This window comes from Actinomadura parmotrematis (assembly GCF_019458805.1).
GTDB lineage: Bacteria > Actinomycetota > Actinomycetes > Streptosporangiales > Streptosporangiaceae > Spirillospora > Spirillospora parmotrematis.
This window is the reverse complement of record NZ_JAIBOA010000007.1, coordinates 57,672-284,556: the sequence shown is the minus strand read 5'-3', so window position 1 is coordinate 284,556 and position 226,885 is coordinate 57,672. Positions and strand designations below refer to the sequence as shown.

Annotated in this window: 215 protein-coding genes, 1 pseudogene and 1 riboswitch (2 of these 217 only partly in view); of the genes and pseudogenes, 90 read left to right on the top strand and 126 right to left on the bottom strand. The window is 73.8% G+C overall.

Annotated features, from left to right (window positions below; all coding sequences use genetic code 11):
* Positions 1-20, top strand: partial view of a Crp/Fnr family transcriptional regulator gene (locus K1Y72_RS13635; RefSeq protein ID WP_308287052.1) — the 3' portion only. It extends 745 nt beyond the left edge of the window; the window shows 20 of its 765 coding nt (coding positions 746-765); the start codon falls outside the window, past its left edge; the stop codon is at positions 18-20.
* A gap of 81 nt (positions 21-101) precedes the next feature.
* Positions 102-1,514, top strand: coding sequence for an RNB domain-containing ribonuclease (locus tag K1Y72_RS13630; protein WP_308287051.1), 1,413 nt, complete (start codon positions 102-104; stop codon positions 1,512-1,514).
* A gap of 55 nt (positions 1,515-1,569) precedes the next feature.
* Here the strand turns inward: K1Y72_RS13630 and K1Y72_RS13625 are convergent, their stop codons facing one another.
* The 3 genes from K1Y72_RS13625 to K1Y72_RS13615 all read right to left on the bottom strand — a co-directional run bounded on the left by K1Y72_RS13625 (position 1,570) and on the right by K1Y72_RS13615 (position 3,131).
* A complete protein-coding gene (locus K1Y72_RS13625) occupies positions 1,570-1,746 on the bottom strand; it encodes a hypothetical protein (protein WP_220166631.1) in 177 nt (58 codons plus the stop codon).
* A 156-nt stretch (positions 1,747-1,902) separates the two neighbouring features.
* Positions 1,903-2,616, bottom strand: coding sequence for a biliverdin-producing heme oxygenase (locus K1Y72_RS13620; RefSeq protein ID WP_220166630.1), 714 nt, complete (start codon positions 2,614-2,616; stop codon positions 1,903-1,905).
* Positions 2,617-2,807: 191 nt separating this feature from the next.
* Entirely contained in the window at positions 2,808-3,131 is a 324-nt protein-coding gene (locus K1Y72_RS13615; protein ID WP_220166689.1) for a DUF2470 domain-containing protein, read from the bottom strand.
* A gap of 358 nt (positions 3,132-3,489) precedes the next feature.
* Here K1Y72_RS13615 and K1Y72_RS13610 point away from each other — a divergent pair, with 358 nt between their 5' ends.
* Both K1Y72_RS13610 and K1Y72_RS13605 read left to right on the top strand, forming a co-directional pair.
* Positions 3,490-3,849, top strand: coding sequence for a histone-like nucleoid-structuring protein Lsr2 (locus tag K1Y72_RS13610; RefSeq protein ID WP_220166629.1), 360 nt, complete (start codon positions 3,490-3,492; stop codon positions 3,847-3,849).
* 15 nt (positions 3,850-3,864) lie between these two features.
* Positions 3,865-4,194: a histone-like nucleoid-structuring protein Lsr2 gene (locus K1Y72_RS13605; protein ID WP_220166628.1), complete on the top strand. Its 330-nt coding sequence runs from the start codon at positions 3,865-3,867 to the stop codon at positions 4,192-4,194.
* A 117-nt stretch (positions 4,195-4,311) separates the two neighbouring features.
* Here the strand turns inward: K1Y72_RS13605 and K1Y72_RS13600 are convergent, their stop codons facing one another.
* From K1Y72_RS13600 to K1Y72_RS13570, 7 genes are all read right to left on the bottom strand, one after another.
* A complete protein-coding gene (locus K1Y72_RS13600) occupies positions 4,312-6,387 on the bottom strand; it encodes an APC family permease (RefSeq protein ID WP_308287050.1) in 2,076 nt (691 codons plus the stop codon).
* A gap of 91 nt (positions 6,388-6,478) precedes the next feature.
* Complete coding sequence (locus tag K1Y72_RS13595) at positions 6,479-9,250, bottom strand: DEAD/DEAH box helicase (protein WP_220166627.1); 2,772 nt, start codon at positions 9,248-9,250, stop codon at positions 6,479-6,481.
* Positions 9,251-9,383: 133 nt separating this feature from the next.
* Positions 9,384-10,241 (bottom strand): twin-arginine translocase subunit TatC, encoded by an 858-nt coding sequence (gene tatC, locus K1Y72_RS13590; RefSeq protein ID WP_258572363.1) that lies wholly within the window; start codon positions 10,239-10,241, stop codon positions 9,384-9,386.
* Between the two features lie 46 nt (positions 10,242-10,287).
* Positions 10,288-10,653, bottom strand: a complete 366-nt coding sequence (gene tatA, locus K1Y72_RS13585) for a Sec-independent protein translocase subunit TatA (RefSeq protein WP_220166626.1) — start codon at positions 10,651-10,653, stop codon at positions 10,288-10,290.
* Positions 10,654-10,683: 30 nt separating this feature from the next.
* The gene (locus K1Y72_RS13580) at positions 10,684-10,905 is read right to left on the bottom strand and encodes a hypothetical protein (protein WP_258572420.1); all 222 of its coding nucleotides are present in this window, start codon (positions 10,903-10,905) and stop codon (positions 10,684-10,686) included.
* Between the two features lie 83 nt (positions 10,906-10,988).
* Positions 10,989-12,026, bottom strand: a complete 1,038-nt coding sequence (locus tag K1Y72_RS13575) for a helix-turn-helix transcriptional regulator (RefSeq protein WP_220166624.1) — start codon at positions 12,024-12,026, stop codon at positions 10,989-10,991.
* 26 nt (positions 12,027-12,052) lie between these two features.
* On the bottom strand, positions 12,053-13,048 hold the full coding sequence (locus K1Y72_RS13570) for a helix-turn-helix transcriptional regulator (protein WP_308287049.1): 996 nt from the start codon (positions 13,046-13,048) through the stop codon (positions 12,053-12,055).
* A 70-nt stretch (positions 13,049-13,118) separates the two neighbouring features.
* Here K1Y72_RS13570 and K1Y72_RS13565 point away from each other — a divergent pair, with 70 nt between their 5' ends.
* On the top strand, positions 13,119-14,201 hold the full coding sequence (locus K1Y72_RS13565) for a DUF3866 family protein (protein ID WP_220166621.1): 1,083 nt from the start codon (positions 13,119-13,121) through the stop codon (positions 14,199-14,201).
* Here K1Y72_RS13565 and K1Y72_RS13560 read toward each other — a convergent pair.
* The 12 genes from K1Y72_RS13560 to K1Y72_RS13505 form a co-directional block, all read right to left on the bottom strand.
* Positions 14,147-14,749, bottom strand: a complete 603-nt coding sequence (locus K1Y72_RS13560) for a DUF3291 domain-containing protein (RefSeq protein WP_220166619.1) — start codon at positions 14,747-14,749, stop codon at positions 14,147-14,149. The two genes, K1Y72_RS13565 and K1Y72_RS13560, sit on opposite strands and share 55 nt — an antisense overlap.
* Positions 14,750-14,781: 32 nt before the next feature.
* Positions 14,782-15,507, bottom strand: coding sequence for a helix-turn-helix transcriptional regulator (locus tag K1Y72_RS13555; protein ID WP_220166617.1), 726 nt, complete (start codon positions 15,505-15,507; stop codon positions 14,782-14,784).
* A gap of 77 nt (positions 15,508-15,584) precedes the next feature.
* Complete coding sequence (locus K1Y72_RS13550) at positions 15,585-16,541, bottom strand: FKBP-type peptidyl-prolyl cis-trans isomerase (RefSeq protein WP_308287048.1); 957 nt, start codon at positions 16,539-16,541, stop codon at positions 15,585-15,587.
* 244 nt (positions 16,542-16,785) lie between these two features.
* Positions 16,786-18,144 carry a Pup--protein ligase gene (pafA, locus tag K1Y72_RS13545; RefSeq protein ID WP_220166613.1) on the bottom strand — a complete coding sequence of 453 codons (1,359 nt, stop codon included), beginning with the start codon at positions 18,142-18,144 and terminating at the stop codon, positions 16,786-16,788.
* A 178-nt stretch (positions 18,145-18,322) separates the two neighbouring features.
* Positions 18,323-19,024, bottom strand: coding sequence for a proteasome subunit alpha (prcA, locus tag K1Y72_RS13540; protein ID WP_220166685.1), 702 nt, complete (start codon positions 19,022-19,024; stop codon positions 18,323-18,325).
* Between the two features lie 21 nt (positions 19,025-19,045).
* Positions 19,046-19,894, bottom strand: coding sequence for a proteasome subunit beta (prcB, locus tag K1Y72_RS13535; protein WP_220166611.1), 849 nt, complete (start codon positions 19,892-19,894; stop codon positions 19,046-19,048).
* Positions 19,895-20,044: 150 nt separating this feature from the next.
* Complete coding sequence (locus K1Y72_RS13530; RefSeq protein WP_220166608.1) at positions 20,045-21,196, bottom strand: endonuclease VII domain-containing protein; 1,152 nt, start codon at positions 21,194-21,196, stop codon at positions 20,045-20,047.
* Positions 21,197-21,329: 133 nt separating this feature from the next.
* Positions 21,330-21,539: a ubiquitin-like protein Pup gene (locus K1Y72_RS13525; protein WP_220166606.1), complete on the bottom strand. Its 210-nt coding sequence runs from the start codon at positions 21,537-21,539 to the stop codon at positions 21,330-21,332.
* A 274-nt stretch (positions 21,540-21,813) separates the two neighbouring features.
* A complete protein-coding gene (gene dop / locus K1Y72_RS13520) occupies positions 21,814-23,328 on the bottom strand; it encodes a depupylase/deamidase Dop (RefSeq protein WP_220166604.1) in 1,515 nt (504 codons plus the stop codon).
* Positions 23,329-23,505: 177 nt separating this feature from the next.
* Positions 23,506-25,263, bottom strand: coding sequence for a proteasome ATPase (gene arc / locus K1Y72_RS13515; protein WP_220166602.1), 1,758 nt, complete (start codon positions 25,261-25,263; stop codon positions 23,506-23,508).
* Between the two features lie 334 nt (positions 25,264-25,597).
* Positions 25,598-26,584: a tRNA (adenine-N1)-methyltransferase gene (locus K1Y72_RS13510; protein WP_220166600.1), complete on the bottom strand. Its 987-nt coding sequence runs from the start codon at positions 26,582-26,584 to the stop codon at positions 25,598-25,600.
* Between the two features lie 73 nt (positions 26,585-26,657).
* Positions 26,658-27,893 (bottom strand): site-2 protease family protein, encoded by a 1,236-nt coding sequence (locus tag K1Y72_RS13505; protein WP_372452880.1) that lies wholly within the window; start codon positions 27,891-27,893, stop codon positions 26,658-26,660.
* Positions 27,894-28,089: 196 nt separating this feature from the next.
* On the opposite strand from K1Y72_RS13505, the gene K1Y72_RS13500 reads away from it, so the two are divergent.
* The 5 genes from K1Y72_RS13500 (at position 28,090) to K1Y72_RS13480 (ending at position 34,654) form a co-directional block, all read left to right on the top strand.
* On the top strand, positions 28,090-28,998 hold the full coding sequence (locus K1Y72_RS13500) for a RecB family exonuclease (RefSeq protein WP_220166598.1): 909 nt from the start codon (positions 28,090-28,092) through the stop codon (positions 28,996-28,998).
* Between the two features lie 121 nt (positions 28,999-29,119).
* Positions 29,120-30,340, top strand: coding sequence for a sensor histidine kinase (locus K1Y72_RS13495; RefSeq protein WP_220166596.1), 1,221 nt, complete (start codon positions 29,120-29,122; stop codon positions 30,338-30,340).
* 79 nt (positions 30,341-30,419) lie between these two features.
* A complete protein-coding gene (locus tag K1Y72_RS13490; RefSeq protein ID WP_220166593.1) occupies positions 30,420-31,100 on the top strand; it encodes a response regulator in 681 nt (226 codons plus the stop codon).
* 255 nt (positions 31,101-31,355) lie between these two features.
* Entirely contained in the window at positions 31,356-32,150 is a 795-nt protein-coding gene (locus tag K1Y72_RS13485) for an ABC transporter ATP-binding protein (RefSeq protein WP_220166591.1), read from the top strand.
* Complete coding sequence (locus K1Y72_RS13480) at positions 32,147-34,654, top strand: ABC transporter permease (RefSeq protein ID WP_258572362.1); 2,508 nt, start codon at positions 32,147-32,149, stop codon at positions 34,652-34,654. Before K1Y72_RS13485 ends, K1Y72_RS13480 begins: the two co-directional genes overlap by 4 nt.
* Before the next feature lie 87 nt (positions 34,655-34,741).
* Here K1Y72_RS13480 and K1Y72_RS13475 read toward each other — a convergent pair whose 3' ends face one another.
* The 8 genes from K1Y72_RS13475 to metH form a co-directional block, all read right to left on the bottom strand.
* Entirely contained in the window at positions 34,742-35,794 is a 1,053-nt protein-coding gene (locus K1Y72_RS13475; RefSeq protein WP_220166682.1) for an ABC transporter ATP-binding protein, read from the bottom strand.
* A gap of 98 nt (positions 35,795-35,892) precedes the next feature.
* A complete protein-coding gene (locus K1Y72_RS13470) occupies positions 35,893-36,963 on the bottom strand; it encodes an ABC transporter ATP-binding protein (protein ID WP_220166589.1) in 1,071 nt (356 codons plus the stop codon).
* The gene (locus K1Y72_RS13465; RefSeq protein ID WP_220166587.1) at positions 36,963-37,976 is read right to left on the bottom strand and encodes an ABC transporter permease; all 1,014 of its coding nucleotides are present in this window, start codon (positions 37,974-37,976) and stop codon (positions 36,963-36,965) included. The genes K1Y72_RS13470 and K1Y72_RS13465 overlap by 1 nt, the downstream gene beginning before the upstream one ends.
* A 111-nt stretch (positions 37,977-38,087) precedes the next feature.
* Entirely contained in the window at positions 38,088-39,854 is a 1,767-nt protein-coding gene (locus K1Y72_RS13460) for an ABC transporter substrate-binding protein (RefSeq protein ID WP_220166585.1), read from the bottom strand.
* 43 nt (positions 39,855-39,897) lie between these two features.
* Complete coding sequence (locus K1Y72_RS13455) at positions 39,898-40,893, bottom strand: ABC transporter permease (RefSeq protein WP_220166583.1); 996 nt, start codon at positions 40,891-40,893, stop codon at positions 39,898-39,900.
* Between the two features lie 501 nt (positions 40,894-41,394).
* Complete coding sequence (locus tag K1Y72_RS13450; protein WP_220166581.1) at positions 41,395-41,832, bottom strand: hypothetical protein; 438 nt, start codon at positions 41,830-41,832, stop codon at positions 41,395-41,397.
* A gap of 374 nt (positions 41,833-42,206) precedes the next feature.
* A complete protein-coding gene (locus K1Y72_RS13445) occupies positions 42,207-42,884 on the bottom strand; it encodes an HAD family hydrolase (RefSeq protein ID WP_308287047.1) in 678 nt (225 codons plus the stop codon).
* An 8-nt stretch (positions 42,885-42,892) separates the two neighbouring features.
* Positions 42,893-46,372 carry a methionine synthase gene (gene metH, locus K1Y72_RS13440; RefSeq protein WP_220166579.1) on the bottom strand — a complete coding sequence of 1,160 codons (3,480 nt, stop codon included), beginning with the start codon at positions 46,370-46,372 and terminating at the stop codon, positions 42,893-42,895.
* 200 nt (positions 46,373-46,572) lie between these two features.
* Here metH and K1Y72_RS13435 point away from each other — a divergent pair, with 200 nt between their 5' ends.
* Positions 46,573-47,031: a universal stress protein gene (locus K1Y72_RS13435; RefSeq protein ID WP_220166577.1), complete on the top strand. Its 459-nt coding sequence runs from the start codon at positions 46,573-46,575 to the stop codon at positions 47,029-47,031.
* 178 nt (positions 47,032-47,209) lie between these two features.
* Entirely contained in the window at positions 47,210-48,052 is an 843-nt protein-coding gene (locus K1Y72_RS13430; RefSeq protein ID WP_220166575.1) for a PAC2 family protein, read from the top strand.
* A 248-nt stretch (positions 48,053-48,300) separates the two neighbouring features.
* Here K1Y72_RS13430 and mshC read toward each other — a convergent pair whose 3' ends face one another.
* The 10 genes from mshC to K1Y72_RS13380 form a co-directional block, all read right to left on the bottom strand.
* Positions 48,301-49,539: a cysteine--1-D-myo-inosityl 2-amino-2-deoxy-alpha-D-glucopyranoside ligase gene (gene mshC / locus K1Y72_RS13425; protein ID WP_220166680.1), complete on the bottom strand. Its 1,239-nt coding sequence runs from the start codon at positions 49,537-49,539 to the stop codon at positions 48,301-48,303.
* Between the two features lie 106 nt (positions 49,540-49,645).
* A complete protein-coding gene (locus K1Y72_RS13420) occupies positions 49,646-50,590 on the bottom strand; it encodes an ABC transporter permease (protein ID WP_220166573.1) in 945 nt (314 codons plus the stop codon).
* A gap of 8 nt (positions 50,591-50,598) precedes the next feature.
* Positions 50,599-51,570: an ABC transporter permease gene (locus tag K1Y72_RS13415; protein ID WP_258572361.1), complete on the bottom strand. Its 972-nt coding sequence runs from the start codon at positions 51,568-51,570 to the stop codon at positions 50,599-50,601.
* The gene (locus tag K1Y72_RS13410) at positions 51,567-52,670 is read right to left on the bottom strand and encodes an ABC transporter ATP-binding protein (RefSeq protein ID WP_308287046.1); all 1,104 of its coding nucleotides are present in this window, start codon (positions 52,668-52,670) and stop codon (positions 51,567-51,569) included. The genes K1Y72_RS13415 and K1Y72_RS13410 overlap by 4 nt, the downstream gene beginning before the upstream one ends.
* Entirely contained in the window at positions 52,667-53,749 is a 1,083-nt protein-coding gene (locus tag K1Y72_RS13405) for an ABC transporter ATP-binding protein (protein ID WP_220166571.1), read from the bottom strand. Before K1Y72_RS13405 ends, K1Y72_RS13410 begins: the two co-directional genes overlap by 4 nt.
* A 107-nt stretch (positions 53,750-53,856) precedes the next feature.
* Positions 53,857-55,629: an ABC transporter substrate-binding protein gene (locus tag K1Y72_RS13400; protein ID WP_220166569.1), complete on the bottom strand. Its 1,773-nt coding sequence runs from the start codon at positions 55,627-55,629 to the stop codon at positions 53,857-53,859.
* A 173-nt stretch (positions 55,630-55,802) separates the two neighbouring features.
* On the bottom strand, positions 55,803-56,570 hold the full coding sequence (locus K1Y72_RS13395) for an NRDE family protein (RefSeq protein ID WP_220166567.1): 768 nt from the start codon (positions 56,568-56,570) through the stop codon (positions 55,803-55,805).
* A 44-nt stretch (positions 56,571-56,614) separates the two neighbouring features.
* Entirely contained in the window at positions 56,615-57,394 is a 780-nt protein-coding gene (locus tag K1Y72_RS13390; RefSeq protein ID WP_220166565.1) for an SCO1664 family protein, read from the bottom strand.
* Positions 57,395-57,427: 33 nt separating this feature from the next.
* On the bottom strand, positions 57,428-57,979 hold the full coding sequence (locus K1Y72_RS13385; protein ID WP_220166564.1) for a DUF3090 domain-containing protein: 552 nt from the start codon (positions 57,977-57,979) through the stop codon (positions 57,428-57,430).
* A gap of 10 nt (positions 57,980-57,989) precedes the next feature.
* Positions 57,990-58,691: an MSMEG_4193 family putative phosphomutase gene (locus K1Y72_RS13380; protein WP_220166562.1), complete on the bottom strand. Its 702-nt coding sequence runs from the start codon at positions 58,689-58,691 to the stop codon at positions 57,990-57,992.
* 76 nt (positions 58,692-58,767) lie between these two features.
* Here K1Y72_RS13380 and K1Y72_RS13375 point away from each other — a divergent pair, with 76 nt between their 5' ends.
* Positions 58,768-59,739 (top strand): magnesium and cobalt transport protein CorA, encoded by a 972-nt coding sequence (locus K1Y72_RS13375; protein ID WP_220166560.1) that lies wholly within the window; start codon positions 58,768-58,770, stop codon positions 59,737-59,739.
* A 19-nt stretch (positions 59,740-59,758) separates the two neighbouring features.
* Here K1Y72_RS13375 and K1Y72_RS13370 read toward each other — a convergent pair whose 3' ends face one another.
* Positions 59,759-60,382: a hypothetical protein gene (locus K1Y72_RS13370; RefSeq protein ID WP_258572360.1), complete on the bottom strand. Its 624-nt coding sequence runs from the start codon at positions 60,380-60,382 to the stop codon at positions 59,759-59,761.
* A 97-nt stretch (positions 60,383-60,479) separates the two neighbouring features.
* Complete coding sequence (locus K1Y72_RS13365; RefSeq protein ID WP_220166558.1) at positions 60,480-61,301, bottom strand: undecaprenyl-diphosphate phosphatase; 822 nt, start codon at positions 61,299-61,301, stop codon at positions 60,480-60,482.
* 119 nt (positions 61,302-61,420) lie between these two features.
* On the opposite strand from K1Y72_RS13365, the gene K1Y72_RS13360 reads away from it, so the two are divergent.
* From K1Y72_RS13360 to K1Y72_RS13350, 3 genes are all read left to right on the top strand, one after another.
* The gene (locus K1Y72_RS13360; RefSeq protein WP_220166556.1) at positions 61,421-62,374 is read left to right on the top strand and encodes an aldo/keto reductase; all 954 of its coding nucleotides are present in this window, start codon (positions 61,421-61,423) and stop codon (positions 62,372-62,374) included.
* Between the two features lie 69 nt (positions 62,375-62,443).
* Positions 62,444-64,252, top strand: coding sequence for a helix-hairpin-helix domain-containing protein (locus tag K1Y72_RS13355; RefSeq protein ID WP_220166554.1), 1,809 nt, complete (start codon positions 62,444-62,446; stop codon positions 64,250-64,252).
* A 209-nt stretch (positions 64,253-64,461) separates the two neighbouring features.
* Positions 64,462-65,142 carry a hypothetical protein gene (locus K1Y72_RS13350; RefSeq protein WP_220166552.1) on the top strand — a complete coding sequence of 227 codons (681 nt, stop codon included), beginning with the start codon at positions 64,462-64,464 and terminating at the stop codon, positions 65,140-65,142.
* A gap of 77 nt (positions 65,143-65,219) precedes the next feature.
* On the opposite strand, the gene fabI is transcribed toward K1Y72_RS13350, so the two are convergent.
* On the bottom strand, positions 65,220-66,008 hold the full coding sequence (fabI, locus tag K1Y72_RS13345; protein ID WP_220166549.1) for an enoyl-ACP reductase FabI: 789 nt from the start codon (positions 66,006-66,008) through the stop codon (positions 65,220-65,222).
* A gap of 4 nt (positions 66,009-66,012) precedes the next feature.
* A complete protein-coding gene (locus K1Y72_RS13340) occupies positions 66,013-66,717 on the bottom strand; it encodes a beta-ketoacyl-ACP reductase (RefSeq protein WP_220166547.1) in 705 nt (234 codons plus the stop codon).
* 240 nt (positions 66,718-66,957) lie between these two features.
* Between K1Y72_RS13340 and K1Y72_RS13335 the strand changes: the two genes are divergently transcribed.
* Entirely contained in the window at positions 66,958-68,457 is a 1,500-nt protein-coding gene (locus K1Y72_RS13335) for a TldD/PmbA family protein (protein WP_220166545.1), read from the top strand.
* 5 nt (positions 68,458-68,462) lie between these two features.
* Complete coding sequence (locus K1Y72_RS13330; RefSeq protein ID WP_220166676.1) at positions 68,463-69,842, top strand: metallopeptidase TldD-related protein; 1,380 nt, start codon at positions 68,463-68,465, stop codon at positions 69,840-69,842.
* A gap of 94 nt (positions 69,843-69,936) precedes the next feature.
* On the opposite strand, the gene K1Y72_RS13325 is transcribed toward K1Y72_RS13330, so the two are convergent.
* On the bottom strand, positions 69,937-70,173 hold the full coding sequence (locus tag K1Y72_RS13325; protein ID WP_220166543.1) for a dodecin: 237 nt from the start codon (positions 70,171-70,173) through the stop codon (positions 69,937-69,939).
* A 49-nt stretch (positions 70,174-70,222) separates the two neighbouring features.
* Between K1Y72_RS13325 and K1Y72_RS13320 the strand changes: the two genes are divergently transcribed.
* From K1Y72_RS13320 to K1Y72_RS13295, 6 genes are all read left to right on the top strand, one after another.
* On the top strand, positions 70,223-70,561 hold the full coding sequence (locus K1Y72_RS13320) for a DUF3099 domain-containing protein (protein WP_220166541.1): 339 nt from the start codon (positions 70,223-70,225) through the stop codon (positions 70,559-70,561).
* A gap of 700 nt (positions 70,562-71,261) precedes the next feature.
* The gene (locus K1Y72_RS13315; RefSeq protein WP_220166539.1) at positions 71,262-71,975 is read left to right on the top strand and encodes a Bax inhibitor-1/YccA family protein; all 714 of its coding nucleotides are present in this window, start codon (positions 71,262-71,264) and stop codon (positions 71,973-71,975) included.
* Positions 71,976-72,090: 115 nt separating this feature from the next.
* Complete coding sequence (locus K1Y72_RS13310; RefSeq protein ID WP_220166537.1) at positions 72,091-73,242, top strand: acyl-CoA dehydrogenase family protein; 1,152 nt, start codon at positions 72,091-72,093, stop codon at positions 73,240-73,242.
* Between the two features lie 47 nt (positions 73,243-73,289).
* A complete protein-coding gene (gene fabG / locus K1Y72_RS13305; protein WP_220166535.1) occupies positions 73,290-74,048 on the top strand; it encodes a 3-oxoacyl-ACP reductase FabG in 759 nt (252 codons plus the stop codon).
* Complete coding sequence (locus K1Y72_RS13300; RefSeq protein ID WP_220166533.1) at positions 74,045-74,641, top strand: TetR/AcrR family transcriptional regulator; 597 nt, start codon at positions 74,045-74,047, stop codon at positions 74,639-74,641. Before fabG ends, K1Y72_RS13300 begins: the two co-directional genes overlap by 4 nt.
* A gap of 77 nt (positions 74,642-74,718) precedes the next feature.
* Positions 74,719-75,720: a 2-hydroxyacid dehydrogenase gene (locus tag K1Y72_RS13295; RefSeq protein WP_220166531.1), complete on the top strand. Its 1,002-nt coding sequence runs from the start codon at positions 74,719-74,721 to the stop codon at positions 75,718-75,720.
* A gap of 13 nt (positions 75,721-75,733) precedes the next feature.
* Here the strand turns inward: K1Y72_RS13295 and K1Y72_RS13290 are convergent, their stop codons facing one another.
* On the bottom strand, positions 75,734-76,501 hold the full coding sequence (locus K1Y72_RS13290; protein WP_220166529.1) for a helical backbone metal receptor: 768 nt from the start codon (positions 76,499-76,501) through the stop codon (positions 75,734-75,736).
* Entirely contained in the window at positions 76,498-79,758 is a 3,261-nt protein-coding gene (icmF, locus tag K1Y72_RS13285; RefSeq protein ID WP_220166527.1) for a fused isobutyryl-CoA mutase/GTPase IcmF, read from the bottom strand. Before icmF ends, K1Y72_RS13290 begins: the two co-directional genes overlap by 4 nt.
* Positions 79,759-79,859: 101 nt before the next feature.
* Here icmF and K1Y72_RS13280 point away from each other — a divergent pair, with 101 nt between their 5' ends.
* From K1Y72_RS13280 to K1Y72_RS13260, 5 genes are all read left to right on the top strand, one after another.
* Positions 79,860-80,348 carry a MarR family transcriptional regulator gene (locus tag K1Y72_RS13280; RefSeq protein WP_372452878.1) on the top strand — a complete coding sequence of 163 codons (489 nt, stop codon included), beginning with the start codon at positions 79,860-79,862 and terminating at the stop codon, positions 80,346-80,348.
* A gap of 139 nt (positions 80,349-80,487) precedes the next feature.
* Positions 80,488-82,146, top strand: coding sequence for a bifunctional aspartate transaminase/aspartate 4-decarboxylase (locus K1Y72_RS13275; RefSeq protein WP_220166523.1), 1,659 nt, complete (start codon positions 80,488-80,490; stop codon positions 82,144-82,146).
* Positions 82,147-82,151: 5 nt separating this feature from the next.
* On the top strand, positions 82,152-83,870 hold the full coding sequence (gene aspT / locus K1Y72_RS13270) for an aspartate-alanine antiporter (protein WP_220166521.1): 1,719 nt from the start codon (positions 82,152-82,154) through the stop codon (positions 83,868-83,870).
* 58 nt (positions 83,871-83,928) lie between these two features.
* The gene (locus tag K1Y72_RS13265; protein WP_220166519.1) at positions 83,929-85,224 is read left to right on the top strand and encodes a threonine/serine exporter family protein; all 1,296 of its coding nucleotides are present in this window, start codon (positions 83,929-83,931) and stop codon (positions 85,222-85,224) included.
* Between the two features lie 90 nt (positions 85,225-85,314).
* Positions 85,315-86,328, top strand: coding sequence for a zinc-binding dehydrogenase (locus K1Y72_RS13260; RefSeq protein WP_220166517.1), 1,014 nt, complete (start codon positions 85,315-85,317; stop codon positions 86,326-86,328).
* Positions 86,329-86,343: 15 nt separating this feature from the next.
* Here K1Y72_RS13260 and K1Y72_RS13255 read toward each other — a convergent pair whose 3' ends face one another.
* Positions 86,344-87,447 (bottom strand): alpha/beta hydrolase, encoded by a 1,104-nt coding sequence (locus tag K1Y72_RS13255; RefSeq protein WP_220166515.1) that lies wholly within the window; start codon positions 87,445-87,447, stop codon positions 86,344-86,346.
* A gap of 176 nt (positions 87,448-87,623) precedes the next feature.
* Here K1Y72_RS13255 and K1Y72_RS13250 point away from each other — a divergent pair, with 176 nt between their 5' ends.
* The gene (locus K1Y72_RS13250) at positions 87,624-88,475 is read left to right on the top strand and encodes a tryptophan 2,3-dioxygenase (RefSeq protein WP_220166514.1); all 852 of its coding nucleotides are present in this window, start codon (positions 87,624-87,626) and stop codon (positions 88,473-88,475) included.
* On the top strand, positions 88,465-89,826 hold the full coding sequence (locus K1Y72_RS13245; RefSeq protein ID WP_220166513.1) for an FAD-dependent oxidoreductase: 1,362 nt from the start codon (positions 88,465-88,467) through the stop codon (positions 89,824-89,826). Before K1Y72_RS13250 ends, K1Y72_RS13245 begins: the two co-directional genes overlap by 11 nt.
* Here K1Y72_RS13245 and K1Y72_RS13240 read toward each other — a convergent pair.
* The gene (locus K1Y72_RS13240) at positions 89,799-91,232 is read right to left on the bottom strand and encodes an MFS transporter (RefSeq protein WP_220166512.1); all 1,434 of its coding nucleotides are present in this window, start codon (positions 91,230-91,232) and stop codon (positions 89,799-89,801) included. The two genes, K1Y72_RS13245 and K1Y72_RS13240, sit on opposite strands and share 28 nt — an antisense overlap.
* Positions 91,233-91,341: 109 nt before the next feature.
* Between K1Y72_RS13240 and K1Y72_RS13235 the strand changes: the two genes are divergently transcribed.
* Positions 91,342-91,566 carry a hypothetical protein gene (locus tag K1Y72_RS13235; RefSeq protein WP_220166511.1) on the top strand — a complete coding sequence of 75 codons (225 nt, stop codon included), beginning with the start codon at positions 91,342-91,344 and terminating at the stop codon, positions 91,564-91,566.
* Positions 91,567-91,585: 19 nt separating this feature from the next.
* On the opposite strand, the gene K1Y72_RS13230 is transcribed toward K1Y72_RS13235, so the two are convergent.
* The 4 genes from K1Y72_RS13230 to moaA are packed head-to-tail and all read right to left on the bottom strand — an operon-like array spanning position 91,586 to position 93,845.
* Complete coding sequence (locus K1Y72_RS13230) at positions 91,586-91,843, bottom strand: DUF6457 domain-containing protein (RefSeq protein WP_220166510.1); 258 nt, start codon at positions 91,841-91,843, stop codon at positions 91,586-91,588.
* A complete protein-coding gene (mobA, locus tag K1Y72_RS13225; protein WP_220166509.1) occupies positions 91,843-92,499 on the bottom strand; it encodes a molybdenum cofactor guanylyltransferase in 657 nt (218 codons plus the stop codon). The genes K1Y72_RS13230 and mobA overlap by 1 nt, the downstream gene beginning before the upstream one ends.
* Positions 92,486-92,827, bottom strand: a complete 342-nt coding sequence (locus tag K1Y72_RS13220) for a hypothetical protein (protein WP_220166508.1) — start codon at positions 92,825-92,827, stop codon at positions 92,486-92,488. Before K1Y72_RS13220 ends, mobA begins: the two co-directional genes overlap by 14 nt.
* 28 nt (positions 92,828-92,855) lie before the next feature.
* Positions 92,856-93,845 (bottom strand): GTP 3',8-cyclase MoaA, encoded by a 990-nt coding sequence (gene moaA / locus K1Y72_RS13215; protein WP_220166507.1) that lies wholly within the window; start codon positions 93,843-93,845, stop codon positions 92,856-92,858.
* Positions 93,846-93,975: 130 nt separating this feature from the next.
* Between moaA and K1Y72_RS13210 the strand changes: the two genes are divergently transcribed.
* On the top strand, positions 93,976-94,803 hold the full coding sequence (locus K1Y72_RS13210) for an alpha/beta fold hydrolase (protein ID WP_220166505.1): 828 nt from the start codon (positions 93,976-93,978) through the stop codon (positions 94,801-94,803).
* Here K1Y72_RS13210 and K1Y72_RS13205 read toward each other — a convergent pair.
* The 7 genes from K1Y72_RS13205 to K1Y72_RS13175 all read right to left on the bottom strand — a co-directional run bounded on the left by K1Y72_RS13205 (position 94,763) and on the right by K1Y72_RS13175 (position 102,611).
* The gene (locus tag K1Y72_RS13205; RefSeq protein ID WP_220166503.1) at positions 94,763-95,737 is read right to left on the bottom strand and encodes a hypothetical protein; all 975 of its coding nucleotides are present in this window, start codon (positions 95,735-95,737) and stop codon (positions 94,763-94,765) included. The two genes, K1Y72_RS13210 and K1Y72_RS13205, sit on opposite strands and share 41 nt — an antisense overlap.
* A gap of 103 nt (positions 95,738-95,840) precedes the next feature.
* Positions 95,841-96,461 carry a class I SAM-dependent methyltransferase gene (locus tag K1Y72_RS13200; RefSeq protein ID WP_220166501.1) on the bottom strand — a complete coding sequence of 207 codons (621 nt, stop codon included), beginning with the start codon at positions 96,459-96,461 and terminating at the stop codon, positions 95,841-95,843.
* Positions 96,462-96,571: 110 nt separating this feature from the next.
* Complete coding sequence (locus K1Y72_RS13195) at positions 96,572-97,495, bottom strand: tetratricopeptide repeat protein (RefSeq protein WP_220166499.1); 924 nt, start codon at positions 97,493-97,495, stop codon at positions 96,572-96,574.
* Between the two features lie 105 nt (positions 97,496-97,600).
* Positions 97,601-98,794, bottom strand: a complete 1,194-nt coding sequence (locus K1Y72_RS13190) for an RtcB family protein (protein WP_220166497.1) — start codon at positions 98,792-98,794, stop codon at positions 97,601-97,603.
* 102 nt (positions 98,795-98,896) lie between these two features.
* Positions 98,897-100,648 carry a selenocysteine-specific translation elongation factor gene (selB, locus tag K1Y72_RS13185; protein WP_220166495.1) on the bottom strand — a complete coding sequence of 584 codons (1,752 nt, stop codon included), beginning with the start codon at positions 100,646-100,648 and terminating at the stop codon, positions 98,897-98,899.
* A complete protein-coding gene (selA, locus tag K1Y72_RS13180) occupies positions 100,648-101,937 on the bottom strand; it encodes an L-seryl-tRNA(Sec) selenium transferase (protein ID WP_220166493.1) in 1,290 nt (429 codons plus the stop codon). Before selA ends, selB begins: the two co-directional genes overlap by 1 nt.
* 68 nt (positions 101,938-102,005) lie before the next feature.
* Positions 102,006-102,611 carry a MarR family winged helix-turn-helix transcriptional regulator gene (locus K1Y72_RS13175; RefSeq protein ID WP_258572357.1) on the bottom strand — a complete coding sequence of 202 codons (606 nt, stop codon included), beginning with the start codon at positions 102,609-102,611 and terminating at the stop codon, positions 102,006-102,008.
* Positions 102,612-102,714: 103 nt separating this feature from the next.
* Between K1Y72_RS13175 and K1Y72_RS13170 the strand changes: the two genes are divergently transcribed.
* A complete protein-coding gene (locus K1Y72_RS13170; protein WP_220166491.1) occupies positions 102,715-104,151 on the top strand; it encodes an MFS transporter in 1,437 nt (478 codons plus the stop codon).
* A 94-nt stretch (positions 104,152-104,245) separates the two neighbouring features.
* Positions 104,246-106,138: an AMP-binding protein gene (locus tag K1Y72_RS13165; RefSeq protein WP_220166489.1), complete on the top strand. Its 1,893-nt coding sequence runs from the start codon at positions 104,246-104,248 to the stop codon at positions 106,136-106,138.
* Positions 106,139-106,221: 83 nt separating this feature from the next.
* Here K1Y72_RS13165 and K1Y72_RS13160 read toward each other — a convergent pair whose 3' ends face one another.
* Together K1Y72_RS13160 and selD are read right to left on the bottom strand one after the other, a co-directional pair.
* Positions 106,222-106,497, bottom strand: coding sequence for a GlsB/YeaQ/YmgE family stress response membrane protein (locus tag K1Y72_RS13160; protein ID WP_220166486.1), 276 nt, complete (start codon positions 106,495-106,497; stop codon positions 106,222-106,224).
* A 140-nt stretch (positions 106,498-106,637) separates the two neighbouring features.
* Positions 106,638-107,639: a selenide, water dikinase SelD gene (gene selD / locus K1Y72_RS13155; RefSeq protein WP_372452887.1), complete on the bottom strand. Its 1,002-nt coding sequence runs from the start codon at positions 107,637-107,639 to the stop codon at positions 106,638-106,640.
* A 184-nt stretch (positions 107,640-107,823) separates the two neighbouring features.
* On the opposite strand from selD, the gene K1Y72_RS13150 reads away from it, so the two are divergent.
* Positions 107,824-109,662 (top strand): AMP-dependent synthetase/ligase, encoded by a 1,839-nt coding sequence (locus tag K1Y72_RS13150; protein WP_220166482.1) that lies wholly within the window; start codon positions 107,824-107,826, stop codon positions 109,660-109,662.
* A 73-nt stretch (positions 109,663-109,735) separates the two neighbouring features.
* Here K1Y72_RS13150 and K1Y72_RS13145 read toward each other — a convergent pair whose 3' ends face one another.
* Together K1Y72_RS13145 and K1Y72_RS13140 are read right to left on the bottom strand one after the other, a co-directional pair.
* Entirely contained in the window at positions 109,736-110,413 is a 678-nt protein-coding gene (locus K1Y72_RS13145) for a hypothetical protein (protein ID WP_220166479.1), read from the bottom strand.
* 90 nt (positions 110,414-110,503) lie between these two features.
* Complete coding sequence (locus K1Y72_RS13140) at positions 110,504-111,259, bottom strand: SDR family oxidoreductase (RefSeq protein ID WP_220166478.1); 756 nt, start codon at positions 111,257-111,259, stop codon at positions 110,504-110,506.
* Positions 111,260-111,285: 26 nt separating this feature from the next.
* Here K1Y72_RS13140 and K1Y72_RS13135 point away from each other — a divergent pair, with 26 nt between their 5' ends.
* Together K1Y72_RS13135 and K1Y72_RS13130 are read left to right on the top strand one after the other, a co-directional pair.
* The gene (locus tag K1Y72_RS13135; RefSeq protein ID WP_308287044.1) at positions 111,286-111,549 is read left to right on the top strand and encodes a DUF3099 domain-containing protein; all 264 of its coding nucleotides are present in this window, start codon (positions 111,286-111,288) and stop codon (positions 111,547-111,549) included.
* A gap of 24 nt (positions 111,550-111,573) precedes the next feature.
* The gene (locus tag K1Y72_RS13130; RefSeq protein ID WP_220166474.1) at positions 111,574-112,206 is read left to right on the top strand and encodes a trimeric intracellular cation channel family protein; all 633 of its coding nucleotides are present in this window, start codon (positions 111,574-111,576) and stop codon (positions 112,204-112,206) included.
* 30 nt (positions 112,207-112,236) lie between these two features.
* Here the strand turns inward: K1Y72_RS13130 and K1Y72_RS13125 are convergent, their stop codons facing one another.
* Positions 112,237-112,500 (bottom strand): DUF4333 domain-containing protein, encoded by a 264-nt coding sequence (locus tag K1Y72_RS13125; protein ID WP_220166472.1) that lies wholly within the window; start codon positions 112,498-112,500, stop codon positions 112,237-112,239.
* A 160-nt stretch (positions 112,501-112,660) separates the two neighbouring features.
* On the opposite strand from K1Y72_RS13125, the gene fdhD reads away from it, so the two are divergent.
* The 3 genes from fdhD to K1Y72_RS13110 all read left to right on the top strand — a co-directional run bounded on the left by fdhD (position 112,661) and on the right by K1Y72_RS13110 (position 116,600).
* The gene (fdhD, locus tag K1Y72_RS13120) at positions 112,661-113,473 is read left to right on the top strand and encodes a formate dehydrogenase accessory sulfurtransferase FdhD (protein WP_220166470.1); all 813 of its coding nucleotides are present in this window, start codon (positions 112,661-112,663) and stop codon (positions 113,471-113,473) included.
* Between the two features lie 196 nt (positions 113,474-113,669).
* Positions 113,670-114,605 (top strand): metal-dependent hydrolase, encoded by a 936-nt coding sequence (locus K1Y72_RS13115; protein ID WP_220166468.1) that lies wholly within the window; start codon positions 113,670-113,672, stop codon positions 114,603-114,605.
* 213 nt (positions 114,606-114,818) lie between these two features.
* On the top strand, positions 114,819-116,600 hold the full coding sequence (locus K1Y72_RS13110; RefSeq protein ID WP_220166674.1) for an SDR family oxidoreductase: 1,782 nt from the start codon (positions 114,819-114,821) through the stop codon (positions 116,598-116,600).
* Between the two features lie 10 nt (positions 116,601-116,610).
* Here the strand turns inward: K1Y72_RS13110 and K1Y72_RS13105 are convergent, their stop codons facing one another.
* The 5 genes from K1Y72_RS13105 to K1Y72_RS13085 all read right to left on the bottom strand — a co-directional run bounded on the left by K1Y72_RS13105 (position 116,611) and on the right by K1Y72_RS13085 (position 122,194).
* The gene (locus K1Y72_RS13105) at positions 116,611-117,816 is read right to left on the bottom strand and encodes an ABC transporter ATP-binding protein (RefSeq protein ID WP_220166465.1); all 1,206 of its coding nucleotides are present in this window, start codon (positions 117,814-117,816) and stop codon (positions 116,611-116,613) included.
* A gap of 9 nt (positions 117,817-117,825) precedes the next feature.
* The gene (locus K1Y72_RS13100) at positions 117,826-118,656 is read right to left on the bottom strand and encodes a carbohydrate ABC transporter permease (RefSeq protein ID WP_220166463.1); all 831 of its coding nucleotides are present in this window, start codon (positions 118,654-118,656) and stop codon (positions 117,826-117,828) included.
* Positions 118,656-119,558 (bottom strand): carbohydrate ABC transporter permease, encoded by a 903-nt coding sequence (locus K1Y72_RS13095; RefSeq protein WP_308287043.1) that lies wholly within the window; start codon positions 119,556-119,558, stop codon positions 118,656-118,658. The genes K1Y72_RS13100 and K1Y72_RS13095 overlap by 1 nt, the downstream gene beginning before the upstream one ends.
* Positions 119,555-120,802 carry an ABC transporter substrate-binding protein gene (locus K1Y72_RS13090; protein ID WP_220166461.1) on the bottom strand — a complete coding sequence of 416 codons (1,248 nt, stop codon included), beginning with the start codon at positions 120,800-120,802 and terminating at the stop codon, positions 119,555-119,557. Before K1Y72_RS13090 ends, K1Y72_RS13095 begins: the two co-directional genes overlap by 4 nt.
* A gap of 90 nt (positions 120,803-120,892) precedes the next feature.
* Positions 120,893-122,194, bottom strand: coding sequence for an NAD(P)/FAD-dependent oxidoreductase (locus tag K1Y72_RS13085; RefSeq protein ID WP_220166459.1), 1,302 nt, complete (start codon positions 122,192-122,194; stop codon positions 120,893-120,895).
* A 207-nt stretch (positions 122,195-122,401) separates the two neighbouring features.
* On the opposite strand from K1Y72_RS13085, the gene K1Y72_RS13080 reads away from it, so the two are divergent.
* Both K1Y72_RS13080 and K1Y72_RS13075 read left to right on the top strand, forming a co-directional pair.
* The gene (locus tag K1Y72_RS13080) at positions 122,402-122,839 is read left to right on the top strand and encodes a CBS domain-containing protein (protein ID WP_220166457.1); all 438 of its coding nucleotides are present in this window, start codon (positions 122,402-122,404) and stop codon (positions 122,837-122,839) included.
* 266 nt (positions 122,840-123,105) lie between these two features.
* Positions 123,106-123,936 (top strand): hypothetical protein, encoded by an 831-nt coding sequence (locus K1Y72_RS13075; protein WP_220166454.1) that lies wholly within the window; start codon positions 123,106-123,108, stop codon positions 123,934-123,936.
* Between the two features lie 9 nt (positions 123,937-123,945).
* Here K1Y72_RS13075 and yczR read toward each other — a convergent pair whose 3' ends face one another.
* Entirely contained in the window at positions 123,946-125,379 is a 1,434-nt protein-coding gene (yczR, locus tag K1Y72_RS13070) for a MocR-like transcription factor YczR (protein ID WP_220166452.1), read from the bottom strand.
* 83 nt (positions 125,380-125,462) lie between these two features.
* Here yczR and yczE point away from each other — a divergent pair, with 83 nt between their 5' ends.
* On the top strand, positions 125,463-126,080 hold the full coding sequence (gene yczE, locus K1Y72_RS13065) for a membrane protein YczE (protein WP_220166449.1): 618 nt from the start codon (positions 125,463-125,465) through the stop codon (positions 126,078-126,080).
* A gap of 7 nt (positions 126,081-126,087) precedes the next feature.
* Here the strand turns inward: yczE and K1Y72_RS13060 are convergent, their stop codons facing one another.
* From K1Y72_RS13060 to K1Y72_RS13050, 3 genes are all read right to left on the bottom strand, one after another.
* Entirely contained in the window at positions 126,088-126,975 is an 888-nt protein-coding gene (locus tag K1Y72_RS13060; RefSeq protein WP_220166447.1) for a hypothetical protein, read from the bottom strand.
* Entirely contained in the window at positions 126,972-127,874 is a 903-nt protein-coding gene (locus K1Y72_RS13055) for a S66 peptidase family protein (RefSeq protein WP_308287042.1), read from the bottom strand. The genes K1Y72_RS13060 and K1Y72_RS13055 overlap by 4 nt, the downstream gene beginning before the upstream one ends.
* A gap of 220 nt (positions 127,875-128,094) precedes the next feature.
* Positions 128,095-128,856 (bottom strand): SIR2 family NAD-dependent protein deacylase, encoded by a 762-nt coding sequence (locus K1Y72_RS13050; protein WP_220166443.1) that lies wholly within the window; start codon positions 128,854-128,856, stop codon positions 128,095-128,097.
* Positions 128,857-128,993: 137 nt separating this feature from the next.
* Here K1Y72_RS13050 and K1Y72_RS13045 point away from each other — a divergent pair, with 137 nt between their 5' ends.
* Positions 128,994-129,950: a sulfotransferase family protein gene (locus K1Y72_RS13045; protein ID WP_220166441.1), complete on the top strand. Its 957-nt coding sequence runs from the start codon at positions 128,994-128,996 to the stop codon at positions 129,948-129,950.
* On the opposite strand, the gene K1Y72_RS13040 is transcribed toward K1Y72_RS13045, so the two are convergent.
* From K1Y72_RS13040 to K1Y72_RS13020, 5 genes are all read right to left on the bottom strand, one after another.
* Positions 129,934-130,095, bottom strand: a complete 162-nt coding sequence (locus K1Y72_RS13040; RefSeq protein WP_220166439.1) for a hypothetical protein — start codon at positions 130,093-130,095, stop codon at positions 129,934-129,936. The genes K1Y72_RS13045 and K1Y72_RS13040 overlap by 17 nt on opposite strands.
* Positions 130,096-130,389: 294 nt before the next feature.
* A complete protein-coding gene (locus K1Y72_RS13035; RefSeq protein ID WP_220166672.1) occupies positions 130,390-132,303 on the bottom strand; it encodes an ABC transporter ATP-binding protein in 1,914 nt (637 codons plus the stop codon).
* 318 nt (positions 132,304-132,621) lie between these two features.
* Complete coding sequence (locus tag K1Y72_RS13030) at positions 132,622-133,434, bottom strand: enoyl-CoA hydratase/isomerase family protein (RefSeq protein ID WP_220166437.1); 813 nt, start codon at positions 133,432-133,434, stop codon at positions 132,622-132,624.
* A gap of 170 nt (positions 133,435-133,604) precedes the next feature.
* Positions 133,605-133,817, bottom strand: a complete 213-nt coding sequence (locus K1Y72_RS13025; protein ID WP_012852589.1) for a helix-turn-helix domain-containing protein — start codon at positions 133,815-133,817, stop codon at positions 133,605-133,607.
* A gap of 116 nt (positions 133,818-133,933) precedes the next feature.
* Positions 133,934-135,532 (bottom strand): ABC-F family ATP-binding cassette domain-containing protein, encoded by a 1,599-nt coding sequence (locus K1Y72_RS13020; protein WP_220166434.1) that lies wholly within the window; start codon positions 135,530-135,532, stop codon positions 133,934-133,936.
* 268 nt (positions 135,533-135,800) lie between these two features.
* Between K1Y72_RS13020 and K1Y72_RS13015 the strand changes: the two genes are divergently transcribed.
* Entirely contained in the window at positions 135,801-136,196 is a 396-nt protein-coding gene (locus tag K1Y72_RS13015) for an ABC transporter permease (RefSeq protein WP_220166432.1), read from the top strand.
* An 83-nt stretch (positions 136,197-136,279) separates the two neighbouring features.
* The gene (locus K1Y72_RS13010) at positions 136,280-137,389 is read left to right on the top strand and encodes an EAL domain-containing protein (RefSeq protein ID WP_220166430.1); all 1,110 of its coding nucleotides are present in this window, start codon (positions 136,280-136,282) and stop codon (positions 137,387-137,389) included.
* A gap of 52 nt (positions 137,390-137,441) precedes the next feature.
* Here the strand turns inward: K1Y72_RS13010 and K1Y72_RS13005 are convergent, their stop codons facing one another.
* From K1Y72_RS13005 to K1Y72_RS12930, 16 genes are all read right to left on the bottom strand, one after another.
* Positions 137,442-137,831 (bottom strand): metal-sulfur cluster assembly factor, encoded by a 390-nt coding sequence (locus K1Y72_RS13005; protein ID WP_220166428.1) that lies wholly within the window; start codon positions 137,829-137,831, stop codon positions 137,442-137,444.
* Complete coding sequence (gene sufU, locus K1Y72_RS13000; protein WP_220166426.1) at positions 137,828-138,286, bottom strand: Fe-S cluster assembly sulfur transfer protein SufU; 459 nt, start codon at positions 138,284-138,286, stop codon at positions 137,828-137,830. Before sufU ends, K1Y72_RS13005 begins: the two co-directional genes overlap by 4 nt.
* 99 nt (positions 138,287-138,385) lie before the next feature.
* Positions 138,386-139,648: a cysteine desulfurase gene (locus K1Y72_RS12995; RefSeq protein WP_220166423.1), complete on the bottom strand. Its 1,263-nt coding sequence runs from the start codon at positions 139,646-139,648 to the stop codon at positions 138,386-138,388.
* Entirely contained in the window at positions 139,645-140,412 is a 768-nt protein-coding gene (gene sufC / locus K1Y72_RS12990; protein WP_220166421.1) for a Fe-S cluster assembly ATPase SufC, read from the bottom strand. The genes K1Y72_RS12995 and sufC overlap by 4 nt, the downstream gene beginning before the upstream one ends.
* A 20-nt stretch (positions 140,413-140,432) precedes the next feature.
* The gene (locus K1Y72_RS12985) at positions 140,433-140,753 is read right to left on the bottom strand and encodes a non-heme iron oxygenase ferredoxin subunit (RefSeq protein WP_220166419.1); all 321 of its coding nucleotides are present in this window, start codon (positions 140,751-140,753) and stop codon (positions 140,433-140,435) included.
* Positions 140,750-141,877 carry a Fe-S cluster assembly protein SufD gene (gene sufD, locus K1Y72_RS12980; protein WP_220166417.1) on the bottom strand — a complete coding sequence of 376 codons (1,128 nt, stop codon included), beginning with the start codon at positions 141,875-141,877 and terminating at the stop codon, positions 140,750-140,752. The genes K1Y72_RS12985 and sufD overlap by 4 nt, the downstream gene beginning before the upstream one ends.
* The gene (gene sufB, locus K1Y72_RS12975) at positions 141,877-143,289 is read right to left on the bottom strand and encodes a Fe-S cluster assembly protein SufB (RefSeq protein ID WP_220166414.1); all 1,413 of its coding nucleotides are present in this window, start codon (positions 143,287-143,289) and stop codon (positions 141,877-141,879) included. Before sufB ends, sufD begins: the two co-directional genes overlap by 1 nt.
* The gene (locus K1Y72_RS12970; RefSeq protein ID WP_220166412.1) at positions 143,286-144,065 is read right to left on the bottom strand and encodes a helix-turn-helix transcriptional regulator; all 780 of its coding nucleotides are present in this window, start codon (positions 144,063-144,065) and stop codon (positions 143,286-143,288) included. Before K1Y72_RS12970 ends, sufB begins: the two co-directional genes overlap by 4 nt.
* Before the next feature lie 139 nt (positions 144,066-144,204).
* The gene (locus K1Y72_RS12965; protein ID WP_220166410.1) at positions 144,205-145,119 is read right to left on the bottom strand and encodes a universal stress protein; all 915 of its coding nucleotides are present in this window, start codon (positions 145,117-145,119) and stop codon (positions 144,205-144,207) included.
* Between the two features lie 10 nt (positions 145,120-145,129).
* Positions 145,130-146,569: an amino acid permease gene (locus K1Y72_RS12960; RefSeq protein ID WP_308287041.1), complete on the bottom strand. Its 1,440-nt coding sequence runs from the start codon at positions 146,567-146,569 to the stop codon at positions 145,130-145,132.
* 89 nt (positions 146,570-146,658) lie between these two features.
* A complete protein-coding gene (gene arcC, locus K1Y72_RS12955; RefSeq protein ID WP_220166406.1) occupies positions 146,659-147,594 on the bottom strand; it encodes a carbamate kinase in 936 nt (311 codons plus the stop codon).
* A 35-nt stretch (positions 147,595-147,629) separates the two neighbouring features.
* Positions 147,630-148,631, bottom strand: coding sequence for an ornithine carbamoyltransferase (argF, locus tag K1Y72_RS12950; protein WP_220166404.1), 1,002 nt, complete (start codon positions 148,629-148,631; stop codon positions 147,630-147,632).
* Positions 148,632-148,673: 42 nt separating this feature from the next.
* The gene (locus K1Y72_RS12945) at positions 148,674-149,915 is read right to left on the bottom strand and encodes an arginine deiminase (protein WP_220166402.1); all 1,242 of its coding nucleotides are present in this window, start codon (positions 149,913-149,915) and stop codon (positions 148,674-148,676) included.
* 97 nt (positions 149,916-150,012) lie between these two features.
* The gene (locus K1Y72_RS12940; protein ID WP_308287040.1) at positions 150,013-151,377 is read right to left on the bottom strand and encodes an amino acid permease; all 1,365 of its coding nucleotides are present in this window, start codon (positions 151,375-151,377) and stop codon (positions 150,013-150,015) included.
* A 359-nt stretch (positions 151,378-151,736) separates the two neighbouring features.
* Positions 151,737-152,006, bottom strand: coding sequence for a DUF3040 domain-containing protein (locus tag K1Y72_RS12935; RefSeq protein ID WP_220166398.1), 270 nt, complete (start codon positions 152,004-152,006; stop codon positions 151,737-151,739).
* Positions 152,007-152,102: 96 nt separating this feature from the next.
* On the bottom strand, positions 152,103-153,011 hold the full coding sequence (locus K1Y72_RS12930; protein ID WP_220166395.1) for a F0F1 ATP synthase subunit gamma: 909 nt from the start codon (positions 153,009-153,011) through the stop codon (positions 152,103-152,105).
* 147 nt (positions 153,012-153,158) lie between these two features.
* Between K1Y72_RS12930 and K1Y72_RS12925 the strand changes: the two genes are divergently transcribed.
* The 6 genes from K1Y72_RS12925 (at position 153,159) to K1Y72_RS12900 (ending at position 159,202) form a co-directional block, all read left to right on the top strand.
* Positions 153,159-154,085, top strand: a complete 927-nt coding sequence (locus tag K1Y72_RS12925) for an ABC transporter ATP-binding protein (RefSeq protein ID WP_220166394.1) — start codon at positions 153,159-153,161, stop codon at positions 154,083-154,085.
* Positions 154,082-154,867 carry an ABC transporter permease gene (locus tag K1Y72_RS12920; RefSeq protein WP_220166392.1) on the top strand — a complete coding sequence of 262 codons (786 nt, stop codon included), beginning with the start codon at positions 154,082-154,084 and terminating at the stop codon, positions 154,865-154,867. Before K1Y72_RS12925 ends, K1Y72_RS12920 begins: the two co-directional genes overlap by 4 nt.
* A gap of 5 nt (positions 154,868-154,872) precedes the next feature.
* Positions 154,873-155,805, top strand: coding sequence for an EamA family transporter (locus tag K1Y72_RS12915; protein WP_220166389.1), 933 nt, complete (start codon positions 154,873-154,875; stop codon positions 155,803-155,805).
* 80 nt (positions 155,806-155,885) lie between these two features.
* Complete coding sequence (prcB, locus tag K1Y72_RS12910; RefSeq protein WP_220166671.1) at positions 155,886-156,701, top strand: proteasome subunit beta; 816 nt, start codon at positions 155,886-155,888, stop codon at positions 156,699-156,701.
* Positions 156,702-156,750: 49 nt separating this feature from the next.
* Complete coding sequence (gene polX / locus K1Y72_RS12905; protein ID WP_220166388.1) at positions 156,751-158,466, top strand: DNA polymerase/3'-5' exonuclease PolX; 1,716 nt, start codon at positions 156,751-156,753, stop codon at positions 158,464-158,466.
* 247 nt (positions 158,467-158,713) lie between these two features.
* Entirely contained in the window at positions 158,714-159,202 is a 489-nt protein-coding gene (locus tag K1Y72_RS12900) for a Uma2 family endonuclease (RefSeq protein WP_220166386.1), read from the top strand.
* On the opposite strand, the gene K1Y72_RS12895 is transcribed toward K1Y72_RS12900, so the two are convergent.
* Complete coding sequence (locus tag K1Y72_RS12895; RefSeq protein WP_220166384.1) at positions 159,203-159,928, bottom strand: SDR family NAD(P)-dependent oxidoreductase; 726 nt, start codon at positions 159,926-159,928, stop codon at positions 159,203-159,205. It lies immediately after the preceding gene.
* A gap of 80 nt (positions 159,929-160,008) precedes the next feature.
* Between K1Y72_RS12895 and K1Y72_RS12890 the strand changes: the two genes are divergently transcribed.
* Positions 160,009-160,935 (top strand): AraC family transcriptional regulator, encoded by a 927-nt coding sequence (locus K1Y72_RS12890; RefSeq protein ID WP_220166382.1) that lies wholly within the window; start codon positions 160,009-160,011, stop codon positions 160,933-160,935.
* On the opposite strand, the gene K1Y72_RS12885 is transcribed toward K1Y72_RS12890, so the two are convergent.
* The 3 genes from K1Y72_RS12885 to K1Y72_RS12875 all read right to left on the bottom strand — a co-directional run bounded on the left by K1Y72_RS12885 (position 160,936) and on the right by K1Y72_RS12875 (position 164,340).
* Positions 160,936-161,937 (bottom strand): COX15/CtaA family protein, encoded by a 1,002-nt coding sequence (locus K1Y72_RS12885; protein ID WP_220166380.1) that lies wholly within the window; start codon positions 161,935-161,937, stop codon positions 160,936-160,938. It abuts the gene before it with no gap.
* A 150-nt stretch (positions 161,938-162,087) separates the two neighbouring features.
* Positions 162,088-163,299, bottom strand: coding sequence for a PrsW family intramembrane metalloprotease (locus K1Y72_RS12880; RefSeq protein ID WP_220166378.1), 1,212 nt, complete (start codon positions 163,297-163,299; stop codon positions 162,088-162,090).
* Between the two features lie 60 nt (positions 163,300-163,359).
* A complete protein-coding gene (locus K1Y72_RS12875; protein ID WP_220166376.1) occupies positions 163,360-164,340 on the bottom strand; it encodes a heme o synthase in 981 nt (326 codons plus the stop codon).
* Positions 164,341-164,978: 638 nt separating this feature from the next.
* Between K1Y72_RS12875 and tkt the strand changes: the two genes are divergently transcribed.
* The 17 genes from tkt (at position 164,979) to K1Y72_RS12790 (ending at position 185,381) form a co-directional block, all read left to right on the top strand.
* Positions 164,979-167,033 (top strand): transketolase, encoded by a 2,055-nt coding sequence (gene tkt, locus K1Y72_RS12870; protein WP_372452886.1) that lies wholly within the window; start codon positions 164,979-164,981, stop codon positions 167,031-167,033.
* A 61-nt stretch (positions 167,034-167,094) separates the two neighbouring features.
* Positions 167,095-168,207 (top strand): transaldolase, encoded by a 1,113-nt coding sequence (gene tal / locus K1Y72_RS12865; RefSeq protein ID WP_220166372.1) that lies wholly within the window; start codon positions 167,095-167,097, stop codon positions 168,205-168,207.
* Positions 168,204-169,865, top strand: a complete 1,662-nt coding sequence (locus K1Y72_RS12860; protein WP_220166370.1) for a glucose-6-phosphate isomerase — start codon at positions 168,204-168,206, stop codon at positions 169,863-169,865. The genes tal and K1Y72_RS12860 overlap by 4 nt, the downstream gene beginning before the upstream one ends.
* Before the next feature lie 84 nt (positions 169,866-169,949).
* Positions 169,950-171,623 carry a phosphoheptose isomerase gene (locus K1Y72_RS12855; protein ID WP_220166369.1) on the top strand — a complete coding sequence of 558 codons (1,674 nt, stop codon included), beginning with the start codon at positions 169,950-169,952 and terminating at the stop codon, positions 171,621-171,623.
* Complete coding sequence (locus tag K1Y72_RS12850) at positions 171,620-173,233, top strand: hypothetical protein (RefSeq protein WP_220166368.1); 1,614 nt, start codon at positions 171,620-171,622, stop codon at positions 173,231-173,233. Before K1Y72_RS12855 ends, K1Y72_RS12850 begins: the two co-directional genes overlap by 4 nt.
* 189 nt (positions 173,234-173,422) lie before the next feature.
* The gene (gene zwf, locus K1Y72_RS12845) at positions 173,423-174,901 is read left to right on the top strand and encodes a glucose-6-phosphate dehydrogenase (protein WP_372452873.1); all 1,479 of its coding nucleotides are present in this window, start codon (positions 173,423-173,425) and stop codon (positions 174,899-174,901) included.
* A gap of 2 nt (positions 174,902-174,903) precedes the next feature.
* Positions 174,904-175,899, top strand: coding sequence for a glucose-6-phosphate dehydrogenase assembly protein OpcA (locus K1Y72_RS12840; RefSeq protein ID WP_220166366.1), 996 nt, complete (start codon positions 174,904-174,906; stop codon positions 175,897-175,899).
* A complete protein-coding gene (gene pgl / locus K1Y72_RS12835; protein ID WP_220166365.1) occupies positions 175,896-176,681 on the top strand; it encodes a 6-phosphogluconolactonase in 786 nt (261 codons plus the stop codon). Before K1Y72_RS12840 ends, pgl begins: the two co-directional genes overlap by 4 nt.
* A gap of 140 nt (positions 176,682-176,821) precedes the next feature.
* Positions 176,822-177,994: a L,D-transpeptidase gene (locus K1Y72_RS12830; protein WP_220166364.1), complete on the top strand. Its 1,173-nt coding sequence runs from the start codon at positions 176,822-176,824 to the stop codon at positions 177,992-177,994.
* Between the two features lie 36 nt (positions 177,995-178,030).
* Positions 178,031-179,218, top strand: a complete 1,188-nt coding sequence (locus K1Y72_RS12825; protein ID WP_308287038.1) for a sensor histidine kinase — start codon at positions 178,031-178,033, stop codon at positions 179,216-179,218.
* 65 nt (positions 179,219-179,283) lie between these two features.
* Positions 179,284-180,936: a sensor histidine kinase gene (locus tag K1Y72_RS12820; protein ID WP_308287037.1), complete on the top strand. Its 1,653-nt coding sequence runs from the start codon at positions 179,284-179,286 to the stop codon at positions 180,934-180,936.
* 3 nt (positions 180,937-180,939) lie between these two features.
* The gene (locus K1Y72_RS12815) at positions 180,940-181,380 is read left to right on the top strand and encodes a response regulator (protein ID WP_220166360.1); all 441 of its coding nucleotides are present in this window, start codon (positions 180,940-180,942) and stop codon (positions 181,378-181,380) included.
* 20 nt (positions 181,381-181,400) lie between these two features.
* A complete protein-coding gene (locus tag K1Y72_RS12810) occupies positions 181,401-182,126 on the top strand; it encodes a response regulator transcription factor (RefSeq protein WP_308287036.1) in 726 nt (241 codons plus the stop codon).
* A 73-nt stretch (positions 182,127-182,199) separates the two neighbouring features.
* Positions 182,200-183,084, top strand: a complete 885-nt coding sequence (locus K1Y72_RS12805) for an ABC transporter ATP-binding protein (protein WP_220166358.1) — start codon at positions 182,200-182,202, stop codon at positions 183,082-183,084.
* A complete protein-coding gene (locus tag K1Y72_RS12800) occupies positions 183,081-183,875 on the top strand; it encodes an ABC transporter permease (protein WP_220166356.1) in 795 nt (264 codons plus the stop codon). Before K1Y72_RS12805 ends, K1Y72_RS12800 begins: the two co-directional genes overlap by 4 nt.
* A gap of 44 nt (positions 183,876-183,919) precedes the next feature.
* Positions 183,920-184,714 carry an SDR family NAD(P)-dependent oxidoreductase gene (locus tag K1Y72_RS12795; protein ID WP_220166354.1) on the top strand — a complete coding sequence of 265 codons (795 nt, stop codon included), beginning with the start codon at positions 183,920-183,922 and terminating at the stop codon, positions 184,712-184,714.
* A 91-nt stretch (positions 184,715-184,805) separates the two neighbouring features.
* Entirely contained in the window at positions 184,806-185,381 is a 576-nt protein-coding gene (locus K1Y72_RS12790) for a HEAT repeat domain-containing protein (protein ID WP_258572355.1), read from the top strand.
* Positions 185,382-185,387: 6 nt separating this feature from the next.
* Here K1Y72_RS12790 and K1Y72_RS12785 read toward each other — a convergent pair whose 3' ends face one another.
* Complete coding sequence (locus K1Y72_RS12785; RefSeq protein WP_220166352.1) at positions 185,388-186,815, bottom strand: methyltransferase domain-containing protein; 1,428 nt, start codon at positions 186,813-186,815, stop codon at positions 185,388-185,390.
* A 125-nt stretch (positions 186,816-186,940) separates the two neighbouring features.
* Here K1Y72_RS12785 and K1Y72_RS12780 point away from each other — a divergent pair, with 125 nt between their 5' ends.
* Positions 186,941-187,579, top strand: a complete 639-nt coding sequence (locus K1Y72_RS12780; protein ID WP_220166350.1) for a LysE family translocator — start codon at positions 186,941-186,943, stop codon at positions 187,577-187,579.
* A 3-nt stretch (positions 187,580-187,582) separates the two neighbouring features.
* Here the strand turns inward: K1Y72_RS12780 and K1Y72_RS12775 are convergent, their stop codons facing one another.
* A complete protein-coding gene (locus K1Y72_RS12775) occupies positions 187,583-188,809 on the bottom strand; it encodes an MFS transporter (protein WP_220166348.1) in 1,227 nt (408 codons plus the stop codon).
* A 92-nt stretch (positions 188,810-188,901) separates the two neighbouring features.
* On the opposite strand from K1Y72_RS12775, the gene K1Y72_RS12770 reads away from it, so the two are divergent.
* Positions 188,902-190,299 carry an MFS transporter gene (locus K1Y72_RS12770; RefSeq protein WP_220166346.1) on the top strand — a complete coding sequence of 466 codons (1,398 nt, stop codon included), beginning with the start codon at positions 188,902-188,904 and terminating at the stop codon, positions 190,297-190,299.
* Here the strand turns inward: K1Y72_RS12770 and K1Y72_RS12765 are convergent.
* Positions 190,253-190,645 (bottom strand): VOC family protein, encoded by a 393-nt coding sequence (locus K1Y72_RS12765; RefSeq protein WP_220166344.1) that lies wholly within the window; start codon positions 190,643-190,645, stop codon positions 190,253-190,255. The genes K1Y72_RS12770 and K1Y72_RS12765 overlap by 47 nt on opposite strands.
* A 96-nt stretch (positions 190,646-190,741) precedes the next feature.
* Between K1Y72_RS12765 and K1Y72_RS12760 the strand changes: the two genes are divergently transcribed.
* From K1Y72_RS12760 to K1Y72_RS12750, 3 genes are all read left to right on the top strand, one after another.
* The gene (locus tag K1Y72_RS12760) at positions 190,742-191,491 is read left to right on the top strand and encodes a TetR/AcrR family transcriptional regulator (protein ID WP_308287035.1); all 750 of its coding nucleotides are present in this window, start codon (positions 190,742-190,744) and stop codon (positions 191,489-191,491) included.
* Between the two features lie 85 nt (positions 191,492-191,576).
* On the top strand, positions 191,577-192,221 hold the full coding sequence (locus tag K1Y72_RS12755) for an NAD(P)-dependent oxidoreductase (RefSeq protein ID WP_220166340.1): 645 nt from the start codon (positions 191,577-191,579) through the stop codon (positions 192,219-192,221).
* Between the two features lie 31 nt (positions 192,222-192,252).
* Positions 192,253-192,933, top strand: a complete 681-nt coding sequence (locus K1Y72_RS12750; protein ID WP_220166338.1) for a GNAT family N-acetyltransferase — start codon at positions 192,253-192,255, stop codon at positions 192,931-192,933.
* On the opposite strand, the gene K1Y72_RS12745 is transcribed toward K1Y72_RS12750, so the two are convergent.
* A complete protein-coding gene (locus tag K1Y72_RS12745) occupies positions 192,916-193,392 on the bottom strand; it encodes a hypothetical protein (protein ID WP_220166336.1) in 477 nt (158 codons plus the stop codon). The two genes, K1Y72_RS12750 and K1Y72_RS12745, sit on opposite strands and share 18 nt — an antisense overlap.
* Before the next feature lie 182 nt (positions 193,393-193,574).
* Here K1Y72_RS12745 and K1Y72_RS12740 point away from each other — a divergent pair, with 182 nt between their 5' ends.
* The 3 genes from K1Y72_RS12740 to K1Y72_RS12730 all read left to right on the top strand — a co-directional run bounded on the left by K1Y72_RS12740 (position 193,575) and on the right by K1Y72_RS12730 (position 196,198).
* The gene (locus tag K1Y72_RS12740) at positions 193,575-194,645 is read left to right on the top strand and encodes a trypsin-like serine peptidase (RefSeq protein ID WP_220166334.1); all 1,071 of its coding nucleotides are present in this window, start codon (positions 193,575-193,577) and stop codon (positions 194,643-194,645) included.
* An 83-nt stretch (positions 194,646-194,728) separates the two neighbouring features.
* A complete protein-coding gene (locus K1Y72_RS12735; protein WP_220166332.1) occupies positions 194,729-195,580 on the top strand; it encodes an alpha/beta fold hydrolase in 852 nt (283 codons plus the stop codon).
* A 42-nt stretch (positions 195,581-195,622) separates the two neighbouring features.
* A complete protein-coding gene (locus tag K1Y72_RS12730) occupies positions 195,623-196,198 on the top strand; it encodes a GNAT family N-acetyltransferase (RefSeq protein ID WP_220166330.1) in 576 nt (191 codons plus the stop codon).
* A 106-nt stretch (positions 196,199-196,304) separates the two neighbouring features.
* Here the strand turns inward: K1Y72_RS12730 and K1Y72_RS12725 are convergent, their stop codons facing one another.
* From K1Y72_RS12725 to K1Y72_RS12710, 4 genes are all read right to left on the bottom strand, one after another.
* On the bottom strand, positions 196,305-196,712 hold the full coding sequence (locus tag K1Y72_RS12725) for a nuclear transport factor 2 family protein (RefSeq protein ID WP_220166329.1): 408 nt from the start codon (positions 196,710-196,712) through the stop codon (positions 196,305-196,307).
* A gap of 168 nt (positions 196,713-196,880) precedes the next feature.
* A complete protein-coding gene (locus K1Y72_RS12720; RefSeq protein ID WP_220166667.1) occupies positions 196,881-197,072 on the bottom strand; it encodes a DUF397 domain-containing protein in 192 nt (63 codons plus the stop codon).
* Between the two features lie 791 nt (positions 197,073-197,863).
* Entirely contained in the window at positions 197,864-198,076 is a 213-nt protein-coding gene (locus K1Y72_RS12715; protein WP_220166327.1) for a DUF397 domain-containing protein, read from the bottom strand.
* Positions 198,073-198,927, bottom strand: a complete 855-nt coding sequence (locus K1Y72_RS12710) for a helix-turn-helix domain-containing protein (RefSeq protein ID WP_258572354.1) — start codon at positions 198,925-198,927, stop codon at positions 198,073-198,075. The genes K1Y72_RS12715 and K1Y72_RS12710 overlap by 4 nt, the downstream gene beginning before the upstream one ends.
* A gap of 181 nt (positions 198,928-199,108) precedes the next feature.
* Here K1Y72_RS12710 and K1Y72_RS12705 point away from each other — a divergent pair, with 181 nt between their 5' ends.
* Positions 199,109-199,366 carry a hypothetical protein gene (locus K1Y72_RS12705; RefSeq protein ID WP_220166323.1) on the top strand — a complete coding sequence of 86 codons (258 nt, stop codon included), beginning with the start codon at positions 199,109-199,111 and terminating at the stop codon, positions 199,364-199,366.
* A complete protein-coding gene (locus tag K1Y72_RS12700; protein ID WP_220166321.1) occupies positions 199,363-199,806 on the top strand; it encodes an ATP-binding protein in 444 nt (147 codons plus the stop codon). The genes K1Y72_RS12705 and K1Y72_RS12700 overlap by 4 nt, the downstream gene beginning before the upstream one ends.
* Here K1Y72_RS12700 and K1Y72_RS12695 read toward each other — a convergent pair.
* Positions 199,770-200,198 carry a hypothetical protein gene (locus tag K1Y72_RS12695; RefSeq protein ID WP_220166319.1) on the bottom strand — a complete coding sequence of 143 codons (429 nt, stop codon included), beginning with the start codon at positions 200,196-200,198 and terminating at the stop codon, positions 199,770-199,772. The genes K1Y72_RS12700 and K1Y72_RS12695 overlap by 37 nt on opposite strands.
* 125 nt (positions 200,199-200,323) lie before the next feature.
* On the opposite strand from K1Y72_RS12695, the gene K1Y72_RS12690 reads away from it, so the two are divergent.
* Both K1Y72_RS12690 and K1Y72_RS12685 read left to right on the top strand, forming a co-directional pair.
* Positions 200,324-200,677, top strand: a complete 354-nt coding sequence (locus K1Y72_RS12690; protein WP_220166317.1) for a hypothetical protein — start codon at positions 200,324-200,326, stop codon at positions 200,675-200,677.
* A 51-nt stretch (positions 200,678-200,728) separates the two neighbouring features.
* The gene (locus tag K1Y72_RS12685) at positions 200,729-201,163 is read left to right on the top strand and encodes a DsbC family protein (RefSeq protein ID WP_220166315.1); all 435 of its coding nucleotides are present in this window, start codon (positions 200,729-200,731) and stop codon (positions 201,161-201,163) included.
* A gap of 7 nt (positions 201,164-201,170) precedes the next feature.
* On the opposite strand, the gene K1Y72_RS12680 is transcribed toward K1Y72_RS12685, so the two are convergent.
* Genes K1Y72_RS12680 through K1Y72_RS12670 form a run of 3 tightly spaced genes read right to left on the bottom strand, consistent with a single transcriptional unit; the run spans position 201,171 to position 203,831 of the window.
* A complete protein-coding gene (locus K1Y72_RS12680; RefSeq protein WP_220166313.1) occupies positions 201,171-202,565 on the bottom strand; it encodes an NAD(P)/FAD-dependent oxidoreductase in 1,395 nt (464 codons plus the stop codon).
* A gap of 55 nt (positions 202,566-202,620) precedes the next feature.
* Entirely contained in the window at positions 202,621-203,190 is a 570-nt protein-coding gene (locus K1Y72_RS12675) for a GNAT family N-acetyltransferase (RefSeq protein WP_220166312.1), read from the bottom strand.
* The gene (locus K1Y72_RS12670; protein ID WP_220166311.1) at positions 203,187-203,831 is read right to left on the bottom strand and encodes a carboxymuconolactone decarboxylase family protein; all 645 of its coding nucleotides are present in this window, start codon (positions 203,829-203,831) and stop codon (positions 203,187-203,189) included. Before K1Y72_RS12670 ends, K1Y72_RS12675 begins: the two co-directional genes overlap by 4 nt.
* Before the next feature lie 146 nt (positions 203,832-203,977).
* Here K1Y72_RS12670 and K1Y72_RS12665 point away from each other — a divergent pair, with 146 nt between their 5' ends.
* Positions 203,978-205,042, top strand: a complete 1,065-nt coding sequence (locus K1Y72_RS12665) for a GNAT family N-acetyltransferase (protein ID WP_220166310.1) — start codon at positions 203,978-203,980, stop codon at positions 205,040-205,042.
* Positions 205,039-205,833 carry a class I SAM-dependent methyltransferase gene (locus K1Y72_RS12660; RefSeq protein WP_220166309.1) on the top strand — a complete coding sequence of 265 codons (795 nt, stop codon included), beginning with the start codon at positions 205,039-205,041 and terminating at the stop codon, positions 205,831-205,833. The genes K1Y72_RS12665 and K1Y72_RS12660 overlap by 4 nt, the downstream gene beginning before the upstream one ends.
* Here the strand turns inward: K1Y72_RS12660 and glyA are convergent.
* The 3 genes and pseudogenes from glyA to K1Y72_RS12645 all read right to left on the bottom strand — a co-directional run bounded on the left by glyA (position 205,830) and on the right by K1Y72_RS12645 (position 208,747).
* Complete coding sequence (glyA, locus tag K1Y72_RS12655; RefSeq protein ID WP_308287034.1) at positions 205,830-207,098, bottom strand: serine hydroxymethyltransferase; 1,269 nt, start codon at positions 207,096-207,098, stop codon at positions 205,830-205,832. The genes K1Y72_RS12660 and glyA overlap by 4 nt on opposite strands.
* Before the next feature lie 57 nt (positions 207,099-207,155).
* Positions 207,156-207,242, bottom strand: a riboswitch (ZMP/ZTP riboswitch).
* Positions 207,243-207,276: 34 nt separating this feature from the next.
* Positions 207,277-208,146: pseudogene (locus K1Y72_RS12650) on the bottom strand (DMT family transporter); the annotation flags it as partial.
* 109 nt (positions 208,147-208,255) lie between these two features.
* Positions 208,256-208,747, bottom strand: a complete 492-nt coding sequence (locus K1Y72_RS12645) for an Lrp/AsnC family transcriptional regulator (protein ID WP_220166307.1) — start codon at positions 208,745-208,747, stop codon at positions 208,256-208,258.
* Between the two features lie 208 nt (positions 208,748-208,955).
* Between K1Y72_RS12645 and K1Y72_RS12640 the strand changes: the two genes are divergently transcribed.
* Positions 208,956-210,257, top strand: coding sequence for an acyltransferase family protein (locus K1Y72_RS12640; protein WP_258572353.1), 1,302 nt, complete (start codon positions 208,956-208,958; stop codon positions 210,255-210,257).
* A gap of 58 nt (positions 210,258-210,315) precedes the next feature.
* Here K1Y72_RS12640 and K1Y72_RS12635 read toward each other — a convergent pair whose 3' ends face one another.
* The 5 genes from K1Y72_RS12635 to gap all read right to left on the bottom strand — a co-directional run bounded on the left by K1Y72_RS12635 (position 210,316) and on the right by gap (position 214,270).
* The gene (locus K1Y72_RS12635) at positions 210,316-210,690 is read right to left on the bottom strand and encodes an RNA polymerase-binding protein RbpA (RefSeq protein ID WP_220166305.1); all 375 of its coding nucleotides are present in this window, start codon (positions 210,688-210,690) and stop codon (positions 210,316-210,318) included.
* 95 nt (positions 210,691-210,785) lie between these two features.
* The gene (gene secG / locus K1Y72_RS12630; RefSeq protein WP_308287033.1) at positions 210,786-211,034 is read right to left on the bottom strand and encodes a preprotein translocase subunit SecG; all 249 of its coding nucleotides are present in this window, start codon (positions 211,032-211,034) and stop codon (positions 210,786-210,788) included.
* A 163-nt stretch (positions 211,035-211,197) separates the two neighbouring features.
* Positions 211,198-211,992: a triose-phosphate isomerase gene (gene tpiA / locus K1Y72_RS12625; protein WP_220166303.1), complete on the bottom strand. Its 795-nt coding sequence runs from the start codon at positions 211,990-211,992 to the stop codon at positions 211,198-211,200.
* 6 nt (positions 211,993-211,998) lie between these two features.
* Complete coding sequence (locus K1Y72_RS12620) at positions 211,999-213,186, bottom strand: phosphoglycerate kinase (RefSeq protein ID WP_258572352.1); 1,188 nt, start codon at positions 213,184-213,186, stop codon at positions 211,999-212,001.
* Positions 213,187-213,262: 76 nt separating this feature from the next.
* Positions 213,263-214,270 carry a type I glyceraldehyde-3-phosphate dehydrogenase gene (gene gap / locus K1Y72_RS12615; protein ID WP_220166301.1) on the bottom strand — a complete coding sequence of 336 codons (1,008 nt, stop codon included), beginning with the start codon at positions 214,268-214,270 and terminating at the stop codon, positions 213,263-213,265.
* Between the two features lie 367 nt (positions 214,271-214,637).
* Between gap and K1Y72_RS12610 the strand changes: the two genes are divergently transcribed.
* From K1Y72_RS12610 to K1Y72_RS12600, 3 genes are all read left to right on the top strand, one after another.
* Positions 214,638-216,416, top strand: coding sequence for a heparinase II/III domain-containing protein (locus tag K1Y72_RS12610; RefSeq protein ID WP_220166299.1), 1,779 nt, complete (start codon positions 214,638-214,640; stop codon positions 216,414-216,416).
* A 75-nt stretch (positions 216,417-216,491) separates the two neighbouring features.
* Positions 216,492-216,992, top strand: a complete 501-nt coding sequence (locus tag K1Y72_RS12605) for a sigma-70 family RNA polymerase sigma factor (protein ID WP_258572351.1) — start codon at positions 216,492-216,494, stop codon at positions 216,990-216,992.
* Positions 216,989-218,116, top strand: a complete 1,128-nt coding sequence (locus tag K1Y72_RS12600) for a hypothetical protein (protein ID WP_220166294.1) — start codon at positions 216,989-216,991, stop codon at positions 218,114-218,116. Before K1Y72_RS12605 ends, K1Y72_RS12600 begins: the two co-directional genes overlap by 4 nt.
* Before the next feature lie 73 nt (positions 218,117-218,189).
* Here the strand turns inward: K1Y72_RS12600 and whiA are convergent, their stop codons facing one another.
* The 4 genes from whiA to uvrC form a co-directional block, all read right to left on the bottom strand.
* Positions 218,190-219,170 (bottom strand): DNA-binding protein WhiA, encoded by a 981-nt coding sequence (gene whiA / locus K1Y72_RS12595; RefSeq protein ID WP_220166292.1) that lies wholly within the window; start codon positions 219,168-219,170, stop codon positions 218,190-218,192.
* 91 nt (positions 219,171-219,261) lie between these two features.
* Positions 219,262-220,239: a gluconeogenesis factor YvcK family protein gene (locus K1Y72_RS12590; protein WP_220166289.1), complete on the bottom strand. Its 978-nt coding sequence runs from the start codon at positions 220,237-220,239 to the stop codon at positions 219,262-219,264.
* Positions 220,240-220,283: 44 nt separating this feature from the next.
* Positions 220,284-221,162 carry an RNase adapter RapZ gene (rapZ, locus tag K1Y72_RS12585; protein WP_220166287.1) on the bottom strand — a complete coding sequence of 293 codons (879 nt, stop codon included), beginning with the start codon at positions 221,160-221,162 and terminating at the stop codon, positions 220,284-220,286.
* Positions 221,159-223,180, bottom strand: coding sequence for an excinuclease ABC subunit UvrC (gene uvrC, locus K1Y72_RS12580; protein ID WP_220166285.1), 2,022 nt, complete (start codon positions 223,178-223,180; stop codon positions 221,159-221,161). Before uvrC ends, rapZ begins: the two co-directional genes overlap by 4 nt.
* Positions 223,181-223,422: 242 nt before the next feature.
* Between uvrC and K1Y72_RS12575 the strand changes: the two genes are divergently transcribed.
* Positions 223,423-224,424 (top strand): mechanosensitive ion channel family protein, encoded by a 1,002-nt coding sequence (locus tag K1Y72_RS12575; protein ID WP_308287032.1) that lies wholly within the window; start codon positions 223,423-223,425, stop codon positions 224,422-224,424.
* Between the two features lie 95 nt (positions 224,425-224,519).
* Here the strand turns inward: K1Y72_RS12575 and K1Y72_RS12570 are convergent, their stop codons facing one another.
* From K1Y72_RS12570 to uvrA, 3 genes are all read right to left on the bottom strand, one after another.
* Entirely contained in the window at positions 224,520-225,035 is a 516-nt protein-coding gene (locus K1Y72_RS12570; RefSeq protein WP_258572350.1) for a Rieske (2Fe-2S) protein, read from the bottom strand.
* Positions 225,036-225,154: 119 nt separating this feature from the next.
* The gene (locus tag K1Y72_RS12565) at positions 225,155-225,604 is read right to left on the bottom strand and encodes a Rieske (2Fe-2S) protein (protein WP_220166283.1); all 450 of its coding nucleotides are present in this window, start codon (positions 225,602-225,604) and stop codon (positions 225,155-225,157) included.
* Between the two features lie 94 nt (positions 225,605-225,698).
* Positions 225,699-226,885, bottom strand: the end of a protein-coding gene (uvrA, locus tag K1Y72_RS12560) for an excinuclease ABC subunit UvrA (protein ID WP_220166281.1). 1,651 nt of this gene lie beyond the right edge of the window; only the last 1,187 of its 2,838 coding nucleotides appear in the window; the start codon falls outside the window, past its right edge — the gene reads right to left on this strand; its stop codon occupies positions 225,699-225,701.

Below are 226,885 nucleotides of genomic sequence, written 5' to 3'. Positions count from 1 at the left end.
GCCGTCCGCCGCGGGAGTGAGCGTCCGCGCCCCGCGCCTTTACATTGTAGATCCGTTTTCTTCGGGGCGTTCCGCCCCGTTCCTCCCGTAGGCTCGGGGGCGTGCTGCCGCGTTCCATGCTGCGTCTGCGAACCGCCGACGATGACGTGCTCGCCGGGTTGGACCGGATCCGGACCGAGTTCGCGGTGCCCGGCGCCTTCCCGGCCGCGGCGCTCGCCGAGGCCGAGGCGGCGGCCGCCGCGCCGCCGCCCGCGCTGGAGGACCTGCGCGAGGTGCCGTTCTTCACCCTGGATCCGGCCGGGTCGATGGACCTGGACCAGGCGATGTGGCTGGAGCGGCGGCCGGGCGGGCACCGCGTCCGCTACGCGATCGCCGACGTGGCGCACTTCGTGCGGCCGGGCGGCGCGCTGGACGCCGAGGCCCACGAGCGCGGCGTCACCCTCTACCTGCCGGACGTGAAGGCGCCGCTGCATCCGCCGGCGCTGTCGGAGGGCGCGGGCAGCCTGCTGCCGGGCGCCGACCGGCCCGCGGCGGTGTGGACGATCGACCTGGACGAGGCGGGCCTCATCACCGATGTGGACGTGCGGCGGGCGCTGGTGCGCAGCCGCGACCGGCTCGCCTACACCGGCGCCTCGACCGCCGATCCGCGGATCGCGCTGCTCTGCGAGGTCGGGCGGGCGCTGCTGGCGGCGGAGGCGGCGCGCGGCGGGGTGAGCCTGCCGCTGCCCGAGCAGGAGGTCGTGCACGGCTGGGACGGGTGGACGCTGGAGCAGCGCGGGGACCTGGCGGCCGAGGAGTGGAACGCGCAGATCTCGCTGCTGGCGGGCCGCGCGGCGGCGGCGCTGATGCTGGACGGCGGGGTGGGGCTGCTGCGCACGATGCCGCCGGCGCCCGCCGAGGCGGTCGCCAAGCTGCGGCGCGCCGCGCGGGCGCTCGGGGTCGACTGGCCCGACGACCGCCCCTACGGCGAGGTGATGCGGGGCCTGAACCCGGCGCGGGCCAAGGACGCGGCGCTGCTGTACGAGGCGCCGGCGCTGATGCGCGGCGCCGGCTACACCGCTTTCGACGGCGAGCGGCCGGCCTCTCCCGAGCACGCGGCCGTCGCGGCGCCCTACGCGCACGTGACGGCGCCGATCCGGCGGCTGGCGGACCGGTTCGCCACCGAGGTGTGCCTGGCGCTGGCGGCGGGGCGGCCGGTCCCGGGCTGGGCGCGCGAGGCGCTGCCGGGCCTGCCGGAGGTGATGCGGCGGTCGCTGCGGCGGGCCGGGGACGTGGAGCGCGCGTGCGTGGACCTGGTGGAATCGCTGCTGCTGAGCGGGCACGTCGGCGAGGTGTTCGACGCGGTCGTCGTCGAGGCCAATGAAGGCAAGCCGGGCGGGCTGGTGCAGCTGGCCGAGCCGGCGGTGCTCGCCAAGTGCGAGGGCGAGGGGCTGCCGCTCGGCCGGCCGGTGAAGGTGCGGCTGCGCGAGGCCGACCCGTCGCGGCGCCTGGTGCGCTTCGCCCTGACGGGCTGACGCGCGGGGCGGGGAAGGCGACTCCCCCGCCCCGCGCGCGTGCTGCGCGGCGGCGTCAGCGGCGGCGCCGGCCGCGCCAGCTCGTGCCGACCCCGACGCCGGCGAGGTGCAGGGCGATGAGGAGCAGTCCGAGGGTCACCAGCGTCTCGTAGTTGAACGCGTCGCTGGAGACGTCGGCGAGGTCGAACAGCAGCGCGATGGCGAAGACGATCGCGGCGACGATGGCGAGCATGAGAGTTCCTCCGGTCGTTGGTGCGCGACTCCCCCCGAAGCGCACCCAGACGATCTCCCTTTCGCCGCAGGTCAAACCAGAAATTTCACCTGGCGTGGCGAAAGGCCCGTCCGGACGTCGCCGGACGGGCCTCGCGGGGTCGCGCGGGCGCGGGGTTCAGGCGGCGGGCTCGACGCGCAGGGCGCGGCCGAGGCCGTCGGTGAGGGCGGCGTTCAGCCGGTAGGCGACCTTGACCTCGGCGATGACGGCGGCGCGCTCGGCGGCGTCCCAGGGGGCGGTGTCGAGCAGGGCGCGGTAGGCGTCCTTGTAGGCCTTGGGCTTGCCGGGGAAGCGGTAGAAGGCGACGCCGTCGTCGTCGCGGCCGACGCCGAGGGCGCGCTGGACCTGGCGGCCGATGAACTGGCCGCCGGACAGGTCGCCGAGGTAGCGGGTGTAGTGGTGGGCGACGAAGCCGCCGGCCGAGGCGGTGGCGACCTCGCGGACGCGCGCGGTGTAGGCGGCGGTCTCGGGCGTCGGGGCGAGGCGGTCGCGCCAGGCGGGCCCGTACAGGTAGGCCAGGTCGGCCTCCAGGGCGGCGCGGCGGCGCAGGTCCGGGACGTCGAAGCGGGCGGCGACGGGGTCGCCGGCCATGGCGTCGGCGGCGGTCTCCAGGGCGTCGTAGACGTGGTGGAGCTGGACGACGAGCGCGCCGTACTCCTCGCGGCCGAGGCGGCCCTCGACGAGCGCGGCCATGTAGGGCGAGGTCTCGTTGTCGCCGTGGTCGCTCCAGGTGGCGGCGCGCAGCTCGGCCGCGAAACCGGCCTCGGCGGCGTCGCCGCCGCCCGTGCCGCCCGTGCCGCCGGTGTGCGCCGCCGTGTGCTCTGCCGCCATGTGGTGCCTCTCCGTTCCCGCGGCCGGGACGCCCGCCCCGGACCGCTGAACTGAGGTTAGCCTTACCTAAATGATCTGCGGAAGGGGCCGGAGCCCTGTTCCCGACGTGACGTAGGTTACTTTACCGACGCCACGTCGGAACCTTCAAGGGCGCAGGTCACCGTCACCGGCCCGGGCCAGCGGCGGGCGGGTCAGTGCCGCGGGTGGGGTGCGCGGCCGAGGGCGCGGCGGGCCTCGGCGGACATGCGCACGACCTCGCGTCGGACCTGGGCGCGCTCGGTGAGGGGTTCGGCCCAGGGGACGCGGACGGCCCGCTCGCCGCCGGGGACGGTGACGGTGAACGCGATGCCGGTCGCGTCGAGGCCGCTCATGCGGGCGGCGGTGGCGTCGGGGCGGCCGCCGAGGGCCTGGACGATCTCCAGGCAGTCGGCGGGGTGGTCGTCGTTCATGTGCCGGGCGATCGCCTCCACGACCTCGGCGGTGAAGGGGGCGTCGCGGTTCTGGTCGCTGGTCATCGCGCGGCCTTTCCTGCTGTTCTGGCGCTGGTTCTGGCGGTGGTCCCGGCGGCGTCCCGTGCCGGTCCCGATGCCGGTCCCGGTGCTGGTCGCGGTGCGGACCGGGTTCGCCTCGGCCACTCTAAACTCCCGGCGGCCGCGGCCGGCCCGGCGCCTTCGGGCGCGGGTACCCGGCGATCTGCGCGAGAATGGTCGGCGTTCGATCCCGCGGCCGGATTTCGCGGGCGCGCTTTCCGCGGAAGGCGCGCCATTGGCGGCGGGTCGGCGTTGGCGGGAGCGGGGCACATGTCCGCGTTGGCCACATGGTGAAGAACATCACCATTACCGTGTCGGCAAGGGGAAGGAAGACGGGGCGCACATGGCCGAGAAGGTCATTCGAGTGGACGACATCGACGGTTCGGAGGGGGGCGATGTCACCAAACGGGACTTCGAAGTCCTGGACCGGACCTTCACGATCGACCTGAGCGATGACAATCACCGGCGGCTCACCGAGGCGCTGGAGCTGGTCGGCGGGTTCGTGGCCAAGGCCGTCGAGGTCAAGGCGGCGGGGCGGGGGCGCAAGAGCGCCGCCCCGGCCAAGGTCAAGGGCTACACCAACAACGATGTCCGCGAGTGGGCAAACGGCAACGGCGTGGAAGTCTCCGAGCGTGGCAAAATCGCCGATGAGGTCTATGCTGCATTCATCGAGGCCCATCCGGACGCGAAGCCGGGTGTATAGCAAGGGAGTCCCCGCATGGCGCAGAAGGTAGAAGTCCTTCTGGTCGACGACATCGACGGCGGAGAAGCGGACGAGACGGTCAGCTTCTCCCTGGACGGTGTCGGTTATGAGATCGATCTGAGCTCCAAGAACGCCACGCGGCTGCGCGAGGAACTGGAGCCGTTCGTGGCGGGTGCGCGCAAGGCGCGCAAGGCCGCGACGCGTCCGGTGAAGGCGCCGCGCACGGCGGGCAACCGGGAGCGGTCGGCCGAGATCCGCGAGTGGGCCAAGGCCAACGGCATCGCGGTGAACGAGCGCGGGCGCATTCCGCAGACGGTGATCGAGCAGTTCGAGGCGGCCAACTAGGCCGCCGGGCCCGCCCTTGCGGCGGGTCCGCGGGACGGTCCCGGAGGGAATTCCTCCGGGGCCGTCCTTTTGTGCTTTCCGCCGAAATTTCTTCCGGCCGATTCCGCGGGGCGGGGGTCAGCCGACGTGGACGAGGGGGCGGCGTTCGACGTCGGGTTCGGCCTGGCGGAGGATCTCGCGGGTGAGGGGCGGGATGTCGCCGCCGCCGAAGACCAGGTAGCGCAGGAGGGCGCCGACGGGGTTGCCCTCGCTCCAGTGGAAGTAGACGTGGGGCAGGCGGCCGGTCTCGTCGCGGACGTGCAGGAGGATCGCGGCGATGGCGTTGGGGATGGAGGGGCTCTGCACGCGCAGGACGCGGTGGTCGTCGACGGTCTCGCCGGTGACGTGCAGGTCGGATTCGAACTCCGAGGCGTCGGGGACGGTGACCTCCAGGAAGATGACGCGGCCGCCGTCCTGGAGGCGGTGCAGGCGCCAGGCCTCTTCGGACTTGTCGGCGTACTCGGCGTCGTCGCGGGCGTCGGGCTCGTTGGCGATGAGGCGGATCTCGGCGTCGCCGTCCAGGAAGGCGCGGGCGGTGGCGTCGAGCTCGACGGAGGTGGCGCGCAGCTCGGTGGAGCGGGTGGCGCGGGAGATGAGGGAGACGACGACGATGGCGACGACGAAGGCCAGGGCGATGAGCAGGCCGTCGGGGCGTTCCCAGATGTTGGCGGCGGCGGCGTAGGCGAGGATCGCGGTGACGGTGCCGAAGGCGAGGCCGGCGCGGCGGCGGCCGGCGCGCAGCGCGGCCAGGGTGACGGCGACGGCGGCCGACAGGATGAGGGCGAGGACGCCGGTGGCGTAGGCGCCGCCCTGGGCCTCGACCTCGGCGCGGAACAGCAGGGTGATCCCGAACGCGATCGCGGTGAAGATCAGCACGAGGGGGCGGGTGGCGCGGGTCCAGTCGGGCGCCATGCCGTAGCGGGGCAGGTAGCGGGGGACGATGTTGATGAGCCCGGCCATGGCCGAGGCGCCGGCGAACCACAGGATCGCGACGGTGGACAGGTCGTAGGCGGTGCCGAACCAGTCGCCGAGCTGCTGGTGGGCCAGGTAGGCCAGGGCGCGCCCGTTGGCCTCTCCGCCGGCCTCGAACTCCTTCTCGGGGATGAGGACGGTGGTGGCGAAGCTGGAGGTGACCAGGAAGACGCTCATGATGAGCGCGGCGGTGGTGAGGAGCCGGCGGGTGCCGCGGACGCGGCCGGGCAGGTCGCCCTTGACCAGGGGCATGACGGCGACGCCGGTCTCGAAGCCCGACATGCCGAGGGCGAGCTTGGGCATCACCAGCAGCGCCACGGCGATCATGGCGAGGGGGCCGGAGTGCTCGGTGGTGAGGGCGTGCTGCCAGTCGGTGACGGCGTGCGGGGTGGTGGCGACCTCGTAGAGGGCGCGGGCGATGACCACGACGTTGAGGGCGAGGTAGACCGCGACGAGGACGACGGCGATGGAGATGGCCTCGGCGAACCCGATGAGGAAGATGGCGCCGAGCGCGGCGATGAGGGCGAGGGTGACGGGGATCTGCCAGCTCGCGAGGGCGTGCGGGACGAGCGGGTTGTGGAGCAGGTGCGCGGAGGCGTCGGCGGCCGACAGGGTGATGGTGACGATGAAGGCGGTCGCGACGAACCCGAGGAGGAACAGCACCAGGAGCTTGCCGCGCCAGCCGGGCAGCAGGCTCTCCAGCATCTGCAGGGAGCCGAGGCCGTGGGGGCTGTCCTTGGCGACCTCGCGGTAGACCGGGAGGGCGCCGAAGACGGTGAGGGCGACCAGCAGGAGCGTGGCGATGGGGCTGAGGGCGCCGGCGGCGAGGGCGGCGATGCCGGGCTGGTAGCCGAGGGTGGAGAAGTAGTCGACGCCGGTGAGGCACATGACCTGCCACCAGGCGTGCTTGGGCTGGTCGGTGTCCTCGTGGTGGGGGCCTTTGGCGCGGTGGCTCTGCAGGCCGTGCAGGAGCCAGCCGCGCAGCCCGTGGGACCCGTCCCCGCCGGGCGCGGCCCCGCCCGGCTGTTCCGTACCTGCCGCCGCGCCCGCTTCCGCCCCGCGCGTGTCGGCCGTGCTCGCGCTCGGCGCGCCCGTGTCCGGCGCGGCCGGTGCGGGCGCGCCGGGGCCGTCCGTCGTGTCGTCCGCCGCGGCGTCCTTGCCGGACGGGACCGTCTCGCTCACTCTGGGCACTCCCCGCACACCGTCGATCTGGGATCCGAAAGGGGAACTTTACTGTTCCTTGCCGGCGGGGCGGGAAACCGGGCGGGCGGGGTCAGGTGACGGAGGTGTAGGCGACGACGCCGCGGCGCAGGGCGTCCATGGAGCGGCGGGCGGTCTTGCGCAGGTGGCTGTTGGGCGGGGCGGCGTCGACGATCTGGCCGAGCAGGTCCAGGAGCTGCTTGATGGCGCGGACGAAGTCGCCGGCGGTCATGCCGGCGTCCATGAGGACCTCGTCGAGGTCGTCGCCCTTGGCCCACCGGTAGGCGGTCCAGGCGAAGCCGAGGTCGGGTTCGCGGAGGAAGGAGACGTGGTTGTCGCGTTCGACGCCTTCCAGGCGGCCCCAGAGGCGGACCATGGCGGCGAGGGCCTCGCGGACGTGCTCGGTGGGGGTGCGGGGCGGGGCGGCGTCGTCGGGCTGGCGGGACTCGTAGACCAGGGCGGAGACGCAGGCGGCGAGCTCGGCGGCGTCCAGGCGCTCCCAGAGGCCGTCGCGCAGGGACTCGGCGGTGAGGAGGTCGAGCTCGTTGTAGATGCGGCCGAGGCGGCGGCCCTCGTCGGTGATGGTGTCGCCGTCGAGGTAGCCGAGCTGGGTGAGGACGGCGCAGACGCGGTCGAAGGTGCGGGCGATGACCTGGGAGCGGCCCTCGACGCGGCGGCGGAGCTGCTCGGTCTCGCGGTCGAGGCGGAAGTAGCGTTCGGCCCAGCGGGCGTGGTCCTCGCGGTCGGCGCAGCCGTGCGCGGGGTGCCGGCGGAGGCGGCGGCGCAGGTCGTCGATGGCGGCCTCGTCGCCGGCGGGGACGTCGCGGGTGCGGCGGCGGGCCTCGCGGCCCTCGTCGGGGACCTTGGCGCGCAGGGTGGAGGCGAGGTCGCGGCGGTCCTGGGGGTTGCGGGGGCTGAAGGACTTGGGGATGCGGATGCGGTCGAGGGGCTCGACGGCGCGCGGGAAGTCCAGGATCGACAGCCGCTGCACCGAGCGGGCGGCGGTGAGGACCAGGGGTGCGGGGCCGTCGGAGCGGCGGCCGAGGCCGGGGTCCAGGACGACGGCGAGGCCGCTGCGGCGGCCCTGGGGGACGAGGATGACGTCGCCGGGCCGCAGGTGCTCCAGGGAGCGGGCGGCCTCGGCGCGGCGGTGCTGGGAGCGTTCGCGGTGCTGGGCGGCCTCGGCGTCCGACAGGCGGCGGCGGAGGGCGGCGTACTCCATGAAGTCGCCCTGGTCGCATTCGGCGGCCTTGGCGTAGCCGGCGAGGGCGTCCTCGTTCTTGCGGACCTGGCGGGCCAGGCCGACGACGGCGCGGTCGGCCTGGAACTGGGCGAAGGACTCCTCCAGCAGGGTGCGGGCGCGTTCGACGCCGACGGCGCCGACGAGGTTCACGGCCATGTTGTAGGAGGGCCGGAAGCTGGAGTTGAGGGGGTAGGTGCGGGTGCCGGCGAGGCCGGCGACCGAGGCGGGGTCGACGCTGGGGTTCCACGTCACCACGGCGTGGCCCTCGATGTCGATGCCGCGGCGCCCGGCGCGGCCGGTGAGCTGGGTGTACTCGCCGGGGGTGAGGTTGACGTGGGCCTCGCCGTTCCACTTGTCGAGCTTTTCGATGACGACGGTGCGGGCGGGCATGTTGATGCCGAGGGCGAGGGTCTCGGTGGCGAACACGGCCTTGGTGAGGCCGCGGGTGAACAGCTCCTCGACGATCTCCTTGAAGGTGGGGAGCATGCCGGCGTGGTGGGCGGCGACGCCGCGTTCCAGGGCGGCCAGGAAGTCGTGGTAGCCGAGGACGTGCAGGTCCTCGGGCGCCAGGTCGCGGGTGCGCAGCTCGACGTGGGCGCGGATCTCCTCGGCCTCCTCCTTGGAGGTGAGGCGCAGCTGGGCGTGCAGGCACTGCTGGACGGCGGCGTCGCAGCCGGCGCGGGAGAAGATGAAGGTGATGGCGGGCAGCAGCCCGGCGCGGTCGAGGCGGGCGATGACGTCGGGGCGGTGCGGGGGCCGGAACCGCTGGGGGCGGGCCTCGCGGCGGCGCCCGGTGCGGCGGCCCTGGTTGACCTTGTTGCGGCGGACCTCCTCGACGGCCATCCGCTGCAGCTGGGGGTTCACGCGTGCCTGCCGGCCGCTCCCCTTGCCGGTCTCGACGAACAGGTCGTAGAGGCGGTCGCCGACGAGCATGTGCTGGAACAGCGGGACGGGGCGGTGCTCGTCGACGATGACGGCGGTGTCGCCGCGGACGGCCTGGAGCCACTCGCCGAACTCCTCGGCGTTGGAGACGGTGGCCGACAGGGCGACCAGCCGCACCGAGTCGGGCACGTGGATGATGACCTCCTCCCAGACCGCGCCGCGGAACCGGTCGGCGAGGTAGTGGACCTCGTCCATGACGACGTAGGCGAGGCCGGTGAGGGTCGGGGAGCCGGCGTAGAGCATGTTGCGCAGCACCTCGGTGGTCATGACCACGACGGGCGCCTCGCCGTTGACGGTGTTGTCGCCGGTGAGCAGGCCGACGTTGTCGGCGCCGTAGCGGCGGACGAGGTCGGCGTACTTCTGGTTGGACAGCGCCTTGATGGGCGTGGTGTAGAAGCACTTGGCGCCGCCGGTGAGGGCGAGGTGGACGGCGAACTCGCCGACGACGGTCTTGCCGGAGCCGGTGGGGGCGGCGACGAGGACGCCGCTGCCCTTCTCCAGGGCCCGGCACGCCTCGATCTGGAAGGCGTCCAGGCCGAAGTCGTAGAGGGTCTGGAAGTCCAGCAGGGCGGGGCCGCTGCCGGCGTCGCGGCGCCGGTTGGCGGCGTAGCGCTCCGCCGGGGACAGCTCCTCGGCCGACTGCGTGTCGGGGGTCGTCATGACATCGAGACTACGGTTTCGACCGGCCCGATTCCCAATTCGGGCCGCGTTTCGCCGCCCGTTTCGCTCAGGGACGCACGATCGGCGGGCTTTCGCCCGTGTCGGGGCCGGCCCGGGGGCGGTCCGGGGCGGGTCAGCGGCGGGGTTCGCCGGGTTCCAGCTCGGCGTCCAGGGCCGCCAGGTCGAGGGGGGACGCCTCGTCGTCGGACAGGCCCTCGTAGGGGTCGGGGCGGGCGGCCTTGCGGCGGTCGTGGAAGTAGGCGAGGATCTCGGCGACCTCGAACAGGAACACCGTCGGCAGGGCCAGGGCCAGCATGGTGAAGGGGTCCTGGCTGGGGGTGGCGACCGCGGCGAACACGAAGATCCCGAACAGCAGCATGCGGCGGGAGCGGCGGATGCGGTCGTGGGTGAGGACGCCGGCGACGTTCAGCACGACGATGAACAGCGGCAGCTCGAACGTCAGCCCGAAGATCAGCAGCATGGCCTGGGCGTAGCCGAGGTAGTCCTGCACGCCGACCAGCACGATCGAGTCGCCGGGCGCCAGCCCGATGAAGATCGACAGGCCCTTGTCCATGGTGAGGTAGGCCAGGGCGGCGCCGAGCCCGAACAGCGGCACCGCGGCGATCATGAAGACGTAGGTCCAGCGGCGCTCGCGCTTGTACAGGCCGGGGGCGACGAACGCCCAGATCTGGTAGAGCCAGACCGGGGAGGAGATGACGGCGCCGACGATGAGGGCGACCTTGAGGTGGATGAAGAAGCCGTCGAAGATCCCGTGGACGACGAGGTCGCACTTGGCGTCGATGCAGTGCTCGGCGGGGATGCGGGTGTAGGGCTTCTTCAGGAAGTCCCAGATGGGCGGGAAGAAGACCCACCCGACGATGCCGCCGGCGACCAGGCCGAGGACGGCCTTGAACAGGCGGCTGCGCAGCTCGCGCAGGTGGTCCATGAGCGGCATGCGGCCGTCGGGGTCGGCCTGGGTGCGCTTTGTCATCGTCGGATGGTCCGTGCCCGTCTGGGGTCAGGCCGCTGGGGCGGGGTCAGGACTTGCGCAGGTTGGCGGGGTCGACGGGGACGCCCTGGATCGGCTCGCCGGACGGCAGGGTGCGCGGGGCGGGGGCGTAGCCCTGCTGGACGTTGGCCTCGTGCTCCAGGCGGGCGGCCTCCTCGCGCAGCGCGGCGGCGCGGTCGCGGGCGGCCTCGGGCCCGGCGGCGGCGGCCTTGCGGTCGGCGTGCTGCTCGGGGGCGTCGTCATCGTCGTCGCGCAGGCCCTTGGTCTCGGCCTTGAGGATCCGCGCGGACTTGCCGAGCGAGCGGGCGAGCTGCGGCAGCTTCGCCGACCCGAAGATCAGCAGGATGACCACGAGGAGGATCAGCAGTTCGGGGGTACCGATGCTCGACAGCATGTGGGCCACGTCCTTCGTCAGCAGGTGTTTCTAGCTCGATCGTACGCTGTCGCCGGTCGCGTACCGTGCACGTGAGTCCTGGAGCGTGCGGAGTTCATCGGCGAGCGCCCGCTGTTCGGGTACGAGCCGCCGGCGCGTCCGGTCCAGTTCACGTCCGAGGCGCCGCACCGCGAGGCCGAGCTTGAACGCGCAGTAGGACAGGACCGCCAGGCCCGCGAACCCGAGGGCGACCGCCGCTCCGCTCCATGTCACGCATGACACGGTAGCCGACCCCGCGCGTCTCGGCCATCCGGCCCGCCCGCGGCGCCCGCCCGCGCAGGTCGGGCGGGGCGGGGTCAGGCGGGGTGGGCGGTCTCGTAGTGGGCGAGGGCGCGGGCGGCGTCGGCGCGGACGCCCGCGGCGACGTCGGGGGGGTCGACGACGCGGCCCTGGTCGCCGAGGCGCAGCGCCAGGCCGCGGATCCAGCGGGTGTCGGGGGTGCGCAGCACGATCCGCAGGCGGCCCTCGCCGAGTTCCTCGACGCTGTCGCAGGGGTAGGAGTCGGCGACCCAGCGGCCGGCGGGGGTGAGCTCCAGGGTGACGTGGCGGTCGCGGTCGGAGGGGCGGAACAGGCCGGCGTCGACGTCGCGGGGCTCGGCGTCGCCGGGGACCTCGGCGGGCACGTCCAGCACCGACAGGTCGGTGACGCGGTCGAGGCGGAACAGCCGGACGGCCTCGGCGCGGCGGCACCAGCCCTCCAGGTAGGTGTTGCCCTCCACGACCAGCAGCCGCATGGGGTCGACGTCGCGCTCGGTGTTCTCGTCGCGGGCGGGGACGTAGTAGGCGAAGTGGACGCGGCGGCGGCCCGCGAGGGCGCGGCGGAGCAGCGCGAGGGCGTCGCCGCTGGCGTCGACCTCGACGGCGACCTTGCCGGCGGCGTCGCCGGCGGCGCCCGCGGCGGTCTCCAGCTTGGCGATGACGCGGCTGAGGGCGTCGCGGTCCTGGAGTCCCTGGACGCCGGCGAGCATGCGCAGCGCGACGAGCAGCGCGCTGGCCTCGTCGACCTTCAGCCGCAGCGGGCGGGCGATCGACTCGGCCTCGGTGACGGTGATCTCGCCGCCCTCGTAGGACAGGTCGATCGGGCAGTAGGGGTCGGGGGCGCGCAGCTCGACGCACCACAGCAGGTTGAGGTCGTCGATGAGCTGCTTCTCGGTGACGCCGAACGCGGCGGCGGCCTCGTCGACGGCGACGGTGTCGCGGCTGACGACGTAGGGCACCAGGGCGAGGAGCCGGCCGAGGCGGTCGGTGGAGGTGGCGGCGCGGGCGGGCCGCGCCGCGCGCCCGGCGCCCCTGCCGGTGCCCTGCGCGGTGCCGGTGTTCTTGCCGGTGTCCATGGTTCCTCCGCTCACTGGTCGCCCGCTCACTGGTCGCCGCCCGCCAGGACCGCCTTGAGCTGCCAGATGACCGCCTCGCGCAGGTCGGGCGGGTCCAGGACGACGACGTCGTCGGCGAAGCGGGCCAGGTAGGGGGCGAAGCGGTCGGCGTCGCGGAAGGTGAGGACGGCCTCGTCCCAGCCGTCGCCGGCGTCGCGGACGCCGGTGGCCCAGCGGCGCGGGCCCTGCGCGGCGCCGCGGCGCAGGCGGACGGTGGCGGGGCGGGGCTCGGCGACCGGGTCGCCCCAGTCGAAGGCCAGGCGCCGCACGTCGGTGCCGGGCGGGACGGCGACGCTGCCGGCGGGGCCGTCGGGGGCGACGTCGCCGATGATGCGCGACAGGCGGAACACGCGGGTGTCGGCGCGGTCGCGGTCGTGGCCGACGACGTACCAGCGGCCGCGGCGGCTGACCACGCCCCAGGGTTCCAGGTGGCGGCGGGCGGCGGCGGTGCGGCCGACGCCCTGGTACTCGAAGGTGACGGGGCGGCCGTCGCGGACGGCCTCCCACAGGGCGGGGAAGGCGGGGTCGGTGGTGTCGACGCGCGGCTCGATGCCGACGGCGGGGTCGTTCGGCGCGCCGGCGCCGGGGCCGGTGTCGACGCCGGCGGCGCGCAGCTTCAGCAGGGCGCCGGAGGCGGCCTCGGCCATGCTGGCGCGCTGCCAGACGCGGGCGGCCAGGCCGAGCACGGCGGCCTCGTCGGGGGTGAGGTGGACGTCGGGCAGCTCGTAGTCCTGCGGGGGGATGCGGTAGCCGATCTCCTCGCCGCCGCCCCCGTCGGTGTCGCTGCCGACCTCCAGGGGGACGCCGAGCTCGCGCAGCTCCTCCTTGTCGCGCTCGAACATCCGCTTGAACGCCTCGCCCGGCCCGGGGTAGCCGGGCACCGCCTGGCGGATCTGCTCGGCGGTCAGGTAGCGCCGCGTGGCGAGCAGGCAGACCACCAGGTTGAGCAGGCGCTCGGTCTTGCGCCGCGACACCTTCCCCACCACCTCTCCGGTCGGCAGGCCCGGCCGGTCCGGCTGCCTTTTCCTCCCGGGAACGCTACCGTCTCCGGATGTGATCCGATGGCGTAAAGGCACGGTAGAGGGCGTCCGGCGGGAATGGCCCGGAGCGGTCGAACTGGACGTCTCGATCGACAGCGACGGGACGCACCGGGCCCTGGCGTACCCCGCCCTGGTGGGCAGGCCGGAGCCGGGCGACACCGTCCTGCTCAACACTACGGCCTTGGCGATGGGGCTGGGGACGGGCGGGTACGCGATGGTCGTCGCGGTCCCCGACCGGCTGCCGCCCGACCCGCAGGGGCCGGGGCACCTGGTCAAGGCCCGGTACACGCCGCTGCAGGCCACCCTGCTCGGCGCCGACGAGCAGGACTCCCCCCACCACGAGGTGCTGCGCGACGCCGACTCCCTGGACGGCACGCCGGTGGTCGTCGCCGACCTGCACTCGGCGCTGCCGCCGATCCTGGCGGGGCTGCTGGCGGCGCGGCCGGGCGCCCGCGCCGTGTACGTGATGCCCGACGGCGGGGCGCTCCCGGCCTGGTTCTCGATGTCGATCGCGCAGCTCAAGGCCGCCGGGGCGCTGTACGCGACGGTCACGGCGGGGCAGGCGTTCGGCGGCGACCTGGAGGCGGTGACGGTGCACACCGCGCTGCTCGCGGCGCGGCTGGTGCTGGACGCCGACGTCATCGTCCTCGCGCAGGGCCCCGGCAACCTGGGAACCGGCACCAAGTGGGGTTTCTCGGGCGTGTCGGCCGGTGAGGCGATCAACGCCGTGGCGGTGCTGGGCGGCCGGCCGGTCGCCTCGCTGCGCGTCAGCGACGGCGACGCCCGGCCCCGGCACGTCGGGGTCTCCCACCACAGCCTCACCGCCTACGGGCGGGTCGCGCTCGCCCGCGCCCAGGTGGTGGTGCCCGAGCTCGGCGGCGCCTTCGGCACCGAGGTCGCCGCGCAGGCCGCCGCCCTCGGCGAGCGGCACGAGCTGGTGCCGGTCGGCGTCGAGGGGCTGGCCGAGGCGCTGGCGGCGGCCGAGCGGGACTGGGGCGTGCGGATGTCCACGATGGGGCGCCGCCTGGACGGCGACCTCGTCTACTTCCTCGCCGCGGCGGCCGCCGGGCGCCACGCCGCCGCCCTGCTGGACTGAGCCGGCGCCCCTCCCCTCCCCTTTCCCTGCACCGCCGCCGATTCCGCCTGCGCGGCTTCGGCGGCGGTGTAGGAGGAGGCGAAGGTGAACGCGCGCGGGGACGGTCCGTGCGCGTGCAGGTGCGCCAGCCGCTCCAGGGCCTCGGCGACGGTCGGGACGTGCCCGGCGGGGATCCACCAGAGCACCAGGTGCGCCCGCACGTGCCGCTCGAACCATTCGCGGCGCCGCCGCAGGACCTCCAGGTGGCCGCTGCGGTAGGTGAAGTCCCACAGCGCCTCCTGGGTCTCCCACACCGAGAAGTTGACGATGACGTCGTCGCCGGCCGGGCGCATGCCGGTGGCGTCGGGCGCGCCGTCCTCCACCAGCCGCCAGACGAAGCCGGGCGTCCCGTCGGCCATGGCGTTGATCGGGTCGAGCAGCTCGACGAAGGGCGCCATCCGCGGGTCGTCCAGGGGGTGGCGGAGGGTCGCGACGTTGAACTCGGCGAGGTGGAGGGGGCCTGGGCCGGGCGCGGGTGCGGGCGTGGGTGCGGGCGTGGGTGCGGTCATGGCGCCATCCCAGCAGTCCGCATGCTTCTATGTCAATGGATGTTGTTTTTAGAGGGCGCGGCGGGCTCGACCACGACGCAGCACGCGCCGGGCCGGGCGTCCAGGCGGGCGCGGACGGCGCCGCCCGCGTCCGCGCCGAGCAGCCCTTCCAGCAGGGCGAGGTTCATGCCGCAGACCAGCGGAGGGAAGCGTTCGGCGACGGCGTGGAACGGGCAGTTGCGCATGCGGACCACCCGGGCGGGGTCCTCCCCGGCGGCCGCGTCCGCGGTCTCCTCCGCGCTCTCCCCCGCCGCGTCCTCCAGGTGCGGTTCGTAGCCGCGGGCCGCCAGGATCTCCATGGCCTGCTCCAGGTCGGCGCACGGCTCCCGGGCGTCCCGCAGCCGCTCCCCGCGGCTCCGCGCGGCCGCGCGGAGCCCGGCGTCCAGGCCGGCCTCCTCGGCGGCCTCGGCGAGCAGCTCGGCGGCGGTGCGGTAGTCGCGGGCGGGCAGCGACACCGCCCGCTCGGCCCGTGCCCGCACGTACACCTTGGCGGGCCGGCCGGCGCCCGGCCCCGAGCGGCCCGTCAGGCGCCGGCTGCCGCTCTCCAGCAGCCCGGCGTCGGCCAGCCGGTCCAGGTGGAACGCCGCGAGCGTGCGCGCCACCCCGGCGGCCTCGGCGGCCTCGTTGCGGCCGACCTCGCGGCCCTGCGCCGCCACGTACTCGTACAGGCGGCGCCGCACCGGGTCCTGCAGCGCCGCGATCGCGTCGATGTCCTCCACGCCGCCATTCTAGGAACAACGCGGATTGACGATAGAAGGGCCGGGCGCTCCCCCGGCCCCCGGTGGACTCCCGCGGTCTAGTGGGCGCCCAGGATGTCGACGACGAACACCAGCGTGTCGGTGCCCTTGATGCCCGCCTGGGCCAGGCCCTTGGCCCCGTACCCCATCGACGGCGGCACGACCAGCAGCACCCGGCTGCCGACCGCCTGCCCCACCAGGCCCTTCACCCAGCCCTGGATGACCTGGCCGTCCCCGATCGTCACCGCCGCCGGGCGCCCGGTCCGCCACGAGGAGTCGAACGTCCGCCCGTTCCGCCAGAACACCCCGGTGTACTGGAGCGCGACGAGCTGGTCCGTCCTGACCGCCGCCCCCGTCCCCTTGATCAGGACACTGGTGCGCAGCGTCTTCGGCGGCGCCGCCTTCGGGATCGTCACCGGCGGCGCCGTCCCCGCGTCCGGCGACCCCACCTGCGGCAGCCCCGGCGCGGTCGGCGCGGACCGCGCGCCGCGCGCCGCCGCCGTCTTGGCGTACACCGCCCGCACGTCCAGCACGTACACCAGCGAGTCGCCCGCCTCGACCTGGTGCGAGGAGTCGCCCTCGTCGCCGTAGGCCTCCTTCGGCGGGATCCGCGCCACGATCCGCGCCCCCGCCTTCGCCCCGTCCAGCGCCTTGTCCAGTCCCGGCACCAGCGTCCCGGTCGAGAACGCCTGCGGCTTGCCCGCCAGGTAGGTGCTCGCCAGCATCTTGCTGCCCGACTTGTTCCACCGGTAGCCGACGTAGTCGGCGACCACCAGGTCGCCCTTGCGCGCCGCCGGGCCCTTGCCGCCCGCCAGCGTCTTCACCGCCAGGTCCTTCTCCGGCGAGGTCTTCTTCGGGAACGTCACCTGCGGGCGGGCGCCCAGCGCGCCCTTCACCGACACCTGCACGTCCTTCGACCCCGAGCAGCCCGCCAGCAGCACCGGGACGAGCAGCACCGCGGCCGCCGCCCCGGCCCTGCCCCGGCGCCGCGACGGCGCCCGGCACGGCCCGGACACGGCGGAAACGGACAACGCGGACCGGTCCCCGGCCGCCGCCGGCGGGCGCGGCGACGGGAGGACGAGCGGGGACGGGCGACGGCGCATGCGGGTCCTTCGCGGGGGTGGCGGCGACGACTGAGCGCTCACCCTACCGCCCGGGTAAGCGACACATGACCCGCCATACCCCCGCAACCGGGGACACGACGGGCCACGTGCGCCCCCGGTACCCCGACCAGGAGCGATGCCGGCAACACCGGCGCGGCTACATGCCCGCGATCAGCTTGTCGACGCGCTCGTCCACCGAACGGAACGGGTCCTTGCACAGCACCGTCCGCTGCGCCTGGTCGTTCAGCTTCAGATGCACCCAGTCCACCGTGAAATCGCGCCGCTTCTCCTGCGCCCGCCGGATGAACTCCCCGCGCAGCCGCGCCCGCGTCGTCTGCGGCGGCACCGACTTGGCCTCGAAGATGTCCAGGTCGCGGGTGACCCGCTCCACCGACCCCTTCTTCTCCAGCAGGTAGTACAGCCCCCGGTCCCGGTGCACGTCGTGGTACGCCAGGTCCAGCTGCGCCACCCGCGGCGAGCTGAGCGGCAGGTCGTACTTGCGCCGGTACCGCTCGATCAGCTTGTACTTGGTCACCCAGTCGATCTCCCGGCCCACCATGTCCAGATCGCCGGTCTCCACCGCCCGCAGCGTCCGCTCCCACAGGTCCAGCACCCGCTTGGACGTCGGATCCCCGCCCCGCCGGTCCACGAAGTCCTTGGCCTTGCCGAAGTACTCCTTCTGGATCTCCAGCGAGCTGGCCTCCCGGCCGTTGGCGAGCCGCACCTTGCGGCGCCCCGTCATGTCGTGGCTGACCTCCCGGATCGCCCGGATCGGGTTCTCCAGCGTCAGGTCCCGCATCACCACGCCCGCCTCGATCATCCGCAGCACCAGGTCGGTCGCCCCGACCTTCAGCAGCATCGTCGTCTCGCTCATGTTCGAGTCACCGACGATCACGTGCAGCCGGCGGAACCGCTCGGCGTCGGCGTGCGGCTCGTCCCGGGTGTTGATGATCGGCCGCGACCGGGTCGTCGCCGACGACACCCCCTCCCAGATGTGCTCGGCCCGCTGCGACACGCAGTACACCGCGCCGCGCGGCGTCTGCAGCACCTTGCCCGCACCGCAGATGATCTGCCGCGTCACCAGGTACGGGATCAGCACGTCGGCCAGCCGGCCGAACTCCCCGTGCCGCCCCACCAGGTAGTTCTCGTGGCACCCGTAGGAGTTGCCCGCCGAATCGGTGTTGTTCTTGAACAGGTAGATGTCGCCGGCGATGCCCTCCTCGCGCAGCCGGCGCTCGGCGTCGACCAGCAGACCCTCCAGGATCCGCTCCCCCGCCTTGTCGTGCGTCACCAGATCGACGACGCTGTCGCACTCGGGCGTGGCGTACTCGGGATGGCTGCCCACGTCCAGATACAGGCGGGCACCGTTGCGAAGGAACACGTTGGAGCTGCGGCCCCACGACACCACCCGGCGGAACAGATAGCGGGCCACCTCATCGGGTGACAACCGCCGCTGCCCGCGGAAGGTGCAGGTGACGCCGTACTCGTTCTCAAGACCGAAGATGCGCCTGTCCACACCTGGAGCCTATGCGGACCGGCGTCCACATGGCAGTGTCCGCGGCCGCTTGTTTCCCGGGCGCCCCCGCACCCGGCCCTTACATTGTAGATTCTTTCCGGGGAGCAGGAGAGCCCGCCGCACCCCACCGGCACGACGGGCCCCCCGCACGACGCCACCGGCGCCCGGCACCACCCGACTACACGCCCTGCGCGCCCTGCCCCGCGTCCAGCAACTCCTGGATCCGCGCCGCCGGCAACCGCTTGAACAACCGGTGCTCACGATGCCGATCCAGCACCGCCACCTCCAACGACTTCGCCTCCAGCCGCCGGTCACTGTCCTGCGCCTCCAGCGCACCGACCGCCGTCCGCAACGCCTCCGCCAGCGGCGCACCCTCCACGAACCGGTCCTTCAACGCCTGCGCCACCGCCTCGGCCTGACCGCCCATCGCCACGTAACCGTGCTCGTCGGCCACCGAACCATCGAACGTCAACCGGTAGATCTGATCGGTGTCGGCGTCCTCCCCGACCTCCGCCACCACCAGCTCCACCTCGTACGGCTTGTTGGTCTCCGTGAAGATCGTCCCCAGCGACTGCGCGTACACGTTCGCCAGCCCCCGCGCCGTCACGTCCCGCCGGTCGTACTGGTACCCGTTCACATCCGCGTACCGCACCCCGCCCAACCGCAGGTTCTCGAACTCGTTGTACTTCCCCACCGCCGCGAAGGCGATCCGGTCATAGATCTCACTGATCTTGTGCAGCGCCCGCGACGGATTGTCCGCCACGAACAGAATCCCGTCCGCGAACTGCAGCACCACCACACTGCGGCCCCGCGCGATCCCCTTGCGCGCGTAGTCCGCCTTGTCCTTCATCTGCTGTTCGGGCGACACGTAGAACGGCATGGACACCGGACTGCATCCCTTCTATCGCAGCGGGGCGGACGGCCCGCCCGGCGAGTTGTAACGCTCCTCGACGACCGCACGCGCCACCGCGCCCACCTCGTCCTCACCGAGCCGGCGGAAACCCTCCGCCGTCACCGACGCCACCACCGGGAAGATCCCCCGCGTCAGATCCGGACCACCCGTCGCCGAATCGTCGTCCGCCGCGTCGTACAACGCCTGCACGCACACCAGCGCCGCGTCCTCCGCCGGCAGATCCCCGCGGAACAGCTTCTTCAAAGCCCCCCGCGCGAACACCGACCCCGACCCGATCGCATGGAACTCGCGCTCCTCATAACGACCGCCCGCCGGATCATAGGAGAAGATGCGCCCACCCGAACGCTCCTCGTCGAACCCCGCGAACAACGGCACCACGGCCAGACCCTGCATCGCCAGACCCAGGTTCTGCCGCACCATCGTCGCCAGCCGGTTCGCCTTCCCCTCGATCGACAGCGTGCGGCCCTCACGCTTCTCGTAATGCTCCAGCTCCACCTGGAACAACCGCACCATCTCGATCCCGAGCCCCGCCGTCCCCGCGATCGCGATCGCCGAGAACTCGTCCGCCCGGAACACCTTCTCGATATCGCGCTGCGCGATGACGTTCCCCGCGGTCGCCCGCCGGTCACCCGCCATCACCACACCGCCCGGGAACGTCACCGCCACGATCGTCGTACCGTGCGGAATGTCCTCACCGGCCGACACACCCGCCGGCAACGACCGCCGGCCCGGCAGCAGCTCCGGCGAATACGCCCCCAGGAACTCCGTGAACGAGGACGTGTCCGGGCTCGTGAACAACCCGGGCAAACGTCCGGTGTGCGCATCGTGGGACGCCACGCGACTCCTTCCCTCCACCAGGGCACCGGCACCCCGCCGCAGGACCACCCGCGGAACGCACCGGCGCAGACGCTTACGACCCTACTGTTCATCCACGCCCCACCGCATACCGCGCCCGACCCCGCCCGCTCCGCTGACGGCGAACTGAGATCAGGTTTCACCCGCCAGCGAACCGATCAACGACGACCAGTCGTGCTCGGCTCTCTCCGCGACCTCGGCGACGTCCCTGGCCACCTTGCGAGCGGCCGCGTCCGCCTCGAACACCGCCCGCCAGCCGTCGGTTGGGACAGAGGCGGGGTCCGCGTCGGGGATCGTGAAGGACAGGCGCGATCCCCCGCCCGCGGCCGGAACCTCGGAGATCAGCGTGCGCTCCAGGTAGGCGACCGCGCGCCGCAACACGCCCGGATCATCGCGAAGCTGCCCCATACCGGTGTTGCAGCCCGCACAGAGGACACCGCGGACGAGCTGCGTGTCGTGGCAGTGGTCCACATGCTTCGCTTCACGGTCACAGCAGATCGCGCAGTAACCGTGCTGCATCGCCGCCAGCGCGTCGGCCTCCTGCTCAGTGATGCCGTACCGCGCGCGGAGGCGGTAATGACGAGAGGAACCCTGACGGGACGCGCGCCGTCCCGCACGACGCTCCTCACACCGCCGCGCATGACCGTCGAAGAAGACCGCACCATGGTCCAGAAGCATCCGGCGAGCGAACGAACCCCGCCCTTCCAGATAATCGGCCGCCTCGCCCATCCGCTGAAGATCGTCCCCGAACTGTCCCAGAGCACCATTGCAGCGGAAGCACAGAAGGCCCCGATACGAACCGGTGACATGATCGTGATCGATGTGCTCGGCTACCGCCTGCAGGCAGATGACGCACCTACCCGCCTGCGCCGACAGGGCGTCGTGGTACCGATCCTTGGAAAGACCGTAACGCAGGCCCATCAAGTAGAACCGCTGACCGCCGTACTTTCGCGCCTTGTTCTCCGCCATCACGCGACTGTGGCACGGCCTGCAGTAGGCGGTCAGGCCGCTGCTCGTCGCTTTGTTCCGACCGAAGGCGTCCACAGGCTTCGTCGTCTCACCGCCGGCGCAGTACTTCATCCCCTCCGGCACGGCCGAATAGCGACGGTAAGCCCGAGTCCGCTTACCCTCGACAGCCCTTTTCCCCCGATAGGACGCCGCGTTACGGAGACCGAAGCACTCACGGCAGTACAGCGACAAACCGTCCTTGGACGCCTTGCGCTTCCAGAACTCCGCCGCAGGCTTGACCTGACCGCAATCGCGGCACTGCTTGGACTCGGACATGCCACCCACCCACCCCCGGGACCGGCCCGGCATCGAAGAGTAGATCCGCTATTGGCAGAATAGCGGAACACTCGTTCGATGGTCTCCGTTTCACATCAGAGGATTTTGCGAAACGGACATGTCCGATATGCCGTTACTGTCCGCCTTTTTGCACATAGGAACGGACGAATTCCTCTGCATTTTCTTCCAGCACTTCATCGATTTCGTCGAGAATGGCGTCGACGTCGTCCGTGAGCTTTTCCTGGCGCTCCTGGGCGTCCTCGGTGGTCGTGGCCTGGGCCTCCTCGACCTCCTCGGTGCGGCGGGTCGTCTGCTTCTGACCGCCGGTGTCCTTCGTGGCCATCCGTACCTCCACTCTGCCGGTGCCCCCAACCCTATCTCCGATCTTCGCTGGAGAGCGGGTGGCGACGCCGGTTTCGCGGGGGCTCCGGCGTTGGGGGCCTGGTGGGGTTATCGCCTGTGGGCGTTTCCCTGAAACGGGTGATGTCGCTACAAATCGGCGAGGGGCTGAGGGGGTCTGTATTGGGGTGGCGCGGGGTGGGGCGGCCCATTGGGCCGGAATGGGGGAACGCCCGCGAGGGGGGCTCTCACGGGCGTTCGGGTGGTGCGGTGGCCGGTTATTGGCCGGTGAGGGTGGCGACGAGGTCGGCGGCGGTGCGGGAGCGGTCGAGGAGGGCGCCGACGTGTTGTTTGGTGCCGCGGAGGGGTTCGAGGGTGGGGACGCGCTGGAGGGATTCGCGGCCGGGGACGTCGAAGATGACGGAGTCCCAGGAGGCGGCGGCGACGGATTCGGCGTACTGGCGGAGGCAGCGGCCGCGGAAGTAGGCGCGGGTGTCCTCGGGGGGTTCCTCGATGGCGTGGTCGACCTGGTCGTCGGTGAGGAGGCGGTTGATGCGTCCGCGGGCGACGAGGCGGTTGTAGAGGCCTTTGTCGGGGCGGATGTCGGTGTATTGCAGGTCGACGAGTTGGAGGCGGGGGTGGGACCAGTCGAGGCCGTCGCGGGTGCGGTAGCCCTCGAGGAGTTCGAGTTTGGCGACCCAGTCGAGTTCGCGGGAGAGCTGCATGGGGTCGTCGCCGAGGCGGTGGAGGACCGATTCCCAGCGGTCGAGGACGTCGGTGGTCATGTCGTCGACGTCGGCGCCGTAGTGGTCTTCGACGTATTTGCGGGATTGTTCGAGGTATTCCATCTGGAGTTGGACGGCGGTCATTTTGCGGCCGTCGCGGAGGGTGAGGAGGTGTTTGCAGGTGGGGTCGTGGGAGATGGCGCGGAGGGTGGCGACGGGCATGTCGACGGTGAGGTCGGTGGTGAGGAAGCCGTCTTCGATCATGGCGAGGACGAGGGCGGTGGTGCCGAGTTTGAGGTAGGTGGAGGTCTCGCTCATGTTGGCGTCGCCGATGATGACGTGGAGGCGGCGGTATTTTTCGGGGTCGGCGTGGGGTTCGTCGCGGGTGTTGATGATGGGGCGTTTGAGGGTGGTTTCGAGGCCGACTTCGACTTCGAAGAAGTCGGCGCGCTGGCTGATTTGGAAGCCGTCGCCGCGGCCGTCGACGCCGATGCCGACGCGGCCGGCGCCGGTGATGATCTGGCGGGTGATGAAGAAGGGGGTGAGGTGGCGGACGATGTCGGCGAAGGGGGTTCGGCGTTTCATGAGGTAGTTCTCATGGCAGCCGTAGGAGGCGCCTTTGTTGTCGGTGTTGTTCTTGTAGAGCTGGATGGGGTGGGTGCCGGGGATGAGGGCGGCGCGGGCGGCGGCGTCGGCCATGACGCGTTCGCCGGCTTTGTCCCAGAGGGTGGCGTCGCGGGGGTTGGTGCATTCGGGGGCGGAGTATTCGGGGTGGGCGTGGTCGACGTAGAGGCGGGCGCCGTTGGTGAGGATGACGTTGGCGAGGCCGAGGTCTTCGTCGGTGAGCTGGGTGGGGTCGGCGACTTCGCGGGCGAGGTCGAAGCCGCGGGCGTCGCGGAGGGGGTTCTCTTCTTCGAAGTCCCAGCGGGCGCGTCTGGCGCGGGCCGCGGTGGCGGCGAGGTAGGCGTTGACGACCTGGGAGGAGGTCACCATCGCGTTGGCTCCTGGTTGGCCGGGGACGGAGATGCCGTACTCGGTCTCGATGCCCATGACGCGCCGAACACTCATATCGTCGAGCCTATCGGGGCGGGCGGGGTGGAGCCATGGGGCGGGGCGGGGTGGCGCGGGGGTGTCGGCGGCGGGGTGGGGGTTTTGTGCTGGTCGGGGGTGGTCCGGGGCTGGACGTGGTTCGGCGCGGCGGCCCGGTGGGGGCCGCCGCGCCGTGGTGGTGCGGTGGTGCGGGTGTTACAGGTACTGGCCGGTGTTGGCGACGGTGTCGATGGAGCGGCCGGCGTCGTTGCCCTTGGTTCCGGAGACGAGGGTGCGGATGTAGACGATCCGCTCGCCCTTCTTGCCGGAGATGCGGGCCCAGTCGTCGGGGTTGGTGGTGTTGGGCAGGTCCTCGTTCTCGGAGAACTCGTCGACGCAGGCCTCGAGGAGGTGCGCGATGCGCATGCCCTTCTGGCCGGTGTCGAGGAACTGCTTGATGGCCATCTTCTTGGCGCGGTCGACGATGTTCTGGATCATGGCGCCGGAGTTGAAGTCCTTGAAGTAGAGGACTTCCTTGTCGCCGTTGGCGTAGGTGACCTCGAGGAAGCGGTTCTCCTCGTTCTCGGTGTACATGCGTTCGACGACGCGCTGGATCATGGCGTCGACGGCGCTGTCGGCGTCGCCGCCGTTCTCCTTGACGTCGTCGGGGTGCAGGGGCAGGCCCGGCAGGATGTACTTGGAGAAGATGTCCTTGGCGGCTTCGGCGTCGGGGCGTTCGATCTTGATTTTGACGTCGAGGCGGCCGGGGCGCAGGATCGCGGGGTCGATCATGTCCTCGCGGTTGGAGGCGCCGATGACGATGACGTTCTCCAGGCCCTCGACGCCGTCGATCTCGCTGAGGAGCTGGGGGACGATGGTGTTCTCGACGTCGGAGGAGACGCCGGATCCGCGGGTGCGGAAGATGGAGTCCATCTCGTCGAAGAAGACGATGACCGGGGTGCCGGCGCTGGCCTTCTCGCGGGCGCGCTGGAAGACCAGGCGGATGTGGCGCTCGGTCTCGCCGACGTACTTGTTGAGGAGTTCGGGGCCCTTGATGTTGAGGAAGAAGCTCTTGCCCTCCTGGCCGGTCTGCTCGGCGACCTTCTTGGCCAGGGAGTTGGCGACGGCCTTGGCGATGAGGGTCTTGCCGCAGCCGGGGGGCCCGTACAGCAGGACGCCCTTGGGGGGGCGCAGCTGGTGCTCGCGGAACAGGTCCGCGTGCAGGTAGGGCAGTTCGACGGCGTCGCGGATCATCTCGATCTGGGAGCCGAGGCCGCCGATCTCCTCGTAGGAGATGTCGGGGACCTCTTCGAGGACGAGTTCCTCGACCTCGGCCTTGTGGATCTTCTCGTAGGCGTATCCGGAGCGGGATTCGAGCATGAGCGAGTCGCCCGCCCGGAGGGGGAGGCCGCGCAGCGGCTCGGCGAGCTTGATGACGCGCTCCTCGTCGGCGTGCGCGATCACCAGGGCCCGGTCGTCGCCGATGAGCTCCTTGAGCATGACGACCTCGCCCTGCTCTTCGAAGGAGAGGGCTTCGACGACGTTGAGCGCCTCGTTGAGCATGACCTCCTGGCCGCGCTGGAGTTCGTCGACGTCGACGGCGGAGCTGACGTTGACCCTCAGCTTGCGTCCGCCGGTGAAGATGTCGACGGTCCCGTCGTCGCGTGCCTCGAGGAAGACGCCGTAGCCGGATGGCGGTTGGGCCAGCCGGTCGACCTCCTCCTTGAGCGCGATGATCTGCTCGCGCGCCTCCTTGAGCGTCGACACGAGACGTTCGTTCTGTCCGGTCACTGCGGCCAGGTTGGCCTGCGCCTCATGGAGGCGTTCCTCTAGAACCCTTACTTGACGCGGGGATTCGGCGAGCTTGCGCCGCAGCACGGAGATCTCCTCCTCCAAGAAGGACACCTGCGTCTGGAAGTCTCTGGCTTCCTTGTCGTGCTGCCTGCGCGCCCCTGCATCGTCACGAGCGGCCACGCCCCGTCACCTCCTCACGAAGAGAGCCGACGACCTACTGAGACCCTACCTATCTGGAGGGCTTCCGTAACCTGCCGCTTCGGTTCTCCTGCCGTACCGGGGTGATCTTGGGGGGTGCGGGGGGCGGGCGGGGTGGCGGGAAGGATTGCGGCGGGGCGGCCGCGGGGCGGGAAATCGGAGGGTTCGTCCCGAACGCCGCCGCAAGATTTGCCCTTTTCATGCCCTATGTCCGCCCCGTTCCGGAGCGGGCACCGCGGGTTAAATCCCTGTGACGCGATGACCGGGGGTAGCCGCCGCCCGGGCGCGTCGCGGCGCGCGGGCGGCCCGATGTGACTTACGCCTCGTCACCCTCCGCCACCGCGGGCGCCTCCGGGACGGTCCCGGCGGCGGCCGCGGGGACGGCCGGGGCGTCCTCGGCGGGGTGGGCGCCCTTGGCGGGGCGGCGGCGCCGCAGCGGCGGGGCGACGCCGTCGGCGAGGCGCCGCGCGGTCACCAGGAAGCCGGTGTGGCCGATCATGCGGTGGTCGGGGCGGACGGCGAGGCCCTCCACGTGCCAGGACCGCAGCAGCGTCTCGAAGGCGTAGGGCTCGGCGAACGCGCCGTGGCCGCGCAGGTCCTCCACCACCCGCGACATCTGGGTGGTGGTGGCGACGTACACGCAGACCATGCCGCCGGGCACCAGGGCCTTGGCGACGGCGTCGACGCACTCCCAGGGCGCGAGCATGTCCAGGACGACGCGGTCGACCTCGGTCTCGGCGAGGGCGTCCTCCAGCGACCCGACGGTGAGCCGCCAGGAGGGGTGCGGGCCGCCGAAGAACCTCTCCACGTTGCCGCGGGCGATCTCGGCGAAGTCCGCGCGGCGCTCGTAGGAGGAGACCAGGCCGTGCTCGCCGACGGCGCGCAGCAGGAAGCACGACAGGGCGCCCGAGCCGGCGCCGGCCTCGACGACGCGGGCGCCGGGGAAGATGTCGGCCTGGGCGATGATCTGCGCGGCGTCCTTGGGGTAGACGACGGCGGCGCCGCGCGGCATGCGGACGGCGAAGTCGGTGAGCAGCGGCCGGAACGCCAGGTACTCCACGCCGCCGGTGGAGCGGAACACCGATCCCTCGGGGCTGCCGATGATCTCGTCGTGCGGGACCGAGCCCTTGTGGGAGTGGTAGACCTTGCCGGCCTGCAGCGTGACGGTGTTGATGCGGCCCTTGGGGTCGGTGAGCTGAACCTGGTCGCCGGGCCGGAAGGGGCCGTGCGGGATCCGGCCGGTCCACGTGCCGCCGGAGGCGGCCTGACCGGCGGGGACGGCGGTGGAGGAAGGTTCGCTCATGGGGGTCAAGGCTAGCGGTGCGCGGGCACCGGACCGGCCATCGCGGCCTTCCCCGCCCGGGCGCCGCCCGGGGTCAGGTCCCGGCGAAGGCGCGGTCGACGTCGGCGACCGCCAGCACCCCGTAGAGCCGCCCGTCGGGCTCGACGAGCAGGTACTCCGAGGCGGGGGCGCGGCGCAGCGCGACGAGCAGGTCCTCCCCGGCGAGGTCGGCGGGCAGGGTGAGGTCGGCCTCCAGGCCGCGCGACAGGTCGCCGACGGAGATCCAGGGGCGGCGCTGCGGGGGCGTGGCGAGGACGGCCCTCTCGCTGACCAGGCCGCGGGGGCGGCCGTCGTGGTCGACGACGACGATGGCGCCGGCCTGCGCCTCCTGGGCGCGGCGGACGGCCTCGGCGAGCGGCACGTCGGCGGTGACCTCGGCGGCGCGGCGGGCCAGGCGGCGCGCGGCGAGCAGCGGCACCCGGTCGCGGATGCGCTCGGCGGTGATGGCCTGGGTCGCGCCGACCCAGATGAACGCCGCGACCATCGCCGACCACAGCAGCCCGAGGAACCCGAAGCCGCCCCCGCCGCCGGCGCTGACGAACGCGCCGAACGCGAGGCAGGCGACGGCGACGGCGCGGCCGATCCAGGCGGCCGCCAGGGCGCCGTTGCGGGCGCGGCCGGTGGCCTTCCACACGGCGGCGCGGACCATGCGGCCGCCGTCCAGGGGCAGGCCCGGCAGCAGGTTGAACACCCCGACCAGCAGGTTGGCGTAGGTGAGGGCGCCGACGAGGAGCAGCGCGACGTCCGGCAGCGGCGCGAACGCGTGCAGGGCCAGGCCGGCGCCCGCCAGGACCAGGTTGGTGAGGGGGCCGGCGAAGGCGATGAGGAACTCGCGGCCCGGCGTCGGCGCCTCCCGGCCGATCGAGGTCTCCCCGCCGAGGATGTGCAGCGTCACCGACCGCACGGGCAGGCCGAGGACGCGGGCGGTGACGGCGTGGCTGAGCTCGTGGACGAACACCGACCCGTACAGCAGGAGCGCGTAGGCGAACGCGACGGCGTAGCTGCCCGGCCGCCCCACCACGTCGTCGACCTGGCCCTCGAACATGAGGGTGACGACGAGCGCGACGACGAACCAGCTCGGGGAGACGTAGACGGGGATGCCGAAGGGGCGCCCGAACGCCAGGCCGGGGCGGCGCGTCCCGTCCTCGGGGCCGGGGTCGGATCCGGGGTCGGGGGCGCCGCGCCCCGGCCGGTCGGGCCCCGGGCCCGCGGGTCCGGGCCCGGGGCCCGCGGGGGTGGTGTCCTCGGTCGGGGGTGCGCTGTCTGTCACGGCACCGATGCTACGGCCCCCGGCGCGGGGCGCGGCTCCCCCGACCCGCCGTGATCCCCGTCATGCTCCCCCGGGGCCCCCGCACCGGTCCCCGCGCAGGTCCCCGCCGTGATCGGTCCGGGGCCGCGGCGGGCGCCCGGCGCGTCCGGCCGGGACCGCGCCCTTTCGTCGGAGGTGTCGCCTACGCTGCCATGACATGACGACCACCGAGCCGACCACCGGAGAGCCCGCCCCGGCGGCGGGCGAGGTCATCGGATCGCTGTCGCCTTCGCGGGCGGGCGACTTCATGACCTGCCCCCTGCTGTACCGGTTCCGGGTCATCGACAAGCTCCCCGAGAAGCCGAGCCCGGCGATGGTGCGGGGCACGCTCGTGCATTCGGTGCTGGAGCACCTGTACGACCTGCCCGCCGGGGAGCGCACCGTCGGCGCCGCGCAGGGGATGCTCGGCCCCGAGTGGGAGAGGCTCCTGAAGGAGGAGCCCGAGCTGGCGGGGCTGTTCCCCGGGGACGCGGCGGGCGAGGCCGAGCAGGCGGCGTGGCTGAAGCAGGCCGCCCGGCAGCTGGAGCGCTACTTCAAAATGGAGGATCCGCGGCACTTGGAGCCGGCCGAGCGCGAGGTGTTCGTGGAGACGGTGCTGGAGTCGGGGCTGAAGCTGCGCGGGTTCATCGACCGCCTGGACGTCGCCCCGACCGGCGAGGTCCGCATCGTCGACTACAAGACCGGGTCGGCGCCCGGCGCCGGGTTCGAGGCGCGGGCGCTGTTCCAGATGAAGTTCTACGCCCTGGTGATGTGGCGGGTGCGCGGTGCGGTGCCGCGGCTGCTGCAGCTGATGTACCTGGGCGACGGCGAGGTGCTGCGCTACGCGCCCGACGAGGCCGACCTGCGGGCCACCGAGCGCAAGGTGCTGGCCTTGTGGGAGGCGATCCGGCGGGCGATGGACACCGGCGACTGGCGGCCCCGCCGGAACCGGCTGTGCGACTGGTGCGACCACAAGGCGCGGTGCCCGGTGTGGGGCGGCACTCCCCCGCCGCTGCCCGAGCGGCCGGTGGTGCGTCCCTCCCCCGCCGACCTGGAGTCGGCCGCGCGCGAGCGCGACGACCTCTGAGCCGCCCGGGTGAGCCGCCCGTGCGGCGGGGCGCCGGGGCCGGGGTCTCCTCCGCAAGGAGGACCGGGGATCGGCGTTCAGGAGGGCTCACCACCTGGCGCGACCTCCTAGGGTGAGAATCGTGTCACCCCGCATCCGAGGTCTGCGTGCCTGCCGTGCCTGGCTGAAGGCGCGCCCGCAGGGCGGTGACGCGTTCCTCGCGGTGCTGCTGCTCGCGCTCGGGTTGTTCCAGGTGTTCTGGCAGCGGATCGGCGTCGACGACGACGTGCACTGGCGCGACCCCGACGTGTGGCAGGCGCTGCTGATCGTCGTGGGGGCGATGGCGCTGACGCTGCGGCGGGTGTGGCCCATGACGACGCTGGCGGTGGTGCTCGCCGCCGAGATCGGCCTCACCGTCGGCGACTACGTGCCGACGATCAGCGACGCGGTGCTGCTGCTGATCGCGGTGTACGGCGTCGCGGCGCACCGGGGGCTGGCGCGGGCGACGCTCGGCGGCGTCGCGGCGCTCGCGGTGTTCAACGTGATGCTGTACCTGCTGCCCTCGGGCGTCGAGACGGTGTCGGTGCTGACCAACAACGCCCTGGTGGTGGGGGTGTGGGTGCTCGGCCGCAACCTGCGGCTGCGGCGCGCCTACTTCGCCGAGCTGGAGGACCGGGCCGCGCGGCTGGAGCGCGCGCGCGGCACCGACGCGCGCGCCGCCCGCATCGAGGAGCGGTCCCGTATCGCCCGCGAGCTGCACGACGTCGTCGCCCACCACGTGAGCGTGATGACGGTGCAGGCGGGCGCCGCGCGCCGCATCATCGACCGCAACCCCGACGGGGCGCGCGAGGCGATGTCCACCATCGAGGAGGTCGGCCGCACCGCGCTCAGCGAGATGCGGCGCATCGTCGGGGTGCTGCGCACCGACCGCGATGCCGACCAGGCCGGCCGCGAGCTCGCGCCCCAGCCCGGCCTCGGCGACCTCGGGGCGCTGCTGGACCACGTCCGCGAGACCGGCCTCGCCGTCCAGCTGTGGATCGAGGGCGAGGCCCGCACCCCCTCGCCCGGCGTCGACGTGGCGGCGTTCCGCCTCATCCAGGAGGCCCTCACCAACACCCTCAAGCACGCCGGGCCGAAGGCGCGCGCCTGGGTGCGGCTCTACTACTCCGCCGCCGACCTGACGGTGGAGATCGAGGACGACGGCCGCGGCACCGCCACGATCATGGCCGACGGCGGCGACAAGCCCGGCCACGGCCTGGTCGGCATGTACGAGCGGGTCGCGCTGTACGGCGGGGAGCTGCGCATCGGCCCCCGCGTCGGCGGCGGGTTCGGCGTGCGCGCCAGGTTCCCGCTGGAGGCATAGATTTGGGCGACGACAACGGAGCGGAGCGCGCGGCGGCCCGGGGCACGGGCGGGCGCGCGGCCGGGAACGGGGCGGGGCGATGAGCGCGGTACGGGTGCTGCTGGTGGACGACCAGCCGCTGCTGCGGACGGGGTTCCGGCTGATCCTGGAGGCCGAGCCCGACATCGCGGTGGTCGGCGAGGCCGGGGACGGCGCCGCCGCGGTCGAGCTGACCCGCTCGCTGCTGCCCGACGTGGTGCTGATGGACATCCGCATGCCGGGCGTGGACGGCATCGAGGCGACCCGGCGGATCATCCGGGAGGAGGCCGCCTCGCACGACCCCAAGGTGCTGATCCTCACCACCTTCGACCTCGACGAGTACGTCATCGAGGCGGTCCGCGCCGGCGCCAGCGGGTTCCTGCTGAAGGACTCCCCGCCCGAGGACCTGGTCGCCGCGATCCGCATCGTCGCCGCCGGCGACGCGATCGTGGCGCCGTCGGTGACGCGGCGGCTGCTGGACAAGTTCGCCACCCGCCTGCCGTCGGTGCGCGACTCCGCGCCGCCGCCCGGCCTCGCGACGCTGACCGAGCGCGAGCGCGAGGTGCTGTCGCATGTCGCGCGCGGCCAGTCCAACGCCGAGATCGCCGCGGCGCTGGTGGTGAGCGAGACGACGGTGAAGACCCACGTCGGCAACGTCCTCGCCAAGCTCGGGCTGCGCGACCGGGTGCAGGCGGTGGTGTACGCCTACGAGACGGGGCTGAGCAGGCCCGGCCAGAGCTGACGCGGCCCGCCGCGCAGGGGCGCTCCGGGGAAACCCTGGGGCGCCCCCCGTCGTTGGTAGGGGTCCCCTGGTCCCTGGGGACGAAGCCGGGGCCGGGATCTCCCACCACGGGTGGAGCCGATAGTCCCTTCCCTGGGCCCATCCCCCGGGCCCCCGCGGCTTCTAGTGTTCCAGGGGACGGGGCCGCCGCGGGGGACGGTCCCGCGCCCGCCCGGGCCTCCGGGCGCCCGACCACTTCTGCAAGGGGAGCCACCCGTGACGAACACCGCCCCACCCACCGCCGACGCGCAGCCCGCGCCCGGGGCGGACGACGTCGCCGCGTCGGCCCACCGCATCGCCAAGGTCTACGGGCGCGGCGACGCCCAGGTCATCGCGCTGGACGCGGTGACGGTGGACATCCCCCGCGGCCGCTTCACCGCCGTCATGGGCCCCTCGGGGTCGGGCAAGTCCACCCTCATGCACTGCATGGCCGGCCTGGACTCGGTCGACTCCGGCGAGGTCTACATCGGCGGCACCGACCTCACCAAGCTCAAGGACAAGCAGCTCACCCGGCTGCGCCGCGACAAGGTCGGGTTCGTCTTCCAGGCGTTCAACCTGGTGCCGACGCTGACGGCGCTGGAGAACATCACCCTGCCGATGGACATCGCCGGCCGCAAGCCCGACCGCGAATGGCTCGACCGCGTCGTCGACACCGTCGGGCTGCGGCCCCGGCTGTCGCACCGGCCGACCGAGCTGTCGGGCGGCCAGCAGCAGCGCGTCGCCTGCGCCCGCGCCCTCGCCTCCCGCCCCGAGATCATCTTCGCGGACGAGCCGACCGGCAACCTGGACTCGCGGTCGGGCGCCGAGGTCCTGACGTTCCTGCGCGACTCGGTCACCGAGATGGGCCAGACCATCGTCATGGTCACCCACGACCCCAACGCCGCCGCCTACGCCGACCAGGTGCTGTTCCTCACCGACGGCCGCATCGTCGACACCATGCAGCGGCCGACCGCCGAGCGCGTCCTGGAGCGCATGAAGGGCTTCGAGCTGCCGGGGGCGATGGCCCGATGATGGGCAGGGTCACCCTCCGCAACCTGGCCGCGCACAAGATCCGGCTGGTGCTCACCGCCGTCGCGGTCATCCTCGGCGTCGCGTTCGTCGCCGGCACCCTCATCTTCACCGACACCATGAACGGCCGGTTCGACCAGCTCTTCGACAAGATCGGCAAGGACGTCGCGGTGCAGGTCCGCGGCACCGCCCTCGGCGAGGGCACCGACGACCAGGGCGAGAAGGAGCGCGGCCCCGTCCCCGCCGCGCTGCTCGCCAAGGTCGCCGCCGTGCCCGGCGTCAAGAACGCCACCGGCAACGTCACCGGCTACGCCGCCCTCGTCGGCCGCGACGGCAAGATCGTCGGCGATGAGGGGCAGGGCGCGCCGCAGCTCGGCATCAACTACACCCCCGGCGCGCTCACCGCCATCGTCTCCGGCCGCGCCCCCGCCGCCGGCGGCGAGATCGCCATCGGCGACGCCATGGCGAAGAAGACCGGTTACCAGGCCGGCGACCGCGCCCGCGTCGTCACCACCTCCGGCGTCCAGCCCGTCACCATCGTCGGCGTCATGGACAGCGGCGACATGATGGGCGCCACCACCGTGGCGTTCGACACCGCCACCGCCCAGCGCCTCATGCTGAAGCCCGGCTACTTCACCGACATCACCGCGCGCAGCACCGGCGTCCCCGAGGACGTGCTGCGCGCCCGCGTCGCCCGCGTCCTGCCCGCCGGCACCGAGGCCATCACCGGCACCGCCATGCGCGCCGAGAGCAAGGACGCCATCGCCTCCTTCATGGGCTTCTTCCGCGCCCTGCTGCTGTCCTTCGCCCTGGTGTCGATCTTCGTCGGGGCGTTCATCATCTTCAACACCTTCTCCATGCTGGTCGCCCAGCGCACCCGCGAGCTCGCGCTGCTGCGCGCCATCGGCGCCGCCCGCGCCCAGGTCACCCGCGCCGTCCTCGGCGAGGCCCTGGCCGTCGGCGTCGTCGGCTCCACCCTCGGCATCGCCGCCGGCGCCGGCCTCGCCGCGCTGCTGCAGGGCCTCATCGGCAGCGGCGGCGGCCTCACCGTCACCGCCACCCCCATCTGGGTGTCCTACCTCGTCGGCGTGCTCGTCACCGTCGTGTCGGCCTACTTCCCCGCCCGCCGCGCCGCCAAGATCCCCCCGGTCGCCGCGATGCGCGACGACGTCGCGCTCCCCCAGCGGTCCCTGCGCGTCCGCGTCGCCGCCGGCGCGCTGCTCACCCTCGCCGGCGCCGCCCTCATCGCCCTCGGCCTCGGCGGCGACGGCGGCAACCCCGCCGCCATCGTCGGCGCCGGCGCCTTCGGGGTGTTCCTCGGCGTGACGCTGCTCGCCCCCGTCATCAGCGTCCCCGTCGTGAAGGTCCTCGGCTGGCCGTTCACCAAGCTGTTCGGCGCCACCGGCCGCCTCGCCCGGCAGAACGCGCTGCGCAACCCGCGCCGCACCGCCGCCACCGCCGCCGCCCTCATGATCGGCCTGGCGCTGGTGACGGCCGTGGACGTCCTCGGGTCCTCCATGCGCGCCTCGGTCGGCGCCCAGATCGACCAGCAGTTCGGCGCCGACTACACCGTCTCGGGCACCGGCGGCGGCGGCGTGTCGCCCGCCGACGCCAAGCGCGTCGCCGCCGTCCCGGGCGTGCGGAACACCGTGCCGGTGTACGTGGGCAAAGCCCTGTTCGGCACCGCCAAGGGCAACTCCTCCTACATCGCCGGCGACGTCGCCGCCCTGGCCCGCGCCGCCCGCCTCGACATGATCAGCGGTAGTGCGCGGGCCGGCGCGGACGGCGTGCTGCTGGACAAGAAGACCGCCGAGAAGCGCGGCGTCGCCGTCGGCGGCACCCTGACCGCCGCGTTCGCCGACCACAGCACGGTGCCGCTGCGCGTCAGCGGCATCTACGAGAAGAGCGACTTCCTCGGCGGCATCATCGCCCCCGCGAAGGTCTACCTCGCCCACGCCGACAAGCCCGTCGTCGACACCCTCGTCATCGACGCCGGCGGCGCCACCAAGGCCAAGACCGCCGCGTTGAAGAACGCCGTCAAGGACAACCCGGCGCTGAAGGTCCAGGACAAGCAGGCGGTGAAGGACCAGGTCAACGGGCAGGTCGACCAGTTCGTCAACTTCCTCACCATCCTGCTGGTGATGTCGATCGTCATCGCGGCGGTCGGCGTCGTCAACACCCTCGCCCTGTCGGTCACCGAGCGCACCCGCGAGATCGGGTTGCTGCGCGCCATCGGCATCAGCCGCCTCCAGCTGCGCCGCATGATCCGCGTCGAGTCCATCGTCATCGCGGTGTTCGGCGCCCTGCTCGGCATGGGCATTGGCGTGGCGTTCGGCGCCGCCCTGCAGAACGCCCTCGCCGACGACGGCCTGGACGTCCTGGCGATCCCCGGCGGCACCCTGGCGATCTACCTCGCGATCGCCGCCGCCATCGGCGTCCTCGCCGCCCTGTGGCCCGCCTGGCGCGCCGGCCGCATGGACGTGCTGAAGGCCATCTCCACCGAGTGACGTCCCGCAGGACAAGGCGAAGGCCCGGCCCCCGTTCGGGGGCCGGGCCTTCGCCTCGCGCGCCGCTTGCGCGGTGGAGAGCCGCGGTCAGTCCTGGTCGGCGAGGGGCGCCTCGTCGGGGGACGCGCCGTGCGCGACGGCGGCCTTGGCGACCGTGTCGGTCTCGCTCACCGTGGCGTTCTCGGGGAAGTGGCAGGCCACCTCGTGCCCCGGGCTGAGCCGCACCAGCGGCGGCTCCACCGTCTTGCAGATCTCCTGCGCCTTCCAGCAGCGGGTGTGGAACCGGCACGCCGGCGGCGGGTCCAGCGGCGACGGCACGTCGCCCTGCAGCCGGATCCGCTCGCGGCCCTCGCGCAGCGACGGGTCGGGCACCGGCACCGCCGACAGCAGCGCGTTGGTGTAGGGGTGCATCGGCCGCTCGTACAGCTCGGCGCGGTCCGCCACCTCCACGATCTTGCCGAGGTACATGACCGCGACGCGGTCGGAGATGTGCCGCACCACCGACAGGTCGTGCGCGATCACCACGTAGGTGAGGTCGAGCTCGTCCTGCAGGTCCTCCATCAGGTTGACCACCTGCGCCTGCACCGACACGTCCAGCGCCGACACCGGCTCGTCGGCCACGATCAGCTTGGGCTTCAGCGCGAGCGTGCGGGCGATGCCGATGCGCTGGCGCTGCCCGCCGGAGAACTCGTGCGGGTACCGGTTGTAGTGCTCGGGGTTCAGGCCGACCAGCTCCAGCAGGTCCTGGACCGCGCGCTTCACCCCGTGCTCGGTCCGGATGTTCTGCAGCCGGAACGGCGCCCCCACGATCGCGCCGACCGTCTGGCGCGGGTTCAGCGACGAGTACGGGTCCTGGAAGATCATCTGGAGGTCGCGGCGGAGCGGCCGCATCTGCCCGCGCGACAGCTTGGTGATGTCGCGGCCCTCGAAGGTGATCCTGCCGAAGCTGGGGTCCAGCAGCCGCATGATCATGCGGCCGGTGGTGGACTTGCCGCAGCCCGACTCCCCCACCAGGCCGAGCGTCTCGCCCTTGCGGACCGAGAACGACACGCCGTCCACGGCCTTGACCGCGCCGACCTGGCGGCGCAGCAGCCCCGCCGTCACCGGGAAGTGCTTGCCGAGGTTGTCGACCTCCAGCATCACCTCGCCCTGCGGCCTCGGCTCGGGCGCGGGCTCCGGCGCCGGCTTGGCGGCGTCCTGAATGGTCTTGGAAGTGCTCACAGTGGTGTCCCCGCTCATCACAGCTTCGGCGCGATCTCGGCGTTCCAGATCTCCCGCCGCTGTTCCAGCGGGAGGTGGCAGGCCGCCTTGTGCCCCGGCTCCAGCTCGCGCAGCTCGGGCCGCTCGGTGTCGGCCTTGCCGCCGGTGAGCTCGCCGTAGGGGCAGCGCGGGTGGAACGGGCAGCCGTCCGGGACGTTGATCAGGCTGGGCGGCGAGCCCTTGATCGGCATCAGCCGCTCGCTGCGCTCGCGGTCCAGCCGCGGCATCGACCCGAGCAGCCCCCAGGTGTAGGGGTGCAGCGGCCGGTGGAAGGCGTCCTCCACCGCGGCGTACTCCACGCAGCGGCCCGCGTACATCACCAGGATGTCGTCGGACAGCTCGGCGACCACGCCCAGATCGTGGGTGATCATGATGACGGCGGAGTTGAACTCCTCCTGCAGGTCCCGGATCAGGTCCAGGATCTGCGCCTGCACCGTCACGTCCAGCGCCGTGGTCGGCTCGTCGGCGATCAGCAGCTCGGGGTCGCAGGACAGCGCCATCGCGATCATCGCGCGCTGGCGCATGCCGCCGGAGAACTGGTGCGGGTAGTCGTCCACCCGCTGGTCGGGCTTGGGGATGCCGACGCGGCCCAGCATGTCGATGGCGTGCTTGCGCGCCACCGCCTTGGACACGTCGTTGTGCACCCGGTAGGCCTCGATGATCTGCTTGCCGACCGTGTAGAAGGGGTGCATCGACGACAGCGGATCCTGGAAGATCATCGCCATCTGGCGGCCGCGCAGCCGGCGCACCTGCTCGGGCGTGGACCCGACGAGCTCCTGGCCGTCCAGCCAGATCTCCCCGGACACCCGGGCGTTCTGCCGGTTGTGCAGGCCGAGGATGCCGAGGCTCGTCACCGACTTGCCCGACCCCGACTCGCCGACGATGCCGAGGGTGCGGCCGCGCTCCAGCTGGAACGACAGGCCGTCCACCGACTTCACCACGCCGTCGTCGGTCGGGAAGTGGATCTTCAGGTCGCGGACCTCGAGGAACGCCGACGGCCGGGCGCGCTCGGCGAACTCCGCGGGAGCGGTCTCGTCGCTGGCGGTCATCAGCCCAGCCTCACTCTCGGGTCGATGGCCGCGTACAGGACGTCCACGACCAGGTTGAGCAGCACCACGAACGTGGCCGCCAGCAGCGTCACGCCGAGCACCACCGGCAGGTCGCCGCCGTTGATGGCGGCGATCGCCAGCTGGCCGAGCCCGGGGATGGAGAAGGTGTTCTCGGTCAGCACCGCGCCGCCGAGCAGCAGCCCGAGGTCCAGGCCGAACACCGTGAGGATCGGGGTCAGCGACGAGCGCAGCGCGTGCTTGGTGATGACGGTCTTCTCCGGCAGGCCCTTGGCGCGGGCGGTGCGGATGTAGTCCTCGCCGAGCGTCTCCAGCATGCCGGCCCGGGTGAGCCGGGCGTACATCGCCGCGTACAGGAACGCCAGCGTCACCCACGGCAGCACCAGCGACTCGAACCAGTGCAGCGGATCCTCGCTGAACGGCCGGTAGCTGCCGCCGCCCGGGAAGATCTTCAGGTTGTAGGAGAAGATCGCCAGGGAGAGCAGGCCGGTGAAGTAGATGGGCAGCGACACGCCGCCGAGGGCGATGACCATCGCCGCCCGGTCCAGGAACGAGCCGCGCCGCAGCGCCGACAGCACACCGATCGTCACGCCGCTGACCAGCCACAGGAGGGCCGCGCCGGCGGCCAGCGACAGCGTCGCCGGCGCCCGGTCGATCAGCTGCGGCAGGACCGGCTGGCTGGTGCGGAAGGAGTAGCCGAGGCAGGGGGCCGGGCAGTGGTCGACCTCGGGGCCGGCTTTGAAGTCCTGGCCGGCGACGATGCCCTTCAGGTAGTGGCCGTACTGGAGCACCACCGGCTGGTCCAGGTGCAGCCGCTCCTTGGTGGCCGCGATGGCCTCGGCCGTCGGCGCCTTGCCGACGTAGGAGGCCGCGATCTGGTCGGTGGTCTGACCGGCCAGCTTCGGCATCCAGAAGAAGATGCCGAAGGTCACCAGGCTGACCAGCAGCAACATGAGGACGGCACCGATCAGGCGCCTGATGATGTATGCGAGCACATTGAACGGCCCCACCCGCGGCGGGGACGGACCGGGACCTGCCCGGCCCGTGCCCCGCCGCGGGCGTCGCCTTCACCTGCCTTCAGATGAACGCACGTGCGTGGAGAAGGGTTACTTCGTCACGCCCATGTTGAGGTAGTCGTACATTCCGCCGTAACCGAGGGTGATGCCCGCGTTCGTGACGTTCTTCGGGCGGTACAGCAGCGCCTTGGCGTAGATCAGCGGAACCTCGACGGCCTGCTTCATGATCGCCTCGTCGATGTCTCCGTAGGCCTTGGTGCGCGCGGCCTTGTCGGTGTTGGAGATCGCGGCGTCGAAGGCGTCGTTGATCGACTTCTCGTTCAGCTCGGCCAGGTTGTTGCCGCCCGAGGGCTTGATGGCGCGGCCGTCGGTGATCTGCGACAGGAAGCCGTAGCCGGTCGGCCAGTCGGCCGCCCACGCCATCAGCATCATGCCGATGCCGTGGTCGTGCACGTACTTGGGGGCGCCGACGTACTTGTTGAAGTAGTCACCGGCGGGGAACTGCACGATGTCGACCTTGATGCCGACCTTGGCGAGACCCTGCTGGATGGCCTGCGCCATCGCCACTTCCTTCGGCCGGTCCGACCGGGCCGAGATCTTGGTGGTGAAGCCCTGCGGCTTGCCGCACGCGGCCAGCTCCTGCTTGGCCTTGTCCAGCGTCGCCTGGTCCACGCCGCCCGCCGACTGGTACTTCTGCGGGTACAGGTCGAACTTGCGGTAGCCGTCGACCGACGGCGGCAGCACGGTGGTGGCGACGTCGCCGCCGGCCAGCGGGCCGCCGTAGGCGGACTGCGCGGCGACCTTGTCGGTGGCGTACTGGACGGCCGTCCGGCAGTGGACGTTGTCCAGCGGCTTGACGTTGACGTTCAGCGACATGAAGCGCAGGAAGCCCTGGTAGGGGTTGTCCACGTACGGCTTCTGGTCGGCGTTCAGGACCTTGGCCTGGGTGCCGGCCTGCACGCCGACGCCGGTGACGTCCATGTCCAGCGCGCCCGACAGCAGGCGGTTGTCGATGTCGTCGGCGTTCTGCTTCAGCTGCAGCTCGATCTTGTCGGGCAGCGCCTTGCGGATCGGGTCGGTGTCCTGCCGCCAGTGCGTGTTGCGCGACAGCGTCATGACCTTGCCGCGCTGGTAGGAGTCGACCTTGTACGGGCCGCTCGACACGATCGCCGACTCGTACTTCAGGCCGGTGTCCTTGGCCTGCGGCACCGGGATCGTCTGCGACATGCCGACGAGGTAGTCGAACTCCGAGAACGCCTGCTTGAGCTTGAAGACGATGGTGTTGTCGTCCGGCGTCTCGATGGACTTCAGGCCCTCGGGGCTCTTGTCCTTGTACGGGCCCTTGTAGGGGGTCGGGTTGTCGATCAGGTACTGCTTGAAGTACTTCGGCCCGAGCTGAAGCTCGTCGCTGAAGTTCGAGCGCTCCACGGCGTACTTGACGTCCTTGGAGGTCACCGTGGTGCCGTCGTCGTACTGCACGCCGGTGCGCAGCTTGTAGGTCCAGGTCTTGCCGCCGTCGCTCGGGGTGCCGAGGCCGGTGGCGAGGTCCGGGACGACCTGGAGGCTGTCCTTGCCCGCGGCCGGCTTGAAGGTCGTGAGACCGCGGCCGTACAGGCGGGCGAAGTTCTGCGACCAGGCGTAGTAGGTGTTGCCCGGGTCCGGCGAGTCGAAGTCGTCGGAGTCGGCCAGGCGGAGCGTGCCGCCCTTCTTGTCCGACGTGTTGACGATCTTGTCGATCGCGGAGTTGTAACCCGGGCCGCTCCCCGAGCCGCCGTCGTCGCCTCCGCCGCAGGCCGCGAGGCCCGCGCTGACGACCACGCCGGCCGCCAGGACCGCAAGCGGTCTGATCTTGTTCATGTGCTGGGGCACCCTTCATTCAGACGGGTCGAACAACCCGAGGTCACTTGGCCCGGGGGTCGAGGGCGTCGCGCAGGCCGTCGCCGAACAGGTTGAAGGCGAGGACCGTGATGAAGATGGCCAGTCCGGGGATGACCATGAACATCGGTGCGACGGAGTAGGTCGAGACGGCCTGCGAGAGCATGCCGCCCCAGGAGGGCTTCGGCGGGATGACCCCGACGCCGAGGAACGACAGCGCCGCCTCGAACAGGATGTTGGTCGGGATCAGCAGGGTGGAGTACACCAGGATCGGCGCGACCAGGTTCGGCAGCAGCTCGCGGAACAGGATGTAGAAGCTGCCCGCGCCCATGCTGCGGGCGGCGTCGACGAACTCGCGCTCGCGCAGCGACAGCGTCTGGCCGCGGATGATGCGGCCGATGTAGGGCCAGTTGAAGAAGCCGATGACGAACATCAGCACCCAGATGCGCAGGCCGTTGCCCGACAGGCCGAACACCGAAGCGTCGGCCAGCACGCCGACCAGGGCGATCGCGAACAGCAGCAGCGGGAAGGCCAGGAACACGTCCATCGCCCGGCTGATGATCGTGTCGACCCAGCCGCCGAAGTAGCCGGCGACGACGCCGAGGACCACGCCGATGACGACCGACAGCAGCGTCGCGCAGAACGCCACCAGCAGCGACACGCGGGCGCCGTGCACGATGCGGGCCAGCATGTCGCGGCCGTTGCTCGGCTCGACGCCGAGCCAGTGGTCGCCGCTGATGCCCGAGTGCCAGAACCCGTACTTGGGGCGGTTGAAGGTCGGGTCGTTCAGGTTCTGGTGGAAGACGTTGGGGTCCTGCACCAGGAACGGACCGAAGATCGCGACCAGGATGAGGAAGACCACGATCCCGCCGCCGATCAGCGCCACCTTGTCGCGCTTCAGCCGCAACCAGGCGATCTGCCACAGGGACCGGCCCTGGATGGCCTTGCGGTCGATGCCGGCGAGCACCGCCTCCGGCTGCGCCTCGGCATCGGAACCGGTCACCTCGATGGGTGCGGTCACGCTCCTACCTCCTACGTCCGGCCGCTGGTTCGGCCCTGCCACCCCCGGCGCGAGACCGCGGGCAGCGGAGATCGTCCACTGCTTTCCATGCCCGATACGCCGTGTTTGCTGGAGGGAAACCTAGTACTTCGAGCACGACTGTCCATCCGTGGAGCGGCCCGCGCCAGTACCCGTTTCTGACTTGTGATCTCGCCGTCATCTAGGGCACACGTGACCTGAACAACACATCAGGCAAAGCGAGCAGATCGTATGTAAAGCCCGGGAATGGTCGGGCCCTGATCGGGCCCCGGAGCGCCGGTCTTTACCTGACCGAGTCCGGATCGAGACCATCGGACCGCAGGTCAGCGGTCTGCGGACAGCGCGAAAAGGGCCGGGGCGCCCGCCGTTGATACGGCGGGCGCCCCGGCCCGGAAGAGCGTGCGGGACGGCACGGGGCGCCTGGAGGCCGTCCGGGAACGCCCGGGAGGCGCGGGACGGGCGCCGGGCAGTGCGGCCCGAGGGTCAGGAGATGCCGCGGTTGCGCAGGATCTGCTCGATCTCGGCGAGGTCGGGGTCGACGCCCGAACCCGGTGCGGCGGGCCGGGCGGGCTCGACGGCGCCGCGCGGGGCGTCGCCGCGCGCCGCCTTGCGGCCCTTGCGGCCCTCGGCCTCGGAACGCCCGCCGCCCGCGCCCGCGCGGCGGCCGAGCATCGCGCCCGACGCCAGGTAGAGCACCACCGCGAGGCCCGCGACCGTGACGCCCGCCCACTTGGCCGGGCTGAACACCAGGTCGGACAGGAAACCGGTCACGCCCGTCATCGCGGCCGCGAGCGGCACCAGCGACCAGGCCGCGCCCCGCATCGCGACGCCCGCGCCGCGCCGCCGGTAGAGCCCCCAGCTCACGACCAGGCCGAGCACGGTGACGCCGAGACTGATCGCGAAAATGACCGAATCGCTCATGCCGGACCCTCACTCCCCTACGGTTCTTCCCACCCATCGTCACACGCCGGACCCGCCGGCACGATCCTCCGGGGGTACGGTTCCGCGGCCCGCGCGCCTCCTCCCTGCGCGTGATCCCGACCCTGGGATCCGGCACCGGGGTATCGGGGGGCCGCCCCTGCGGGCGGCGGGCGGGCGGCGGGCGCAAGGCAGACGAATATCAACGCCCGGCAACGATCCCGCGGCGATTCGATCGCGGAACGGCGGGTAGGACGGTCTTTTTCCGGCGCCGTTCCGGGCGGGCGGGACCGGGAGCCTACCGCCTCCCGGTCCCGGTGCGCACCGGATCAGCGACGAATGTCATAGCCGGCGCCGCCGCGGGAGCGCCGCAGGGGTCACGGCGCCGCGACGCGGCCGAGGAACGCCAGGTCGACGTCCTCCAGCGACGCCACCACCGTCCGCCCCGGAGCCGCGGGGATCGGCAGCAGGGCCGGCACCGCGACCGTCCGGCAGCCGGCCGCCTCGGCCGACGCCAGGCCGTTCGGGGAGTCCTCCAGCACCACCACGCCCGCCGGGCCGTCCAGCCCGAGCCGCTCGACCGCCGTCCGGTACGGCTCGGGGTCGGGCTTGGTGCGCGCCACCTCGTCGCCCGCGACCGTGACGGCGAAGTGCTCGCGCCCGATCGCGTCCAGCGCCGGCTCCAGCAGCCGCCGGTAGCTGGAGGACACCAGCGCCGCCGGGACGCCCGCCTCCCGCACCTCCGCGAGCAGGTCCTTGGCGCCCGGCATCAGCGGCGCCCCCGCGCCGAGCCGCTCGGCCATCGCGTCCAGCATCCAGCCGCCGACGACGGCGGGCGGCACGTCCGCGCCCGTCAGCTCCAGCATGTAGGCGGCCGCGCGGTCCAGCGAGCCGCCCACCAGGGCGTGCTGGTGCTCGGCCGTCCACACCCCGCCGAGGCGCGCCACGACCCGCTCCTCGACCTCCAGCCAGAGGCCCTCGGAGTCCACCAGCAGGCCGTCCATGTCGAACAGCACCGCCCGCGGCGGCCGCGCCCCGCCCGTTTCCCGACGCACGCCGCCGCTCACGTGTTGAAGTACTTCGCCTCGGGGTGGTGCACCACCAGGGCGTCCGCCGACTGCTCGGGCACCAGCTGCAGCTCCTCCGACAGCGCCACCCCGATCCGCTCGGGACGCAGCAGCCGCACCAGCGCGGTGCGGTCCTCCAGGTCCGGGCACGCCGGGTAGCCGAAGGAGTAGCGGGCGCCCCGGTAGCCGAGCTTGAAGAAGTCCTCCACCCGGTCGCCGTCCTCGGCGCCGAACCCGATCTCCGAGCGGATCCGGGTGTGCCAGTACTCCATCAGCGCCTCGGTGAGCTGCACCGACAGGCCGTGCAGCTCCAGGTAGTCGCGGTAGGCGTTCTTGGCGAACAGCTCCCCCGTCGCCTCGGCGATCCGCGACCCGACCGTGACGAGCTGGAAGGCGACCACGTCGGTCTCCCCCGATGCGCGGGACCGGAAGAAGTCGGCGAGGCACAGGTGCCGGTCGCGGCGCTGGCGCGGGAAGGTGAACCGCTCGCGGTCCGACCCGTCGTCGTTCAGGACCACCAGGTCGTCGCCCTCGGACACCGCCGGGAAGTAGCCGTACACGACGGCCGCCTCGATGAGGCCCTCGGTCTGGATGCGGTCCAGCCACATCCGCAGCCGCGGCCGCCCCTCGGTCTCCACCAGCTCCTCGTAGGAGGGGCCGTCGCCGCCGCGGGCCGGCTTCAGGCCCCACTGCCCGAGGAAGGTCGCGCGCTCGTCCAGGAACGCCGCGTAGTCCTTCATCGGGATGCCCTTGACGATGCGGTCGCCCCAGAACGGCGGCGCGGGCACCTTGTTGTCGGCCGCCACGTCCGACCGCGCCGGCATGTCCTGCGGCTCGGTGACCTTCAGCGTCGCGCCCTTCTTGACGCGGCGCTCGCGCAGCGGCGGCAGCTCGGCGCCCGGCACGCCCCGCTTCACCGCCATGAACGCGTCCATGAGCCGCAGCCCCTCGAACGCGTCGCGGGCGTAGCGGACCTCCCCGTCGTAGAGCGCGGCGAGGTCCTGCTCGACGTAGGCGCGGGTGAGGGCGGCGCCGCCGAGCAGCACCGGCCACTCCCCCGCGAGGCCCCGGGAGTTCAGCTCCTCCAGGTTCTCCTTCATCACCACGGTCGACTTCACCAGCAGGCCCGACATGCCGATGACGTCGGCCCGCTCGCTCCTGGCGGCCTCCAGGATCGCCGACATCGGCTGCTTGATGCCGATGTTGACGACCTCGTAGCCGTTGTTGGACAAGATGATGTCGACCAGGTTCTTGCCGATGTCGTGGACGTCGCCCTTGACGGTGGCGAGGACGATGCGGCCCTTGCCGCCGTCCTCCCCGCTCTTCTCCATGTGGGGTTCGAGGTAGGCGACGGCGGTCTTCATCACCTCGGCCGACTGCAGCACGAACGGCAGCTGCATCTGCCCCGACCCGAACAGCTCCCCGACGGTCTTCATCCCGTCCAGCAGCACGTCGTTGACGATCTCCAGGGCGGGGCGCTCGGCGAGGCCGGCGTCCAGGTCGGCGCCCAGGCCGTCCAGCTCGCCGTCGACGATGCGGCGCTTCAGCCGCTCCCAGAGCGGCAGCGCCAGCAGCTCGGCGGCCCGGTCGGCCTTCATCGCCGCGGTGTCGACGCCCTCGAACAGCTCCATGAACCGGTGCAGCGGGTCGTAGCCCTCGCTCCGCCGGTCGTACACCAGGTCCAGGGCGACCTTGCGCTGCTCCTCGGGGATCCGCGCCATCGGCAGGATCTTGGAGGCGTGCACGATCGCCGAGTCCAGGCCGGCGTCCACGCACTCGTTCAGGAACACCGAGTTCAGCACCATGCGCGCGGCCGGGTTCAGGCCGAACGACACGTTCGACAGGCCGAGCGTCGTCTGCACGTCCGGATAGCGGCGCTTCAGCTCGCGGATCGCCTCGATCGTCTCGACGGCGTCGCGCCGCGACTCCTCCTGCCCGGTGCCGATGGTGAAGGTCAGGGTGTCGATGACGATGTCGCCGACGTCCATCCCCCACGTGCCGGTGAGCGTCTCGATGAGCCGGGCGGCGATCTCGACCTTCTTGGCGGCGGTGCGGGCCTGCCCCTCCTCGTCGATGGTGAGGCCGATGACGGCGGCGCCGTGCTCGCGGACCGCCGGCATGAGGCGCGCGAGGCGCGAGCCGGGGCCGTCGCCGTCCTCGAAGTTCACCGAGTTGATCACCGCGCGGCCGCCGAGCAGCTCCAGCCCCGCGACGATCACGTCGGTCTCGGTGGAGTCCAGCACGATCGGCAGCGTGGAGGCGGTCGCGAACCGGTAGCCGAGCTCGCGCATGTCGGCGACGCCGTCGCGGCCGACGTAGTCGACGCACAGGTCCAGCAGGTGCGCGCCGTCCCGGGCCTGGTCGCGGGCGATCTTGACGCAGTCGTCCCAGCGGCCCTCCAGCATCGCCTCCCGGAACGCCTTGGAGCCGTTGGCGTTGGTGCGCTCGCCGATCGCGAGGTAGGAGGTGTCCTGGCGGAACGGGACGCTCTGGTAGAGCGACGCGGCGCCCGGCTCGGGGTGCGGGCGGCGCGCGGCGACCTCGCGGCCGCGCACGCGCTCGACGACGGCCGCCAGGTGCTCGGGCGTCGTGCCGCAGCAGCCGCCGACCAGGCCGAGCCCGAAGTCGCGGGTGAAGGCGTCGTGGGCGTCGGCGAGCTCGGCGGGGGTGAGGGGGTAGCGGGCGCCGTCGGAGGTCAGCTCGGGCAGGCCCGCGTTCGGCATGCACGACAGCCCGATGCGGGCGTGCCGGGCCAGGTACCGCAGGTGCTCGCTCATCTCGGCCGGGCCCGTCGCGCAGTTCAGGCCGATCAGGTCCAGGCCCATCGGCTCCAGCGCGGTGAGCGCGGCGCCGATCTCCGACCCCATCAGCATCGCGCCGTTCTGCTCGATGGTGACCTGGCCGATGAGGACGGTGCCGGCGCCGGCGGCGTCGATGGCGCGGCGGGCGCCGATCAGCGCGGCCTTGGCCTGCAGCAGGTCCTGGCAGGTCTCCACCAGGATCGCCTGCGCGCCGCCGTCGATCAGGCCGCGGGCGTTGTCGAAGTAGGCGTCGCGCAGCTCGGCGAACGTCACGTGGCCGAGCGTGGGGAGCTTGGTGCCGGGGCCGACCGACCCGATCACCCAGCGGGGCCGCTCGGGGGTGCTGTACTCGTCGGCGACCTCGCGGGCCAGGCGGGCGCCGGCCGCGGCCAGCTCGTAGACGCGCTCGGTGATGCCGTACTCGCCGAGGTTGCCGAGGTTGGTGCCGAAGGTGTTGGTCTCCACGCAGTCGACGCCGGCGTCGAAGTACGCCCGGTGGACCGACTTCACGATGTCGGGCCGGGTCACGTTGAGGATCTCGTTGCAGCCCTCGTGGCCCTCGAAGTCGTCGAGCGTGGGGCCGGCCTCCTGGAGCATCGTCCCCATACCCCCGTCGGCCACCACGACGCGTTCCTTCAGGGCCTGACGCAACGACTCGGATGTGGGAGTGCTCATGGCGCCCCACCCTATCCGGGACGTCCGCCATGCGGCGGGATCCGTCCGGATGGCGGACGCCGCTGCGACCCGCCTCACATCCCCGCCGGGTGAGGGTCGCGGACCGGCGGGGAAGGAGTGCCGAGGTAAGGGGGCCGTGACGGATGGGCCGCCGGACCGGTAGCGTGCCCCCTCCCACCTACTCCCCGGTAAGGAGCGGCATGAGCGCGTACCGCACCATCCTCGTCGGCACCGACGGATCGGACACCTCGTTCCGCGCGGTCGATCGGGCCGCCCAGCTTGCCGCCGCCACCGGCGCCACGCTGCTGCTCGCCTCCGCCTACAGCCCCATGCCCGAGCGCGAGCGCCTCAGCGCCGCCGACCGCCTCGGCGACCTGGCCTACAAGGTGCAGGGCTCCACCCCCGCCGAGGACGCGCTGCGCGCCGCCCGCGAGCGGGCGGTCGCCGCCGGCGCCCAGGACATCGAGGCGATCGCGGTCGAGGGCGACCCCGTCGACGTGATCACCAGGATCGCCAAGGACCGCGCCGCCGAGCTCGTCGTCGTCGGCAACCGCGGCCTGAACAGCCTGGCCGGCCGCATCCTCGGCTCGGTCCCGGCGAACCTGTCGCACCGCTCGCCCGGCGACGTCCTCATCGTGCACACCACCGACGGCAAGTAGGGCGCGCGCCGGGCCCCGCCGCCGCGCGGCCTCCGGCGCCGGCAGGACTGCGCGGCGCGGCGGTGGGGTAGGGCTCTGTCAGGACGTAGGCTGAAGCGCACCGATCATGAGCGGGCCCCGCCCGGGAATGCCCGCCCCCCGCGGTGACGCTGTACCCGGCGTCGGAAGGAGGCAGCGCGTGGTCGAGTTCGAGAACGTGCCGGAACTGGTCGATCCGGTGCTCGTGGCCGCCTTTGAAGGGTGGAACGACGCCGGGGAGGCCGCCAGCGGGGTGGTCCAGCACCTGGCGTCGACCTGGGACGCGGCGCCGGTCGCCGAACTCGATCCCGACGACTACTACGACTTCCAGGTCACCCGGCCGGTCGTCGAGCTGATCGACGGGGAGAGCCGCGGGATCGTCTGGCCCACCACCCGCGTGTCGGCGGCGCGGCTGCCGTCGGGCCGCGACGTGGTGCTCGTGCACGGCATCGAGCCCAACATGCGGTGGCGGTCGTTCTGCCGCGAGCTCGTCGAGATCACCGAGCGGCTCGGCGTCCGCGAGGTCGTGCTGCTCGGCGCGCTGCTCGCCGACGCGCCGCACACCCGGCCCGTCCCGGTCACCGGCTCGGCGTCCGAGACCGGCCTGGTCACCACGCTGAACCTCGAACCCACCCGCTACGAGGGGCCGACCGGCATCCTCGGCGTCCTGCAGGACGCCTACGCCAAGGCCGAGATCACCACCGTGTCGCTGTGGGCGGCGGTCCCCCACTACGTCGCCCAGCCGCCGTCCCCGAAGGCCACCCTGGCGCTGCTGCGCCGCGTGGAGGACGTCCTGGACGTCGCCATCCCGCTCGGCGAGCTGCCCGAGGAGGCCCGCGCCTGGGAGAACGGCGTCAACGAGCTCGCCGAGGAGGACTCCGAGGTCGCCGAGTACGTGCGGACCCTGGAGGAGGCCAAGGACGCCACCGAGCTGCCGGAGGCGAGCGGCGACGCCATCGCGCGCGAGTTCGAGCGCTACCTGCGCCGCCGCGACGCCGGCTGATCGCGCCCGGCCCCGCCGGGGCCGGAGGCTACCTCCGGTCCCGGCGCCCGGCGCTCTCGGCCGCCCGCGCCCAGGCCAGCACCCACAGCGCCACCAGCACGCCCGGCAGCATCACCGCCAGCAGTTCCACGCCCATGCTCTCCCCCGATCCCGTCGCGCGGGGTACCTACCCGGGCCCCGATGATCTCAACCGGTGATCACCGAGCGTGATGATCACCGGTCGGGGCGGCGGGAACGGCGGGGCGCGCTCAGGCCAGCTCGACGCCGAGCAGGGCGTCGGCGAGGACCGCCACCTGCCCCGGAGCGGCCCCGTCGGCGCCGTCCGCGGCCGCCCAGGCGTCGATCGCGGCCAGGGCGCCGGGGGCGTCCAGATCGTCGCTGAGGCGCTCGCGCACCCGCTGGACGACGCCCGCGGCGGGCGGCCCGGACGGGCGCGCCGCGGCGGCGCGCCAGCGGGCCAGGCGCTCCTCGGCGGCGGTCAGCTCGCCCGGCGTCCACTCCCAGTCCGCGCGGTAGTGGTGGGCCAGCAGCGCCAGGCGGATCGCCATCGGGTCGGTGCCGTCCCGGCGGAGCCGCGACACGAACACCAGGTTGCCGCGCGACTTGGACATCTTCTCGCCGTCCAGGCCGACCATCCCGGCGTGGACGTAGGCGCGGGCGTGCGGGGCTTCCCCGGTGGCGACCTGGGCGTGCGAGGCGCCCATCTCGTGGTGGGGGAAGGCCAGGTCGCTGCCGCCGCCCTCCACGTCGAAGGCCATCCCGAGCTCCTGGACCGAGATCGCCGAGCACTCCACGTGCCAGCCGGGCCGGCCCGTGCCGAACGGCGACTCCCAGCCGGGCTCCCCGGGGCGCTGCGCCATCCAGACGAGCGCGTCCAGCGGGTCGCGCTTGCCGGGGCGGTCGGGGTCGCCGCCGCGCTCGGCGAACAGCGGCCGCATCCGCTCGGCGGTGAGGCCGCTCACCTCGCCGAACGCCGGGTCGGCGGCGACGGGGAAGTACACGTCGCCGTCGACGGCGTAGGTGGCGTCCTTGGCGCGCAGCTTCTCGATCATCTCGATGATCAGCGGGATGGCCTCGACGGCGCCCACGTACTGCGCGGGCGGCAGCACCCGCAGCGCCGTCATGTCGGTGCGGAACAGCTCGATCTCGCGGTCGGCGAGCTCCCGCCAGTCCTGCCCGGTCTGCGCGGCGCGCTCCAGCAGCGGGTCGTCGACGTCGGTGGCGTTCTGCACGTAGTGCACGTCGTGGCCGAGGTCGCGCCACACCCGGTTCACCAGGTCGAACGCCAGGTAGGTATTGGCGTGGCCGAGGTGGGTGGCGTCGTAGGGGGTGATGCCGCACACGTACATGCGGGCCGTCGGCCCCGGCTCGGTCGCGCGGACCTCGCCCGCGCCGGTGTCGTGCAGGCGCAGCGGTCCCTGCGCGGCGGGCAGTCCCGCGTCGGCGAGGCTGGGGACTTTCGGAGCGGGCCACGATCGCATGGACAGAGCTTATCCGCGCCCGCCTCGTGGCGTTACGCCGAGATCACGCCGGCCGCCGCCCCGGGGCGGGGACGGCGGCCGGCGGCGGCCCGGCGCGGGGCCGGGGCGGAGGTCAGGACAGGCGGACGCGCGGGTCCAGCACCGAGTAGCCGACGTCCACCACCAGGTTGGCGATCACCACGGCGAAGGTCACCAGCAGCGTCACCCCGATGATCACGGGGGTGTCGCCGAGGTTGATCGACTGGTAGACCAGCTGGCCGACGCCCTGCAGCCCGAACACCTTCTCGGTGACGATCGTCGAGCCGATCAGCGCGCCGAGGTCGATGCCGAACTGGGTGACGACCGGGGTGAGCGCCGACCGCAGCCCGTGCCGGTAGACCACCCGGCGCTCCGGCAGGCCCTTGGCGCGGGCGGTGCGGATGTAGTCCTCGCCGAGGACGTCCAGCATCGACCCGCGGGTGAGGCGGGTGTAGGCCGCGACCATGAGGAACGCCAGCGCGATCCACGGCAGGATCATCCGCTGGAGGAAGTGCTCCTGCAGCGGCGGCCCGGCCTCGAAGAAGGTGAACCCGGCCTCGCCGAGCTTGGTGGAGAACACGAACAGCAGCACCAGCGCCATCACGAACGGCGGCGTGGACAGGCCGATCAGCACGAACACCGTGACGGCGCGGTCGCCGAGGCCGCGCGCCCGCGTCGCGCTGTAGACGCCGGTGGCGACGCCGCCGAGGAACCACAGGACGCCGGCGCCGAACACCAGCCAGAGCGTCGTCGGGAGCCGGTCGGAGATCAGCGAGGCCACCGAGGTGCCGTTGATGTAGGAGTCGCCGAGGTCGCCGCGCAGCAGCCGCCCGAGGAACTTGCCGTACTGCACGATGACCGGCTGGTCCAGGCCGAGGTTGGCGCGGATCTGCTCCAGCATGTCGGTGGTGGCGCGCGGCCCGCCGATGACGCGCTCCACCGGCACCGGCGACACGTTGAGGAACACGAACACCAGGGTCGCGACCAGCCACAGCACCAGGATCGAGTACAGCAGCCGGCGGATGACGAAGCGCAACATGGGTCAGCTCACTTCTTTCCGATGATGCGGTCGCTGCGGGGGTCCAGGGCGTCGCGGATGCCGTCGCCGAGCAGGTTGAACGACAGGGTGGTGAGGAGCAGCAGCACCGCCGGCACCACCAGCAGCCACCACGCCGTCTGGAACACGTCGCTGCCCTCGCCGAGCATCGAGCCCCAGCTCGGCATCGGCAGCCGCACCCCGACGCCGAGGAACGACAGCGTCGCCTCGAACACGATCGAGGTCGGGATGAGCAGCGACGTCAGCACCGTCACCTGCGCGATCAGGTTCGGCAGCACGTCCACGAACATGATCCGGGTGTTGGAGGCGCCGAGCGAGCGGGCCGCCTCGATGAACTCCTTCTGCTTCAGCGACATGACCTGGCCGCGGATGATGCGGCCGAACGAGGCGAACGAGAAGAACGCGATCACCAGGATGGTCAGGGTGAGGCTCGCGGTGACCGAGCTGATCTGGAAGGTGGTCGCCAGCATGATCGCCACCAGCAGGTAGGGCAGCGCGAGGGTGATGTCCATGATCCGGGCGAGCACGGTGTCGGTGACCCCGCCGACGAACCCCGACAGGACGCCGACGGCGACGCCGAGCAGCGAGGCCAGCAGCGCCGACAGGATGCCGACGACCAGCGAGATGCGGGCGCCGTAGGCGGCGCGCACCAGCACGTCGCGGCCGAGCTGGTCGGCGCCGAGCCAGAAGTCCTTGCCCGGCCCGACCGGCTGCCCGGCGGCGTCCAGCGCCGTCTTCGGGAACGTCTGGTCGTAGGGGTGGCCGGTCCAGTCCGCCCACAGCGGCGCCATCAGCGCGAAGATCGCCATGAGGACCAGCACCACCAGCGACACCAGGGCGAGCTTGTCGCGCTTGAACCGCGCCCACGCGAGCTGGAACGGGGTGCGCCCGACGACGCGCTTCGGCGGCTCGGCGGGCTCGGGCGGCAGCGCCTCGGGCTCCAGCTCCGACATCATGCTCATTGCTCGACCTCCGGCAGCTCCGGTTCGGTGGACTCCTGCCGGATGCCGGCGTGCTCGCGGGCGAGGTTCTCGCCCGGCTCCACCGGGAAGTGGCAGGCGGTGAGGTGGTCCGCGGCGTCGCCCTCCTTGACCTCCAGCTCCGGCTCGTCGACGGTGCAGCGCTCCTCGGCCTTCGGGCAGCGCGGATGGAACCGGCACCCGCTCGGCGGGTCGATCGGCGACGGCACGTCGCCGATCAGCACGATCCGCTCGGCCCGCTCGGCCTCGTCGGGGTCGGCGATCGACGCCGCCGACAGCAGCGCCGCCGAGTAGGGGTGGCGGGGCCGCTCGTACAGGTCGCCCGCGGCCGCCGCCTCGCCGATGCGGCCGAGGTACATGACGCCGACGCGGTCGCTGACGTAGCGCACCACCGACAGGTCGTGGGCGATGAAGATGTAGGTGAGCCCGAACTCGCGCTGCAGGTCCTTCAGCAGGTTGATGACCTGCGCCTGGATCGACACGTCCAGCGCCGACACCGGCTCGTCGCACACGATGAGCTTCGGGCGGACCGCGAGGGCGCGGGCCACCCCGATCCGCTGGCGCTGGCCGCCGGAGAACTCGGCGGGGAACCGGTTGTAGTGCTCGGGGTTCAGCCCGACGAGCTCCATCAGCTCCTGGACGCGCTTCTTGCGCTCGGCGCCGGAGGCCAGGCCGTGGATCGCGAACGGGTCGCCGATGATCGAGCCGACGCGGCGCCGCGGGTTCAGCGACCCGTAGGGGTCCTGGAAGATCATCTGGACGTCCTTGCGGAACGCCTTCAGCCCCGCGCCCGACAGCTTGGTGATGTCGGTGCCCTCGAACAGGATGCGCCCCGACGTCACCGGGTGCAGGCCCGTGACGCAGCGGGCGAGCGTCGACTTGCCCGACCCCGACTCGCCGACGATGCCGACGGTCTCACCGCTCCGCACCTCCAGGTCCACCCCGTCCACGGCGTGGACGCGGGCGACCTCCTTCTTGAACACGATGCCCTGCTTGATCGGGAAGTGCTTCACCACGCCCTGCACCGACACGAGCGTCTCGCGCTCGGCGGCGGCGTGCAGTCCCGCCGTGCCCGCGGTCACGCCGCACCGCCCTTCGTCGCACCGGTGCCGGGGCCGCCGGCGCGGCCGCGCTCGGCGGCGGCGGCGCGGGCCCGGTCGGCGTCCTCGCCGAGGCCGGTGATGTCGTGCGGCAGCCAGCACGCCGACCGGTGCGCGGTGCCCGGCGACAGCGCCGCGCCGCCGACGGCGTCCAGCGGCGGGTCCTCGGTGCGGCAGCGGTCGTGGACGAACGGGCAGCGCGGGTGGAACACGCAGCCGGACGGCAGGTTGATGAGGCTGGGCGGCTGCCCGGCGATCGCCTTCAGCCGGTCGCCGGTGCCGGCGGCCGAGGGCACCGACTCCAGCAGGCCCTTGGTGTAGGGGTGGTGCGCCCGGTAGTACAGGTCGCGGCGGCCGGCCTCCTCGACCGGGTGCCCGCCGTACATGACCAGCACGTCGTCGGCCATGTCGGCGATCACCCCGAGATCGTGGGTGATCATGATGAGGGCGGTGTCGAACTCGCGCTGCAGCCGCCGCATCAGGTCCAGGATCTGCGCCTGCACGGTGGCGTCCAGGGCGGTCGTCGGCTCGTCGGCGATGATCAGCTTGGGGTTCAGCGCGAGCGCCATCGCGATCATCGCGCGCTGGCGCATGCCGCCGGAGAACTGGTGCGGGTAGTCGTCCACCCGCCGGTCCGGGCGCGGGATGCCGACCAGGCCGAGCATCTCCACCGCGCGCTTGCGGGCCTGCTCCTTGGACGCGCCCGCGTCGTGCGCCTTGATCATCTCTTCGATCTGGCGGCCGACCTTGTAGAGCGGGTGCAGGCTGGACAGCGGGTCCTGGAAGATCATGGCGATCTCGGCGCCGCGCACCTGCCGCATCCGCCGGTCGCTCATCGTCAGCAGGTCCTGCCCCTCGAACAGGGCCCGGCCGCCGATCCGCGCGCCCGGGGTGAGCCGCATCAGGGTCTGGGTGCTGACGCTCTTGCCCGAGCCGGACTCGCCGACGATGCCGAGGGTGCGGCCCCGGTCCACGGAGAAGGACATCCCGCGCACGGCGTGCACGACGCCGTCCGCGGTGTTGAAGGAGACCCGCAGGTCGGTCACCTCGAGAAGACTCATCGACGCCCCTTTGACGCGTCAGGGATGGCCGGGACAGGCGGCCGGGACAGGGCGGGCGCGGCGCGCGGCCGGGCGCGCCCCGCGGCGGGGGCGCGCCCGGCGGCCGGTCAGTTCAGCTTCACCTGGTTGAAGTCGTAGGACTGGAACATCGGCAGGTAGAGCGCGTTCTTCACCCGGGACGAGTGGAAGATCGGGTACTTCTGGTTCATGAACGGCACGACCGCGGCGTCCTGCATGATCATCTTGTCGGCGGCGGCCCAGTGGCCGGCGGCGGTGTTCTCATCGGTGGCCGCCAGCGCCTTGTCGATCTCGGCGTTCACCTGGTCGTTGTTGTAGCCGCCGTAGTTGGTGGAGTTCGGGCCGTAGTGGCGGCCGTCGAACAGCGGCACGATGTTGGTGCGGCCGTTGTTGCCGTACCAGTCGGGCACCCAGCCCGGCGCGCCGATGTCCCACTTGCCGGCCTTGGCGTCGGCGGGGGTGACCAGCGTGGTGTTGTAGAAGGTGCCGTTGGTGTCGGGCGTCAGGTTGGCGGTGATGCCGCACGCCTTCAGGTTCGCCTGCACCGACTGGGCGATCTTCGGGTGGTTGCTGGAGACCCGGTAGGGGAACCGCAGCGTCAGCCCGCCGGGGTAGCCGGCCGCCGCGAGCATCTGCTTGCACTTGGCCGGGTCGCCGCCGTTGTTCGGCGTCGGGTACAGGTTGAACTGCCGGTAGCCGACGCTGCGCGGCGGGATGACCTGGTTCAGCACCTCGCTGACGTCGGGGCCGCCGTAGATCTGGATGAGGGCGGTCTTGTCGATCGCGTAGTTGATCGCCTGCCGCACCTCCTTCTTGCCGAGCGCGCCCCGGTTGTTCGGGCTGAGGGTGTTGAAGACCAGGTAGGGGTTGCTGGTCGAGCCGTCCATGATCTTGAAGTTGGCGTTGGACTTCAGGCCGGCGATCTTGGCGGTGGGCACCGTCTGGTCCCAGGCCAGGTCCGCCGAGCCCTGCTCCATCTGCTGCTGGACGACGTCGGGCGTGTCCTGCCCCATGGTGATCTGGATGCGGTCGGGGTTCTGCGCCCGCAGCGTGTCGGTGTCCTGCTTCCAGGCGGTGTTGCGGTCGAGCACGTACTCCTTGTTCGGCGTGTACGAGGTGATCTTGTACGGGCCGTCGGAGAGGGTGTGCTTGCGGAAGTCGGGGCTGTCGGGGACGTACTTGTCGTACTCGGCGGGCGCCGCCGCGGCGAACTGCATGCCGAGGATGTTGGTCATGTCGCTGGCGGGCTTGGTCAGCTTCACCACCAGCGTCTTGTCGTCCTTGGCCTGCAGCCCCGACACCCGGTGGTCGTTCTGGTAGGCGGCCATCGCCGACGCGCTCTTGGCGTCGACCTTGCCGTAGCCGTCGCAGAACGCCTGCATGCCCTCGATGGTCTCGGTGTAGTAGGCGGCGCCGCCCGACGGCTTGGCCGGGTTGCAGATGCGCTTGATGCCCCGGATGAAGTCGTTCGCCACCACCTCGCGCACGGGGTTGGACGCCCACTGCACGCCCTGCTTCAGCTTGATGGTGTAGGTCTTGCCGTCGGAGCTGATCCCGCCGTTGCCGGTGTCGGGGATCTCCTGCGCGACGTCGGGCTGCACCTTGATGGCCTCGTCGAAGTCGCTGGAGCCCTTGAAGCTGAACAGCGTCCGCGCGTACTGCCGGCTCAGCATGCTGCTGACCGTGGTGTAGCCCGACGCGGTGTCCAGGTGGTCCACGTCGGCCGACCCGACGACCTTCAGGGTGCCGCCGGCGCTGCCGCCGCCCCCGTCCCCGTCGCCGCCGCCCCCGCAGGCGGCCAGTCCGAGCACGACCACGCCGAGCCCGGCCGTGATCGCCGCCCCTCGCTTCCTTGCTGCCATCTGCACTCCCCGTTCCGCGTGACGACCTTGATCACGTCATCTCGTGATGGCTGCCCCCTGGCGCCCCACGAAGATCGCACCAGGTAGTCAAATTAGCACTCGGAGTGAGCAACGGGAGCGCGCGGTACCGGGGGCGGCGGTGCCGGATCCGTCAGCCCCGGCTAGATCACCGGTCAGCCGGCCGGGGCCCATCCGGCCGGGTCGCCGGGCGCGCCGCTGAAGTCGTGGCGCAGGACGGCGTCCGAGCCGAGGGCGACCAGGCTCACCGAGCCGGTCCCCCACTCGCGGCCGTCGCCGAGGCGCAGCAGCGGCAGCAGGGCGCGCGCGTCGCCGCGGTCCAGGCCGTCGCCCTCCAGCAGCGGCGTCCAGGGCCGCCACGCGGCCCGCACGTCGGGGCCCGCACCGGGTTCGGGGCGGGCGGCGGCCGCCAGGCGGGGCCGGAACCAGGCGAGGCGCGCCATCATGTGCGCGTCCTCGGTGGCGCCCTCCCGGTGCCCCTCCCCCTCCAGGCCGTTGTTGACGACGATGTGCAGGCCCGGCCCGAGGGCGCGCTCGCGCAGCCCGGCGCCGTCCCAGGACCACAGCACGACGCGGCCGGGCTCGGCGAGCAGCAGGTGGAAGGGGTCGTAGCGGCGCGGGTCGAGGCCGCCGATCCCGCCCTCGCCGGCGGCGAGCAGCGGCAGCCCGCCGCGCGAGAGCCGGTCCGGGCCGCCCGCGAGCGGCCCCACGCCGTTCAGCACGCAGGCGGCGCGCGGCGCGCCGCGGTCCACCGCGAGCCAGGTGCCGCCCGCCTGCAGGTCGCGGCCGCCGACCAGCCGCGGCCGGTCGGGCCAGTGGCGGCCCGGGGGCTCCCAGGGGCGGCCGGTCATCTCGTCGCGGACGCCGACCAGCAGCACCGGGGCGGGGGACGCGGGGTCGACGCTGACGATCGCCGTGCACATGCGCCTATTCGACCACCCGCCCCGATCCGCCCCGCGGGCGGGTCCTACAGCGGCGGCCAGGGGATGGCGGGCCAGTCCTCCGGCGGGTAGGGGTGGATGCGGTGCTTGAGCATCATCGCGACGCGGCGCCGGGTCGCCTCGACCTCGTCCGGCGTCAGCAGCTCGCCGAGCCGCGCCGCGAGGGGGCCGTCCAGGCCGGCGCGGACCCGCTCCAGGGCGCGCAGCGCGTCGTCGGTGAGCCGCTGGCCGCGCCACTGCCACAGCACCGTGCGCAGCTTGTACTCGGTGGAGAAGGTGACGCCGTGGTCGCAGCCGTAGACGTGGCCGTCGCCGGGCGGCAGCAGGTGCCCGATCTTGCGGTCGGCGTTGTTGATGACGGCGTCGAACACCGACATGCGGCGGATCGCCTCGTCCTCCGACCGCGACAGGGCGACCAGGTCGATGTCGGGGTCGGGCTCCACCCACAGCTGCACCATGCCGGGCCCGTAGGGGCCGTCGCGGTGCACCGTCGGCGGGACGGTGTCCCAGCCCATGACCCGCGACACCGCGTAGGCGGCGACCTCGCGCTCGGCGAGCGTGCCGTCGGGGAAGTCCCAGAGCGGCCGCTCCCCCGCGACCGGCTTGTACACGCACGCCGCCTCCACGCCGGCGCAGGCGATCCGGCAGTACAGGGTGGCGTTGGACGCCTGCACGAGGCGCCCCTCGACGGTCAGCTCGCCGCGCGCCAGCAGCTCCTCGGCGCCGTCGGGGTCGCGCGGGGACGCCGCGGGCTCGGGGCCGCCGCGGGACCGGCCCCGGCCCCGGTCGCGGGAGGACTGCGTCATGCGGGCATTCTCCCGGTCATCGCCGTCGCCCGGTCACCCGAGGTACCCGTTCTGGCGCGGGCAGATGTGGCCGGCGGCGTCCAGCGGCAGCCCGCAGAGCGGGCACGGCGGCCGGCCCGCCGCGACCACCCGCAGCGCCCGCTCGGCGAACGCGCGGGCCTGCGCGGCGGTGATCCGCACCCGCAGCACCGCCACCGCCGGGTCGGGCTCGGCGATCTCGGCCTCGGGGTCGTCGTCCTCGCCGACCTCCTGCGCCTCGATGACGACCCGCTCGTCCTCGGGATCCCACAGCAGCGCCATCGTGCCGACCCGGAACTCCTCCTCGACCGGCTGGTCCAGCGGGGCGTCGTCGCGCATGGAGTCCGGCGTCGCCGCGGGGACGCCGGCGTCGCCGCCGCCGCGGCGCAGCACCTCGTCCAGCAGCGCCTCCAGCCGCTCGGCGAGCAGCGTCACCTGGAACTTCTCCAGCGCCACGCTGGTGACCCTGCGGCCCTCCCGGGCCTGCAGGTAGAAGGCCCGCTCGCCGGGGCGCCCGACGGCGCCCGCGACGAACCTGTCGGGCAGTTCATAGGAGATGACCGGCATGGCACAGACCCTACGCGCCGCCGCCGACCGGCGCGTCACCGTCTCCGCCGGGCCGCGCCGTGTCGGGCGGGGGCAGCAGCCCCTCGACGCCGCCGCCGGTGTCGTTCACCCGGAGCACGAACGGCCGCAGCTCGGTGTAGCGGATCGCGGTGAGCGAGGCGGGGTCGGCGTGCACGCGCTGGAACTGGTCCAGGTGCAGGCCGAGCGCGTCGGCGACGATCGCCTTGATGATGTCGCCGTGGCTGCACGCCAGGTAGGCGGCGTCCGGGCCGTGCTCGGCGGCGATCCGGGCGTTCCAGTCGCGGACGGCGGCGACCGCGCGGTGCTGGGCGGCGGCGAGTCCCTCGCCGGCCTCGCCGGGGAACACCGCGGCGCTCGGGTGGGCCTGCACGACCTTCCAGAGCGGCTCCTCGGCGAGCTCGGCGAGCTCGCGGCCCGTCCAGTCGCCGTAGCGGACCTCGCCGAACCGGTCGTCCACCTCGATCTTGTCGACCGGCGGCTCGTGCGCGGCGGCGATCGCCTCGGCGGTCTGCAGGCAGCGGTCCAGCGGGCTGGACACCACGGCGGCCAGCGGCAGCGGCGCGAGGCGGGCGGCGACCGCGCGGGCCTGCGCCCGGCCCCGCTCGTCCAGGCCGAGGCCGGGCGTCCAGCCGGCGAGCCGCGGTCCGGTCATCTCGGTCAGGCCGTGCCGGACCAGGAGCAGTGTCGTCACGGGACGCACTCTACGAGACCGGCCCCCGCCCGGTGATCCTTTACCGTTCGCGGGCCGAGTGCGGGACAATGCCGGGGTGATCGTGGACAAGGCCATTTACCAGCAGGGCCGCCGGCACGGCATCGACGGCGACATCAGCGACGCCTTCGACCTGGCCCGCGCCAAGGGCGACTGCTTCGTGTGGATCGGCCTGCACGAGCCGAGCGAGGAGGAGTTCGCGCACATCCGCGACGAGCTCGACCTGCACCCGCTGGCCGCCGAGGACGCGGTGTCGGCGCACCAGCGCCCGAAGATGGAGCGCTACGGCGACACCCTGTTCGTGGTGCTGAAGACGCTCGCCTACGTCGACGCGACCTCCGACATCGAGGTCGGCGAGATCATGCTGTTCGTCGCCCGCGACTTCGTGGTGACGGTGCGGCACGGCGCCGGCAACCCGCTCGGCCCGGTCCGCGCCCGGCTGGAGCGCGACACCGGCATGCTGGAGCACGGCCCGGCGGCGGTGCTGTACGCGGTGTGCGACGAGGTCGTGGACCGCTACGGCCTGGTCGCGCACGAGGTCGAGGTCGACATCATCGAGCTGGAGCGGGCCGTGTTCGACCCCGACGGGCCCGACGTCACCGAGCGGATCTACTCGCTGAAGCGCGAGGTGCTGGAGTTCCGCGGCGCCGAGGACCCGCTCGTCCCGGTCATGCAGGACATCGTGCGCGGCCGCGTCCCCGAGTGCGAGGGCACCCGCGAGTACTTCCGCGACGTCCAGGACCACCTGCTGCGCGTGGACGGGCAGGTCGACGCCCACAACGAGCTGCTGAACAGCGTCCTGCAGGCCCACCTGGCGCTGCAGGGCAAGCAGCAGAACGAGGACATGCGAAAAATTTCGGCGTGGGCGGCGATCATCGCGGTGCCGACCGCGATCGCCGGGATCTACGGCATGAACTTCGAGCACATGCCCGAGCTGCACTGGCGGTACGGGTACCTGCTGGTCATCGCGGTGATGGCGGTGTCGTGCGCGGTGGTGTTCGGCAAGCTGCGCAAGAACCACTGGCTCTAGACGGCGCCGCTCCGGCGGGTCAGGCGTCGGTGGAGGGCGGCGGGACGGGGCGCAGCAGCTCCGACCAGAGGAACGACTCGGCGCCGTCCGCCTCCAGCAGGCGCCGCGACCGCTCGATGTTGGCCCGCGTCGGCACGATCAGCCAGAGCAGCAGCGGCCAGCCGCAGGCGAACGCCACGACGAACACCAGCTCGGCGCGCCACCCGACGGCGAGCGGCAGGCCGAGCAGGATGACGCCCTCGGCGAGCGCGAAGCGCAGCAGCATCGCCTGCCGGAACGCCATGAGCGCCGTCCGCGCCGCCTGCGCGGGCGGCAGGCCCGGCGGGAGCGGCCGCGGCACGCGGGGCGCGACGACGGCGACGACGACGGCCGCCAGCGGGAGCGGCAGGTAGAGCCAGAACGGCGCGTCGCCGAAGCGGCCCCGGCCGTCCTGCACGATGAGCGGCACGAGCGCCAGGATCAGCACCGGCGCCGCCACCAGCACCAGCATCAGGCGCCGCAGGATCCCGAGATGGGTCCGCGCCCGCATCGACGCGCCGAACCCCGGGTCGTCGGCCGGCCCCATCCCCGGGACCGGCTCGGTCGCGTCGTCGTCCCCTTCGGGCACGTTCGGCGAGTACATCGAGAACTGCGGAGGCGCCATGGTGGCGAACTCTAACCGGAGATCGTCGGGAACGATATATGTCATTCCGACGATCGCCGGGCGTCCGTTCGGTGCCGGGCCGGTGCGGGGGCGCGGCTCAGCCGGAGGCGCTCACCGCGCCGGCCGCCAGCAGGCCGAGCAGGACGCCGCCGAGCGCGACCCGGTAGTACACGAAGATCAGCATGGAGTGCTTGGTGAGGTACTTCAGCAGCCAGGCGATGCAGGCATAGCCGACGACGAACGACACGACCGTCGCCACGATCGTCGGGCCCCAGGCGAGGCCGCCCTCGAAGGCGTGCCGCATCTCGAAGCCGCCCGACAGGACGACCGCGGGCACCGACAGCAGGAACGAGTAGCGGGCGGCGGCCTCGCGGGTGTAGCCGAGGAACAGCGCGCCGGTCATGGTCGAGCCCGACCGCGACGAGCCGGGGATGAGCGACAGGCACTGGAACCCGCCGATGATGAGGCCGTCGCGCAGGTTGAGGTCGGCGACCTCGCGCTTCTGCCGCCCCGCCCACTCGGCGACCATGAGCACCAGACCCATGACGATGAGCGAGGAGGCGTTCAGCCACAGGTTGCGCGAGGGGCCCTCGATGAAGTCCTTCAGCGCCAGGCCGACCACCGAGATCGGGATGGTGCCGAGCCCGATGTACCAGCCCATCCGGGCGTCGGCGTGCGAGCGCAGCTCGGGCCGGAACAGGCTCTTGGTCCAGGTCGCGACGATATTGACCAGGTCGCGCCAGAAGTAGATGATCACCGCGGCCATGGTGCCGAGCTGGATGACGGCGGTGAACGCCGCGCCGGGGTCGCCCCAGCCGAGCAGCTTCGGCACGATGAGCAGGTGCCCTGAGCTGGAGATCGGCAGGAACTCGGTGAGCCCCTGCACGATGCCGAGCACGGTCGCTTCCACGACGTTCACAGGTGGTGGTTCCCCTCAACACTGGCGCAATCCGGTTCCGAGCGTAGCGGTCCGGGCGGGTGCCGCGGCCCCGCCCGGGACGGGTGGACCGCTCGCCCCGGGCGATAGATTGGCCGACCATGGAAGAGCGTCACGTCGGGCGGAGCGGCCTGCTGGTGTCCCGGCTCGCCCTCGGCACCATGACCTGGGGGCAGGACACCGTCCCCGACGAGGCGGCCGCCCAGCTCAGCGCGTTCGTGGACGCCGGCGGCACGCTGGTGGACACCGCCGACGTCTACTGCGACGGCGACAGCGAGCGCATCCTCGGGCACCTCATGCGCGAGCTCGTCGGCCGCGAGGACCTGGTCCTCGCGACCAAGTCCGGGATCCGCCCCGACGGCCGCTACGACGGGTCGCGGCGCCACCTCATCGCCGCCCTGGACGCCTCCCTGGACCGGCTCGGCGTCGAGCACGTCGACCTCTGGCAGCTGCACGTGCACGACCCGGCGACGCCGCTGGAGGAGACCCTGTCGGCGCTGGACGAGGCGGTCGCCTCGGGCCGCACCCGCTACGTCGGGGTGTCCAACTACACCGGCTGGCAGGTCGCCAAGGCCGCCGCCTGGCAGCGCGCCTGGCCGGGCCGCGCGCCCGTCGTGTCGGTGCAGGCCGAGTACTCGCTGCTCAGCCGGGACGTCGAGCGCGAGGTGGTGCCCGCGGCGGTCGACGCCGGCGCCGGGCTGCTGCCCTGGTCGCCGCTCGGCCGGGGCGTGCTCACCGGCAAGTACCGCACCGGCATCCCGGCGGGGTCGCGGGCCGCCTCCACCGCGTTCGCCGAGTTCGTCCAGCCCTACCTGGACGAGGAGTGCGCGCGGATCGTGGAGTCGGTGGTGACCGCCGCCGAGGGCCTCGGCGTGTCGCCGCTCAGCGTCGCGCTCGCCTGGATCCGCGACCGGCCGGGCGTCGCCGCGCCCGTCGTCGGCGCCCGCACCGCCGCGCAGCTCGCGCAGGCGCTCGGCAGCGAGGCGCTGACGCTGCCGCACGAGATCAGGGCCGCCCTCGACGACGTCTCCGACATGGCGCCCGCCCATCCGTGACCGGCCCGGCCGTCCGTGGCACCCTCGGACGGTCCGCACCCTCCAAGTGACCACCGCGACGGGAAGTCCGTGACCGATTCATCCGCCTCCGCCCCTGACGCCGCCCCCGACGCCGCCGGCGGCGCCGCCCCCGACCCCGCGGGCGAGCTCGCCGCGCTGTTCGAGCGGGCCGGCGTCCCCGCCGCGCTGACCGGCCGGACGCTGGCCCGGCTCGGCCCCGGCGCCGCCGCCCGGCTCCGCGACGACCCGTGGAAGCTGCTGCGCGTCCCGGGCGTGGCGGCCGACCAGGCCGACCACTTCGCGCGCGGCCTGCTCGGCGACGCCGCCTCCCCCGCCGACCCGCGGCGCGGCCGCGCCCTGGCCGAGCACCTGCTGAGCGCCGCCGCCCGGCAGGGCCACACCGTCACCCCGCTCGGCGACGTGCTGGAGGCGCTGGAGCGGCGGACCCGCACCCCCGACCCGCGCAAGGCCGTCGAGGGCGCCCTGGACGAGGGCGAGGTGCTGCTCCTGCTGGAGGAGCCGGAGTTCGACGAGGACTCCTTCGACGAGGACGCCGACCCGCCCGAACCCGCGGAGTCGCTCGGCCTCGCCCGCTGGGCGATGGCCGAGGAGACCGCCGCCGAGGGCTTCCAGCGGCTCACCCTGACCGCCGCGCCGCTCCGCGACGACGCCGCGGTCCGCGAGCTGCGCGACGGCCTGCCCGAGGACCGCTCGCTCGCGCTCACCGCCGCGCTCCGCACCGGCGTCACGCTGCTGCGCGGCGCGCCCGGCGACGTCGCCGCGACCGTCGCCCTGATCGCCGGGCGGGCCGCCGGCGCCGGGCTGCGCGTCGCCGTCGCCGCCCCGACCGACGAGGCCGCCGCCGAGTTCGGCGCCGAGGGCGCCCACCCGGCGGGCGGCGCGCCGGCCGCCGCGCAGGTCAAGGGCCTGCACGCGCTGCTGGAGCCGCTGCCGGAGACCTCGCCCGCGGGCGGCGTCGCCTTCGCGCGCGGCGAGCAGGCGCCGCTGGAGGCCGACCTGCTGCTGCTGCCCGACGCCTCCGGGCTGGACGTCGAGCTCGCCGCGGTGCTGGTGGAGGCGTGCGCCGACGGCACCCACCTGGTGCTCGGCACCGCGCCCGGCGCGCCGCCCTCGGCGGGGCCCGGCGCGGTCCTCGCCGACCTGGAGGCCTCCGAGACCGTCCCGGTCGTCGAGCTGGACCCGCGCGAGGGCGAGGGGCCGCTCGCCGAGCTGATCGCCGCCGTGCGGGGCGGCGAGCTCGCCGCGGTGAAGGCCCCCAACAAGGAGGTCGTCATCGTCCCGGCGGCGGGGCTCGCCGAGGCCGTCCACCGCGCCCTGCAGCTCGTCACCGACTCCATCCCGCGCGTCCTCGGCGTGCCGGCGGAGCAGGTGCGGGTCGTCAGCCTGGCCGCGGCGGGCGAGGCCGGCGCGGGCGCGCTGAACACCGCCTTGAAGGAGCGCCTGAACCCCGGCCCCGGCCGGTTCGGCGGCTTCGACGAGGGCGACCGCGTCGTGGTGGCCGCGCCGCTCCCCCAGGCCGCGATCGGCGAGAGCGGCACCGTCACCGGCGCCGACGCCACCGGCCTGCACGTGCGGTTCGCCGGCGGCGACGCGGTCGTGCCGCCGGCCGCGACGTCGCGGCTCCGGCACGGCTGGGCGCTGCCGGTCTGGCTCGCCCGCGGCACGCCGCGCGACGCGCTGGTGGTGGTCGTGCCCGCCGACGCGCCGCTGTCGCGGCCCGCCGTGGCGACCGCGTTCGGGCTCGCCCGCACCCACCTGTCGATCGTGCAGGCGGCCGGCCCCGCCCTCGCGCGCGCCGTCCGCGAGACGGCGGCGCCGCAGCGCCGCACCCGGCTGGCCCGGCTCGTCCTCGGCTGACCCGCGCGACCTGCGCGGGCGCCGGGACGGGGCGGGCGGGACGGGCGCACGGAACCCCGCGTTCCCGGGGAAAAGCGGCGTTCCACTGTTTACCGGGCGGCACCCGTGCGGCACGATCGAGGCCGGTGCGGGGTGTGCCAGAGCACATTTCCGACATATGATCGTTGGACGTTTTGTCAACGAACGCGCAGTCCCAGGCGAGGAGTGAGATGCCCCAGCAGCGGCGACGCTTCAGGCGGTTCGGGACGACGGCGACGGCCGTCTCGGCGGGGACGCTGGCCCTCGTGTTCCTCGGCGCGCCCCCGGTGTACGCGGCGAGCGCGGCGGCACCGAAGACGTGCGCCAAGGGCACCGACCCGGCGACGACGATCGAGAACTGGAAGTGCCAGTGGAACAACTGGCAGGACAGCGTCAAGCCGAAGCCGACGCCCACCCCGACGCCGAAGCCGGCCCCGTCCAAGACCGCCAAGCCGGTGAAGACCGTCAAGCCGAAGCCGGTCAAGAGGACGGCTCCGAAGGGCGGGTCGGGCGGCACCCGCGTGTCGGTGCCGTCGGGCGCGTCGCTGTCCTCGGGCGCGACCGCGCAGAGCGTGAGCGGCGGCCTGTCGCCCTACGTCGCCAACCCGCAGACCGCGCCGCAGCTTCCGGGCGTGCTGCCGGCGCCGCAGGTCGCCGCCGGTCCGGGGTCGGCGCAGCAGACGACGGCGCTGCTGGCCGCCGCGCCGCAGACCCGGCTGATGTCGCCGGTCTCGGCGACCGAGCGGCAGAACCGGCAGACGCTGTGGGTCGCGGCGGCCTCGGCCGCGGCGGGCGCCGCCGCGGCGCTGAACCTCAGCGTCCTCGGCCGCCGGCTCGGCCGTCCCCAGGCCCGGGGACGCGGGCGCCGCTGACGCCCGCCCGCTGAACGCGCGAGGGCCCGCCCCCGGGAAGGGGGCGGGCCCTCGCGCGTCAGGCCTGCTCGCCGGGCTTACTTGTCGGGGCCGCCGATGGCGTGCATGCCGCCGTCCACGTGCACGATCTCGCCGGTGGTGGCGGGGAACCAGTCCGACAGCAGCGCCGCGATGGCGCGCGCGGTCGGCTCCACGTCCTTGACGTCCCAGCCGAGCGGCGCGACCTGCGGCCACAGCTCGGTCATGCTCTCGAAGCCGGGGATGGACTTGGCGGCCATCGTGCCGAGCGGCCCGGCCGCGACCAGGTTCACCCGGATGTTCCGCGGCCCGAGGTACTTGGCCAGGTAGCGGGCGGTGGACTCCAGGCCCGCCTTGGCGACGCCCATCCAGTCGTAGACCGGCCACGCCTTGGTCGCGTCGAAGTCCAGGCCGACGACCGAGCCGCCCTCCGACAGCAGCGGCAGGCACGCCATCGTCAGCGACTTCAGCGAGTACGCCGAGGCGTGCACGGCGATCGCGACGTCCTCCCACGGCGTGTCGAGGAAGTTGCCGCCGAGGGCGGTCTGCGGCGCGAAGCCGATGGAGTGCACGACGCCGTCGAGCCGGTCGAAGCCGTGCTCGCGCAGGTTGCCCTCCAGCGCGGCGAGCTGGTCGGCGTTCATCACGTCCAGCTCGATGACCGGCGGCGGGTTGTCGCGGCCGGTCGGCAGCCGCTTGGCGGTGCGCGCCGTCAGCGTCGGCCGCGGGTAGGCGGTGAGGACGACCTCGCCGCCCTGCTCCTGGATGACGCGGGCGACGTGGAAGCCGATGGAGGCGTCGGTGAGGACGCCGGTGACCAGGATGCGCTTGCCGTCGAGGATGCCCATGCGCTCAGTGCCCCATTCCGAGTCCGCCGTCGACGGGGATCACGGCCCCGGTGATGTAGGCCGCGTCGTCGCCGGCCAGGAACCGCACGGTCTTCGCGATCTCCTCGGGCCGCGCCTTGCGGCCGAGCGGGATCACGCCCTCGATCGCCTTGTGCTGGTCGTCCGACAGCACCGCGGTCATGTCGGTGTCGACGAACCCGGGCGCGACGACGTTGACGGTGATGTTGCGGGAGGCCAGCTCGCGGGCCAGCGACCGGGCGAACCCGACCATGCCGGCCTTGGAGGCGGCGTAGTTGGCCTGCCCGGCCGAGCCGCTCAGCCCGACCACGGAGGAGACGAGGATGATCCGGCCGGTGCGCGCCCGCATCATGCCCTTCACCGACCGCTTGGCCACCCGGAACGCGCCGGTGAGGTTGGTGTCCAGCACCGAGGTGAAGGCGTCCTCGCTCATGATCGCCAGCAGCGTGTCCTTGGTGACGCCGGCGTTGGCGACCACCACCTGCACCGGGCCCTGCTCCGCCTCGACCTTGGCGAACGCGGCGTCCACGTCCTCCGTGCTGGTCACGTCGCACTTCACGGCGAACAGCCCCGCGGGGGGCTCGCCGGAGCGGTAGGTGACGGCGACCGCGTCGCCGGCGGCCGCCAGCTCGCGGGCGATCGCGAGGCCGATGCCCCGGTTCCCGCCGGTCACGAGGACAGAGCGACTCATCTCGTACCTCTCGATAGTTCGGGTCTGTGGGGCCCGCGCGGTGTCGGTCAGGTCACATCGCGGGCGCGACCGTATCCGATCACATCCGGGCCGGGCCGCGCATGTGGCGACGCCTACAAAGACCAGGCCCGGGGGCTTGTACGCCCCCGGGCGGCGCGTCAAGGTCTTTTCGGCGGCCCGGGGAGCGCCTCCGGCGTTCGGGGCCGCTTTCGCCGATGCCCGCGGGGTAGGTTGCGGAGGGTGCATGACATCGATCCCGCATTCACCGCGCTACCGCTGCGGGCGCTGGCCGACGCGGCCCTGTCCAAGGCCCGCGAGCTCGGGGCGGCGCACGCCGACTTCCGCCTGGAGCGCATCCGCAGCCAGACCCTCCGCCTCCAGGACGCCGCTCTGGAGACCTCCGTGGACGCCGACGACCTCGGCCTGTCCGTCCGCGTCGTGGTGGACGGCACCTGGGGCTTCGCCGCCGGCATCGACCTGACCGCCGAGGGCGCCGCCAAGGTCGCCGAGCAGGCGGTGCAGGTCGCCGGCATCGCCCGCGCCGTCAACCGCGAGCCGATCGAGCTGGCGCCCGAGCCCGTCCACGGCGAGCGGACCTGGGTGTCGGCCTACGACACCGACCCGTTCACGATCCCGACCACCGAGAAGGTCGCGCTGCTCGCCGGGTGGAGCCGCGGCCTGCTCGCCGACCCGCGCGTCCAGCACGTCGACGCGACGCTGCTGCAGGTCAAGGAGAACAAGTTCTTCGCCGACCTCGCCGGCAACGCCATCACCCAGCAGCGGGTCCGGCTGCACCCGGTGGTGAACGCCGTCGGCATCGCCGACGGCGCCTTCGACACCATGCGCACCCTCGCGCCGCCGGTCGGCCGCGGCTGGGAGTGGCTCACCGGCGGGCACTGGGACTGGGACGGCGAGCTCGCCGCCCTGCCCGAGCTGCTCGCCGAGAAGCTCGCCGCGCCGTCGGTCGAGGCGGGCGCCTACGACCTGGTGGTGCACCCCTCCAACCTGTGGCTCACCATCCACGAGTCGATCGGGCACGCCACCGAGCTGGACCGCGCCCTCGGCTACGAGGCCGCCTACGCCGGCACCTCCTTCGCCACCCCCGACAAGCTCGGCTCCCTGCAGTACGGGTCCCGGGTCATGAACGTGACCGGCGACCGCACCGCCGAGCACGGCCTGTCGACCATCGGGTACGACGACGAGGGCGTGGAGACCCAGGCGTTCGAGATCATCACCGGCGGCCGGTTCACCGGCTACCAGACCGACCGGCGCATCGCCGCCCTCACCGGCCAGGACCGCTCGAACGGCTGCGCGTTCGCCGACGCGGCGTCCAGCATGCCGATCCAGCGGATGGCGAACGTGTCGCTGGCGCCCGCCGAGGGCGGGCCGTCCACCGAGGAGCTCATCGCCGGGGTGGAGCGCGGCATCTACGTCCTGGGCGACAAGAGCTGGTCCATCGACATGCAGCGCTACAACTTCCAGTTCACCGGGCAGCGCTTCTACCGGATCGAGAACGGCCGCCTCGCCGGGCAGCTCAAGGACGTCGCCTACCAGGCCACCACCACCGACTTCTGGAACTCCATGGAGGCCGTCGGCGGGCCGGAGACCTACGTGCTCGGCGGCGCGTTCAACTGCGGCAAGGGCCAGCCGGGGCAGGTCGCGCCGGTCAGCCACGGCTGCCCGTCGGCGCTGTTCCGCGGCGTCAACATCCTCAACACCCAGAAGGAGGGCGGGCAGTGACGACCATCAGGCCGCAGGAGGCGGTCGAGCGGGCGCTCGCGCTGTCGCGCGCCGACGACTGCATCGTCATCGCCGACGAGTCGGGCACCGCGAACCTGCGGTGGGCCGGCAACACCCTCACCACCAACGGCGTCACCCGGGGCAACCGGCTCACCGTCATCGCGCTCCGCAAGGTGCCCGGCGGCGTCGCCACCGGCGTCGTGTCGCGCGCCGCGGTCGGCGCCGGCGACATCGAGGACCTGGTGCGCGCCGCCGAGGCCGTCGCCGAGGACGGCGAGCCCGCCGAGGACGCCGCGCCGCTCGTCGGCCCGGCGGACGCGGCGGCCGGCGGCGACTGGGACGCCCCGCCCGCCGAGACCGGCATCGGCGTCTACGCCGGGCTCGCGCCCGCGCTCGGCGAGGCGTTCGCCGAGGCCGAGGCCGGCGACCGGCGGCTGTACGGGTTCGCCAACCACGTCGTCACCTCCTCCTTCCTCGGCACCTCGGCGGGGCTGCGGCTCCGCCACGACCAGCCGACCGGGCTGCTGGAGCTGAACGCCAAGGGCGCGGGCGGGTCGGCGTGGACGGGCGTCGGCACCGCCGACTTCGCCGACGTGGACGTCGCCGGGCTCGCCGGCGGCCTCGCCGAGCGGCTCGGCTGGGGCGAGCGGCGGATCGACCTGCCGGCCGGCCGGTACGAGACGGTGCTGCCGCCGAGCGCCGTCGCCGACCTGATGATCTACCTGTACTGGTCGGCGGGCGCCCAGGACGCCCAGGACGGCCGGACGGTGTTCAGCGCGCCCGGCGGCACCCGCGTCGGCGAGCGCCTCGCCTCGCTGCCGGTCACCCTGTCCAGCGACCCGCACGCGGCGGGCCTCGCCTGCGCGCCGTTCCTGCTGGCGCACGCCTCCAGCCGCGACGCGTCGGTGTTCGACAACGGGCTGCCGCTCGGCCGCACCGACTGGATCAAGGACGGGGAGCTCGCCGCGCTCCAGCAGACCCGGCTGTCGGCCGGGCGGACCGGGCTGCCGCTCACCCCGCCGATCGACAACCTGATCATGTCGGGGCCGGCCGGGGGCGCCGCGCTGGAGGACATGGTGGCCCGCACCGAGCGCGGGCTGCTGCTCACCTGCCTCTGGTACATCCGCGAGGTGGACCCGCAGCGGCTGCTGCTCACCGGCCTCACCCGCGACGGCGTCTACCTCGTCGAGAACGGCGAGGTCGTCGGCGCGGTGAACAACTTCCGGTTCAACGAGAGCCCGGTGGACCTGCTGTCGCGGCTCGGCGAGGTCGGCGCGACCGTCCCGACGCTGCCGCGCGAGTGGTCGGACTACTTCACCCGCGCCGCGATGCCGGCGCTGCGGGTGGACGACTTCAACATGTCGACGGTCTCCCAGGCGTCCTGACGGTCCCCGGGGACGCGTCCTGCCTTGGTCAGGCGGGGCGGCGTCCCCGGGGGCCGCACAGGCGCCCCTGGGGCGCCGTGGGACGGGCCCGCCGTCAGCCGAGGGCGGGCTCCTGGTCGCCCGGCTCCTCCAGCCGGAAGCCGACCTTCAGGCCCACCTGGAAGTGGGCCACCTCACCGTCCTCGATCTGCCCCCGGACCTCGGTGATCTCGAACCAGTCCAGGCCGCGCAGCGTGCGCGCGGCGCGGCGGACGCCGTTGCGGACGGCGGCCTCCACCGACTCGGGCGAGGTCCCGACGATCTCGGTGACCCGGTACGTGCGATCCGACATGGTGCCTCCTGGTGTCGCCAGCGGTCATCCATGGGATTACCGTGGAGAGGTGAAGGTCAATCCCCGCAGGCAGGCCGCGCGGACCGAGGTCCACGCGGTCACCGACGCGCCCCGCCCGCTGTCGGAGGACATCGCGCAGCGGCAGCGGCGCTATCTCGTGTCCATGGGCATCCGGACCGGCTGCTTCCTCGGCGCGGTCGCGGCCGCGCTCGCCGGAGCGCCGTTCTGGCTGACCGGCGCCCTCATCGTCGGCGCCGTCTTCCTGCCCTACATCGCGGTCGTGGTGGCCAACGCCGGCCGCGCGCCCGTCGCCCCGACCCGTTTCTCGACGCCGCAAAGCCAGCACCACAAGGGGATTTCCGGACAGCACCCGGAAATCGGGTCGTGACTTTCCCTTGACTAGGACCCGGGGGGTTCGGTGTACGATTTGTCTCGGCGCCCTGGTCCCCCGTCGGGGCGCCCGTACCGGTGTTCCGGGCCCCCGTCGGAACACCGATGTGCGGCGCCGGGTGGATTGCCCCCGTATCCACCCGGCGCCGCTTTTTCTTTCCCGGACCCCGCCGCTTACCCGACGGCGGCCGCGTAGGCAAGACCTCGCACCGGCCGATCCAGGCCAGGCGCCGAAACCCCGCCGGTCCGAACTTTTACCCTCCCGGACTTCTCCCCTGCGTGCGGGCGGCTCGCTCAGAGGCGGGCGGCGTCGACGACCGCCTGGGTTGAAGGCCGTGGGCGCCTCCTGAGGCAGGTCGTGCCCGATGTCGGGGAGCGTGCGGTGCTCGTAGGGCCCGGTGAAGTACTTGCGATGCGACCCCGGCGCGGTCGCGACCGCCGTCAAGCAGGGCTACGCGGCCGCCGCCGACACCGGCGTCGGCGGCGGCGGCGCCTCTGCCGCTACCCGGCGGTGTCCCTCGCCAAGGGCCGGGACGCCGCGGCCGGGTTCCGCTGCGCCGCGCCCTCGCGGCACTGACGCGCCGGGCCGGCGCAGCGCGTCCCGGCCCCGCGCGCCCCTCTCCTATAAAAGGGTCGCGGCCGGGGCACCACCAGGGTGCGGTCGGGGGCGGGCGCGGCACGCCCGCCCCCGACCGGCCGTGACCATCGCTGTGACCACCTTCCACGCCATCCGACGGAACCGGAGCGGAACCCGTGAGCGAGTACTGCAGTACCACCCGGCGGCCGGAGCGGCCGCCCGAGGACGGACCCACACGCTGTTCGCGCAGACGATGGGCTACGTGGCGGCGACCGCCGCGCTGTTCGCGCTCGGCGCCTACGCCGGGCGGAACCTGAGCGGCGCCGCCGGGATCGTCGCGTTCATCGCCGCGTTCGTGTGCCTGCTCGCGATGCAGTTCGCCGTGCGCCGGTCCAAGCCCCTGACGGTGGGGCTGCTCGCCGCGTTCGGCCTGCTGGAGGGCGTCGCGCTGGCGCCGCTCCTCGCGACGTACGCGAGCGCGCAGCCCGAGGCCCTGTACCGGGCGGCCGGGGCGACCGCCCTGTTCATCGCCGCGTTCGGCGCGGCCGGCTACGCCACCCGGCGCGACCTCGCGGTCGTCGCGCGGATCTCCTTCTGGGCGCTGCTCGCCCTCATCGTGTTCGGCCTCGTGCTGGTCTTCGTCCAGATCCCCGGCGGCCAGCTGGTCTACTCGGTGCTCGGCCTGGTGATCTTCGCGGGGCTGACCATGGTCGACTTCCAGCGGCTGCGGCGGTCCACCGACGTGGCGACGGCGCCCCTGCTGGCGGCGTCGATCTTCCTGGACGTGCTCAACGTGTTCCTGTTCTTCCTGCAGATCTTCACCCGCAACGACTAGCCGGGGCGGCCCGGGGGTGCGCGGCGCTCGAACGGCGTCCTAGAATCGGGTTCGAGCATGATTTAGCGGAACGCTAGATTCATCGAGCCAGCCGTACCGAGGAAGGAGTCCGGCCGTGCGCCGTACCGTGTTCACCGAGGACCATGAGGACTTCCGCTCGACGATCCGGGCCTTCATCGACGCCGAGGTCGCCCCGCACTACGAGCGGTGGGAGCACGACGGCCACCCGCCGCGCGACTTCTACAACAAGCTCGGCGAGCTCGGCGTCTTCGGCATCACCGTGCCCGAGGAGTACGGCGGCGCCGGCGAGACCAGCTTCAAGTACCAGCTGGTGATCTCCGAGGAGTGCGCCCGCGCCGGCGTGAGCTTCGGCGGCTACGGCGTGCACGTCAACCTCTGCCTGCCCTACCTGCTGAAGTTCGGCAACGAGGAGCAGAAGAAGCGCTGGCTGCCCGCCTTCGTCGCCGGCGACGCCATGTTCGCCATCGCGATGACCGAGCCGGGCACCGGCTCCGACCTCGCCGGCATCGCCACCACCGCCCGCCGCGACGGCGACCACTACATCCTGAACGGCGCCAAGACCTTCATCACCGGCGGCGTCCTCGCCGACCGGATGCTCGTCGTCGCGCGCACCGCGCCGCCGTCGGCGGAGAACCGCCGCACCGGCCTGTCGATCTTCGCGGTGGACACCAAGAGCGAGGGCTACGCCGTCGGCCGCAAGCTGGAGAAGATCGGCCTGCGCAGCTCCGACACCGCCGAGCTGTCGTTCACCGACGTGCGCGTCCCCGCCGAGGACCTGCTCGGCGAGGAGGGCCGCGGCTTCGAGTACCTCACCCACAACCTGGCCGAGGAGCGCCTCGGGATCGCCACGACCTCCTACGCCTCCGCGCGGGCCGCCGTGGACTTCGCCAAGGCCTACGTGCAGGACCGCAAGGTGTTCGGCAAGCCCGTCGCGGCGTTCCAGAACACCAAGTTCGTGCTCGCCGAGTGCGCCACCGAGGTCGAGGCCGCCCAGTCGCTCATCGACCGCTGCGTCGAGGCCCTGGACGCCGGCGAGCTCACCCCCGCCGACGCCGCCCGCGCCAAGCTGTTCTGCACCGAGGTGCAGGGCCGCGTCGTCGACAAGTGCCTGCAGCTGCACGGCGGCTACGGCTACATCCTGGAGTACCCGATCGCGCGCCTGTACACCGACGCCCGCGTCGCCCGCATCTACGGCGGCACGAGCGAGGTCCTGAAGACCATCATCGCCAAGGACCTCGGCGTCTGAGCCGCCCGCCGCACCGACCGGACCGCACCCACAGGAGGGGAACCGACATGACCGCCGACACCAGGGTCGCCGTCGTCACCGGGGCCGCGCGCGGCATCGGCGCCGCGGTGGCCCGGCGCCTCGCCGCCGACGGGTTCGCCGTCGCGGTGTGCGACCTCGACGAGGCCGCCTGCGCCGCCACCGCGACCGGCATCGAGGAGGCCGGCGGCACCGCGCTCGCCGTCGGCGTGGACGTGGCCGACGAGGCCGCGGTGGAGGCCGCCGTCGCGCGGATCGCCGCCGAGCTCGGCCCGCCGGTCGTGCTGGTCAACAACGCCGGCGTCCTGCGCGACAACCTGCTGTTCAAGATGTCGGCGGACGACTGGGACGCGGTCCTGTCGGTGCACCTGCGCGGCGCGTTCCTGATGAGCCGCGCCGCGCAGGCCCACATGACGAAGGCCGGGTGGGGCCGCATCGTCAACCTGTCGTCCACCTCGGCGCTCGGCAACCGCGGGCAGGCCAACTACGCGGCGGCCAAGGCCGGCATGCAGGGGTTCACCAAGACCCTGGCGATCGAGCTCGGCAAGTTCGGCGTGACCGCCAACGCGATCGCGCCCGGCTTCATCGTCACCGACATGACGGCGGCGACCGCCGAACGCGTCGGCGTCGACTTCGAGGTGTTCCAGGCCGAGGCGGCCAGGCAGATCCCGGTGCAGCGGGTCGGCCGCCCCGACGACATCGCCGCGACCGTGTCGTTCCTCGTCCGCGAGGAGGCCGGGTTCGTGTCCGGCCAGGTCATCTACGTGGCGGGCGGTCCGAAGGCGTGACCGCCGCGCGCGGCCGCGAGGCCACCGAGGACGCCCTGCGCGGCGCCGCCGCCCGGCTGCTGTCGCGCGGCGGCGTCCTCGCCGGCCTCAACCTGCGCGAGGTCGCCGACGAGGCCGGCGTGAACCGGGGCCTGGTCTACCAGTACTTCGGGTCGCGCCGGTCGCTGCTCCGCTCGGCGCTGCTGCACGCGGCGCGGCGCAACGCCGCGGACGCGGCGTCGGCGTCGGGGCTGCCGCTCCGCGACCGCCTCGCCGGGCTGATCCGCACCAACGTGCGGCTCCCCGAGGCGATCCGGCTGACCACGCTGCTCGTCCTGGACGGCGACGAGCGGGCGCGGGTGCTGCCGAACCGGGGCGCGGGCCGCGCGGCGCTCGCCGCCGACGCGGCCCGCGGCGAGCTCGCCAGCGGCGACGTGGACGCCGTGCACGCCGCGCTCACCGCGGCGGTGTACGGGTACACGCTGCTGCGCGAGCAGCTCGCCCGGGAGACCGGCGTCGCGGCCGGCGACCTCGACGAGCGGGTCGCGGCCTGCCTCGGCGACCTGTTCACCGCCCGGCCCGTCCCGGTCCCCGCCGACGACCCGCCGCGCTGACGGGCCGCGCCGGGTGCGCGCGCGGTCACCGCTTGTTAGCCTGCCAGCAAGATCTTTCGGCTGACGGGGGGACGCCGGTGAGAGTGCTGGCCTGCGGGGTGCGCACCTACGAGCGGGCGGCGCTGGAGCGCCACTTCCAGGACCGCCACCCGCTGCACTGCGTGACGTGGGTGCCCGACGGCGACACCGTCGGGCTCGCGGCGGGCTACGAGGCGGTCTGCACGAGCCCGGCGGCGCGGCTGGACGCCGCGCTGCTCGGCCGGCTCGCGGCGGGCGGCACCCGCCTCATCACCCAGCGCGCGTCCGGGTACACCAACATCGACCTGGACGCCGCCCGCGAGCTCGGCCTCTGGGTCGCGCGGGTGAGCTCCTACTCGCCGCACTCGGTCGCCGAGTTCGCCTGGACGCTCGTGCACGCCCTCAACCGGCACGTGCACCGCTCCTACCAGCGCACCCGCGAGTTCGACTTCCGGCTGGACGGGCTGCTCGGCCGCGACCTGCACGGCCGCGCGGTCGGCGTCGTCGGCACCGGCCGGATCGGCACCGTGTTCGCCCGCATCGCGCAGGGCTACCGGATGCGCCTGTACGGCTGGGACCGGGAGGAGAACCCCGAGTGCCGGGCGCTCGGCATGACCTACCTGCCGCTGGAGGACCTGCTCGGCCGCGCGGAGATCGTGTCGCTGCACGTCCCGCTGACGCCCGAGACCCGGCACCTGATCGACGCCTCCCGGCTCGCCTGCCTGCCCGACGGGGCGATCCTGGTGAACACCGGCCGGGGCGGCCTCATCGACACGACCGCGCTCGTGTCCTCGCTGCGCGCCGGGCGGCTCGGCGGCGTCGGCCTGGACGTGTACGAGGAGGAGGAGCGCTACTTCTTCCGCGACCTGTCCGACGAGGTCGTCACCGACGACGTGCTGGCCCGCCTGATGACGTTCCCGAACGTCGTCGTCACCTCCCACCAGGCGTTCTTCACCGCGGAGGCGACCGCGACGATCCTGGCGACGCAGGCCGCCAACGTCGACGACTACCTCGCCGGGCGCGCGACGGAGAACACCCTCGTGCGCGGCCGCGACGCCTGACCGGGACGCCCGGTCAGGACGCGGCGGCGAGCTGCCGGGCGAGCAGCCGCGGCGCGTCCGCCAGGGACGGCCCGTACCAGGTGAGCAGGCGCCCGCTGACCAGGGCGCAGGGCAGGCCGGGGAACGCCTCGGGGCCGTCGGCGGCGGTGAACCGGTAGGGCTCGTCGGGCAGGACGGCGAGGTCGGCGCCGGCGGCGGTCAGCTCCCCGATGCCGATCTTGGGGTAGCGCTCGGGATGGTCCGCGTAGCGGTTGCGGACGCCGAGGCGGGCGAGGACGTCGCCGGTTAAGGTGGCGCCGCCGGCGACCATCCAGGGGCGCCGCCAGATCGGCACGATCGCGGTGCGCGGCGGGCCGGGCTCGACCGCGGCCCAGGCGCGGGCGGCGTCGTCCAGCCAGGCGGGCGCGGGCAGGCCGCAGCCCTCGGTGAGCAGGCGCCGGAGCGAGGCGAGCGCGCCGTCCACGGTGCGGATGTCGGTGATCCAGACCGGGACGCCCGCGGCGCGCAGCGCGGCGACGTCGGCGGGCCGGTTCTCCTCGGCGGCGCCGACGACGAGGTCGGGCTCCAGGGCCGCGACCGCGTCCAGGTCGGGGTTCTTGGTGCCGCGCACGCGCGGCACGTCCAGCCCCTCGGGGTGGGTGCACCAGTCGGTGGCGCCGGCCAGCAGACCGGGCGCGGTGACCGCGACGGACTCGGTGAGCGAGGGCACGAGCGACACCACGCGGCGCACCCGGTCCGGGAGGGGGACGGGCGCGCCGGTGTCGTCGCGCGGGACGCTCACACGTTCCGCCGGTACTGGCCGCCGACCTCGAAGAACGCGTCGGTGATCTGCTGGAGGCTGCACACCCGGGCGGCGTCCATGAGGACGGCGAAGACGTTGTCCCCGGCGCGGGCGGCGTCCTTGAGCGCGGCGAGGGCGGCCTCGGCGTCCTCGCGGTGGGCGTCCTGGAAGGCGCGCACCCGCTCCAGCTGGGAGCGCTTCTCGTCCTCGGTGGCGCGGGCCAGCTCGATCGTCTCCGGGGTGCCGCCCTCCGCCGCCGGGTCGCGGAAGGTGTTGACGCCGATGATGGGCAGCGTCCCGTCGTGCTTGCGCTGCTCGTAGAGCATCGACTCGTCCTGGATGCGGCCGCGCTGGTAGCCGGTCTCCATCGCGCCGAGGACGCCGCCGCGCTCGCTGATGCGGTCGAACTCGGCGAGCACCGCCTCCTCGACCAGGTCGGTGAGGTCGTCGATGACGAACGAGCCCTGGAGGGGGTTCTCGTTCATCGCGAGGCCCCACTCGCGGTTGATGACGAGCTGGATCGCCAGGGCGCGGCGCACCGACTCGGCCGTCGGGGTGGTGACGGCCTCGTCGTAGGCGTTGGTGTGCAGGCTGTTGCAGTTGTCGTAGATCGCGATGAGCGCCTGCAGCGTCGTGCGGATGTCGTTGAAGTGCATCTCCTGGGCGTGCAGCGAGCGGCCCGAGGTCTGCACGTGGTACTTGAGCTTCTGGCTGCGCTCGCCGGCGCCGTAGCGGTCGCGCATGGCGACGGCCCAGATGCGGCGGGCGACGCGGCCGAGGACGCTGTACTCGGGGTCCATGCCGTTGGAGAAGAAGAACGACAGGTTCGGCGCGAAGTCGTCGACGTCCATCCCGCGCGCCAGGTAGGACTCCACGTAGGTGAAGCCGTTGGCGAGGGTGAACGCGAGCTGGCTGATGGGGTTCGCGCCGGCCTCGGCGATGTGGTAGCCGGAGATCGACACCGAGTAGAAGTTGCGGACCCGGTTGGCGATGAACCACTCCTGGATGTCGCCCATCATCCGCAGCGAGAACTCGGTGGAGAAGATGCAGGTGTTCTGCCCCTGGTCCTCCTTGAGGATGTCGGCCTGCACCGTGCCGCGCACCGTCGCGAGGACGCGGGCGCGGATCTCCGCGGCCTCCTCCCCGGACGGCTCGCGGCCCCGCTCGGCGCGGAAGGCGTCCAGGCCCTGGTCGATGGCGGTGTTGAGGAAGAACGCCAGGATGGTCGGCGCCGGGCCGTTGATCGTCATCGACACCGAGGTGGTCGGCGCCGCGAGGTCGAAGCCGTCGTAGAGCGCCTTCATGTCGTCCAGGGTCGCGACCGAGACGCCGGAGGTGCCGACCTTGCCGTAGACGTCGGGCCGCTCCCCCGGGTCGCGCCCGTACAGGGTGACCGAGTCGAACGCGGTGGACAGCCGGGTCGCGGGCTGGCCCTCCGACAGCAGCTTGAAGCGGCGGTTGGTGCGGAACGGGTCGCCCTCCCCCGCGAACATGCGGGCGGGGTCCTCGTTGTCGCGCTTGAAGGGGAAGACGCCGGCGGTGAAGGGGAAGCGGCCGGGCAGGTTCTCGGCGCGCAGGAACCGCAGCAGCTCGCCGTGGTCGGTGTAGCGGGGCAGCGCGACGCGCGGGATGCGGTTGCCCGACAGCGACTCGCGCGTCAGCGCGGTCCGCAGCTCCTTGTCGCGGACGCGGACGACCTGCTCGTCGCCGGAGTAGGACTCCACGACGGCGGGCCACTCGGCGAGGCGCTCGGCGCTGTCGGGGGTCACGTCGCGGCGGGCGGCGTCCAGCAGGCCGTCGATCTCGCCGGTCCCGGCCAGCTCGGCGCGGACGTCCTCCAGGCGCTGGACGCGGCGTGCGGCGGCGGCCTGCGCCCCGGTCTCGGCGTGGTAACCGCGCACGGTCTCGGCGATCTCGGACAGGTAGCGGACGCGGGCGGGCGGGACGACCTGCGCGGCGCCGGTGGAGGTGCGGCCCTCGACGGGCGCGAGCACGCCGCGCTCCAAACCGAGCTCGGCGGCCAGGTGCAGGTAGAGGGCGGTGACGCCGTCGTCGTTGAACGTCGCGGCGCTGGTGCCGAACACCGGCATGTCCTCGGGCCTCGACCTGTACCTCCCGAGGGGGGACGACCCCCCACGCCCCCCGGCGACCCCCTTGTGGGCTTCGCGGTTGCGGACGAGCTGCCGGGACACGTCGCGCAGGGCGTCGGCGGCGCCGCGCCGCTCGAACTTGTTGATGGCGACGGTGCCGGCGAAGTCCAGCATGTCGATCTTCTCGAGCTGGGACGCCGCGCCGAACTCGGGCGTCATCACGTACAGGGCGTGGTCCGCCAGGTCGACCACGGCGGCGTCGCCCTGCCCGATGCCGGGCGTCTCCAGGATCACCAGGTCGTACCCGGCGGCCTTGACCGCGGCGAGAATGTCGGCGGTGTGCTCGGGCAGCTCGTGCGCGCCGCGGGTGGCCAGGGAGCGGAAGAAGACGTGCTCGCCGTCCAGGGAGTTCATCCGGATGCGGTCGCCGAGCAGCGCGCCGCCGCCGCGGCGGCGCGTCGGGTCGACGGCGAGGACGGCGACGCGGACCTTGTCCTGCTGGTCGGCGCGCAGGCGCCGGACCAGCTCGTCGGTGAGGGAGGACTTGCCCGAGCCGCCGGTGCCGGTGATGCCGAGGACCGGGACGCGCCGCGCGGCGGCCCCCGCGCGCAGGGCGCGCAGGGCGTCCTCGGGCAGCCGGCCCTCCTGGAGGCAGGTGATCGCGCGGGCGAGGGCGCGGCGGTCGCCGGCGAGGACGGCGTCCGCGGCGGGCGGCTCGGCGGCCGGGTCGGTGTCGGCGTCGCGGACCAGCTCGTTGATCATGCCGGGGAGGCCGAGGCGCTGGCCGTCCTCGGGCGAGAAGATGCGCACGCCGGCGGCGCGCAGCCGGTCGATCTCGGCGGCCACGATGACGCCGCCGCCGCCGCCGAAGATCTTGACGTGGCCGGCGCCGGCCTCGGCCAGGGAGCGGGCCAGGAACTCGAAGTACTCGACGTGGCCGCCCTGGTAGGAGCTGATCGCGACGCCCTGGGCGTCCTCCTCCAGCACCGCGTCCACGACCTCGCGGACCGAGCGGTCGTGGCCGAGGTGCACGACCTCGGCGCCCTGGGACTGCAGGATCCGCCGCATGATGTTGATCGCGGCGTCGTGGCCGTCGAACAGGGCGGCGGCGGTGACGAACCGCACCGGGTGGACCGGGGTGTGCAGCCGCGGCGTAGGCGCTGCCATCGTGACCTCCGCACCGAACCTTGGACATCCAATATTTGGAAGCTAAAATAGTTTCCGCCCGCCGCCCCGTCAAGAACGCGAGGTGCCCTACGGTGGACCCCGTGACCGATCCGATCGCCGAGGCGCACCGCCAGTGGAGCGCCCGGTGGCCCGAGCACGCCGACCGCATGGCGGCGGTGACGTCGGTGATGCGCGCCCAGCAGCTCCTGCTCGGCCGCATCGAGGCGGCGCTGAAGCCGTTCGGGCTGACGTTCGCGGCCTACGAGGCGCTCCGGCTGCTCGCCTTCACCCGCACCGGCACGCTGCCGATGGGCAAGATGGGCGTCCGGCTGATGGTGCACCCGGCCTCGGTCACCAACGTCGTCGGCCGGCTGGAGCAGCGCGGCCTCGCCCGCCGCGCCCCCTCCCCCGACGACCGACGCGTCGTCCTCGCCACCATCACCCCGGCGGGCCGCGAGCTCGCCGAGCGCGCCACCGCGGCGCTGCACGAGGACGGCTTCGGCCTGGCCGACCTCACCGCCGAGCAGGCGGCCGCCGTCACCGGCGCGCTGCGCGCCGTCCGGGTCTCCGCCGGAGACCTGCCGGACTGAGCCGCCGCCCGGCGCCGTCCCGCCCGGCATCGTCCCGGCCTGCCGACGGTCAGGAATCCCCCAAGTGCGGCATTCCGGCGCTCGCGGCCGGACAGAAAGATCACGACCCCCCGCCGCGAACGATCGGGGACGGACGACCATGACCATCCATCAGGCGAGACCCGTCTCCAGGGACGAGGAGAAGCGCTGGGAGTCGCTCAGCCCGTTCGAGCTGAAGAACGAGCTGATCGACCTCGCCCAGCGGCACGCCGAGGACGAGCACACCAAGCACGCCGCCGCCACGCTGCTGAACGCCGGCCGCGGCAACCCCAACTGGATCGCCACCGCCCCGCGCGAGGCGTTCTTCCTGCTCGGCGCCTTCGGCCTGGCCGAGGCCCGCCGCGACTGGGACGAGTGGGACGGCCTCGCGGGCGCGCCGGACAAGGACGGCATCGCCGGGCGCTTCCGCGACTTCCTGCGCGAGCACCACGGCGAGCCCGGCGCGGACCTGCTGGCGCGGTCGCTGGAGTACGGCGTCTCCGGGCTCGGCTTCGCCGAGGACGACTGGGTGTGGGAGCTCGCCGACGGCGTGATCGGCGACCACTACCCGAGCCCCGACCGGATGCTGCCGCACGCCGAGCGGGTCGTCGGCCGCTACCTGGTGCAGGAGATGCACGGCGGGCGCGAGCCCGACGCGCCGTTCGACCTGTTCGCCACCGAGGGCGGCACCGCCGCCATGTGCTACCTGTTCGACTCCGCGCAGGTCAACGGCCTGCTCGCGCAGGGCGACACGATCGCCATCATGACGCCGATCTTCACGCCGTACCTGGAGATCCCCAAGCTGGAGCGCTACGCCTTCGACGTCCTGGAGATCGAGGCGACCCGCGTCGACGCCGACGGCGGGCACACCTGGCAGTACGACCCGGCCGAGATCGACAAGCTCGCCGATCCGAAGGTCAAGGCGCTGTTCCTGGTCAACCCGTCCAACCCGCCGTCGGTCATGCTGGACGGCGCCACCCTGGACCGGATCGCCGAGATCGCCCGCACCGCCAACCCGGACCTGGCCATCATCACCGACGACGTGTACGGCACGTTCGTCGACGGGTTCCGGTCGCTGATGGCCGCCGCGCCGCGCAACACCCTCGGCGTCTACTCGTTCTCCAAGTACTTCGGCTGCACCGGCTGGCGCCTCGGCGTGATCTCGGTCAGCCGCGACAACATCTTCGACGAGCGCCTGGCGCGGCTGCCCGAGGCCGACAAGGCCCGGCTGCGCGAGCGCTACGGCAGCATCAGCCTCGACCCCGACGGCCTGCGGTTCGTGGACCGCCTGGTCGCCGACTCGCGCGACGTCGCGCTGAACCACACCGCCGGGCTGTCGCTGCCCCAGCAGGTGCAGATGGCGCTGTTCGCCCTGGCGGCGCTGCTGGACGAGGCCGGCGCCTACAAGCGGAACTGCCGGGCGATCATCTCGCGGCGGCTGCACGCGCTCGCCAAGGGCATGGGCGTGCCCGTCCCGCAGGACCCGCTGGCCGCCGGCTACTACGTCGAGCTGGACCTGCTGTCCTACGTGCGGCGCGACATCGGCGAGGACTTCGCCCGCTGGCTGGAGGACGGCTTCGAGCCCGCCGACCCGGTGTTCCGGCTCGCCGCGAAGGGCTCGGTCGTGCTGCTGAACGGCGGCGGGTTCGACGGGCCGCCGTGGAGCGTGCGCGTCAGCCTCGCCAACCTGCGCGACGACGCCTACGAGCGGATCGGGCGCGCCCTGCGCGAGCTCGTCGAGGAGTACAAGGCCGAGTACGACGCGGCGAAGAGCGGCTGACGCCGATGGACTGGTTCAAGGACCTGCTGAAGGACCTGCCGGAGATGGCGCTGTTCATCAGCCTCGCCCTCGGCTTCGCGGTCGGCCGCGTCAAGATCTGGAAGCTCTCGCTCGGCGGCGTGGCCGGCACGCTGATCGTGGCGATCCTCGTCGGGCTGGTCGCCGACGTCACCCTGAACGACCAGGTGAAGAACATCGCCTTCGCCATGTTCATCTTCACCCTGGGGTTCATGGCGGGGCCGTCGTTCTTCGCCCACCTGAACCGGCAGAGCCTGCGCTACGGCGTGTTCACCGTGGTCGAGGTGGTCGCCATCCTGGCGATCACCGCGGTCGCGATCGTCACCCTGGACCTGGACGTCGGGACCGCCGCCGGGCTCCTCGCGGGCGGCGCGACCGAGTCCGCTGTGCTCGGCACCGCGACCGAGGCCATCGGCAAGCTGCACCTGCCCGCCGCGCAGATCGCCACGCTGCAGGCCAACGTCGGCACCGCCTACTCCATCTCCTACATCTGCGGCCTCATCACCATCGTGCTGCTCAGCAGCCAGTTCTTCCCCGCCATCATGCGCATCGACCTGCGCGCCGAAGCCCGGAAGCTGTGGGCGGCGCTCGGCGGGAGCGGCGAGGACGACGCCCCGAAGGACCTGCCGTCGCTCGTCGGCCGCGCGCACCGCGTGACGACCGCGACCGGCCTCACCGTCGCCGAGCTGGAGCGGCGGCTCGGCGACGGCGTCACCGTCGAGCGCGTGCAGGAGCCCGGCGCCACGGCTGCGGGCGCGGGCACCGCCGCACCGGCCGCCGCCGGGGCGTCCCCGGACACCGTGCTCGCCCGCGACGACGTGCTGGTGCTGTACGGGCCGCGCGCGGCGCTCGCCGGCGCGGACGCCGTCATCGGCCCCGAGCTCGGCGACGCCGACGCGCTGAACAGCGACCTTGACGTCGCTCAGGTGCAGCTCGCGCACCTGCCGCGCGCGGGGCGCCGCCTCGGCGACGTCCGCGACGACCTGGCCGGCTCGGCGCGGGGCGTGTTCCTCACCGACCTCAGCCGGGTCGAGCAGCCGCTGCCGATGCGGCCCGACACCGTCGTGCACTCCGGCGACGAGATCCGGCTGACCGGCGCGTCGTCCGCGGTCGCCGCCGCCGCGGGCCGCCTCGGCCTCCGCATCGACCCGGGAGTGAAGGCCGACTTCGTGTACATCGCCGTCGGCATCATCCTCGGCATGCTGATCGGCAAGGTCACCCTGACGCTCGGGGACGTGCCGCTGTCGCTCGGCACCGGCGGCGGCTGCCTGCTGTCGGGCCTGCTGTTCGGGTGGCTGCGCGCCAAGAACCCCGCGCACGGCCAGTACGACCCGGCCGCGGCCTCCGTCATCAAGGACCTCGGGCTCGCCACCTTCATCTGCGCGGTCGGCCTCTCGTCCGGCCCGAAGGCCGTCGAGCTGATCGGCAAGTACGGGCTGTCGCTGCCGCTCGCCGGCATCTGCATGACGCTGATCCCGGCCTGCCTGTCGCTCGTCGTCGCCTGGAAGATCATGAAGCTGCCGGCGCCGCTCGCGCTCGGCTCGATCGCGGGCCAGCAGTGCTCCACGCCCGCGATCACCGCCATCCAGCAGGCGGCCGGCAACAGCACCCCGCTGATGGCGTACACGATCGTCTACGCGCTCTCCAACGTCGTCCTGCCGCTCCTCGGCCCGGTCGCCGTCGCCATGGCGGGCGCGCTCACATGAGATTCCGCCGCGGGGAGGCGCCCTGATCCCGAGATTCCGGAGAACCGCGCTGCCGCGCGTGCCGCCGCGCGTGCGCGGCGCGCTGGACGCGCTGCGCCCGGTCGCGCCGCCCGTCCCCGAGGACGGGCCGCCGCCCGAGCTGGTGCGGTACCTGCGCGATCTCGCCGTCGCGCTCTGCGAGAGCGGCGAGCCGAGCACGCAGGTCACCGCCGAGATCGGCGAGCTCGCCCGCGCCTACGGCGCCGCCGGTTTCCGCATCATGGTGCTGCCGACGGGCGTCTGGGTGCGGTCGGGGCCGACGGACGGCGGTCCGGGCGGCCCGATGACGCTCGCCCCCGAGGCGGTCGACTTCGCGCCCGTCGGCGCCAACCTGCGCCTGGACCAGGTGGGCGAGGTGCGCGCGCTGCTCGCCGACAGTCGCCGCCACCTGCTCGACCCGGGCGAGGGCGCGCTCCGGCTCGCCCGCGTCAAGGCCGAGCCGTCGCGGCTGTCGCCCGCGACCGTGCTCACCGGGCACGCGGTGCTGACGCTCGGGCTCGGGCTGATCCGCGACGCGACGACCGGCGCGATGGCGGGCTACCTGCTGCTCGGGCTGCTCGTCGGGGCGCTCCGGCTGCTCGCGGGGCGGGTGCGCAACCTCGCCCTGGTGCTGCCGGTGCTCGCCTCGCTGCTCATCACCGTCCTCGCCTACCGGTTCGCCGGCGCGCTCGCCGACGGCGACCCCGTCCAGCTGCTCGTGCCGCCGCTCGTGTCCCTGCTGCCGGGCGCGGCGCTCACCGTCGGCGCCATCGACCTCGCCGCCGGCGCCATGGTGGCGGGCAGCAGCCGCCTCATCTACGGCATCAACGTGCTGTTCCTGCTGGCCTTCGGGATCCTCGTCGGCGTGCAGGCCGCGCACGCGACGCCGGTCCCCGACCCGGAGGCGGCGTCGCTCGGCTGGTGGGCGCCCTGGCTCGGGGTGCTGCTGCTCGGCGTCGGGTTCTACATGCACTACAGCGCGCCCGCGCACACCCTGCCGTGGCTGCTCGTCGCGCTCTACACCGTGTGGACGGTGCAGGTCGCCGGGTCCGCGCTCGGCGGCGCGCTGCTCGGCGCGTTCCTCGGCGCGGCCGCCATCACGCCGCTCGGGTACGCGCTGCAGAGCCGCCGCAACGCGCCGGCGACGCAGGTGACGTTCCTCACCTCGTTCTGGATGCTGGTGCCCGGCGCGCTCGGCCTCACCAGCCTGCGCGAGCTGCTGGACGCCGGGGGCGCGCGCGGCGCCGCGGGCCTGCTGAACGCGCTGCTCGCCGTCATCGCGATCGCGCTCGGCACGCTCGTCGGCAGCAGCCTGCGGCCGCGCCCCCGCGCCTGAGCGGCCGCGCGGGACGGCGCGCGGGAGCGGCCCGCACAAAGATCGTCCGGATCTTGCCTGGAATTGACCTCGCGGGGGAATCGTCCCCCCATGACTGCAACGATGCTCGCCGGGCGGCTGAACGTCGCCACCCGCGATTTCCAGGTCGCCGAGGTCCCGGTGCCCGAGCCCGGCCCCGGCGAGGTCCGGGTCAAGGTCGAGGCCGCCGGGGTGTGCCTGTCGGACGTGCACCTCATCGACGGGTCGCTGCGGCCGCTCTACCTGAAGGGCGACACCGTCACCCTCGGCCACGAGACCGCCGGGACCGTCGAGCGCCTCGGCGCGGGCGTCACCGCCTGGAAGCCCGGCGACCGGGTGATGCTCGCCGCCGGCGAGGAGCGCGGCGGCGTCGTCTACACCCGCGGCGTGGACTACGACGGCGGCTGGGCGGAGTTCGCCGTCGCCGCCGCCGACACGCTGCTGGCGATCCCCGACGACCTGCCGTTCGAGCAGGCCGCGATCATCCCCGACGCGGTGTCCACCCCCTGGGCGGCGATCACCACGACCGGGCAGGCCGCGGCGGGCCGCCCGGCGGCGGTGTGGGGCGTCGGCGGGCTCGGCGCGCATGCCGTCCAGCTCCTCCGTGTGATCGGCGCCGCGCCCATCATCGCGATCGACCCGCTGGAGGCCGCCCGCGACCGCGCCCTGGACTTCGGCGCCGACGTCGCGGTCGACTCCGCCGCCGACGACGCCGTCCAGCGCATCCGGGAGGCGTCGGGCGGCGCGGGCGTCGACGTCGCCTTCGACTTCGCGGGGGTCGCGCCGGTGCGCGAGCAGGCCGCCAAGTGCCTCGGCCCGAAGGGGCGGATGGTGCTGGTCGGGCTCACCAACAAGCCGCTCACCATCAGCGACGGCACCGCGTTCAGCTACTTCCAGCAGCAGATCCGCGGCCACTACGGGTCGGAGTTCACCGACCTCGCCGAGCTGCTCGCCCTCGTGCGCGGCCACCGAGTGGAGTTCTCCCGCTCCATCTCCGGCGTGCTGCCCCTCGCCGACGCGCCGAAGGCCGTCGAGCGGCTGGTCAATAAGGAGGGCAACCCGATCCGGCTCGTCCTCAAGCCGTGACGTTCGCCGGAGCCGTCAGCGTCCTCGGACCCACGCGTCGATGAGGTCGGCGGCGAGCGGGCGCGAGGAGGGCAGGTAGTGACCGTCCTTCACCAGTTCCAGGGTCTTGTCGGCGGCGGCGAGCGCGCCGAGGATCGCGCGGGCGTCGCTGTCGAACACGCCCTCGTCGGCGGTCGCGTGGACGACCAGCGACGGGACGGTGACGCGCGCCAGGTGCGGCGCGGCCGTGCACTGGGACGTGCGCAGGCTCCACATCGACAGCCAGCTCCGCAGCGTGCAGACCGAGCCGAGGCCGAACACGCCGTAGTTGGCGCGCTTCGGGTCGCCCTGGTAGCAGCGGTTGGGGCGGCGGTCCGACGGCTCGATCGACGGGTCGGCCATCCGCAGGTCCGCCCACGTCCGGTGCACGTTGAACAGGCGGTCGCGGGCGCGGGTGCCGTCCAGGGCGGCCAGCTCGCCGATCGCCCAGTCGGTGATGCGCTCGTTGCGGGCGCGCTGCGCGGCCCGGTAGCGGGCCTGGAACGCCTCGCCGTAGGGCGGGGCGTTCTCCTCGCCGTAGGGGTCGAGGGCGGGGTCCACCGAGAGCGGGTCGGTCTCGTCGGTGACCGAGGGGTCCATCCAGGCCGTCAGCACCTCGGGACGGCCCGCGTGGGCGGCGAGCGCGACGAACAGGTCCCCGGCGGGCAGGTCCCCGATCGCCTCGACGGGCCGCATCCCGGCGACCGGCGTGACGTTCGGTTCGGTCGCCTGCGACTGGTAGGCGGCCATCAGCGACCCGCCGCCGGAGTTGCCGAGCAGCACGACCCGCTCCGCGCCCGCCTGCTCGCGCAGCCAGCGGACGCCGACGCCGATCTCGGCGAGCGCGTGGTCGAGCAGGAAGTAGGGCTCGGCGCCGCGGAAGCGGGTGTTCCAGCCCAGGAACCCGTACCCGCGCGCCGCCAGGTGCTCGGCGAGGTAGTGCTCGGAGAAGTCCACGTTGTAATGGGTGGCGATGAACGCGGTTCCCGGGTTCTCCCCCTGCGGCCGGTGGTAGACGCCCTGGCAGGGGTGGCCGCCCGCGCCCGCCCGTCCGACCAGCGGGGACGGCAGCCCGACGAACTCCCTGACGATCTCGCCCATGCCCGGTCTCCTCGCCGCCGCGTGCGGTTCCGGCGGCAGGCTAGCGCACGCCCGGCGCGGCGGACCCTGGATCGCCGGGCCGCCCGTTGTATACCTTTTGCTGTCGGTCTTCCGGCGGATGTCCTGTGCACAGCGTGGTGCCGCTCCGCCGGCGGCCAGGGAGCGTGGCGAGCGGCATGACGAGCGGTGGCACGGGCGGTATCACGGGCACGGAGAGCAGCGGTGACGAGGCGGTCACCTACGGCGGGTACCTGCGGCTGGACGAGCTGCTGGCGGCGCAGCGCCCGCGCACCGGGGCGCACGACGAGCTGCTGTTCGTCGTCATCCACCAGGTGTACGAGCTCTGGTTCAAGCAGATCCTGCACGAGGCGGCGCTGCTCCAGCGCCGCCTGGAGGCGGGCGACAGCGCCGGGACGCTCCGCACCGCCCGCCGCGTCGCCAAGATCCTGAAGACGGTGGTCGGGCAGCTGGACGTGCTGGAGACGATGACGCCGCGCCAGTTCGCGTCCTTCCGGGACGCCCTCGGCACCTCCAGCGGCTTCCAGTCCGCGCAGTTCCGCGAGATCGAGGCGGTCCTCGGGCGCCGCGCGTTCCCCGCCTCCGACGTGCGCGCCGACGAGCGGCTGCGGGCCGCGCTCGGCCGCCGCTCGGTGCTCGACTCGCTGCTGCGCTACCTCGCCGGGCACGGCTACGACGTCCCGGCCGCCGCGCTGGAGCGCGACCCGGCGCGGCCCTGGACGCCCGACGCCGGCGTCCAGCGCGCCCTGCTGGCGGTCTACCGCGACGACGACGGCCCGGCCGTCGAGGTCTGCGAGGCCCTGGTGGACGTCGACGAGGGCGTGCAGGAGTGGCGGTACCGGCACCTGAAGATGGTGGAGCGCACCATCGGCGCCAAGATCGGCACCGGCGGGTCCGACGGCGCCGCGTACCTGCGCGCGACGCTGTTCACGCCGGCCTTCCCGGATCTCTGGGAGGTCCGGTCGCAGATCGAGGAGACCCCCGAGGAGGGCGCGGACGATGACCGCTGAGCCGACCGGACCCGGGCCGCGCGTCGCCGTCGTCGGCGCCGGCCTCGCCGGGAGCCTGCTGGCGATCCTGCTGGGGCGCCGCGGCCTCGCGGTGACGGTCTACGAGCGGCGCCCCGACCCGCGGGCGACCGGCGCCGAGCGCGGCCGGTCCATCAACCTGGCGCTGTCGGCGCGCGGCCTCGCCGCCCTGGACGCCGTCGGGCTGCGCGAGCTCGCGCTGGAGCAGGCGCTGCCGATGCGCGGCCGCATGGTCCACCCGGCGGGCGGCGGGCACAACTTCCAGCCCTACAGCGCCGGCGGCGAGCGGGCGATCCACTCCATCAGCCGCGCCGGGCTGAACGCCGCGCTGCTGGACACCGCCGAGGCCACCCCCGGCGTCACGCTGCGGTTCGGCGCCCGCGTCACCGGCGTCGACACCGGTGACGACGGCACGGGCGCCGGGCGCCTCCTGCTGGAGGGCGGCGCCACCGAGCTTGCCGGCGTCGTGCTGGCCTGCGACGGCGCCTACAGCGCGATGCGGCGGGCGCTCCGCCCCGACGGCGGGTTCGAGGCCGGGCAGGACTTCCTGGAGCACGGCTACAAGGAGCTGACGATCCCGCCCCGCGACGGGGACTTCGCGCTCGACCCCGGCGCCCTGCACATCTGGCCGCGCGGCACCGCCATGATGATCGCCCTGCCGAACGTGGACCGCTCGTTCACCTGCACGCTGTTCTGGCCGAAGGAGGAGTTCGAGGCGCTGGACGCCCCGGCGCGCGTCCGCGGCCACTTCCGGGCCGCCTACCCCGACGCCGCCGCGCTGATCCCGGACCTGGCCGAGGACTTCGCCCGCAACCCCGTCGGGTCGCTGGTCACCGTCCGCAGCCGGCCGTGGGTGCGCGAGGGGGACGGCGCGGTCGTCGCACTGCTCGGCGACGCCGCGCACGCCATCGTCCCGTTCTTCGGGCAGGGCGCCAACTGCGCGTTCGAGGACTGCCTGGAGATCGACCGGTGCCTCACCGAGACCGGCGGCGACTGGTCCCGCGCCCTGCCGATGTACCAGGAGCGGCGGACGGCCAACACCGACGCGATCGCCGAGATGGCGCTGGACAACTTCGTCGAGATGCGCGACCGGGTGGCCTCGCCGGTGTACCGGGCGCGGACGGCCGCGCAGCACGCGCTGGAGCGGCGGCTGCCGGGGCGCTACGTGTCCCGCTACGAGCTGGTGTCGTTCTCGACGCTGCCCTACGCCGAGATCCCGGCGCGGATCCGCCGCCAGAACCGGATCCTCGCCGGTGCGGCCGCCGCCGGGGGCCTGCTCGTCGCGGCGGGCCTGCTGGCGGCGCGTCAGCGGCGGTCGGCGACCAGGTCGTAGACGGCGGCGGCGAGCGCGGCCGCGACGAACCCGAGCACGACGACGAGCCCGTAGCGGAACGCCTCGGCCCAGTCGCCGCGGCTGCTCGCGACCCGGGCGAAGAACACCGCCCCGACGGCGGCGATGCCGATGGCGGTGCCGACGCGCTGGCCGGTCTGCAGGACGCCCGCGGCGCTGCCGCCCTCGGTGAAGTCCACCTCCGACAGCGTGATCGTCTGGTTGGGCGAGATCACCAGGCCGCTGCCGATCCCGGCGACCAGCAGCGGGACGGCGGTGAGCCAGGCGACGCCGGACCCGGCGTGCAGCTCCACCGCCGTCCAGGCGCCGGCGAGGCCGACCAGGACGAGCACGAGCCCGGCCGCGACCAGGGGCCGCCCGAACCGCGACACGAGGCGCCCGCCGACGGCGGAGGCGACGCCGGACCCGAGCGCGAACGGGGTGATGGCGAGGCCCGCGCCGAGCGCGCTGTAGTGCAGGCCGTTCTGCAGGTACAGGGTGAAGATGAAGAAGATCGAGGTGAAGCCCGCGAAGTACAGCAGCGCGATCGTCGCGCCGAGCGCGTAGGAGCGCAGCCGGAACAGCGCCAGGTTGACCAGCGGGGACCGGCCGCGCCGCTCCCAGGCCACGAACGCGGCGAGCAGCAGCAGGCCGAGCGGCACGAGCCACCACTTGGCGGCGCCGTGCCACTGCCGCTCCTGCACGAACGGCAGCATGAGCGCGAGGACGCCGGCGCCGAGCAGCAGCACGCCGAGCGAGTCCATGCCCTGCCGCTCGCCGCGGACCGGGGCGGGCAGCAGCCGGCGGGCGAGCGGCAGCGCGGCCAGGCCGACCGGCACGTTCACGAAGAAGATCCACCGCCAGCCGGCGTCCGGACCGGCCAGCTCGATGAGCAGGCCGCCGAGCAGCGGCCCGACGGCCGTCGCGACGCCGATGACCGAGCCGAGCGCGCCGAACGCGCGGCCCCGCTCGGCGCCGCGGAACAGCTGCTGGATGAGCCCGGCGATCTGCGGGTTGATGATGCCGCCGGCGACGCCCTGCACGAGCCGCGCCCCGACGAGCCAGCCGATCGTCGGGGCGAACCCGGCGACGGCGCTGGAGGCGGTGAACAGCGCGAGGCCGGACATGAACACCGCGCGGCGGCTGCGCGCGTCGCCGAGCCGCCCCGCCGGGACGAGCACCAGCCCGAACGTCAGCGCGTAGCCCGACAGGATCCACTCCAGCGACGACTCCGAGGCGTCCAGGCCTTCGCGGATCGACGGCAGCGCGACGTTGACGATGCTGACGTCCAGCAGCGTCATGAACGCCGCGACCAGGCAGACCGCGAGCGCCCGCCAGCGGTCGGCGTGGCCCGCGCCCGGCCCGTCGCCCGGCCCGTCGCTCCGCCCGGCGGCCTGCTCGGTGGTCATGATCGGAAGCATTGGCCGCGGGCGGGCGCGGCAAACGCGGCGCCGGTCGAAGATGTCTTTACCGGGCCCGGGGCCGCGGCGGCCCCGGGCCCTGTGCCAGGGTGTCCCGGTGACCGACGACGAACCCGGCGGGCCGATCTGCTCGGCCAAGGGCTGCCGCGCCGCCGCCGTGTGGGCGCTGCGCTGGAACAACCCCAAGATCCACACGCCGGAGCGGCGGAAGGTGTGGCTCGCCTGCGACGAGCACCGCGCGGGCCTGTCGGCGTTCCTGGACCGCCGGGACTTCCTCCGGGACGCCGTGCCGGTCGCCGACCTCACCGACCGCGACGGCTGACCGGCGTCCGGCCCGCGCGTCAGGCGTCGGCGGCGGGATCGCGCTCGGCGGCGTCGCCCCGCCAGCCCTCGGCCATCCCGGTGAGGCGCGCGGCGGCGTCGCGGGCGGGCGCGCCCCGGCCGACGGCGAGGCCGAGCAGGTAGGCGGTGAGCGGCGCGGCGGGGCGGGCCACGTTGTGCGCGACGTCGCGCGCCAGGTCCAGCACCAGGTCGCGGTCGATCTCGTCGCGGGCGAGCCCGAGTTCCAGGCAGGCCGCGTCCAGCCAGTCGTCCAGCATCAGTTCCCCTCCCCCGGGCCGGCGGGTGCGCGGCCGTCGTCCCCTCGGGGGTCCACTCTGGCACGGGCGAGGCGGTCGGCGCCCGCCAGCGCTTCGGGAGTGTCGCAGTCGAACCAGGCGGGCCGCTCCCCCGGCGGCGGCGCGACCCGCACCGGGCCGAGCGGGGCGAGGACGCCGTGCAGGGACGCGCCGTCGTAGGCGGCGAGGGCGGCGGCGAGCGCGGCGGTGCGCCAGCAGCCGGCGAGCCACTGCTCGCGGCCGCCCGCGTCGACCAGGACCGCGCCGTCGGCGTGGCGGGCGGCGGCGCGCAGCGCGGCGACGTGCGCGGGCCGCAGGAACGGCAGGTCGGCGGCGAGCAGCGCCAGCCACGGCGCGCCGACCTCGGCGAGCCCGGCGCGCAGGGCCGGGACGGGGCCCGCGCCGGGCGGGTCCTCGCGGACGGCGACGGCGTGCGGCAGCGCCGCGCGCGGCGGGCCGACGACGATGAGGCGCCCGGCGCCCGGGACGGCGTCCGCGACCCACTCGATCAGCGGGCGGCCCGCGACGGGCGCGCCGGGCTTGTCGCCGCCGCCGAAGCGGCGGGCCGCACCGCCCGCCAGCACGACCGCGTCGTAGGGGCCGGGGCGGGCGCCGGGCGGCGCGTCAGGCGTCGCCATGCCCGTGCCCGGCGGCGCCGCGGCCGGAGTCGCCGCGGCCAGCGCTGTCGCGCTCGTAGGCGCTGAGGTTCTGCTCCAGCGACTTCATCAGCTCCCACACCTGGCCGGGCGGGATCCGCACCCGCGCGACGACGCGGGCGGGCACGTGCACGTAGCGCTCGCCGGTCGCGGTGTCCTGGGCGACCTCGGGCGGCCTCGTCTCGGTCGCGAAGTCCAGCACCAGCCCGTCCTGGGTGCGCCAGACCGACGCGAACCCGGCGAAGGTGCCGATCTCCTGCTCCGGCGGGACGCTGATCTCGACGCGGTGTTCCAGCGGCTCCTCGGTCACCCCGCCATCGTCGCACGGGGTGCGGCGGTCAGCCGCCGATCGCCGACATGGGGCGCGCGGGCTGCAGGAACGCCGGATCGTCGATGCCGTGCCCGGCGCGCTTGGCGCGCACCGCGGCGCGCCAGCGGTCCGCCAGCTCGGCGTCGCCCGCGCCGGCGCGCAGCGCGTCGCGCAGGTTGGACTCCTCGGTGGCGAACAGGCAGTTGCGGACCTGGCCGTCGGCGGTGAGCCGCACCCGGTCGCAGGCGCCGCAGAACGGGCGGGTGACCGAGCCGATGACGCCGACGGTGGCCGGGCCGCCGTCCACGGTGAACGTCTCGGCGGGCGCGCTGCCGCGCTCGGCCGCGCCCTCGGGGACCAGGGTGAACGCGGCACCGAGCCGGTCCAGGATCTCGCCGGCGGTGATCATGCCGTCGCGGGTCCAGCCGTGCTGGGCGTCCAGCGGCATCTGCTCGATGAACCGCAGCTGGTAGCCGTGCGCCAGGCAGTACTCCAGCAGCGGCACGGCCTCGTGGTCGTTGACGCCGCGCAGCAGCACCGTGTTGATCTTGACGGGGGCGAGGCCGGCGCGGGCGGCGGCGGCCAGCCCGGCGAGCACGTCGGCGAGCCGGTCGCGGTGCGCCATCGCCTGGAACGTGGCACGGTCCAGGGTGTCGAGCGAGACGTTGACGCGGTCCAGGCCGGCGTCGGCGAGCGGCGCGGCGAGGCGCTCCAGGCCGATGCCGTTGGTGGTGATGGAGATCTGGGGGCGCGGCTCCAGCGCGGCGGCGCGCGCGACGATGCCGACGACGCCGCGGCGGAGCAGCGGCTCGCCGCCGGTGAGGCGGACCTCGGTGACGCCGAGGTCGCGGACCGCGATCCCGATCAGGCGCGCCACCTCGTCGTCGGTGAGCAGCTCGGGCTTCGGCAGCCACTCCAGCCCCTCGGGGGGCATGCAGTACGAGCAGCGCAGGTTGCAGCGGTCGGTCAGGGAGACCCGCAGGTCGGTGGCGGTGCGTCCGAAGGTGTCGACCAGCAACGGGAACCCCTTTCGTGGTTGTTCGTCCCCCGCCAGCCTAGGGCGGCGGTTGACGGTCCGGCACCGGCCGGGAGACGGTGTCGGCCCGGCCCGGGACGCCCCGTCCCGGCGCGGCGCCGAGGAGACCCCCATGCCCCCGCACCCCGTTCCGGCCCGCGAGTGGGAGTTCGCGGGCGCCCGCGGCGCGATCACCGCGCGGATCTGGCCGCACCCCGACCCCCGGTACGTCGCGGTGCTGGCGCACGGGTACGGCGAGCACCTCGGACGTTACCAGCACGTCGCCGACGCGCTCGTGCGCCACGGCGCCGTCGTCGCGGGACCCGACCACCTCGGGCACGGCCGGTCGGCGGGCGAGCGGGCGCTCGTCACCGACGTCGACGACCTCGTCGCCGACCTCGACACCGTCGTCGCGTCGGCCCGCGGCGACCACCCCGACCTGCCCGTCGTGCTCGTCGGGCACTCCATGGGCGGCCTCGTCGCGGCCCGCCACGCCCAGCTGCACGGCGGCGCGCTCGCGGCGCTCGTCCTGTCCGGGCCGGTGATCGGCCGCTGGGAGGTGCTCGGCCCGCTCCTGGCCGCCGACGCGATCCCCGACACCCCGATCGACGTCGCCACGCTGTCGCGCGACCCCGCCGTCGGGGAGGCGTACGCCCGCGACCCGCTCGTCTGGCACGGCCCGTTCAAGCGGCCGACGCTGGAGGCGCTCGTCGCGGGCCTCGCCAGGGTCGCGGAGGGCGGCGCGTTCGGCGCGCTGCCGACGCTCTGGCTCCACGGCTCCGACGACGCCCTGGTGCCGCTGGAGGGCACCCGGCAGGGCATCGACGCGGTGCGCGGCGACGACCTGCGCGAGCGGATCTACCCGGGCGCCCGGCACGAGGTCTTCAACGAGACCCACCGGGACGAGGTGCTCGCCGACGTCACCGCCTTCGTCGACGACGTCCTCGGTCCGCCTCGCTGACCTTCCCGGCGGCCTCCAGGACGCGCCGCATCGCCTCCAGCGTTCCATCGGTGACGCCGGGCAGGCGCCGCTCGGCCATCTGGCCGAAGAGGGCGTCCGGGCCGCGCCGGACGAGGTCGTCGAGGGTGCGGACGCCGAGCGCCCGCAGGTTGGCGACGTCCCGGTCCGCGAGCCCGCGGCAGTTCTCGATGCGGCGCGCGGTGCCGCGGCGCATCGCGCCCTGCTGCCGCCAGACCAGCGGGCGCAGCTCGGCGGCGTCCGCCGGGGCGTCGCGGCGGGCGAGCACCTCGGCGCGGGCGCGGCGGGCGCGGCCGACGTCGCGGGCGAATTCCCGGAAGATCTGCACCTCGCCGTCATAGGAGCAGCCGGGCCCCCAGGCGCCGAGGTACCGGTGGTCCGTGCCGTATCCGCCGGTGTCCATCCGGGCGACGAGGGAGCCCCACAGGCGCGCGTCGTCGGGCGTGCCCGGGGCGAAGACGAGCAGGCCGTGCCGCCGCTCGACCCGGCCACCCTCCTCGCGCCCGAGAGGGATCTCGGCGTAGCCGTCGCCGACGCGGTCGAGGCCGTGGGTGCGCCAGCGGACCGTCCCATCGGGGGCGCCCCGCAGCGGCAGGCGCCGCGCCAGGTCGCGCAGCATCGGGGACGTCGGCGACGTGCACCAGGCCGGCAGCAGCACGACCGGGTCGGGCGGGTCGGCGTCGAACGGCGTCGGCACCAGGAACGGCCGGTCGATGACGACGAGCGTGCCCGGCCGCGCCTGGTAGGCCAGGCCCCACAGGAGCCGGCCGAGCAGCGCCGCGCCGTGGTCGTCGGACAGGACGTGCCAGGTCTCGTGGAAGCGGTTGGTGCTGAACCGGGCGGCGGTGCCCGGACGCAGCCCGACGACGGTGTGCGCGCGGCCGTCCAGCCGCAGGACACGCCGGTGGAGTTTCATTCCGTCGCCGATGTCGCGCGCATTTCCCGGGCGCTGCCGGTTGCCTTTTCCCTTCATCGAGGAAAAGCGTAACCGGCAGCGCAAACCCTTTTTCTGCGGTTTCTCAGCCCTTGCGGCGCCGGACGCGCAGCACGTTGTCAGTGCGCGTCGTCGGATTGCCGTCGGGGTCGTTCTGGATGCGCTCGTTCTCCTCTGCGCGCTCCACCCGCCATTCCCCGTCCGGCAGTTCCAGCGATTCCAGCACTTCCTGCGGGGACGGCAGGTGCATGTGGTCGTGGCTGTGGTCCCAGGCCGGGCCGGTCGCGTGGCCGAGCACGAGCAGGACGCCGCCGGGCGCGACGGCGCGGGCCGCCCGGTGCAGGATCCGCTCGCGCGGCAGGTCGCCGTGCGAGTGCAGGAAGCTCGCGCTGACCAGGTCGTACTCCCCGTCGGGGAACTCCGCGGCGAGGTCGATCCGCCGCCAGTCGATCCGGTCCGCCGGCACGCCCGCCCGGGCCGCGTCCTTGGCGGCCCGCTCCAGCGCGACGCCGGAGATGTCGACGGCGGTGACGTGCCAGCCCCGCCCCGCGAGCCAGATCGCGTCGCCGCCCTCCCCCGACCCGAGGTCCAGCGCGCGCCCCGGCTCCAGGTCCTCGACCTCGCGGACGAGGACGGTGTTCGGCTCCCCGCTCCAGATCCGGTCGGACGCCCCGTACCGCTCATCCCAGAACTGCTGCTCGCTCATCGGCTGCCCTTCTCGTTTCCGTCCGTCGCATGGTCCCCTTTCGGGGTACCCGGACTATGCGGCGCCGGGCCGGCTGCGGGCAACTTCCTTTGCCGAAACGGCAAAACCGGTCAGGGCTCCAGGAGCGCGCGCACCTCGTCGAGCTCCTCGGCGTCCGCCCCGAGCTCCACACCGCGCGCCAGCACCGCCGGGATCTCGTCCCGCCGGTCCTCGGACGCGAGAAGGCGCGCGTACTCCACCGCGCAATCGGCGTCGCCGGCGTCCATTCCGGCGCGCAGGCACCGCTCTCGCTCCTCGGGACGGCCCAGGTCCTCCAGCACGTACGCGATCCGCAGGTAGGCGTCGCCGTCGCCGCCAGCCAGCGCCCGCCGGTAGTGCTCGAGCGCCTCCCCCGGGCGCTCCGCCTCCTCCAGCCACGCGGCGAACCAGTAGTCGGCCTCGTCGTCGCCGCGCTCCAGCGCGACCCGGAACGCCGCCTCCACGACCTCGCCGTCCTCGTACAGCGCTTGGAGATGCCGCGCGTAGGCCGTGTGCGCGCCCGCCACGCCGGACCGCAGCGCCCGCTGCAGGTACCGGCAGGCGGCCGCGTGGTCGCCCGCCTCGTTCTCCAGCTCGGCGAGCGACAGCAGCTTCTCGTGGCGGCCGTCGGCGACCGCCACCCGCAGCCACCGCCGCCCCTCGGCGGCGTCGCCGTCCGCCCACTCCATATGGCCGAGGTTGCCCGCCGCCAGCTCGTCGCCCTCCAGATAGGCGCCCACCAGCAGGTCGCGCGCCTCGCCGTGCCGTCCCGGCAGGCGGCTCAGCAGCTCCCCGAGATCGTTCACCGCGCGGCGGTCCCCGTCCGCGATCGCCGCCCGGAACCAGCGCTCGACCTCCGCGGGATCCTCGCCCCACTCGTCCAGGGCGCACGCGTACTCCAGCGCCGCACCGGGCACCCCGTCCGCGATCGCCCGCAGGTAGAGGGCCCGAGCCTCCCCGCGCCGCCCCTGCTCCTCCAGCGCGCCCGCCCGCGCCCGGATCTCGCCGATGCCCACCTGGCCAGGCTGCCGCCGCCGCGACCGGGCCGTCAATCGCCTTTCCGCGGACGCGCCGAGGGGCGCGCCGGACGGTTCCGGCACGCCCCTCCAGCAGCTCTTCGGTCAGCCCTTCACGCAGATGAGCTGGCGAAGGTGCGCCACGACCCGCACGAGGTCGGACTGCGCCTGGATGACGGTCTCCAGGTCCTTGTAGGCCCCGGGGATCTCGTCCAGCACCCCGCTGTCCTTGCGGCACTCCACGCCCGCGGTCTGCGCCACCAGGTCCTCCACCGTGAACGCCTTCCGCGCCTTGTTGCGGCTCATCCGGCGGCCCGCCCCGTGCGAGGCGGAGTTGTACGCGGTCTCGTTCCCGAGGCCCCGCACGATGTAGGTCCCGGTCGCCATCGACCCCGGGATGATCCCGAGGTCGCCGGCGCCCGCCCGGATCGCCCCCTTGCGGGTGACGAGCAGGTCCGCGCCGCCGTAGGACTCCTCCGCCACGTAGTTGTGGTGGCAGCTGATGACCTCGCCCCACTTGGCGCGCCTGGCCCCGAACTCCTTGGTCACCACCTGCTGCAGCAGCGCGATCATGACGGCGCGGTTGCGCCGCGCGTACTCCTGCGCCCAGAACAGGTCGTGCCGGTAGGCGTCCATCTCGGGCGTCCCGGCGAGGAACACCGCCAGGTCCCGGTCGGGCAGGTCCTGGTTGTGCGGCAGCTTCCGCGCCGCCTCGATGTGGTGCCCGGCGAGGTCGTTCCCGATGTTCCGCGACCCCGAGTGCAGGACGACCCAGATGGAACCGTCGCCATCGGCGCAGAGCTCGACGAAGTGGTTGCCTCCGCCGAGGCTGCCCATCTGGTCCCGGGCGCGCCCGAGCTTCGCGCGCGACGCCGGGTGCAGCTCGTCGAACCCCTTCCAGAAGTCGTACCAGCCGCGCTCCTTCAGGAACGGCAGCGCGGACGGGTCGACGGGGTCCTTGTGCGAGCCGCGGCCCACCGGGATCGCCTTCTCGATGCGGGCGCGCAGCTTCGACAGGTCGTCGGGCATGTCCTCGACCGTCAGCGTCGACCTGACCGCGGTCATCCCGCAGCCGATGTCCACGCCGACCGCCGCGGGCGAGACGGCGTCGCGCATCGCGATGACCGAGCCGACGGTCGCGCCCTTGCCGTAGTGCACGTCGGGCATGACCGCGAGGCCCTCGATCCAGGGCAGCTCCGACACGTTCCGCAGCTGCTCCAGCGCGACGTCCTCGACGGTGCTCGGGTCGGTCCACATCCGGATGGGAACGCGGCCGCCTTCAAGCGTCTGGTACGGCACCACCTGCTCCTTCCGTCGATGCGGTGATCCGGCCGGGGTCCATATGGCCAGATGCGCCGCGACGGCGGCAACCGGTTTTCCCCGGCCCGCCCGCGCCCGCGGTCAGTCGGCGGGGATGCTGCGGGTGTCGCCGAGGCGGCGGGTGAGGCCCTGGCGGTCGAGGTGTTCCAGGAGGGCGACGGCGACGCGGCGGCTGGTGGACAGGGCGGTGCGGGCCTGGGCGGCGGTGAAGGGCTGCGGGAGGTCCTCCAGGACGCGCAGGGCGGCGCGGTCGGCGTCGGCGAGCAGCACGATGCCGTCGGGCAGGCGGAGGATGAGGCCGGCGCGGGCGGCGGCGGCCTGGACGGGCGGGGTGAGGCCGAGGTCGCCCAGGCGGTCGGCGGTGGGGGCGGCGAACGGGGACGGCCGCAGCTCGGTGCGGAGCCGGTCGACGGCGTCGACGATCTGCGGCGGCAGGCCGGGGCCGTGGACGCGGCCCGCCTCCAGGCGGAGCGGCGCGCGGACGAGGGCGGCGACGAGGTCGCGGGACGGCAGGCCGAGGCGGAGGCGGGCGGTCTCCAGCGGGATGCCGGGCGCCAGCGGGCGGTCGGCGGCGTGCCCGTCGACCTCCTCGGCGAGGCGGCCGTGCAGGGCCTCCCAGTGGCCGGGGTCGGCGAGCCAGCCGCCGTCCAGGGCGACGGCGTCCGGGGGGACGTCCGCGCCCATGACGGCGAGCTCGCCGCGGCGCAGGACGCCGTGGCGGCGGAGCAGGACGGCGCCGTCGGGCCGGTCGGGCCAGGTCGCCAGCTCGCGGGCGCGGGCGGCGCCGGCGCCGCGGCGGACGAGGGTGGGCGGGCGGACGTCGAGGACGCTGATGCCGGCGATGGTGCGGTCGCCGGGGTCGCGGAGGACGGCGGCGTCGCCGACGTGCAGCGGCAGGCGGGCGTTCAGGGTGAGGCGCGCGGTGTCGGGGCCGAGCGGCCGGAGGCGGACGGCGACGGCGGCCGACCCGATGTGCAGGACCATCTGCCGGGCGAGGCGGCCCGAGGATCCGGCGGCGCGGGTGCGGACGTCGATGCAGGTGGTGGGCGTCCAGGCGGCCGGGGTGACCAGGGACATGCCGCGCGAGACGCGGTCGCGGTCCACGCCGCGCAGGCCGACGGCGACGCGGGCGACGCCCTCGACGAGGTCGCGGGGCTCCTTCGCCGACTCCAGGCCGCGCACCCGGACACGGTCGCCGGACGGCATGAGGACGAGCTCGTCGCCGGCGCGGATCGTCCCGGCGGCGAGGGTGCCGGTGACGACGGTGCCGGTGCCCGCGACGGTGAAGGCGCGGTCGATCCAGAGGCGCACCGGCGAGGCCGGGTCGGGGACGGGCAGCCGGGCGGCGAGCCGGTCGAGGGCGGCGGCGAGCGCGGGGACGCCCTCGCCGGTGACGGTGCTGACGGCGACGGCCTCCGCGCCCGCCAGGGGCGTTGTGGCGAGCCGCTCGCGAGCCTGGCGGAGGGCGAGGGTGGGGTCGGCGAGGTCGGCGCGGGTGACGGCGAGGACGGCGTGGCGGACGCCGAGGGCCTCGACGGCGGCGAGGTGCTCCTCGGTCTGCGGCATCCAGCCGCCGTCGGCGGCGACGGCGAGCAGCACGGCGGGGACGGGGCCGAGCCCGGCGAGCATGGTGGTGACGAACCGCTCGTGGCCGGGGACGTCGACGAGGGCGAGGCGCTCGCCGGACGGCAGGTCGGTCCAGGCGAAGCCGAGGTCGAGGGTGAGGCCGCGGCGCCGCTCCTCGGCGAGCCGGTCGGGGTCGGTGCCGGTGAGGGCCCGCACGAGGGCGGACTTCCCGTGGTCGACGTGGCCGGCGGTGGCGACGACCTGCATCAGTGCCCTTCCAGAGCGGTGCGGACGGCGGAGCGGAGGGCCGGGTCGTCGGCCGGGTCAAGGGAGCGCAGGTCGAGCAGCAGCCGCCCGCCCTCGACGCGGCCGATGACGCGGTGGGCGCGCAGGGCGGGCTCGGCCGAGGCGGGCAGGGCGACGGCGTGGCCGTCCAGGGCGACGCCGGGCGCGGCGCCGCCGCCGACGGCGCCGCTGGCGGGGACGGCGGCCGCGTCGAGGCCGCTCGCGGCGAGGTCGGCGGCGAGGGCCTCGGCGCGGGCGCGCAGGGCGCCCGCGCCGGTGTGCAGCATGCGGGTGACGGGCGGGGCCGGGCCGGTGAGCGTGGCCTCCAGGGCGGCGAGGGTCATCTTGCCGACGCGCAGCGCCCGGTACAGGGGGTGGCGGCGCAGGCGCTCCAGCAGGGCGGCGTCGCCGAGGAGCAGGCCGGCCTGCGGGCCGCCGAGGAGCTTGTCGCCGCTGGCGGTGACGAGGGCGGCGCCGTCGCGCAGGGCGGTCGCGGCGTCGGGCTCGTCCGGCAGGGCGGGGTCGGGTGCGAGCAGGCCCGAGCCGATGTCGGCGACGACGGGCACCGGCAGGGCGGCGAGGTCGGCGATGGAGGCCGCCGAGGTGAAGCCCTCGATCCGGAAGTTGGACGGGTGGACTTTCAGGACGAAACCGGTGCCCGGCCCGAGCGCGGCGGCGTAGTCGGCGGCGGTGGTGCGGTTGGTGGTGCCGACCTCGCGGAGCCGGGCGCCGGTGGAGGCGAGCAGGTCGGGCAGCCGGAACCCGTCGCCGATCTCGACGAGCTCGCCGCGCGACACCACGATCTCGCGGCCGGCGGCGAGGGCGGTCGCGGCGAGGACGAGCGCGGCGGCGTTGTTGTTGACGACCTGCGCGGCCTCCGCCGCCGGGCAGGCGGCGCGGAGCGCGGCGAGGGCGCCGGCGCCGCGCGGGCCGCGGCGGCCGGTGGCGAGGTCGTACTCGACGTCGGCGCAGCCGGCGACGGCGGCGGCCGCGTCGCGGGCGGCGTCCGACAGCGGGGCGCGGCCGAGGTTGGTGTGCAGGAGGACTCCGGTGGCGTTGAGGACGGGCCGCATGACGGTGGCGTGCTCGGGCAGCGCGCGCAGGGCCTCGGCGGCGACGCGGCCGGGCGGGATCCGCCCGTCGCGGGCGCGCTCCTGCGCGGCGGCGACGGCGGCCTTGACGATCCGGCGGCCGAGCCGGGCGACGGCGGGCGCCAGCCTCGGGTCGGCCAGCACGGCGTCGGTGCGGGGGACATCGCGCCGGTGGTCCACACCGCAACCCTAGGGACGGATGGGGTGCGTGCGGAAGCGGAGGGCGTCCACGGAATGGGACGGTCCGCTCATCCGCGCGGGCCGCCGGGCGGCCCGGACACGCCGTAGTGGTCGCAGTCGGCGGCGGAGTAGGCGGTGAAGTCGTCCACCATCCGGTGCACGAGCCCGGCGAGGCGGAGCCGCTCCTCGGGCTCCCAGCCGGCGAGGGCGCCGACCATCCAGCGGCGGCCGACGGCGCGGACGCGGTCGACGGCGTCGGCGCCGGCGGGCAGCAGCCGGACCTGCTGGGCGCGGCCGTCATCGGGGTCGGGGACGCGGTCCACGTACCCGGCGCGCTCCAGGCGCTGGATCTGGCGGGTGACGTGCGGGGCCTCCACGCCGAGGGCGGCGGCGATCTCGCTCGGGCGCAGCGGGCCGGGGGTCTCGGCGAGCAGCCGGAGCAGGGGGACGGCGGCGCGCTCGACGGGCACGCCGGCGGCGGCGATGACGTGGTCGTGGCGGCGCGACCGGGTGAGCAGGTGCGCGATGCGCGTCAGCGCGTGCTCCAGCTCCCACAGCTCGCCGGGGACGGCGTCGATGTCGGCGTCGATGTCGGCGTCGATGTCGGCGGCATCGGCGCCCGTGTCGGGGCCGGGCGTGCGGGCGGGCGTGTCCGTCGGGCGCGTGGGCGGCATGTGACGAAGCTTACAAGACCATTACTTAACTTCGGTAAGTAGTACGATTCCCGGGTCGCCGGGTGCCCGGTGCACGCTCCACCCCCCTCCCGGAAGGACGCCCATGACCGGCGCCACGACGGCCGCCCCCGCCGATGTCGGCACGGCCGACGCCTCCGCCCGCCCCGGCCTGCTGCTCGTCGCCCTCGCGACCGCGGGCATGGTCGTGTCGGTGCAGCAGACGGTGGTCATCCCGCTGCTGCCCCGCCTGATGCAGCACTTCGACGTGTCGGTCACCGCCGTCACCTGGGTCTTCACCGCCTCGCTGCTGGCGGGCGCGGTGGCCACCCCGCTGCTGTCGCGGTTCGGCGACATGTACGGCAAGAAGCGCATGGTGCTCGTCGCGATGGGCCTGCTCGTCGCGGGCTCGGTGGTGAGCGCGCTGTCGACGTCGCTGCCGGTGCTGGTCGCCGGGCGCGCGCTGCAGGGCACCTCGTCGGCGCTGATCCCGCTCGCCATCGGCATGATCCGCGACTCGTTCCCGCGCGAGCGGGTGATGACCGCGATCGGCATCGTGAGCGCCACGATGGGCGTCGGCGGCACCCTCGGCATGCTGGCGACCGGCGTCGTCGCCGACCACACCACCAGCCACCACCCGGTGTTCTGGGGCACCGCGGCGCTCGCCGCGGCGGGCCTGGTGCTCATCGCGGTGAGCGCGCCCGACCTCGGCGCCCGCCACGGCGGCCGGCCCGACATCCTCGGCGCCGTCCTGCTCGCGGGCTGGCTGGTCTGCCTGCTGCTCGCCATCAGCCAGGGCAACCGGTGGGGCTGGACGTCGGGCGGGGTGCTCGCCCTGTTCGCCGCGGCGGCGGCCGTCTGCGCGGTGTGGGTGCTGGTCGAGCGCAAGGTCGCCGAGCCGCTCGTGCGGCTGCGGCTGCTGGTCGGCCCGCAGTCGCTGACCGCCAACATCGCCTCGATCCTGCTCGGCTTCTCGATGTTCGCCGCGTTCACCCTGATCTCCAACTTCGTGCAGTCGCCGAAGGACAAGGTCGGGTACGGGCTCAGCGGGTCGGTGCTGGACGTCGGCCTCTACATGCTGCCGAGCACCGTGACGATGCTGGTGTTCTCCTCGCTGGCCGGCCGCATCGCCGCCCGCATCGGCCCGGCCTACACCCTGGCCGCCGGGTCGCTGATCGCCTCGGTCAGCTACGTGTGGCTGGCGGTGTCCAACAGCCACGGGTACGACATGCTCGCCTTCAGCGCGATCCAGGGCATCGGGTTCGGCGTCGCCTACGCCGCGCTCGGCACCCTGGCGGTGCAGCACGTGGCGATGAGCGAGAGCGGCATCGCCAGCGGCATCAACTCGCTGGTGCGCACCACCGGCGGCAGCGTCGCGGGCGCGGCGACCGCCGCGATCCTCAGCGGCCACGTGATCGCCGGGACGCAGGTGCCGACGCTGGCGGCCTACGAGGCGTGCTTCTGGATCGTCGGGGCGGGCGCGGTGCTCGCCGCGGCCGTCGCCCTCTTCCACGGGGTGCGCCACAAGCACGGTCATCACTAACTCCCCCGTGCGGGGCCTTGACTCCCGGTGCTCGCGGCGTGCCCTATAGGGAGGCGCCCCGAAACCGAGTTGGGGCCGGTCACGGGAGGACGACATGGGCGCCTACGCCGCAGCGTACGAACGCAGCATCGCCGATCCGACCCGGTTCTGGGGGCTGGCCGCGCGGGACATCCGCTGGATGGTGCCCCCGGACCGGGTGCTGGACGACGGGGCGCCCCCGTTCTACCGCTGGTTCACCGGCGGGGAGCTGAACACCTGCGACAACGCGCTGGACCGGCACGTCGACGAGGGCCGCGGCGACCAGGCCGCGCTGGTCTACGACAGCCCGGTCACCGGCACCGCCCGCACCTACACCTACCGGGAGCTGACCGGGCTCGTCGCCCGGTTCGCCGGGGCCCTGCGCGCCCTCGGCGTGGACCGCGGCGACCGCGTCGTGGTGTACCTGCCGATGATCCCCGAGGCGGTCGTGGCGATGCTGGCGTGCGCCCGGCTCGGCGCGGTCCACTCGGTGGTGTTCGGCGGGTTCGCCGCCAAGGAGCTCGCCGCCCGGATCGACGACGCGCGCCCCAAGGTGGTGGTGTCGGCGTCGTGCGGCGTCGAGGGATCCCGCGTCGTCGCCTACAAGCCGCTGCTGGACCGGGCGCTGGAGCTCGCCGCGCACAAGGTCGACCGGTGCGTGGTCCGCCAGCGCCCGCAGCTGCACGCCGACCTCGTGCGGCCCCGCGACGTGGAGTGGGACGAGGCCGTCGCGGGCGCCGCGCCCGCCGAGTGCGTGCCGGTCGCCGCGACCGACCCGCTCTACATCCTCTACACCTCCGGCACGACGGGCCGCCCGAAGGGCGTGGTGCGCGACAACGGCGGGCACGCCGTCGCGCTGCGCTGGTCGATGGAGAACGTCTACGGCGTCGGGCCGGGCGACGTGTTCTGGGCGGCGTCGGACGTCGGCTGGGTCGTCGGCCACTCCTACATCGTGTACGCGCCGCTGCTCACCGGCTGCACGACCGTGCTGTACGAGGGCAAGCCGGTCGGCACGCCCGACGCGGGCGCGTTCTGGCGGGTGGCGGCCGAGCACCGGGTGAAGGCGCTGTTCACCGCGCCCACCGCCATCCGGGCCATCAAGAAGGAGGACCCGGACGGGCGGCTCCTCGCCGGCCACGACCTCGCCGCCCTCGACACCCTGTTCCTGGCCGGCGAGCGGCTGGACCCCGACACCCACCGGTGGGCGGCGCGGGTCCTGGACCGGCCCGTCATCGACCACTGGTGGCAGACCGAGACGGGCTGGCCGATGGTGGCGAACCCGCGCGGGCTGGAGCCGATGCCGGTGAAGCCGGGCTCCCCCACCGTCGCGGTGCCCGGCTACGACGTGCGGGTGCTGCGGCCCGACGGCACGCCCGCCGCGCCGGGCGAGGACGGCGACATCGTGGTGCGGCTGCCGCTGCCGCCGGGCACCCTGCCGACGCTCTGGCAGGACGACGAGCGGTTCGTGGAGTCCTACCTGACCCGCCACCCCGGCCACTACCTGTCGGGCGACGGCGGCCACCTGGACGGCGACGGCTACGTGTGGGTGATGGGCCGCACCGACGACGTCATCAACGTCGCCGGGCACCGGCTGTCCACCGGCGCGATGGAGGAGGTCATCGCCGCGCACCCCGACGTCGCCGAGTGCGCGGTGATCGGGGTCGCCGACACGCTGAAGGGGCAGGTGCCGCGCGGCTACGTGGTGCTGAAGAGCGGCGCCGCGCCCGATCCGGCGGAGCTGCGCGCCGCGCTGGTGGCGATGGTGCGCGAGCAGGTCGGGCCGGTCGCCTCGCTGCGGGAGGTCGCGGTGGTGGCGGCGCTGCCGAAGACCCGCTCGGGCAAGATCCTGCGCGGGGTGATGCGGGGCATCGCCGACGGCGCGGAGGTGCCGGTGCCGTCCACGATCGAGGACCCGGCGGTGCTGGACGCGCTGCGGCCCGTCCTGCGGCCCGGACCGCCCGCGCCCTGAGCGCGGCGGCGGCCCGGCCGCACGTGGCGTGGCCGGGCCGTCGGATCGCCGCCCTCCGGCGGTGCTCCCAGCAGGTCCCGCTGCTAGTAGGTCCCGCTGCTCTTCTTGGGCCAGAAGGCGGTCACCAGGTAGACGCCGATGACCGCGAAGGCCAGCTGGAAGAGCGTCTCCCAGAAGTTCCAGCCGCTGGTGTTCAGCCCGAACAGGTGCGCCACGCCGGTGCCGAGGAAGGCGGCGACGATACCGACGATGACCGTCAGCCAGATCGGCATGTTCTGCTTGCCCGGGACGATGAGGCGCCCCAGCGCACCGATGATCGCGCCGAAGATGATGGCGGTGAAGATCCCCCCGATGGTCATGTCCGCTCCTTCGGTCATGCGTCCTCCGGGCCCGCAGGCGCGAACCCGTCAAGCACGACATACCCCGTGAGTCGATCACTGACACGACCTGCGATCATCACGGATCGTAATGATCAACACGCGCGCCGCGGGGCGGCCCCTCAGCGGACGACGAGGGTGCTGCGGGTGCGGGCGACCAGCTCGCCGATCACCGGGGCGCCCGGCACCTCCCCGGCGACGAGCAGGCCGCCGGAGGTCTGCGCGTCGGCGAGCAGGAGCCGCTCCAGCTCGGCGATCCGCCCGAAGTCGGTGTGCGGGGCGACCCAGGCCAGGTTGCGGCGGCTGCCGCCCGGCACGAACCCGTCGCGCGCCGCCTCGCGGGCGCCCTCCAGGTAGGGCACGGCGGCCGCGTCCACGACGGCGCTGACGCCGCTCGCGCGGGCCAGCTTGTACAGGTGCCCGAGCAGCCCGAAGCCGGTGACGTCGGTCGCGGCGGTCGCGCCCGCCGCCAGGGCGAGCGTGGAGGCGGTGTCGTTGAGGGCGGTCATCACCTCGACGGCCTGCGGGAACACCTCGCCGGTGGCCTTGTGGCGGGCGTTCAGCACGCCGATGCCGAGCGGCTTGGTCAGCGACAGGGGGACGCCCGCCCGGCCGGCGTCCAGGCGGAGCAGCCGGTCGGGGTCGGCGAGGCCGGTGACGGCGAGCCCGTACTTCGGCTCGGGGTCGTCGATGCTGTGGCCGCCGGCGATCGGGCAGCCCGCGCGGGCGGCCGCGTCCCGGCCGCCGCGCAGCACCTCGCGGGCGAGCTCGGCGGGCAGCGCGTCGCGCGGCCAGCCGAGCAGGTTGAGGGCCATGACCGGGGTGCCGCCGACGGCGTAGACGTCCGACAGGGCGTTGGCGGCGGCGATGCGGCCCCAGTCGTAGGCGTCGTCGACGACGGGGGTGAAGAAGTCGGCGGTGGAGACGACGGCGGTGCCGTCCGACACCCGCAGGACGGCGGCGTCGTCGCCGTCCTCGGCGCCGATCAGCAGCCGGCCGTCCGCCCCGCCGGCGGGGGCGGTGAGGCCGGCCACGACCCGCTCCAGCTCGCCCGGCGGGAGCTTGCAGGCGCAGCCGCCGCCGTGCGCGTACTGGGTGAGGCGGGTGGCCGCCGGATCGCCGATCACAGCCGAAGGTATCTCACATACCGCTTTAATGATCAAGAAACAGACGGTACGGATCCGGTCACCGCCCGGCCGGGCCCCTTGTCCGAACCCCGTTCGGCATGGTGCGATGCCCCTCAGCAAGTGATTACTTGCATCGCCGCCGGACCGGCGGCGCCGCCGAGGAGACGCGAGGGGCGCGAACATGGGGCAGGCCGCTACGAAGGTGCGACGCTCGCCGGAGGGACGGACGATCGTGTCCGCCCTCGCCGACACAGCCGCCGAGCACGGCGGGCTGCCCGCCTACTCCGACAAGGGGCCGGACGGCTGGACCACGCTCACCTGGAGCGACCTGCGCGCCCGCGCGCTGGAGGCGGCGGCCGGGTTCGCCGCGCTCGGGCTGGAGCGCGGCGACGTCGTCGCGCTGATGATGCCGAACCGCTCCGAGCACGTGATCGCCGATCTCGGCGCGGTGCACGCGGGCGCCGTCCCGACGACCGTCTACGCCACCCTCGCGCCCGACCAGATCGCGTTCGTGGCGGGCGACTGCGCGGCCCGCGTCGCCGTCCTGGCCGGCCGCGAGCAGCTCGACCGCTGGCTGCCCGCCCTGGACGAGCTGCCCGCGCTCGGCAAGGTGATCGTCCTCGACGCGGCGGTCGTCCCCGCGGGCGACGACCGGTTCGTCAGCTGGGCGGACTTCGCCGAGCTCGGCCGGGCCCGGCTCGCCGAGGACGCCGCCGCGATCGAGGCGCGCGGCGCCGCGCTGGAGCCCGGCGACACCGTCACCCTGCTCTACACCTCCGGCACCACCGGCAACCCCAAGGGCGTGCGGATCACGCACGCGATGGTGCTGCACGAGTCGGCGCTGGTCGAGGGCGCCTCGGTGCTGCCCGAGCACAGCGTCGGCATCTCCTACCTGCCGTTCGCGCACATCGCCGACCGCGTCCTCAGCTACTACCTGCCGCTCACCCGCGCCGCGCACATCTACTTCTGCCCCGACCCCGCGCAGCTCACCGCCGTGCTGCGGGAGGCCCGCCCGCACGGGTTCTTCGGCGTCCCGCGCGTCTGGGAGAAGATCATGGCGGGCATCCAGGCGGTGCTCGCGGCCGAGACCGACCAGGCCAAGAAGGACGCCGTCCGGGGCGCCCTCGACGCCGGCCGCGCCCACGTCACCGGCCAGGAGTACGGCAACACCCCGGCGCCGGGCGCCGCCGAGGCGTTCGCGGCCGCCGACGCCGCCGTCCTCGCCCCGATGCGGGCGCTGCTCGGCCTGGACCGCGTCGTGCAGGCCTCCAGCGCCGCCGCGCCGCTGCCCGAGGAGGTCGCCCGGTTCTTCGCCGGCCTCGGCCTGAAGATCTTCGACGCCTACGGGATGACCGAGACGACCGGCGCCATCACCGCCAACCTCGACGACGCCTTCAAGCTCGGCACCGTCGGCCGCGCCTTCCCCGGCGTCGACCTGAGGCTCGCCGAGGACGGCGAGATCCTGGTGCGCGGCGCGACCTGCACCCCCGGCTACCTGAACCGCCCCGCGGCGACCGCCGACCTCATCGACGAGGACGGCTGGGTGCACACCGGCGACATCGGCGTCCTCGACGAGGACGGGTTCCTGCGCGTGGTGGACCGCAAGAAGGAGATCATCATCACCGCCGGCGGCGAGAACATCGCCCCCTCGATGATCGAGAACCATCTGAAGGAGCACCCGCTCGTCGGCCAGGCGCTCGCCTTCGGCGACCGCCGCCCCTACGTCGTCGCGCTCATCACCCTGGACGGCGAGGTCGCGCCGGTCTGGGCGGCCGCGCACGGCGTGGACACCACCGACCTCGCCGCCCTCGCCGAGCATCCGGTGGTGCTCGCCGAGGTCGCCCAGGCCGTCGCCGACGCCAACGAGCGGCTCGCCCGCGTCCAGCAGGTCAAGCGGTGGCGGCTGCTGCCCGCCGAGTGGACCGCCGAGAGCGAGGAGCTCACCCCGACGCTGAAGCTGAAGCGGCGCGTCGTGCACGCCAAGTACCAGGACTCCATCGACGGCCTCTACGAGGGCTGACCCGGAGGCCGGCACGAGGGCCGGCCGCCCGCCTCCGGCGGCGCCCCTCCCCCGGCGGCGGCCGGCGCGCTCCTCACGTCCTCAGGTCCGGATGCATCCGGGCGAGGGCCGCGCCGGTCGCCTCCGCCGTCCCCGCCGAGCTCACCACCAGCAGCGTCGTCGCGTCCACCAGGTAGCAGACCGCCTTGGCGGCGCCGCCCTGCGTCTCCCGGGTCGTGCAGCCGGCCGACCCGCCGCCCGCGCCGGGGTCCACCGGCGTCAGCTCGGCGCCCTGGGCGCGGACGCGCGCGGTGAAGTCGGTCATCGCCGCGCCGGTGTCGGGGAAGTCGCCCTCGGCGCGCACCACGAGGATCTCCCCGAGCCCGGACGCGCCGCCGGGCTCGGCGTAGATGCCGGTCGTCAGCGGGCCGAGCGCGTACTTCGGCCCGTCGGACGGCGGGTCGTTCTGCACGTCCAGGAGCGCGGCGGCCTCGCGCCGCTCGGCGTCGTGGTCGCGGGTGTAGCCGCCCGCGGTCTCCGGCAGCCCGCTGGAGGGGGCGGTGGCCCCGGCCGCCGGCGCGCCGGTGTCCCCGGCCTGGGCGGGGGTGCTCGCCCGGACGGGGGTCGGCTCGCCGGTCGCGACCGCCCCCGCGCGCACCTGGCAGCCCGCCAGCGCCCCCGCCGCCAGCGCGGCGGCGGCCGCCCCGGCCAGCGCTCCGGCCGCCGCCGGTCCCGTCCCCCTGCGCCGCGTGCCCGTTCGTCGGATGCTCATGGCGCCAGGCTGGCCGTCCCGGCCCGTCCCGATCATGAGGCCGGCGTCCCGGTCCGGCCGGGCCGCGCGGCGGGGACTCGGGGGCGGGGGCTACAGAGTGGTGAGGCCGCCGTCCACCGGGATCACCGCACCGTTGACGTAGGCGCCGGCGCGGCTGGCGAGGAAGACCGCCACGCCCGCCATGTCGTCGGGGCGGCCGATGCGGCGCAGCGGGACGGTAGAGGCGATGACGTCGCCGAACGCGTCCAGCGTGGCGGCCATCATCTTGGACTCGAACGGGCCGGGCGCGACCGCGTTCACGGTGATCGCCTCGGGGCCGAGCTCCTTGGCCAGCACCCGGGTGAGCTGGTGCACGCCGGCCTTGCTCGCGGTGTAGGAGTAGCGCTCGCCGGGCGTCATGATGCCGTCGATCGACCCGATGTTGATGACGCGGGCCGGGTCGTCAGAGGTGGCGGCCGCGCGCAGCTTCGGCAGCAGCGCGCGGGTGAGGAAGAACGGCGCCTTGAGGTTCAGGTCCACGACCTTGTCCCACGCCGAGGCGGGGAACTCGGCGAGCGGCGCGCCCCACGTCGCGCCCGCGTTGTTGACGAGCACGTGCAGCGGGCCGTCCACCGCCTCGGCGAGCCGCACGCACGCGTCCTCGGTGCTGATGTCGGCGGGGACCGGCACGACGGTGCCGAACTCGGCGAGCTCGGCCGCCGCCTTCTCGCACGCCTCGGGCTTGCGGGAGCTGATGTAGACCTTGGCGGCGCCCGCCTGGAGCAGGCCGCGGGCGATCATCAGGCCGATGCCCCGGGTGCCGCCGGTCACCAGCGCGGTCTTGCCGGCCAGGCTGAACAGGTCCATCGCGCCCGTCTCCGTTCTCTGCGGTCGTGCTGACCCCCCGACCATACCGACTGGTCGGTAGAGAGCGGGGCGCGGGCCGCCCGGCACCGCGGCGTAGCGTGGACCCCATGGAGCGCCGCAAGGTGGCCTACGCGGTCATGATGGGCACCTGCCTCATCCTGTTCGTGCTCGCCGGGACGGTGGTGGTGCACTTCTCGACCGCCGCCGCGCTGGTGATGGCGCTGGTCGCGATGGTGCTCCCGCCGCTCGCGGCGATCGTCGCCAACCGGGGGTGGCAGCGCCGCGACTGACCCCGCGCGCGGGATGATCGGCGCATGAGGGAGCTGGGCGTCCAGACGCTGCTGGACCTGCTGGGGATCTTCGTGTTCGCGCTGTCGGGAGCGCTGGCCGCCGTGCGCCAGCGCCTCGACGTCGTCGGCATGGTCGTGCTCGCCGAGATCACCGCGCTCGGCGGCGGCATCGTGCGCGACCTGGTCATCGGCGCCGTCCCGCCCGCCGCCTTCACCAGCCTCGGCTACGTGCTCACCCCGCTCGCCGCCACCGTGCTGGTCTTCCACTGGCATCCGCAGGTGGCCCGGCTCATGCCCGCCGTCATGTTCTTCGACGCCGCGGGCCTCGGCCTGTTCTGCGCCACCGGCACCACCAAGGCGCTGGAGCACGGCCTGTCGCCGCTGCACGCGGTGCTGCTCGGCGTCATCACCGCCATCGGCGGCGGCGTCCTGCGCGACATGCTGAGCGGCCAGATCCCCTCGGTCCTCTACGACCGCCAGCTGTACGCGCTGCCCGCCCTGGTCGGCGCGGCCGCCGTCGCGGCGGGCTGGGCCGCCGACCTGCACGGCTCGGCCGTCACCGCCGCCGCGGCCGCGCTCGCCTTCGCGCTGCGCGCGCTGGCGATGCGCTACGGCTGGCGCACCCCGCGCCCCCGCGGGGTCACCGACCGGCCGTAGCGCGCCGGGCGCCCGCCGCCGGGCCGCGGGCTAGGCGGCCTTCATGTCGAACTTCACCGTGTCGCCCTCCACCGACGTCACCGTGACGGTGACCGTCCGGTTCCCGGCGGTGCAGGTGACCGACGCGCCCACCTTCCCCTTCAGATCGTCCGGGCACGACGCGCTCAGCCCGAGCTTGGCGTTGATCTGCTGCTCGACCTTGTCGTGCGACACCGTCTTGTCGCCGATCTGGCAGCCCGCCGCGGCGAACGCGGCGGCGCCCAGCAGGGCGGGCACGACCAGGAACTTGCGCATGGTTCTTCTCTCCCCGTCACCGTGTCGCCCCGGGGCACCGGGGCGTTCCGACACCCTCCGATCGTGCGTCCCGCCCCCGCCCGGACGCCAGGGCGCGGCGTCCCGGACGCGCAGGGACGCCGGAAGGGGACAGCCGCCCCGAAGGGGGTACGGTCCCGGCATGGGCAGGATCACCGTTCGCCGACCCGTGCTGCGGCTCGGCGCCGCCGGGACCGCGGGGCGGCGCCCCGACACCCTCGCGGTCGAGGAACCGCTGGAGATCAGGGTCGGCGGCGCCCCGCTCACCCTCACCATGCGCACCCCCGGCGACGACTTCGACCTCGTCACCGGCTTCCTCGCCGCCGAGGGGATCATCGCCGCCGCCGGCGACGTCGTCGGCATGCGCTACTGCGCCGACACCGTGGAGCAGAACGTCCTGGACGTCGTCCTCGCCCCCCACGTGCCGCCGCCGGACGCCCTCGCGACGCGGGCCTTCACCACCACCAGCGCGTGCGGGGTCTGCGGCAAGTCCAGCATCGAGGCGCTCCGCGACGACCGCCCCTACGACGTCGCCGCCGACCCGCTGACGCTGACGCCAGCCGCCCTCGCCGCCCTGCCGGACCGCCTGCGCGAGGCCCAGCGCGTCTTCGACCGCACCGGCGGCCTGCACGCCGCCGGCCTGTTCGGCCCGGACGGCGCCCTGCTCGCCGCCCGCGAGGACGTCGGCCGCCACAACGCCGTCGACAAGGTCGTCGGCCACGCCCTCCGCAAGGACCTGCTGCCGCTCACCGGCCACGTCCTGATGGTGTCGGGCCGCGCCTCCTTCGAGCTGACCCAGAAGGCCATGCAGGCCGGCGTCCCGGTCCTCGCCGCCGTCTCGGCGCCCTCCTCCCTCGCCGTCGACCTCGCCGAGGACGCCGGCATGACCCTCGTCGGCTTCCTGCGCGGCGAGACGATGAACGTCTACACCGGGGCGCGGCGGATCGCCGTCTGAGGCCCCCGGACGGGGGACGGCCCGTCACCCCGGCGGGACGAATTGTCACCGCAGGCACAAGGAGCGGGCGCCCGATGTGGGTCTGCGGACAAGAGTTCCGCCTTCTGAAATGCGTTCCTCATGGGGGGCTGTGGCACGAAAGTGAACTCTGTACTCTTCGGTAACGCCACTGCCCGCAACCGGTGAAGGAGAGGGAATGACCCGGCCCCTGACCTCCGACGGCGCCGCGTTCGACATCGACGAACGGCACCCGCCCATCAAGGCGCGCCGCGTCTCGTTCGACTGGACGAAGACGCCGCTGCACTGGATCCCCGGGGACCCCCTCGCCACCCACATCATCAACTCGTTCCACATCGTCCTGCCCGAGGGCGAGAAGTGGTTCATCCAGTGCGTCAAGGACGCCCGCCCCTACATCAAGGACGCGAAGCTGCTGGAGGAGATCCGCGGCTTCATCGGCCAGGAGATGGTGCACGCCCGCTCCCACCAGGGCGTCCTCGACCAGATCCTGGCCGCCAACGGCATCGACGTCTCCAAGATCACCGAGGCGGGCGCCAAGGGCAACGCCGAGCGCCCCGCCATGATGGCGGCGCTCAAGGAGAAGAACCCGCGCGCCTGGCGCCGCCGGCTCCGCTTCGAGCTCGCCGCCGTCGCCTCCATCGAGCACTACACCGCCGTGCTCGGCCAGTGGATCATGGACAACGAGCGGCTCGACGCGGCCGGCGTCGACCCCACCATGCTCGACCTGCTCCGCTGGCACGGCGCCGAGGAGGTCGAGCACCGCTCCGTCGTCTTCGACGTCTACAAGGCCGTCGGCGGCCGCTACCCCACCCGCGTGTTCGCCTGGGTCGTCTCGCTCGCCTTCCTCTACTACGCCCTCATCGGCGGCTCCCTCTACCTGCTGAAGCAGGACCCCCAGGTCGGCCGCCGCCCCGGCCTCCCGCGCCTCGTCCTCGCCTACCGCCGCTCGGTCCGCAAGGGCCACATCCCCGGCATCTTCAAGCTCCTCCTCGGCGAGGCCCCCGTCTACCTGCGCCCCTCCCACCACCCCTCCCAGGTCTGCTCCACCCCCCGCGCCCTCGAGTACCTGCTCCACTCCCCCGCCGCCCAGGCCGCGGGCTACGATCCGTATTAATTGGAGTCCTGGCCCAAGGCGCTCGCCTGGCGGCTCGCACCTTGACCATGCCTCGGCGAGTGCGACATCGCTTCGCGATCTGACCGGCGGGGGCTCGCCTTCGGCTTCGCCCCCGCCGGTCAGGTAGCGCACTCGCGTGCGGGGCGAGGTCGCCGAAAGGGTTTTCGGACCGGCGGCGTGTCCGACTTGACCGGACCGGGAAAAGGGCGCTTAATGTACGGCGTGTCTAATAACGTCCCGCCGGTGCGGGTGCGTCGGGTGCGCGGTGACGGGGTCGACCTGGCCGTGTACGAGCAGGGCGACCCGGCCGCGCCGACCCTGGTGCTGCTGCACGGCTACCCCGACACCCACGCGGTGTGGGACGGCGTCGCGGGCCGGCTCGCCGGCCGGTTCCATGTGGTGCGCTACGACGTGCGGGGCGCCGGGGCGTCGTCGCGGCCGGCCGGCCGCCGCCGCTACACCCTCGACTACCTGACGGCCGACCTCGCCGCGGTGCTGGACGCGACCGCGCCCGACCGCAAGAAGGTGCACCTGGTCGGGCACGACTGGGGCTCCATCCAGGCGTGGGAGGCCGCCTGCACGATGCCGGAGCGGTTCGCGTCGTTCACGTCGATCTCGGGGCCGTCCCTGGACCACGTGGGGCACTGGATGCGCCGCAACCTGCGCCGCCCGACGCCGCGGAACCTCAAGGCGGCGCTCGGGCAGATGCTGCGGTCCTGGTACATCTACTTCTTCCAGACGCCCCTGGTCCCCGGGCTGCTGTGGCGGGCCGGGCTCGGCCGGCCGTTCGGCCACGCGCTGGAGCTGGGCGAGGGCGTCGTCCCGGACGGGCGGCATCCGGCCCCGACGCTCGGCCGCGACGGCGCCGCGGGCGTCGCCCTGTACCGGGCCAACATGCTGCAGCGGCTGCGGCGCCCGCGGGACCGGCGCACCGACGTGCCGACGCAGGTCATCGTGCCGACGCGCGACCTGTTCGTGTCGCCGCACCTGGTCGGCGGGCTCGCGGGGCGCGCGCCGAACCTGTCGCTCCGGACGATCGCCGCCGGGCACTGGGTGGTGCGCAGCCACGCGGACGTGGTCGCCCGATGGATCGGCGAGCACGCCGCCGCCGCCACCGGCGGCGCGCTGGGCGCCGCCGAGGAGCGCGCGGTGCGGCGCGCGGCCGTCCGGCCGGGGCGGCGGCCCTTCGACGGGTCGCTGGTGGTGGTCACCGGCGCGGGCGGCGGCATCGGCCGCGCGACCGCGCTCGCCTTCGCCGAGCGCGGCGCCGAGATCGTCGCCGCCGACGTCGACCTGCCGGCGGCGCAGCGCACCGCCGAGCTCGTGGGGCTGCTCGGCCCCGCCGCCCACGCCGTCCGGGTGGACGTGTCGGACGCCTCCGCCATGGAGGACTTCGCCAAGGCGGTGCTGCACGAGCACGGCGTCCCCGAGGTCGTGGTCAACAACGCCGGGATCGGCATGGCCGGCCCGTTCCTCGACCACACCGAGGACGACTGGCGGCAGGTGCTCGGCGTGAACCTGTGGGGCGTCGTCCACGGGTCGCGGCTGTTCGGGGCGCGGATGGCCGAGCACGGGCAGGGCGGCCACATCGTCAACATCGCCTCGGCGGCGGCCTACACCCCGTCGCGGGCGCTGCCCGCCTACTCCACCAGCAAGGCCGCGGTGCTGATGCTCAGCGAGTGCCTGCGCGCCGAGCTGAAGGGCGAGGGCATCGGCGTCACCGCGATCTGTCCCGGCGTGGTGAACACCGGCATCACCCGGACCTTCCGGCTCGCGGGCGGGTCCGCCGCCGAGCAGGACGCCGCCCGCGCCCGCGCCGCGAAGGCGTACGCGCTGCGCGGGTACGGGCCCGACAAGGTCGCCGCGAGGATCGTGACGGCCGTCCTGCGGGACCGCGCCGTCGTGCCGGTGACGCCCGAGGCCCGCGCCGGACGCGTGCTGGCGCGGGTCTCCCCCGGGCTGATGCGGCTCCTCGCGCGGCTGAGGATCGGCTGAGGCCGCCCGGTCAGGCGACGCCGGCGGCCACGGCCTCGGTCAGGTTGGCGCCGCTGTCGGGCTCGAAGATGTGCACCGCCTCGGGGTCGTAGGCCAGGGTGACGTCCCGCCCTTCGCGGGCCGGCGAGTCCGCGGCGATCCGCGCGACGAGCTGCACCTGCCCGTCCTCGGTCTCGTTGCCCTGGAACGCCTCGGCGAGGTGCTCGGACGCGATCGCGCCCGCCTCGCCCAGGTTGATGTAGGCGTACTTCTCCGCGCCGAGGTCCTCCAGGATGTCCACCCGGCCGGTGAAAGTGACCTCGGCTGCGCCGCCGAGGGCCGTCGCGCCGCCCTGCCCGCCGAGGGAGGCGTCCTCCAGCGCCTCGGGACGGATGCCGAGGATGACCCGGCGGGGCGAGCCGTGCTCGGCGAGGCCGCGCCGCATCCGCTCGGTCAGCGGGACGGTGCCGATGACGGTGGTGAGCGCGTCGCCGTCGACCTCGGCCGGCAGGAAGTTCATCGACGGCGACCCGATGAACCCGGCGACGAACAGGTTGCGCGGGTGGTGGTAGAGCTCCTCGGGCGACCCGACCTGCTGGACCAGGCCCCGGCGCATCAGCACGATCCGGTCGCCGAGCGTCATCGCCTCGGTCTGGTCGTGGGTGACGTACACGGTGGTGGTGCCGAGGCGCTTCTGCAGCCGCGAGATCGTGGTGCGCATCTGGACGCGCAGCTTGGCGTCCAGGTTCGACAGCGGCTCGTCCATGAGGAACGCCTTCGGGTCGCGCACGATGGCGCGGCCCATCGCGACGCGCTGGCGCTGGCCGCCCGACAGGGCGGCGGGCTTGCGGTCCAGCAGCTCGTGCAGGTCCAGCATCCGCGCCGCCTCCTCCACCTTGGCGGCCGCGGCGGCCTTGTCGACCTTGGCGAGCCGCAGCGGGAAGGCGATGTTCTCGCGCACCGACATGTGCGGGTAGAGCGCGTAGGACTGGAACACCATCGCGATGTCGCGGTCGCGCGGCGCCTTGTCGTTGACGGCCGCGCCGTCGATGCGCAGCTCGCCCTCGGTGATGTCCTCCAGCCCAGCGATCATGTTGAGGGTGGTGGACTTGCCGCACCCCGACGGCCCGACCAGGATGATGAACTCGCCGTCGGCGATGGTCAGGTCGAAGCGGTCGACCGCCGTGGTGCCGTCGGGGTACCGCTTGGTCACCCCGGCCAGAACGATCTCAGCCATGGCAGGTCGTCATCCCTTCACCGCTCCGGACGTCAGGCCGGACACGATCCGGCGCTGGAACAACAGCACGAACAGCACGATCGGCACCGTGATCACGATGGCCGCGGCGGCGATCGACCCGGTCGGGTCCTCGAACTGGGAGCTGCCCGTGAAGAACGAGATCGTGGCGGGCGCCGTCCGCGCCCGGCTGGAGGAGGTCAGCGAGATCGCGAACAGGAAGTCGTTCCAGCACACGATGAACGCCAGGATCGCGGTCGTGACGACGCCCGGCGTCGCCAGCGGCGCGATCACCATGCGGAACGCCTGGAACGGGGTGGCGCCGTCCATCTTCGCGGCCTTCTCCAGGTCCCAGGGGATCTCCTGGAAGAACGTGGACAGGGTGTAGATGGTGAGCGGCAGCGCGAAGGTGATGTAGGGCAGGATGAGGCCGGGCCAGGTGTCGAACAGCCCGAGCGACCGCTCGATCTGGAACAGCGGCGTCACCAGCGAGATCTGCGGGAACATCGCGATCAGCAGCGACATGCCGAGCATCGCGGTCTTGCCGGGGAACTCCAGCCGGGCGATGGCGTAGGCGGCCATCGTGCCGATCACGATCGCGATCACCGTGGAGATCAGCCCGATCCCGATCGAGTTGATCAGGCCGCGGACGAAGTCGTCGTTGTGGAAGATGCCGGTGTAGTTCGACCAGGTCCACTTGCGCGGCCAGAACGACCCGTCGGTGATGCTGCTCGGGTCCTTGAACGACAGGGACGCGATCCACGCCACCGGGATCAGCGCGTACAGCAGCACGACCAGGTTGATGACGCTCCACCGGGCCGTCCGCCCGCCTCCGCCGGCCATCAGCGCCGCCCTCCGGTGCCCTGCCCGGGCGCCGACGCGCCGAGCCCCTTCACGAACGCGAACGCGATGATCGCCACGGCCAGGAAGATCAGCACCGACATGGTGGAGCCGATGCCGAGGTTCAGGCCGCCGATCAGGTTGTGGTAGGCGATCACCGACACCGAGGAGGTGTCGGACGCCCCGTTGGTCAGCACGTAGATGTTGTCGAAGATGCGGAACGCGTCCAGGATGCGGAACAGCAGCGCGGACACGATCGCCGGCTTCATCAGCGGCAGCGTGATCATCCGGAACCGCTGCCAGGCCGACGCGCCGTCCATGGACGCGGCCTTCAGCGCGTCCTCGGGCACCAGCGCGAGGCCCGCCATCAGCAGCAGCGCCATGAACGGGGTGGTCTTCCACACCTCGGCGAGGATGATGATGAAGATCGCCGGCCAGTGCTGGGTGAGCGGGGCGCTGCCGTCGGGCAGCAGCCCGGCGAGCCAGCCGGTGCCCGGCGTCCAGGCGTACTTCCAGCCGTAGGCCGCGGCGACCGTGACGATGCCGTACGGGATCAGCACCACCGTGCGGACCAGGCCCCTGCCGAGGAGCGTGCGGTACATCACGACCGCGATCGCCATCCCGAGCACCAGCTCGATCAGCACGCTGACCACGGTGATCAGCAGGGTGACGCCGAACGCGGTCCACCAGAACGAGCTGGTGAGGACCGTGCCGTAGTTCTCCAGCCCGATCCACGCCTTGCGGCCCGGAAAGCGCAGGTCGTAGCGCTGCAGCGAGAGCAGCACCGAGTAGACGATGGGCCAGCCGGTGACGGCCAGCATGACGATCGCGGCCGGCGCGCAGAGCCACCAGCCGAGCTTGCGCTCGCTGCGGCGGCCCTCGCTGACCGTTGCCTTCGGGCTCACGGGAGCACCCCCTTGCTCTGCAGCGCGTCGGTGATCTGCGAGCGCAGCGTCGACAGCGTGCGGGGCGGGTCGATCGAGCGCGGCGGCGACAGCGCGACCGCCGTCACCGTCGACACGTTCTGGTAGGTGGGGGTCTTCGGGCGGGGCGCGGCGGTCTTCAGCGCGTCCAGGATCGCCTGCTTCATCGGGTACGCCTTCGCCATGCCCTCGGCGTCGTAGACCGACTCGGTGGACGGCGGCAGGCCGTCCTCGGTCGCGGCGATCCGCTGGCTCTCGGGATCGCGCAGGCAGAGCGCCGCGGCGAACGACGCCTCGGGGTGCTTGCTGTAGGCGCTGACGCCGAAGTTGGCGCCGCCGAGCGGCGCGCGGCCCTTGCCGTCGATGCCCGGGTAGGGCGCCCACTTGAAGTTCGGCAGCATCTTCGGCTTGTTCTCGGCCATCGAGGCGTACACGAACGGCCAGTTGATCTCGTAGGCGCTGGTGCCGGACTCCACCGCGAGCCGCGCCTCGTCCTCCTTGGTGTTGGACAGCGACGGGTCGGCGGCCTTGGAGCGGGCGAACGCGCGCATCGTCTGCAGCGCCTTCAGGGCGGGCGCGCCGAGATCGACGCGCTCGCCGTTCTGGCTGAGGATGCGGCCGCCCGCCGACATGACCAGGCTGTTGAACCAGACGACGATGCCCTCGTACTGGGCGCCGGTGACCTGCCCGTAGTGCGCCTTGCCCTCGGCGGCCAGCCTCGCCGACGCCGCCATCAGGCCGTTCCAGGTGGCCGGCGGCTCGGGCAGGAGGTCCGAGCGGTACCAGAGGAGCTGGACGTTGCTGTTGTAGGGCGCGGCGTACAGCTTGCCCTGCCAGGTCGCGGTGTCCAGCGGCCCGGCGAGGGTGCCGCGCACCGCCTGCGCGGCGTTGGCGCCGGTCCACTCGCGGATCCAGCCGGCCTCGGCGAGCTCGGCGGTCCAGGTGACGTCCAGGCCGAGCACGTCCAGGCCCGAGTCGCCCGCGGCGAGGCGCCGGACGAGCTGCTCGCGCTGGTCGTCGGCGCCGCGCGGCAGCGTGTTCAGCGCGATCCGGTAGCGGCCCTTGGCCTGCTGGTTGCAGCGCGCCACGATCTTGGCGAGGTTCTGCTGCGGCGCGTTGTACAGGTTGACGGTCGGGGTGCCGCCGTCGTCCGAGCCGCAGCCGGCCAGCAGGCCGCCCGCGAGCGCGGTGGCCGCGAGGGCCGCCGTCGTCCGGCGCGTGCGCATCGGATCCCCCTTCCGTCGGGCGTGCGGTGACGACCTACCCGGCCCCCGCCCCAAGATCACTTGCGGTGACCGAATCATTACCCGGCGCCGTCAGGCGGAGTGCTCGACGTCGGCCATGCGGTCGGTGCGGGTGTCCAGGAAACCGAGCCGGATGAGGTCGTCGCCCGCCACGTTGTGCAGCAGCCAGTCGCCGAGCACGCGGGCCTTGGCGCGCATCCCCGGCAGCGTCGCGAGGTGGTAGCCGCGGGTCACCGCCTGCGCGGTCACGCCCGTCAGGCTGACGCCGAGCGGCCGCGCGACGGCCTGGCTGCCGCCGAGGTCCACCACCAGGCCGAGGTCCTCGTGCCGGTACTCGGCCGTCTCGGTGCCGTGCAGGGACGCGAGGACGTTGTGCGCGGCGACCCGCGCCTGCCGGGTGGCGTGCTGGGCGGTCGGCGGGCAGATCGCGCCGTCGCCCGTGGCGAGGTCGGGGACGGCGGCGGCGTCGCCGAGCGCGAACACCTCCGGGCGCCCGGCGAGCCGCAGGTCGGCGCCGACGACGAGGCGGCCGCGCCGGGCCGGCGCGTCCAGCGTCCCGACGACGGGCGCCGGCGTGACGCCGGCCGTCCAGATCGCGGTGCGGCACGGCAGCACGCGCCCGTCGGTGAGGGTCGCGGTGTCGGCCGTCAGCTCCTTCAGCGAGACGCCGAGGCGGATGTCGACGCCGCGGTGGGTGAGCTTGCGGAGCGCGACGGCGCCGAGGTGCTCGCCGAGCTCGGGCAGCAGGCGCGGCGCGACGTCCACCAGCGTCCAGCTGAGCAGGCTCGGGTCCAGGTGCGGGAAGCGGCGCATCGCCTTGGCGGTGAGCAGCTGCAGGTTCGCGGCGGTCTCCACCCCCGAGTAGCCGCCGCCGACGACGACGAACCCGAGGCGCGCGGCGCGCTCGGCGGGGTCGGTGGCGACCGCGGCCAGCTCCAGCTGGGCGATCACGTGGTCGCGCAGGTAGACGGCCTCGGCGAGGTTCTTCATGCCGTGGCCGAACTCCTTCAGGCCCGGGATGTCGAAGGTGCGGGTGACGCTGCCGGCGGCGATGACGAGCCGGTCGTAGGGCACCCGGTCGACCGAACCGTCGATCTTGGAGACCTCGACGTGCCGGGCGTCCAGGTCGAACCCGGTCGCCTTGCCCGGCACGAACATCGTGCGGTGCAGCAGGCGGTGCAGCGGGCCGGCGATCGAGCGCGGGTCCAGCAGCCCGGCCGCCACCTCGGGCAGCAGCGGCTGGTAGAGCGTGTAGGCGAACGGCGCGACCAGGCTGATGCGCGCCTTGTGCGGCCGCAGCCGCCGCTCCAGGCGGCGGGCCACGTTGTAGCCGGCGAAGCCGGCGCCGACGATGACGATACGGGGTGCGGGCACGGCGGGAGCTCCTTCGGACGACGTCCGCGTGATCACCGATCACGTTACGTGATCGGCATGGAACGTTCCGGAGGCGGGGTGGCCCGGCACGGCCCCCGCCGCTTCTGGCGCACAAGCGCGCACAGTGTCCCTGCCAGGGGGTTCTCCCCCGCCGCCGAACGTGCGACCGTGGCGGGAACACCCCCAGCGGACCCCGGAGCGTGCGCAATGCGGATCAGCGACGTACTACGGAGCAAGGGCGGCGCCGTCGCCACGGTGACCCCCGAGACGACGGTGCGGGACCTGCTCGGCGTCCTCGCCGAGCACAACATCGGCGCCTCGGTCGTGTCGGCCGACGGCGCCGGCATCGACGGGATCGTGTCCGAGCGCGACGTCGTGCGCCGGCTGCACGAGCGCGGCGCCGGCCTGCTCGACGCCCCCGTCGCCGAGATCATGACCGCCCGGGTGCGCACCTGCGCCCCCGCCGACCGCGTCGACGACCTGCGCCGGACCATGACCGAGCACCGCATCCGGCACCTGCCGGTCACCGAGGACGGGCGGCTCGTCGGCATCGTCAGCATCGGCGACGTCGTCAAGTCCGCCATCGACGCCCTGGAGAGCGAGCGCGAGCACCTCGTCGACTACATCCAGCGCGCGGCTCCTTGATCGCAGTCCCGGCCCGAGGCACTCGCCTGGCGGCTCGCGCCTCGACCGCGCCTGGGCGAGTGCGACATCGCTTCGCGATCTGACCGGCGGGGGCTCGCCTCCGGTGTCGCCCCCACCGGTCAGGTAGCGCACTCGCGTGCGTGGCCGGGGTGAACCGCCCGGCTCGTCCATTGGCGGCCAGGGGGCGTCCTGGGCCGCGCTCGGGGCTTAGGGTGCGGACCGAGATCGGGACGGGCCGGGGCCCGGGTGCGGCGGGAGCGGGGTCCATGCGCGGTACGGCGATGGTGGTCATCATGGGCTCGCTGCTCCTCGCCGCGTGCGGCGGGGGCGGTGCGCAGGGGGCGGCGCCGCCGGCCGGCGGGTGGCCGCAGCCGCGCGGCGGCAAGGTGGACGGGCGGATGTGCGGCCTGCTCCGCGAGGACGACTACGCCGCCTACGGCCACCCGCTCGGCGCGATCGCCGCCCGCAGCACCTTCGCGCCCAACGGGCTGACGTGCTCGACCCGCGCCTCGGACGCCTTCACCGTGGAGATCGAGCCGACGGCGGAGACGGCGCGCCTCATCGTCGCCCGGCAGGTCCGCCTCGCGAGGCTGCGGGGCGCGCGCTCCGTCGCCAGGGCGGCCGTGCCGGGGGCGGACGAGTCCTGGACCAGCACCGAAGGGCTGGGCAAGAGGCGCGTCTTCGCGCGCCGGGGCGCGCTCATCGTCGGCATCGACCTGTCCCCCCGCAGCCCGGCGAAGGATCCGTGGGCCGCGCTGACCGGCCTCGCCGGGCTCGTCCTGCGGCGGCTGCCGGACGCCGGCCGCACCGACACCGGCACGACCCGGACGGTGACCTACACCGCCGGCGGCACGGGCCGGGCGCCGCGGCTCCGGTACTACGACACCGCCGACGAGCGCCCGGTGACGCTGCGGAACGTGCGCCTCCCCTGGACCGAGCGGCTCCCGTTCGTCCCGCCGCTGGGGTTCCAGCCGCCCGCGAGCTTCGACCTGCTGGCCGTCGGCGCCGCCGGCTGCGCGATCGTCGCCGACGGCCGGGAGGTCGCCCGCAGCGTGCCCGGCGGGCCCGCGTCCTGCCGGGCGCGGATCGGGCGCTGAGCCCGGCGGCTAGACGTAGGGCACCTGGGGGCGGGTGAAGGGCGCGGCCATCACCTCGGCGTGGGCGTCCGCCAGGCGGTCGACGGCGGTGCGCAGCGTCGCGGGCGGCAGGACGTAGGGCAGGCGCACGTAGTCCTCCAGGACGCCCTCGGCGCCGAAGGCCGGGCCGGGCGCCACCCGCACGCCGTGCCGCTCGGCTGCCTCGGCGAGCTGGGAGGCGACCGGCGCCTCCAGCCGCGCCCAGAGCGCCATCCCGCCCTCGGGAAGGCGGAAGTCCCAGCCCGGCAGGCGGTCGCGCAGCGCCGCCGCGAGCGCGTCGCGGCCGGCGGCCAGGTGCGCCGCCCGCTCGGCGCGCACCTCCTCCAGCCGGTCCAGCAGCGCGCACACGATCAGCTGCTCGAGCACCGGGCTGCCCATGTCGCCGGACTCGCGGCCGGCCGCGATCCGGCGGGCGAGCGGCGCCGTCGCGCGGATCCAGCCGATGCGGAGGCCACCCCACATCAGCTTGGACGCCGACCCGACGCTGATCACCCGGTCGCGGGCGTCGTGGGCGGCGAGCGGCGGCGGCATCGGCGCGGCCGGGTCCAGGGCCAGCTCGGCGAAGGTCTCGTCGGCGATGAGGACGGTGTCGTTCGCGCGGGCCTCGTGCGCCAGCGCCGACCGGACGCCGTCCGGCATGAGCAGCCCGGTCGGGTTCTGGAAGTCGGGGATGAGGTAGGCGGCGCGGGCGGCGGCCTGGCGCATCCCGCAGCCGATGAGCTCGGGATCCCAGCCGTCGTTCACCCCCGCCGGGACGATGCGGGCCGCGCGGGCGAGGAAGGCCGCGGGCGCGTGCGGGTAGGCGGGCCGCTCCACCATGACCGGCGCGCCCGGCTCCAGCAGCGTCCCGGCGAGGATCCCGAGGGCGGACTGCGCGCCGGTCGTCACGACGATCTGGTCGGGCCGGGTCGGCACGCCCCGCTCGGCGTAGCGCGCCGCGATCGCCTCGCGCAGCTCGGGGACGCCCGCCGGCTCGTAGCCGGGGCGGCCGCTGTGGCGCGGGAGGGCGGCCACGGCGGCGGCGACCGCGGCGTCGAAGACCACGGGGGCGCCGGGGGTGGCCCGGCCGAGGTCGATCACCTCGGCGGCGCCCGGCGCCCGGTCGCCCGCCGCGGCGTCGGCGCCGCCCGGCGGCGGCAGCGCCGTCCAGCTCCCGGCCCCCTGGCGGCTCTCCAGGTAGCCCTGGTCGCGGAGCCGGTCGTAGGCGGCGGTGACGGTGGTGCGGCTCAGCCCGAGGACGGCCGCGAGGTCGCGCTCCGCGGGGAGCCGGGTGTGCACCGCGATCCGGCCGTCCTCCACCAGGGCGCGCACGGCGCGGGCGAGGCCGCGATAGACGGGCCGCCCGCGCGGCGGCCCGCCCAGCAGGCGGGCGAGCTGCGGGCCGCTGACATGGGAGACGCTCATACAGACCACTTTCCCCTATTGGCCCTGTAACTTACAGGGCCAATCGCCGCAGAATACGGGAGCAACGGAAGGAGTTCGTCATAATGGTCTTGCTGCTGCGGCGCCTCGTGCAGCTCTACATCGGATTGGCCCTCTACGGGCTCGGGATCGCTCTCCAGGTGTCCTCCACCCTCGGCAACGACCCGTGGGACGTGTTCCACCAGGGCCTGTCCCGCACGTTCGGCCTGTCCATCGGCACCTGGATCATCATCGCCGGGGCCGCCGTCATGCTCGCCTGGATCCCGCTCCGCCAGCGCCCGGGGCTCGGCACGATCAGCAACGTGGTGCTCGTCGGGGTGTTCGCCGACGCCGGCCTGCGGCTGCTGCCGGAGGTGCACTCCCCCGCCGCCCGCTGGGCGTACCTGATCGCCGCGATCCTCATCGGCGGGTTCGCCACCGGCTGCTACATCGGCGCCGGGTTCGGGCCCGGCCCGCGCGACGGGCTGATGACCGGGCTCGCCGCGCGCGGCCACTCGGTCCGCGTGGTGCGCACCTCGATCGAGGTCGGCGTCCTCGCCGTCGGCTGGCTGCTCGGCGGCACCGTCGGGATCGGGACGCTGCTGTACGCCGTCGCGATCGGCCCGCTGGCGCACGTGTTCATCCCCGCGCTCCGCATCCGCCTCCCCGAGGCCGAGCCCGCCGCGTCCTGCCAGGCCGCCTGACGGGCCTCTAGTGCTCGGCCGTGCGCGCCGACAGCATCGACACGAAGTCCGGCGGCAGCACCACCCGGTCGCCGTCGTAGCGGGTCTCCAGCAGGGTGAGCTCGCCGTTCCGCCACCAGTACAGGTCGGGGCTGAGCGAGCCGGGGCCCTCCTCGTAGGCCCGGTGGGCGTGCGCCTGGAGCTCGGTCGCGGCGGCGACGGCGGTCCGGTGGCGGTCCCGCGCGTCGCGGCCCGGCCGCAGCGCGTGCGCCACGATCAGGCTGCGGTTCGGCGCGATGACGAGCGCGCCGTACGGGCCGATCGTCAGGTACTGCTCCAGCCAGGCCAGGTGGGTGACCGCGTAGAACGTCCAGCCGTGCAGGACCGACACCCGCACGCCGTCGAGGTCCTGCTCCTCGTGCTCCAGCGGGCCGTCGGCGCGCACGTTGGAGCGGCCGAGCATGAACAGCGCGTCCCCCGACACCGGCCAGCCGTGCATCTCCTCGGTGGTGACGGTGCGGACGGTGGTCGGGGTGTCGACCACCACCGCCTCGATCAGCCCGGCCGCGAAGGGGCGGGAGGCGAGCACGCCGCTGTCGGCCTCGGCCGGGTAGACCCGGGTGCGCAGCAGGTGCTGGGCAAGCTCGAAGTCCGACAGGTCGAGCGGCTCCTCGATCGCGGTGACGATCGTGGTGACGTGGTCGGAGACCAGCGCGGGCCAGTCGTCGCGCGGCACGAGCCGGGCGAGCTGGCGCAGGTTGCGCATGGACACGTGCAGGCGGGCCGCGCCCTCCAGCAGCACCACGTCGCCGGGCAGCGCCCGGCAGCCGTAGCCGAGGCTCTCGGCGACCAGCACCAGCAGGGAGTCCAGGGTGCCGTCGCCGGTCGGGTCGGGCCGCGCGTGCCGGCCGCTCATCGGGCACCTCCGGGGAGAGCTTGCAGCGTCAGCGCGCCGGCGTCCAGCAGGGCGGGCGCGCCCAGTTCCAGGGTGGTCTGGCACGTTCCGTGCCCGGCCGGCAGGCCGGCGAGGACCGGCGCGCCGAGCGGCCCGAGCCGGGCGGCGAGGACCGCGTCCAGCTCGGCCGGGTCGCCGCAGTCGGTGAAGTCGCCGAGCGCGAACCCGGCGGCCCCCGCCAGCCATCCGGACCGGTGCAGCTGCACCAGCATACGGTCGATCCGGTACGGGGTTTCGGTCACATCCTCCAGGAAGACGATCCGCCCGGCGGCGGGCGGCGGCGCGTCGGGGGTGCCGAGCAGCGCCGTGATCAGGGCGAGGGTGCCGCCGGTCAGCGGCCCCTCGGCGCGCCCGGGGACGAGCGCGCGGGCGCCCCGCAGGGGCGGCCGCGCGGGGCCGGACGCGGGGCCGAACAGGGCGTCCCGGAACGAGGCGACGCTCGGGGCGTGCCCGGTGCCGAGGAACCCCGCCGGCATCGGCCCGAAGGACGTGGTGACGCCGAGCCGGGCGCCGAAGGCCAGATGCAGGGCGGTGATGTCGCTGGAGCCGTGCAGGGCCTTGGGACGGGCGGCGGCGAGCGCCGTCCAGTCCAAGTGCTCCAGCAGGCGGGTGGCGCCGTAGCCGCCGCGGGCGCAGACGACCGCGCGGACGCCGGGGTCGCACCACGCCTCCATCAGGTCGGCGGCGCGGTCGGCGTCGGTGCCGGCGAGACCCTGCCAGCCGGCCGGCGGCGCGCCCCGCTCGGCGAGGCCGACCCGGTCCAGCACGTGCGGGGCGATCCGCACCCGCAGGCCGAGCCCTTCCAGCACGGCGCGGCCGGCGTCCAGCCGGGACCGCTCCACCGGGCCGCTCGGCGCCACGATGACCACCTGGTCACCGGCGTGCAGCCGCGGATACCGCCGGACGGTGGAACGCTCCGGACGGGCGGTGCCGGCACCGCCCCCGTCCCTGACCCCCGTGCGGGCTCCCCCGCTGTTCACCCCGACGCCTCCTCGCTGCGCGACCTTTGCAGCTTCGCAGGATAAAGGGCTCCGGGGAAGGGGCGACCGGGCACGAAACCGGCCCCGCTCGACCGAACGGTCATGCCGCGCCCCCGAGCACCGCGGCCGCGAGCGCGGGCAGCGCCCGCCCGATCGGCTCGCGGACCACGGCGTCCGCGACCTCGTCGTAGGGGGTCGGCTCGGCGTTCATCACCACCAGCGGCGCGCCCGCGCGCACCGCCTCCAGGCAGAGGCCCGCGGCGGGCTCGACGGTGAGGGAGGTGCCGACGGCCAGGAACAGGTCGCAGCCGCGCGCCGCGGTGATCGCGGCGTCCAGCACGTCCTGGTCCAGCGGCTGCCCGAAGGAGATCGTGGCCGACTTCTGCAGGCCGCCGCAGACCGGGCAGGGCGGGTCGTCCTCGCCGGCGTCCACCCGGGCCAGCACCTCGGGCATGGGGGTGCGCAGCCCGCACACCAGGCACACCGCCTCCCGCATGGTCCCGTGGATCTCCAGGACGCCGGCCGAGCCGGCCCGCTGGTGCAGGCCGTCGATGTTCTGGGTGATCAGGGCGCGCAGCCGCCCCGCCCGCTCCAGCGCGACGAGGGCGGCGTGCCCGGCGTTCGGCTCGGCGTCCCAGGCGGGGTGGTCGCGGCGGGACCGCCAGGCGCGGCGCCGCACATCGGGGTCGGCGAGATAGGCGCCGATCGAGGAGAGCCGCGCCGCCTCCGGGTCGCGGGTCCACACGCCCTGCGGGCCCCGGAAGTCGGGGATGCCGCTGTCGGTGCTGATCCCGGCCCCGGTGAGCACGGTGACCGCCCGTGCGTGCGGCAGCGCCGCCGCGAGCTGCGGGGGAACGTCCATCCCCCCAGGCTAGGCCCGGAACGGCCCGTTCCGGTCGCGATGGGCCCGCTGTCCCCGCGGATCCGCGGGGACACGGCGGGGACACGGCGCCCCGTTCGGACCGCCCACCGCCCCGGAGGTGAGAAACTGGCCGTGGTATGAGGTCGACGCCGCACATCCTGGTCATCCACGGGACGAAGGTCCGCCGTCCGGTGTTCGTGCTGGGGGCTCCGCACTCCGGCGCGGACCTCGTCGCGCGCGCCCTCAAGCGCTCCCCCGGGTTCCACCTGACCGCCGGGCGCCCGAGCGTGCTCCGCAACGTCTACGCGTTCGCCCGGCGCCCGCAGATCGCCGCCGACAGCCAGGTCGGCGCCGCGCGGGTGCTGCGCGACGCCTACGCCGAGGCGTGGCAGGTGTCGGCGCGCGCCTGCGCCGAGTGCCCGCCCGAGTGCCGCGAGCTCGCCGGGCTGCGGCTCCGGCCCGGCGCCACCCGCGCCGAGGCCGACCGGGCCGGGCCGTGCGTGCCGGCGACCGGCCTCACCCGGTTCGCCGACGCCTCCCCCGACCTGATCTACTGCGCCGACGTGATCCTGGACGCCTTCCCCGACGCCCAGCTCGTCCAGGTGATCCGCGACGGCCGGGACGCGGTCGCCGACATGCTCGTCGACGAGCGCTGCCTCGCCTGGTTCAAACCGGCCCTCGCCAACCTGGAAACCGTCTTCCCCAACGCCTTCCTCGGCGTGGAGGAGCTGGCCGAGCGCGACCGCTGGCACGAGTCGTCGGCCGCGGTGAAGTGCGCGCTGCGCTGGCGGGGCTCGGTGCGCCTCAGCGCCCGGCTGCGCGCCCAGACGCCCGCCGAGCAGCTGTTCACGGTCCGCTACGAGGACCTGGTCGCCGAGCCCAGCAGGACCGCCGGCCGGCTCGCCGACTACCTGGAGGCGCCGGTGTCCACCGGCACCCTGGCGGGCCTCGTCCGCCCCCGCGAGCGGGAGGCGGCCGAGCCCGAGACCGGGGTCTGGCGGGAGCGGCTCACGCCCCGCCAGCTCGGCCAGGTCGAGAAGGTCGCCGGGGCCGAGCTGGAGCGGCTCGGCTACCGGCTCAGCGGCGGCGGATGAGCGCCGCCGAGGACTGCGCGGACTGGGCCACCTCGGGCCCGAGCCAGCCGAGCGCGACGCCGGCGGCGCCGAGGCCGACCAGCAGCATGGTGTAGCGGCCCGTGCCGCTCCTCACGAGGCGTTCGGGATGGATCGTCATGCGCATCTCACTCTCCCCTCTGTACGCGCGGACGCGGCGCTCCCGGCGGGAGCGGCCGCGCTGGGACGTGCACGGTTCTGTAGAGACTGTGACGCCGCCAGGTGGCCGCCGGGTTGCGCTCAAGGCGCCCCGGAAGGAAGTCAAGGAAACCGCATCCCGCGCGCAGGCCCTCAGTTCTTCCCGCCCGACACGCCGGTAATCCCAGGTCACCCCCGGTACGAGCGGGAAGAGAGCGAGGTCACACCGCGCCGGCGCCCTCCCGGAAAGGGCCGGGAGGGCGTCTGAGCGGCGCTCCGCGGATCATCCGGCCGCGGGGGCGTCCTCGGCCTGGCGGGCGAACTGGGTGCGGTACAGCTCCGCGTACAGGCCGCCCCGGAGGAGCAGCTCCTCGTGGCGGCCGCGCTCGGCCACCCGGCCGTCGTCGATCACCAGGATCTGGTCGGCCTCGCGGACGGTGGACAGCCGGTGCGCGATCACCAGCGAGGTGCGGCCCGCGAGGGCGGTCCGCAGGGCGCGCTGGACGGCCGCCTCGGACTCGGAGTCCAGGTGCGCGGTGGCCTCGTCCAGCACCACCACCTCCGGCGCCTTCAGCAGCAGCCGGGCCAGGGCGAGGCGCTGCTTCTCGCCGCCCGACAGGCGGTAGCCGCGGTCCCCGACGACCGTGTCCAGGCCCTCGGGCATGTCCGCGACGAGGCCGCCGATCTGCGCGGCCTCCAGCGCGGCGAGGATCTCCTCGTCGTCCGCGCCGGGCCGGGCGTAGGCCATGTTGGCGCGGATCGTGTCGTGGAACAGGTGCGCGTCCTGGCTGACCACGCCGACGCGCCGCCGCAGCGACTCCAGGGTGACGTCGCGCACGTCCTGGCCGCCGACCAGGACGGCCCCGTCGGTGACGTCGTAGAGCCGCGACACCAGGTGCGTGATCGTCGACTTGCCGGCCCCCGACGGGCCGACGAGCGCGACGAGCGCGCCGGCCGCGACCTCGAAGTCCACGTCGTGCAGCACCTCGCGGCCGGGCGCGGTGTCGGTGCGCGCGATCGACTCCAGCGACGCCAGCGACACCTCCTCGGCCGAGGGGTAGGCGAAGCGGACGTGGTCGAACCGCACCGAGGGGGCCGCCGGGCCGTTCCCGTTGCCGTCGCCGGCGGGCGCGGCGAGCTCGACGGCGTCCGCGCGGTCGTCGATGAGCGGCTTCAGGTCCAGCACCTCGAAGACCCGGTCGAAGCTGACGAGGGCGGTCATCACGTCCACGTGCACGTTGGACAGCGCGGTCAGCGGCCCGTACATGCGGGTGAGCAGCGTCGCGAGGGCGACCAGCGTGCCGAGCTCCAGGGAGCCGTCGACGACCAGCGCGCCGCCGAGGCCGTAGACCATGGCGGTGGCGAGGGCGGCGACCAGGGTGAGGGCGGTGAAGAAGACCCGGCCGTACATGGCGGCGACCACACCGATGTCGCGGACCCGGGCGGCGCGGCCGGAGAACAGCTCCTCCTCCTCGCGCGGACGGCCGTAGAGCTTGGCGAGCATCGCGCCCGCCACGTTGAAGCGCTCGGTCATGAGCGAGCTCATCTCGGCGTCCAGCACCATCTGCTCGCGCGACACCGCCGACAGCCGGCGCCCCACCCACTTGGCGGGCAGCACGAAGACCGGGAGCAGCAGCAGCGCGATCAGCGTCACCTGCCAGGACAGCACCAGCATCGTGACCAGCACCAGCACCAGGCTGATCACGTTGGACACCACCGAGGACAGCGTGGTGGTGAGGGCCCGCTGGGCGCCGATCACGTCGGAGTTCAGCCGGCTGACCAGCGACCCGGTCTGCGCCCGCATGAAGAACGCGACGGGCTGGCGCTGCACGTGCCCGAACACCTCGGTGCGCAGGTCGTAGATGAGGCCCTCGCCGATCCGCGCGGAGTACCAGCGCTGCGCGAGCCCGAGGACGGCCTCCAGCAGCGCGAGCCCCGCGACGGCGGCGGCGAGCCAGAGGACCAGGCCGGTGTCGCGGGGCACGATCCCGCGGTCGATGATCGACTTCAGCAGCAGCGGGTTGGCGACGACGATCCCGGCGCCGACGGCGTTCAGGCCGAGGAAGAGCAGCAGGTCGCGGGTGTAGGGGCGGGCGTAGCCGGCGATCCGCCGGACCGAGCCCGGCGCGAGCTTCTGCCGGGTGACCGAGCCGTCGCGGCGGAACGAGGCCATCACCTGCCAGCCGTTGCCCGGCATCGTCATGGGGAGCCTCCTGCGTGAGGGGAGCGAGGGTGGGGGGCGAACGTGGAGAGGGCAAGGACGTAATCAAGTAAGCATCGGATCGCTCCATCCAACACCTGGCGGCGGCGCCACCTTCCCCGCTCCGCCCAGAGCGAAAGCACCGGAAAGGCGGCAGGGCCGGACGATCCGACCGGCCGGCCGTCACGCCGTGTCGACATCGCGGCGGAATGGCGCGCCCGGAGTGAGCACAAAGTGAGCGAAAAGGTATTGGCCCGTTCCATTTCTCGGAACGGGCCGCACCTTTACTCGGCCCACCGGGCCGCCCTTACAAGATCAATTCTTGCCGGCGCCGCCGAACATTTCCCGGAGCCGCCCGATCTGCTCGCGCCGCTCGGCCGCGCACTGCTCCTCCAGGGTGTTCTCCGGGGCCTCCTGGAGCAGCCGCTTGGTCGCCACCGCCGCGCCCGCGTTCACCGCGAGGAGGGACGCGGTGAGGTCGGCGACGGCCGCGTCCAGCTCGGCGGCCGGCACGACCGTCTCGGCGAGGCCGAGGCGGTGCGCCTCGGCGGCCTCGACGGTGCGCGCGGTGAGGCAGAGCTCCAGCGCCCGGTTCAGCCCGACGATCTCCACCAGCGGCTTCGTGCCGGTGAGGTCGGGGACGAGCCCGAGCGCGGGCTCCTTCATGCAGAACCTCGCGTCGTCGGCGATGACGCGGATGTCACACGCCAGCGCGAGCTGGAAGCCGCCGCCGATCGCGTGCCCGTGGACCTGCGCGATCGTCACGTACCGGGGGTCGCGCAGCCAGGTGTAGCCCTGCTGCAGCTCGGCGATGAAGGCGTCGGTGGCCGCGCGGTCGGCGCCGTCGCTGAACCCCTCGCCGCCGCCGGAGAACATCGACAGGTCGATGCCGGCGGAGAACAGCTTCCCCTCGCCGCGGAGCACCACCACCCGCACCTCGGCGGGCAGCGACCTGCCGATCTTCGCCAGCGCGCGCCAGGTGGCGAACGTCATGGCGTTGCGGCGCTCCGGCCGGTTCAGCGCGATCGTCGCGACCGCGCCGTCGATCTCCAGCAGCAGCCCCGCCGCCGCCAGCTCCTCGGCCGTGACCGCATCCGGCCGCGTCCCGTCCACCTGCTCGCCCGCCATCTCGTTCCCTTTCCGCCGGCAGCGCCTCACCGGGGGTACCGGTGGCGTCTCGTGCACGTAAGAGGCGGGAGAACGGGTCCGGCGGACCCGCCCGCCGCCGCGACCGAACCCTACTCGGTCGGCCGCGGCGGCAGGTCAGGCGGTGCGCTCGTCCGGGGGTCCGGCGTCCGTCAGGACTTCTTGCCGCGGGTCGCCCCGCCGCGGCCCCGCAGGTTGACGCCGGATTCGGTGAGAATCCGGTGGATGAACCCGTACGAGCGGCCGGTGGCCGCTGCCAGGGCGCGGATGCTCTCGCCGGAGTCGTACCTCTTCTTGAGCTCCGCCGCCAGCTTGTCGCGCTCGGCACCGGTCACGCGGGTGCCCTTCTTGAGGGTCTCGGCCACGAGTACCTCCCGTAGTGATGTGGTGACCGCTGCGTTATCCCCCGCCATGATCAGTCATTCCCGCGCGTTCGGCTACCCACTCGGCCAGAAAAGATCTGCGAAAGTGATCGCGCAGGTCACGCAAGCGCCACGAGATCGGCAAACTCGTCACTCCAGATGTCTTCGACACCATCCGGCAGCAAAATCACTCTTTCGGGCCGGAGGGCCTGCACCGCGCCCTCGTCGTGGGTCACCATGACGATCGCGCCGGCGTAGGAGTGCAGCGCCGCCAGGATCTCCGCGCGGCTCGCCGGGTCCAGGTTGTTGGTGGGCTCGTCCAGCAGCAGCACGTTGGCGCTGGAGACCACGAGCATGGCGAGCGCGAGGCGGGTCTTCTCCCCGCCCGACAGCACCCCGGCGGGCTTGTCCACGTCGTCGCCGGAGAACAGGAACGAGCCGAGGATCTTGCGGACCTCGACCGGCGGCAGGTCGGGCGCCGCCGACTGCATGTTCTCCAGCACCGAGCGGCCGACGTCCAGGGTCTCGTGCTCCTGGGCGTAGTAGCCGATGCGCAGGCCGTGGCCGGGGACGACCTCGCCGCTGTCGGGCTTGTCCACGCCCGCCAGCAGCCGGAGCAGGGTGGTCTTGCCGGCGCCGTTCAGGCCGAGGATGACGACCCGGCTGCCGCGGTCGATGGCCAGGTCGACGCCGGTGAAGATCTCCAAGGATCCGTACGATTTCGACAAGCCCGCGGCGGTCAGGGGGGTTTTGCCGGACGGCGCCGGGTCCGGGAAGCGGATCTTGGCGACCTTGTCGGCCTGCCGCTCCCCCTCCACGCCCGCCAGGAGCTGCCGGGCGCGCCGGTCCATCTGCTGGGCGGCCTTGGCCTTGGTGGCCTTGGCGCGCATCTTGTCGGCCTGGCTGAGCAGCGTGGCGGCCTGCCGGTGCGCGTTGGCCGACTCGCGGCGGCGGCGGCGCTCGTCGGTCTCGCGCGACTCCAGGTACTTCTTCCAGCCGACGTTGTAGACGTCGATGACGCTGCGGTTGGCGTCCAGGTGGAACACCCGGTTGACGACCGCGTCCAGCAGCTCCACGTCGTGGCTGATCACCACCAGGCCGCCCTGGTGGGACTTCAGGAAGTCGCGCAGCCAGACGATGGAGTCGGCGTCCAGGTGGTTGGTCGGCTCGTCCAGCAGCAGCGTGTCGGCGTCGGAGAACAGGATGCGGGCGAGCTCGACGCGGCGGCGCTGGCCGCCCGACAGGGTGCCGAGCGGCTGGCCGAGGATGCGGTCGGGCAGGCCGAGGCTGGAGGCGATGGAGGCGGCCTCGTGCTCGGCGGAGTAGCCCCCGAGGACGTGCAGCCGGTCCTCCAGGCGGCCGTACTGGCGCACCGCCTTGTCGCGCTCGGCGCCGGTCTTGGTCGCCATCCGCTCCTCGGCGGCCCGCATCTTGCGGACGATCTCGTCCAGGCCGCGCGCCGACAGGATGCGGTCGCGCGCCAGCTCGTCCAGGTCGACCCCGCGCGGGTCCTGCGGCAGGTAGCCGATGGTGCCCGAGGACGTCACCGACCCCTGCGCGGGCTGGCCCTCGCCCGCCAGCACCTTGGTGAGGGTGGTCTTGCCGGCGCCGTTGCGGCCGACCAGGCCGACCCGGTCGCCGGGGTTGACGCGGAAGGACGCGGCCTCGATCAGCAGCCGGGAGCCGGCGCGCAGTTCGATGTCGTTGGCGATGATCACAGTGGCGGGACTCCCAGGACGGGCGGCTCGGCGGCGGACGGCTCGGTCGGGCGGACGGCTCGGTGCGGCGCGGCGCGCGACGGCACGAAGGGGCGCGCCGCGGCCAGGGGGACCGGGACGCGCCGGCGGGGCCTGTCAGCTCCGGAGCGGAATCACCTGATCAGTCTACGTGATGGCGGGGCCGCCCCCGGCCATGATCGGTGCCGGGGGCCGGTCCGCCCGGCGCGTCCGGCGCCGGGCGCCCGCCGATTCGGGAAGGATGTCGGACATGTGGACCGCCCCCGAACGCCGCGGCATCGGCCGCTGGATCGCCCCGGCGCTCGCCCTGACCCTCGGCGTCGTGCTCGCCGCCGTCCTCGCCGCCGACGGCCGGACCGGCACCGGCCTCGTCACCCTCGGCGTGCTCGCCGGGTACGCCGCGCTGCTCGCCTACCGCCGCAACGAGCCGGCCCTGCCCTTCAGCGAGGCGTTCGGCACCGGCCACCGGGCCCGCGCGCACCTGAAGTCGGCGGCGATGACCGGCGACGTGCTCGTCATCGCCGTCGTCGGCGCGCTCGTCGTGCAGGCGCTGCGCGGCGCGGACGTGACGCCCTTCGCCTGGCTCGCGGCGCTCGCCGGCGCCACCTACCTGCTGTCGGCGCTGTTCAGCGGCGAGGGCGCCTGAACGCACCGCCCGGCCGCCGAACAGTCCGTGAACTCTGTACCTACAAAAGCGATGTGACCGTTTTCCGGGTGCATGATGCCGTTGTGTCAGCTCTGGAGGTCCGGCTCCCGGCCCGCGCGGCCTACCGGCCGGTCGTCGACCTCGGCTCGGGCGCCGTCGTCGCCGTCGAGCCCCAGCCCGAACCGGACGCCCTCCCCGGGGGCGACCCGGCCGCCCGCGACGTGCAACGCGCGATCGACGCCGCGCACGCGGGCGCGGCCACCCGGCTGCCGCTCGCGCTCGGCGTCCGCGCCGAGACCCTCGCGGCGGGCGAAACCGCCCTGGACGCCCTGCACCGCGGCCTGACGGGCACCGGCCGCCGCCCCCGCGAGCTGCTGCTCTGCGTCGGCGGCGGCTTCGCCCCCGCCCAGCGCCCGGCCGTCTCGGCCGGCCTGCGCGCCCTCCGCCACGCCGGCTACCTCGTCGGCATCGCGGGCCTCGGCGCCGCGCACGCCCCGCTGGACCTGCTCGTCGAGGGCGTGCCCTACCTCGTCCGCCTGGACGCCGACCTCGCCCGCCGCGCCGTCACCGATCCCGGCCGCACCTCCCTCGTGACCGTGCTCGTCGACCTCGCCCACCGCATCGGCGCGCACGTCCTCGCCCCTGGCCTGGACCACAGGGACCAGGTGCTGCGGATGCGCGAGCTCGGCGTCCGCCTCGTCCAGGGCCCGGCGCTCGCGCCGCCCGAGTGGCAGCCGGGCATGCCGGTCTCGGTCCCCGTCGCGCCGCCCGCGCCGGCCCGCGCCGATCCCGGCCTCGGGCCGCGCGTCGCCGAGTACACCCTGCCGGCGGTGACGATGCCCGACACCGCGACCGCCGACGAGGTGCTGGAGGTGCTGAACGCCGAGGCCGGCACCTCCAGCGTCGTCCTCGTGGACGGGCGGCAGCGCCCGCAGGCCACCGTGGACCGCACCCGCTTCCTGCTCCGCCTCTCCGGCGCCTACGGCCACGCCCTGCACGCGCACAAGCCCGCCGCGCGCCTCGCCGACGCGCCCCGGCCGATCCCGCACACCGTCCCCGCCATCGCCGCGCTGCGCGCCGCCGGCGCCGAGGACGACCGCGTCTACGACGACCTCGTCGTGGTCGACGAGGTCGGCCGCTGCCTCGGCATCGTCCGCGTCGCCGACCTCATCCGCGGCCTCGCCGCCCGCTGAAACGCCGAGGCCGCGCCCCCGATACGGGGGCGCGGCCTTCGCGGACGTCCGGTCAGACGTTGAAGCCGAGGGCGCGCAGCTGGTCGCGGCCCTCATCGGTGATCTTGTCGGGGCCCCACGGCGGCAGCCAGACCCAGTTGATCTTGACGTCCTGGACCAGGCCCTCCAGCGCCGAGTGCGCCTGGTCCTCGATGACGTCGGTCAGCGGGCAGGCCGCGCTGGTCAGCGTCATGTCGATCGTGGCGATCCCGTCCGACAGGTCGATGCCGTAGATCAGGCCGAGGTCGACGACGTTGATCCCGAGCTCGGGGTCCACCACGTCCTTCAGCGCCTCCAGGACCTCCTCCTCGGCGGACGCGTCCACCGCGGCGGCGGCGAGCTCCGCCGACGGGGCCTCGGGCGCCGCGGGCGCGGGAGCGTCGGTTGCGGGGGTGTCGGTCATGATGCCTCTCCGAGAGCGCGGGCGGTCGCGTCCTTCCACGCCATCCAGGCGAGCAGGGCGCACTTGATGCGGGCGGGGTACTTGGAGACGCCGGCGAACGCGACGGCGTCCTCCAGGACGTCCTCGTTCGGCGCGGTCTCCCGCCCCCGCGACTGCATGAGGGCGAGGAACTCGTCCCCGACCTCCATGGCCTCCTTGACCGACTTGCCGATCAGGAGGTCGGTCATCACCGAGGCGCTGGCCTGGCTGATGGAGCAGCCCATCGCGTCGTAGGAGACGTCGGCGACGGCCGCGTCCCGGCCGGCGCCGTCCAGGTGCACGCGCAGCGTGATCTCGTCGCCGCAGGTCGGGTTGACGTGGTGCGCCTCCCCCTCGAACGGCTCCCGCAGCCCCTTGTTCAGGGGGTTGCGGTAGTGGTCGAGGATGACCTCCTGGTACATCGCCTCAAGCTGCATGGCTTCCTCTCCGGCCGCTGCCTCCGGTGCTACAACAGGCCATCGGCTCAGACTGTTCCTGTCAGGAGGGACGACCCTCCTGAAACCACCCGGCAAAAGCTAGGTGGTGCCGAAGAACTTCTGGGCCTTGCGGATGCCCTCGGCCATCGCGTCCACGTCGCTCTCGGTGTTGTGCACGTAGAACGAGGCGCGGGTCGTCGCCGGGACGCCGTAGCGGCGGCAGATCGGCCACGCGCAGTGGTGGCCGACGCGGACCTCGACGCCGAGCTCGTCCAGCACCTGCCCGACGTCGTGCGGGTGGATGCCCTCGACGGCGAACGACACCGCCCCGCCGCGCGCCTCGGTGGTCGTCGGGCCGACGACGCGGACGCCGCCGACCTCGGCGAGGCGCTCCAGCGCGTAGCCGGTGAGGGCCTCCTCGTGGGCGTGCACGTTCTCCATGCCGAGCGCGGTGAGGTAGTCCACCGCCGCGCCGAGGCCGACGACCTGGGCGGCGTTCGGCGAGCCCGCCTCGAACCGCTGCGGCGGCGGCAGGAACGTCGACTCCTCCATCCGCACGACCTCGATCATGGAGCCGCCGGTGATGAAGGGCGGCAGCGCCTCCAGCAGCTCGCGGCGGCCCCACAGCACGCCGACGCCGGTCGGGCCGAGCATCTTGTGCCCGGAGAAGGCCAGGAAGTCGGCGCCGAGCGCGGCGACGTCGACCGCCTGGTGCGGCACCGACTGGGCGCCGTCGACCACCACGAGCGCGCCGACGGCGTGCGCCCGCTCGGCGATGAGCGCGACCGGGTTGACGGTGCCGAGCACGTTGGACTGCTGGGTGAGCGCGACCACCTTCGTGCGCTCGTTGACCAGCCCGTCCAGGCCGTCCAGGTCGAGACGGCCGTCGTCGGTGAGGGAGAACCAGCGCAGCGTCGCGCCGGTGCGCTGGCAGAGCTGCTGCCAGGGCACCAGGTTGGCGTGGTGCTCCATCTCGGTGACGACGATCTCGTCGCCGGGGCCGACCGCGAACCGCTCGGCCTCGGGGCCGGCGGTCGCGGCGTTGCCCATCGCGTAGGCGACCAGGTTGATCGCCTCGGTCGCGTTCTTGGTGAACACGATCTCGCCGGGGACCGCCCCGACGAACGCGGCGACCTTGGCGCGGCCGCCCTCGTAGGCGTCGGTGGCCTCCTCGCCGAGCAGGTGCGCGCCGCGGTGCACGGCGGCGTTGTGCCGCTCGTAGAACTCGCGCTCGGCGTCCAGCACCTGGAAGGGCTTCTGCGAGGTCGCGCCCGAGTCCAGGTAGATCAGCGGCGCGCCGCCGCGGACCGTCCGCCGCAGCAGCGGGAAGTCCTTCTTGACCTCCTCGGCACGGAAGCTCACAGGGACGCGCCCGCCTTCACGTACTTCTCGTAGCCCTCGTTCTCCAGCTCCTCGGCGAGCTCGGGGCCGCCGTCGGCGACGACCTTGCCGCCGGCGAAGACGTGCACGAAGTCGGGCTTCACGTAGCGCAGGATGCGGGTGTAGTGCGTGATCAGCAGGACGCCGGTCTCGCCGGCCGCGCCGAACCGGTTGACGCCCTCGGAGACGACCTTCAGGGCGTCCACGTCCAGGCCCGAGTCGGTCTCGTCCAGCACCGCGATCTTGGGCTTGAGCATCTCCAGCTGGAGGATCTCGTGCCGCTTCTTCTCGCCGCCGGAGAAGCCCTCGTTCAGGCTGCGCTGCGCGAACGCCGGGTCGATGGACAGGGCGTCCATCGCGCCCTTCATCTCCTTGGAGAACTCGCGCAGCTTCGGCGCCTGGCCGCGGACGGCGGTGACCGCCGAGCGCAGGAAGTTCGACACCGAGACGCCGGGCACCTCGACGGGGTACTGCATGGCGAGGAACAGGCCGGCGCGGGCCCGCTCGTCCACGCTCATGTCGAGGACGTCCTCGCCGTCGAGGGTGACGGTGCCGCCGGTGACGGTGTACTTGGGGTGGCCCGCGATGGCGTAGGCGAGGGTCGACTTGCCCGAGCCGTTCGGGCCCATGATGGCGTGCGTCTCGCCGGCCTTCACCGTCAGGTTCACGCCGCGCAGGATCTCCTTGCTGCCCTCGCCGCCGTCGCCGACGGACACGTGCAGGTCGCGGATCTCAAGGGTGGCCATATCTGTGTGCTTTCCTCGTGTCAGTCTTCGGAGCCGAGCGAGACGTAGACGTCGCCGTCCCGCACCTTCACCCGGTAGGTGGCGACCGGCTGCGTCGCCGGCGGGTTGGTGGGCTTGCCCGTGCGCAGGTCGAAGCAGGACCCGTGCAGCCAGCACTCGATGGTGCCGTTCTCGACCTCGCCCTCGGCGAGCGAGACCTCGGCGTGCGAGCAGACGTCGTTGACGGCGAACACCTCGTCGCCGGCGGTGCGGGCGAGCGCCACCGGGGTGCCGTCCACCTCGACGGCGAGCGCGGTGCCCGCGGCGATGTCGGCGAGCGCGCACACCTTCACGTAGCTCATCGGTCCAGCTCCGCCTCGATGGCGGCCTCGACCTTCGCGCGCACGTCGGCGACCTCGATGCGCTCGACGAGCTGGCCGAGGAAGCCGCGCACGACCATGCGGCGGGCCTGGTCGAAGGGGATGCCGCGGGCCTGGAGGTAGAACAGGTGCTCGTCGTCGAGGCGGCCGGACGCCGAGGCGTGGCCCGCGCCGGCGACCTCACCGGTGAGGATCTCCAGGTTCGGCACCGAGTCGACGCGGGTGCCGTCGGTCAGCACCAGGTTGCGGTTCAGCTCGTAGGTGTCGGTGCCCTCGGCCTCGGCCCGGATGATCACGTCGCCGATCCAGACGGCGTGCGCGTCCTGGTCCTGGAGCGCGCCGCGGTAGTCGACCCGGCTGCGGCAGTTCGGGACCGAGTGGTCGACGAGCAGCCGGTGCTCCAGGTGCTGGCCGCCGTCGGCGAAGTAGACGCCGTACAGCTCGGCGTCGCCGCCGGGGCCGTCGTAGGCGACCGACGGGGACACCCGCACGAGGTCGCCGCCGAGGCTGATGTTGTGCGAGGTGAAGCGGGCGTCGCGGCCGAGGCGCGCGTACTGGTGCGACACGTGCACGCTGTCGTCGTCCCAGTCCTGGAGGCTGATCACCGACAGGGCGGCGCCGTCGCCGACGACGAACTCGACGTTGTCGGCGTAGGTCGCCGAGCCGCGGTGCGCCAGCACGACGGTGGCGCGGGCGAACGGCTCCAGGATCACGGTGGTGTGCCCGTAGGCCGCCGCGGAGGCGTCCTCGCCGCGCAGCCGGAGGACGGTCGGGGCGCTCGCCTCGACCTCCTTCGGCACGGTCACGACGGTGGCCTCGGTGAAGGAGGCCCACGCCTGCGCGCTCACCCGGTCGGCCGGGACGAACGCCTTGCCGAGGCGGGCGTCGTCGCGGGCCACGGTCTCGACCGTGACCTCGGGCGCCGGCGCCGCCTCGATGATGATCTTGCCGTCGGCGTCGGCGGAGCCGTTGTGCAGCCCGCGCAGGCGGCGCAGCGGGGTGAACCGCCACTCCTCCTCGCGGCCGGTCGGCACCTCGAAGTCGGCGACCTCGAAGGACGCCCTCTCGTGCAGCGTCGAGAGGGGCTTGGTGGTGTCGAGCCCCATCAGCCGACGGCTCCTTCCATCTGCAGCTCGATGAGCCGGTTCAGCTCCAGCGCGTACTCCATCGGCAGCTCCCGCGCGATGGGCTCGACGAAGCCGCGCACGATCATGGCCATGGCCTCGTCCTCGTTCAGGCCGCGGCTCATCAGGTAGAACAGCTGGTCCTCCGACACCTTGGAGACGGTGGCCTCGTGGCCCATCTCCACGTCGTCCTCGCGGACGTCGACGTAGGGGTAGGTGTCGGACCGGCTGATCTGGTCGACCAGCAGCGCGTCGCACTTGACGGTGGACTTGCTGCGCTCGGCGCCCTCCTGGACCTGGATCAGGCCGCGGTAGGAGGTGCGGCCGCCGCCGCGCGCCACCGACTTGGACACGATGGTCGAGGAGGTGTTCGGCGCGGCGTGCACCATCTTGGCGCCGGCGTCCTGGTGCTGGCCCTCGCCGGCGAAGGCGATGGACAGCGTCTCGCCCTTGGCGTGCTCGCCGAGCAGGTAGACGGCCGGGTACTTCATGGTGACCTTGGAGCCGATGTTGCCGTCGATCCACTCCATGGTGGCGCCCTCGTAGGCGACGGCGCGCTTGGTCACCAGGTTGTAGACGTTGTTCGACCAGTTCTGGATGGTGGTGTAGCGGACGCGGGCGTCCTTCTTCACCACGATCTCCACCACGGCCGAGTGCAGCGAGTCGGACTTGTAGATCGGCGCCGTGCAGCCCTCGACGTAGTGCACGTAGGAGCCCTCGTCGGCGATGATCAGGGTCCGCTCGAACTGGCCCATGTTCTCGGTGTTGATCCGGAAGTAGGCCTGCAGCGGGATCTCCACGTGCACGCCCGGCGGCACGTAGATGAACGAGCCGCCCGACCAGACGGCGGTGTTCAGCGCGGCGAACTTGTTGTCGCCGACCGGGATGACCGAGCCGAAGTACTCCTGGAAGATCTCCGGGTGCTCGCGCAGCCCGGTGTCGGTGTCCAGGAACAGGACGCCCTTCTCCTCCAGGTCCTCACGGATCTTGTGGTAGACGACCTCGGACTCGTACTGGGCGGCCACGCCCGCGATCAGCCGCTGCTTCTCCGCCTCGGGGATGCCCAGCTTGTCGTAGGTGTTCTTGATGTCCTCGGGGAGCTCCTCCCACGAGGCGGCCTGCTTCTCGGTCGAGCGCACGAAGTACTTGATGTTGTCGAAGTCGATCTCCGACAGGTCCGACCCCCAGGAGGGCATCGGCTTCTTGTCGAACAGCCGCAGCCCCTTCAGGCGCAGGTCGAGCATCCACTCGGGCTCGCTCTTCTTGCCCGAGATGTCGCGGACGACGTCCTCGTTCAGGCCGCGGCGGGCGCTGGCACCGGCGGCGTCGGAGTCGGCCCAACCGAACTTGTACCGGTCGAGCCCCTCCAGCTCCGGGTGGGCTGCAGTCGTCATAGGGAGGTCCTCCCGGACTCCTCGTGGTCCATATCCTGACCGTCGCCGCGCTCGCCCTCGCAGAGGGACCGGGCGGTGACGTGGGTGGTGCAGATGCCGTCGCCGTGGGCGATGGTGGCGAGCCGCTGCACGGGCAGCCCGAGCAGCCGGCCGAACGCCTCGGTCTCGGCCTCGCAGAGCTGCGGGAACTGCGCGGCCACGTGCGCGACCGGGCAGTGGTGCTGGCAGAGCTGCTCGCCGCCGCCGCGCTGCGGCGCCTCGCCGGCCGCGGCGGCGTAGCCGTCGGCCGACAGGGCCTCGGCCAGGGTGCGCACCCGCTGCTGCGGCGAGGCCCCCTGCACGACGGGGTGGTAGCGTCGCTCCAGGTCGGCGATCTGCCGCCGGGCGAAGCGGGCGACGGCCTGCTCCCCCGCCGTCTCGGCGAGGAAGCGGAGCGCGCTCGTCGCCAGGTCGTCGTAGGCGTGCACGAAGGCGCTGCGGCCGGCGTCGGTGATGGCGAACCACTTGGCCGGGCGGCCGCGGCCGCGCACGGCGCTGGGGCGCGCCGACCGCGTCTCGACCATGCCCTCGGCGAGCAGCGCGTCCAGGTGCCGGCGGATCGCGGCGGGCGTCAGGCCCATCCGCTCGCCGAGCGCGGACGCGGTGATCGGTCCGTGTTCGAGGACGAGCCGGGCGACGCGGGCGCGGGTGTCGCGCTCGCCCTCGCCGGCCGGGCCCGACGGCACGCCGGCGGGCCGCGCGGAGGCGGCCGTGGCGCTGGTCGGGGTCTCGGTCACGTTTTTCACAACGTCAGTGTGCCGTAATTCCTTCCCGGCCACCAACGGAACGCCGATGTCGTCGGTCACGCAGGTAAGCCTTACCTAACCTGCGGTTTCGTGCCCGGCGACGGGTCCGGCGCGCGGTCCGGCCGCGGGTTCAGCGGCTGGTGAGGCCGCGCGGCAGGACGATGACGGGGCAGGGCGCCGCCCGCACGATCTTGCCCGACCGCTCCCCCAGGAAGACCTTGCGGAGCGGCCCCTCGTGGCTGGACATCAGGGCGAGGATCTCCCCCTCGCCGATGTCCAGCCCGCCGAGGGTCTTGGCGATGCCGGCGCCGACCGCCGTCTCGGTGGTGAGCTCCAGCCCGCTCTCCCGGGCGCTCGGCCCGAGCAGCCGGGCGGCGTAGGCCAGGTCCTTCTCGGCCTGCTCGACCTGGCGCTCCACCACGTCGTGGGAGCGCAGGAAGCGGGCCGGGAGCCCGGCCGGCCGCAGCACCATGGTGACGAGGCGCACCGGGACGCCGAGCGACTGCGCGTACTGGGCGGAGCGGAGCAGCGGCCCCTCGACCTCGCGCCGCCGCCAGTAGGCGATGGTGAGCCGCTCGAACTTCTTCGGCGCCGACTCGGCGAAGCCGCGCGGCGCCATCATGACCGGCGCCGGCGAGCCGTGCAGGAGCTGGTCGGCGGTGCTGCCGATCGCGACGCGGTCCCGGCGGCCGCGCGGTGCCGACCCGACGATGATCAGCCCGGCGCCGATCTCCTCGGCGGCCGCGATGAGGCCGCGGCCGCTGCCCCGGTGCGAGTACATCTGGAAGTCGGCCCGCCGCGCCGGGACCTTCAGCTCCTTCAGCCGGTCGCGGGCCTGCCGGAGCGCCTCCTCGGACTGCTCCTTGAGGTAGGCGACCCACTCGGCGTCCACCGAGCCGGCGCCGCGGGTCGGCCAGGCGGGCGGCCGCACGTGGGCGATCGTCAGCGAGCTGCCGGCGGTGCGCGCCACCAGGGCGGCGAGCGTCAGCGCGTCGTCGCCGCGGTCGTCGGGCGAGTAGCCGACCAGGATGTTGAGGTTGTCCATCAGTAGCCCCTCAGTCGCTCGTCCGGGCGCGGGCGAGCTTGGAGTTGCGGCGGCCGTAGCCGAAGTAGGCGACCATCCCGACGGCGAGCCAGATGAGGAAGACCAGCCAGGTCACCGACTCCAGGCCGGCCATGAGGTAGACGCAGAGCGCGACGCCGATGATCGGGGTGATCGGGAACAGCGGGGAGCGGAAGCTGCGCGGCAGGTCGGGCCGGGTCCGGCGGAGCACGATCACGCCCAGGTTGACCAGCGAGAACGCGAACAGGGTGCCGATGCTGGTGGCCTCGGCGAGCTGCCCGAGCGGCACCACCGCGGCCAGCAGTGCCACGAACGCGCAGACGATGACGGTGTTGGCGACCGGCACCGAGTTGCGGCCCACCCGCTCGAACACCTTCGGGACGAGGCCGTCGCGCGACATCGCGAACAGGATGCGGGTCTGGCCGTACAGCACGGTCAGCACCACCGTGCCCATCGAGATCACCACGCCGAACGACAGGATCAGCGAGGCCCAGGAGGCGTTGCCGGTCGCGAGGTTCAGCACGTCGGCGAGGGAGGTGTCGGAGTCGAAGTCCTGCCAGGGCATGGCGCCGACGGCGGCGACGCCGACCAGCACGTAGATCACCGTGACGATGAGCAGCGACAGCAGGATGGCGAGCGGCAGGTCCCGCTTGGGGTTCTTGGCCTCCTCGCCGGCGGTCGAGGCGGCGTCGAAGCCGATGTAGGAGAAGAACACCTTCGACCCGGCGGCGCTGATGCCCGCCCACCCCATGGGGGCGAACGAGGAGAAGTTGCCGGTGTCGAAGGCGGTGAAGGCGACGACGCAGAAGAACGCCAGCACGACCATCTTCAGCGAGACCATGATGGTGTTGGCGGTGGCGCTCTCGGAGGTGCCCTGGAGCAGCAGCACCATGGCCAGCGCGATGATGATCACCGCGGGCAGGTTGACGACGCCGCCCTCGTCGCCGGGCGTGTGGCTGATCGCCTGCGGCAGGGTGAAGCCGAACGCCGCGTCGAAGAAGTCGTTCAGGTAGCCGCCCCAGCTGGAGGCGACCGCCGACACCGACACCGCGTACTCCAGCAGCAGGCACCAGCCGCACACCCAGGCGACGAGCTCGCCCATGGTGGCGTAGGTGTAGGAGTAGGACGACCCCGACACCGGGATCGTCCCGGCGAGCTCGGCGTAGGACAGCGCCGAGAACAGCGCGGTGACGCCGGCGAGCACGAAGCCGAGCACGACGGCGGGCCCGGCGACCGGCACCGCCTGCCCGAGCACGAAGAAGATGCCGGTGCCGAGGGTCGCGCCGACGCTGAACAGCGTCAGCTGCCAGAGCCCCATCGTGCGCTTCAGCTCGCCGCCCTCGCCCTGGCCGTCCTCGTGGACGACCTGGTCGATCGGTTTCGTCCTGAACAGGCTGTGCAGCAGCCCCGCCGATCCGGCGCCTGCGCCCACGTCGTACTCCCCCGAGTCCGTCCCTGCGTGACATGTGCTCTGCGATGACATGTGCGCGGAGGCCGCCCGCGCGGGCGGCCTCCGCGGTCCTACAGCGTGCTGCTGAGCGGCCAGGTGGCGTTCGGCGTCACGATCGTGCCCGCCTTGCCCTCCAGGATCTCCATGCACTGGTCCAGCCGCCCGATCGCGGCCATGTCGCCGGTGCGCTCCACGAACCCGGCGACCGCCTCGACCTTCGGGCCCATGGACCCGGCCGGGAAGTCCTCGTTGCGCAGCTCCCACGGCGTGGTGTGCTCGATCTCCTCCTGCGCCGGGGTGCCGTAGTTGCGCATGACGCGCGGCACGTCGGTGAGGATGAGGAACGCGTCGGCCTCCAGCACCTCGCCGAGCAGCGAGGCGGTCATGTCCTTGTCGATGACCGCCTCGACGCCCTCCAGCTGGCCGACGTCGTTGCGGACGACCGGGACGCCGCCGCCGCCCGCGCACACCACGACCGTCCCGGTCCGCACCAGGGTGCGGATGAGGCGGGTCTCGATGACGCGCTGCGGCAGCGGCGACGGCACCACGCGGCGCCACATGTCGCCGTCGGGCTTGACCGTCCAGCCGTACTCCTTGGCGTACTTGGCCGCCTCGTCCTCGGTGTAGACCTGCCCGACGAACTTGGTCGGGTTCTGGAAGGCCGGGTCGACGGCCGACACCAGCGTCTGGTTGATCATCGAGACGACCTGGCGGCCGGGCAGCGCGTTCTGCAGCGCCTGCAGCATCCAGTACCCGATCATGCCCTGGGTCTCGGCCCCGATGGTGTCCAGCGGGTAGGGCCGCTCCAGGTTCGGGTCGTTGATGCTCTCCAGCGCCAGCACCCCGACCTGCGGGCCGTTGCCGTGCGTGATGATGAGCTCGTGCCGCTCGGCCAGCGGCGCGAGCGACTTCACCGCCGCCGCCACGTTGGCGCGCTGCAGTTCGGCGTCGGGCTTCTGCCCGCGCTGCATGAGGGCGTTGCCGCCCAGCGCGACGACTACGCGCATGGTTCCCCCGTCTCCCCTGCGGTCGCGGTCCCGGCTCAGCCGAGGGTCGCGACCATCACGGCCTTGATGGTGTGCATCCGGTTCTCGGCCTCGTCGAAGACGATCGAGCGGTCGGACTCGAAGACCTCGTCGGTCACCTCCAGGGCGTCCAGGCCGGTCTTCTCGTAGATGTCCTCGCCGACGGCGGTCTCGCGGTTGTGGAAGGCCGGCAGGCAGTGCATGAACTTCACCTGCGGGTTGCCGGTGGCCTTCAGCACGTCCATGTTCACCTGGTAGGGCTTGAGCAGCTTGATCCGCTCGTCCCAGACCTCCTTGGGCTCGCCCATGGAGACCCACACGTCGGTGAGGACGAAGTCGGCGCCCTTGACGCCTTCGGCGACGTCGTCGGTGATGACGATCTCCGCGCCGGTCTGCGCGGCGACCTCCTTGGCGGGCTTGACGACCATGTCCTGGTCGGGCCAGAGCGACTTCGGCGCGACGATCCGCACGTTCATGCCGAGCAGCGCGCCCGCCGCGATGTAGGAGTGGCCCATGTTGTTGCGGGCGTCGCCGAGGTAGGCGAAGGTGATCTCGCTGAGCGGCTTGTCGCTGTGCTCGCGCATGGTGAGCGCGTCGGCGAGCATCTGGGTCGGGTGCCACTCGTCGGTCAGGCCGTTCCAGACCGGGACGCCCGAGTGCCGCGCGAGCTCCTCGACGAAGGTCTGCTTGGACCCGCGGTACTCGATGCCGTCGAAGAACCGGCCGAGGACGCGGGCGGTGTCCTTCATCGACTCCTTGTGGCCGATCTGGGAGCCCGAGGGGTCCAGGTAGGTGACGTGCGCGCCCTGGTCGTGCGCGGCGACCTCGAAGGCGCAGCGGGTGCGCGTCGAGGTCTTCTCGAAGATCAGCGCGATGTTCTTGCCGGTCAGCATCGGCCGCTCGGTGCCGTTGTACTTGGCGGCCTTCAGGTCGGCCGCCAGGTCCAGCAGGAACCGGAACTCCTTGGGCGTGAAGTCCAGCTCCTTCAGGAAGCTGCGCCCGCGCAGGTTGTACGCCATGGGTGTCCTCCGTCGCTCGTGGGTGGTCGCTCGCGCCGCCGGTCAGGCGTCCCGCTCCAGCGGGCAGCTCATGCAGCGGGGGCCGCCGCGGCCGCGGCCGAGCTCGCTGCCGCGGATCGTGATGACCTCCACGCCGTTCTTCTGCAGGAAGTTGTTGGTGGTGGTGTTGCGCTCGTAGGCGATGACGACGCCCGGCTCGATCGCGAGGACGTTGGAGCCGTCGTCCCACTGCTCGCGCTCGGCGGCGAACACGTCCTGGGTGGCGGTGAGCACCTTGATGTCGTCGAGGCCGAGGGCGGCGCCGATGGCCTTGTGCATGTCCTCGGCGGCGTGGTCGGTGACCTTCAGCTCCTTCTCGGTGTCGCCCGGCTCGACGGTGTAGGAGGGCAGCATCCCGAGGCCGGCGTACTTGGTGAACACGCCGTGGTCGACCATCGTCATGACGGTGTCCAGGTGCATGAACGCGCGCTTCTCCGGCATCCGCAGCGCGACGATCTTGTTGCACTTCTCCTGGGAGAACAGCGACTTGGCGAGCATCTCCACCGCCTGCGGCTGGGTGCGCTCGCTCATGCCGATGAGCACCGAACCCTTGCCGATGACCAGGACGTCGCCGCCCTCCATCGTCGCCGGGGCCATCTTGGTGCCCTCGTTCCAGACGTGGAAGCCGCCGTCGTCCGCGCGGTCGTAGCCGTCGGCGAACAGCGGGTGGAACTTGTAGATCGCCTCCATGTTCACCGTCTCGCGGATGCGGGCCTTCTTGCGCATCGCGTTGATCGAGACGCCGTTGTAGACCCAGCAGGAGGTGTCGCGGGTGAACAGGTGGTTCGGCAGCGGGGTGAGGATGAAGTCGTCCATGCCGATCGTGTGGAACGCGATCGACTTGGGCTCGTCCATGTACTCCATCAGCTCGCGCTTGGTGATGCCGCCGATGAGGTAGGACCCGAGCTCGCGCAGGTCCATGGAGTCGAAGGTGTTGCGGATCGCGTCGGTGGCGAGCGGCCCGTACCACTTGGGGTCGATGACGTAGTCGAGGATGTGCTTCTTGGCCTCGGGGATCTCGATGGTCTCCCGTAGCAGGTCGAGCAGGAGCTGCACCTGGATGCCGCGGTCGCGCAGCACCTTCTGGAACTCCTCGTGCTCCTCGCCGGCGCGCTGCACCCACAGCACGTCGTCGAACAGCAGGTCGGCGGCGTTGGACGGGGTGAGGCGCTTCAGGGACAGCTCGGGCTTGTGCACCAGCACCTGGCGCAGCTTGCCGACCTCGGAATCGACGTGGAAGGACATGCGATGGACCTCTCTGGTGACTCCCGGCGGGCCGCGCGTGCGCGCGGCGGCCCGCCGGGGACGGATGGCTTGCGGTGGTGGACGGCGCGCCGGCGGGTCAGGGACTCGGCTCGACCGGCGTGGACGGCGCGGCCGGCGTGGTCTCGCGGGCGCCGTACTCGCCGCGCTGGGCCTTGATCCAGATGTAGACCGGGACGCCGATGAGCAGGGCGAGGATGCCGAGCATCACGGCCTGCTCGCCCGACCCGTAGACGATGGCGAAGGAGAACAGCAGCGCGATCACGGCCATGGTGACGTCCACGGCCATGCGCCGCTTGTTCACCTGGCGGCCGCCGGTGACCAGCCAGAACAGCTGCGCCGCGGCGGAGAAGAAGTACGGGATCGCGGTGGTGAAGGACGCGAACAGCAGGATCGTGTTGAAGGCGTTCTCCGAGGCGTAGGCGAACAGCAGCATCGCCGAGCTCAGCAGCGTGCCGACGATGATGCCCACCACCGGGGCGCCGCGGCGGTTCAGCCGGGCGAACGACTTCGGGAACATGCCGTCGCGGGCGGCGGCCATCGGCATCTCGGCGACCAGCAGGGTCCAGCCGTTCAGCGCGCCGATGCCCGACACGATCGCGCAGGCGGCCATGACGCCGCCCCAGATGCTGCCGCCGAACATGTTGTTGATGGCGTCGGCGAACGGCGCCTCGGAGTTCATCAGCTGGTCGTGCGCGACCGTACCGAAGATCGCCACGGTGGCGAGCAGGTACATGACGGTGCAGCCGAGCACGCCGTAGATGCTGGCCTTGCCGACGTTGCGGGCGGGGTCCTTGATCCGCTCGGCGACGATGGTGACGCTCTCCATGCCCGAGTAGATGAACAGGATCAGGCCGGCGGCGAGCCAGAGCGCGTTCCACGTCGAGTCCCCGCTCGCGTTGAACGGGCCGAAGTTGTCGGAATTGAGGAAGAACAGCCCGACGATGCCCACGAAGATCAGCGGCACGAACTTCAGCACCGTGGTGACCAGCTGGAACAGGCCGATGTTCTTGACGCCGCTGAGGTTGATCAGCGCCGGGATCCACATCCCCACCAGGCCGATCACGATCTTGCCGAGGGTGCTGTCCCAGTGCAGGAAGTAGTTGACGTAGCCGACCCAGGCGACCGCGATGCCGGCGTTGCCGCCCCAGGCGGTCAGCCAGAACGACCAGGACGTCCAGAACCCGGCGAACTCGCCGAAGCCGTCGCGGGCGTAGGCGTAGGGGCCGCCGCTCGCGGGGATGCGGGCGCCGAGGCGGCCGAACACCAGGGCGAGCGCGATCGCGCCGACGGCGGTGGCGGCCATGACGGCGAAGCTGATCGTGCCGATGGCGGCGAGCGAGGCCGGCAGCAGGAAGATGCCCGTCCCGACGATGTTGCCGACGACCAGCGCGGTCGCCTGCGGCAGCCCGAGCTTGTCGCCGTGCGCGATTTCCTCGGTCACGTTCTCGGGGTTCTCGGCCCCGGCCCTGGTCAGCTCGGCGGCCTCCCAAGGCGATGATTTAGGCTCTGTCATGCATGCCCCCGAAAAGAAGTTGCCGTCCTCCTGCGCCACCCCTTGATCAGCAAGTGACACAGCGGGAATTCCCCCGCCCCCACCTGGCGAAACGCCGGATTCGATCATCGAGACGGGGGCCAGGAACAACCCCTTCGAACGGGACGCGAACCGTCCTTCCTTTGGCCGCCGCTTGACCTTCGACGGATTTCTTTGGGCCTTCTTTAAGAAGGGTCCGAACGGCGGCTTCGGGCAACGAAAAAGGCGGCGGCCCCTTTCGGGGCCGCCGCCTTTTCAGCGTCGAGGGGTCAGTGCCGGAGCGCCCCGGCGGCCGCCCGGCCGGACTCGGCGGCCGCGTGGGCGTCGCCGGGGAGCAGCACGGCGCCGGCGACGAGCCCCGCCACCATCAGCAGGCCGACGATCACCACGGGCAGGAGCGTCCAGCGCGAGGGCATCCCGAGCGCGCTGCCCTCGTAGCCGCCGAAGGCGGACAGGCGCGCGGCGTACCCCGGGTCCTCGGCGGCGATCCGCCGCCCGATGTCCTCCAGCACGCGGTTCTCGGCCTGCGACAGCTCCATCACGCCCCCTAGCGTCCGTTCACGGCTAGGGCACTTTTTATCCGCCTTGACGTCCCGCGTCCAAATCCTTGACCTGCGGGGACGCCGGGGAGGGGGTCAGTCGGAGTCCGCGGCGGTGAGGGCGTCGGCGCCGGCGACGATCTCGCTCAGCTCGTTGGTGATCTCGGCCTGGCGGGCCTCGTTGGCCTCGCGGGTCAGCCGGTCCACCAGGTCGTGGGCGTTGTCGGTGGCGGCCATCATCGCGGTACGGCGGGCCGCCCACTCCGCGGCGGCCGACTCCAGCAGCATGTGCCAGATGCGGGCGTTGACGTACTGGCGCAGCAGGCCGTCCAGGGCGGCGGCGGGGGTCGGCTCGAAGTCGTAGGCGGGCAGCAGGACGCCGCCCGCCGCGTCGGCCTCGGCGTCCTCGACGGCGAGCGGCAGGATGCGCCGGACCGTGGTGCGCTGCTCCAGCATCGAGTGGAACTCGGTGTAGACGATGTGGACGGCGCCGACGCCGCCCTCCTCCACGGGGCGGGAGAACGCGTCCAGCAGGGTCGCGCCGATCTCGGCGGCCAGCTCGTAGGTGGGGTGCCCCGAGCGGCCGCCCCACTCCGCGGCCGTCGGCTTCTCGCGGAAGCGGTAGTTGTCGATGCCGCGCTGGCCCTCGGCGTAGACGACCGGCTCGCCGCCCTGCTCGCGCAGCGCGGTGGCGAGCTGGTCCGTCGCCTTGATCACGTTGACGTTGTAGCCGCCGCAGAAGCCGCGGTCGCTGGTCATCATCAGCACCGCGGCGCGGCCGGTGTCGCGGCCGTGGTCGAGCAGGGGGTGGGCGATGCCGTTGTGGTGGCTGACGAGCGCGGAGACCGCCGCGGTCACCTGGTCGGCGTAGGGCTTGGCCGCCGCCAGCCGGTTCTGCGCGGTGGAGATGTTGGCGGTCGCGACCAGTTCCTGGGCGCGGGTGATCTTGGCGGTGGACTTCACCGAGCGGATGCGCGATCGGAGCGCGCGCAGTTGAGCGGCCATGGCGGTCACGCTGCCACGCGGCGGGACCGGCGGCCGGGGGCGCGGAGAGGCCCGGCCCGAGCTTTTACCCGCGCTTCACCGCGCGCCGAACCGGTGCCGCCGGGGGCGTGCGCGGAACCGTCCGGGACCGGACCTAAACTCGTCGGCATGGCACCCCCCGGAGACCCCGCGGTCGAGCTGGACGCGCTGGTGAAGCGCTACGGCGCCGCCACCGCGCTCGACGGCCTGACGCTGCGCGCGGCGCGCGGCGAGGTCACCGCGCTGCTCGGCCCGAACGGGGCGGGCAAGACCACCGCGATCGAGATCTGCGAGGGCTACCGCCGCGCCGACGCCGGCACCGTCCGCGTCCTCGGCGCCGACCCGGCCGCCGGCGGCCGCGACCTGAAGGCCCGCGTCGGCGTCATGCCGCAGTCGGGCGGGGTGCCCGGCACCGCCCGCGCGGGCGAGTTCCTGCGGCTCGTCGCCTCCTTCCACCGCGCGCCCCTCGACCCGGCCGCGCTGCTGGCGCGGCTCGGCCTCACCGAGCACGCCCGCACGCCGTTCCGGCGCCTGTCGGGCGGCCAGCAGCAGCGCCTGTCGCTGGCCGTCGCCGTCGTCGGGCGGCCCGAGCTGGTGTTCCTGGACGAGCCCACCACCGGCCTGGACCCGCAGGCCCGGCACGCCACCTGGGAGCTGGTCGAGGGGCTGCGCGCCGCCGGCGTCGCGGTCGTGCTCACCACCCACCACATGGAGGAGGCCGAGCGCCTCGCCGACCGGGTCGTGATCGTCGACCACGGCCGGGTGGTCGCCGAGGGCTCCCCCGCCGAGCTGACCGGCGCCGAGCGCCAGCTGCGCTTCCGCGCCCGCCCCGGCCTCGGCCTGGAGGAGCTGCTCACCGCCCTGCCCGCCGGCAGCGCCGCCAAGGAGTCGCCCGCCGGGCACTACCTGGTCGAGGGCGACGTGCGGCCCGAGCTGCTCGCCACCGTCACCGCCTGGTGCGCCTCGCACGGCGTCCTCGCCGAGGACCTGCGCATCGAGCGGCGCACGCTGGAGGACGTCTTCCTCGAACTGACCGGACGGGAGCTGCGCGGATGACCGCACCGACGAGCGCGCCGGCGCCGGACCTCAGCCCCGCGCCCGGGGCCGTCCCGCTGCCCCGCATGATCGCCGCGCAGGCGGGCTACGAGCTGCGCGCCACGCTGCGCAACGGCGAGCAGCTCCTCCTCACCCTGGTCATCCCGGTGGTGCTGCTGACCCTGTTCAGCGCCACCTCCCTGCTGGACCTCGGCCCCGGCCGCCGGGTCGACTTCCTGGCCCCCGGCGTCCTCGCCCTCGCGGTCATGTCGACCGCCTTCACAGGGCAGGCCATCGGCACCGGCTTCGAGCGCCGCTACGGCGTGCTCAAGCGGCTCGGCGCGACGCCGCTGCCGCGCGCCGGGCTGATCGCCGCCAAGACCGCCGCCGTCGTGCTGGTCGAGGCCGTGCAGGCCGTCGTGATCGCCGCGGTGGCGCTCGCGCTCGGCTGGCACCCGCACGGGAACCCGCTGCCGGTGGTCGCCCTGCTGCTGCTCGGCACCGCCGCGTTCAGCGGGTTCGGGCTGCTGATGGCCGGGACGCTGCGCGCCGAGGCGACGCTCGCCGCCGCCAACCTCGTCTACGTCCTGCTGCTGGCCGTCGGCGGCGTGGTGTTCCCGCTGGAGAAGTTCCCCGCGGGCGTCCGCTCGGCGCTGGAGCTGCTGCCGATCTCCGCGCTCGCCGACGGCCTGCGGCAGGTCCTCCAGCACGGCGCGGCGCTGCCCGGCAAGCCGCTGCTGGTCCTCGCCGCCTGGGCCGTCGCCGGGCTCGCCCTCGCCGCCCGCTTCTTCCGCTGGGAGTGACCCGCATGGCCCTCGCCGACGCCCCCGGCCCCTGCGCGGACGCGGCACCGCTGCCGCGCCGCGTCCCGCTGCCGTCCCTCGGGTCGGTGCCGCCCACCGCGCTCATCCTCGTCGGCATCGTGTCGGTGCAGATGGGCGCGGGGATCGCCAAGCACATGTTCGCGGCGATGTCGCCGAGCGCCGTCGTGCTGCTGCGGCTCGCCACGTCGGCGGCCGTCCTCGCGGTCCTCTGCCGGGGGGCGCTGCGCGCCGAGCTGCGCGGCCGGACGCGCCGCGACCTCGCGATGGTCGCGGGCTTCGGCCTCACCCTCGCGCTGATGAACTTCTCGATCTACCAGTCGTTCCAGCGGATCCCGCTCGGCATGGCGGTCACCGTCGAGTTCCTCGGGCCGCTCGTCGTCGCGATCGCCGGTTCGCGGCGGGCCCGCGACGCGGTGTGGGCGCTGCTGGCGTTCGCCGGCGTCGCGCTGCTCGCGCAGGGCGGCTCCACCGACCTCATCGGCATCGGGTTCGCGCTGCTCGCGGGCGCCGCGTGGGCCGGCTACATCCTGCTGAGCGCCGCCACCGGGCAGCGGTTCTCGGGCACGACGGGCCTCGCGATCGCCAGCGTCGTCGGCGCCGCGGCCGTCGCCCCCGCCGGCATCGCCACCGGCGGGCCGGCCCTGCTCGATCCGCGGCTGCTGCTGCTCGGGCTCGGCGTCGGCCTGCTGTCGTCGGTGGTCCCCTACACGCTGGAGCTGGAGGCGCTGCGGCGGATGCCGCCGCGGCTGTTCAGCATCCTGATGAGCCTGGAGCCCGCCGCCGCGGCGCTGATCGGCCTGGCGCTGCTCGGCGAGGTGCTGTCGGCCCGCCAGTGGGCGGCGATCGGCTGCGTGATCGTCGCCTGCGTCGGCGCGACCTACGGCCGCCGGGAGCCGCCGCGCGCCGCCGAAGGATGACGATCGCGCGCGGCGCGTGGAAGGATCGGGGACGACACCAGCCGAGAGGAGCCACCGTGACCGGTCGGGCCGAGGACCAGATGCTGCCGCCGGAGTTCTTCGAGGCGGGCAACCCGTCCTTCGTGGAACTGCTGCGCGCGCACTCGCCCGAGATGCTGCCGATCAACCGGGTGGGCGGCTCCGCCGCCGACCTGGAGCTGCCGCACGGCACCACCGTCCTCGCCGTCGTGTTCGACGGCGGCGTCATGATGGCGGGCGACCGCCGCGCCACCTCCGGCAACCGGATCGCCTACCGCGAGCTGGACAAGGTGCAGCGCTCCGACGAGCACTCCGTCGTCGCCTTCGCCGGCACTGTCGGCCTCGCCCTGGAGATGGTGCGCCTGTTCCGCGTCGAGCTGGAGCACTACGAGAAGATGGAGGCGGCGCCGCTGTCGCTGCCGGGCAAGGCCCGCCGCCTCGGCGCCGTCGTCCAGGCCAACTTCGCGCAGGCGCTCCAGGGCCTCGCCGTCGTCCCGCTGTTCGCCGGGTACGACACCGGCAAGGGCACCGCGCACATCTACACCTACGACATCACCGGCTCCCCCAGCGAGGCCCGCGACTTCCACGCCGACGGGTCGGGCTCGCCCTACGCCCTCGGCTCCCTGAAGAAGCTGTGGCGCCCCGGCCTGACCGCCGGGCAGGCCGCGCAGGTGTGCGTCCAGGCGCTCTACGACGCCGCCGACGACGACGCGGCGACCGGCGGCCCCGACCGGACCCGCCGGATCTACCCGACGCTCGCCGTCGTCACCGCCGACGGGTCGCGGGTGCTGCCCGAGGCCGAGGTCGCCGAGGTCGTCGAGCAGGTCGTCACCGACCGGTTCGAGCGCCCGGACGGGCCGGTCGCGCCGCTGCGCTGACGGCGCGGCACCGCCGGGGAGTGTCGGACCCGCCTCCTAGACTCGTGCCATGGCACGGGCGAACGACGAGGCTGCGGCCCTCATCCAGGAACTGGCCGATCTGCTGTCCATCACCGGCGGCGACGCCTTCAAGATCAGGGCGTACGAGAAGGCCGCCCGCGCGGTCGCCGGGCACCCCGAGGACATCGCGGGCATGGACCTGGCCGCGCTGAAGCGGATCCCGACGGTCGGCGAGGCCATCGCCAAGAAGCTGCTGGACTACACCGAGACCGGCACGATCCGGCAGGTCGAGGCGCTCCGCGCCGAGATCCCCGCCAGCGTCCGCACCCTGACCGGCGTCCCGGGCCTCGGCCCGAAGAAGGCGCTCCAGCTCTACCGCGAGCTCGGCATCGCGAGCGTCGACGAGCTGGCGGCCGCGCTCGACGAGGGCCGCCTGCACGGCGTGAAGGGCTTCGGGCCGAAGTCGGAGGAGAACATCCGGCACGGTATCGAGGTGCTGCGCCAGAAGGGCGACCGCGTCCTCGTCGGCACCGCCGCCGAGCTCGCCGAGCGCGTCGTCGAGGCGCTGGCGCCGCTCGCCGAGCGGATCGCGCACGCCGGGTCGCTGCGCCGGATGCGCGAGACCATCGGCGACGTCGACGTCCTGGCGGCGTCGGACGACCCGCGGCCGCTGATGGAGGCGTTCACGGCGCTGCCGTTCGTCACCGAGGTCGTCGCGGGCGGCGACAAGAAGACCTCCGTCCGCACCTTCCGCGGCCCCGACATCGACCTGCGGGTCGTCCCGCCCGACTCCTGGGGCGCGGCCCTGCAGTATTTCACCGGCTCGCAGGCCCACAACGTCCGCACCCGCGAGATCGCCGTGCGGGCCGGGCTGAAGCTGTCGGAGTACGGCCTGTTCACCGCCTCGGGCGAGCGCCTGGCGTCCGCGACCGAGGAGGAGGTCTACGGCCGCCTCGGCCTGCCGTGGATCCCGCCGACGCTGCGCGAGGACACCGGCGAGATCGAGGCGGCCCTGAAGGGCGCGCTGCCCGATGTCGTCACGGTCGAGGACATCACCGGCGACCTGCACAGCCACACCGACCTCACCGACGGCCGCGCGTCCCTGGAGGAGATGGTCGAGGCGGCCGCCGCCCGCGGCCTCACCTACTACGCGATCACCGACCACGCGCCCGACCTCGCCATGCACCGCATGACCGACGCCAAGATGCTCGCCCAGCGCGAGCGCGTCCGCGAGCTGCAGAAGGACTACCCCGGCCTCGTCCTGCTGCACGGCACCGAGCTGAACATCGGCCCGGACGGCTCGGTCGACTGGGACGCCGACTTCCTGGCCGGCTTCGACGTCTGCGTCGCCTCCATCCACTCGCACTTCGCCCAGGACCCGGCCGACACGACCCGCCGCCTGATCACCGCCTGCGAGAACCCGCACGTCAACGTCATCGGCCACCCGACGGCCCGCCAGATCGGCCGCCGCGCCCAGGTCCAGGCCGACTGGGACGAGGTCTTCCGCGCCGCCGCCCGCACCGGCACGGCGATGGAGGTCAACTGCTTCCCCGACCGCCTCGACCTGCCCGCCGACCTCATCCGCCGCGCCCTCCGCCTCGGCGTGAAGTTCGCCGTCGACACCGACGCCCATTCCGTCGAGGACATGCGCAACATCCGCTTCGGCGTCGGCACCGCCCAGCGCGGCTGGCTCACCCCCGACGACGTCATCACCACCTGGCCCCTCCCCCGCCTCCGCGACTTCCTCGCCAAGAAGACCACCTGACCGGCGGCCATCGGCCCTCGAAAACCCGTAACGGCGCGTTCCGGATTCTGTACGTTCCGGATGCGGGCACGGCGCCGACCGGCCGGGCACGGCGTGACAGACTGGGGACGTTCGCGGGCGGCGCCCGCGGGCGACACCGCCCTGGAGGACCCATGACCGCCGCTCCGGACTGGCCGTACGGTCCGTACCGCATCGAGGACTTGGACGCGCTCCCCGACGAGGGCGTCCGCCGTGAACTCGTGAACGGATGGATCGTCGTGGCCCCCTGGCCGAGCACCGTGCACGACCACGCCGCCAAGGTGCTGGAGCGCGCCCTCGAGACGAGGCGGCGGCCGCGGCGGGCGCCGACGTCTACGTCAAGGGTCCCCTCGACATCAAGCTGGGCCCGACCTACCGAGTCCCCGACCTCGCCGTGGTGCACGGCCCGGCCGCCCGCGACGCCCGCGCGCGGCGGGCCAGGGCCTACGACGCGGCCGACGTGCTGCTGATCGCCGAGATCGTCTCACCCCGCAGCAGCAGCGAGCGCACCGGCCGGGTCGACAAGGTCTTCGAGTACGCGCAGGCCGGCATTCCCCGGTACTGGCTCATCGACCTGGAACCCGAGCCCTGCGTCGTCGTCCGCGAGCTGGCCGACGACGGCCGGTACCACGTCACGGGCACCTTCACCGCGGACCTCCCGCTCACCGCGACCGGGCCCTTCGCCTGCGAGCTGGACCCGGCCGCCCTCCTCGACTGATCAGGATCCTCCGGTGACCGTGGGGACGGTGGTCTCGTGGGGGGTGCGGTGGGCGTGCATGGTCCAGAGGAGGTCGGCCAGGTCGGCGGGGTCGGCGGCGGGCAGGGCGGGGACGGGTTCGCCGAGGGCCTGGCGGCGCCGGTATTCGGCCTCGTACGGGGTGCCCAGGATGCGGGCGCCGATGTAGAGCGCCGCCACGTGGACGCCCCGGGGGGCGACTTCGGCGGCGAGGGACCGCAGGTAGTGGCGCTGCGCGGCCAGCAGGGTGGGCCAGCCGCTCATGCCGGGCCTCGCCTGGACGGCGGCGGCGCCCTGCGCGGTGAGGACGGCGCCGTCGCCGCGCTCCAGCATGGCGGGCAGGAACGCGCCGACCAGCGCTAGGAGCGTGTCCAGCGTGATCGCCATGCGGTCGTGCAGGAGGTCCGGGGACAGGGCGGTGGCGGGGACGAACGCCGGGTCGGCGGACGGGCCGTAGTAGAGGACCGCCGGGTCACCGACGTGCGCCCGGATCCGTTCGGCGAGCGCCGGCACCTCGTCGGGGCGGCCCAGGTCGGCGGTGATCGGGTGGGCGGTGACGCCGCCGGCGGACAGCTCGCGGGCGAAGGTCTCCAGGGGGTCGCGGCGGCGGGCGACGAGGGCGACGTCGTAGCCCTCCTTCCCGTAGCGGCGGGCGATGGCCCGGCCCACGCCCGGTCCGGCTCCGAAGACTGCGATGGATGTCGTCATGCGCTCAGCCTGCGGCACCGGCCGTGGACGATCCATGGGTGATGATCCTTGTTCCCTTTGCCATCGTCTAACGTGGCGGCATGGACGTCCTGACGGACCTGCTGAACCGCGCCCGCGCGCGGGACGCGCTGGTCCGGCAGCTCGTCCAGCGGCCGCCGTGGGGGGTGGCGTACGAGGACGCGCCGCCGCTGGCCGTCGCGGCCACGCTCGGCGGGCACGCCTGGATCAGCGTCGGGGACGCGGCCCCGGTGCGGCTCGCCACGGGCGACATCGCCCTGGTCACCGCGCCCGGCGGGTACACCGTCACCGACGATCCGGCGACCCCGCCCGGGTTCGTGATCCGCGAGGGCCGCAAGTATCTGCCCGGCGGCGCGCCCGCCGGACCCGCAGCGGTGCGGGCCGGCCGCACCTACGGTGACGGCGCGGCCGGGGCCACCGTCATGCTGCGCGGGGTGTACGAGCTGCACGGCGACGCCGCCGCCCGGCTGCTGGACCTGCTGCCGCCGCTGGCCATCGTCCCGGCGGGGCCGCGCACCCGCGCGCCCCTGGAGCTGCTGTCCGCCGAGGCCGCCCGCGACGAGCCCGGCCAGGACGCCGTCCTCGCCCGGCTGCTGGACCTGGTCCTGGTGATCGCGCTGCGGGCCTGGTGCACCCGGCCCGGGGCGGAACCGCCCGGCTGGTACCGGGCGCTGGCCGATCCGGCGGTCGGCGCGGCGCTGCGGGCCCTGCACGAGGCCCCCGCCCGCCGGTGGACCGTCGCGTCGCTGGCGGCCGAGGCCGGCCTGTCCCGCGCCGCGTTCGCCGGACGCTTCGCCGCCCTCGTCGGGCGGCCGCCGCTCGGCTACCTCACCGACTGGCGCATGAGCGTCGCGGCCGACCTGCTGCGCGACACCCGGCAGACCGTCGCCGCCGTGGCCCGCCAGGTCGGCTACCAGGACCCGTTCGCGTTCAGCGTGGCGTTCAAGCGCGCCCGGGGGCGCAGCCCGTCGGAGTGGCGGGGCGCCTGATCAGGCGGGCTGGGCGGTGCGGTCGACCGGGGGCGCGGCCGGAGCGGCGTCGAGGGCGCCGCGGTCGCGGAGCGCGAACAGCAGCCGCAGGGCCGCGATCCACATCAGGACGGCGCCCAGCATGTGCAGGACGACGAGGGGCGCGGGCACGCCGGTGAAGTACTGGATGTAGCCGACGGCGCCCTGCGCCAGCTCCAGGGCGGCGAGCTCCAGGGCGCGGCGGCGGACGGCGTGCGGGGCGTCGGTGCGGTGCGCCCAGGCCAGGAAGGCGAGGGTGAGGATCACCGTCAGCCAGGCCAGCGAGCCGTGGATGCGGGCGACGTCCTCGATGTCGAACGGCCAGCGCCGCGCCGCGTTGTCCCCGGCGTGCGGGCCGGTGCCGGTGACGACGGTCCCGGCGATCAGGACGGCGCCGGTCGCGGCGGCGAGCGCCCAGGCGAGGCGGCGGAGGCCCGGGGTGACCAGGCGGCGGGCCGGGGCGTCGCCCTCGCCCGAGCGGATCCACAGCGCGACGCAGAAGACCAGCAGCACCGGCGAGACCAGGAAGTGCAGCGAGACCGCCGCCGGGTGCAGGTCGGTGAGGACGACGATGCCGCCGATGACGGCCTGCGCGACGACGCTGAGCGGCTGCGCGGCGGCGAGCCCGACGAGCTCGCGGCGGCGCGGCCGGAGCCGCAGGGCCGCGACGAACACCAGCACGCCGACGGCGAGGACGACGAAGGTGAGCATCCGGTTGCCGAACTCGATCGACATGTTCAGCGCGTGGTGCTCGGGGTTGTGCGTCGGGGTGAGGCTGTCGCCCGAGCAGCGCGGCCAGTCGGGGCAGCCGAGCCCGGACTTGGTGACGCGCACCGCGCCGCCCGTCGCGACGATGCCGGCGTTGCCGATGACACCGAGGAGCGCGAGCAGCCGGAGCGAGGCCGGGGTGGGGCGCCAGACGGCGTGCCACGCGCGGACCAGCGGGTTGCTCGGGGACGACGGGGCGTCGGATCGTTCAGCCACGGCCCCATCGTATGGGCGGGTGCCGGTGACCTCGACGCACCCCCCGCGCAGCCGTGTCCCCGCCCCGTCCCACCCCGTCCCGCCCCACCCCACCCACGACCACCCGGTGACCGGTGGGTCATCTGGGGGCGGGGGGACGGGGTGGGGGTGTCAGTGGTGGGGTGGGTGGAGGAAGCCGGAGGGGCCTTGCGGCGCCCAGGGCGGGGGGACGGACGCCGGGCGCGGCGGGACGCGCAGGAACGCCTGCCGGGCGAGGGCCATCAGGTTGAGCAGCGCGTCGCGGCGGGCGGCGAACCAGTGCGGCTCGGCGTTGTCGCGCTCGACCCGCTTGTGCAGCAGCGACAGCTCGGTCGCGGCGAGCTGGTAGTCCTCCATCGCGCGGGCCGCGGGCTTGCCGCCGACCGACCGCGCCCAGCGGCGCGCGGCCCGCCGGGACGCCAGGGACCGCAGCATCGCCACGTCCTGCGGGGTGACCAGGCCGGTGCCGGCGTACATCGGCAGGTAGCGCTCGATGCGCCGGACGGTGCCCCGGCGCTCCACCAGGATGATCGTGATGAGGGCGCAGAGCAGCACGAAGTCGGCGAGGTAGACGACGATCAGGCCGGCGCCGCCGCCGATGGCGGTGGACCCGTTCCACAGGCCGTGCAGCAGCATCGCGCCGAGCAGCCCGGCGAGGGGCGCGAGGAGCTGGCCGGGGCCGCCGCGCCGGTGGGTGGCGGCGTAGGCGACGCCGAGGCCGGTCATCGAGGTGAACAGCGGGTGGGAGAACGGCGCGACGAGGCCGCGCAGGATGAACACCGCCTGGAGCTGCTGCGCGCCGCCCTCCTCGAACGCGCGCATGTAGTAGGTGATGTTCTCCATCATCGCGAAGCCGAGGCCGACCATGCAGGCGTAGACGACGCCGTCGGCGAACCCGTCGATCTCGTTGCGGCGCCACCAGAGCAGCCCGAACAGCACCGCGCCCTTCAGCGACTCCTCGATCACCGGGGCGCCGAAGGTGGCGCTGACGAAGTGCCCCTTGGTCTCCCCGAAGATCGGGACGGTCACGTACAGCAGCCCGAGGGTGTTCAGCACGAGCGCGACGAGGACGGCGACGCCCGCGCCCCACAGGAACGAGAACACCAGGACGCGCGGCGGCTCGGGCTCCATCCGGTCGACGGCGAGCACCAGCGCGACCAGCATCGGGATCGGCAGGATCGCCAGGATCGCCCCGACCCAGAAGCCGGCGCCGCCCGACAGGGCGTCCAGGGCGAGCGCCAGCACGATGCAGAGGGAGGAGACCAGGACCCCGGCGATCAGGGCCACCGGGGGACGCCCCGGGGTCCGGCCGTCCAGTACCGCCTGGGGATCAACGAGCGCCATGCCCCGAGCGTAACGGCCGGACGGCCGCCGCGCCCGGTGCGGCGGGCCCGTGCCGCGGGCTCAGTGCAGCAGCGGGTCGATCGCGACGACGGTGAACAGCAGCGCCAGGTACACGTTCGACAGGTGGAAGAACCGCATCGGCCGGAGCTGGACGCCGGTGACGCCGGCCCGCACCGCCTTCAGCAGCCGGTGCCCCTCGGCCAGGAACACCGCGCCGAGGACGACGGCGGCGACCCCGTACACCGGGCTCATCCCGGCGACCGGCCAGAGCAGCAGCGAGCAGGCGACGGTGGCGTAGGTGTAGGCCAGGCTCTCGGTGACGACGCGGCGCTCGGTCGCGACGACCGGCAGCATCGGGACCTTGGCGACCGCGTAGTCCTCGCGGTAGCGCATGGCGAGCGTCCAGGTGTGCGGCGGCGTCCAGAGGAACACCACGCCGAACAGCACCAGCGGCGTCCAGGCGAGCGACCCCGTGATCGCCGCCCAGCCGATCATCACGGGCATGCAGCCCGCGATGCCGCCCCACACCACGTTCTGCGACGTGCGGCGCTTCAGCAGCAGCGAGTACACGAAGATGTAGAACAGGATCGCGAACAGCGACATCGCGGCCGCGAGGACGTTGACGGCGAGCCCGAACCCGACGGTCGACACGGTGGCGAGCGTCACACCGAACACCAGGGCGCGGCCCGGCAGCACCTGCGCGCGGGCGAGCGGCCGGCGGCGGGTGCGGCGCATCTTGGCGTCGATGTCGCGGTCGATGTAGCAGTTGATGGCGTTGGCGGCGCCGGCCGACATCGTCCCGAAGGCCAGCGTCAGCAGGACCGTCGAGAGCGGCGGCACACCCTTGGCGGCCAGGAACATCACCGGGATGGTGGTGATCAGGAGCAGCTCGATGACGCGCGGCTTGGTGAGCGCCACGTAGGCGCGCAGGCTCGCGGCGATCGGCCGGCGTCCGGCCACCGGCTCGGGTGGGACGACGGCCGGTGCCCCCGGCACCTGGTCGTCGAGGTCGATCCCGAGCTTGTTACTGAGCACCGTCACAATCGGGTCCACGTTCGAGTAGGGAGAAGTAGGCCGCGCACCATCGGAATGGTCCCCCGCGGATGGATCACGCCGTCGCCGGCCGGCGGGCCGGGTCTTGGTTCCAGGACTGGTCGCAGCCGCTGCGCGCGACCGCGTCATCACTGTAGTCCGCCCCCCGCCGGGGTCGAGCACCGGGGCACCGGACGCGCCGGGCCGGCCGTCCGGGAGGGGGGACGCGCGCGCCCCCGGAGGCCGCCCCGGACGGGGAGGGGCGGGCTCCCCCGACACTTCACCCGGGCGAGGGGTTAGCCCTGGAAACGTCAGGGCAAGGGTCGGGTTGTGCGGCCGGTGGCGGTGCTCCGCGGTTCGATAGGCTCGCCCGCGGTCCCGGCGCCTTCCGGCCGGGCCGTCGAGCGGCGTCGTTCGGGGCACGGGCGCCGAGCCCGCCCGCGGGGACGCGGCTCGCCGAATACAGGGAAGACCTGCGGCGCGCGCCGCGTTGCGGATCATGTGGCCGCGATGCCCGGCGCGCGCCGACCGATATTGGCTGCAGAAGCGGTTCGAGAGGAGCCTGGCGTTCCGTGAGTGGGGACAACAGCACGTTCAAGTGGTCCGAGCTGGACCGGAAGGCGACGGACGTGGTCCGCGCGCTCGCCATGGACGCGGTCGAGGAGGCGGGCTCGGGCCACCCCGGGACCGCGATGAGCCTCGCGCCCGCGGCCTACCTGCTGTTCCAGCGTTTCCTGAAGCACGACCCGACCGACCCGGACTGGGCCGGCCGCGACCGGTTCGTCCTGTCGGCCGGTCACTCCAGCCTGACCCTCTACATCCAGCTGTACCTGTCGGGGTACCCGCTGACGCTGGACGACCTGAAGTCGCTGCGCAAGTGGGGCAGCCTCACCCCGGGGCACCCCGAGCACGGGCACACCGCCGGGGTGGAGACCACCACCGGCCCGCTCGGGCAGGGCCTCGGCAACGCCGTCGGCATGGCGATGGCCGCGCGCCGCGAGCGGGGCCTGTTCGACCCCGACGCCGCCGCGGGCGCGTCGCCGTTCGACCACACCATCTGGGCGATCGCCTCCGACGGCGACATCGAGGAGGGCATCAGCCACGAGGCGAGCGCCCTGGCCGCCCACCAGCGCCTCGGCAACCTCGTGGTGATCTACGACGACAACCACATCTCGATCGAGGACGACACCCTCATCGCCAAGTCCGAGGACGTGGCGGCCCGCTACGAGGCCTACGGCTGGGACGTCCACCACGTGGACTGGACCCGCGACGGCGACTACAGCGAGAACGTCGAGGAGCTCGCCGCGGCGCTGGAGGCGGCCCGCGCGGAGACCGGGCGCCCGTCGTTCATCGCGCTGCGCACCGTCATCGGCTGGCCGGCGCCGAACAAGAAGGACACCGGCAAGATCCACGGCTCGGCGCTCGGCGCCGACGAGGTCGCCGCCACCAAGAAGATCCTCGGGATGGACCCGGGCAAGTCGTTCGTGGTGCCCGAGGAGGTCCTCGCGCACGCCCGCGAGGTGTCCGACCGCGGCCGCGCGGCGCACGCCGAGTGGGAGAAGGGCTACCTGGCCTGGCGCGAGGCCAACCCCGAGCGCGCCGCCGAGTACGACCGGATCGCCAAGCGCGAGCTGCCGGCGGGATGGACGTCGGCGCTGCCGGAGTTCGAGGCGGGCAAGGACGTCGCGACGCGCGCCGCGTCCGGCGACGTGCTGAGCGCGCTCGCGCCGGTGCTGCCGGAGCTGTGGGGCGGGTCGGCCGACCTCGCCGAGAGCAACAACACCACGATGAAGGGCGAGCCGTCCTTCATCCCCGAGGAGTTCCAGACCAAGGACTTCCCGGGCGGCCCCTACGGGCGCACGCTGCACTTCGGCATCCGCGAGCACGCCATGGGCTCGATCCTCAACGGCATCGCGCTGCACGGCGGCACCCGCCCCTACGGCGGCACGTTCCTGGTGTTCAGCGACTACATGCGCCCGGCGGTGCGGCTCGCCGCGCTGATGAAGCTGCCGGTCACCTACGTGTGGACGCACGACTCGATCGGCCTCGGCGAGGACGGCCCGACGCACCAGCCGGTCGAGCACCTGTGGGCGCTGCGCGCCATCCCCGGCCTCGACGTCGTCCGGCCCGCGGACGCCAACGAGACGGCCGTCGCCTGGCGCACCGTGCTGGAGCACACCGACCGACCGGCCGGCCTCGCGCTCACCCGGCAGAAGCTGCCGACGGTCGCGCGCGGCGCGGGCGGCCTGGCGTCCGCCGAGGGCGCCGCCAAGGGCGGCTACACGCTGGCCGACGCCTCCAACGGGCAGCCGAAGGTGATCATCATCGCCACCGGCAGCGAGGTGCAGCTGGCGCTCGCGGCCCGCGAGACGCTGGAGGGCGAGGGCACCCCGACGCGCGTCGTGTCGATGCCGTGCGTGGAGTGGTTCGAGGAGCAGGACGACGCCTACCGGCAGCAGGTGCTGCCGCCTGCGGTGAAGGCCCGCGTCTCGGTCGAGGCCGGCATCGCGCTCGGCTGGCGCTCCTACGTCGGCGACCACGGCCAGTCCGTGAGCCTGGAGCACTTCGGTGCCTCCGCCGACTACAAGACGCTGTACGAGCAGTTCGGCATCACCGCCGAACGCGTCGTCGCGGCCGCCAAGTCCAGCCTGATCAAGGCGGGCGTGGACGACGCCGGCCAGGGCTCCACCACCGGGAACTGACGACGGCTTTCCGTCATACCCCCGTCCGCGGCGGGTACCGCGGACCCCATAGGAGGATGCGATGAGCGAGGCATTGAAGAAGCTGTCCGGCGAGGGCGTGTCCATCTGGCTGGACGACATCAGCCGCGAGCGGCTGCGGACGGGGAACCTGGAGCGGCTGGTCGAGGACAAGGAGGTGGTCGGGGTCACCTCGAACCCGACCATCTTCGCCAAGGCGCTGTCCAAGGGCGACGCCTACGACGGGCAGGTGCGCGACCTGGCGGTCCGCGGCGTCGACGTGGAGGAGGCCGTGCGGGCCATCACCACCTACGACATCCGCTGGGGCGCCGACGTGCTGCGCGGCGTGTACGACCGCACCGGCGGCCTGGACGGCCGGGTGTCGATCGAGGTCGACCCGCGGCTGGCGCACGACACCGAGAAGACCACCGCCGAGGCCAAGGCCCTGTGGTGGATGGTGGACCGGCCGAACGTCTACATCAAGATCCCGGCGACCGAGGCGGGGCTGCCGTCGATCACCGCGGCGATCGCCGAGGGGATCAGCGTGAACGTCACCCTGATCTTCTCGCTGGAGCGCTACGGCAAGGTCATCGACGCCTACTTCGAGGGGCTGGAGCAGGCCCGCGCGGCGGGCCGCGACCTCACCCGGATCTCCTCGGTGGCGTCGTTCTTCGTCAGCCGGGTCGACACCGAGATCGACAAGCGGCTCGACAAGGCGGGCTCGGACGCGGCGAAGGCGCTGCGCTCCAAGGCCGGCGTCGCCAACGCCCGCCTGGCCTACAAGCTGTACGAGGAGAAGTTCGCCTCGGACCGCTGGCAGGCGCTGAAGGACGCGGGCGCCCGCCCGCAGCGGCCGCTGTGGGCCTCCACCGGCGTGAAGGACCCGAACCTGCCCGACACGCTGTACGTGGACCAGCTCGTCGCGCCCGGCACCGTCAACACGATGCCGGAGGCGACGCTGGACGCCGAGGCCGACCACGGGAACCCGACCGGCGACACCGTCACCCCGAACTACGCCGACGCGCAGGCCCACATGGACGCCCTCAAGGACGCCGGCGTGGACTACGACGACGTGGTGAGGGTGCTGGAGGAGGAGGGCGTCGAGAAGTTCGAGCAGTCCTGGAAGGAGCTGCTGGACACCGTCGACGGCGAGCTGAAGAGCAAGGCCGGCGCGTGACGTCGGTGGTGACCGCCGGCGGCGTGTCGGTCACCGTGCGCGGCAGCGCCGTCGAGGAGGGCGAGACGGTCCTGGACCGGCTCGTCGGCGACGGCGCGCCGCGCTCGCTCGCGGCGGGCACCACCACCCTGTGGGGGCCGGACGCCGCGCCGCTCGCGGCGCGGCGCCTCGGCTGGCTCGGCCTGCCCGAGTCCGCGCGCCCGCTCGCCCGGCGGCTCGCCGGGCGGGCGGGCGCCGCCCGGGGCGCGGGCCTGGACCGCGTCGTGCTGATCGCGGTCGGCGGCCCGGCGGCCGCCGCCGAGGTCATCGCCCGCTCGGCGGGCGCGCCCCTCACCGTCCTCGACAGCACCGACCCGCAGCGGGCCGCGGCGGTGCTCGCCGAGGCCCCGGCGCGGACGCTCGTCGTCGTCGCCGACAAGGCGGGCGATTCGCTGGAGGTGGACGCGCTCCGCCGCGTCGCCGAACGCGCCCTGTGGGAGGCCGGGGTCGGCGACCCGGCCGCCCGCTTCGTCGTCGTCACCGACCCGGGGACGCCGCTGGAGGCGCTCGCCGCCGACTCGGGCTACGAGGTGGAGCACACCGACCCCGAGACCGGCGACCGGTTCGCCGCGCTCGACGCCTCGGCGCTCGTCCCGGCCGCGCTCGCGGGCGTGGACGTGACGCGCCTGCTGGACGAGGCGGCCGCGCTGCTGCCGGCCCTCGCCCAGCCCTACGACAACCCCCCGCTCGTGCTCGGCGCGGCCCTCGCCTCCAGCGCCCTGGCGGGACGCGACAAGGTGGTCCTGGCCGACCAGGGCTCGGGCCTGCCGGGCCTCGGCTCCTGGGTCGAGCAGCTGCTGAGCGGCGCGCTCGGCAAGGACGGCCGCGGCGTGCTGCCGGTCGCGCTCGACGACGTCGACGACCCGGGCTTCGAGCTCACCCCCGGGATGCGGCGGATCGTCCTCGGGTCGCGCCCCGACGAGCCGGGCGCGGGCCGCGAGGCGGGCGCCAGCGTCGCCGGGCCGCTCGGCGCGCAGTTCCTCATGTGGGAGTACGCGGCCGCGATCGCGGCCCGGGTGCTCGGGGTGAACCCCTTCGACGCCCCGAACACCGCCGAGTCCGCCGACAGCGCGCTCGCGCTGCTGCGGCCCGAGGAGGGCGCCGCCCCCACGGTGATCGTCCGCCCTCCCCTGCTGGCCTTCGGCGCCGTCCAGGTGCACGGCCCGGACGACCTGCTGGACGGCGCCAAGGAGCTGCCGGACGTGCTGGACGCCCTGCTGGACGCGGCGCCCGACGACGGCTACCTCGCGGTGCTGGCCTACCTGGACCGCCACGGCGACGCGCCGGTGGCCGCGCTGCGGGCGCGGCTCGCCTCGCGGGCCCGGCGGATCCGGCGGAACGCGGTGCCGGTGACGTTCGGGTGGGCGCCGCAGGCGCTGCACGGCGCCGGCCAGTTCCACAAGGGCGGGCCGCAGACCGGGGTGTTCCTGCAGCTCACCGGCGACACCGAGGCGGAGCTGCCGGTGCCGGGGCGGCCCTACAGCCTGCGGGAGCTGCAGCTCGCGCAGGCGTTCGGCGACCTGCGGGTGCTGCGCTCGCGCGGCCGGCCCGCCGTCCGCCTGCACCTCACCGACCGGGCCGCGGGCATTCGGCAGCTCCTTGACGCCCTGCCGGAATGACCGTTCGCACCGCTGTCACCAGAAGATCGCCCAGAAGGTCGCGGATGCCGCTCGACTCCTGGAACGATGGGGGCGGGAGGAACGGTGTCCGGATACGACGTACTGACGCGCGGCGACGTGCTGCACGCGGCCCTGCAGGCCCGCGACTACCTCGTGGGCTGCGGCGTGCCCGGCGCCCTCGCCGGCAAGGATCCGCGCCTGTGGGGGCGGCGCGCGGTGGACCACAGCAGGCTCGGCTGGCTCGACCTGCCGGCGGCCTCGCGCGGCCTGCTGGAGCAGATCGACGGCCTGGTCGCCGAGACCCGCTACTCGGGCCTGGACCACATCGTGCTGATCGGGGTGGGCGCCGAGGCGCTCGCCGCGCAGGCGATCATGGAGGGGCGGCCGGCCGGCGCCGCCGCCCCGGCGGGCGAGCTCACCGTCCTGGACGGCGCCGACACCGCCGCGCTGGACCTGGCGCTGGAGCGCCTGGACCGCACCCTGGTGGTGCTGTCCAGCAAGGCCGGCGTGTCCCTGGAGGGCGACGCCTACCGGCGCATCTTCACCGCGGCGTTCCGCGAGCACGGCCTGTCCGAGCGGGAGATCGCCGGGCGGTTCCTGGTCGTCACCGACCACGGCAGCCCGCTGCACGACTTCGCCCGCCAGTGCGGGTACCGGGTCGGGCTCACCGACCCCTACCTGCCGGGGCACTTCGGGGCGCTGTCGGCCTACGGGCTCGTCCCGGCGCTGCTCGCGGGCGCCGACGTGCACCGGCTGCTGGACGAGGCCGAGGCGCTGCTGCCGTCGCTGGCGCGGGCCGAGGACAACCCCGGGCTGCTGCTCGGCGCGATCCTCGGCGGCTGCGCGCAGCAGGGCGGCGGCGGCGCGGCCCGCGACAAGGTGGTGCTGCGCGAGGCGGGCCGCGGCAGCGCCCTCACCGACTGGATCGCCCAGCTGCTCGCCGTCGGCACCGGCAAGCGGGGCCGCGGCGTGCTGCCGTTCGCGCCGCCCGGCGTCCCGCAGGAGCTGCCCGACGTGCACGGCATCGCGATCAACCCGGGCGCGGCGGCGCCCGCCGAGGCCGACACCTCGCTGTGGGCGCCGCTCGGCGCGCAGTTCCTGCTGTGGGAGTACGCGACCGCCGTCACCGGCTGGCTGCTCGGCGTGAACCCGTTCGAGGCGGGCGGCACCAGCGTCCAGGAGGCCGAGGACGACGCGGCCACGCTGCTCCGTGACGCGGCGGGCGGGCCCCTCGACGAGGGCCGGCCGGCGTTCGTCGACGGCGGCATCGAGGTGCACGCCGACCTCGGCCAGCCCGTCGGCGGCGACCTCGCCGCCGTGCTGGCGGGCCTGCTGGACCGCGTCCCGGGCACCGGCTACCTGTCGGTGGTGTCCTACCTGTCGGGCGAGTTCTCCGGCCGCTACCTGGCGCCCGCGCTCGCCCGCGGCGCGCACCGGCCCGTCTGCTACGGCGCCGGCCCCGGCTACCTGCACGCGACCGGCCCGGTGCACAAGGACGGACCGGGCACCGGCGCGTTCCTGGTGGTCACCGGCGACGCCCCCGACGGCGGGGCCGGCGACCGCCCCGTCCCGGGCCGCCCCTACGGGCTGGCGCGGCTCCAGCTCGCGCGCGGCCTCGCCGAGGTGCGGGCGCTCCGCGAGCGGGGCCTGCCCGTCGTCCGGCTGCACCTGCGGGATCCGGCCGGGGGCGTCGGGCGCCTCGCGGAGGTGGTCCGCTCGGTGTCCCTGTCGATGTCGTCGCCGTCCGCCCGGCCGTGACCGGTTTCACCTCGGTCGTCGCCGGCGGGACGACCATCACGGCGCGCGGCGCGGTCCGCGACGCCGCCGAGCGGGTGCTCGGGCGGCTCTGGATCGACCGGGTGCCGGCCCGCCTCGCCGCCGAGGACGCCGACCTGTGGCCCGCGTCGGCGGGCCGCGACGACGGCCCGCTCTGCCGGCCCGCCCGGCCGGGCCCGTCGCGGGCGCTGCTGGAGCGCCTGGCCGGGCTGCGCGCCGAGACCGCCGCGGCGGGCCTCACCGAGGTCGCCTTCGCCGGTCCGCGCACGGCCGCGGCCGCCGTTGGCCTCGCCGTCCGCGGCTTCTCCGACGGGACGGGGGCGCCGCCGGCGTCGCTGGAGGGCGGCGACCCGGGCCCGGTGGCCCGCCTGGCCGCCGATCCCGCGCGCCTCGCCCGGACGGCCGTCGTGCTGGGCGGGAACGATCCAGTCCTCGGCGAGGTCCGCGACCGGCTCACCGACCGGCTCACCGCGGCGGGCCTCGCGCCCGGGGAGGCCGCCGCGCGGTTCGTCGTCGTGGCGCCGCCCGGCTCGGACGCGGCCGAGGACGCCGCCGAGCGCGGCCACCGGTTCGTCCCCGCGCCCGCGCCGACGGCGTTCGGGGCGCTGTCGCCCTACGCGCTCGTCCCGGCCGCGCTCGCGGGCGCGGACGTGGCGGCGCTGCTGGACGAGGCGGCCGCGGTGCTGCCCGCGCTCGCCCGCCCGGAGAACAACCCCGGCCTCGTCCTCGGCGCGATCCTCGGCGGCGCCGCCCGCGCCGGCCGCGAGACGGTCGTGCTGGACGGCTTCCGGGCGGCGCCGCCCGCCCTGGCCGACTGGATCGGCGTGCTGCTGCAGGAGAGCACCGGCGGCCGGTTGCGGCCGCTCGTGCAGTACGGCGGCGTCCCGGTGCTGCCGGGCGACGACGTGTTCCTGCTGACGCTGGACGGGCGCCCCCACCAGGACGACGCGACGGTCTCCGGGCCGCTCGCCGCCCAGCTGGTGGTGTGGGAGCACGCCGCCGCGGTGGCCGCCTACCTGCTCGGCGGCGACCCGCTGGCGCCCGCGCGGGCCGGCCCGGAGGCGGCCGGCGCCGAGCGCGCCGCGCCGCTGTTCACCGAGGGGGCGGGCGCCACGATGGTGGAGATCCGCACCGCCGACCCCGGCCTGACCGGGGCGAGCGACCTCAGCGACCTGTTCGCGCTGCTCGCCGGCCGGGCGTCCGCCGACGGGCCGCTGTCGGTCGCGGCGTTCCTCGACGCCGACCCGGTGCGCGGCGAGGGCGCGCAGGTGCGCAGGCTGGCCGCGGTGCTGGCGGCGCGGGCCGCCCGCCCCGTGACCGTGGCCTGGGGTTGCCGTTGCCCGGCCATCGGGAATGATCTCCGCGAGAAGGGCGTATACCTGGTGCTGTCCGGCGACGTGTGGTCCGGCGGCGCCCGCCGGACCGGCGGCGGCGGGGACCGCGGCGGCCCGGTGGGGGCGCGGCGGTTCGCGCGGGCGGCGGGTGCGGCCCGCGCCGCGCACGCCGCCGGGCGGCCGGTGGCGTGGCTGCACCTGCGCGACCGGCGCGCCGGGCTCGCCCGGCTCCTGGACTCGGCGCGGTCGGGAGAATGAAATGCTCGCAGTGCGGCGCCGCACGTGGCGCCGCATGTGGCACCACGCGTGGCACGACAGCGTGATAGCGGACGGAAAGCGTGGGCACAGGACCCACGGACGAGATGCTGAGAATGGGAAAGAGGGGGCGCCCACGTGAGCGACACACCCAATCCGCTCCGGGATCCCCGGGACAAGCGGCTACCGCGCGTGGCAGGGCCGAGCGTGCTCGTGCTGTTCGGCGTCACCGGGGACCTGTCGCGCAAGAAGCTCCTGCCCGCCATCTACGACCTGGCCAACCGCGGGCTGCTGCCGCCGGGCTTCTCCCTGGTCGGGTTCGCCCGCCGCGACTGGGACCACCAGGACTTCCGCCAGATCGCCTACGACGCGGTCAAGGAGCACGCCCGCACCCCCTTCCGCGAGGACGTGTGGACGCACCTGGCCGAGGGGATGCACTTCGTCCCCGGCGAGTTCGACGACCCCGGCGCGTTCGAGGCCCTGGCGATGGCGGTCAAGGAGCTGGACACCAGCCGCGGCACCGGCGGGAACTACGCCTTCTACCTGTCGATCCCGCCCAAGTTCTTCCCCCAGGTCATCGAGCAGCTCCAGGCGAGCGGCCTGGCCGACCGCGACAACGGCCACGGCGGGTTCCGCCGGGTCGTCATCGAGAAGCCGTTCGGGCACGACCTGACGAGCGCGCTGGAGCTGAACGAGACGGTGCACCGCGTCTTCCCCGAGGAGTCGATCTTCCGGATCGACCACTACCTCGGCAAGGAGACGGTGCAGAACATCCTGGCGCTGCGGTTCGCCAACACGATGTGGGAGCCGATCTGGAACCGCGGCTACGTCGACCACGTGCAGATCACCATGGCCGAGGACATCGGCATCGGCGGCCGCGCGGGCTACTACGACGGGATCGGCGCCGCCCGCGACGTCATCCAGAACCACCTGCTGCAGCTCCTCGCGCTCACCGCGATGGAGGAGCCGACGTCCTTCAGCGCCGAGTCGGTGCGCGCCGAGAAGGCCAAGATCCTGTCGTCGGTGCGGCTGCCCGAGGACCTGGCCGCCAGCACCGCGCACGGGCAGTACGCGGCGGGCTGGCAGGGCGGCGTGAAGGTCAAGGGGTACCTGGAGGAGGACGGCATCCCGGCCGACTCCCGCACCGAGACCTACGCCGCGATCAAGCTGGAGATCGACAACCGGCGGTGGGCGGGCGTCCCGTTCTACCTGCGCACCGGCAAGCGGCTCTCGCGCCGCGTCTCGGAGGTCGCGCTGATCTTCCAGAAGGCGCCGCACCTGCCGTTCTCCCAGACCGACACCGAGGAGCTCGGGCAGAACGCCCTGGTCATGCGGGTGCAGCCGGACGAGGGCATCACCGTGCGGTTCGGGTCCAAGGTGCCCGGCACCGCGATGGAGATCCGCGACGTCAGCATGGACTTCGCCTACGGCGAGTCGTTCACCGAGTCCTCCCCCGAGGCGTACGAGCGGCTGCTGCTGGACGTGCTCATCGGCGACCCGCCGCTGTTCCCGCGGCAGGAGGAGGTCGAGCTGTCCTGGAAGATCCTCGACCCGATCGAGGAGTACTGGGCGTCGCGCAAGAAGGTCGACCAGTACAAGTCCGGCGGCTACGGCCCGGCCAGCGCCGACGACCTCATGGCCCGCGACGGCCGCGCCTGGAGGCGACTCTAAGAATGAACATCGACCTCACCGACACCACGACGCGCCGCATCCAGGACGCGCTCACCCAGGCCCGCCACCTCATGGGCGGCCCGGCGGTCGGCATGGTGCTCACCCTGATCATCGTGACCGACGAGTCGGCGCAGTACGACGCGGTGCGCGCGGCGACCGAGGCGGCCCGCGAGCACCCCTGCCGGGTGCTCACCGTGATCAGCCGGGACGCCCGCGGCAGCTCCTCGCGGCTGGACGCCGAGATCCGGATGGGCGAGACCGGCCCCGGCGAGACGGTGCTGCTCCGCATGTACGGGCCGCTCGCCGAGCACGCCGACTCGGTCGTCGTGCCGCTGCTCATGCCCGACACGCCCGTCGTCACCTGGTGGCCGGGCGGCAAGGTGCCGAAGTCGCCGGCCGGGGACCCGCTCGGGGCGCTCGCCGCGCGCCGCGTCACCGACTCCTATGCCGCCCGCGACCGGCTCGGCACCCTGGTCCGGCTCGCCGAGGACTACCACCCGGGCGACACCGACTTCTCCTGGACCCGGCTCACCTCGTGGCGGACGCTGCTGGCCGCCACCCTGGACCAGCCGACCGCCGAGGTCACCGGCGGCACGGTGTCCGGCGAGCCCGACAGCCCGAGCGCCGAGCTGCTGGCGGCGTGGCTGTCGGTCCGGCTCGGCGTCGCGGTCGGCCGCGAGGTGTCCGACGGGCCCGGCATCACCGGCGTCGTCCTGCGCACCAAGGACGGCGACGTCGCGATCTCGCGCCCGGACGGGCGGGTCGCGACGCTGGCGCGGCCCGGGCAGCCCGACCGGCAGGTGGCGCTGCTGCGCCGCCCGCTGTCGGACCTGCTCGCCGAGGAGCTGCGGCGCCTCGACCCCGACGAGGTGTACGAGGACGCCGCCAAGAAGTTCGCCAAGCAGCAGGCCGCCGGGGGCTCCGCCGAGGCGGCTCCCGAGGAGAAGCCGAAGCCGGCCCCGCGGAAGGCGGCCGGCGGCGGGGAGGGCAAGAAGTGACGCCGCCGCAGGTGGTGGTCCACCAGGACCAGAAGCTGCTCGCGCAGGCCGTCGCCGACCGCCTCGTCACCCGGATCGTGGAGGCGCAGGCCGACCGCGGCTCGGCGTCGGTCGTGCTGACCGGCGGCGGCGTCGGGACGGCGGTGCTCGCCGAGCTGAACGCCCTCGGGGCGCGCGACGCCATCGACTGGGGCCGCCTCGACGTCTGGTGGGGCGACGAGCGGTTCCTGCCGGCCGGCGACGAGGAGCGCAACGAGACGGGCGCGCGCGGCGCGCTGCTCGACCACGTGCCGCTGGACCCGGCGCGGGTGCACGCGATGGGCGCGTCCGACGGCCCCGACGGCGACGACCCGGAGGCGGCCGCCGAGCGGTACGCCGCCGAGCTGCGCGCCGCCGCCCGTCCCGAGGACCACGGGCCGGCGCCGCGCTTCGACGTGGTGCTGCTCGGCATCGGCCCCGACGCGCACGTGGCGTCGCTGTTCCCCGAGCTGCCCGCGCTGCGCGAGGAGGAGCGGACGGTGGTGGCGGTGCACGGGTCGCCGAAGCCGCCGCCGGTGCGGATCTCGCTGACGTTCCCGGCGATCCGGGCGGCCGAGGAGGTCTGGGTGCTCGCCTCCGGGGAGTCCAAGGCGCAGGCCGTGCGGCTCGCCCTCGACCCCGAGGCCGGGCCGCTGCAGGTCCCGGCGGCCGGGGCGCGGGGCCGCCGGGCCACGGTGTTCCTGCTCGACCGGGCGGCGGCCGCCGAGCTGCCGCCGGGCCTGGAGCGCATCGCCTCCCCGTGACGCCCGCCCGGCCTCGCGCATCCGACGTCGCAGGGCCGTTCCCCCGTCCGCCGCATACTCTGGCGGGCGGGGGAACACCTTTTGACGGGCATCCGACGCGCACGACCGGAGGAGGTTCCACGGTGCCGACGGTACGGACGATGAGGGCGGGGACGGCGGTCTCCGGAGCGGTCCTGCTGGCGCTCGCCGGCTGCTCGTCGGGAGGCGGCGGCACGGGCGGCAAGAACGGCGGGGACGGCGGCAAGGACGCCGCGACTCCCCCGGCGATCACCCCGGCGAACGGGAGCAAGGACGTGGCGCCCGACCAGCCGGTCACCGTCAAGGCCGCCAAGGGCAGGCTCGCGTCCGTCACGCTCGCCGACGCCAAGGGCGCCGAGGCCGAGGGCGCCCTCGCCGCCGACGGCGCGTCCTGGCGGACCTCCTGGGGCCTCAAGCCCGCCACCACCTACACCCTGACGGCCAGGGCCGCGGACGGCGGCACGGCCACCTCGACGTTCACCACCCTGGCGCCCCGCAAGAAGCTGGAGAGCGGCATGGCGCCGCTGGAGGGCGACACGGTGGGCGTCGGCATCCCGGTGCAGCTCATGCTGTCGCGGCCGGTGGCGACCAAGGAGGCCCGCGCCGCCGTCGAGCGGTCGCTGGAGGTCCGGATGTCGCAGCCCGTCCCGGGCGCCTGGAACTGGATCAGTGACCGCGAGGTCGACTTCCGGCCGCGCGAGTACTGGCCGACCGGGCAGAAGGTGCAGGTCGTCGCCCATCTCGCCGGAGTGAAGGTCGCCGACGGCGTGTACGGCACCAAGGACCGCTCGCTGAGCTTCACCGTCGGGCCGCGCCACGTCACCACCGTGTCGGCGAAGCGGCACGAGGCGAAGGTCACCGACGGCGGCCGGGTGGTCCGGACGATGAAGGTCAGCCTCGGCAAGCCCGGCGACGACAGCTACACCGGCGTCATGATCGCCCAGGAGAAGGCCGCGAACATCGTCATGGACTCGGCCACCACCGGCGACCCCGGCGCCTACCGCATCCCCACCAAGTGGAACGTCCGCCTCACCTACAGCGGCACGTTCGTGCACGCGGCGCCCTGGTCCACCGGCGCGCAGGGCAACTCCAACGTCAGCCACGGCTGCGTGAACGCCTCGCCGAGCGACGCCAAGTGGTTCTACGAGTTCACCAACAAGGGCGACATCATCGAGATCACCGGGACGTCCCGGAAGCTGAGGTTCGGCAACGGCCCAACGCCGTGGGCGGTGTCGTGGGAGACCTGGCTCCAGGGCAGCGCCCTCGGCCGGCCCGTGACGCCCGGGAGACTCTGACCGGCCGCCGACCGGTCCATCCTTTAATGTGACGGTGTGGACCTGCGGCGCGCGGCGCACGATCTCGGCCTCCTCGGTGCGGCGGCGGTGATCGGGGCCGTCATGCTCGAAGGCGCCCGCGAGAGCTTCCCCGAGCACGAGCAGCCGTCCGTCGTCCGCGACGTCGCCATCGGGGCGGTCGCCATCCTCGCCGTGACGCTGTACCGGCGCCGGCGGCCGGTCGGGACGGCGCTGCTCGGCACCGCGCTCAGCCTGCTGTCGGGCCTCGCGATGGGCGCCATGGCGGTCGGGCTGTTCGCGGTCGGGGTGCACCGCTCGTGGCGGGCGACCCTCGCGGTCGCCGCGCTGGACTGCGCGTTCGTCACCGTGACGTTCCTGCTCGCGCCGATGGCCGATCCGGGCGAGCGGCTGTCGTCGATCGTGGTGTTCGTGCTCGCCCTGGTGGTGATCGCCTCGCTCGGGATGCTGCTGCGGTCGCGGCGGGCGCTCATCGCCTCGCTCGCCGAGCGCGCCCGCCAGGCCGAGGAGAGCCAGCGGCTGCGGGTGGAGGAGGCGCGGCTGCTGGAGCGCGAGCGGATCGCCCGCGAGATGCACGACGTGCTCGCCCACCGCATCTCGCTGCTCGCCGTCCAGGCGGGCGCGCTGGAGTTCGGCGCGGACGCCACCGAGCGCCAGCGCGCGGCGGCCGGGGTGATCCGGCGCGGCGCCCACGACGCGATGGAGGACCTGCGGCTCGTCATCGGGGTGCTGCGCAGCGGCGGCGGCGACGTCCCCGAGCCGCCGCAGCCGAGCCTCGCCGACGTTCCCGCGCTCGTCGACCAGTCGCGGGCGGCGGGCGCCCGCGTGGACCTGGCCGACCGGGTCCCCCGCGCCGCCGACGTCCCGCAGGTGATCGGCCGGCACGCCTACCGGATCGTGCAGGAGGGCCTCACCAACGCCCGCAGGCACGCCCCGGGCGCGCCCGTCAGCGTCGTCCTGGAGCTGGACGCCGCCGGGCTGCGCGTCGAGGTCGCCAACCCGCTGCCGGCCGGCCCGGCGCGGGCCGCGCCGCCCGGCTCGGGCAACGGCCTGCTCGGGCTGCGCGAGCGGGCGGGCCTCGCGGGCGGCTCGCTGGAGCACGGCCCCGGCGACGACGGCCGCTGGCGGCTGTCGGCCCGGCTGCCCGTGCCCGGCCGGGCCCGGGCGGCGGCACCGGACGGGACGGCCGCGTCGAGTGGGCATTGATGCCGCCCGGCAAGTATTGTCATCGCAGCCTTCCCCCCGCCGGAACTGTGAGGATGCGTGACGGTGTGAGCTCCAACTCCGCGCCGGCCCGGCGCCTGACCGTCCGCGCCTGGTTCGTCCTGGCGCTGCTCGCGATGGGCGTGATGGTCGTCGCCTTCGCCGTGGTCGGCAACTCGCTGCTGCACCGCACGAGCCAGGTCTCCGACCGGCTCGTCGACCAGATCGCGCCGGCCCGCATCGCCTCGTACCAGATGCAGGCCGCCCTGCTGGACCAGGAGACCGGCATCCGCGGCTACGCCATCACCGGCGACCGCAGCTTCCTGGAGCCCTACGAGCAGGGCAGGCGCGACGAGAAGGCCGCCGCCGACGAGCTGCTCGGCTACGCCGGCGACCACGGCGAGACCGGGCGCGACGTCGCCGCCACCCGCGCCGCCGCCGACGCCTGGCGCCGCCAGTACGCCGACGCGGTGATCGCCACCGTCGCCAAGGACGGCGAGGACTCGGTGCCCACGGGCCTGAACGACCAGGGCAAGCGCGACTTCGACGCGCTGCGCGCCAAGTGGTCGGTGCAGGACGCGCACCTGTCGGCCTGGCGGACCGAGAGCCGCAAGGACCTGGTGCACACCCGCACCGTCCGCAACTGGGTGTTCGCCGGGATGCTGGCGGCGTTCCTCGCCACCGGCGTGCTGCTGGCCGTGCTGCTCCAGTTCACCGTCGGCCGCCCCCTGAACGCCCTGCGCCGTGACTCCCGGCGCGTCGCCGACGGCGACTTCGGGCACTCCATCGCCCCGTCCGGCCCCGCCGACGTGCGGGACCTGGCCAGCGACGTCGAGAACATGCGCCACAAGATCGTGGTGGCGCTGACCCAGGCCGAGCGGCGCGAGGAGCTGCTGCGCAGCCAGGCCGCCGAGCTGGACTCCCAGGCCGCCGAGCTGCGCCGCTCCAACACCGAGCTGGAGCAGTTCGCCTACGTCGCCAGCCACGACCTGCAGGAGCCGCTCCGCAAGGTCGCCTCGTTCTGCCAGATGCTGGAGCGCCGCTACGCCGACCAGCTCGACGACCGCGCCAAGCAGTACATCGCGTTCGCCGTGGACGGCGCCAAGCGCATGCAGGTGCTGATCAACGACCTGCTGGCGTTCTCGCGGGTCGGGCGCCTGGACGACGACCGCGAGCGGTTCCCGCTGGACGCCGCGCTCGGCAAGGCCCTGGACAGCCTGGAGACCGCGATCGAGGAGAGCGGCGCCCGGATCGAGCGGCCGGAACGGATGCCCGACGTCGTCGCCGTCCCCACGCTGATCAACCTGCTCTGGCAGAACCTGGTCGGCAACGCGATCAAGTTCCGCGCGCCCGACCGGGCCCCCGTCATCGAGATCACCTGTGTCGGGACCGACGAGGGGCTGGAGCTCGCCGTCACCGACAACGGCATCGGCATCCCGCCCGAGTTCGCCGACAAGGTCTTCGTGATCTTCCAGCGGCTGCACACCCGCGACGCCTACGGCGGCACCGGCATCGGCCTGGCCCTCTGCAAGAAGATCGTGGAGAGCCACGGCGGCCGCATCTGGATCGACGGCGACGTCGCCGAGGGCACCAGCATCCGCTTCACCCTGCCGCGCGCGCCCGAGGAGCCCGCCGCCGAGGACGCCGACACCGACGAGACCGGCACCGACGAGACCGGGGACGCCCTCGCCTCCCCCGCCACCTCCGCCCAAGGAGCCTGACCCGTGACCACTCCGCTGAAGCCCATCGAGGTCCTGCTGGTCGAGGACGACCCGGGCGACGAGCTGATGACCCGCGAGGCGTTCGAGGACAACAAGGTCGGCAACAACCTGCACGTCACCCGCGACGGCATGGAGGCCCTGGACTTCCTGTACCGGCGCGGCCCGCACGCCGACGCGCCGCGCCCCGACCTCATCCTGCTGGACCTCAACCTGCCCAAGTACGACGGCCGCGAGGTCCTCGCCCAGATCAAGTCCGACCCCGACCTGGCGGTCATCCCGGTCGTGGTGCTCACCACCTCCTCGGCCGAGGAGGACGTGGTGCGCAGCTACAACCTGCACGCCAACGCCTACGTCACCAAGCCCGTCGACTTCGACCGGTTCATCTCCGCGATCCGGCAGATCGACGAGTTCTTCGTCACCGTCGTGCGGCTGCCGGGCCGCTGACCGGCCCGTAGGCTGGCCCGGTGGACGCTGACCCGGTGGACGGCGGCCCGGCGGGCGGGGCCGTCCGGGTGCTGATCGTGGACGACGACCCGCTGGTGCGGGCCGGTCTCGCGATGATGCTGGCGAGCGCGGGCGACCTGGCGGTGGTCGGCGACGCCGCCGACGGCGCCGAGGTCGTCGCGGCCGTCAACGCGCTCCGCCCCGACGTGGTCCTGATGGACATCCGGATGCCGCGCGTCGACGGCCTCGCGGCGACCGAGCTGCTGCGGGCCCGCCGCGACCCGCCCGAAATCATCATCTTGACCACGTTCGACTCCGACGAGCACGTCCTGCGGGCGCTGCGCGCGGGCGCGGGCGGGTTCCTGCTGAAGCACACCCCGCCGCCGCAGATCGCCCAGGCGATCCGGCGGGTCGCGGCGGGCGAGCCGATGCTGTCGCCGGACGTGCTGCGGCGGCTGATGGCCTACGTCGCCGGGGCGGGCGCCGACCCGCGCCGGGCGCGGGCGGTGGAGCTGCTCGGGCGGCTCGGCGGGAGCGAGCGGGCCGTCGCGGCGCTGGTCGGCCGGGGCCTCACCAACGGCGAGATCGGCGCGGAGCTGTCGCTCAGCGTCGCGACGGTGAAGGCGTACGTGTCGCGGCTGCTGGCCAAGCTGGAGCTGAACAACCGGGTGCAGATCGCGCTGCTGGTCCACGACGCCGGCGAGGACGGCCCGGCCCCGGGCGGGCCGTCCTTCGGCCACCGCTAGGACCGACTTCGGTCCGCCGGGTCCCGACCTTCGGCGGTGCCGCCGCCCCGGCCCCGCCGGGCAGCCTGGACGCATGATCGAAGTTTCCCGGCTGAGCAAACGCTACGGGGGCGCGGACGCGGTGCGGGACGTGTCGTTCGCCTGCGCCCCCGGCACCGTCACCGGCTTCCTCGGCCCGAACGGCGCCGGCAAGTCCACCACCCTGCGGATGATCTGCGGCCTGACGCCGCCGACGGAGGGGACCGCGACCGTCCACGGCGTCCCCTACCGGCGCATCCCCAACCCGGGGCGGCACGTCGGGGTGCTGCTGGACGCCGCCGCCCAGCACGCGGGCCGCACGGGCCGCGAGGTCCTCACCCTCACGGCGCTCGCCACCGGCGCGGACCGGAGCCGCGTCGGCGAGCTGCTGGAGACCGTCGGGCTGCCCGCCAAGGCCGCCGGCAAGCGCGTCGGCGCCTACTCGCTCGGCATGCGCCAGCGCCTCGGCCTCGCGCAGGCGCTGGTCGGCGAGCCGAGCGTGCTGATCCTGGACGAGCCGGCCAACGGCCTGGACCCCGAGGGCATCTTCTGGATGCGGACGCTGCTGCGCGGCTTCGCCGACCGGGGCGGCACCGTCCTGCTGTCCTCGCACCTGCTGCGGGAGGTGGAGGCGGTCGCCGACCGGTTCGTGGTGATCGCGGGCGGCCGGATCGCCGCCCAGGGCACCCGCGACGAGCTGCTGAGCGGCACCGGCGTCGTCGTCCGCGGCACCGACCCGGCCGCGCTGCACGCCGCGCTGCGGGGCGCGGGCCTGCCCGCCGAGCCCGACGGCACCGGCCGCTTCCTGGTCGCGGCGCCCGCCGAGGCGGTCGGCCGGGCCGCCGCGGCCGCCGGGGCCGTCCTGCTGGAGCTGCGCCCCGCCGGGGGCGACGGCCTGGAGGAGCTGTTCTTCACCCTGACCCACGGAGCGACGCCATGACCGCCACCGGCCTCTCCCCCATCGCCGCGGCGCCCGCCGTGGACGCCCCGCCGCGCCCGTCGCCGGTCCGCCTGACCGTGGTCGAGCTGCGCAAGGCGGTGGACACCCGGTCCGGCCGCTGGCTCCTCGCCGCGATCGTGGCGGCCGGGCTCGCGCTGATGCCGGTGATCCTGTTCACCGTGGACGCCCCGGACCAGGACCTCGGCGAGTTCTTCGCCGCGTCGCAGCTCGGGGTGTCGGTGCTGCTGCCGGTCCTCGGCATCCTCACCGTGACCGCCGAGTGGTCGCAGCGGACGGCGCTGTCGACGTTCCTGCTGGTCCCGGACCGGCACCGGGTGCTGGCGGCCAAGCTCGCGGCCTGCGCGGCGCTCGCGGCGCTCTGCACGGCGGCGGGGCTCGCCGTCGCCGTCCTCGCGCGGGCGGCCGGCGCCCTGCTCGGCCGTTCGTCGGGGGCGTGGACGGTCGAGCCGCGGCCCGTCGCGACGATGCTGCTGTTCGCGGTCGTCACCACGATGATCGGCGTGGCGTTCGGGGCGCTGTTCGCCAACACCCCGCTCGCGATCGTCCTGTACTTCCTGCTGCCGACGGTGTGGGCGACGCTCGGGGAGATGGTGGCGCGGCTGCACGGCGCCGCCCGCTGGCTGGACACCGCCAAGACGCTGGACCCGCTGACCCGTCCCGAGCACATCGGCGGCGTGGAGTGGGCGCGGGCCGGGGTGTCGCTGCTGGTGTGGCTGGCGCTGCCGCTCGCCGCCGGCGCCTGGCGCCTGGCCCGCCGCGAGGTCGCGTAGCCCCCGCGACGATGATCGTCCGCCCTGCGGGGTAGGTGACCTGCATGAACATCGATCTTTCGGGGCGGACGGCGTTCGTCAGCGGCTCCACCAAGGGCATCGGCCGGGCGATCGCGGCGGGCCTCGCGCGGGCCGGCGCGGCGACCGTCGTCAACGGGCGCGACCGGGGCGGGGTGGACGCCGCGGTCGCCGCGCTCCGCGCCGGCCTGCCGGACGCCGAGATCACCGGCGTCGCCGCGGACGTGGCGACCGCCGACGGCGCGGCCGCCGCCGTCGCGGCCGTCCCGGCGGTGGACGTGCTGGTCAACAGCCTCGGGATCTTCGCGCCGAAGCCGGTCCTGCGCATCGACGACGACGAGTGGCGGCGCTACTTCGAGGTGAACGTGCTGGCCGGGGTTCGGCTCACCCGCGCCTGGCTGCCCGGGATGGTCGACCGGGGCTGGGGGCGGGTGCAGTTCATCGCCAGCGACTCGGCGGTGGCGATCCCCGCCGAGATGGTCCACTACGGCGTGTCCAAGACCGCGCTGCTCGCCGTCTCGCGCGGCCACGCCAAGGCCGTCGCGGGCAGCGGCGTCACGGTGAACACCGTGCTCGCGGGGCCGACGCACACCGAGGGCGTGGAGACGTTCGTCCGCGAGATGGTGGGCGAGCACCTGCCGTGGGAGGACGCGCAGCGGGTGTTCATGGCCGACTTCCGGCCGAACTCGCTGATCCGGCGGCTGATCGAGCCCCGCGAGATCGCCGACATGTGCGTCTACCTGGCGTCGGAGCAGGCGTCGGCGACGACGGGCGGCGCGCTGCGGGTGGACGGCGGCTACGTCGACTCGATCGTGCCCTGACGGCTCGCCGGGGGCGCGTCCCCGCAGGTCGATGGTGAAAAGTTACCGCTTCGTGTGGCGCGGGAGCCGTGGGCGAAGCACAATGCCCCGCATGTCCCGCAGCGATGATCGGTTCCAGACCCAGCGGCGCGTGCTGCGCCCCGGCACCACGGTGGAGGACCTGGACGCGTTCGCCAGGTCCCACCGGTGGGCGATGGGCAAGGTCACCGAGCGCGACCGCGCGTCCGGCACGGACGGCCGGGTCACCTGGTCCGCTTACGAGGACACCGTCCTGCACTACGTCGAGGACGCGATGTTCGGGATCGGCTACTACCTGTTCACCGGCCGCCGCCCCGACGCGCTGAAGGAGGCGTCGGCCAAGGCCGCCCAGGCGCTCACGCCCTGGACGGTCGCCGACCTCTGCGACGCGTTCGACCGCTCGGGGGATCCGAAGGCGCGCGGGCAGGCGGTGCTGCGGCTCGGGCTCGCCGCGACCGCCGAGCCCGACCGCAAGGTGTACGACCGGATCTCCGCGGCGCTCGCCGACCGGGACGGGCGGGTCCGCTACGCCGCGCTCTGGGCCGCCGGGTACACCGGCTACGAGGCGTTCGGTCCGGCGCTCCGCGCGATCGCCCAGAACGACCCCGAGGAGTTCGTCCGGGACCGCGCCGCGGCCCTGCTGAAGTAGGGCGCGTCAGGGGTCCAGGCGGGGCGGGCGGGCCGTCATCATGACGCCGTCGGCGCGCAGCGTCGTGGCGCCGCCCGCGAAGTGCTCGCGGGTGCGCTGCACGAGGGCCTTGCGCATCTGCCGGTGGCGGGGGTGGCCGTGGTACCACAGGCTCGCCAGCGTCTCGGCGGCGAGCCCGGCCCGCTGCGACGGCTCGCGCTCGGGGAAGCGCACGTTCAGCGGGACGCGCCGGAACGCCACGTCGGTGTAGCCGTGCCGGGACAGCACCGTGGCGGCGCGGCCGAGCAGGAACCCCTGGTGGGACGGCGGCTCCCCGGCGATCGGCGCGCACACCTCGTTGATCAGCGCGGTGACCTGGCTGTCGGGGGCGCCCTGCACGACGACGATCCGCGCGGCGGGGTGCGCGGCGTCGCAGACCCGCGCCATCTCGGCGACGGAGGTGACCAGGTCGTCGGCGTGGTGCAGCGTCCAGGCCGCGACGACGGCGTCGAAGGCGCCGTCGCGGAACGGCAGCCGCTCGGCGCGGCCCGGGGTGAGCTGGAGCTGCTTGAGGGTGACCGCCTCGACGCCCGGGTCGACGATGACGCAGTCGCCGGTGCGGGCGGCGATGGCGCGGGCGATCGTGCCGCTGCCGCCGCCGACGTCCAGCACCCGGGTGTTGCCGGCGACGGCGTTGGCGACGACGTGCACGTCCCCGCGGTCGAGGCGCCGCTCGAACGGCAGCCAGCCGGCCGGCACGTACGGCAGCGGCCCGCGGTGGCGCTCGGGCAGCGGGTGCGGGCCGCACAGCTCGTGCGCGGGCGCGGGCGGGCCGCCGGGGCGGCGCGCGTAGCAGAACACGTGCCGCTCGGGGCCCATGCCGGGGTAGTCGGGGACGAACTCGCTGACGCGGGCGTGCAGGACGGTGAGCCCGGCGGCGGTGAGCCGCTCGGCGTAGGCGGGGGCGGGCAGGCCGCTGGCGCGGACCGGCTGGCCGAGCCAGGTGATCGCGCGGTCCTCGGCGTCCAGCGGGACGGCGGCGAGGAGCAGGTGCCCGCCCGGCGCCACCCAGGAGATCATCCGGGCGAGGACGCGGTCCAGGTCGCGGCGCGGCATCTGCAGGAACGGGAAGAACGCCACGACGGCGTCGTAGCCGCCGGGCTCGGCGGCGAAGTCGCGCACGTCGGCGTGGTGGAACCGCGCGCCGGGCACCTGCCGGGCGGCGATCTGGACCATGGTCGCCGACACGTCGATGCCGGTGACGCCGAACCCGGCGGCGGCGAGGCGGGCGGCGGCGGGGCGCCCGGTGCCGCAGCCGACGTCCAGCACCCGCGCGCCCGCCGGGAGCCGGGCGCAGAGCCAGTCCAGCGCGGCGTGCCGCTCCCGCAGGTGGCCGTAGGCCCGCTCGTACCGCTCCCCGAGCGCGTCGAAGGGGCGGGCGGCGGTGTGATCCATGATGTGCGGGGGCCTTCCGGGGCGGGACCAGTCGGTGACGCTGTGTAGCCACCCGATCGGGGTGAGCCTAGCCGCGCCGCTCCCGCCGGTCCATGGCGGCGCGCGCGCCGCTACGCTCGACCCCGATGGACGTTTCCACCGCTCTGGCCTCTTTCGCCCTGGTCGTCGGGCTCCTCACGCTGACACCGGGCCTCGACACCGCGCTGATCCTGCGGACGGCCGCGCTCGGCCGCCGCCGCCGCGCCTGGGGCACCGTCCTCGGCGTCCAGACCGGCACGCTGCTGTGGGGGACGCTGACGTCGGCGGGCGTCACGGCGCTGCTGACGGCCTCGCACGTGGCCTACGAGGTGCTCCGGTACGCGGGCGCGGCCTACCTTCTGTGGATGGGCGGCCGGATGCTGCTGGACACCCTGCGCGGCCGGGGCCACGGGGAGGCCGCCGAGGCGGTCGCGCCGCGCGGGCGTGACGGCCTGCTCGCGGGCTGGCGGCAGGGCACGACGACGAACCTGCTGAACCCCAAGGTCGGGGTCTTCTACGTGGCGATCCTGCCGCAGTTCATCCCCGAGGGCGCGCCGCACTTCGCGATGGGGCTGGCGCTCACCGCCGAGCACGTCGTGCTCGGCCTCGCCTGGTCGGCGGTGCTCGTCGGGTTCGCGCGGGTGCTCGGCGGCTGGCTGCGCCGCCCGCGGGCGCGCCGCGTCCTCGACCGCGTCGCCGGGACCGTCATCGCGGCGTTCGGGCTGCGCCTCGCCTTCGGCGACTGACGGCTACTCCAGCGCCGCGCTCCTCGCCACGCGCAGGAACGGGACGACCGTCACCAGCACGGCGGCGGCGAACACCGCGAACGCCGCCCGCATCCCGGCCGCCTCGGCGAGCACGCCGACGACGGCGGCGCCGAGCGGCATCGCGCCCCAGCTGAACAGGCGCGCGGCGGCGTTGTAGCGGCCCATGAGGCCCGTCGGCACCCTGCGCTGGCTCAGCGTGCGCGAGTTGACCGTCCAGAGGATGCCGCCCATGCCGCCGGCGAACGCGGCGGCGGCGACCGGCCAGAGCCCGCCGACGAACGCGGGGACGGCCATCATCGCGGCGGTGCCGGCCAGGTCGGCGAACATCGACCAGCGGCGCCCGAGGAGCCGGTTCAGCGGCGCCACCGCGACGGCGCCGGCGAGGCCGCCCGCGCCGAGCGCGCTCAGCAGGACGCCGTAGCCGCGGGCGTCCAGGCCGAGCTCGGCGGTCGCCATCAGCGGCATGAGCGCGAGCCAGGCGCCCCAGCAGGCGCACAGGACGGTGAGGGTCAGCGCCATGATCCGCAGCAGCCGGTCGTCCCACAGGAACCGGAGCCCCTCCCCGATCCGCCGGTTGACCGACTCCCGCGGCCCGGCCTCGTCCGCGCGCGGCGCGAAGCGCCCGGCGAGCAGCGCGAGCACGACCATGGAGGCGACGTAGGCGGCCCCGGTGGCGCCGAGCGCCGCCGAGGCGCCCGCCGCGACGAGCAGGCCGCCGGCGAACGGCCCGCAGAACTCGTTGCAGGCCGTCTCGGCGCCCGCCACCCACGCGTTCGCGCGCTCCAGCCCGCCGGGCGCGACCGCCATCGGCACCAGCGCCGTCGCCGCCGTCAGCGCGACGACCTCGGCGGTGCCGAGCGCGATGCCCGCCGCGTACAGCGCGGGCAGCCCCACCGCCCCGGCGACGCTCGCGGCGAGCAGCGCCGCGAGGACCAGCACCCGCGCCACGTCGGCCGCCCACATCAGCATCCGCCGGTCGAAGCGGTCCACGAGCACCCCGACGTGCAGCGCCGTCAGCAGCCACGGCAGCGTCAGCGTCAGCCCGACCCCGGACACCAGCGCCGGCGACCGCGTGACCTGCGTCGCCATCAGCGGCAACGCCACCTTGGCGACGCCGTCCGCGAGGTTCGTCAGGGCCGTGAACACCACGAGCACCGCCGTGTTCCGCCCGCCCGACCGCTCCGCCTCGACCACCGCGACGACCGTCACGACACCTCCAAAACCGTTTAGCCGGTTTCGTGATCGTAGCGCGGGGGCGGTGCGGGCGCCATCGAACGCTTCTCCGTGGGTAGAGATCGCGGATGGCGACGAGCGCTTGGGAGAAGCGGCGCGCGGGGCTGCCCGCGCGCGCCCGGGGCGCGGTGGTGGCGCTCTGCCTCGTGCAGTTCATCGACGTCATGGGCGTCACCGTCGTCCTCACCGTGCTGCCGCGCATGCTGGACGACGTCGGCGCCGGGGCGTCGGCCGGGACGCCGGTCGCCACCGGGTACGCCATGTTCTTCGGCGGGCTGCTCATGCTGGGCGCCCGGCTCGGCGACCGGATCGGCTACCGGCGCTGCATCCTGCTCAGCCTGGCGGTGTTCGCGGCGGAGTCGGCGCTCGCGGCGCTCGCCGGGTCGGCGCTGGTGCTCGCCGCGGCCCGCTGCGCGCAGGGCGCCGCGGCCGCGCTGGCCGTCCCGTCGGCGCTGCGGCTGCTGACGTCGGTGACCGGCGGGGACGAGCGGGCGCGGGCCCGCGCGCTCGCGGGCTGGAGCGCCGCCGGTGCGGCGGCGAGCGCGTCGGGGTTCGTGGTCGGCGGGACGCTCGGCGAGCTCGCCGGGTGGCGTCCGGTCTTCTGGGGCCTCGCGGCGGTCGCCGGGGTGCTCGCCGCGCTCGTCGCCGCCCTCGCGCCGCCGGTCCGCGCGGAGGGCGGCGCGCCGCTGAACCTCGCCGGGACGGCCCTGCTGACGGCGGGCGTCATGCTGCTGGTGGTCGGCGCGACGCTGCTCGGCGAGCCGCCGCACCGCGTCCTCGGCGCGGGCCTGCTGGCCGGCGCGGCGGCCGCCCTCGCCCTGTTCGTGCCGGTCGACCGCCGGTCGGACGCGCCGCTGCTGCCCGGCCCGCTCCTCGCCCTCCCCCAGGTGCGGAACGGCACCGTCGCCGCCTTCGCCAACACCGCGACGACGACCGGCGCGGCCACCCTCATCACGCTGTACCTCCAAGGGGCTCTCGGCTGGTCGCAGCTGAGGACGGCCGCGGCGTTCCTGCCGCTCAGCGTGCTCGTCATCGCCGGATCGGCGTCCGCCGCCCGGCTCCTCGCCCGGTGGCCCGGCGAGCGCGTCTGCGCGCTCGGCCTCGCCCTCATCGGCGCCGGCCTGGCCCTGCCGCTCCTGCGCATCGGCTCCCTGCCGCTGCTCGGGACCGGCATGGGCCTGGCGGGCCTCGGGCTCGGACTGTCGTCGGTGGCCTCGACGTCGCTGGCGACCGACGTCCCGGAGGGACCGCGCGCGGCCGCGTCGGGCCTCGTCAACACCAGCGCGCAGCTCGGCAGCGCGATCGGCACGGCCGTGCTGCTGCTCGCGGCGACCGCCGCCGGACGGCCGCCGGGCACCGGCGCGCCGACGTTCGCCTGGGCGTCGGCGGCGGTCGCCGCCCTCCTCGTGGCCGCCGCCGCTACGCGTCGGTCACCGGCCCGTTCCAGTCGACGAGCTGGACGATGACCCCGTTCGGGTCGGTGACCTGGAAGGCGCGCTCGCCCCAGGGCTCCTCGCGCAGCGGCATCGTGACGGCGACGCCCTCGCCGGTGAGGCGCGCGAGCTCTTCCTCCAGGTCGTCGACGACGAAGGCGAGGATCACCCCGTCGGCGTGGTCGTCGCGCTGGTCGTCCGGCAGCGAGGCGAGGCCGCGCCGCAGGTAGATGACGTTCATCCCGGCGTCCGGGCGGGCCAGCGACGCGAACCCGTCGGCGGCCGTCTCCTCGCGGAAGCCGAAGTGGCCGGTCAGGAACGCGCTGGACGCCGCGACGTCGTCGACGTTCAGGGACACGGCGGAGGCGGTGATCGCCAAGGATCCTCCTCGATCGGGGCATGACTTCGTACGATGTACAACGTACGTTGTACGGAGTTATTCCGCAACGCGGCGCCGATGCGTGAGGATGGTGGGGTGCCCAACGATCGAAGCGGGGCCGGGGATCCGGTCCGCACCCTGGAGCTGCTCTGGCGCGTCCCGGCCGCCGGGCGGCGCGGCCCGCAGCAGCGGCTCAGCATCGACGAGGTCGTCGCCGTCGCCGTCGCCCTCGCCGACGCCGACGGCCTGGACGCGGTGACGATGCGCGCCGTGGCGCAGCGGCTCGGTGCGGCCCCGATGACGCTCTACACCTACGTCCCGGGCAAGGCCGAGCTCCTGGACCTGATGCTGGACGCCGTCTACGCCCGCATGCCGCGCGCCGACACCTCCGGCCGGCCCTGGCGGGACCGCGTCGCCGCCGTCGCCGAGGACAACAGGGCGCTGTTCGAGGCCCACCCGTGGGCGGCGGCGGTCTCCACGGTCCGCCCGCCGCTCGGGCCGGGGCTGATGGCCAAGTACGAGCACGAGCTGTCGGCCCTCGACGGCCTCGGCCTGGACGACGTGGCGATGGACGCCGCGCTCACCTACGTCCTCGCCTTCGTCCAGGCCGCCGCCCGCGCCGCGGCCGAGGCCGCCGCCCTCCGCGACGGCGCGCCCGACGACGAGCGCTGGTGGGCGGCGAACGCGCCCCTGCTGGCGAAGGTCCTCGACCCGGACGCCCACCCGCTCGCCGCCCGCGTCGGCACGGCCGCCGGCAGCGCCCAGGGCGCGGCCTACGACCCGGGGCGCGCCTGGGACTTCGGCCTCGCCCGCGTCCTCGACGGCCTGGCGGCCCTGATCGAGTAGCGCCCGGAACGCGCTCCGATGCTGCTCAGGTGGCGGTACGGGGTATAGGAAGATCGTTAACGGAGCACCGATCGAGGGGATCCCCATGGCGACCATCACCGTCTTCGGCGCCACCGGCTACGCCGGGGGCCACATCACCGACGAGGCCCTGCGCCGCGGGCACGAGGTCATCGCGGTCAACCGGTCCGGCTCGGCCGCGGCCCGCGAGGGGGTCACGCCGGTCGCCGGCTCCATCGGCGACGACGCGCTGGTGCGCGACCTGGCGGCCCGGTCGGACGTCCTGGTCGTCGCGGTCCACGGCAGCGCGGACGGCCAGCCCTACCTCGCCGCGCTCGTTCCGAACCTGCTCAAGGCGGCCGCCGAGGGCGGCGCCCGGATCGGCGTGGTGGGCGGCGCGGGCAGCCTGAAGGTGCGCGAGGGCGGGCCGCGCCTCATCGACACCGCCGGCTTCCCCGAGGCCGCCCGGACCGAGTCGGCCTCGCACGCGAAGGTCCTGGACGCGCTGCGGGCCGCCGACACGGGCGCCGACTGGTTCTACGTCAGCCCGGCCGCCGAGTTCGGCGCCTGGGTGCCCGGCGAGCGCACCGGGACCTACCGGCTCGGCGACAACGTCCTGGTCACCGACGAGCACGGCAAGTCCTTCATCTCCGGCGCGGACTACGCCATCGCCTTCGTGGACGAGATCGACGAGCCCGCCCACCACCGCGCCCGCTTCACCGTCGCCTACTGAGCCGGGCGGCCCGTCTGCCACCATGGCCGCCATGAACGGCGATGCGCGGGCGCTCCAGGAGCGCGCGGCCCGCGCCCTTCCGGCCGAGCAGGTCGAGCACCGGGACGGGTGGTGGCTGCGCCTCGCCCCCGCCGCGTCCTGGTGGATCGGCACCGTCCTGCCGCACGGCGGCGGGACGCCGGACGACCTCGCGCGGCGGGTCGAGGACGCCGAGCGCTTCTACGGGCGGCACGGTCTGGCGGCGCGCTTCCAGATCACGCCGTCCGCCTGCCCGGAGCCGCTCGACGCGCTGCCGGTGTCCCTGGACGACCGCCCGTCGGACGCCTGGCTCGCCACGTGGCAAGCGGTCGGCGGCGAGGACCTGGACGCCTACCTGACCATGCTGGTGCGCGTGCCGTCCCCGTCCGTCCACGCCTCCGCAGTGGCCGGCGGCGAGGTGGTGGCGATCGGCCGGGGCGTCCTCGATGACGGCTGGGCGGGCGTCTTCGACCTGGCGACGCTGCCCGCGCACCGCGGCAAGGGCGCGGGCCGGGCCGTGCTCGGCGCGCTGGCCGGCTGGGCGATGGCCTGCGAGGCCGAGAGCATGTATCTGCAGGTCGAGCGGGAGAACGCGGCCGCCCTGCGGCTTTACGGGAACACCGGCTTCACCGAGACATGCCGCTACCACTACCGCGTCGCCGCGACTCCCCCGGTGTCAGGCCCGACCCTCTAGGTGCTTCTTCGCCAGGTGGTCGCCCGCTTCGGCCATCGCGCGCAATTCCGCGATCGACGTCTCGTCGCCCCGCCGGGCCAGTTTCACGATGAGCGCCTCGGCCTGGATGTAGGCCCAGTCCTCGGGGCCGTCGTCCTCCTCCATCTGCTCCTCGGGAGTCAGGCGGCGCATCGCCTCCGCGCGGAGGCCGGCGGGATTGTACCACATCGAATCCGAGAACATCCACACGCTCACGGCGCCGGCGAGGTCGCCGTCCTGGACGTGCAGCCCGGCCAGCCGCTTCGCCGCGGGCTCCCTGTCGCCGTAGGCGCGGGCCCACACGTCGAGGGCCTCCTCGGCGTCGCCGCGCCGGGCGAGGAGCTCCGCGAGGCGCCCCGCCGCGTCACGGTCGCCGGCCTCGGCGCGCACCCGCAGCCCGGGGATCTCCTCGAAGTCCGGCGTGCCGCCGGCGACCACCATGACCGCTCACCCCGTCCACGAGCCGGGCGCAACCGCTGCAAGGACGGTAACCGGCGAGCCGACGTCAGGCCAGGGCCGGCGGCCGGGACGGGCGGCACCGGATGATCATGTGGTGGACACCCGGCGGCCATCAAGATCGCTTTATCTGGGGGCGTCCTCGTTGATCATCCGGAAGGGATGAGATGACACCACGACGCACCGCCCGGCTGGGCGCGCTCCTCGCGGCGGCCGTCGCCGCGGTCGCGCTCGGCGTCGCGCCGGCACAGGCCCGCCAGGCCGCGGCCGCCGACCCCCGGACGCCCGCCACCGGCAGCCTGCCGGCGCCCCTGTCCAGCTCCGGTTCCTCCTCCACGGCCGCGGAGCAGGTCACCCAGTACTGGACGGCGGAGGCCATGGCCGACGCCACGCCCGCGCCCATCCCCACCGACTACACCGAGGCCGCGCCGGAGCCCCCCACGGCGGTGACCGAGACGGCCGACGGCGCCGCCCCCGCCGCCGTCGCCCCGGCCTCCGCCGTGGAGACCTACGCCCTCACGCACTTCTCCGCGTCCAAGGTGTGGGCGTCGCACGGCGCCATGCCCGCCTCGTCCATCGGCAGGCTCTACTACACCGACACCGGCGGCGCCCGGCACTACTGCTCCGCCACCGTGATCAACTCGGCGAACCACAGCACGGTCTGGACCGCCGGCCACTGCATCAGCACCGGCAGCGGCAAGTGGTACTCCAAGTTCCTGTTCGCGCCCGACTTCCACGGGGGCAGCTCGCCCTACGGCACGTGGGCGGGCAAGAGCTGGAGCGTGCCGTCCGGCTACCACAACGGCAAGAGCCACACCTACGACATGGGCGCGATCGCGCTGTCCACCAACTCCGCGGGCAAGAAGGTCGGCGACGTGGTGGGCTGGCAGGGCTACAAGTTCGGTGACGCCTACAGCGAGACCACGTTCACCGACGTCCGCTCCTTCGGCTACCCGCAGAACACCCACCCGGCCCGTTCCGGCATCAGCACCGCCGGCAACGACCTGCGGTTCTGCGTCGGCAACGCCACCCCCGTCGCCCTGTACCTGGAGATCGGCTGCGACATGGGCTCCGGCTCCAGCGGCGGCCCGTGGATCTACAGCATGCCGCTGTCGCGCGGCTGGGGCTACCTCATCGGCGACAACAGCCACCACCCCTCCGCCGGCATCGCCACCGAGCGCAGCCCGCAGCTCGGCCAGGCCGCCATCAACGTCCGCGCCGCCGTCCAGGCGGACTGACCGACCGGCCCAGGCGGCCCCCGCCCCGCCTGGGCCTCGCGGGACGGCGATGAGTTCGGACGGCGGACCGGGTCCGTCCTGGCATGACTTCGAGAACCGTCAACGTCAACGGGACCGCGCTGGGCGTCGAGTCGTTCGGCGCCGGGGACGCACCGCTCGTCCTGCTCGCGGGCGGGACGACGATGCTGTCCTGGCCCGACGCGCTGTGCGAGCGCCTCGCCGCCGGCGGGCGCCGCGCGGTCCGCTACGACCTGCGCGACAGCGGGACGTCGACGACCACGGATCCGGAGGCGCCCGCCTACACCCTGCGCGACCTCGCCGCCGACGCGGCGGCCCTCGCCGGCCTGCTCGGCGGGGAACCCGCCCATCTCGCGGGGATCGGCGTCGGCGGGATGGTCGCCCAGACGGCCGTGCTCGATCATCCGGGCGCGTTCTCGGCGCTCACCCTGATCGGCACCCGCCCGGTGGCCCCCGGACCGCCTGACGCCGACCTCCCCGGCCACGACGAGGCGACGATGGGACGGCTGTTCGCCCGCCCGATGCCCGACTGGGCCGACCGCGAGGCGGTCGCGGAGTTCGCCGCCGCCGGGGCGGAGGTCCTCGGCGACGACCCCGCCACCGCCCGCACGGCCGCCGCGCGCATCTGGGACCGCACGCCCGGCACCGCTCCCTCCGTCCAGATGGCGAACCAGCTGGGCATGGTGTTCTCCCGGCTCGATTGCGGACCCCGCTGGCGCGAGCGCCTGCCAGAGGTCAAGATCCCCGCGCTCGTCGTCCACGGCCGCCGTGACCGGTTCTTCCCCCTCGGCAACGGCGAGGCGCTCGCCCGCGAGATCCCCGGGGCCCGGCTGCTCGTCCTGGAGGAGGCGGCCACGGCGATACCCGATGCGGCGATCGGCGAGGTCGCCGAGGCGATGCTCGCGCTCGGACGGTAATCCGCTTTCGTGCGCCATCGCCGCTCTGCCAGCATGGAATCCATGCGCCACCCCCTCGCCACGCTGGACTGGCCGGTCTCCACCGATCGGCTGCTGCTGCGCCGGGCCGCCCCGGACGACCTGGACGCGACCTGGACCTACCGGCAACTGCCGGAGGTCTACGAATGGATCGGGTCCGCCGCGACGACGTACGACGGCTACCGTGAGCGCTTCCTCCGTCAGGAGCGGCTCGCGGACGTGCTCGTCGTCGAACTGGACGGCCGGGTGATCGGCGACCTGACGCTGTGGATCCAGGACGCCTATGCCCAAGAGGAGGTCGCCGACCAGGCGAAGGACGTCCAGGCGGAGATCGGATGGACGCTGGATCCCGCCTTCGGCGGTAAGGGCTATGCCACCGAAGCGGTCCGCGCCCTCATCGACGTCGCCTTCAGGGGTCTCGGCCTGCGCCGCCTGTACGCGGGTTGCTTCTCCGACAACGAACCTTCGTGGCGGCTGATGGAGCGGGTCGGGATGCGCCGCGAACAGCACACGGTGAAGGAGTCCCTCCACCGCACCAAGGGGTGGCTCGACGGTTTCGCCTACGCTCTCCTGGCCGAGGAGTGGCTCTCTCCCGAGTAAGGCACCGCCCCGCCGCCCGAGCGCGGCCGAGCCGCCGCGCTCCCATCGCCGGCAGGCAAGGCCCAGACCACCCCGGCCGTCTGGGCCCCGCCGGGCGCCGTCCCGCTCAGGCGGGCACGATGGGGTCGAGGACCCGCTCCACCAGGGACGTGTCGCAGTGCTCGACCACCTCGGTGATGCGGCCGTCCGCGACCCGGAAGATGAAGCAGTAGGTCTGGTCGTAGGACTCGCCGCGCTTGGTGGTGGACGTGGAGCGGGCCTGGACGACGACGCGGTCCCCGTCGGCGAGGATCAGCTCGGCCCGGACGCGGTAGCCGGTGAGCTGGGTCATCAGCGGCCGCAGCATCCCGCCCACGAGCCGCTCCTTCGGCTCCCAGACCCCCGACCAGGACCACGCCCCAGGGAAGACCCAACGGCACTCGTCCGCCATCGCGTCGGTCAGCGCACGCCCGTTGCCCTCCGCCATCTGCTCGAAGATCTCCTGGAACAGCTTCTTGTTCTCTTCAGCACTCATGCGAAGGAGGCTAGGCGGAGCAGCACCTATGCCACCAGCGACCGTTTCGCATGCCTCCCATCACCATCTCGCATGAGTGCTCCGCGCGTCACGCAAGCCCGCCACGCGGCCTTCGTGCAACGCCCGTACCGACCCGGCCGGCCATCGCCAGCAGCGTGCGGCGGTGCGTTAGGCGAGGTCGTGGGCACCCTGCTTTAAGTTGACGAGGAGGACTCGCCAGGCGGCGGGGGCCAGGGCGACGACCGGACCATGCGGATCCTTGGAATCCCGTGCACCGACCGCAAGACCGTCCTGGAAGGACGCCACTTCAACGCAATCCGATTGGGGAACATCGCTGCGACTGCTCTTCCGCCAATTCATGAAGTGATCATCACCCTTCACGTGCCGGGTACCCTGCGGCAACAAAGGCACGCCATCGCAGTTCGTGCAGATCCCGGGCGCCTTGCTCGATGCGCGACGAGCGGAGCGATCGGGACCGCCCGGCAAGGACGGCCTCGGCCGGCTATCCCCCCGCCGGCCTCCCCCATCGCCTGGTTCGCCTTGATCACCTTGCTGAACGACGCCCGGCACGAGGTCGAGTACCGAGATCCGGCCCGCCGCGAGCACCACCCGACGACCGGGCCCGACCCCCGCGCCATCGCCTGCCGAAAGCCGCGACCACGGACAATGACCACCCGGTCGCTCTTTGTTGAGATGCGGCGTGTTGGCCACTTTGGATCTCCAAAGCGCCCAACACGCCGCATCTCAACGCATGGTGACCGAGTGGTCATCGCCAGCGGAGGAACGGACCGCGGAGCGGGAGGGTAGCCGGGCGATGCCGATCACGGGCGTGTTCCCGGGCGAAAGCGTGCACCTCTTGCCCGATGCCAGCGGGGGCACCCGCCTGGCATAGGGGCCGGCGGGACGATCAGACGACGCAGATCAGCAAGCCCGCGCCCGCCGAACCGCTCGAATGCCTCAAAGGCCGATCGCGACGCGAACGGCGGGCAACCGCGAAGCGCCAGCGGCAACGACCGGATGGTCATCGCTTGTTGACTTGCGGCGTGTTGCCCCATGGGAGCGCTCCCAATCGTCAACACGCCGCAAGTCAACGAATCGCGACCGGGTGGTCATCGCTCGCGGCACATGCCTGGCGCGAGCGGGACGAGCTGTCAGGCGAGGTCGTGGGCGCCTTGCTTGATGTCGGCGAGGAGGGTGCGCCAGGCAGTGGAGGCGAGGGAGACGACCGGGCCGTACGGGTCCTTGGAGTCTCTCGTTCCGACCGCCGCACCCTCCGGGAAGGGCGCCACTTCGACGCAGTCTGATTGAGGAACATCGCTGTAGCTGCTCTTACGCCAGTTCGTGGCGTGGGTGTCGCGCTTCACGCCCCAAAGACTACCCTCTTGATGAGAGCTCGCGACTCGATCTCAGAAAGCGCGATTTGCTCCGCTTGCGAAAATGCGGCCTCATACATGCACAGAACGGGTTCATCGTCAAGAAAAATCGCCTGGTGCAGCTCGAAGACGGCTACGATCTTCATTCCTTCCTCAAATTCGAGGATGGAGAACGAACCATGCATCAGCGGGGTCGCCCCACCTTTGAAGGGCAATACCCGCAGCCGCAGGTGAGGAGCCTCCGTCACGTCCAGCACATGCTTCCACTGGTGCTGCATGACGGCCTCGCCCCCCAAAGAGAGATGCAGCGCTTTCTCTGAGATCAGCCATGACATCTCCAGCTTGGGGTCCTCGGATAGTCGCCGCTGACGGGCCATACGCAACTCGACCCCGCGATCAAGCCCGCCCGCCATGGGCACGACACCTTGAAAAACCTTGTAGATCGCTCGTGCGTATTCGGGCGTTTGGAGCAGGCCAGGGACCAGGGACGCCTCGTAGGCGGACCGGCGAACCGCCTCAGCTTCGAGCGCCGCATACCCGAAATCGTTGGGTTCCTCGTCCTCGCGGTATCGGCTCATCCAGGGCGCGGCGTCCTTGCGCCGTGACAGAGCCATCAGCCTCTTGAACTCCGTCGAGTCGGCCGGCAGGCCGTAACGCTGGAGTATCTGTTCCAGGTCGCGAGGCTTCACCGCCGTCTTGCCGTTCTCGTACGCGCTCAAAGACGCCGCCGCCCGTTCGAGCATGCGGGCGGCCGCGTCCTGGGTGAGGCCCGCGTCCTCGCGCAACCGGCGGAGGGCAAATCCGATCTTCCGGCGACGAAAGGGGGAATGAGCGGCGCACATGCATCTAGCCTGTCACTCTCTGCATCCGCGTCAATCGGTTCTCAGGAAACTGGATACATCGGTCGCTGAAACTTCAGCCTCCGAGGGCTCAGCGTCCGATGGGTCGAACCTGTGCCGAACGTGTTGAGGGGGTGGCGGGGGGCGACGAATCTGGCGGTGACCTCGGAAGAAGGGAACGCCGATGGAACCGTCGAGGGCGCGCTACGAGCTGCTCGTACGTCTCGCCTGGGCGCTGCGGGCCGCGCCTGTGGCCGTGTCGCTCGTGCTCCCCCGGGACGCCGAACCGGTGCTCTTCGTGTACTGCCGGGACGGCCAGCGGGACGCCGTCCTCGCCGTCGAGCGGCGCGAGGCGTGGCGGGTGTGCTGGCGAGGCGCCGAGCTCGGCGTTCACAACCTGGAGGACGTGGCGCACCGGATCGCGCTGGACGCTGCCGCATGAGCGATGAGCTGCGCGTGCTCGCCGCGCTGACGCTGCCGGGGATGAACCGCTCCGTCGCGCTGACGCGCCGCTTTCTGCGGGACACTCTCGTTCCCGCGCATGTGGCGGCAAGGGCCGGCGTCCTCGATGACATGGTCCTTGTCGTGGACGAGCTGGCGGGCAACGCCGTTCGGCACACCGCGTCGGGCCGGGGCGGGACGTTCACCGTCACGTTGCTGCGCGGTCCCGGTGTCCTGCGGGTCGAGGTGGTGGACGACGGGGCGGGCGGGGCGCGGCCCTCGGTACAGACCGGCGCGTGCGGGGAGAGCGGGCGGGGCCTCTGCATCGTGGACGCGCTCGCGGTGCGGTGGGGGCACCGGCCGCACGGGCGCGGGACGGTCGTGTGGGCCGAGTTCGCCGGTCCTCAGGCCAGGGCGAACAGGTGCCCCGTCGGCCCGTAGTCGATCTTCCAGTCGGCGTGGACGCCCAGGATTCCGTCGGCGACGCAGCGCAGGCCGACGCTGATCCAGCGGATCTCGCCGTCGTCGCGCAGGGCGAAGCCGACGGCGACGGCGAACTCCTCGGCGCCGCAGGGGCAGCCGCAGGCGTACGGCTCCTGCTCGCCCCAGTGGTCGCCGCTGTCGGCGATGAACGACCACGTCCCGCACGCCGTGCAGCGGCGGCGGGCGCCCGCGCCGTCCTCCACCTCGACCTCGAAGACGCGGCGGCCGCAGGCGCAGACCGCCTCCGCCACGCGGGCGACCGGGTACCCCTCGGCGGCGTAGTCGGTGACGAACTCGGCGAGGTCGGCGAAGTCCTCGCCGCGCCACCACTCGCCGGATCTGTCGATCATGTCGGTGATTGTCCCGCATCGCGGCGGCCCCCGCACCAAGGGCGATCTCCCTGGTGATGACCCGACCCCGGCGTCGCGCCGCGCGCCTCCACGGTCCGGTCACGCCGAGCGGTCACAATATGGCGATGAGCGACCATGACGCCTACCTGGACGCAGTCGTGCACGCCCTCACGCGGCGGCGGGGGCTGCACGTGCCGGGCTGGGAGCACACCGAGGACGGCGCGACCGTCGAGGTGTTCTTCGGCCCCGACCGGCTCGACCTCGACTGGACCCTCGCCGGCGGCTGGCGGACCCGGCAGGTCAGCGCCATGCAGGTCCTCGGCGGCGACCCCGTCCCCGACCCGCGCCGCATCAACGAGTGGGTGCTCTGGCTGCTCACCGCCCGCTACGACCTGTACGACCCCGAGGCGTACGAGTACGAGGACGAGCTGCCCGCCGCCGACCGGCTGGCCTCCTACGCGGCGGCGCCGGTGGCGTGATTCCCCGCCGGCGGCCCGGGGTATACGGGCTGCGACGAAGGGATGATCATCATGGCGGATCTGCGGTTCGACGAGCTGCCGCTCGACCTGGCGTTCACCGCGACGCGCGGGGACGGGCGGCGGCGCATCGCGGTGTTCGGCGATCCGGCCGACCGGTTCACCCGCGAGCTGTACCGGGACGAGCTGCCGAAGATCGACGACGTGACGGTGCACACCCTGCTGCTGCCGCTGGAGATCTACCCCGACTCCGACCGGCTCGCCCGCCTGGTGTGGGGCGCGGACGACCGGGCCGCCGCCTGGTCGCGGCTGATGCTGGACGGCGTCGAGCCCGCCGGCGAGCCCGACCGGTACGCCCCGCTGGAGGAGCTGCGGCTCGCCGCGCGAGAGCTGTCGGTGGACTCCACGCCGACGCTGGTGTTCGAGGACGGCGCGATGTTCGCGGGCGCCATGCCCGCCGCGGAGATCGCGCGGCACCTGGCGGGCTGACCGGCGGTCAGTGCCCGGTGATGGCGTCGGCGATGCGGGCGAGGCCCGAGGTGTCGGACGCGTCGCGTTCGCGGGCGTCCGCGCCCCGGTACAGCGCGTACATGGCGTGCACGCCGAGCCAGCGGAGCGGCTCGGGCTCCCAGCGCCGCACCCGCCAGTTCACCCACGGCAGCGCGGTCAGCTCGGTGTCGCGGCGCAGCACCAGGTCGCGCAGGGTGCGGCCGGCGAGGTTGGCGGCGGCGACGCCGTGGCCGGTGTAGCCGCCGGCGTGGCCGAGGCCGGTGCGGTGGTCGACGACGGCGGTCGAGCACCAGTCGCGGGGCACGCCGAGCACCCCCGACCAGGCGTGGTCCACCTGCCCGGCGGCGGCGTCCGGGAACATGTCGACGAGCATCCGCCACAGGGCGTCCACGGTCTCGGGGCGGGTGTCGCCCGCGTCGTCGACCTTGGAGGCGTACCGGTAGGGGCGGCCCCGGCCGCCGAAGGCGATGCGGTCGTCGGCGGTGCGCTGGGCGTAGGTGTAGTAGTGCGCCATGTCGCCGAGCAGCTCGCGGCGGCCCCAGCCGATGCGGTCCCAGACCTCGGCGGGCAGCGGCGTGGTGACGATCATGGAGCTGTTCATCGGGAGCCAGTCGCGGTGGTGCCCGGCGATCCCCGCGGTGAAGCCCTCGGTGGCGCGGATGACGTACTGGGCGGTGACCGTCCCGTAGGGGGTGACGGCCGCGCCCGGCCGGATGCGGCGCACCGGGGTGCCCTCGTAGACGTCGACGCCGAGCGCCCGGACCGTCGCCACCAGGCCCCGCACGAGCTTGGCGGGCTGGACGCGGGCGCAGTGCGGGCTCCAGGTGAGGCCGGTGGCGTCCGCGACCTCCAGCCGCTCGTGCGGGCCGAGCAGGACGAGGTCGTCCTCGTTCCAGCCCCAGGCGCGGCTCTCGGCGACCATGTCGGCGAGGCGGTTCTGCTGGGCGGCGTTGCGGGCGACGGTGAGGACGCCGCCGTGCACGATGTCGGCGTCGATGCCCTCGGCGGCGGCGACGTTGACGACCTCGGCGACGGTGTCGAACATGGCGCGCTGCAGGGCCACGGCGGCGGGGCGGCCGTGCCGGGCGGCGTAGCGCTCGCGCGCCCCGGCGATCTCGCCGACGAGCCAGCCGCCGTTGCGGCCGGACGCGCCGAACCCGGCGAACTCCTTCTCCAGCACGGCGATCCGGAGGTCCGGCTGGGCCTTCTTGAGGTAGTAGGCGGTCCAGAGGCCGGTGTAGCCGCCGCCGACGACGCACACGTCGCAGGCGAGCGGCCCGATCAGGCGCGGGCCGGGCTCGGGCAGGCCGATCGCCCGGTACCAGTAGGACACCCCGCCGTTGGCGAAGCCGGGAGCGAGCGGCGCCGCTGCAGAACTCATGGCGACATATTGCTGTATTCCACCCTATTTCGCCTAGAGGCGACGGAATCTGTCGTCAGGCGTGGACGGGGCGACGCGATCCGTGCCAGGAGCCGCGGTGGGCGGCGTAGTGCGCGGTGCCGTCGGGGTCGCTGCGCCGCGCGGTCATCCCGACGGCGCGCGCGACCTCGGCCGACACCGTGCCGGCGGCGTCGACCTCGGCGGTGACGCCGCGCAGCCCGAGCACGTCGAAGGCGTAGTCCAGGACGGCGGCGGCGGCCTCGGCGGCGAGGCCCTGGCCCCAGCGGGCCGGCTCCAGGCTGTAGACGATCTCGGCGTCGGCGCCGTCGGGGCCGCCCGTGCCGTGGTGGCCGCGCAGCCCGGCTACGCCGATCAGCTCGCCGGCCGGGGCGTCGTCGGGGCCCTCGCCGGGCGCCCAGCGGAGCGCCCAGAGGCCGTAGCCCTCGACGCGGAAGTCCCGCTCGCTGCCCGCGATGATCTCGCTGATCTCCTCGGCCGACACCAGCAGGTCGTCGAACAGGTGGCGGCGCACCACCGGGCCCGTCCAGTGCGCGAGCAGCTCGGCGTGGTCGCCCGCGCCGAGCGGGTGCAGGGCGAGCCTGCCCGTGCGCAGCACCTCGGTCACGATCCCTCCTCACCCCAGGCGGGGGCCGGTTCTCCTTCCGGCAGGCCCGTCCTGAAGACCCTCATCTGCAGCGCGAGCGCCGCGTAGTAGCCGACCAGGGACACGAGCTCGACGAGCGCGGCGCGCCCGAGCGTGGCGACGGCCTCGTTGTAGAGGGCGTCGCCGAGGTCGCGGTCGGCGGTGAGCTGGGCGGCGGCCTCGCAGACGAGGCGCTCGCGCACGTCGGCGAGCATCGGAACGCGGCCCTCGCGCAGCGCGGCGATCTCGGCGTCGGTGAGGCCGGCGCGGCGGCCGAGCCGCTCGTGGGCGTACCACTCGAACGCCGAGCGCCAGTGCCGGGCGACGACCAGGACGGCGATCTCGCGCTCGCGGCGGGTGAACCCGGTGCGGAAGCGCAGCGCGGCGCCGAGCTCCTGGAGCGGCATCCCGACGGCGGGGCTGTAGAGCATCGCGTTGAACGGGCCGAGCAGGCGGCCCTCGCCGTCGGTGACGTCGAAGGGGGCGGGCCCGCCCGCGCGGGGGCCGCCGGTGACCGCGTCGTAGACGGCGCGCTGCTCGTCCCTCAGCATGCCGGGCGGCAGCAGGGGCAGCCGCTGCGGGCGGTGCTCGTTGCCGTGGTCACCGCTCAGGGGGTCGATCACTTACCGCACGCTAGGCGGTGCGCGGCGCCGTCTCAACCCCCTGTCCGTTATGTGAAACCCTCAGATCATGGTGACGTAGCGGTTCCGTAACACCTCTCGGCGAGAGTGGACACCGCCTGCTCACCATCCTTAACGGAGGGCGTCCGATGCCGCTGCTGCGCGTCCGCACCGAGATCGAGGACCGGCCCGGCCGCCTGGCCGTGCTCACCGCCGCGCTGGCCCGGCGCGGCGCCAACATCCTCGGCCTGTCGGTCCAGGTCGGCACCGACGGGGTGGTGGACGAGTTCGTGGTGGACGTGCCGCCGGGCGGCGCGAGCGCCGCCGAGCTCGCCGCGTGCCTGGAGGCGGCGGGCGGGGTCCGCACCGTCGCCGTCCCGGCCCGCCCCCGCGAGCTGGTCGACGACACCACGCGGGCGCTGTCGCTGGTCGCCCGGCTGCGCGCCGAGCCCGCCGCCTTGCCCGGCGCCCTCGCCGAACTCCTGCGCGCCGACGGCGCCGCCTGGACGACGATCGGCGACGGCGACGGCGACGGCGACGGAACGCTGACCGTGCCCGTCGGGCACCGCCGCGCGATCCGGCTGCACCGTCCCGGCCTGCCCTTCACCGCCACCGAGGCCGCCCGCGCCGACGCCCTCGTGCGCGCCGTGCTGCCCGCCGGCAGCCCCCGCCCGGCCTCGCGGCGGGTGCCGCTGCGCGACGGCACCCACATCGCGGTCCGGCCGATCGAGGCGCGCGACGCCGCCGCCGTCCGCGCCATGCACGAGCGCTGCTCGCTGGAGACGCGCCGGATGCGGTATTTCAGCGCCAAGCCCTTCCCGCCGCAGCGGGCCGTCGACCGGTTCTGCGACCCCGCGCACGGCCTCACGCTGGTCGCCGAGGGCCCCGACGGGTCGCTGCTGGCGATGGCCCACCTGATCCACGTGCTGGACCCCGGCGTCGCCGAGCTGGCGTTCCTGGTCGAGGACGCCTGGCAGGGCCGCGGCCTCGGCCGCGCGCTCGCCGAGCTGCTCGTGGTGATCGGCCGCGAGCGCGGCCTCGTCGAGCTGCGCGCGACCGCGTTCAGCGAGAACGCCCGGATGCGGCGCCTGCTGACGTCCCTCGGCGGCCGCACCCGCCGCACCGAGGAGCCGGGCGTCGTGGAGGTGCGGCTCCGCCTCGACGGCCGCGCCGTCCCCTCCCCCGCGGAAGGCGCTGGCAAGATGTCCCGGTGACCGGCATCTACGACGACCCCGCCGCCTACGACCTGGCCTGCTCGTTCCGCGAGGTGCCGCCCGAGGTGGCGGTCCTGCTGTCGTGGTGCGCGCGGCACCGGCCGGACGGGGCGCCGCCCGTCCGGTCGGTGCTGGAGCTGGCGGCGGGCCCGGCCGAGCACGCCCGCGAGTTCGCCCGGCGCGGCGTCGCCGCCACCGCCCTGGACCTGCATCCGGCGATGTGCGCCTACGCCGCCGAGCGGGCCGCCGCCGACGGCGTCGCGCTGGAGGTCGTGCGCGACGACATGACGGCCTTCTCCCTGGCCCGCCGCTTCGACCTCGTCGTCACGATGCTGGACTCCACCTCGCACCTGATGACGCTGGACGCCTTCACCGCCCACCTCGACCGGGCCGCCGCCCACCTGGCGGACGGCGGCCTCTACATCGTCGAGATGGCGCACCCGCGCGACCGCATCGGGGACGCTCCGTCGGTGTCCACCTCCTGGACGGTCGAGGGGCCGGGCGTGCGGGCGAGCGTCCGGTGGGGCGAGCCGGACGACCGCCTGGACCCGGTCACCCAGATCGCCGCCGACCGCGTCACGATGACGATCACCGGGGCGGGCGCCCGCGTCGTCGAGGACGTGGTGCCCTACCGGTTCTGGACGGCGACCGAGCTCGCCGCCGCCGTCCGGCTGTCGGGCGCCCTGGAGGTCGTCGCGCAGTACGGCGACTTCGGCGACGTCGCCCTCACCGACCCGCACGCCTGGCGGATGATCACCGTGCTGCGGCCCGTGCCACGACCCGCCGGCTAGGCGGCGGACCAGCCGGGCATCGGGTAGCCGGCGAGCAGCTCGCGGATCTCGGCGGCGACGCGCGCCTCCACCGCCCGGTCCTCCTTGGCGACCCCGGCGACCACCGCGTCGATCCAGGCGGCGATCCGCGGCATCTGCTCCTCGCCCAGGCCGCGGGTGGTGATCGCGGCGGTGCCGAGGCGCAGGCCCGAGGGGTCGAAGGGCTTGCGCGGGTCGAACGGGACGGCGTTGTAGTTCAGCTCGACGCCCGCCCGGTCCAGGGCCTGCGCGGCGGGCTTGCCCGCGACGCCCTTGCTCGTCAGGTCGATGAGCACCAGGTGGTTGTCGGTGCCGCCGGAGACCAGGTCGTAGCCGCGCTCGGCGAGCGCGGCGGCGAGCGCGCGGGCGTTGGCGACGATGCGGTGGGCGTAGGCGGCGAACTCAGGCGCCGCGGCCTCCTTCAGCGCGACCGCGATCGCGGCCGTCGTGTGGTCGTGCGGACCGCCCTGCAAGCCGGGGAAGACGGCCTTGTCGACGGCGGCGGCGCGCTCGGCGGTGGACAGGATCATCGCGCCGCGCGGGCCGCGCAGCGTCTTGTGCGTGGTGGTGGTAACGACCTCGGCGTGCCCGACCGGGGACGGGTGCGCGCCGCCCGCGACGAGGCCCGCGATGTGGGCGATGTCGGCGGCGAGGACCGCGCCGGTCTCGCGGGCGATCTCGGCGAACGCCGGGAAGTCGATGGTGCGCGGGACGGCGGTGCCGCCGCACCAGATCAGCTTGGGCCGCTCCTTCAGCGCCAGGTCGCGGACCTGGTCCATGTCGATGCGGCCGGTGTCGGCGCGCACCTCGTAGCGGACGGGGGTGAACCACTTGCCGGTGGCCGACACCGACCAGCCGTGGGTGAGGTGGCCGCCCATCGGCAGCGACAGGCCCATGACCTTGTCGCCGGGGTCCAGGAAGGCCAGGTAGACGGCGAGGTTGGCGGGCGAGCCGGAGTAGGGCTGGACGTTGGCGTGCTCGGCGCCGAACAGGTCCCTGGCGCGCTCGACGGCCAGGAGCTCGATCGGGTCGACGTTCTGCTGGCCCTCGTAGTAGCGGCGGCCGGCGTAGCCCTCGGAGTACTTGTTGGTGAGGACCGAGCCGGTCGCCTCCAGCACCGCCGGGGAGACGTAGTTCTCCGAGGCGATGAGGCGGATCTTCTCGAACTGGCGGCGGGCCTCGTCCTGGACCAGCCCGGCGATCTGCGGGTCCTCGGCCTGGAGGCGGGAGATGGCGGGATCGTGCACGGCGTCCTCCGCGACGTCACGCCGGGGGCTCGCCTGCGGGCACCCCCGGCAAGGGGTGCCGTTCACCCAGGCGCGCGGTGTCCGGTCGTGGGTCGCTCCCCGGTGGTCGAGTCCACCTTGACTGCGCCAGTCGCGTGCGGCCCAGCATAGCGGCCGGGGCCGGGACGGACACGGCGGCGAGCCCGGCGAGCAGCAGCACCGCGCCCGCGGCGGCCGCCGGGGAGGGCCGCTCGTGCAGGACGGCGAGGGCGAGCGCGGCCGACACCAGCGGTTCGGCGAGGCTGAGCGTCCCGGCGGTGGCCGCGCTCACGCGGTGCAGGCCCGCGATGAAGCAGGTGTAGCCGAGGGCGGTGGTGGCGAGCCCGAGCCAGGCGATCAGCGCGGCGGACCGGGGCGCGGCCAGCGCGGGCGCGGCGGCCGCCGTCCAGGGCAGCAGGACGGCGCCGCCGAGCAGCAGCGTCACCGCGACCGCCGCCAGCGTCGCGGCCATGCCGTCCGCGCCGGCGCCGAGACGGCCCGCCAGCGCCTTGGCCGACACGGTGTACACGCCGAAGCAGAGCGCGGCGACCGCGCCGAGCGCGACGCCCAGCGGGTCCGGGCGGGTGTGCCCGCCGGGCAGCACCAGCAGGACGCAGCCCGCGACGGCGCAGGCCGTCGCGGCCCACCAGCGGCGCGACGGCCGGGTGCCGAGCACCGCGCTCTCGCAGAGGCCGGTGGCGACCGGGACGAGCCCGAACGCCACCGCCGTCGCGAGCGCCGCGCCCGTCCGCCCGACGGCGCCGAGGAAGGCCGGCTGGAAGATCCCGGTGGCGGTGGCCGCCGCGAGCAGCGGGCCCCGGGCCGGGCGGCCGAGGGCCCGGAAGGCGCGCGGCCTGATCACCAGGACCGCGAGGGCGAGGACCAGCCCGCCCGAGAAGATCCGCGCACCGCCGATCGCGGCGGCCCCCGCACCCGAGGCCATCAGCTCGCGGGCCGGGCCCACCGTCCCCCACAGCACCCCGGACGCCAGCACGAGCAGCACCCCGGGGACGTCGTTACGTCGCTCCATGACGATGACGCTAAGGAAACGTCCGCCCGGATGCGCTTCGAGCCGTCATTGCTTCGGCACGGCCGATCCGAGCCGCCACTTCTTCGGCCGGCGGGCTCTCAGGAAACTCTCAGCCGCGCGACGTTCGCCCCGACGCCGAACCGTCCGCAGGAAGTTCGGTCTGCTCGGCGGGCGCGACGTGGTCGTAGACGACGATCGTCCGCACGTCCACGTACTCCTTGCGCCGGGCCAGCCGGTCGAGCACGAAGTCCCGCAGGTAGGCGGTGCTCGGCACGGCGATGTGCACGAGCACGTCCTCGTTGCCGGTGACGACGAACACCCCGACGGTCTCGGGCAGCGCGGCCAGGCTGTCGCGGGCCGCCTCGATCGCCTCCCGCGACTGCGGGCGGATCCGGATGGAGATGAGCGCCTGCACGCCGCGGCCGAGCGCCTCCAGGTCGGCGACCGCGTGCACGCCGGTGATCACCCCGCGGGCCCGCAGCGCCCGGGTGCGCTCCAGCGCCGTCGAGGGCGCGATGCCGACCGCCTCGGCCAGCTCGCGGTTGGTCTGCCGGCCGTCGCGCTGCAGCCGGCGCAGGATCGCCTGGTCCACCGCGTCCATCGGGTCCTCCGTTCGCCGCGCCGAACACCGGGCCGCCGCGCGCGGCCCGGACGGCGCCCCCGTCGAAGAATATTCGGCGACCGGCCCGCCGCGCACCGTTCACCGGACGGTGGCCCCGCCTCTCATCGGGACTTCATCCGTTCGCCCTAGACTCGGTGGCCGGAACCCCCTCCACCGATCCGAAAGCGACCCCGCTCCCCGCGTTCATATGCTCACAGGACACACGCCGGCGGCCGAAGCCGCGCCCACCCCGTCCACCCCGCCGCCTACCCCCTCCGCCCCGCCCCCAGGGGAACCGCCCGCCCCCGCCCGGCCCGTCTCGACGGCCCGGCTCGGCTGGCTGGACGCCCTGCGCGGCGTCGCGGCCCTGGTCGTCGCGCTGCACCACGCCGCGGGCAACTACATGCCGGGCAGCCGGATGCGGCTGACCGAGTGGTTCGACCCCGGCACCTTCGGCGTCCTGGTGTTCTTCCTGGTCAGCGGGTACATCATCCCGGCGTCGCTGGAGCGGCGCGGCGACCTGCGGCGCTTCTGGATCAGCCGGGCGTTCCGCATCTACCCGCTGCTGCTCGCCGTCCTCGCCGCCGGCGTCGTCCTCGTCGCCGCCGGCGGCAACCGGCTGAACGGCGCGGGCGGCGACCAGCCCGCGGTGATCACCTTTCTGGCGCACGCCACGATGCTGCAGGACATGCTGGCCGTCCCGAACGGCGTCTACGTGATCTGGACGCTGTCCTACGAGATGGCGTTCTACCTGCTGGTCGCCGGGCTGTTCGCGGCGGGCCTGCACCGCCGGTCGGCGGGGGTCGCGGTCGCGCTCACCGCGCTCGCCGTGCTGCTCGTCACGGTCGCCTGGGGCGCGGAGGTGTCGGTGCGGGCCGGGGTGAACCGGACCGTGGTCGGCGCGGCGGCGGTGATGGCCGTCGCGGTCGGCCTCGCCTGCACCCGCCGGCCCGTCCTCGCCCGCGCGGGCGCGATCCTCGGCGCCGTCCTCGCGGTCGCGCTCACCGTGCTGAACAGCCGGGCCGCGACCTGGGAGGGTCTGATCATCCTGGCGGTGATGTTCACCGGCACCGCCCTGTACCGGGCCGAGCACGGCCAGCTGCAGTGGCGCACCGCGCTCGGCGCCGCGGGCGCCGTCCTCGCCGCCGCGGTCGGCCTCGGCCTGTACGCCAACCGGTCCTGGGGGCCCGGCGTGACCGACTGGGGCGCCAAGCGGGCGTGGGCGAGCGCGGTGGTCCTCGCCGCGCTGCTGTTCGCCGCCGGGATGGCGCTCCGGCACCGCCCGATGCCGCGCTGGCTGACCTGGCTCGGCGTCGTCAGTTACTCGGTGTACCTGCTGCACCCGGTGCTGCTCGCGGCGCTCACGACCTTCTACAAGCCCGCCGAGGAGCGGCCTCTGATGGTGCTGGCGTTCCCGCTGCTGCTGCTCCCGGCGGCCTACCTGACCTACCGGGCCGTCGAGCGGCCCATGCAGAACCTCGGGCACCGGGTGGCGCGGCGCCTCACCTAGAGACGCCGCGGCCCCGGTCCCCGCGCGGGGACCGGGGCCGGGTGCGGCGTCCTCGGGGTCAGCCCCGGGCCGCCGCCTCCATGGCCTTCTTGACCAGGCGGCGCTTCTCCCGGAGCTTGGCGAGCGCCTCCTCCAGGATCGCCTCGCCGTCGGCGTCGCTGCGCCGCTCCTTCACGTAGGCGAGGTGCGTCTTGTAGGGCTCGGTCTTCGGCGGCGCCGGCGGGCTGTCCTTGTCCTGCCCGGCGGGGAACCCGCAGCGCGGGCAGTCCCAGGTGTCCGGCACCGCGACGTCGGTCGCGAAGCTCGGCCGGGTCTCGTGCCGGTTGGCGCAGTAGAAGGTCACCCAGACGCGGGGGGCCGCGTCGCCGCGCTCGGCCTCCCCCATCGGGCCGGCCCCGACACGGCTGCCCCGAATCGCGTTGCCACTACCCACGGACTAACTCCTCGCTCAGAATGCCGCTGCCGCCCGTGCGCGAGGCGCACCGGCGGCGGCGCGGCGGTCGTACGTACCTACGCGGCCTTGCCCGGCTAGGCGCCCTTGCTCTTGAACAGCAGCCCGAGCACGACGATCGAGGCGAACCAGACCACGCCGACCCCGATGGTCAGCCGGTCCAGGTTGCGCTCCACCACCGAGGACCCGCCGAGCGACGACGAGATGCCGCCGCCGAACATGTCCGACAGGCCACCGCCCTTGCCCTTGTGCATGAGCACGAGGGTCACCATCAGCAGGCTGGTGATGAGAAGCACGATGGAGGTGGTGATGATCCACGGAGTCACAGTGTTCAGCGCCTTTTCTGGCCACCCCCGCGGGTGCGGGGTCTTCTCTAGCAAGGACGGAGGATCGCGCCGGGCGGTTTACCCGTCAGGTACGAAGGGTACGACGAACTGACCTGTAGTTCGGCAAGAACCCCCGCGGCGCACCCGAATTGATCAGAATTGATCAGACCGGCAGGTCGCGGTAGCGGCAGATCTTGACGAACTCCCCCGCGTCCAGGCTGGCCCCGCCGACGAGCGCGCCGTCCACGTCGGGCTGCGCCATGATCCCGGCGGCGTTGTTCCCCTTGACCGAGCCACCGTACAGGATGCGCACCTGGTCGGCGGTGCCGCCGTCGTACAGCTCGGCGATCCGGGTGCGGATCGCCGCGCAGACCTCCTGCGCGTCGGCCGGGGTGGCGACCTCGCCGGTGCCGATCGCCCAGACCGGCTCGTAGGCGATCACCAGGCCGCGCACCTGCTCGGCGGTGATCTTCTGCAGCGCGCCGTCGACCTGCGCGAGGCAGTGCCCGACGTGCTCGCCGGCCTTGCGGACGTCCAGGCCCTCCCCGACGCAGACGATCGGGGTGATCTCGTGCGCCAGGGCGGCCCGCGCCTTGCCGTTGACGATCGCGTCGGTCTCGTGGTGGTACTGGCGGCGCTCGGAGTGCCCGACGGTGACGTAGGAGCAGTCCAGCTTGGCCAGCATCGACGCGGCGATCTCGCCGGTGTAGGCGCCCGCGGCGTGCTCGGAGACGTCCTGGGCGCCGTAGGCGATGGACAGCTTGTCGGCCTGCACGAGGGTCTGCACGGACCGGATGTCGGTGAACGGCGGCAGCACCGCCACGTCCACGGCGTCGAAGTCGGTGTCCTTCAGCGCGAACGCCAGCTTCTGGACCAGCGCGATGGCCTCGAAGTGGTTGTTGTTCATCTTCCAGTTGCCCGCCATCAGCGGCTTGCGGGCGGGGGCGGTGGCAGCCATGTTCGCTCAGTCCTCCAGGGCCTGCAGGCCGGGCAGCGTCTTGCCTTCCAGGTACTCCAGGCTGGCGCCGCCGCCGGTGGAGATGTGGGAGAAGGCCGACTCGTCGAATCCGAGGGTGCGGACGGCGGCGGCGGAGTCGCCGCCGCCGACGACGGTGAAGGCGCCCGAGTCGATCAGGCCCTGCGCGACGGCGCGCGTCCCGTGGGAGTAGGGCTCCATCTCGAACACGCCCATCGGGCCGTTCCAGAACACCGTCTTCGCGCCGGCCAGGCGGGACGCGAACAGCTTGCCCGACTCGGGGCCGATGTCCAGGCCGAGGCGGTCGGCGGGGATCGCGTCGGCGGCGACGACGTCGTGGTCGGCGTCGGCGGCGAACGCGGTGGCGGCGACGATGTCGACCGGCAGGACGAACTCCACGCCGTTCTCCTCGGCGCGCCGCAGGTACTCGCGGACGGTGCCCAGCTGGTCCTCCTCCAGGAGGCTGTTGCCGACCTCGTGGCCCTGGGCCTTCAGGAAGGTGAAGACCATGCCGCCGCCGATGAGGATGCGGTCGGCCTTGCCGAGCAGGTTGTCGATCACGCCGAGCTTGTCGGAGACCTTGGAGCCGCCGAGCACGACGGCGTAGGGGCGCGCGACGTCCTCGGTCAGCTTCTTCAGCACCGCGACCTCGGTCGCGATGAGGCCGCCGGCGGCGTGCGGGAGGCGCTGCGGCACGTCGTAGACGCTGGCGTGCTTGCGGTGCACGGCGCCGAAGCCGTCGCCGACGTAGACCTCGGCGAGGGCCGCCAGCTCGTCGGCGAACGCGCCGCGCTCGGCGTCGTCCTTGCTGGTCTCGCCGGCCTCGAAGCGCAGGTTCTCCAGCAGCGCGACGCCGCCGCCCGCGAGGCCGTCGACGGTGGCGCGGGCGGAGTCGCCGACGGTGTCGGTGGCGAAGGCCACCTCGGTGCCGAGGAGCTCGCCGAGGCGGGCGGCGACGGGGGCGAGGGAGAACTCGGGCTTGACCTCGCCCTTGGGGCGGCCGAGGTGAGCCGAGACGATGACCTTGGCGCCCTTGGCGCGGAGCTTCTCGATGGTGGGGACGCTGGCCCGGATCCGGCCGTCGTCGGTGATGGCGCCGTCCTTCAGCGGGACGTTCAGGTCCGCACGGACCAGAACCCGCTTGCCGGCGACGTCCAGATCGTCGATGGTGCGCATCGCGATGTCCTTCCGGAGACGCGCCCGCCGTGGCCGCGGGGCCCCGAGGGGCCGCGGCCACGGCGGGCGGGGCGGGTCAGAGGGAGGTGCCGACGAGCTTGATCAGGTCGACGAGGCGGTTGGAGTAGCCCCACTCGTTGTCGTACCAGCCGACGACCTTGACCTGGTTGCCGATGACCTTGGTGAGGCCGGAGTCGAAGATGCACGAGGACGGGTCGGTGACGATGTCCGACGACACGATCGGGTCCTCGGTGTAGGACAGGAACCCGGCGAGGGGGCCGCTCTCGGCGGCGGCCTTCATCGCGGCGTTGACCTCCTGGGCGGTGGTCTCGCGGCCGACCTCGACGGTGAGGTCGGTGGCCGAGCCGGTCGGGATCGGCACGCGCAGCGCGTAGCCGTCGAGCTTGCCCTTCAGCTCGGGCATGACCAGGCCGATGGCCTTGGCGGCGCCGGTGGAGGTCGGCACGATGTTGAGGGCGGCGGCGCGGGCGCGGCGCAGGTCCTTGTGCGGCGCGTCCTGCAGATTCTGGTCCTGCGTGTAGGCGTGGATGGTGGTCATCAGGCCCTTCTCGATGCCGAAGGTGTCCTGGAGGACCTTGGTCATCGGGGCCAGGCAGTTGGTGGTGCAGGAGGCGTTGGAGATCACCGTGTGCGCCGCGGCGTCGTAGGCCGAGTCGTTGACGCCCATCACGATGGTGACGTCCTCGTTCTTGGCCGGCGCCGAGATGATGACCTTCTTGGCGCCGTTGTCGGCGTGCACCCGCGCCTTGTTGGCGTCGGTGAAGAAGCCGGTGGACTCCACCACGACGTCGACGCCGAGGTCGCCCCACTTGAGGTTGGCCGGGTCGCGCTCGGCGAACGCCTTGATCGCCTTGCCGCCGACGATGATCTCGTCCTCGGTGGCCTTCACCTCTTCGGGGAAGCGGCCGAGGATGCTGTCGTACTTCAGCAGGTGGGCGAGGGTGGCGTTGTCGGTCAGGTCGTTGACCGCCACGATCTCGATGTCGGCCCCGCTCGCCTTGACCGCGCGGAAGAAGTTGCGGCCGATCCGGCCGAACCCGTTGATGCCTACTCGGATGGTCACGGAACGGCTCTCCTCTTACGTCGTCTCGCACTGGACCGGGGGCGGGCTCGGGCGACCGGGGCCGTCCCCACCTGTGACCCTATCCAATTCGAGCGCCGGTCTCCGACACCGGCGGCGCGGGATATCGAGGGTGAGTCGCCCTCCGCCGCGCGGGGGATCGGGCGCCCGCCGGCCTGGTCTGGACCTCTCTGTCTAGACCAATGGGGCACACGCCCTGAATCGGCGCCCGCAGATACCCCACATCACGCATCAGGTGACTTTCCAGAACATTCCTGGCGCCCCGGTGACGCGGCGATGAACGCGCGGAAATGTCACGTCCGTCACCGCCGGAGGTCCACCGGGCCGGGGCCGCGGGTGTCTCTGCCGCATGACCCCTCGATCATGGGCGGCCGTACTGGCCCTCGGCGCGGTGCTCGGCGCCGCGCCCGCGTGCGGCACGTCCCCGCGGTCCGCCGCGCCGACCGCACCGCCGACCGGCGTGCCCTGCCTCGGCTACAACGGCCTGAACACCGCCAACCCGGCGGACCAGGTCGCCGCCGGGCGGTTCGCCTCCCCCGGGCTGAAGCCGGTGCGGGTCGCGAACGGCTCCGACGTGGACTGGGGCCTCGACCCCTACAACGACCGGACGTGGCAGCTGTGGCTGCACTCGCTGGAGTGGCTCGGCTCCCTCATCGCCAAGGGCGACGCGCCGTCGCTGGCCCGCGCGGCCGCGATCGTCCGTGACTGGCTGCACGACAACTCCTCCACCCGGGGGATGGACGCGGACCGGCGCACGGCCGTCGCCGAGGGCACCAAGTTCCGGCTGATCACCATGGTCTGCCTGCACGCCCGCTACCGGGCGCCCTGGCTGGACCGCGCGATCGCCCGGCACGCCGCCTGGCTGGCCGACCCCGCGCACTACTCGGGCCCGTGGAACCACGGCACCGACGAGTCGATGATCCTGCTGGCGGCGGGCTGCTCCGTCGGCCGGACCGACCTCGCCGGCACCGGCTACGCGCGGCTCGCCGCCGCCATGACCGCGCCGCCGGGCGGCGCGCGGCCCGCCATCGACGCGCAGGGCGCCAACAACGAGCAGTCCACCCACTACGCCGTCTACAACCGCTCCCGGTGGGCGCTCGCGTTCGACGTCGTCCGGGCCTGCGGGCGGCCAGTGCCCGACGAGTGGGAGCGGCGGCTCCGCCTGCTGGACGACTTCATCGCCTTCCAGCTCACCCCGGCCGGGCGCCGGCTCCAGATCGGCGAGTCCTACGCCGGCACCGCCGCCGAGATCTCCGACGCCGGGGACGGGCCCATCGCGTGGGTCGCCTCCGGCGGGAAGCGCGGCCGGCACCCCGCCGACCGCGCCCGCGTGTACGACGCCGGGTACGTCATGGGCCGTTCGGACTGGAGCCGGCACGCGGTCGCCTACACCGCCCGGTTCGGGCCCGGCCGCTACGCGCACGGCCAGGACGACCACATGTCCCTGACGTTCTTCGCCGAGGGCCGCGACCTCATCGTCCCGAGCGGCCACATCGGCTACAGCGACGGCACCTGGCGCACGTGGCTGAGATCGCCGCAGGCGCACAGCACCCTGGCCGTGAGGGGCGCCGCCTTCGACTCCCGGGCGGCGACGGCGCTCACCGCGCACCGGTTCACCCCGGCCGCCGACGCCTTCGCCTTCACCGACACCGCCTACGCGGGCGCCACCCGCCACCGGTCCGTCCTCGCCGCCTGGCGGCCCGGCGCGATGGCCGTGCTGGACGAGGTCCGCTCGGCGCGGCCCCACACCGCCGACCAGCTCTGGCACCTGCCCCACGGCTTCGCCGCACGCGCCGTGGCGGACGGGGCGGTCGCCACCGCCGGGCGCGTCCGGGTGGACTTCCTGCGGATCCCGCTGCCCGGCCGGGCCGCCCCCGCGCCGTCGGTGACGCCCGGCTGGATCGCGCCCGCCGCGCGCACGACGCTGCCCGCGCCGGTCGTGACGCTGTCGGCCGCCGGGACCGACGTGCGGATGCTGACGCTCATCGCCCCGTCCACGGGCGGGACGCGGCCCCGGGTGCGCGCGTCGGCGCGCCCGGACGGCACGGTCCGGGTGGAGACCGCGATCGGTGGGCGGCGCCTGGCGTTCGAGGCGTCCGCCGACGGCACCCTGCGGCGCCTGCCGTGATCATCGTTCACCGGGTGTTCACCGGCCCCCGGGTCAACCTCCGCGCGGTTCGGCGGTCCTACTCGCATGATGCCGATGGCTGTCGATGAAGCGTCGGACGGCGGCTACGCCGAGCTGTTCGACGCGCACTTCTGGGGGCTGGTGCGCTTCGCGCGCCTCCTCGGCGCCGACGACCCCGAGGACGTGGCCCAGGAGGCGTTCGTCCGCCTGCACCGCAAGCAGCGCGCCCTCCGCGACCCCAACGCCTCGCTCGCCTACCTGCGCACCACGGTGTGCAACCTGACGCGCAACCGGCTGCGCCACCTCGGCGTCGCCCGCCGCCGGTCCCACCTGGCGCCGCCGCAGGACGTGGCGTCGGCCGAGGCCAGCGCGGTCGGTCGCGAATCGGTGCGCGAGCTGATCGCCGCACTCGGCGGGTTACCCCGCCGGCAGCGCGAGACGCTGGTGCTGCGCTACTGGCTCGACCTCACCGAGCGCGAGGCCGCCGAGGTGCTCGGAGTGGGGATCGGCACCGTGAAGACGCACGCGGCGCGGGGCATCGCCGCGCTCGGCAGGACCCTGGGAGAGGCACGATGACGCCCGTCGACGAGCGCGCGATCGAGGAGCGGCTGCGCGCCGCCCTCGCCGCCGAGGCCGCCCTGGTCCGTCCGCACGGCCACGCCAGGGCCGAGAACGCGGCGCGGCTCGCCCGCGTCCGGAGGCGGTCCCGGCTCTTCCTTCCGTTGCTCGCCGCGACGGCGACGGCGGCGGTCGTGGCGGTCGCGGCGGTCGCCGTCCCCGCCGCCCTGCATCGGGACGCGCCGCCGGCGGCGGGCTGGGTGAACGCCCTGGATCCGCGCTACCGGCCGACCGGTCCGGTCTGGCGCCCCGGCGGGGACACCGCGCTCTGGCCGGCGCACGACCAGCTCTGCTGGCGCGCCGCCGGCGGGGGCGGGGACTGCCGGAAGTGGACGCTGCCGTCCGGCGCCCTCGTGACCGTCGTCATGCATCGCGTGGTCCGGGTCACGGACGAGCGGCGGGGGAGGTTCGAGCAGGAGCTGTACGGGGTCGCCGCCCCGGCGGTCACCGGAATCCAGGCCGGCCCCGCGATGACCGGCGCGGCCGTGTCCTTCGGCGGGGGCTCGCCACGCATCTGGCGGCTGGCCTACACCTCCGACGCGGGCACGAGAGCGTCCGTCCTGACGTTCACGACGTCCGCCGGGCGCACCGGCACCCTGATCGCGACGTCGGACGGCGGCACCGCCCAGGCGATCGCCACGGCCGAACCGGCGCGCACCGTCTCCTACGCGGAGTCCCGGCCGCGACCGCTCACCGCCGGCGTCCCGCTGTTCACCCTGCGCAGGGGAAGCCGCCAGGTGCCGGTGAAGGTCTTCCAGGACGGCCTGTGGATCGGGTTCGGATCCGACGTGAGCGAGGAGGCGAGTCCGGTGAGCCGGCGCTACCCGCTGTCCTTCGGCCTCGTCCGGGAGGCGCCCGAAACCGGCTCGGACCGCTGGTGGTACGGGTCGCTGGGCGAAAAGGTCGCCCGGGTCGAGCTCCGGCTGAACGACGGCCGCACGCTGAGCGCGCGCATGACAGACCTGACCAACGCGCGGGCCTTCGCGCTGCACGTCACCGGGGTGAAGGGCCGCAGGAACCGCATCGGAACGCTGGTCGCCTTCGACGCCGCGGGGCGCGCCGCCCACACCTACCGGGTCTGACCCGGTCCGGAAAACGGCGCCGCCGGTCCCCGGGGGTGAGGGGGCCGGCGGCGCCGTTCGGGTGCGGGCCGGGTCAGGGGGCCAGCATGTCGGCCGTCAGGTTGGCCTCGGTGCCGGGGATGCCCTGGTCGCTCGCGCGCTTGTCGGCCATGGCCAGCAGACGCCTTATACGGCCGGCGATCGCGTCCTTGGTGAGCGGCGGGTCGGCGAGCTGGCCGAGCTCCTCCAGCGACGCCTGCTTGTGCTCCAGGCGGAGCCGGCCGGCGTTGACCAGGTGCTCGGGCGCGTCGTCGCCGAGGATCTCCAGGGCGCGCGCGACGCGGGCGCCGGCCGCGACGGCGGCGCGGGCCGAGCGGCGCAGGTTCGCGTCGTCGAAGTTGGCGAGCCGGTTGGCGGTGGCGCGCACCTCCCGGCGCATCCGCCGCTCCTCCCAGGCCAGCACGCTGTCGTGCGCGCCGAGCCGGGTCAGCAGCGCGCTGATCGCGTCGCCGTCGCGGACCACCACCCGGTCCACCCCGCGCACCTCGCGGGCCTTGGCGTGGATCTTCAGGCGGCGGGCGGCGCCGACCAGCGCGAGCGCGGCCTCCGGCCCCGGGCAGGTCACCTCCAGCGACATGGAGCGGCCCGGCTCGGTGAGCGAGCCGTGCGCGAGGAACGCCCCGCGCCACGCCGACTCGGCGTCGCAGGCCGCGCCCGCGACCACGTGCCGGGGCAGGCCCCGCACCGGCCGGCCGTTGTTGTCGATCAGGCCGGTCTGGCGGGCCAGCGACTCGCCGTCGCGGAACACCCGCACCACGTACCGGTTGCCCTTGCGCAGCCCGCTCGGGGCGAGGACGACCACGTCGGAGGTGTGCCCGAACACCTCGGCGATGTCCTTGCGCAGCCGCCGCGCGGCGGCCCCGGTGTCGATCTCGGCCTCGATCACGATGCGGCCGCTCACCAGGTGCAGACCGCCCGCGAACCGCAGCAGCGTCGAGACCTCGGCCTTGCGGCAGCACGGCTTCAGCACCGTGAGCCGGCTCAGCTCATCCTTCACCACACCGGTCATCGCCATAGATGAACCCTCTCCCCCTGTTCGCTTGCGATCCTCGCCCGCCGCGCGCGGCGGACGCCACCCCTCGCCGGACTGCCAGCAGTCTCGCCGATTACGGCCCGGCCGGGCGGTCCTCGGCGAATATCTGTACGAAGGCTTGGGCCAGCAGGGCCGGATCATGACGCGGCGACCCGTCGGGCGCCGCGACGTCGGCGAGCACCAGGCGCCCGCCGAGGTCCTTGACGGCCCGGTCCAGGGCCTCGGTGTCCTCCACCACGCCCCGGTCGGCGAGCACCACGTCGACGCGGAGGCCCGGCGCGTGCGCCTGGAACACCTCCAGGTGCCGCTGCGGGGAGAAGTCGTCGGTCTCGCCGGGCTGCGGCACCAGGTTCAGCGCGACGGCGCGGCGGGCGCGGGTCGCGGCGAGGGCGCGGGCCAGCTCGGGCACCTGCAGGTGCGGCAGCACGCTGGTGAACCACGAGCCGGGGCCGAACACCACCCAGTCGGCGTCGCCGACGGCGGCGAGCGCCTCGGGGCAGGCGGGCGGGTCGGGCGGGACGAGCGAGACGCCGAGCACGTCGCCGGGCGTCTTGGCGCACTCCACCTGCCCCTTGACGAACGACACCACGTCGGGGCGGGCCGGGTCGGCGCCGCGCACCTCGGCGACGATGTCCATCGGCACCGACGCCATCGGCAGCACCCGGCCGTGCGCGCCGAGCAGCCGGCCGACCCAGTCCAGGCCCTCGACGGTGGACCCGGCGCGGTCGCCGAGCAGCTCCCACAGCGCGACGATCAGCAGGTTGCCGACGGCGTGGTCGTGCAGGCCGCCCTGGCTGCGGAAGCGGTGCTGCACCACGTCGCGCCAGGTCTGGCCCCACTCGTCGTCGCCGCAGAGCGCGGCGAGGGCCATCCGCAGGTCGCCGGGCGGCAGCACGCCGAGCTCCTGCCGGAGCCGGCCGCTGGACCCGCCGTCGTCGGCGACGGTGACCACGGCGGTGAGCCGGTCGGTGACGCGGCGGAGCGCCGACAGCGAGGCGTACAGGCCGTGGCCCCCGCCTAGCGCGACGACCTTGGGGCCTGGGGATTCCACCGGGACGTCCGTCTCCTGTTCACCCGCCGGCGCCCGCGCCGGCGTCACTCACGGCCGAGGTCGCGGTGGGCGACCTGCACTTCGATGCCCTCGTCCCGCAGCCGGGCGGACAGTTGTTCCGCCATGGCCACACTACGGTGTTTGCCGCCGGTACAGCCCACGGCGAGCGTCACGTAGTGCTTGCCCTCGCGCTCGTAGCCGTCGGCGAGCAGCCGCAGCACCTCGGTGTAGGCGTCCAGGAACTCCTTGGCGCCGCGCTGCCCGAGGACGTAGTCGCGGACGTCGGCGTCGCGGCCGGTCTTCGGGCGCAGCTCGGGCACCCAGTGCGGGTTCGGCAGGAACCGGCAGTCGACGACGAGGTCGGCGTCGACGGGCAGGCCGTACTTGTAGCCGAACGACACGACGGTGGCGCGGAGGCTGGACTCGCCGGTGTCGGTGCCGAAGAAGCCGATGATCTTGGCGCGGAGCTCGTGCACGTTGAGGCCGCTGGTGTCGATGACCAGGTCGGCCTCGGCGCGCACCTCGCGGACCGCCTCGCGCTCGCGGGCGATGCCGTCGACGAGGCGGCCGTCGCCCTGGAGCGGGTGCGGGCGGCGCACGCTCTCGAAGCGGCGGACGAGGTCGGCGTCGCCGGCCTCCAGGAACACCACCCGCGGGTGGACGCCGCGCGCCTCCAGCTCGGCGATGGAGGAGTGCAGGTCGGCGGTGAAGCCGCGGCTGCGCACGTCCACCACGACCGCGATGCGCGGCACCGCGTCGCGGACCCGGCCGCCGAGGTCGGCCATGGTGGCCAGCAGTCCCGGCGGCAGGTTGTCGACCACGAACCAGTCGAGGTCCTCCAGCGCCTTGGCGGCGGTGCTGCGCCCGGCACCGGACATGCCGGTGACGATGACGATGTCCGGGATGTTCGCCTCGACGGTCATGTCCGTTCTCCCCCGTGCTGGTCGCCGGCGCCCGGGGCGCCGGTGTCGGTGGCGGTGGTGCCGGCGGCGCCGGGGGCCGTGCCCCCGTGCAGCGCGGCCAGGATGGCCTCGGCGCTGCGCAGGCCGATGCCCGGCACCTCGGCGATCTGCTCGGGCGTCGCGCCCTTCAGGCGCTTCACCGAGCCGAAGTGCTTGAGCAGCGCCGCCCGCCGGGCCGGGCCGAGGCCCGGGACGTCGTCGAGCTCGCTGACGGTGAGCGCCTTGGAGCGCTTCTGCCGGTGGTAGGCGATGGCGAACCGGTGCGCCTCGTCGCGGACGCGCTGCACCAGGTACATGCCCTCGCTGTTGCGCGGCAGGATGACCGGGTCGTCGTCGCCGGGCAGCCAGAGCTCCTCCAGCCGCTTGGCGATGCCGGCGACGGCGATGTCGTCGATGCCGAGCTCGTCCAGGGCCCGCTGGGCGGCGGCGACCTGCGGCGGGCCGCCGTCGACGAGCACCAGGTTCGGCGGGTAGGCGAACCGGCGCGGCCTGCCCGTCTCGGGGTCGATCGGCTGGTGCGCGCCGGCCTGGACGCCACCGGGGTCGTCGGGGTCCTCGGCGAGGTTCGCCAGCTCGCCCGTCTTCTCGCTCTCGGCGAGGTAGCGGCGGAACCGGCGGGTGATCACCTCGTGGATCGAGCGGACGTCGTCCTGCCCCTCCACCGCCTTGATCGAGAACCGCCGGTACTCGCCCTTGCGGACCAGGCCGTCCTCGAACACCACCATGGACGCCACGACGTGCGTGCCCTGGAGGTTGGACACGTCGTAGCACTCGATGCGGAGCGGCGCCTCGTCGAGCTCCAGGGCCTCCTGCAGCTCGCGGAGCGCGAGGCTGCGAGTGGTGAGGTCGCCGGCGCGGCGGGTCTTGTGCTGCTTGAGGGCCTCGTGGGCGTTGCGGGCGACGGTCTCCATCAGCGACCGCTTGTCGCCGCGCTGCGGCACCCGCAGCGCGACGGGGCCGCCGCGCTGCTCGCTCAGCAGCTCGGTCATCGCCTCGGCGTCGGCGGGCAGCTCGGGGACGAGCACCTCGCGCGGCGCCGACTCGGTCTCGCCGTAGATCTGGATGAGGAACTGCTCGACCAGGCCCGCGGTGCCGACGTCCTCGACCTTGTCGACGACCCAGCCGCGCTGGCCGCGGATCCGGCCGCCGCGCACGTAGAACACCTGGACGGCCGCCTCCAGCTCGTCCTCGGCGAGGGCGACGATGTCGCAGTCGGTGCTGTCGGGCAGCACCACGGCCTGCTTCTCCAGGGCGCGCTGCAGGGCGCGGACGTCGTCGCGCAGGCGGGCGGCGCGCTCGTACTCCTCCGACGCGGCGGCCTCGCGCATCTCGCGCTCCAGCCGCTTGATGAACCGGCCGGCCTGCCCGGCCATGAAGTCGCAGAACTCGTCGGCGAGCAGCCGGTGCTCGGCCGGGCTCACCTTGCCGACGCACGGCGCCGAGCACTTGTCGATGTAGCCGAGCAGGCAGGGCCGGTCGAGCTGGCGCTGGCGCTTGAACACCCCGGCCGAGCAGGTGCGGACCGGGAAGACGCGGAGGAGCTGGTCGACCGTCTCGCGGATCGCCCACGCGTGCGAGTACGGGCCGAAGTACCGGACGCCCTTGCGTTTCGCGCCGCGCATCACCATCACCCTCGGGAACTCCTCGTTCAGGGTGACGGCGAGATAGGGATAGGACTTGTCGTCGCGGTAGCGGACGTTGAACCGGGGGTCGAACTCCTTGATCCAGGAGTACTCCAGCTGGAGCGCCTCGACCTCGGTGCCGACGACCGTCCAGGTGACCTGGGACGCCGTCCGCAGCATCGTCTGCGTGCGCGGGTGCAGGCCCGCGAAGTCGGCGAAGTAGGAGTTCAGCCGGGCCCGCAGGTTCTTGGCCTTGCCCACGTACACGACGCGGCCGTGCTCGTCGCGGAAGCGGTACACCCCCGGCGACTCGGGGATGGATCCCGGTGCGGGTCGGTAGGTCGCCGGATCTGCCACACCCGCAAGGTTAGTGGCCCGCACCGACAGTCCGCGCGGCGGTCCGCGCGCCCGCCCCGGCGGCCCGTCCCCCACGTGACACGGATCTCGTTACGACGGCAAAGGTCACGGAAAAGGATCTTTAGTCTGAAATGAGGCGCACGTGACGTGCGCCGATGTCCCGATCCCGACCGAAGGGGGGCGTGCCCGGCTTGTCCGCACTCTGGGCATGGATAACGCTCGCGATCGCGATCACAGTCTCGGTGGTCCTGGTGGAGGGCATCAGAAGGCTGTTCGCCGGCCGGCTGTCGGCCCGGTGGCCGGGGGTGGGCGTCGCCGCACGGCACTGCACGCGCGCCGCCTTCGCCTTCGCCGCCGTCGTCAGCGCCAACGCGGCCATGCCGTACGACCTGCTGCCCGGGCGCGTCGAGGGGACGGTGGACCACGTCCTCAGCATCGGCGCGATCGGCGCGACCGTCTGGCTGGCGCTCCGCATCTTCTACTCGCTGACCGACCCGGCGCTGAACCGGCTGACCCGCATCGAGGGCGAGCGCAACCGGCGGGCCCGCCGGGCCCGCACGCAGATGCTGCTGCTCCGCCGGATCGCCGCCGCCATCGTGGTGATCATCGCGACCGGCATGGCGCTGTTCACCTTCCCGGCCGTCCGCGCGCTCGGCGCCGGGGTGCTCGCCTCGGCGGGCGTCGCCGGCCTGGTCGTCGGCATCGCCGCCCGCCCGGCCCTCGGCAACCTGTTCGCCGGGCTCCAGCTGGCCTTCAGCGACGCGATCCGGCTGGACGACGTCGTGGTCGTGGAGGGCGAGTGGGGCCGCGTCGAGGAGCTGACGCTGTCGTACGTCGTCGTGCAGATCTGGGACGAGCGGCGGCTCATCCTGCCGGTCTCCTACTTCACCGAGCGGCCGTTCGAGAACTGGACCCGCCACACCAGCCGCATCCTCGGCACCGTCATGCTGCACGTGGACTGGTCGGTCCCGGTGGAGGAGCTGCGCGCCGAGCTGTACCGGATGCTCCGGGAGAACCCGCTGTGGGACCAGCGCGAGTGGGTGCTCCAGGTCACCGACGTGCTGGACAACGGCATGATCCAGGTGCGCGCCCTGGTCAGCGCCGCCGACTCGGCGAGCGCCTTCGACCTGCGCTGCGACGTGCGCGAGCACCTGGTCACCTACATCCGCGACCACCACCCGCACGCGCTCCCCCGGCTCCGCGCCGAGCTGCCCGACCTGGAGCCGGTGCCCGACGCCGCCTGACCACCCGGTCACCCATCGTCGAGATGCGGCGTGTTGGGCACTTCGACGATCGAAAATGCCCAACACGCCGCATCTCGACGTCGGGAGGGTGGCCGTCAGGCCAGGGTGATCTGGCCGTTCTGAACGGTCACCTTCCGGGCCGGCAGCGGCTCCTCGGCCGGGCCGGACGCCACCGAGCCGTCCGCGATCTTGAACTTGCTGCCGTGGCAGGGGCACTCGATGAGGCCGCCCGCCACCGACCCGACGCTGCACCCCCGGTGCGTGCAGACGGCGCTGAACGCCTTGAACTCGCCCTTGGCGGGCTGGGTGACCACGATCTTCCGGTCCTTGAACACCTTGCCGCCGCCGACCGGCACGGCGCTCACCGCACCGAGCGCGGTCGCCGAGCCCCCGCCGCCGTCCGACGACGGGCCGCCGCCGGAGCCGCCGTCGCCGCCCGCGTCACCGCCGCCGGCGTCCCCGGAGTCGTCGGAGCCGCCGCAGGCCGCGAGCAGGCCGGCCGCGGCGACGACCCCGGCGCCGGCCAGCAGGCCGCGCCGGGTCGCCGCACCGTCCGGCCCCGGCCCCGTTCCGGTTCCGGTCTCCTCGGTCATCGCGTCGTGCTGGGCCATCGATCCTCCGCACAGGTTGGTGTCTCGCTGATCGGCTCCGCGTCACCGGTGAGTACGGACGCGGGCGCGGCCCGGTTCAGAAAAATCTTGAAAGTTCAAGCGACGGGCGGGGCCGCGGGTCAGGCGCCGACGATCCGGCCGCCCTCCACCCGCACCGGGTAGGCCGCCAGGCCCTTGTTCGCCGGGCCCCGCACGACCGAGCCGTCGGTCGCCGTGAAGTGGCTGCCGTGGCAGGGGCACTCGATGACGCCGTTCTCGATCTTGTCGACCAGGCAGCCCTGGTGAGGGCAGACGGCGGTGAACGCCTTGTAGGTGCCCTGGGCGGGCTGGGTGACCACGACCTTGAGGTCCTTGTTCACCGAGCCGCCGCCGACGGGCACGGCCGTCGCGGCGGCGAGCTCCTTGCCCTTCAGCCCGGCGGAGTCGGGCTCGTCGCCGCCGGAGGATCCGCAGCCCGCCAGGGCGACGGCGCCCGCCGCGGCGGCGGCGCCGGCGCAGCACAGCACCGCGCGGCGGCCGATCACGTCGTGGGCCGGGGCCGCGGCCCCGGTCGTCTCGATCTCGCTCATGGGCGATCATGTTCCCGCAACCGGCGGCGCGGCGCATGCACCCGCGCCCGGACGCCGCCCGCATGTCGGCGGGCGGCGTCCCGGACGGGGACGGTCAGCCGAGGACCTTGGCGAGGAACTGGCCGGTGTGGCTGCCCTCCACCCCGGCGACCTCCTCGGGCGTGCCGGTCGCCACGACGGTGCCGCCGCGCGAGCCGCCCTCGGGGCCCATGTCGATGACCCAGTCGGCCGTCTTGATGACGTCCAGGTTGTGCTCGATGACGATCACCGTGTTGCCCTTGTCGACCAGGCCGTTCAGCACGCCGAGAAGCTTGCGGATGTCCTCGAAGTGCAGGCCCGTGGTCGGCTCGTCCAGCACGTAGACGGTGCGGCCGGTGGACCGGCGCTGCAGCTCGGAGGCGAGCTTGACGCGCTGCGCCTCGCCGCCCGACAGCGTCGGGGCGCTCTGGCCGAGCCGCACGTAGCCGAGCCCGACCTCGTTCAGGGTGTGCAGGTGCCGGTGGATCGCCTTGATCGGCTCGAAGAAGGCGGTGGCCTCCTCGATCGGCATGTCCAGCACCTCGGCGATGGTCCTGCCCTTGTAGTGGACCTCCAGCGTCTCCCGGTTGTAGCGGGCGCCGTGGCAGACCTCGCAGGGCACGTAGACGTCCGGCAGGAAGTTCATCTCGATCTTGATCGTGCCGTCGCCCGCGCAGTTCTCGCAGCGGCCGCCCTTGACGTTGAAGGAGAAGCGGCCCGGCTGGTAGCCGCGGACCTTCGCCTCGGTCGTCTGCGCGAACAGCTTGCGGATGTGGTCGAACACGCCGGTGTAGGTGGCCGGGTTGGACCGCGGGGTGCGGCCGATCGGCGACTGGTCGACGTGCACGACCTTGTCGAGCTGGTCGACGCCGTTCACCCGCTTGTGCCGGCCGGGCACCGTGCGGGCGCCGTGCAGCTTCTTGGCGAGCGAGGTGTAGAGGATGTCGTTGACCAGGGTGGACTTGCCCGACCCCGACACGCCCGTGACGGCGGTGAACACCCCGAGCGGGAACGCGACGTCGACGTCCTTGAGGTTGTTCTGGGACGCGCCCTTGACGGTGATCTCGCGTCCCCTGGCGCGCGGCCGCCGGATCTTCGGGACGGCGATCTCGCGGCGCCCCGACAGGTACTGGCCGGTCAGCGAGTCCTCGGACGTCAGCAGCTCGTCGACGGTGCCCGACACCACGATCTCGCCGCCGTGCTCGCCGGCGCGCGGGCCGATGTCGACGACCCAGTCGGCGGCGGCGATGGTGTCCTCGTCGT

Coding starts and splice junctions, on each gene's coding strand:
- dop (WP_220166604.1), bottom strand. CDS start 23,328: ATGAGTGTTCGGCGCGTCATGGGCATCGAGACCGAGTACGGCATCTCC.
- K1Y72_RS13575 (WP_220166624.1), bottom strand. CDS start 12,026: ATGGACACCGGCAAGAACACCGGCACCGCGCAGGGCACCGGCAGGGGC.
- K1Y72_RS12945 (WP_220166402.1), bottom strand. CDS start 149,915: ATGTCCTTCCACGTCGATTCCGAGGTCGGCAAGCTGCGCCAGGTGCTG.
- K1Y72_RS12750 (WP_220166338.1), top strand. CDS start 192,253: ATGAACGGCGATGCGCGGGCGCTCCAGGAGCGCGCGGCCCGCGCCCTT.
- K1Y72_RS13595 (WP_220166627.1), bottom strand. CDS start 9,250: ATGACGACCCCCGACACGCAGTCGGCCGAGGAGCTGTCCCCGGCGGAG.
- K1Y72_RS12620 (WP_258572352.1), bottom strand. CDS start 213,186: ATGCGCACCATCGACGATCTGGACGTCGCCGGCAAGCGGGTTCTGGTC.
- K1Y72_RS12800 (WP_220166356.1), top strand. CDS start 183,081: ATGACCGCCACCGGCCTCTCCCCCATCGCCGCGGCGCCCGCCGTGGAC.
- yczE (WP_220166449.1), top strand. CDS start 125,463: ATGGTCTTGCTGCTGCGGCGCCTCGTGCAGCTCTACATCGGATTGGCC.
- K1Y72_RS12600 (WP_220166294.1), top strand. CDS start 216,989: ATGACGCCCGTCGACGAGCGCGCGATCGAGGAGCGGCTGCGCGCCGCC.
- K1Y72_RS13205 (WP_220166503.1), bottom strand. CDS start 95,737: ATGAAACTCCACCGGCGTGTCCTGCGGCTGGACGGCCGCGCGCACACC.
- K1Y72_RS13175 (WP_258572357.1), bottom strand. CDS start 102,611: ATGCCGCCCACGCGCCCGACGGACACGCCCGCCCGCACGCCCGGCCCC.
- K1Y72_RS13500 (WP_220166598.1), top strand. CDS start 28,090: ATGACGACCACCGAGCCGACCACCGGAGAGCCCGCCCCGGCGGCGGGC.
- mobA (WP_220166509.1), bottom strand. CDS start 92,499: ATGGCGACGCCTGACGCGCCGCCCGGCGCCCGCCCCGGCCCCTACGAC.
- K1Y72_RS12700 (WP_220166321.1), top strand. CDS start 199,363: ATGAGCGATGAGCTGCGCGTGCTCGCCGCGCTGACGCTGCCGGGGATG.
- yczR (WP_220166452.1), bottom strand. CDS start 125,379: ATGAGCGTCTCCCATGTCAGCGGCCCGCAGCTCGCCCGCCTGCTGGGC.
- tpiA (WP_220166303.1), bottom strand. CDS start 211,992: ATGGCTGCCACCGCCCCCGCCCGCAAGCCGCTGATGGCGGGCAACTGG.
- K1Y72_RS12695 (WP_220166319.1), bottom strand. CDS start 200,198: ATGATCGACAGATCCGGCGAGTGGTGGCGCGGCGAGGACTTCGCCGAC.
- K1Y72_RS13140 (WP_220166478.1), bottom strand. CDS start 111,259: ATGGACCTGTTCAGCCTGGCCGGCAAGACCGCGCTGGTGACCGGCGGC.
- K1Y72_RS13415 (WP_258572361.1), bottom strand. CDS start 51,570: ATGAGCATGATGTCGGAGCTGGAGCCCGAGGCGCTGCCGCCCGAGCCC.
- tatC (WP_258572363.1), bottom strand. CDS start 10,241: ATGACAAAGCGCACCCAGGCCGACCCCGACGGCCGCATGCCGCTCATG.
- K1Y72_RS13395 (WP_220166567.1), bottom strand. CDS start 56,570: ATGTGCACGGCGATCGTCAGCGTCGACCCCGCGTCCCCCGCCCCGGTG.
- K1Y72_RS13605 (WP_220166628.1), top strand. CDS start 3,865: ATGGCGCAGAAGGTAGAAGTCCTTCTGGTCGACGACATCGACGGCGGA.
- K1Y72_RS13530 (WP_220166608.1), bottom strand. CDS start 21,196: ATGTCCGAGTCCAAGCAGTGCCGCGATTGCGGTCAGGTCAAGCCTGCG.
- sufC (WP_220166421.1), bottom strand. CDS start 140,412: ATGGCCACCCTTGAGATCCGCGACCTGCACGTGTCCGTCGGCGACGGC.
- K1Y72_RS13610 (WP_220166629.1), top strand. CDS start 3,490: ATGGCCGAGAAGGTCATTCGAGTGGACGACATCGACGGTTCGGAGGGG.
- metH (WP_220166579.1), bottom strand. CDS start 46,372: ATGAGCACTCCCACATCCGAGTCGTTGCGTCAGGCCCTGAAGGAACGC.
- rapZ (WP_220166287.1), bottom strand. CDS start 221,162: ATGACCGTCGAGGCGAACATCCCGGACATCGTCATCGTCACCGGCATG.
- K1Y72_RS13045 (WP_220166441.1), top strand. CDS start 128,994: ATGAGGTCGACGCCGCACATCCTGGTCATCCACGGGACGAAGGTCCGC.
- K1Y72_RS13370 (WP_258572360.1), bottom strand. CDS start 60,382: ATGGCGCCTCCGCAGTTCTCGATGTACTCGCCGAACGTGCCCGAAGGG.
- K1Y72_RS12965 (WP_220166410.1), bottom strand. CDS start 145,119: ATGGACAACCTCAACATCCTGGTCGGCTACTCGCCCGACGACCGCGGC.
- K1Y72_RS13125 (WP_220166472.1), bottom strand. CDS start 112,500: ATGCGCAAGTTCCTGGTCGTGCCCGCCCTGCTGGGCGCCGCCGCGTTC.
- K1Y72_RS12925 (WP_220166394.1), top strand. CDS start 153,159: ATGGCACCCCCCGGAGACCCCGCGGTCGAGCTGGACGCGCTGGTGAAG.
- K1Y72_RS12610 (WP_220166299.1), top strand. CDS start 214,638: ATGACCCCTCGATCATGGGCGGCCGTACTGGCCCTCGGCGCGGTGCTC.
- K1Y72_RS12785 (WP_220166352.1), bottom strand. CDS start 186,815: ATGGATCACACCGCCGCCCGCCCCTTCGACGCGCTCGGGGAGCGGTAC.
- K1Y72_RS13050 (WP_220166443.1), bottom strand. CDS start 128,856: ATGGACGTTCCCCCGCAGCTCGCGGCGGCGCTGCCGCACGCACGGGCG.
- K1Y72_RS12710 (WP_258572354.1), bottom strand. CDS start 198,927: ATGTGCGCCGCTCATTCCCCCTTTCGTCGCCGGAAGATCGGATTTGCC.
- K1Y72_RS13030 (WP_220166437.1), bottom strand. CDS start 133,434: ATGGCGGGCGAGCAGGTGGACGGGACGCGGCCGGATGCGGTCACGGCC.
- K1Y72_RS12795 (WP_220166354.1), top strand. CDS start 183,920: ATGAACATCGATCTTTCGGGGCGGACGGCGTTCGTCAGCGGCTCCACC.
- K1Y72_RS13040 (WP_220166439.1), bottom strand. CDS start 130,095: ATGCGCATGACGATCCATCCCGAACGCCTCGTGAGGAGCGGCACGGGC.
- K1Y72_RS12985 (WP_220166419.1), bottom strand. CDS start 140,753: ATGAGCTACGTGAAGGTGTGCGCGCTCGCCGACATCGCCGCGGGCACC.
- K1Y72_RS13115 (WP_220166468.1), top strand. CDS start 113,670: ATGACCCGGCCCCTGACCTCCGACGGCGCCGCGTTCGACATCGACGAA.
- K1Y72_RS12745 (WP_220166336.1), bottom strand. CDS start 193,392: ATGGTGGTCGCCGGCGGCACGCCGGACTTCGAGGAGATCCCCGGGCTG.
- K1Y72_RS13475 (WP_220166682.1), bottom strand. CDS start 35,794: ATGCTGGAGGTCGACAACCTCGGCAAGCACTTCCCGGTGACGGCGGGG.
- K1Y72_RS12705 (WP_220166323.1), top strand. CDS start 199,109: ATGGAACCGTCGAGGGCGCGCTACGAGCTGCTCGTACGTCTCGCCTGG.
- prcB (WP_220166671.1), top strand. CDS start 155,886: ATGCTGCCGCCGGAGTTCTTCGAGGCGGGCAACCCGTCCTTCGTGGAA.
- K1Y72_RS13145 (WP_220166479.1), bottom strand. CDS start 110,413: ATGAGCATCCGACGAACGGGCACGCGGCGCAGGGGGACGGGACCGGCG.
- K1Y72_RS13435 (WP_220166577.1), top strand. CDS start 46,573: ATGAGCGCGTACCGCACCATCCTCGTCGGCACCGACGGATCGGACACC.
- K1Y72_RS13005 (WP_220166428.1), bottom strand. CDS start 137,831: ATGACCGACACCCCCGCAACCGACGCTCCCGCGCCCGCGGCGCCCGAG.
- polX (WP_220166388.1), top strand. CDS start 156,751: ATGGCACGGGCGAACGACGAGGCTGCGGCCCTCATCCAGGAACTGGCC.
- K1Y72_RS12880 (WP_220166378.1), bottom strand. CDS start 163,299: ATGGCGCTCGTTGATCCCCAGGCGGTACTGGACGGCCGGACCCCGGGG.
- K1Y72_RS13385 (WP_220166564.1), bottom strand. CDS start 57,979: ATGCCGGTCATCTCCTATGAACTGCCCGACAGGTTCGTCGCGGGCGCC.
- K1Y72_RS12680 (WP_220166313.1), bottom strand. CDS start 202,565: ATGAGTTCTGCAGCGGCGCCGCTCGCTCCCGGCTTCGCCAACGGCGGG.
- prcA (WP_220166685.1), bottom strand. CDS start 19,024: ATGCCGTTCTACGTGTCGCCCGAACAGCAGATGAAGGACAAGGCGGAC.
- aspT (WP_220166521.1), top strand. CDS start 82,152: ATGGACTGGTTCAAGGACCTGCTGAAGGACCTGCCGGAGATGGCGCTG.
- fabG (WP_220166535.1), top strand. CDS start 73,290: ATGACCGCCGACACCAGGGTCGCCGTCGTCACCGGGGCCGCGCGCGGC.
- K1Y72_RS13210 (WP_220166505.1), top strand. CDS start 93,976: ATGCCCCCGCACCCCGTTCCGGCCCGCGAGTGGGAGTTCGCGGGCGCC.
- K1Y72_RS13450 (WP_220166581.1), bottom strand. CDS start 41,832: ATGAGCGATTCGGTCATTTTCGCGATCAGTCTCGGCGTCACCGTGCTC.
- K1Y72_RS12830 (WP_220166364.1), top strand. CDS start 176,822: ATGAGGGCGGGGACGGCGGTCTCCGGAGCGGTCCTGCTGGCGCTCGCC.
- K1Y72_RS12840 (WP_220166366.1), top strand. CDS start 174,904: ATGAACATCGACCTCACCGACACCACGACGCGCCGCATCCAGGACGCG.
- icmF (WP_220166527.1), bottom strand. CDS start 79,758: ATGGCAGCGCCTACGCCGCGGCTGCACACCCCGGTCCACCCGGTGCGG.
- K1Y72_RS13255 (WP_220166515.1), bottom strand. CDS start 87,447: ATGGGCGAGATCGTCAGGGAGTTCGTCGGGCTGCCGTCCCCGCTGGTC.
- K1Y72_RS12770 (WP_220166346.1), top strand. CDS start 188,902: ATGGCGACGAGCGCTTGGGAGAAGCGGCGCGCGGGGCTGCCCGCGCGC.
- K1Y72_RS12780 (WP_220166350.1), top strand. CDS start 186,941: ATGGACGTTTCCACCGCTCTGGCCTCTTTCGCCCTGGTCGTCGGGCTC.
- K1Y72_RS13150 (WP_220166482.1), top strand. CDS start 107,824: ATGGGGCAGGCCGCTACGAAGGTGCGACGCTCGCCGGAGGGACGGACG.
- K1Y72_RS12685 (WP_220166315.1), top strand. CDS start 200,729: ATGGCGGATCTGCGGTTCGACGAGCTGCCGCTCGACCTGGCGTTCACC.
- K1Y72_RS13200 (WP_220166501.1), bottom strand. CDS start 96,461: ATGAGCGAGCAGCAGTTCTGGGATGAGCGGTACGGGGCGTCCGACCGG.
- K1Y72_RS13080 (WP_220166457.1), top strand. CDS start 122,402: ATGCGGATCAGCGACGTACTACGGAGCAAGGGCGGCGCCGTCGCCACG.
- sufB (WP_220166414.1), bottom strand. CDS start 143,289: ATGACGACTGCAGCCCACCCGGAGCTGGAGGGGCTCGACCGGTACAAG.
- K1Y72_RS13400 (WP_220166569.1), bottom strand. CDS start 55,629: ATGGCAGCAAGGAAGCGAGGGGCGGCGATCACGGCCGGGCTCGGCGTG.
- K1Y72_RS13035 (WP_220166672.1), bottom strand. CDS start 132,303: ATGCCGGGCAACGGCTGGCAGGTGATGGCCTCGTTCCGCCGCGACGGC.
- sufD (WP_220166417.1), bottom strand. CDS start 141,877: ATGGGGCTCGACACCACCAAGCCCCTCTCGACGCTGCACGAGAGGGCG.
- tatA (WP_220166626.1), bottom strand. CDS start 10,653: ATGCTGTCGAGCATCGGTACCCCCGAACTGCTGATCCTCCTCGTGGTC.
- argF (WP_220166404.1), bottom strand. CDS start 148,631: ATGGCGTACAACCTGCGCGGGCGCAGCTTCCTGAAGGAGCTGGACTTC.
- K1Y72_RS13510 (WP_220166600.1), bottom strand. CDS start 26,584: ATGAGCGAACCTTCCTCCACCGCCGTCCCCGCCGGTCAGGCCGCCTCC.
- K1Y72_RS12755 (WP_220166340.1), top strand. CDS start 191,577: ATGGCGACCATCACCGTCTTCGGCGCCACCGGCTACGCCGGGGGCCAC.
- K1Y72_RS12900 (WP_220166386.1), top strand. CDS start 158,714: ATGGATCGTCGTGGCCCCCTGGCCGAGCACCGTGCACGACCACGCCGC.
- K1Y72_RS13460 (WP_220166585.1), bottom strand. CDS start 39,854: ATGAACAAGATCAGACCGCTTGCGGTCCTGGCGGCCGGCGTGGTCGTC.
- K1Y72_RS12805 (WP_220166358.1), top strand. CDS start 182,200: ATGATCGAAGTTTCCCGGCTGAGCAAACGCTACGGGGGCGCGGACGCG.
- K1Y72_RS13245 (WP_220166513.1), top strand. CDS start 88,465: ATGACCGCTGAGCCGACCGGACCCGGGCCGCGCGTCGCCGTCGTCGGC.
- K1Y72_RS12920 (WP_220166392.1), top strand. CDS start 154,082: ATGACCGCACCGACGAGCGCGCCGGCGCCGGACCTCAGCCCCGCGCCC.
- selB (WP_220166495.1), bottom strand. CDS start 100,648: ATGCAGGTCGTCGCCACCGCCGGCCACGTCGACCACGGGAAGTCCGCC.
- tal (WP_220166372.1), top strand. CDS start 167,095: ATGAGCGAGGCATTGAAGAAGCTGTCCGGCGAGGGCGTGTCCATCTGG.
- K1Y72_RS13420 (WP_220166573.1), bottom strand. CDS start 50,590: ATGTTGCGCTTCGTCATCCGCCGGCTGCTGTACTCGATCCTGGTGCTG.
- K1Y72_RS13350 (WP_220166552.1), top strand. CDS start 64,462: ATGCCCCAGCAGCGGCGACGCTTCAGGCGGTTCGGGACGACGGCGACG.
- K1Y72_RS13480 (WP_258572362.1), top strand. CDS start 32,147: ATGATGGGCAGGGTCACCCTCCGCAACCTGGCCGCGCACAAGATCCGG.
- K1Y72_RS12790 (WP_258572355.1), top strand. CDS start 184,806: ATGTCCCGCAGCGATGATCGGTTCCAGACCCAGCGGCGCGTGCTGCGC.
- K1Y72_RS13340 (WP_220166547.1), bottom strand. CDS start 66,717: ATGAGTCGCTCTGTCCTCGTGACCGGCGGGAACCGGGGCATCGGCCTC.
- K1Y72_RS12665 (WP_220166310.1), top strand. CDS start 203,978: ATGCCGCTGCTGCGCGTCCGCACCGAGATCGAGGACCGGCCCGGCCGC.
- K1Y72_RS13100 (WP_220166463.1), bottom strand. CDS start 118,656: ATGGCCGGCGGAGGCGGGCGGACGGCCCGGTGGAGCGTCATCAACCTG.
- K1Y72_RS12645 (WP_220166307.1), bottom strand. CDS start 208,747: ATGGACGCGGTGGACCAGGCGATCCTGCGCCGGCTGCAGCGCGACGGC.
- K1Y72_RS12605 (WP_258572351.1), top strand. CDS start 216,492: ATGGCTGTCGATGAAGCGTCGGACGGCGGCTACGCCGAGCTGTTCGAC.
- K1Y72_RS12640 (WP_258572353.1), top strand. CDS start 208,956: ATGCTCACAGGACACACGCCGGCGGCCGAAGCCGCGCCCACCCCGTCC.
- sufU (WP_220166426.1), bottom strand. CDS start 138,286: ATGCAGCTTGAGGCGATGTACCAGGAGGTCATCCTCGACCACTACCGC.
- K1Y72_RS12890 (WP_220166382.1), top strand. CDS start 160,009: ATGGACGTCCTGACGGACCTGCTGAACCGCGCCCGCGCGCGGGACGCG.
- fdhD (WP_220166470.1), top strand. CDS start 112,661: ATGGGCAGGATCACCGTTCGCCGACCCGTGCTGCGGCTCGGCGCCGCC.
- K1Y72_RS12565 (WP_220166283.1), bottom strand. CDS start 225,604: ATGAGCGAGATCGAGACGACCGGGGCCGCGGCCCCGGCCCACGACGTG.
- K1Y72_RS13625 (WP_220166631.1), bottom strand. CDS start 1,746: ATGCTCGCCATCGTCGCCGCGATCGTCTTCGCCATCGCGCTGCTGTTC.
- K1Y72_RS13490 (WP_220166593.1), top strand. CDS start 30,420: ATGAGCGCGGTACGGGTGCTGCTGGTGGACGACCAGCCGCTGCTGCGG.
- whiA (WP_220166292.1), bottom strand. CDS start 219,170: ATGGCGATGACCGGTGTGGTGAAGGATGAGCTGAGCCGGCTCACGGTG.
- K1Y72_RS13260 (WP_220166517.1), top strand. CDS start 85,315: ATGACTGCAACGATGCTCGCCGGGCGGCTGAACGTCGCCACCCGCGAT.
- K1Y72_RS12930 (WP_220166395.1), bottom strand. CDS start 153,011: ATGGCCGCTCAACTGCGCGCGCTCCGATCGCGCATCCGCTCGGTGAAG.
- K1Y72_RS13060 (WP_220166447.1), bottom strand. CDS start 126,975: ATGAGCGGCCGGCACGCGCGGCCCGACCCGACCGGCGACGGCACCCTG.
- K1Y72_RS12915 (WP_220166389.1), top strand. CDS start 154,873: ATGGCCCTCGCCGACGCCCCCGGCCCCTGCGCGGACGCGGCACCGCTG.
- K1Y72_RS13275 (WP_220166523.1), top strand. CDS start 80,488: ATGACCATCCATCAGGCGAGACCCGTCTCCAGGGACGAGGAGAAGCGC.
- K1Y72_RS13015 (WP_220166432.1), top strand. CDS start 135,801: ATGTGGACCGCCCCCGAACGCCGCGGCATCGGCCGCTGGATCGCCCCG.
- K1Y72_RS13165 (WP_220166489.1), top strand. CDS start 104,246: ATGGGCGCCTACGCCGCAGCGTACGAACGCAGCATCGCCGATCCGACC.
- K1Y72_RS13615 (WP_220166689.1), bottom strand. CDS start 3,131: ATGACCAGCGACCAGAACCGCGACGCCCCCTTCACCGCCGAGGTCGTG.
- tkt (WP_372452886.1), top strand. CDS start 164,979: ATGGACGCGGTCGAGGAGGCGGGCTCGGGCCACCCCGGGACCGCGATG.
- K1Y72_RS13525 (WP_220166606.1), bottom strand. CDS start 21,539: ATGGCCACGAAGGACACCGGCGGTCAGAAGCAGACGACCCGCCGCACC.
- K1Y72_RS13105 (WP_220166465.1), bottom strand. CDS start 117,816: ATGGCTGAGATCGTTCTGGCCGGGGTGACCAAGCGGTACCCCGACGGC.
- K1Y72_RS12725 (WP_220166329.1), bottom strand. CDS start 196,712: ATGAGTGCTGAAGAGAACAAGAAGCTGTTCCAGGAGATCTTCGAGCAG.
- fabI (WP_220166549.1), bottom strand. CDS start 66,008: ATGGGCATCCTCGACGGCAAGCGCATCCTGGTCACCGGCGTCCTCACC.
- K1Y72_RS13075 (WP_220166454.1), top strand. CDS start 123,106: ATGCGCGGTACGGCGATGGTGGTCATCATGGGCTCGCTGCTCCTCGCC.
- K1Y72_RS13325 (WP_220166543.1), bottom strand. CDS start 70,173: ATGTCGGATCGCACGTACCGGGTCACCGAGATCGTCGGGACCTCGCCC.
- K1Y72_RS12740 (WP_220166334.1), top strand. CDS start 193,575: ATGACACCACGACGCACCGCCCGGCTGGGCGCGCTCCTCGCGGCGGCC.
- K1Y72_RS13390 (WP_220166565.1), bottom strand. CDS start 57,394: ATGACGCAGTCCTCCCGCGACCGGGGCCGGGGCCGGTCCCGCGGCGGC.
- K1Y72_RS12690 (WP_220166317.1), top strand. CDS start 200,324: ATGAGCGACCATGACGCCTACCTGGACGCAGTCGTGCACGCCCTCACG.
- K1Y72_RS13160 (WP_220166486.1), bottom strand. CDS start 106,497: ATGACCATCGGGGGGATCTTCACCGCCATCATCTTCGGCGCGATCATC.
- K1Y72_RS12935 (WP_220166398.1), bottom strand. CDS start 152,006: ATGGAGCTGTCGCAGGCCGAGAACCGCGTGCTGGAGGACATCGGGCGG.
- arcC (WP_220166406.1), bottom strand. CDS start 147,594: ATGCGCGTAGTCGTCGCGCTGGGCGGCAACGCCCTCATGCAGCGCGGG.
- K1Y72_RS12720 (WP_220166667.1), bottom strand. CDS start 197,072: ATGAATTGGCGGAAGAGCAGTCGCAGCGATGTTCCCCAATCGGATTGC.
- K1Y72_RS13170 (WP_220166491.1), top strand. CDS start 102,715: ATGACCGGCGCCACGACGGCCGCCCCCGCCGATGTCGGCACGGCCGAC.
- K1Y72_RS13560 (WP_220166619.1), bottom strand. CDS start 14,749: ATGACCGCACCCACGCCCGCACCCACGCCCGCACCCGCGCCCGGCCCA.
- K1Y72_RS13090 (WP_220166461.1), bottom strand. CDS start 120,802: ATGCGCACGCGCCGGACGACGGCGGCCCTCGCGGCCACCGCGCTCGCG.
- K1Y72_RS12895 (WP_220166384.1), bottom strand. CDS start 159,928: ATGACGACATCCATCGCAGTCTTCGGAGCCGGACCGGGCGTGGGCCGG.
- K1Y72_RS13250 (WP_220166514.1), top strand. CDS start 87,624: ATGACGAGCGGTGGCACGGGCGGTATCACGGGCACGGAGAGCAGCGGT.
- K1Y72_RS13470 (WP_220166589.1), bottom strand. CDS start 36,963: ATGACCGCCAGCGACGAGACCGCTCCCGCGGAGTTCGCCGAGCGCGCC.
- K1Y72_RS13230 (WP_220166510.1), bottom strand. CDS start 91,843: ATGCTGGACGACTGGCTGGACGCGGCCTGCCTGGAACTCGGGCTCGCC.
- K1Y72_RS13620 (WP_220166630.1), bottom strand. CDS start 2,616: ATGGCGGCAGAGCACACGGCGGCGCACACCGGCGGCACGGGCGGCACG.
- K1Y72_RS13240 (WP_220166512.1), bottom strand. CDS start 91,232: ATGACCACCGAGCAGGCCGCCGGGCGGAGCGACGGGCCGGGCGACGGG.
- K1Y72_RS13405 (WP_220166571.1), bottom strand. CDS start 53,749: ATGAGTCTTCTCGAGGTGACCGACCTGCGGGTCTCCTTCAACACCGCG.
- K1Y72_RS13130 (WP_220166474.1), top strand. CDS start 111,574: ATGAGGGAGCTGGGCGTCCAGACGCTGCTGGACCTGCTGGGGATCTTC.
- K1Y72_RS13110 (WP_220166674.1), top strand. CDS start 114,819: ATGTACGGCGTGTCTAATAACGTCCCGCCGGTGCGGGTGCGTCGGGTG.
- K1Y72_RS12735 (WP_220166332.1), top strand. CDS start 194,729: ATGACTTCGAGAACCGTCAACGTCAACGGGACCGCGCTGGGCGTCGAG.
- K1Y72_RS12730 (WP_220166330.1), top strand. CDS start 195,623: ATGCGCCACCCCCTCGCCACGCTGGACTGGCCGGTCTCCACCGATCGG.
- K1Y72_RS12570 (WP_258572350.1), bottom strand. CDS start 225,035: ATGGCCCAGCACGACGCGATGACCGAGGAGACCGGAACCGGAACGGGG.
- K1Y72_RS13360 (WP_220166556.1), top strand. CDS start 61,421: ATGGAAGAGCGTCACGTCGGGCGGAGCGGCCTGCTGGTGTCCCGGCTC.